This is a genomic window from Pedobacter sp. 01N310, from assembly GCF_056399805.1.
Window position 1 is genome coordinate 1 of sequence record NZ_JBFTSB010000004.1, and the last position, 230,686, is coordinate 230,686.

Here is a 230,686-nt window from a genome sequence, read left to right on the forward strand (position 1 = left end):
CAGAATGAAAATCTGGCGTCCTCACCCCTAGACGAACGGGCCATTAAATTAGAGTGTCTTTCAACTCTTTGGTAGCGGGGACACGACTCGAACGTGCGACCTTCGGGTTATGAGCCCGACGAGCTACCAACTGCTCCACCCCGCACTCTATACAACTCGTTTTTTTCTTTGAATTAAATCCTTAACTCTGTTTCCGAATTGGAATGCAAAGATATAATTCGTTTCTTTGTGCTGCAAATTTTTTTTAAAAAATATTTTAATGGCGCATAAAGCAGGTTTTGTTAGTATAATAGGTAAACCAAATGTAGGTAAATCTACCCTCATGAATGTGCTTGTAGGCGAGCGACTTAGCATTATAACTCCTAAGGCACAAACCACAAGACACCGCATTTTAGGTATCGTAAATGAAGAAGAATATCAGATCGTTTTCTCTGATACTCCCGGTATAATTAAGCCAAAATACAGTTTACAAGAGAGTATGATGAGCTTTGTTAACGGATCTTTGACCGATGCCGACGTACTTTTATTCGTAACCGACATCAACGAAGAGCACGATGAGGGAGACGTTATGGAGAAAATTCTGAACCGTAATATCCCTACAATTGTCCTCATCAATAAAATCGATAAAGCATTACAAGAACAGGTTGATGAGAAGATTGCCTACTGGCAGGAGAAGTTAAATCCGGTTGCTATTTATGCAATTTCGGCTTTGCATAAACACAATGTCGACGGATTATTGGACCGCGTGCTCGAAATGTTGCCAGAACATCCACCATATTACGACAAAGAAGATTTGACCGATCGCTCAGAACGTTTCTTTGTTTCGGAGATTATCCGCGAAAAAATCTTCCTTAATTATCAGAAAGAAATTCCTTACAGTACCGAGGTAATTGTGAAGAGTTTTAAAGAAGAGGAAATGAAAAACGGTAAAGGTGCATTGATCAGGATTACTGCAGAAATTGTGGTCGAACGCGATTCGCAAAAGAACATTCTAATCGGTACAGGTGGAAGCATGTTGAAGAAGGTAGGTACCGAAGCACGTTTAGAGATTGAGAAATTTTTAGACAACAAGGTTTTCCTGGAGATGTTTGTGAAGGTAATTCCCGATTGGCGAAGTAAAAAGAATTATTTAAAAAGCTTCGGTTACGATAATTAATTTCGATTTTTAGGATATGAAGATAAATTTAACGTTTCTCTTATTGCTGATCGGTACAGCAGTTTTTGCCCAGGAATCAAACAATGGTAAAAAATTGTGGGCAAAATCTATCCTGAACGAAAAAGCGCCAGACCTGGTTGTTGAAAAATGGATTTCAAAACAGCCCGATACCAAAGGGAAGTTTGTACTGATCGATTTTTGGGCAACCTGGTGCGGACCATGCAGGGCATACATCCCTACATTAAACGATATTCAAAAGAAATATGCCGATAAAATTGTAATTATTGGTGTTTCTGATGAAGCAGCAGAAAAAGTAGAAGCTTTTAATAATCCTAAAATCAACTATTTTGAAGCCGTAGACACTAAGGGGACAGTAAAAGACTCACTTCAGGTTAAAGGTATTCCACATGCTATTCTTATCGATCCGAAAGGAATTGTTAGGTGGGAGGGCTTCCCTTTATTACAAGGAAATCAATTAACAGAAGAGGTAATAAAAGGACTTTTAGAAAAGTATAAAAATTAATATTAATGGAGGTTACGAAAATTAACCTTACCTTTGCAGCCCGAAATAAATCGGTTAGTAGTTGATAGTCAATGGCTGATAGCCAAATAGTTTGAGCAGCTTGCCTAAACATCACGACCATTAACTATAAGCCATTAACTATCAAAAGAACACCATGAGTAATATTATAGCCATCGTAGGCAGGCCAAACGTAGGCAAGAGCACCCTTTTTAATAGATTAACCGAAAGCCGTAAGGCGATTGTAGATGATATCAGCGGGGTAACCCGCGATAGGCACTATGGAGTGGGTGAGTGGACAGACAGACAGTTTACAGTAATCGATACTGGTGGTTATGTAGCCAACTCAGAAGATGTTTATGAAGCCGCCATCCGCGAACAGGTAATGATCGCCATCGAAGAAGCCAGTGTATTAATCTTTATGGTGGATGTAACCACAGGCATCACCGATTTAGATGATGATATTGCCCAGGTACTGCGCAGAAGTAATAAACCTGTTTATGTTTGTGCAAATAAAGTAGACAATACCGCTTTATATAACGAAATCCATACTTTTTATGGTTTCGGATTAGGCGAAGTATATGCATTATCATCAATGACGGGTTCTGGAACCGGAGAGTTGTTGGATGAGATTGTTAAAAATTTCGAAGATATTCCGGAAGAAGAAAATCAATTGCCTAAGATTACCATTGCAGGTCGTCCGAATGTGGGTAAATCTTCTCTGGTTAATGCATTAATTGGTAAAGAGCGTAATATTGTTACCGCCAATGCAGGTACAACCCGCGATTCGATCAAAATTCATTATAACCAGTTCGGTCATGAATTTATGCTGATCGATACTGCCGGATTGCGTAAAAAAACCAAGGTTAAAGAAAACTTAGAGTTTTATTCGGTAATGCGTACCATTAAAGCTTTGGAAGAAGCTGATGTTGTGGTATTAATGATCGATGCAGTAGAAGGAATCGAAAGTCAGGATATCAATATCTTCCACCTGGCCGAGAAGAACAAAAAAGGGATCGTAATTTTGGTAAACAAATGGGATTTGATCGAAAAAAATACACAAACGATGAAAGCTTTCGAAGAGCAGATTCATGAGCGTATCCGCCCGTTTACCGATGTCCCAATTGTATTTACTTCGGTATTGAACAAGCAACGTATCTTCAAAGCAATTGAAGCGGCTTTAGAAGTTTATAAAAACCGTAGCAAGAAAATCCCTACATCTAAATTGAATGATGTGATGTTGCCACTGATCGAGAAATTCCCACCACCGGCATTAAAAGGAAAACACATTAAGATTAAATACATCACGCAAATTAATGCTACTTCGCCAATGTTTGCCTTTTTCTGCAACTTGCCACAGTACATTAAAGATCCGTATAAACGTTTCATCGAGAATAAATTAAGAGAAAACTTCGATTTTTCTGGTGCACCGATCCAGATTTATTTCAGACAGAAATAGGTTTGAGGTTGAAGATTTAAAGGTGGAAGGCGTAGGGCCAATATGCCTAAAAACCAATGTTATTTAAAACAGGGCTGCATTCCATAGCGAAAGCAGCCCTGTTTTTGTTTTTGCTATTCATGTCATTCTGAACGCAGTGAAGAATCTGTTTGTTATTAAGTTTTTGTTCGTCGGGATTTGAAATCCCGTCGCACTGTTCTGTGGATTTGAAATCCACGAAAGTCTAAACTCCAAAGACGGAATTGCAAATCCCGACTAACGGGATAAAAAATACCCTTACCTTTGTTTCATGCAATTACAAGTACAAAACAGCCTGGCAGCCGACATCGATGTCATTTTCAAGTTTTATGATATGGCTATTGCTCACCAGAAGAAAGTGTTTAACAAACACTGGCAAGGCTTTAGTAGAGAAATGGTGCAAGCCGAAATTGATGAAAACCGCCAATATAAAATTCTTGTAGATGGCGTGGTAGCCTGTGTATTTGCCATTACGTTTAACGATCAGTTAATTTGGGGAGAACGGGATCATGATGCGATTTATATCCACAGGATCGTAACCCATCCCGAATTTAGAGGTTATTCTTTTGTGAAGGAAATTATCAAATGGGCTAAGGATTACGCCGCAAAGAATAACATTAAGTTTATCAGAATGGACACCTGGGCGGATAATGAAAAACTACTCGAATATTATACAGACTGTGGCTTTGATTATGTTGGGGTAGTAAGCATGGAAAAAACTGATGGACTACCGAAACACTATCAGGGAATTAGTTTGAGCTTGTTTGAAATCGTATTGTAAATTATAAAACGGTCGTCATGCTGAACTTGTTTTATTGGTAGTCTTTATGATTTTAAAGGCCTAATAGCCACTTCGTGGTCAGCATCTTTTTAGTATCGTCCTCGTTTGCAACGAGGATGAATGAAATACACATTTGTAATATGTTTAAATCACTTAAGCCGATGCAATCGGCATAATCGTACATCCTCGTTGCAAACGAGGACGATGGGTTAAATCATTTCAATTCAATTTTCCAGCTTAACATATCATCAACTTCTCCAATATGGATAAAGTTGTTTTTTTCTAAAATGGAATACGAGGCCACATTATCTTTTGTAGTGGCGGCAAAAACGGATTTCACTTTTGGCTGCGCTTTAGCCCATTCTATTAATCGGCCAACTGCTTCCGTCATAAAACCCTTACCTCTAAATTCTTCGTAAGTACCATAACCAATTTCAATTTCGCCATTTGGATCAGGCTCACCAACAAAACAGATATCGCCTACCATTCTATGATCGCGTTTAGATATGATTGTCCATAAGGTATGGTACAGATAATCTTTATCCTTATCAAAAACGTTAGGTAAAATCGTTTCCTCCAAAGCATCATGAAGCGAAGGAGAAATGTTTTTTTTGGTTGGCAAAAGGCCAAACTCTTCTTCAAGTGAATGATCATCTTTAATGTATTTTAAAAGTTGATCGTGTGTTAATGGTCTTAAAATGAGGCGTTCTGTTTCTATCATGCTTGAGTTTGTTAGATAGACCAATATAAAGCTTTGGGTTTTGAATAACCAAAATTTTAGAACAAGCTTTTGTTAAAAAAAATGTCTTAAAATGCCGAGTGTAATTAATAAACCTTTATTACCTGTCCTGTTACAATGCCCAGTACACTTTTTTCGTAAGCTTTAACTACTTTCTCCATACTAACCGGAATTTCGCCAGGAAAAGAATCGAAATAAGCAGGCGAATCTTCAACCACGTTGGGGCTGACGGCATTTATACGAACCCCATTTTCAAGTTCTGGAGCAGCAGCGAGAACAAAAGAATTTAATCCTCCATTTATTGCGCTTAGTACGGCGCCTGCTGCAACGGGATGATCAGCCAATATGCCCGAAGTTAGCGTAAATGAGCCACCTTTATTAATGTAATGCTGACCGATAAGCACAAGGTTAACCTGGCCCAATAGTTTGTCTAGTAAGCCGCTCTTAAATACCTCACCCGTCATCTGGCTTACTGGCGCAAAAGGGCCTTTTCCGCTCGTACTGATCAAAGCATCGAATGGCCCAATCTGCTTAAACATGGCTTTAATCGATGCTTCATTGGTAATATCTACCCGAACATCGCCTTTGGTATTTCCTACGCGGATGATCTCATGTTTTTGTGCAAAAGCTTCAGCTACTTTTTTGCCCAACGTGCCTGTCGCGCCTACAATTATTATTTTCATAGCGTATTATGTTAACATAAAAAGGTACATATAATCCCGCAAATTTCGCAGAAGAGCGCTGATTTGTAATTTTACGCTGCGTTAATCTGTGTGATCAGCGGGAAATTGATAGCCATAGTACAATTACTTATCACTAGGTGTGTTTAATGTGTAATACTAGTTTAGCGTCGTTATTAAACATCAAGGCCGTTAAAATGTTTGTATCGCGTCAATCCTGCAACACAATTTCTGCTTTTAGGTCGGTAATCAGAAGATCGATATGCGCTTGCGTTACGTTGGGCATGCAGATGATATGCGAATTTCCCTGCTCAGCTGCCAGTTGCCATTTTTTACAAATTGTAGCAGATGGGGTAGGGAAGTTTACGGTTATAGCATTCACGTTTCGCCATGCAGCAATACCCAGCGCCTTAAGTTTTTGCTCGGTATAAGCTGCAGTTGCTAAACTGTGCATGGCCCTGGTTTTTAAACCTGTTATACCCAAACGTTTAATGGTGTGCCATAAAAATAAGGGGCTATGGCCATTTCTAGATCCGGTAATGGTGGTATCAACACTTCCGATGTAAGCCACCGAACGGGCAATCCGATCACGGTTTGATTTTTTGGCAATCACCACACCGCAAGGCATCGGCGAGCCAAAAAACTTGTGACCGCTAATGGCGATGCTGTCTGCACCATCTTCAAAGTCGAATGCTGGTCTGGGTTCAATCAATGCACTGTAGGTGCCAGAAAGTGCAGCATCGGCATGGATATAATAATGTTGGATAGCCAGTTTTTTTAAGATGCTTTTAATTTTGGCCACATCATCACGGGCCTCGGTCATGGTGGTGCCAATATTCGCCATAATGATAACAGGCATGTGGCGGTTCATCCTAATGGTGTGTTCAAGGTCTTCGTAATCGATTTCTCCATTTTCCTGGGTACGGATGACGATGTTTGACATGTTGAGTAAGTGCAGGTTCTTTTGTACACTATAATGTGTAGCTTCAGAGTAATAAACCATTCCTTTTGGATGTAATTCGCGGGCAAGGTACAAGCCATAAAGATTTCCTTCTGAACCGCCATTGGTTACATAACCCCACCAGTTATCTGCAGGCGCTCGGAAAAGTTCAGCAAAAAACTGGACTACTTCTTTTTCGAGTTCACGTGAGCCTACGGCATAGGTTGAAGTAACAAAAGGATCACCCAGGTTGTTCATCGGATATTTTAAAAAATCTGAAAGTGTCTGATAATCGAAGTCCTTTGAAACGGGATAACCTAAGAATAAATCGGTCTGTTTCTTAACGTTCTCTAATAGATCATTTAATACCTGTTGATCTTTTTCCTTTAATTTGCTCGCTTCCATAAGATATGATTTGCTGGCAAAATTAATAAAACAAAATATAGTATTATTATTTGTGATTAATTAAGAACATTATGCTGAAATATTCTATTTTTGTAAAATTAAAATTCTTTTTAGCGCCTAGATTGAGGTGCCATGAAATATAAAATATGGCTATTGAAGGTTAAGTAGCGCTTGTCTTACGGCGTTGTCGGTTTGGTTTGCAGCCTTGTAATAACCTACGTCGCCTAGATAATAACGGCAAAGCAAAGCTTTTAAATCATTCAAGATCACATTTTTCGAATTATACAATTGAAAACGGTCTATCGCTACATTTTTGCGTTGAAGATACCCGATAAAGTCTTTAAAGTCGTTATCATTTATAGTAAAGATATTGATATTCTGCTCAACAAAACTGGCACTATACTTATTGGTAAGTACATTAAATACATAATCAGAAAGCACTTTTTTGCTCACTAAATTGCTGTAAAACTTATTGTAGCCACTTGTGTCTAATTTTACAAATACATCTGGCTGGATACCGCCAATCGGTTTAACTTTTCTGTTGGGCTGAATATTTACGCCTTCTGTTTTCTCAATAGAATCTTGAAAAGAGGTCCGGTCTCCGGTAAGCTCTCCGTCCATCATACGCTCGTCTAATTCATGTTTGTAGGCGTCGTAACCTTTTTTATACGATTTTTGGATACTGCGACCAGATGGTGTGTAATATCTAGCGATGGTTAAGTTCAATGCAGAACCGTCGCCAAAAGCAAACTGCTCTTGTACCAAACCTTTGCCAAAAGAACGGCGGCCAACAATAATTCCGCGTCCCAGATCCTGGATGGCTCCAGCTACAATTTCGCTGGCCGAAGCGGTATTTTCATTAATCAGGATAGCCAGTTTGCCATTTTGAAAAGCGCCAGTGCCCGTAGAAAAATAATCGGTACGTGGCTCATGTTTACCCTGTGTATATACAATAAGTTTGTTCTCGGCTAAAAACTGATCGGCCAAACCTGTAGCAGCAGTAAAATAACCACCTCCATTGTCACGCAAATCAAGAATCAGTTTTTTCATGCCCCTTGCTTTCAGGTTATTGGCTGCAACAGAAAAGTCGTTATCGGTATTAGCGCCAAACTTGCTGATCCGTACATAACCTGTTTCGTTATTGATCATATAAGCTGCATCAATACTGCTGATGTTTACTTTGCCTCGTGTAACCATAATGCGGTTACTTTGCGGTGTGCCTGGATGTAAAAGCACCACGCTAACACCTGTTCCAGATCTGCCTTTAAAACGGCCCGTAAGTTGGTCTTTTGGTAAATTTCTTCCACTTACAACTGCCGTATCGATACTTAGGATTTTATCGCCCAATTTTATCCCCGCCTGGTAAGCTGGGCCATCTTTAACCACGCCGGTAACCATCATGGTATCGTTAAGCATATAATATTCTATGCCCACACCCTCAAAGTTCCCTTCCAGGTTATCGGTCATATCCTGCGCATCGGTTGGTGGCAGGTAAACACTATGTGGATCGAGTTGGTGCAGAACGCTATCTATGGGTAAGTTTTGAAGCGAATCGGTATTGATATCATCAACATAATTACCGTTGATGATGTGTAAGATCTCATTTAATTTCTCATCGCTGTTGTTGGCGAGTTGAGGGCTCTTTTTAACGCCAAAACCTTGATCTTTAATAAATTTTATGCCCAAAAACATACCCACTATTAAAATTACAGAATAGCTTGCAGCGATCAGTACGTTATTTCGGGTGTTTTTTTTCATCAGCGTTACTGCAAATTTATGAAAATTAGCGAGTTGATATATTTTTTAACTGCATTTTCATGTCTTTTGTTTATAATATTTAACATTAATTAACGCGATGGAACAATAGGTTGAAATTTATGACAGATATTTTTAGGTTTTTACGGTAGTTTTTAGAAAGAATTTACCGAATTTTATCAAAATTAAATTTATGAATAGAGTTACCGAGCAAGAATCTAACTATAACCACATCGATCAGATGTCGGTGTTAGAAGTTTTGCAGGGCATTAATAACGAAGATAAAACTGTAGCATTTGCAGTTGAAAAATCTTTGCCTCAGATCGAAAAATTAACATCGGCAGTGGCCGAGCGAATGAAAAAAGGTGGCCGTCTCTTTTATATAGGTGCGGGTACCAGTGGTCGTTTAGGTGTAGTAGACGCATCAGAATGCCCACCTACATACGGTGTTCCTTTTGATTGGGTTGTTGGAATTATTGCCGGTGGAGATACAGCCATTAGAAGAGCGGTAGAATTTGCTGAAGATGACGCCGAACAAGCCTGGAAAGATCTTCAGGAATTTGAAATTAACGAGAAAGATTGTTTGGTTGGTCTGGCAGCGTCAGGTACTACGCCATATGTAATCGGCGGATTAAACACGGCACGTAAGCATGGTATTTTAACAGGTTGCATCGTTTGTAATACCGGCGGACCTATTGCTGCAGAATCGGATTTTCCGGTTGAAGTGGTGGTTGGCCCTGAGTTTGTAACCGGCTCTACCCGTATGAAATCTGGTACGGCTCAAAAAATGGTGTTAAACATGTTAAGCACTACCGTTATGGTTCAGTTGGGGCGTGTAGTTGGCAATAAAATGGTCGATATGCAGTTAACCAACCATAAACTGGTAGACCGCGGTACACAAATGGTGGCCGATGAACTAAATATAGGTTACGATGAAGCAGCTGAGTTGTTAACCCGTTACGGAAGTGTACGTAAAGCAGTTGAAGCAGGACACTAAGAAATGAGAGAAGGATAGAAGGATTGAATGAAAATGAATTAGTGAATGAAAGAATGATTGAAGGATAGGATGTAGAAACGATCTTAACATTCACTCATTCAAAACTCAATCATTCAATAACTTATCTAGTCACTCATTCAAAATTCAATTATTCAATAATTAAAGTATATGCACGAAATTGAGCCTTATTACCAGTGGAGAGATGATTATATTTCGGCAGAAGATGAGCGTTCGCCATTTTACAATACCGAATATTCAGAACTTTACTTCGATAAGCAGATTTACAATTTTTTACTGCACCCGCAATGGGACGAGTTTGGTTCGAATACCTTATACATGAAGGTGTTATACGCCGATTATGATCGCAGTTATGCCGTTATAGAATTTATAGGAGAATGGAACGATGCCATTAACAACGATATTATGCTGCTGAAACGCGATATTTTAGAGCTGATGATGGATGAAGGCATTAATAAATTTATCCTGATCGGTGAAAATATACTGAATTTTCATGCCTCTGATGACAGTTATTACGAAGAGTGGTTTCAGGAAGTAGAAGATGGCTGGATTGTTGGAGTTAATTTTCAGGAACACGTAATCACCGAGTTTCGCGATAATAACATCGATTATTACATTAACTTTGGCGGTGCATTTGACAATCTGCCATGGCGCACATTAAAACCTTTACAGTTCTTTAAAAAAGTTGAAGAATTGCTGACAAAAAGATTAAACTAAATATTTATTTTTATATAGTTAAATACACAAAATTTAAAATGGAACAACAAAATTATCAATATCAAAAAGACAGTGTTTTTGTACAGGAAAGATCTGTTTCTAAAAAATTCTTTGCAAACGTTTTCTTGTGGATGTTCGTGGCATTGTTATTATCTACGCTTTCTGCCTTTTATATTTCTAACAGTGAAAGTGCATTAAGATCGTTAATCGATTTTGAAACCGGCAGAAGAACTGCTTTAGGTTACGTAGCCATGTTTGCACCACTTGGATTAGTTTTATTAATGGGCGCGGGTTTTAACAAATTATCTTATGGTGCACTATTAGGCGTTTTTGTGCTTTTCTCTATTTTATTAGGAGTAAGTTTAAGCTTTATTCTCTTAATTTATACCGGGGCGTCTATAATTACCTGTTTCGCTGCGGCTGCGGGTATTTTCGGTATTATGGCATTTATGGGCTATACCACTAATATTGATCTCAGTAAGTTCGGCCCTATCTTAATGGTAGGTGTTGCGGGATTATTTATTGCGAGCATTCTTAACATGTTTATTAAAAGCGAACAATTTAGCCTGATTATGGCTTTTGTAGGTATTGCGGTATTTACTGCGTTAACGGCTTATGATGTGCAGAAAATTAAAAGAATTGGGATGGGAATTCAGGAGAGTGGAGAAGCAATTCCAGAAGCAGACACTAAAAAACTGGCAATAATGGCTGCTTTGAATTTATATTTAGATTTCATCAATATCTTCCTTTTCTTACTTCGTATTTTCGGAAGCAGAAAATAGTCATTAACAGAACAATATTCTTAAGGCCGTGCAGAATTGCATGGCCTTTGTAATTTTATTTGGTAGCAAAGCGATAAATTTTGGAATTGATGTTGCTTTGTTGCATTTTTGTATGCTTATTAAGAAAGACGGAGGGATTAGACCCAACGAAGTCTTAGCAACCTGTAACCATACAAGGTGCTAAATTCTATTCTGCAAATAGCGGAAACAGATAAGTTTAGGATTACGATTCACGTACCAACTTTTTAAATAAGCCTTTTAGAGACTTGAGACCATAGATTTGAGATTTGAGACATTGTGTCTTATCCACTCTCATATCTGATATCTCATATCTCAAATCTTACAACAAGAATGAGCATAAGAGAAGAATTAGAAAAACGTATTTTGGTGATTGATGGTGCAATGGGTACCATGATTCAGCGATATACCTTAACCGAAGAAGATTTTAGAGGGGAGCGATTTAAAAACCATCCCTGTGATGTAAAAGGCAATAATGATTTGCTCAACATCACACGTCCGGATATTATTAAAACAATACACCTGGAGTACCTGGCCGCTGGTGCCGATATTATCGAAACCAATACGTTCAGTACACAGCGCATTTCCATGGCCGACTACCAGATGGAAGACCTTTCTTACGAAATGAGTTTTGAGGGCGCGCGGGTGGCAAAAGAAGCTGTAAACGTGTTCATGGCTGCAAATCCAGGCCGTAAATGTTTTGTGGCCGGTGCTATTGGCCCAACCAACCGTACCCTTTCCATGTCGCCGAATGTAAACGATCCTGGTTTTAGGGCAGTTTATTTTGATGAGCTCGAAGCCGCTTATTATGAGCAGGTGCGTGGTTTGGTAGATGGTGGTTCTGATGTATTATTAATCGAAACCATTTTCGATACTTTAAATGCTAAAGTGGCTATTGTAGCCATTAAAAAATATGAAGAGGTAATTGGCCGTAAACTGGAGATTATGATTTCTGGTACCATTACCGATGCCTCTGGAAGAACACTTTCAGGTCAAACTGCCGAAGCTTTCTTAAACTCTGTAATGCATGCAAAACCGTTAAGTATCGGTTTTAACTGTGCTTTGGGTGCTAAAGAAATGCGTCCGCATATTGAGGAGCTTGCTGCAAAAGCTGGCTGTTATGTTTCGGCCTATCCAAATGCAGGTTTACCAAACGAGTTTGGTGCTTATGATGAACAGCCGCATGAAACGGCACATTTAGTTGACGATTTTATTGCCTCTGGTTTTGTGAATATTGTAGGCGGCTGTTGTGGTACCACGCCAGAGCACATTGGCTGTATTGCCAAAAATGCCCGAAAAGCAGAACCCCGTAAAATACCTGTATTGGAGCCTTACATGCGTTTAAGTGGGCTTGAGCCTGTAACCATCACCCCAGAAAGCATTTTTGTAAATATTGGTGAAAGAACAAATATTACCGGATCTCCCAAATTCTCTAAACTGATTTTAGGTGGAGATTATGAAGCCGCACTGGCCGTTGCTCTGCAACAGGTTGAAGGTGGTGCGCAGGTAATTGATGTGAATATGGATGAGGGGATGTTGGATTCGGAAGCAGCAATGACCAAATTCTTAAATCTCATTGCCTCCGAACCTGATATTGCCAAATTGCCCATCATGGTCGATTCATCCAAATGGTCGGTTATTGAAAATGGCTTAAAATGTTTGCAGGGAAAAGGAATTGTAAACTCTATTTCACTAAAAGAAGGGGAGGAGAAATTCCGCGAAAGTGCACGCAAAATTATGCAATACGGTGCTGCGGTAGTAGTAATGGCTTTTGATGAGCAAGGACAGGCCGATAATTATGAGCGCAGAAAAGAAATCTGTAAAAGAAGTTACGATATTCTGGTGCACGAAATTGGTTTCCCGCCAGAGGATATTATTTTCGATCCGAACATTTTAACTGTTGCAACCGGATTAGAAGAACATAATAATTATGCTGTCGATTTTATAAATGCCACACGGTGGATTAAAGAAAACCTACCTCATGCTAAAGTGAGCGGAGGGGTTTCTAATATTTCTTTCTCTTTCAGGGGAAATAATACCGTTCGCGAAGCAATGCACTCCGCATTTCTTTATCACGCCATTCAGGCTGGGTTAGATATGGGGATCGTAAATGCAGGGATGCTAGAAGTTTATCAGGAAATTCCACCCGAATTGTTAGAAAGGGTGGAGGATGTACTCTTAAACCGAAGAGACGATGCTACAGAGCGTTTGGTAGAATATGCCGATACCGTAAAATCGAAAGGTAAAGAGGTAGTTAAAGATGAAGAGTGGAGAAAAGGTTCTGTTGAAGAGCGATTATCTCATTCTTTAGTAAAGGGAATTGTAGAATACCTGGATGATGATGTGGAAGAAGCCAGACAAAAATATGCCCGCCCGATTCAGGTAATCGAAGGACCGTTGATGGATGGGATGAACATTGTGGGTGATTTATTCGGTGCCGGAAAAATGTTCTTGCCACAAGTGGTAAAATCGGCAAGGGTAATGAAAAAAGCCGTAGCCTATTTATTGCCATTTATCGAACAGGAAAAGCTGGATAATCCCGATCAGGATCAAAGTTCATCTGCAGGAAGAGTTTTAATGGCCACCGTAAAAGGCGATGTGCATGATATTGGAAAAAATATTGTGGGTGTAGTATTGGCTTGTAATAACTTCGAAATTGTTGACATGGGCGTGATGGTTCCTGCGCAGGAAATCATCAAAAAAGCCAAAGAAATAAAAGCCGATATTATTGGTTTAAGTGGATTGATTACACCATCATTGGATGAAATGGTTCACTTTGCCAAAGAAATGGAGCGCGAAGGTTTTACCATTCCCTTAATTATCGGTGGGGCCACTACTTCAAGAATCCATGCTGCTGTAAAAGTAGCGCCAAATTATTCAGGACCTGCTATCCACGTATTGGATGCTTCCAGAAGTGTTACCGTTTGCAGCACCTTGATGAATCCTGAAACAAAAGACGATTATGTGGCAGGTATCAGGGCCGAATATGATAAAGCACGCGAAGCGCATTTAAATAAGCGATCGGATAAACGTTTTAAAACCTTAGAAGAGGCACGTGCAAATAAATTTAAGATTGATTTTCAGCCCAACCTACCCGTTCCGGAATTTACAGGCACAAGGGTTTTCGATAACTATCCCTTAGAAGAACTGGTTCCCTATATCGATTGGACGCCGTTTTTCCATACCTGGGAGCTCCGTGGCAGTTATCCGAAAATTTTCGATGATAAAAATGTAGGGGATGAGGCAAAGAAACTTTTTGATGATGCACAAACTTTATTAAAACGCATCCTCGACGAAAAACTGTTAACAGCAAGAGCCGTAATCGGTTTCTGGCCAGCTAATGCGGTTGGAGACGATATTCAGTTGACAGTTGCCAGTGATCAGCTGTCAAATGACTCAGAACTGAAAACTGAGAACTCCAAACTGGTAACTATCCATACCCTCCGCCAGCAGGCCGAAAAAGTAGATGGGCAGCCTTATTATGCTTTATCTGATTTCATTGCACCGAAAGAAAGTGGTATTCAGGATTATTTTGGTGGTTTTGCCGTAACCGCAGGTATCGGGATTGATGACCTGGTAAATGAGTTCGAATCGAATTACGATGATTACAATAGTATCATGGCTAAAGCATTGGCCGATCGTTTAGCTGAAGCTTTCGCAGAACGCTTGCACGAACGTGTACGTAAAGAATACTGGGGTTATGCACAAGATGAAAATCTGAGCAATCAGGAATTGATTAAAGAAGAATACGCAGGTATCCGTCCCGCGCCAGGTTATCCTGCCTGTCCGGAACACACCGAAAAAGGAACTTTATTCCAATTGCTTGATGCGGAGAATAAAATAGGGTTACACTTAACCGAAAGTTATGCCATGTATCCAACAGCAGCGGTAAGTGGGTTTTATTTCGCGCATCCCGATTCAAGGTATTTTGGATTAGGAAAAATTACCAAAGATCAGATTGAAGATTACGCCATCAGAAAGAATATGCCGGTTGAAGAAGTGGAGCGGTGGTTAAGTCCAAATTTAGCTTATTAATATTTTCGATTTGTCGTCCTGAGTGAATAGAAGGATCTCAAACCGAAGAACATATAATTTTGATGTTTGCAGTCATCAGAAATAAGAACTGCTACAATGTTAGAGATGCTTCGTTAGCACTCAGCATGACACCCAAAAATAGGTTATGAAGATTACAGACCATATAAAAAACGCAAAGGGTAAAACCTTGTTCTCTTTTGAATTATTGCCGCCTATTAAAGGGCAAAGTATACAATGGATTTATGATGCGATAGAGCCATTATTAGAGTTTAATCCTCCTTTTATTGATGTAACTTCGCTCCGCGAGGATTACATTTATAAAGAACAGGCGAATGGTTTGCTACAAAAGGTATCTTATCGTAAGCGTCCCGGAACCATTGCCATTTGTGCGGCCATTATCCATAAATATAAAGTAGATGCCGTTCCGCATCTCATTTGCGGTGGATTTACCAAAGAAGAAACCGAAAATGCATTGATCGATTTACAGTTCTTGGGTATTGATAACGTTTTGGCTTTGCGTGGCGATGCCCGTAAGGCAGATGGGAATTTCGTGCCAACTCCCGGCGGACACTGTTATGCTACAGATTTGATCGAGCACATCAAGAACCATAACGAAGGTAAATTTTTGCACGAAGATGTAGAAACCTTTAAAAGTGATTTCTGTATCGGCGTGGCTGGCTATCCGGAAAAACATTTCGAAGCGCCTAACATGAGTACCGATTTCAAATACCTGAAAAAGAAGGTTGAAGCAGGAGCAGAGTTTATTGTTACGCAGATGTTTTTCGATAACCAGAAGTATTTCGATTTTGTAAAAAAATGCAGGGAAAACGATATCAATATTCCAATTATACCAGGCTTGAAGCCTATAAGTACCTTGTCTCAGTTAAATGTGCTGCCTAAAATATTTCACATCGATTTGCCTGATGAGTTAACGGATGCGCTATCGCACGCTAAAAATAATAATGAGGCAAAAGAAATTGGTACTGAAGCCATGATTAAACAATGTAAAGAATTGATTGATTTTGGTGCCCCGGTGTTACACTTTTACACCATGGGCCGCCCAGAGCAAACCAAAAAGATTGCTAAGGCTATTTTTTAGTCTAAAAAGCGTCGTCATTGCGAGGCACGAAGCAATCCTACAACGATCGCTAATTAACCTAGCGCTTTAAGATTGCTTCGTGCCTCGCAATGACGTATTTTTTTTGTTACTTAAATTATCATCATGAATAATCTAAATATCGACCAACAAAACCTCGATGCCATACTGACAGAAGTTAAACAACAGGGAATAGATTATTTAAACCAAATTCATGAACGGCCTACAACCAGTTCTGCTGAAGTAGAGATTGTCTGGGATTTATGCGAGCAAGGTTTTGGTACACTTGAAGCCTTAAAACAATTTAATCAACGCTTCGAGCCTATTATGGTGGCCTCATCTGGGCCAAGATACTGGGGCTTTGTAACCGGTGGAACAACTCCTGCTGCCATTGCTGGCGATTGGCTGTCGACTATCTACGATCAAAACACACAAAGCGCAAAAGGTAACGGCGACGTTTCGGCTATCATCGAACTCGAAACCATCCAGTTATTACTTTCGTTGTTTAACCTGCCCAAGGATTTTTTCGGTGGTTTTGTAACCGGAGCAACCTTATCTAATTTTACCTGCCTAGCTGTTGCAAGGCAATGGATTGGCAAACAATTTGGAAAAGATTTTGCCAGAGAAGGTATATCAGGTAAGGTAAATGTATTGTCGGCTACACCGCACTCATCAGCCATAAAATCCTTATCGATGCTTGGCTTGGGTAGTGGCAATTTTATTCAGGTAAACGTAATGCAGGGCAACCGCGAAGCGCTAGATGTTGCCGACCTTGAACTAAAAATACAAGCCTTAAATGGCGAACCTTTCATTTTAATCTCAAGTGCCGGAACAGTAAATACGGTTGATTTTGATGATTTTGAAGCCATTAATGCCTTAAAAGAAAAATATAATTTCTGGTGGCATATCGATGCAGCCTTTGGCGGCTTTGCCGCTTGTTCGCCTAAATATAATCATTTTGTTAAAGGATGGGAGCATGCCGACAGTATTACGGTTGATTGCCACAAATGGCTAAATGTACCCTATGAAAACGCAGTATTTTTCGTGAAAGAAAAACACCAATTGTTACAGGTAGAAACCTTTCAGAATTCTAATGCAGCTTATTTGGGCAATCCGATGGAAAATTTCAGTTACTTAAATTTTTTGCCAGAAAATTCCCGCCGTTTAAAGACCTTACCTGCATGGTTTACCTTAACAAGCTATGGAAAACAAGGTTATCAGGAAATTGTAGAAACTAATGTTGAGGTGGCCTTACAGTTTGCCTGTTTTATTAATGAAAATCCAAACTTCGAGTTATTGGCACCCGTACGTCTAAATACCGTTTGTTTTTCGTTGACAGATGAAAGTTTAGTTGCAACATTCCTGAATAAGTTAAACGCGGGCGGAAAAGTTTTTATGACCCCTACATTTTATAACGGGAAGAAAGGAATACGTGCTGCTTTTGTAAACTGGCGGACCTCAGCCGCTGATGTTGAGTTGGCTACTACAGCTATGCTTGAAATTCTTACAGAACTTTAACCTTAAAATTATTGTTTTAATGCTGTAGCGTTTATCTTTGCACTAATGAAATTAGATGGCCTTAAATATGTACTTATTGCCTGCATTGCGATAGCTTTTTTCTTAAAAGTAAGTGATGCGGTTTCGTATTTAAACTATTCTACCAATAATGTTGAAGTTTTATCTACAAACGATGACGCAACAGAGAAAGAAGAAAAGAAAGTAGAAACTGAATATGCGGTGCAGCAAATCGCGTTTCATGGAGCGTTATATTTCCCACTTCAAACTTCAAAAAAGGTGCTTATTCCTGATTATTGTCTTCAATTGGCCTACTTCCCTGAGGTTTTAACGCCGCCACCTTCTGTATAAGCATATTCTTTAATGTTTAAACCGTTTCGCAAAAACGGAACCAATTCTCTATTTTAAAAATTACAAATAATATATATGAAACGAGCAATTTCATTTGCAGTGCTGTTAGTCGCTGCCGCTTTAAAAATCAGTGCACAAGAAGTTGTGCAGAACAATGTTAAACCAGTAGAAAATGCCCTAAATCAGGTTACTAAGTTGCAGCCTGTAAGTTTTAGTTATGATAAAGCCTGGGCCGAAAAACTGAAGTTATCTGCTAAACCACAGTATGGTTTTGTAGGAGCTGACGCTAAAATAGCTTTTCCTGAAATTGTTTCTGTACAGGCAAAAAGTTATGCATCAGGCAAAAATGCTTTTAAAAATGCTACTATTACCAAGGTAGATTATGAGAGTTTAGTCCCGCTTTTGGTCGCCAGTATAAAGGAACAACAGCAGCAGATTGAAGCACTACAGCGCGAGCTGAAAACACTAAAATCGCAAAACACTAAGTAAAAATGAATCCCGATGAAAGTCGGGATTTTTTTATTCTCTGTTTACTTTGTATTTCGGTATTTACTGTTCGATGTGCTTAAAAAGGAATGCATAGAGAAGTATGAAATAGGAACATTGTTTTATAGATACGTCATTCCCGCGCAGGCGGGAATCTTAATGCCTGTTACTTGCATTAGGATTCCCAATCAAGTTGACAATGATCAGACTTCGAAATAACAATGTATACTTATTATCCTTTAAGCAAATAACTTTTAAATCCTTCAAAATCCACATCTAACTGATCTGCATGTTTTGGTTTACTTTCCAAAGCTTTTACCTGTTCAGGGATTTCGATTTTAGCTGCAATATCTGCAGGGAAAATATCAGGGAACTTACAAGCGTGTGCCGTAGATAAGAAAACTGCGGCACTTTGGTCTGCAGGATTTTCGTTCCTGTATTTTTCAACTGCTAAATAGGCAATCGCGGTATGCGGACAAGCTACATAGTTTAACTTGCTGTCAATTTCTTTGATCCCTTCCAATGTTTCATCATCAGTAAAACGATAAGAGGTAACCACCTTTTTGATGGCTTCTACATCCTGATTAAAAAGATCCATAATGCGTACCCAATTGCTTGGTGCCCCTACATCCATCGCGTTCGAGTAGGTTTGTGTAGATGGTTTCGCTTCATATACGCCACTCTCTAAAAAGCGCGGAACGGTATCGTTAACATTAGTAGCAGCGATAAACTGCTTAACGGGTAATCCTAATTTATAGGCCAGTAAACCTGCGCCAATATTTCCGAAATTTCCACTTGGTACTGAAAACACCACGTCTTTAAAACCTTGCTTTTTCAGCTGGGCGTAAGTATTGAAATAATAAAATGTTTGCGGAATTAATCGCGAAATATTAATCGAATTGGCAGAAGTCAATCTAAATTTCGCATTCAACTCATCATCTGCAAAAGCTTGTTTAACCAAAGCCTGGCAGTCATCAAAAGTACCTTTAACTTCAACAGCTCTGATGTTTTCGCCGTTGGTGGTTAACTGCAGTTCCTGTATCGGGCTCACTTTCCCCTCAGGGTAAAGAATAGTTACTCTGGTGTTCGGCACACCCAAGAAACCCAAAGCTACTGCGCCACCGGTATCGCCAGAAGTAGCAACCAGAACATCTAAAAGTTGTTCGCCGTCTTTTAAGAAGTAAGCCATCACACGACTCATAAAACGGGCGCCAAAATCTTTAAAGGCCAAAGATGGACCGTGGAACAATTCGAGCACAAAGGTTTTGTTATCTAATTTAACAGCCGGTGCTTCAAAATTAATAGCATCATCAATTAAAGCTTTTAAATCATCTGAAGGGATCTCATCTTTTAATAAAGTTGAAGCTACCTTGTAAGCAATTTCAGGCAGAGAATATTTTTCTATATTCTGGATGAATTCGGGGTCAAGCTGTGGGATTTCAACAGGCATATATAAGCCTTTATCCTGCGGCATGCTGTTAAAAACGGCTTCTTTGAAAGAAACACGTAAGTTTTTATTGTTGGTTGAGTATAGTTTCATTTTTAATGAGGTTGGAGGGTTGAAAGGTTGAAGGTTGGAAGGTTTTGGATGCTTAGCCCTCCACCTTTAAAACCTCTACCTTCCAGCCTTAAGAAATTACTCTCGGTCCTTCCGCGTTAACCGGAGATACGAAAGCTTTGCTGTTAATATTTATTTTATGCAAATGTTGCTGTTGCGATTTTGTTATTTTTCTGGCTGTTTCTTCATCTTGAGTTAATGCGAAAACAGAAGGGCCTGAGCCTGAAATTCCGAAGCCGATTGCGCCGTTCTCCATCGCCAGTTTTCTCATTTCTTCAAAACCAGGTATCAAGATCGAACGTGTTGGTTCTACCAGAACGTCTTTCATGCTCCTTCCAATTAAATCAAAATCATTCATGAACAATCCACTCACTAAACCTGCAACATTTCCCCACTGGGTAACCGCATCTTTTAATGCTACTTTACTGCGGATCATTTGGCGTGCATCTTTGGTCGGTACATCTACCTCTGGATAAACAATTGCCGCATACATGCCGGCAGGCGTAGGTAAAGAAATTACATCAAGCGGTTCGTAACTTCTCACCAGTACAAAACCACCCAACAATGCAGGGGCAACGTTATCGGCATGGCCATAGCCACAGGCAAGTTCTTCGCCTTTCATGGCAAAAGGAACCAGCTCTTTAGTGGTTAATAAGTCGCCCATTAATTTGTTAATGGCAAATAAACCAGCTACTGTACTGGCCGAGCTTGAGCCCAATCCACTGCCAATAGGCATTTTCTTGTGCAGTTCAATTTCTACACCAACATCTAAACGGTTTATATGCTTTAAATAATGTTGAACACTGGCACTTACGGTATTTTTCGCTGCATCTAAAGGCAAACGGCCATCATCACCAGTAATTCTTTTGATCACCACACCAGGTGTATCGGTAAATCGCATTTCAACTTCATCACCAGGTTCGTTTACAGCGAAACCCAGTACATCGAAACCACAAACTACGTTTGCAACGGTTGCCGGAGCGAAAACTTTTATACTATTTTTCATTATTAATTGGCTTAGCTATTTGTTAAGCGTTATTTGGTTTAAATGATATTTCAAATGCACTAAGTAATCATCGATAAAAAAAGAAAGGGTGTGCATTTCTATTTTCCCTTTTCCTGTGTCGCAGGTATTTTGAAGCTTTTCCTCTGGAATATTTTCAATTACCCGGCTAATCTGATAGTTTAATAACTTCCAAAGCATTATAACTTCCGCAATAGCTGCCTCCTGGTAGTTTTGGTAGTTTACCCATTCATCCTGATGATAAATAATTTTAACCCCTTGTTCGTATTGTCCAACAACCAAACGACGGATGTTATTAACTGCACTATCTACCAAATGCCCCAACAGTTCCTTTTTAGACCATTTTAAAAGCTGCGGTTTATTATTCCAGGCCTCATCCGGAATATTTTCGAAATCGATCATCGCCTGATTAACCAGCTGAAGGATCTCGTTCTTTTTGTCTAAAACCGAATTCATCTTGCTACTTATTTAAAGTACCTACGTTAATGATATCCGCAAAAACTCCGGCAGCGGTAACTTCTGCACCAGCACCAGGGCCTTTTACTACCAACGGGCGGGTTTTGTAACGATCGGTTGTAAAAGAGATAATATTATCACTTCCCGAGAGCATATAAAAAGGATGACTGTCGTCAACCATTTGCAGGCTGATTTCTACATTTCCATTTTCAAGCTTACCGATGTAACGCAAAACTTTTCCATCGTTGGCTGCGGTATTCTTTAAATTTTCGAAGTATGCTGCATTCGCCTGTAATTCTGAATAGAAATCTTCAACCGATGTAGCATTTAGGCAGGCTTCTGGCAAAATGTTATCGATTTTTACATCACTGGCTTCTAACGGATAACCAGCATCACGGGCAAGGATCAGCATTTTACGCATAAAATCTTTTCCATTCAAGTCGTCGCGAGGATCTGGTTCAGTATAACCAAGTTCCTGAGCTTCCTTTACAGTTTCGTAAAAACCGGCATCACCTTTAAAATTATTGAAGATGTAAGAAATGGTTCCTGATAAAATCGCTTCAATCCGCGCTACCTTATCACCACTCATCATCAGCTCGCGCAGTGTGCGGATAATCGGCAGGCCTGCGCCAACATTGGTTTCGTAATAAAAATCTACACCAAATTTGCGGGCGGTATCTTTAAATGATTTATACTGGGCGTAATCTGCCGAGTTTCCTTTTTTATTGCAGGTTACTACCGAAATGCTGCTTTCGAATATGCCCTGATAAAATTCTATTGGTGATTCTGCAGCGGTGTTGTCTACAAAAACGCAGTTTGGTAAGTTTAGGGCTTTCATTTTGGCAACAAAACCCGCTAAATCTGCCTGTTCGCCATTTGTATTCAATTCAGTTTCCCAATTTTCTAACGAAAGGCCATCAGGGCTGAAAATCATTTTTCGTGTATTGCTGATGCCCGTTATCTTAACCTGTAAATCGTTATTCGCCGCTAAGAAAGGCATCTGTTCTTTCAGTTGGTTAAACAAGGTTTTGCCAATGTTTCCAGTGCCCAGGCAGAAAACGTTTAATGTTCTTTTCAGGTCGGTAAAGAAAGCGTCGTGCACTGCATTTACTGCTTTCGATAAATCGTCTTTGCTGATGATTACCGAAATGTTGTATTCTGAAGATCCCTGAGCAATAGCCCTTACATTGATACCGTTGCGGCCTAAAGCGCTGAACAAACGTCCGCTCATACCTGGTGTACGTTTCATGTTTTCGCCAACGATGGCCAAAACTGAAAGGTTATTTTCAACTTCCGGAAGTTCTAGTTTTTTAGCGTCTAACTCCAGTTCGAACTCTTTTTTGATTAGAGAAATGGCCTGTGAAGCATCCGTTGGTTTAACAGCGAAAGTAATGCTGTGTTCTGATGAAGACTGGGTAATCAATACTACATTGATCTGTTCGCGCGAAAGTAGTGAGAATAATCTTCCGCTAAAACCTGCCTTACCTACCATACCACTACCCGTTAGGTTAATAATGCTGATGTGATCGATAGAGGAAATTCCTTTTATGGGTAAACTTGATGTTTTAACATCGCTTTTGATATAAGTTCCTGCGAAATCAGGTTCGAAAGTGTTTTTAATCACAATCGGGATTTTCTTCATAAAAGCAGGAATCATTGTTGGCGGATAGATCACTTTCGCCCCAAAATAACTCAGTTCCATGGCTTCGGTGTAGCTTAATTCCGGTAACGAGAAAGCCTTTTTCACAATGCGTGGATCAGCTGTCATCATGCCGTTTACATCCGTCCATATCTCTATTTCTTCGGCATTTAAGGCTGCACCCCATACCGCTGCGGTATAATCAGAGCCACCACGGCCTAAAGTTGTTACCCTGCCTGCTGAATTGCTTGCTATAAACCCAGTAACAAAAAGTACTTTGTCTTTATTTTCCTGGTAAAAATTGTTGATCAGCATTTCAGTCAATTCGGTATCTACTTTCGCCTGACCGAAGTTGCTGTCGGTTTTAATCAGGTCAGAACCGTTAACATAAAGCGCATCGCCGAAATTTTGAGAAGCAATGTGGCTGATCATAAAAGTAGAGCAGCGTTCGCCGTAACTTAAAATCTGATCTTTGGTCTGCAAGCTCAGTTCGCGCAGATTGGCCACAGCCTGTAACAGATCTTCCAATTCGTTAAAAAAGATCTTTAAACGTGTAAACACAGGGTTTTGTGCAGCCGCAGGTAAAAGCGAGCGGATTACAGCAAAGTGTTTTGCTTCGATTTCTTTTAAATGAGCATCGTAATCTTCTCCACGCTCGGCCATTTCGGCTATATCGGTAAGCAAATTGGTTACACCACTCATTGCCGATAATACAACTACCGGGCTGATCTTTTGTTTTTCTTCGCCAACCAGGCGTAAGAGGGTTTTAATGTTCTCGGCCGAACCTACGGATGTGCCGCCGAATTTGAGTACTTTCATTAGTCTATATTGGTTTTAACTGTTTGATGCTGTGCGGATAATTCATGGTTGCTCGTACAGGTTTCATTCAGCATGGGTTTAAAAAAAAAGCGTCCCGACTTTCATCGGGACGCTTTCTGTGTTTTATGTTTTTTCAATTTACAACAAATTAGCCCCGCTGGTTTATACCGGTGGTAATAATAATCGTTGTAATAATCGAAGTGTTAAAATTCATCTTGTCTTTGTGTACTTTGTACACCGTAAAGTAGGAGATTATTTTTTTAAAATGCAAATGTTTTTTGATTTTTATTTCGAAATTTCTATTAAAACGTTTAATTAGATAAGATAGCCGCATTTTCTGAACCCGAAACCAAATCATTCCCACTTTGAGGGCTGCTCGCAGGGTGGGGTTGTTGGTAAGCGGTTTTAAATATTAGAAAAGGTGCTGTCGTAATTCTTCGGGTACGGCAGCCCTGCTAACCGCTATAGTCCCGATGGTGGTGCTGTTTTGTTGTTGGTGAGATCGGGAGCTGCCGCTTTTATCAGGTTTAGTTAAATTTGGGTTGTGGTACTATTTAAGTTGGTTACCTTTCCAGCGTATAATTCCCCTCCTTTGGCCTATCATGTGGACACATCTTTTGGTTTGGGTTTTTATGCGTTTTGCTAACCAACTTTAATAAAGCAAAGGTTTTACCGAAGAACGCGGTCAATCCCAAGTGGCGGAGAAATCAAAAAAACAGTTGCACAAAAGAAAAAATAGTACTACCAAGCCTTAAACGCAGTGGTTTTGTGTTCATAAAGGGTGCTTCAAAATGTTAGGAAAATTGAACACAAACCCCGAAGGGCTCAATCAGCCCAAAGAAAACACAAACACAAACTGATTAAACGAAGTGCCGCTGTTTTTTTGATGTGCTTGGATTGTGCTGAGCCGCCTTGCTGGATTGACAAAGCGCTTTGGGTACTTTGGCGCTCCAAAATGCGCTAGCATTCTTGAGCACAAATAAAAATAACATGATCTGCGAAAAACTACCATGCCCCGCGGCAAAGAGCGAAAAAAAATGACATTTGTGCCTTCTTAAGAGATCAAGGCCAGTTAATAGCAGGAAAGATGCTGAAATAAATTCAGCATGACGATCGCCTTAGGCATAAGGAACTAAAAACAAATTAGATTAAAAAAGATGTGTCCACACGATAGCTCCTCTGGCGGGGTGGCCAATATTTAATCATTTAACAAACCGTCATAAACTTAAAGCCTTGTCAATTAAAAGTTTAGACCAGCTAAAACCGTTTAACAAATTTTACTTAGTGTAATTTTTTAATTTTTTTTACCTTGTAAAATAGCTTGTAAATATCTGTAAATAAAATGTTTACATAATAGTGTATTTGCTACAATATGTAAAAAATTACGCTTCAAAACTAGTTTTTGTGGAAGATAAGTATTTACCTTTGCTGTACTAACTAACTTATTGTTATGAGCAAAAAGAAACTGCAAACGCCAGATTTAAGCTATTTAAATCTAGGCGGAAACATTGCTGTAAAGTACCAATTATCTCCAACGGAATTAATTGATGATGCCTTATTAAATAAAGAAGGTACGCTGGCTGCTTCAGGAGCGCTGGCGGTTGATACCGGAAAGTTTACCGGACGTTCTCCTAAAGACCGTTTTATTGTATGCGACGAAGTAACCGAAGATCAGGTTTGGTGGGGCGATGTAAACATTAGAATTTCTCCGGAGAAATTCGATCAGCTGTTTTATAAGCTAACAAATTACCTTGAAGATAAGAAAATCTATGTCCGCGATTCTTCGGCCTGTGCCAACCCGGATTACGATATATCCATTCGGGTAATTACAGAAACTGCTTATCAGAATCTTTTTGCTCATCATTTGTTTATCCGCCCTGAAGAGGATCGTTTGGGGACCACACCAGAGTGGACCATCATTGCTGCGCCAGGTTTTTTGGCCGATCCGGCTATTGACGGAACCAGACAGGAAAACTTCTCCATCATCAATTTCACCAGGAAAATGATTTTGATCGGGGGAACTGGCTATACCGGCGAAATTAAAAAAGGAATTTTTTCTGTTTTAAACTTTATCCTGCCAGTATATAAGAATACGCTATCCATGCACTGTTCGGCCAATGTGGGCAAAAATGGCGATACCGCTATATTCTTCGGCTTGTCAGGGACTGGAAAAACCACCTTGTCTGCCGATCCCGAAAGAGGATTGATCGGTGATGATGAACATGGCTGGGGTAAAGATTCTGTATTTAATTTCGAAGGCGGTTGCTATGCAAAATGCGTAGACTTAACCGAAGAGAAAGAGCCTCAGATCTTTAAGGCGATCAAATTTGGCTCGTTGCTGGAGAATATTAATTTTTTTCCAGGTACAAAGGAGGTTGATTATAGCAATATCAGTAAAACGGAAAATACCCGCGTGGCTTACCCTATAGATTATATTGACAATGCGATTTTACCATCAATAGCGGCTGTTCCGAAAAATATCTTTTTCTTAACTGCAGATGCGTTTGGCGTATTGCCTCCAATTTCAAAATTGAATGTAGAACAAGCCATGTTCCACTTTATGAGCGGATATACAGCCAAGGTTGCAGGAACAGAAACAGGGGTGACAGAACCTCAGTTAACGTTTTCGGCTTGCTTTGGTAAAGCCTTCTTGCCATTGCACCCATCTAGATATGCCGCACTATTGGGCGAGAAGATGGAAAAACACCAGGTAAACGTATGGTTAGTAAATACGGGTTGGAGCGGTGGAGCTTACGGAGTAGGTAAAAGGATGAAATTAAGTTATACCAGAGCGATGATTACGGCAGCGTTAAATGGAGACTTGGATCATAATAAATATAAGCAACACCACGTATTTAAATTGATGATGCCGTTAAATTGTCCTGGGGTACCGGACGAAATTTTAGACCCCTCTAAAACATGGAGCAATCAGGAAGAATACTTTTTGAAAGCCTTCGAACTGTCGGATGCCTTTACAGAGAATTTCAAGCAGTTCGAACTGACAAAAGTACCAAAAAGCAGACACGAAGCGTTAAAATTATGTTAAATGCACTTTAAAATGCATTTTTTGAGCAAAAAATTTGCAATTCGATTTTTTTTTAGTTTTTATTGTGAAAGAATTGCCTCGGCTGGGGCAATTTTTTTGTTATACACCCTAGGTGATTTACCGAAACTAAATTCTAAGTAACGATTTAATTGCTTATTGATTTATTAATTTGTAATTTAAAATCAATTTATAAATTTGTTTTTCGCAACAATTTCGGATATGAAACGTTGAGTGTAGTACAAAAGAAAAAAACAGCTAAAAATTAAAAACAAGAACTAAAACTAAAATTTCAAAAAAAATGGCAAACGCACCAAAACCAACAACTGTTAAAAAAGAGAGCTCTTCTAGTGCTTCAAATGTATTTGCAACATTCGTTATTCCAATTTGTATTATCATTGGATTCTGTGTTTGGAGATTCGTATTCGGAGAAGGAAGTAACTTTATCGATGGTGACAGAGAAAAATTACCATTACCTGGTAACTATCTTGGAACAGCTTACAAAGGAGGTCCTATCGTAGCGATCTTAGTTGGATTACTATTAGTAGTAATTGTATTCTCTATCGAACGTTTCATCGTTATTGGTAAAGCAAGTGGAAAATCTAGCTTAGATACTTTCATTCGCAAAGTACAAGGTTTATTAAGCGCAGGTAACATCGAAGCAGCAAAAGCTGAGTGTGATAAACAAGAAGGTTCAGTTGCTAACGTAATTAAATCTGGCTTGAAAAAATACAGTGAAGTTGAAGCAGATACCAATATGGATGTTGAGCAATCAATCGTTGCAATCCAAAAAGAGGTTGAAGAAGCTACAGCTTTAGAAATGCCAATGTTAGAGCAAAACTTAACTGTAATTGCAACTTTGGTATCAATTGGTACATTAGTAGGTTTATTGGGTACAGTAACAGGTATGATCCGTGCATTCGCCGGTTTAGCAAACTCTGGTGCACCAGATCAGTCAGCATTAGCGGTAGGTATCTCTGAGGCGTTGATCAATACTGCAACAGGTATCTTGGTTTCTACTGTGGCAATTATCATGTATAACGTATTAACTTCTAAAATTGACAAGTTAACTTACGCTATCGATGAAGCTGGTTTCAGCATCGTTCAAACATACGCTAGTTCGCATAAATAAGAATTTTGAAAAAATTTTTACCGGCTTTATGGAAAACCGGAAAAAAGATCATCATTATTAAAACTAGTAAAAAATATTATGCCTAGAATTAAAGTTAAAAGAACAAGTACAGTAACAGATATGACCGCCATGTGTGATGTGGCGTCATTGTTACTTACTTTCTTCATCTTAACTGCTACAGCGAGGCAACCAGAACCACTAGCCGTTTCTACACCTTCATCTACATATGAGTTTAAGGTGCCGGTAGAAAACAATGCGATATTAACCATCGGGCAGGGTAAAGTTTTCTTCGAAGTAGCAGGTACAAAAGTGAGAGCGAAAACATTAGAACTAATGGGCGAACAGTATAAAATATCGTTCACTCCGTTAGAAATACAACGTTTCTCCAATATCGGGAGTTTCGGTGTACCGATCCAGAGTTTAAAATCTCTTATTGCCTTGAACGGTGCTGACCGTATGAAACCAGGGGTACAACCTGGCATACCTTCAGATTCGACTGACAATCAGTTAAATGATTGGGTGTTAAATGCCCGTCGAGCAACTAAGGAGCTTAATAATCAGGATATGCGCATCAGTATTAAAGGTGATGCTAAAGAAGAATATCCGGTAGTTAAAAAGATTATTGATGTACTTCAGAAACAAAGTGTAAACAAGTTTTTATTGGTTACCAACTCTGAAGCTAAAAAGAAATAAGAAATGGCAGAATTAAACACAGGCGGGAAGAAAGCCACCCCAAGGGTTGATATGACTCCGATGGTGGATCTAATGTTTCTTTTGGTAACATTCTTTATCTTAACAACAGTAATCTCTACGCCGCAAGCGATGGATATTGCAAAGCCAGATAAAAACGAAAAGTTACCTGAGAACAGATTGGAGCTGAAAGCAAGTAAAACAATGACTATTTTGTTGGGTAAAAGCAATAAGGTAGCATGGTATATGGGAGTAGCTGGCGAAAGCGCACCAACTATAGAATCTGGTTCACAAATCGAAGATGCTATTGTTAAAAATAGAAAAGCAGCTGATGCCTCAGGCGTTGCTGGAGACTTTGTTGTACTGGTAAAACCAACATCAGGTTCTACATTCCAAAACTTTGTAGACATCATGGATGAGTTGGAAATTCTTAAAGTTAAGGTTCGTCAGATCGACGATGATAACATCCTTGATAATGAGAAGCAGTTCATGAAAGAAAAAGGAATTTTATAATCAGTAAAACCAATAGTTATGTCGAAGTTAGATATATTCAGAAAAGAATGGCTTGAAGTGGTTTTTGCGGATAAAAACAAAACCTACGGTGCGTATCAGTTGCGTAAAAGCAATGGTGCCAACACCTCAAAAGCATTAATTATCGGCTCTATTATATTTATTGTGTTATTTTTCTCTCCTAAAATCTATAGCCTGATTAAAGGCTCAATGGATCATGAAGATGAGCAATTAAAAGCACAAGAAGTAATTTTAGCGCCACCACCACCAGTAGATCCTAAAACACCGCCACCACCACCGGTAGAGCCACCTCCACCAAAAGTTGACCAGGTGAAAATGCCACCTCCAATTGTAAAACCAGATATCGAGGTTCGTGATGAACCACCTACGGTTGAAAAATTGAAGGAAGCAGATCCAGGGCAGAGAGATATCAAAGGTGATCCAACAGCTGATATTGTTATCGCTGAACCAGTAGGTGAAGGACCAAAAAGAGAAGCTGCTGTTGCGGTTGATGATAATAAAGTTTACGACTTTGTTAGTATCGAGAAACAACCAGAATTCCCAGGAGGTATCTCTAAGTTTTATGGATACTTAAGTAAAGCAATAAAGTACCCTCCAATGGCACAAGAAAATAACGTTCAAGGTAAAGTATTTTTATCTTTCGTTGTTGAAAAAGATGGTAAATTAACTGATATCACAGTTACCCGTGGTTTGGGTAGCGGAACTGATGAAGAAGCCATCCGTGTATTGAAAGCTAGTCCACGTTGGAACCCAGGTATCCAGAATGGTAAGCCGGTAAGGGTAAAATACAACATCAACGTTAACTTTACATTGAACTAATAGTAGATGTTAAATTTTGATATTTTTAAGCAAAAATCGCCTAAACAGCGGTTTTTGCTCATTTTAGGCCTTGTCATGTTCGTTTTCTATGTGGTATTGGGCTTTGCATTTATATTTTACGAACCAATTGCCCTGCGATTAAGCACTATTCCGCAATGGGGGCGCATCGCAATCGGTATCTTCTTAATTATTTATGCATTTGTAAGACTTTTAAGCCTTGGAAGGCGCGACTAATCAGCTCAATGAAAAATTTCCTTTTAATATTTTGTGTACTAGCTTTACTTGTATCCTGCAAACGCAAAAATAAAGCCAATGCAGTTAAAGAAACCAGAACAAGCGGTACCTTAAAAATATTGGTTGATGAAAGTGTTGGACCGATTGTTCAGGATCAGATCGATATTTTTAGTTTGGATTATCCGGATGCAAAATTTCAGACAACGGTAAAACCTGAAGAAAAATTATTGCCTGCCTTTCTTAATGATAGTGTAAGGGTAATTGTTTTGCCAAGGTTATTAACCAAAGCAGAAGAAAAGTATTATAACCAGCGTAATATTAAAATCAACTCTTCGCGTTTTGCCATTGATGGTATTGCTTTAATTACCAATCAGGGCAATATCGATAGTACAATTAACGTTAAAGAGGTGATTGATATATTACAGGGGAAGAAGTCAGATAAAAAATTGGTCTTTGATAACGCTTATTCAAGTACCTTTCAATATTTTAAAGAGTTGGCCCATATCAGCCAATTTCCAGCTACAGGTGTTTACTCTAAAAATTCTAGCAAAGAAGTAATTAAACTTATTGCAGAAGATAAAGATTTTATTGGTATTTTGGGCGTGAATTGGATCACGGACAAGGATACAGAGATGAGCGAATACCTTTCTCAGATAAAGGTGCTGGGCGTAAAGAATGTAAAAGGCAAGATAGGAGACGATCAGTTCTATAAACCAACTCAAGATAACTTGATCAACGGTGTTTATCCTTTCTTAAGAAATATAAATATTATAGATTGCGAGGGAAGAGATGGTTTAGGCACAGGATTTGCAACATGGTTAAGAAGTCAGAGGGGACAATTGATTGTACTTAAATCTGGACTTGGCCCGCATAAATTAATGCCAAGACAAATTAACCTGACAAAAGGAAATTAAATTAAAAATTATAAATTGAACCACGAAGTAAATCTAAAGAGACACTTCATTTTTATTAAATAAAAAAACAGAATATCCGATGAAAATTTTAAAGAAAGCAATAACCTTAAATGTAGGTTTGGTGTTGATGGGTTCTGCAGTTTTTGCTCAAGATTTAAATGACGCGAAAAAAGCCATCGACGCGGAGCAGTATCAGAAAGCATCATCAATGCTTAAGTCATTGGTGAGCTCAAAAGCATCAGATGGTAATAACTATTACAATCTTGGTTTGGTTTACTTAAAAACCGGTTACATCGACTCCGCTAGAGCCGTATTTACGAAAGGTGTTACCGCTGATCCAAAAAACAACTTAAACTTAATCGGTTTAGGTGAGGCAGATATGTTATCTAATAACCCAAGTTCTGCTAAAACTAATTTCGACAAGGCAGTAGCTTTGGCGCCGAAAGATTACAAAACTTATTTGTATATCGGTAAAGCCTATTTAGCACAGGATAAACCAAGTGATGATGTATCAAAACCTGATTTTACCAACGCTTTAGCAAACATTACCAAAGCAGATGAGTTAGATTCTAAAGATAAAGATGCTGAAGTTTTCTTAGCACAAGGTGATGCCTATGCGTTACAGAAAAAAAATTCAGAGGCATTAGGTCCATACATGCGTGTTGGTGATGTTGATCCAAACAATAGAAGAGCTAAAACGCAGATTGGTAAAATGTACAAAGAATCTAGGGCTTTTCCTGAAGGTGAAAAAGAGTTACAAGATGTAATTGCTGCTGATGCAAACTATGGCCCTGCTTACCGCGAGTTAGGTGAGTTATATTTACAGTGGAGTAGCTTTGGTGTTGATAAAGAAAAAGCAGCTAAAGGGATTGAGAACTATAAAAAATACATGGATTTAACGGATAAATCTTTGGAATCTCAATTGCGTTATGCTCAATTTTTATTCTACGCAAAAGATTTCAAAACCTTAGAGCAGGTAGCCACTTCTTTGCAAGTTCCAGCAAATAATCCAAAGGCAAATACAGTAGCTAGACTTAAAGGGTGGGCTGCTTATGAGAATAAAAATTATCCAGCAGCTTTAACCAGCATGACTGAGTTTTTTGCCAAGGAAAAGGATAAAACTAGAATCTTAGGAAACGATTATCTTTATTTAGGAAAGTCACAATTGCAAGCTGGTCAAGATAGTTTAGCGGTAAAGAATATTATTGAGGCTGCTAAAATTGATTCAAACAATGCCGACGCTTTAGCGGAAGCTGGTTTAGCTTTAATGAAAGCAAAGAAATATGCTAAATCTGCTGAACTTTTCCAAATGGCTATTAAATATAATCCTAACGGAAAAGGATCGCTTACTAATTACTACTATTTAGGTCAAACTAGATTCTACGAAGCTTACATTGCTCAGAAAGAGAAAAAACCATTTAATACTGCTGCATTAGTTGAGGCAGACTCTGCTTTAAGCCATTTAGCTAAAGTTTCTCCAGAATTTGCTTTAGGATACTTTGTAAGAGGAAGAATTGCAAATTTGGTAGATGACAAAGCTAATCCAAAAGGAACCGGAATACCATACTTTGAAAAATATGTTAGCTTGGTAAAACCTGAAGAAGTAGCTGCAAATAAGACTAACTTATCAGAATCTTATAATAATATTGGCGCTTGGTATTCAGATAAAGATAAAGCTAAGGCTATTGATGCTTTCACTAAAAGTCTGGCATTAGATCCTGCAGACACTTACGCTGCGGCTAGATTAAAAGAGTTACAATCACCTGCACCTGCTGCAAAACCAAAAGCTAAAGGCAAATAATTAAAAGTTAAATAATTTAGAAAAGGCAGAGTTTGGTTACTCTGCCTTTTTCTTTTACTTTTGCATCACAAAATAAAAATTATGCAAGCGCAGAGTTCCTCTATAGATTTTTTACCAATTATATTTCAAGTAATTGTTGCTTTAGGTTTTGTGGTAACCACATTGGTTGCTACCCATTTTTTAGGTCCAAAACGTAAAACAAGCGATAAGTTAGAAACTTTTGAGGCCGGTATTAAATCAGTAGGTAATGCACGTCAGCCTTTCTCTATCAAATATTTCGTAGTAGCCATCTTATTTGTACTGTTCGATGTAGAGGTTATCTTTATGTATCCTTGGGCAGTTAATTTCCGTACATTGCGGATGGATGGAATGATCGAAATGTTCATTTTCATGGGTACTTTGTTGCTAGGTTTTATCTACGTCATCAAGAAAAAAGTTTTAGACTGGAACTAGTCAGTTGGCAGTTCTCAGTTCACAATTGGCAGTTAATAGTTCTCGGTTTAAAAACTGTAAACTGAAAATTGCCAACTGCAAACCGAATGTGTATCACTTACACTAACTTATAGCTGTTTTGGTTATTTAGAAAGGTTCTAAATCGAGTAAAGCTAGTTTGTTTGCCTTTAAAATATTGTAAATTTGTTGCTCATTCTGCAAAGGGATGAGCATTTTTTGTTTATAAACATGAGTGAAATTAATATAGTTGATGCGCCTCCAGGAATAGAAGGATCTGGCTTTTTCGCCACTTCTCTTGATAAAGTGATTGGTTTGGCCCGCTCAAATTCATTATGGCCTTTACCTTTCGCAACTTCTTGTTGTGGAATCGAGTTTATGGCAACCATGGGTTCTCACTACGATCTTGGTCGTTTCGGTGCCGAACGCTTAAGTTTTTCTCCCCGTCAGGCAGATGTTTTAATGGTTATGGGAACTATCGCTAAAAAGATGGCCCCGGTATTAAAGCAGGTTTATATCCAAATGGCAGAGCCGCGTTGGGTAATGGCTGTTGGTGCCTGTGCAAGTAGTGGTGGTATTTTTGATACTTATTCCGTATTGCAGGGTATTGATGAGGTTATTCCGGTGGATGTTTACGTTCCGGGTTGTCCGCCAAGACCTGAAGCCATTTTAGATGGTTTTCAGCGTATTCAGGATTTAGTGAAAAACGAGTCGGGCAGAAGAAGAAATTCTGATTATTACAAAGAACTTTTAGGTCAATACGGCATTAAATAATGGAAGAAACGACACTAAATAATAATATTCTGGCAAAACTTAGCGATAAGTTTGGCGAAAAGGTAACCGGAGTTTCTGAACCATATGGCTTATTAACTTTTGCAACCACCAAAGATGTTATCATCAATGTATTATCGTTCCTTAAAAACGATTTGAGTTTTAATTTCTTGACCGATATTACGGCAGTCCATTATCCTGGTAAAGATCATGGTATTGCAGTGGTTTACCATTTGCACAACATGGTCGAGAAAGTTAGAATCAGGATTAAGGTTTTCATTTCAGAACAAAATCCAACTATCCCTACAGCAACAACTGTTTGGAAAGGTGCCAACTGGATGGAACGCGAAACTTACGATTTGTTCGGGGTTAAATTTGAAGGTCACCCTGATTTACGACGTATTTTAAATATGGACGACTTAGGTGTTCATCCGATGTTGAAACAATATCCATTGGAAGATCCGAACAGAGTAGATAAAAAAGACGAATTTTTTGGAAGGTAAACTATGAATCATAACCATCCGGTATTTACAGATAACGACCCGCAAAGTGAGCTGGTAACCTTAAACTTAGGCCCAACGCACCCTGCAACACACGGCGTTTTTCAAAACGTTTTGCAATTAGATGGCGAACGTATTGTAAGCGGCGTTTCTACCATTGGGTATATCCACCGTGCTTTCGAAAAGATTGCCGAGCATCGCCCATTTTATCAAATTACACCACTTACCGACCGTTTAAACTATTGCTCGTCGCCTATTAATAATATGGGATGGCACATGACGGTTGAGAAGTTGTTAAATATTCAGATGCCGAAACGCGTAGATTACCTTCGGGTAATTATTATGGAGCTTTCGCGTATTGCCGATCACATTATCTGTAACACGATTATTGGTCAGGATACCGGGGCAACAACCACTTTCTTATACCTTTTCCAGTTCCGTGAGCATATTTACGAAATCTTCGAAGAAGTTTGTGGTGCACGTTTAACCACAAATATTGGCCGTATTGGTGGGTTTGAAAGAGATTTCAATGATATCGCCTTTGCTAAAATTGATAAGTTTTTAAAAGAATTCCCTAAAGCGTTAAAAGAGTTCGAAAATCTATTAACACGTAACCGTATTTTTATTGATAGAACGGCTGGTGTTGCAGAAGTAACTAAAGAAGCTGCTTTAGAATATAGCTGGACTGGGCCGCTTTTGCGTGCTACCGGTGTAGATTACGATGTGCGTGTAAGCGATCCATATTCTTCATATCAGGATTTCGACTTTGAAGTTCCGGTAGGTACAAGCGGCGATATTTACGACAGGTATTTAGTGCGTAATGAAGAGATGTGGCAAAGTGTCCGCATTATCGAACAGGCGCTTGTGAAATTAAAAACAGAGCCAAAGGGTATTTTTCATGCCGATGTTCCTGAATTTTACCTCCCTCCAAAACAAGAAGTTTACAATAATATGGAAGCATTAATCTATCACTTCAAAATTGTGATGGGTGAAATTGATGCGCCCAAAGCAGAAGTTTATCATGCCGTAGAAGGCGGAAATGGCGAGTTAGGATTCTATCTGATTAATGATGGAGGCCGTACACCGTACCGTTTACACTTCCGCAGACCAAGTTTTGTAAACTACCAGATGTTTGCACCAATGAGCGAGGGCATGTTATTGTCTGATGCCATTATCAACATGAGTAGTATGAATATTATTGCAGGAGAATTAGATGCTTAAAGTAGAAGAACAAACACCTGTAGTGTTTTCATCAGAATTGCTGGCCAAATTTGATGATGTAAAAAGCCGTTACCCTGAAGGTAAGCACAAATCAGCTTTGTTGCCATTATTGCACTTGGTACAGGCCGAATACCTTTGGGTGAGTACACCAGCGATGGATAAAGTAGCTGAATATTTAAATATTCAGCCAATTGAAGTGTATGAGGTGGCAACATTTTATACCATGTACTTTTTAAAACCACAAGGTAAGTATGCTTTGGAGGTTTGTCGTACCGGCCCTTGTTGCCTGGTTGGTGCCGAAAAAATAATAAGCCACTTGGAAAACAAGTTAGGTGTTAAAGAAGGTGAAGTTACTGCCGATGGTTTATTCAGCTTTAGAGGAGTTGAATGTTTAGCCGCCTGTGGTTTCGGCCCGGTGTTGCAAATTAGCCCGGAATATACTTTCTACGAAAACCTTACCGAAGCAAGTGTAGATAAATTGATTGAAGATTTGAAAAATAAGTCCTAAGTCGAAAGTCTTAAGTCGAGAGTCGTTTTGACTTAAGACTATGGATTATGGACTACAGACTATAGACTAATTAAAATGTCTCGAAAACTGTTACTTGAGCATATAAACGTACCAGGCATCAATACACTTGAAGTCTATCGCCAAAAAGGCGGGTACCGTGCTGTGGAAAAAGCCCTTAAAACTTTAACACCTGAAGAGATTGTTGAAGAAGTTAAGAAATCGGGCTTACGCGGTCGCGGAGGTGCGGGTTTCCCAACCGGGATGAAATGGAGCTTTTTGGCTAAACCAGAAGGTGTTGCGCGTTATTTGGTGTGTAATGCTGATGAATCAGAGCCAGGAACTTTTAAAGACCGTTATTTGATGACTTATATTCCCCATGCATTAATTGAGGGAATGATTGTATCGAGTTTCGCATTGGGTGCCAAGGTCTCTTATATCTATGTACGTGGCGAAATGATGCCTCAGATCCGCATTTTAGAAAAAGCAATTGCTGAGGCTAAAGCTGCAGGATGGTTGGGTAAAAACATTTTAGGAACAGGTTACGATTTAGAATTATATGTTCAGCCAGGCGGCGGCGCTTACATTTGTGGTGAAGAAACTGCTTTGCTAGAATCGCTTGAAGGTAAAAGAGGTAATCCACGGATTAAACCACCATTTCCGGCAATTGCAGGGTTATATGGTTGTCCTACAGTGGTTAACAATGTTGAATCGATTGCTGCAGTGGTACCGATTATCAACGATGGTGGCGATGAATATGCAAAAATTGGTATTGGTAGAAGTACAGGTACAAAATTAATATCAGCGTCGGGTAATTTAGTTAAACCAGGTGTTTACGAAATCGAATTGGGCTTACCGGTAGAAGAATTTATTTATTCAGACGAGTATTGTGGCGGTATTGCCAATGGTAAACGTTTAAAGGCAACGGTTGCAGGCGGATCATCGGTGCCTATTTTACCTGCTAATTTAACCCTGAAATACGCTAACGGCGAACCTCGTTTAATGAGTTACGAATCGTTATCAGAAGGTGGGTTTGCTACAGGAACCATGATGGGTTCAGGTGGTTTTATTGCTTTTGATGAAGATCAGTGTATTGTTCGTAATACCTGGAATTTTGCCCGTTTTTATCACCACGAAAGCTGTGGACAGTGTTCACCTTGCCGCGAAGGTACCGGATGGATGGAAAAAGTGTTACACAAAATCGAACACGGGCACGGTAAAATGGAAGATGTTGATTTATTGTGGGATATTCAACGCAAAATTGAAGGGAATACAATCTGCCCGTTGGGTGATGCAGCAGCCTGGCCGGTAGCCAGCGCAATCCGTCACTTCAGAGATGAATTTGAATGGCATATTAAAGAACCTGTTAAGAGTCAGAGCCAAAATTATGGTATTGCAAATTATGCTATCCCGATTGAGAAAGCTCCGGTAACGGAAGAGAAATAAAATCTTAAGGTCGCAATTTGCGACCAGTTGAATATTTAATTTAAAACCTAAGATCACAATTTGTGATCTTAGAAAATGAACTTGTAAATGCCGAAACAAGAGACATCAATAATTCCTAATGAGGTAATTGTAAACAAAATTTATCTTTTTAGAGGAGTTAAGGTGATGTTAGATTCTGATTTAGCAGAACTCTTTGGCGTTGAGACTAAAAGATTAAAAGAACAAGTTAGAAGAAATATAGAGCGTTTTCCAGAGCACTTTATGTTCGAATTAACAAAAGAAGAAAATGAGGTCTTAAGGTCGCAATTTGCGACCTTAGAACAAGGAAAATACTCAAAGTATCTTCCGTTTGCATTTAGTGAGCATGGTATTTTGCAACTATCAAATGTTTTGAAAAGTAAACAGGCGGTAGAAGTAAGTATTAAAATTATTGATGTGTTTGTACAGCTTAGAACGATGGTTTTAAGCAATACAGAAATAAGATTAGAAGTTGAAAAAATTAAAAAGAAAGTAGATAATCAGGATAAAAATATTGAAGTCATCTTCAGGTATTTTGATGAACTACTAGAACAGAAAGAAAAGCCAAGAAAAGAAATTGGCTATAAAATCTCGAAAGAGAAATAATAAATTGTAAAAAGATTGCTTCGTACCTCGCAATGACGGTAGAAGTATAAAAAATAAAGAATATCATTAACCATGAGTGAAAAAGTTAAGGTTACGATAGATGGGATAACAGTAGAGGTTGATAACGGCACAACCATTCTGAATGCTGCAAGGCAAATCGGAGGGGATATTGTTCCGCCAGCAATGTGCTATTATTCTAAATTACAAGGCAGTGGCGGTAAATGCCGTACCTGTATTGTAAAAGTGACTAAAGGTTCGGAGAAAGATCCTCGCCCAATGCCTAAGTTGGTGGCTTCTTGCCGCACAACCGTAATGGATGGGATGGAAGTGCTTAACATTACTTCACCAGAAGTTTTGGAAGCACGTGCAGGTGTTGTAGAGATCTTATTGATTAATCACCCTTTAGATTGCCCTGTTTGCGATCAGGCAGGAGAGTGTGATTTGCAAAATTTGGGCTACGAGCATGGTTTGCAAAAAACACGTTATGAGTTTGAACGCCGTACTTTCGAGCGTATCGATATAGGTGATAAAATCCAGTTGCACATGAATCGTTGTATTTTGTGCTACCGTTGTGTTTTCACGGCTGATCAGATTACAAACAAACGTGTTCATGGTATTTTAAACCGTGGCGACCATTCCGAAATTTCTACTTACATCACCCAGGCTGTTGATAACGATTTCTCAGGAAACGTAATCGATGTTTGCCCGGTAGGTGCTTTAACCGATAAAACTTTCCGTTTTAAAAACCGTGTTTGGTTTACCAAACCAGTTGATGCACACCGTGATTGCGCTCACGAAAAATGCAACGGTAAAGTAACACTTTGGTATAAAGGAGCAGATGTTTTACGTGTTACCGCACGTAAAGATCAGTTTGGAGAAGTAGAAGAATTTATTTGCAATACTTGCCGCTTCGATAAAAAAGCAACTGCTGATTGGGTAATTGAACATCCAACACACATTGATGATACTTCGGTAATTGCATCTAACCACTACGAAACATTAAAACCTTTGCATGTAATTCAGCCAAATGAGGCATTACAAGCTGCAAATGAAATTGAATTACATAAAACAGTTAAATACTAATGGATAGCGCTTTTGTTATAGAAAAATTTATCCTGGTAGCTGTAATTTTCGGCATCAGTTTAGTTATTGCCATGTATTCTACTTATGCAGAACGTAAAGTTGCTGCATATTTACAAGATCGTTTAGGCCCTGATAGAGCTGGCCCCTTTGGTATTTTACAACCGTTGGCCGATGGATTAAAAATGTTTATGAAAGAGGAAATTATTCCTACCTCATCAAACAGATTTTTATTTATAGCGGGCCCGGGTTTGGCATTGCTTTGTGCCTGTATAGGTACGGCGGTTATCCCGTGGGGCAGCCCTGTTTTAATTGCAGGCAAAACTATTCCTTTACAGGTTTCAGATATCAATGTTGGAGTTTTATACATTTTTGGAGTCGTTTCTTTAGGTGTTTATGGTGTAATGATTGGGGGATGGGCTTCAAACAACAAATACTCTTTGTTAAGTGCTATCCGTGCAGCTTCGCAGAACATCAGTTATGAAATTGCAATGGGATTATCGATCATCGCTTTGCTTTTAATGACGAATACCTTAAGCTTAAAAGAAATCGTTGATCAGCAACATGGTTGGAGATGGAACGTTTTATATCAGCCACTTGGATTCCTAATCTTTATGGTTTGTTCATTTGCAGAAACCAACCGTGCGCCATTCGATTTGCCTGAATGCGAAACGGAATTAATCGGTGGTTACCATACCGAATATTCTTCAATGAAATTAGGTTTTTACCTATTTGCTGAATATATCAATATGTTCGTATCATCAGCAGTGATGGCGGCATTATATTGGGGCGGTTATAATTACCCTGGCATGGATTCGATGGCGGTGTGGTTAGGCCCAACCTGGGCACCACTTTTTGGTACAGCAGTTTTCTTCGGTAAAATATGTGCTTTCATCTTTTTCTTCATGTGGGTACGTTGGACAATCCCTCGTTTCCGTTACGATCAATTGATGAATTTAGGTTGGAAAGGTTTAATACCTTTGGCTATTGCCAATATTATAATAACAGGTGTTGTGATTGCGATTATTGAGAAGTTTTAATTATGGAATCATTAAGTAATAAGAAAAAAGTACTGGAACAAAAGCCATTGAGCTTTATGGAGCGGATGTACCTGCCGGCAATTGCTAAGGGTATGGGCATTACCATCAGTCACTTATTTAAAAAAGAGGCTACTATAAGATATCCTGAAGTAGAGCGCGAATTCTCCACCAACTTTAGAGGGATGCACTCGCTAAAACGCGATGAGAATGGTAAAGAACGTTGTACTGCTTGTGGTTTATGCGCTTTATCTTGTCCAGCTGAAGCCATTACCATGATTGCCGCTGAACGCAAACCTGAGGAGAAAGATTTATACCGCGAAGAAAAATATGCAGCAACTTACGAAATCAATATGTTGCGCTGCATTTTTTGTGGATTATGTGAAGAAGCTTGTCCAAAAGAGGCAATTTACTTAGATGGGCCGATTGTACCAGCTGATTATTTACGTAAGGATTTCATTTACGGAAAAGATAAGTTGGTAGAGGCTCCATTGGAAATGAAAAAATAAAATGATGGTTCGTGAAGACACGAACCATGGTAAATAATCTTAAGCCTCGGTTCGTGTCTTCACGAAACGAAATATAAATAATGGTTTGTGGAGACACAAACCATGGAACATAAATAAACAATTAATTAATGAGTACACAAGTATTCTATTTCGTAGCCACATTAAGTATCATCTTTTCGCTGATGGTGATTTTTGCAAAAAATCCGATCCACAGTGTATTGTACTTAATCCTTACCTTTTTTACCTTCACTGTACACTATGTGCTATTAAACGCACAGTTTTTAGCGGTGGTAAACTTTATCGTTTACATGGGGGCCATAATGGTATTGTTTCTTTTTGTACTGATGCTACTTAACCTGAACAAAGAAACTGAACCGAGTAAATCGCCACTGATCAAAATCGTAGGTGTAATTGCTGGCGGTTGTTTGGTTGTAACCTTAATTGGTTCTTTAAAATCAGCAAGTATTACCAGTCCATTGATTTTGAAAAATCCAGGATTAGGGTTGGTAGAAAATCTAGGTAAGGAGCTTTTTGGCCCATTCTTATTGCCTTTCGAATTGTCATCTCTGTTATTATTGGCAGCAATGGTTGGAGCCGTTTTATTATCTAAAAGAGATGAGGTAGAAGCATAATGGAAAATTTATTCACACAAGCAGCAGGCGTTCCGCTAAACCACTACATCTATTTAAGTGCCATTATTTTTTCTATTGGTGTAATAGGCGTACTTACCCGCAGAAATGCCATTGTAATTTTTATGTCGGTTGAGCTGATGCTAAATGCGGTTAATTTACTTTTAACAGCATTTTCGGTTCATAACAATGACCCATCAGGGCAGGTTTTCGTATTCTTCATTATGGCTTTGGCAGCTGCAGAGGTTGCAGTAGGCCTGGCAATTATCGTAATGGTTTACAGAAATACGAAATCAGTAGATATTAATGTTTTAAATCGCCTTAAGTGGTAAATATATAATAAGAATGACAATAGAACAATTGATTTGGTTGGTTCCGTTACTTCCTTTTTTAGGGTTTGTAATTAATGGACTAGGCAGAAACTCTTTATCTAAAGGACTTGTTGGTATCATCGGAAGCGGGGTAATCTTAGCCTCCTTTATTATCAGCATAGTTATTTTCTTTAGTTTACAAGGCGACACACAAAAATCTCACGAAGTATTTTTATTCGATTGGATCAGCGCGGGTGCACTACACATTCCATTATCTTTTCTGGTTGATCCTTTAAGCTCGATCATGCTTTTGATCATCACTGGAATCGGTTTCCTGATCCATTTATATTCTACCAGCTATATGCACAGCGATGCAGGATTCGGTAAGTTTTTCGCTTATCTGAACCTGTTTGTATTCTTCATGCTTTTATTGGTATTGGGATCAAACTACATCGTTATGTTTATCGGTTGGGAAGGTGTAGGTTTATGCTCTTACCTGTTAATCGGTTTCTGGTATACAAACAGTACTTATGCCTCAGCAGCTAAAAAAGCTTTCGTAATGAACCGAATTGGTGATTTAGGCTTTTTGTTAGGTGTATTCTTAATCTTTACCACTTTTGGTAGTGTAGAATTTGCTAAAGTTTTCCCGCAAGCAGCTAATATGTTGCCAGGCAAAGATACTTTGGTTTTAATTACCATCTTGTTATTTATTGGTGCCTGCGGTAAATCGGCTCAGTTGCCTTTGTTTACCTGGTTACCTGATGCAATGGCCGGACCAACGCCAGTTTCAGCTTTGATCCACGCAGCTACAATGGTTACAGCTGGTATTTATATGATTGCACGTTCGAGCGTATTATTCGATCTTGCTCCGCTTACACAGCACATCATTGCCATTGTTGGAGCGGCTACGGCTTTAGTTGCAGCAATTATTGCTTTAACACAGACTGATATTAAAAAAGTGTTGGCTTATTCAACCGTATCGCAATTGGGATATATGTTTTTAGGCCTGGGTGTCGGCGCTTATACAGGTTCATTCTTCCATGTTTTAACCCACGCATTCTTTAAAGCACTATTATTCTTGGGCGCAGGTTCGGTTATCCATGCCATGCACCATGAACAAGATATGCGCCATATGGGCGGATTGAGAAAGAAACTTCCGGTTACTTTCTTAACGATGTTGATCGGTACCATTGCCATTGCAGGTTTACCACCGTTCTCTGGTTTCTTCTCAAAGGATGAAATTTTAGCACATGCTTTCCAGGCTAGTCCGATACTTTGGGGAATTGGGGTTTTAACCGCATTCTTAACGGCATTCTATATGTTTAGAATGATGTTCTTGACTTTCTTTGGCAAATACCGTGGAACACATCACGAAGAAAGCCATGTGCACGAATCGCCAAAAGCGATGACTTTACCTTTAATCATTTTAGCTATTCTTGCTGCAATTGGTGGAGCAATCAACTTTCCGCATATTTTTGGTGGAAACGAATGGTTGGCACATTGGTTAACTGGTGCAGGTGTAGCACAGCACGAATTGGATTTAAGTCATTCAACTGAAATAGGTTTAATGGCGATATCGGTAACCGCCGCTATAGCAGCTTTATTTTATGCTCATAGCAGGTATGTAAGGGGAGCACGCGTTCCTGTTGCTGATGAAGCACCGCGTTCTGCTCTGGCAAAGTTATCCTATAATAAATTCTACCTCGATGAAATTTATGATTTCCTGATCACTAAACCATTAGATGCACTTTCGAAATTCTTTTATAGGATTATCGATAACAAATTTATCGATGGAATTGTGAACGGACTGGGGTGGAGTACAAACGAAGCCAGTAAAGGTATTCGTTTGCTACAAAGTGGAAACGTAGGTTTCTATATTTTTATGATGGTATTTGGTATCATCGCATTACTTGCATATACATTTTATTACATATAAAAAGGGTTCAAAATTAAATAATGGAACAACTTTTACTACTTATATTTCTTCCGCTTGTAGGTGCAATTATTACTGCATTTACTGGTAAGTCGGCTAAAATAGTTTCGACCGTATTTTCGGTTGTTTCTTTGGTTTTGACTTTGGTTATCGCCGGTAATTTCATTCCAAATGCAAGTACCCAGTTTGAGGTTAATTTGCCATGGATTGCAGATTTAGGCATCAATTTCCACGCAGGTATCGATGGCATTAGCATGCTTGTGGTATTGCTAACCAATTTATTGGTGCCGATCATTATTTTATCGAGCTACAACCACCAGTATAAAAATCCTGCTGCATTTTATGCGTTGATTTTATTTATGCAATGTGGCCTGTTATTGGTATTTACGGCATTAGATGCGTTCTTGTTCTATATTGGATGGGAAGCGGCATTAATTCCAATTTACTTTATCTGTGCCATCTGGGGAGGAAAAGACCGCATCCGTATCAACATGAAATTTTTCGTGTATACCATTGCTGGTTCATTATTTATGTTGATGGGTATTATTTACTTATATCTTCAAAACCCAGCACACAATTTTGATATTCAAGCCTTTTATGCTTTAAACTTAGATAGTGTACAACAGGGATGGATTTTCTGGGCTTTCTTTATCGCTTTTGCCATTAAGATGCCAATTTTCCCTTTCCACACCTGGCAGCCTGATACTTATACCGCAGCACCTACACAAGGAACGATGCTATTATCGGGTATCATGTTAAAAATGGGCATTTATGGTGTAATTAGGTGGTTATTACCAATTGTTCCGGCAGGCGTTCACAATTGGGGCCAAGTGGCTATTGTTTTATCAATCATCGGTATTGTTTATGCTTCGCTGATTGCTTTTACACAAAAGGATGCTAAACGTTTGGTAGCTTATTCATCTATTGCTCACGTTGGATTAATATCAGCAGGTATCTTTGCTTTTAACCAGCAAGGTATGCAAGGTGCAATGGTACAGATGTTGAGCCATGGTATTAATGTAGTTGGTTTATTCTTTGTTTTAGATATCATCTTCTCTCGTGTTAAAACCAATAAAATTGAAGAATTAGGTGGAATTGCGAAAGTAGCACCACAGTTGGCGCTTACTTTTCTGATCATTGTTTTAGGCACGGTAGCTTTGCCGGGAACAAACGGATTTATTGGTGAGTTTTTACTGCTAATGGGCGTTTACAACTACGGCATTTGGGCTGCAGCTATTGCAGGATTAACCATTATCTTTGGTGCTGTCTACATGTTACGCATGTACCAAAATGTAATGTTGGGCGAAACCAACAGCTTGACCATCACTTTTACCGATATTAAAGGGACCGAAAAATTGGTTCTTTATACAATTTGTGCACTGATTATTATTTTGGGTGTTTATCCGAAACCAATTTTGCACTTAACAGAGGCATCTGTACAACATTTATTAGAACAGGTAAATCAAAAATTAAACACAGTAAATTAAGCAATGAATATTATTATAACCATTAGTATAACAGCTTTTATAGTGCTTTATGCAGGTTTGTTTAAGGCAAATAAAGCATTACTACCACTTACCGTTGTTGGCTTACTTACTGCACTGGGATTTACTTTTTGTGCATGGAATGGCAATGCTGTTCATTTCGGAATGATGCAGACAGATAACTTCGCTCTGGCATTTTCCGGGATCTGTATTATCGGCACACTTTTAATCTTTTTATTAACACAGAACTATTTCCACGCTAAAAGCGATAACATAGCCGAATATTATACCTTAATTCTTTTCGCGCTGGCGGGAATGATCATGATGGTATCGTATAAAAATATGGCCATGTTATTTGTAGGCTTAGAAATCATGTCGGTGAGTTTATACATTTTGGCCGGTATCCGTAAAAAGGATTTTGCCTCTAATGAAGCTTCATTAAAGTATTTCCTAATGGGTGCTTTCTCAACAGGCTTCCTCTTATTTGGTATCACCCTAATTTATGGCGCTGCAGGGTCATTCGATTTAGATAAAATACAAGCCTATCTGGTAAATAGTCAGGCAATTTCTCCAATATTTTATCCGGGTGTTATCCTGATGATGATCGGTTTAAGCTTTAAGGTTGGTGCTGCTCCTTTCCACTTCTGGACTCCAGATGTATACGAAGGCGCTCCTTCATTAATTACCACTTTCATGAGTACTGTAGTTAAAACTGCAGGCTTTGCTGCTTTTTTAAGATTATTTGCTGGTGCACTTGCTCCACTTCACGATTTTTGGGTTGCACCACTTATGGTAATTGTTTGTTTAACCTTATTCATCGGAAACGTAACTGCGCTGTTCCAAAAGAACTTCAAACGCATGTTGGCATATTCGAGTATTTCGCACGCGGGTTACCTATTGTTTTCGCTTATTGTGTTAACCAAAAACTCTGAAAACAATGTATTGGTTTATGCCGCTGCTTACACCTTCGCATCCATTATCGCTTTTGCGGTATTAATATTAGTAAAACAAAAGACGGGTAGCGATAGTTTCGAAAGTTTCAATGGTTTAGCTAAACGTAATCCACTAATAGCATTATGTTTAACCGTAGCTATGCTTTCATTAGCCGGTATTCCGCTAACAGCTGGCTTTATCGGGAAATATTTAATGTTCCTGAATGTAATGACCGAATATAAAACCTTACTTGTTGCATTTGCGATTTTAAATGCGCTGGTTGGCTTTTATTATTATTTTAGGGTAATTACAGCCATGTGGTTTAAAGACGGCGCAGAAACAGAGCTTTCAGCTCCGGCACAGTACAAGGTTGTGTTACTGGTTTCTGTAGCCATTACATTAATTTTAGGTATTTATCCTGCAATTATTTTAAACCTGATATAGGTATGCTGTTGTTTGATAATTATTTGTAGTTTTACGAATAATTGAATATGCACGATTTTTGGAATAACCTGCATCAGCTACTTGATCCCGAGAAATTATTGAGGGAGGGTGGTTTCTATCTCGTCGTATTCGTTATCTATGCAGAAACGGGCCTGTTTTTTGGTTTTTTTCTTCCCGGTGATTATTTATTGTTTTTAGCGGGAATGTTTGTAGCAACAGGCAAGCTTGATGTGAACATTGCGGTGCTCTTGGCGGGCTTGTGTTTCGCAGCCATTTCTGGAAATTTTACCGGCTATTGGTTCGGGCGTAAAACTGGCCCCGTATTGTACACCAGAAAAGACAGTTTCTTTTTTAAGAAGAGATATTTAAAAGCTGCAGAGGATTATTATCACAAACAAGGTGCCTTTGCATTAATTATGGGCAGGTTTGTGCCAATTGTTAGAACTTTTGCACCGATTTTTGCGGGAGTTGTAAAATTAGAGTTTAAAAAGTTTGCCTTATACAATGTTGTTGGTGGCGTACTTTGGATCTGCTCCTTAACTTTGCTCGGTTATTTTTTAGGCAGAAGGTTTGAAAAAGAAATTAACGATTATTTATTATATATTATTATTGGCTTTATCCTTATTACAACTATACCATTATTAATTACCTTTGTAAAAAGTAAAGTAGTGAGTGGTCCTGAAGAGGATAAAACAGATTTAAATTAAAAATGGCAAAAGACGATCATCACGCATGGCATAGCGTATCTCCTGGGCACAATGTTCCGGAAATTGTAAACGCAATTATTGAAATTCCAAAAGGATCAAAAGCAAAATACGAAATAGATAAAGAATCAGGTCTGATCAAGTTAGATAGGGTTCTTTTTTCATCAGTAATGTACCCAGCAAATTATGGCTTTATTCCGCAAACTTATTGCGATGATAAAGATCCATTAGATATTCTGGTGCTTTGCTCGGTAGATGTTTATCCAATGACATTGATCGAAGCGAAAGTTGTAGGTGTAATGCACATGGTAGATAATGGAGAGCAAGATGATAAAATTATCGCGGTTGCTGCTCACGATATGTCGGTAAACTACATCAACGATTTAGATGAATTACCTCCACACCAAATGAAAGAGATTGTTCGTTTCTTTCAGGATTATAAAGCATTAGAAGATAAAAATGTAACCATCGAACATTTACTTGGTGTTCGTTATGCGCATAAAGTAATTAAAGAAAGCATAGAACTTTATAACACAACATTTAGAGAATTGGCTTAATGGATTTACCCACGGTATGTTTGTTTTTAAATTTTGAGCTAAGTGCAATCCTGCCCAAAAACGTAGTTTTGGTTGCTTTACAAGAACCCGATACCACTTCTGTAGGCTGGCGATTATTCTTTGCATTATTTTTGGTGTTACTAAACGGATTTTTTGTTGCAGCAGAGTTTGCAATTGTAAAAGTCCGGGCATCACAGATTGAAATTAAAGCAAAAACAGGCAGTCGTGTTGGCAAAATGGCCAAAGGGATTATTCATAACCTTGATGGATATCTGGCAGCCACACAGCTGGGTATAACGCTTGCATCGCTTGGCTTAGGTTGGGTAGGTGAAGGCGTTATGCATACCATTTTCAAAAATCTGTTCGATAGTTTGGAATGGGGATTGAGCGATGCTTCTATCCATACTGCATCTACAATTGTTGCCTTCTCGTTGATTACGATTATGCATATTGTATTTGGTGAATTAGCGCCTAAATCTTTTGCTATCCAACGGCCGGTAGCAACAACCTTATTTGTTTCTGTACCATTGCAGATATTTTATGTGGTATTTAGACCATTCATCTGGACATTAAATAGTCTTGCTGCGATTATTCTTAAGCCATTCGGAATCGACACTTCAAGCGGACATGAATCGCTTCATAGTACCGAAGAACTTCAGTATTTATTAGACCAGGGTAAAGAAAGCGGAGCCTTAGATAATAACGAACATGAGCTGATTAAAAACGTATTCGATTTTAATGAGCGAGTGGTGAAGAATATCATGGTACCCCGCACCAAAATTTCGGGTATTGAACTAACTTCTCCAAAAGAAGAAGTGATTGATACAATTATTAAGGAAGGGTATTCGCGTTTACCGGTTTATGATGAGATCATGGATAAAATTGTAGGGATTATCCATGCAAAAGATATTTTACCATTGGTTGCAGCGGGTAATCAGCACTGGACATTAAACGATATCATCAGAAAACCATATTTCGTTACAGAAACCAAGAAAATCAACGATCTGATGAGTGAACTGCAAAGTAACCGCATACAGATTGCTATTGTATTAGATGAGTTTGGCGGTACAGCGGGCATGGTTACGTTAGAAGATATTGTTGAAGAGCTTGTTGGAGAAATCCAGGATGAATACGATGAAGAAAAGCCACTGGTAGAAAAAGTTTCTGACAATGAGTTTATCGTAAATGCATTCGCTACTGTATATGATGTGAATGAACATCTACCTCACGATTTACCAGAGGATGAAGATTTCGATACCATTGGTGGTTTGGTTTCTCATGTTTTTGAACGTATCCCTGAGGTAGGCGAAAGCAACGAATCATACGGATATCTGTTTACCATCCTTAAAAAAACAGAGCAGAATATCGAAACAATCAAGTTAGAATTGGTGATCAATAAAGCAGATATGGTTGATAATCATTAATTTCAACTATGCATATTTTTTACACACCAGATATAGCCCAAAATGCTTATACGCTTAACGAAGAAGAGAGCAAACATTGCGTTAGGGTGCTTCGCCTTACCATAGGCTCAATCGTTAATCTGGTTGATGGGAAAGGTGGTTTTTACACTGCTGAAATCACTTCTGATAATCCGAAAAAAGTCTCCTTATCCATTTTAAAAGTAGAAACGGAGTTTCATAAAAGAAATCATTACCTGCATATTGCTGTTGCGCCAACTAAAAATATCGACAGGATCGAATGGTTTTTAGAAAAAGCTACAGAGTTGGGTATTGATGAAATTACACCAATTATTACCGATCGATCGGAGCGTAGGATAGTTAAAGAGGATCGGCTCAACAAAGTGATTACTTCTGCTGTTAAGCAATCGATAAAAGCCTATCATCCAAAATTAAATGATGCCATTTCTTTGGATGCTTTTTTAAAAGAATCATTCGATGGGCATAAATTAATAGCACACTGTATCGATAACGGGGAGAAACAATATATATCCAAACTTGTAGCTCCACATCAAAAATACTTAATTCTTATTGGTCCTGAAGGAGATTTCACACCTGATGAAGTTAATTTAGCTTTGAACAAAGGCTTTAAAGCATTAACTTTAGGTGATAACAGATTGCGCACAGAAACGGCTGCATTATCTGTTTGTTTTGAAATCAATTACCTTAACCGATAATCATTTGAAGTTTTCAGTTTTCAGTTTTCAGCTTCCGAAATTTAAGTTTATTGCTTCTTGCATAGGGCTTTTGGCTTTCTGCCTTATGCTTTCAGCTTTTAGCGCTTTACCACCAACCTACCGCATGGCCAAATTAAAGTATAACGGTGGTGGTGATTGGTATGCAGATAGAACAGCATTGCCCAACTTAATTGCCTACTGTAATGCCAATTTGAAGACTAATTTTTATGCCGAAGAAAGTATCGTAGAAGTAGGCTCGAAAGAAATATTCAATTATCCGTTTGTTTACATGACTGGCCACGGAAACGTAGTTTTTAACGATCAGGAAATTAAAAATTTAAGGCAATACCTTACAGGTGGTGGTTTTCTTCATATTGATGATAATTATGGATTGGATAAATTTATCCGCCCGCAGATGAAAAAAGTATTCCCGGAACTTAGTTTTGTCGAATTGCCGGCCAACCATGCATTATATAACCAGAAATTTAAGTTCTCGGGAGGCTTGCCAAAAATCCATGAGCATGATAATAAAAGGCCACAGGGATTTGCGTTGATTTATAAAGGTAGAGTGGTATGCTATTACACCTTTGAGTGCGATTTAGGGAATGGCTGGGAAGATTTCGGCACCTATCCTGAGGATACACAAGAAACGAGGACTAAGGCGCTTAAAATGGGTGCAAATTTGGTTCAGTATGCTTTAACCCAATAACAAATGTATAAAGTAAAAGTAAACGATCAGTTTTTATTTGAGGTTGAAAATAAGGAGTCATCTTTTTTGGTAAACGGAGAACCTATTCAGTTCGATCCGAGTTCAATTGGGAATAATAGTACACATGTTTTATACCAGAATAAATCTTTTAATACAGAGCTGGTTGAGCTGAACAAAGCAGATAAAACCTGCAAAATAAAGGTTAACGGTAATATTTATCAGATTAGCATCGAAGATCAGTTTGATGTTTTGCTAAAACAGCTGGGGTTGGATAATTTAACTGCTAATAAAGTTTCAGAAATTAAAGCACCGATGCCTGGTTTAGTACTAAAGGTTTTGGTTGAAGAGAACGCTGAGGTAAAGAAAGGTGATAACCTATTGGTGCTGGAAGCGATGAAAATGGAAAATATCTTGAAATCATCAACCGATGGTTTGATAAAGAAAGTTTTGATTAAGCAGGGCGATAAGGTAGAGAAGAACCAGATCTTGATTCAGTTTAAGTAGATAGCTTTTGCCATTAAAGAGTTAATATAGTGTCGTCACCCTGAATTTATTTCAGGGTCTTTTAGCATGAAAGATGCTGACCGCGCAGCAGCTATTAGGCCTCTAAAATAACAAAAACTGCTAATAAAATAAATTCAGCATGACGATCGTCTCGTCAAATGAGCGAAATACAATACACAAAAAAGAAAAGTCCCGATTTAATGTCGGGACTTTTCTTTTTTATTTACCTCTACTTACCCTGTAAGGTTTTTGAGGAGGGTTTTTAAAATTTCTTTTACCTGCAGTACTAATTTCTGGAGCGCCAAGCATAGTCATGGCGCAACGGAAACCAACTTCTGCTGATGATTCATCTTGTTGCATAAAACGGCGTGTTGCCGGGTTTAACCAGTAAGCCATGTCATTCCAAGAACCACCTTTATAAACTCTGGATTTATCGTTTACAAGCGTTACACCTTCTTCATTTAATAAAATATTTTGTCTATCACGGTAACCTCTTTGATCTGCCTGATAACTGGTTGATGCTACTGGAGATTGTGGATCAGTCGATTTTGAAATTGAATCAGAACGTTTCGCCTGTGCCTGTTTTTCTGCCCAGGTTTGTTTTCTTCCGGCGTAAGCATTTTCCTTAATCGGATTGCCATATTTATCCAATGCAATTTTTCCGCTTTGCGAATCCTCTAATTTTTTATTGGTGAAATAGTTCCCACGATATGGATTAAATGCATCTGCATCGGTAAATGTACCTGTTCTGTAAACATCATTAACCCATTCATTCACGTTTCCAGCCATATTATATAAGCCGAAGTCGTTTGGTGCATATTGAATAACGGGAACAGTTAAATCTCCTTTATCATTTAATGAACCACCAACACCCATATAATCGCCAGGTGCCCTTTTAAAGTTGGCCTGAATCATACCTCTGGTTTTCTTTTTGGCAGAGCTCACACCTAAGCCATTCCACGGATAGATTTTATTCTGATTGATGTTTTCGTATTCTGTATTGCCGATTAAACCTAAAGCAGCATATTCCCATTCAGCTTCTGTTGGTAAACGATAAGGCTGCATAATTACACCATCCTCTAGTGTCGCAGTTCTTCTAGGCTGATTGTTTTTGCCTCCAGATGCTGGGGCTGCTGTTCCTCCAGCGGTTGATGTAGCTGCACCTGATTTTGTATTGTAATCGGTTGGTGCATTTTTCCCCTTATCATCATACTGGCCATTTAAATATGCATCAGTATTAAAAGGTTTGTCTGGTTTTGGAGTCGCCGCTGCTGTAGTAGCAGCATTGCTTTTTCCATTACCGGCTAAAGTTTTATAATCAGTTAAAATTCCTTTTTCGCGTAGAATAAATTCGTTAGCTCTCGAAGTTCTCCATTCGCAATAACGTGATGCCTGCTCCCATGAAACACCTACAACAGGATAGTCACGGTAAGCAGGGTGTCTTAAATAATTATCTACATAAGGTTCGTTGTATGATAATGCGCGGCGCCACACTAAAGTATCAGGAAGCTCATTATAATAAAACTCACGATCTTCAGGGTAGTTGTATCTGATCCAGTGTAAGTATTCTAACCAATCGGTATTCGATACTTCAGTTTCATCCATGTAAAAAGATGGAACAGTAACCTGTCTTTTGTAATTGTAAATATTTGGCTCAACACCCGGTACTTCGATGGCACTACCACCAACAACTAAAACTCCACCTTCAATTGGAATCAAGCCTGGTCCTGGAGCTCTCTTATATTGAGTGGCTACAGCAAAAGCACCAGATTGGTTGTTTTTGCTTTTCCTATCGGCATAAGGAATACCTGTCTTGCTAGAACTGTTCCCTCCTTTTGAGCTACAGCTCGTAAGTAGGGCAGCTAATGACAAACAAGTAAAAGAATATAGTAACAGTTTTTTCATATAGTTCGTTGGGGAAATCGTCCCTATAGGGATTCAACCGATAAAATTAAACAATTTTAAATGAATATATAAATAATGTGGTAATAAAATATCGATTATATTTTTGAGTGATAACGTATTATTTTATATCGTATTGTGTCTACTTACTTTTTCAGTTAAATTTAGGTTAAATAATTATAAATAAGCAAGATGAAAAGAAAGTGAGATGATTGAGAAGTGCTGTTAGCAAGCCATTAGCCCAATAGGTGGAATTACTTTTATTACAGTTCAGGTCATCTCAATATTAATTTTTTTTATGTTTTTAGTGACAGCTTAAACACGTATATATAAAAAGAGTATTGTTATAGTTTATAGAGATTGCAATAAATTAACCATATTTGATTTAAAGATTATTAAGTTGACAAATCGAATTAATAATTTTTATAGAAAAAAGAAAATAGCTCAATTATGATGCTAAATGGTTATTAGTTATTGGCTTAGGTTTTTTGCAGTCACACCTGTATGTAAAAATCGTATGTTTAATTAGTAAATAATCATAGAATTCGTAATTTGGTGAAATATAAGTTTTGGTTTTACGTTACAGAATATATTCTCCAGTTGTTGCTAAATACCAAAATCTAAAATTACGTACCTTTAAAGGATGAATTTCAAGTACATCAGTAAACTTGCTTTTTCTGCACTCTCAATGGCCTTGGTGTTTGGTAAAACAAATGCTCAGGTAACCATAGGCAATACACAAACAAATGGTAGCGAGGCAAACAATATTGTAACAGCAGTTCCATTTCTGCTCATTACGCCCGATGCCCGTGCTGGTGCAATGGGTGATGCTGGCGTGGCCGTTGCTGGTGATGTAAATTCAGCCAGCATTAATGCTTCTAAACTTGCATTTTTAGATAAACCTTACGGATTTTCTGTTTCTTATAGCCCGTGGTTAAAAAGTTTAGTACCTGATATTAATCTTGCCTATTTAAGTGGCTTTTATAAATTGGATGATCGTAATACCATTGGTGCCTCATTAAGGTACTTTTCTTTAGGATCTATTCAACTTACCGACATCAACCAACAAGACCTGGGGATTTCCAATCCGAATGAATTGGCTTTTGATGTTTCTTTTGCTCGTAATTTTGGTGAGGAATTTTCATTAGGAACATCATTAAGGTATATTTATTCAAATTTAGCTTCAGGGCAATTTTCATCATCAGGGCAGGTTCATAGCGGAAATGCGGTAGCTGTAGATGTATCGGGATTATACAAAACAACAACTACAATGTTTGGCAGGCAGACTGTTCTTTCTGCAGGCGCTAATATTTCGAACATTGGAACAAAAATGAGCTATTCTGATGGTGGAGAAAATTTCTTTTTACCTACAAATTTTAAAATAGGAGGCGCGTCTACAATTACTGTAGACGATCTCAGTACCTTAACTTTTGCCCTTGATTTTAATAAGTTGCTGGTGCCAACGCAACCGATATACGATTCGAACAATAACATTGTGAGCGGAAAAAATCCTAACCGTTCAGTTCCTGCCGGAATTTTTGGTTCGTTTAGTGATGCCCCGGGCGGTTTTAGTGAAGAATTAAAGGAAGTAGGAATTTCAACAGGCTTAGAGTACTGGTATAACCAACAGTTTGCAGTGAGAGCAGGTTACAACTATCAGAGCCCAATGAAAGGCGATAGCCGCTACTTTACCTTGGGCCTTGGATTAAAATACAACGTTTTTAATATAGATTTCTCTTATTTGATTGCAAATGCACAAACAAGTCCACTTGCAAATACCTTACGTTTTGGTCTATTGTTTAACTTTGGCGACAAAAAGATTGTTAAGAAGTAATTTTAAGCTATCAGTTTATAATTAACCGATTAACGTGTTTAAACAATTAACCTAAATACCCATGAAAATTAGAGTAGGTTTCGGATTCGATGTACATCAGTTAAAAGATCAGCACCCTTTTGTTGTTGGTGGAGTTACATTAGATCATCATAAAGGTGCTTTTGGGCATTCGGATGCCGATGTTTTGCTTCACGCCATCTGCGATGCGCTTTTAGGGGCAGCCAACCTTCGCGATATTGGTTTCCATTTTAAGAATACAGATGATAGATGGAAAGGCATCAGTAGCCTCGTTTTATTGAAGGAAACGGTTAAATTGCTGGCCGAAAAAGGATGGCAAATTGGCAATATAGATGCGATGCTTTGTTTAGAAGCGCCAAAAATTAACCCTCATATTCCTGCTATGCAACAAAATATTGCTGAAGCCATTGGAATTTCTACCGAGGATATTTCGATAAAAGCCACTACCAATGAGCAAATGGGATTTATCGGCAGGGAAGAAGGTGTTGTTTCTTATGCCGTTTGCCTGATAGAAAAACCTTAATTCCTATTAGAATTTTCGGGCGGTTAAGTAAGAAATCGGTAAGCCTATGCAAAAAATCAGAATTACCGCATTTAAAATCGCCCGTTCATAATGAAACGGTGCTGCAGGTATTTTGGTTAATGGAACAATCAGGAGGGTCATGATCGTCCAAACGATAATGCCATATAGTATTCCTGAAAGGATAATGTTTTTACGTAAAACAGGTGCTTTTATTGATGCAATAGTAAAAATCAGGGTGAAGCAAAAAGCAATAAAGTAGTGGAGTGCTAAACCTATAAGAGCCGTTTTAGTCCCTCCAGCAAAGGCATTTGGCCCCATAATAGCACTGGAGATATACTGAAATACCCCCATAAAATTCATCTTTCCTAAAAATATAACTGCTGCCAATCCATCTAATGTTCCGGCGATAAGCGCAATCAATAAAACCTGTTTAAAGGAAAATATAGTTTGGTTAGATTTTTCCATAAACAATAATAATGTTTTTTTAAATAGCTTGTTATGAATTGTTTATGTTTTTTTTGCTTGTATGTAATAATATTAAATTTTGATTCGGAGCTGTCACATTGAGCTTGTCGAAATGCTTTACATTGCATTTTAATCAGCTCTTCAACAGGCTATCAATGACGTTATTTTGTAATCATTTAAATAGGAACAGTTTATGTCGATTTCGTATTTCCACCTAACTAGGCCGTAGTACCGTATCTCCGTTCTACTTAAATCCGGCTTAACAAATTTTTCGGGCTGCACTACCCAGGCCAACCTACTAGCTTTGAAAGAAAAATTTTCAGCCGGTGTTTTTTGTTTCTTTTTGACACCAAAAAGAAAGAAGCCTGTCCGGCTAGGACTAATAAAACACCCCGTCCTGCGGACACCCCTCTAAAAGAGGGGAATATTATATTGCTTGAAATTTAAACGTCATTTATATTAATTTTTATAAAACAATTACCCCTCAAGGTGACATCCATTGTTTATAACATAATCTCCGGGACAAGCATTACGCCAGCTGCTCTTTAACGTTTCCTGTCCGCTTTAACGTTCCCCAGGTTTCCAGTTCACCTTTTATGGCTTTTCTGAACGAACGGAATAGTACAATATACATTAATTGTCGCCAGAAAAACCGCTGTGGGAATATGTAAAGTAAATTCCTGTATTTTTCTTTTTCCATACGGAAGGCGATTGCAGCAAAAATCATATCTACAACAATAAAGATAATATAATAGAAAAGTACCTGGCCAAAACCGTTATGCAGGCTTAAAATTCCTGAAAATCCGGTTAGGGTTAAATTATTTATAGCACTTAACGAAAACAGACCACTAATTAACGAGATGAACATAAAAAGATCGGCAAGTGGAGAAAATAGCGGCAAAATGATCTGATAGATCAAAATATTTGGCATTCCTACCATCCCAAAGTAGCCGTATTTCTTGTTTAGTAGTGTTTTTCTGTTTTTCCAGAAACTTTGCATTACGCCAAAACTCCAACGGAAACGTTGTTTAAGCAACATATTCACCGTTTCTGGTGCTTCGGTATAAGCAATTGCAGCATCGCAGTTTTTAACGCGGTAACCTGCTTTCAAAATACGCATGGTTAAATCGCAGTCTTCAGCAAGCGTATCAATCGTAAATCCGCCGATTTCTAAGATTACATTTTTCCTAAAAGCACCAATTGCTCCAGGTACAACGGTTATTGTATTTAGTAAGTCGAAAGCTCGCCTATCCATATTCTGTGCAGTGATATATTCAATAGACTGCCATTTGGTTATAATGTTATTGGCATTGCCAACTTTCACTGTTCCAGCTACAGCAGCTATTTTATCGCTGTAGAAATAACGCATCAGTTCGGTAACGGCATCATCTTTCAATTGCGTATCGGCATCTATACAGACCACAAATTCGGAAGTTGCTTTTGATATACCATAATTTAATGCAGATGCTTTGCCTCCATTTGCTTTGCGGAAAACCTTAACCTGAGGGTGGTTGCCAAAGTGTTCATTAATAATTTCGAAGGTTTTATCTTTCGAACCATCATCCACAAAAATCAATTCAAAATTCGGGTAGGTGGTTTTTAAAAGACTATTAATGGTTTGCACAGCAGTAACTTCTTCATTGTAAGCCGGAATGATAATACTCACTTTTTCTGAAGGATTTACTATCAATTTATCCGCATGCTGTCTCGCTCTTTTTCGCTGTCTGATAGCCAGATAAGCAATAAAAATGGTCCTTAAAATGGCAAGTACAATAGCAACAGAAAATATAATGTTTAAAATCATGTTTCCATAGTAAAAAAAGTTGATGAAAAAATAATCTCCAGAGCCTGAAAAACCACTGTTTGCAGTAGACTTAACCGCAGGCATTAATTCTGATCTTTTTTTGCCCATTAAATCGCCAACTGTTGTAAAAGTATAGCCTTTGGCTTTAAAGAATTTTATAATCCGAGGCAAAGCGGCGACAGTAGCCTCACGGTTTCCACCTGCATCGTGCAATAAAAGAATATTGCCATTATCCTGCTGCTTCACTACTTCATTAAAAATCTGATCGGCAGTTTTGCCAGGTTCCCAGTCTTCAGGGTCGATAAGTTCACCTATATTGATGTAATTCTCTTTGCGGCTCTGTGCAACCGGCAAAATTTCTGAAATGTTCTGGGGTTCGGCATCGGCATTAAATGGTGCACGAAACAGAATTGTACTGTGGCCGGTAACCGCTTCAATTAACCTGCGGGTAGCATTTAGCTCGAATTTTACCCGTCTTGGTCCAATGGTCGACATATCCGGATGGAAGAAAGTATGGTTTCCAATTTCATAACCATCATTATATTCTTGTCTTAGCAGTTCCATATTCTGCTCCGCCATAATGCCAACTACGAAGAAACAGCCTGGTACTTTTTCTTGTTTTAATATATTTAACACCTGTGGTGTATAAACCGGATCAGGTCCATCATCAAAGGTTAAGGCAATTTTCTTATCAGCCTCTCCAAACCTTTTAATTACATATTGCTCAGGGAGACGGGTATATTTTTGATCGGCAATAGAGAAATTGTCTTTATTTAAAGTGAATTTTACACTACCTGGTGTTGGGGTAGAAATCAGGTCCAGAATTTCCCCATCGCCTAAATACGAGATCCCACCCATATTTAATGAAGCAATTTTGCGTAAATCGAATGGTTTTTTCTTTAATGTATCCAGACTGAGGTCGTTAGAAATAAAAGACCATAAACGTTTGTCCTCAGAGCCTAAACGCCATAAAGCTATCCCCGCAATATCCCAATCATCAGCCTTGCGGATTAAATTAAAATAGGTTGCCGCATCAGTAAAGTAAACTTCATGTTTAATCCCACTGCCATCATTGTACGTGTAGTTTAAATTGGCAGAGGCCGGATCATAGTTTATTTTACTTTTGTAATTAACCGCACTGGTCATTGCATCTTCGTAGGTTACTGATTTACCCACGCTATTTTTTGGCCAATCGTAACCATAGCAGGCCAGGGCAAGGATTACTTTGCTGGCATCAACTTTACTGCAAATGTCATCAAGTTTTTCTTCTACCCATTCCTGATGAGAAATATCGCCCGCATTACTTTGCTCGGTATGCTGATCATAAGCCATCAATACAATGTAATCGTTATATTTTTGAAGAATTTCTGGTTTATAATCGTCGTTTTCGGGTGAAATATCCTGAGAAACAATCAGTTTTTCTGCATGAAACTGACTATAAAGGTTTTTCATAAAAGCATTAAAACTGTCGCTGTTCTGGAGGTTTAGTTCTTCAAAATCGATGTTAATTCCGCGATAGCCATATTTTTTTGTAATGGCAATCAAATCATAGATTAATTTTTGTTGCGCGGGCTGATCATTTAATAACCGTCTTACAGCAGCTCCGTCCCAGTGATCTTTATTGTAATTAGAGACAACTGCAATGGCCGATTTTTTAGCTGTATGGATAACTTTTAAAGCAGCAGTATCTGCCTTGTCTACAATAGAATCRCCATTTAAAAAGAAAGATTCTGTAGCCACCATATCCAAATGGCCAATGTTCCTCTTAAGATCGGGCAATGATTTGCTGACAGTTGAAGCCCAGCTTACATAAAAAGCCATGTTTATCCGTTTGTTATTGCCACGATGGGTTAGAATGCGGTGCTCCCGGTCTTTTTTGATTTTTTGCAGCTTTGATTTTTCAATCGTGAAATCTTTGTATTGTTGCGATTTCTTCAATTTATCTAACTGTTTTTCAGTTAAGGGTGTATTGGTATTTATAAAAGGCAAATTTGGTGCCTGTACTGAAGACAGTGTGTACACCACGCAGATGATTGCGATAATGAAGACTAAAAAAAACGTACGGCTTACCCATGTAAATGTATGCCAGCGTCTTTTAGTCTCAGTTTGAAATATTTGTTTTCCGGACATTTTTCTTTTCTGATTTATTAATCAAATGTCACTAACGAATATGAAGATTGGATGAATGATTGATAAGAATGGTTAAGATGATGGATCGCTATCCCAGTTTTAAGATGCTGATTTACTTACTGTTTATCAGGTGCATAAGCGGTACTCTCGGATCTTTTCATCATTAAGAAGTTAAGGTAGCTAAGGTTTTCTTGCGTAAATTAAGATATGCGTCGTTATCCTGATAGGTTAAATTTTTTAAATACATTGGATTATTGATGGCAAGTTTTGGCGGTTCGTCATTCCCAACTTGATTGGGAACCACGGAGTGCTCATGAATACCTCAAAAAAGGAAAAACTTATGAATAATCTTAATGCAAGCGCTTTAAGATTCCCGCCTGCGCGGGAAAGACGGCCTCTCTTTTTAATCTGTCATTGGTAACTTGTTTCAGAATCTTTTAGTTTTGTTTATCTAGCAAGAGGATGTTTTCGGCGGGGTTGTCCTGTAATATAAAACCACAAAAAAGCCGACAAATTTTATAAAAATGCCGGCTTATTTATCTATTCAGTATGATGGATGCTGAAACAAGTTCAGCATGACGATTTTCTGTTTACTCTTCTAAATAACCGAACCTACCTTGGTTGTAATCTTCAATTGCCTGATGGATTTCGGCTTCAGTATTCATTAAAAACGGACCGTACTGAACAATTGGCTCATCTATAGGTTCTCCACTTAAAATCAAAACCACGCTATTTTCTAGCGCTTCGATCTTAATCTCTTCACCTTTGTTTTTGAAGTGGATAAAATCATCTACGGATGCGGTTTCGAACCCATTAATTTTGATCGAACCTTCAATCACCATAAATCCGGTATTAAAATTCTCAGGAAAGTTAAAAGTAGCTCCACCACCTTTATTTAACCTGGCATTATAGAGTTCTATGGGGGTAAAGGTATTTGCGTTGCCTTTTATACCCCGATAATTACCAGCAATGATCTCGATTTTTCCTCCATTTTCGGGAAGATCAAAATGAGCCATATCAGCCTGCTTAACTGCCTGATATCTTGGTTTGCCCATTTTATCTTTAGCAGGCAGGTTAATCCAAAGCTGAACCATTTGAAAAGGACCTCCAGCTAAGCTGTAGTTCGCTTCGTGATATTCTTTATGTAGTATACCACTTGCAGCAGTCATCCATTGTACATCGCCGGGGTAAATCACACCGCTGTTTCCAGAGCTATCGTGATGGGCAACCGCACCATGATAGGCAATAGTTACCGTTTCAAAGCCTCGATGTGGATGTACACCAACGCCCCTGGGTTCTTTCCTGGCAGAAAATTCGATCTTTGAACCATAATCCATTAAGAAAAACGGACTCATGTTGATTTTATATCCACTTGGGAAAAAATTGTGTACCCTAAAGCCATCGCCAACCATATGTGGCGCTGGCGCTTTTAGTACTTTTTCTATTTGTTTTGTTTCCATGATTGGAACCTTTCTGTTATGCGCTTGGCGTTTGGCGGATAATCCACGCTTATCGCCAAACGCCTATCACTTATACACTTTTTACAAACTGTAATTCGCCTAATATGCGAACTTCTTCACTTACCATTACGCCACCTGTTTCTAATGCAGCGTTCCAGGTTAAACCGAATTCTGAGCGGTTAATTTTTCCACTTAAAGTAAATCCTGCTTTGGTATTTCCCCATGGATCGGTAGCAATACCACCAAATTCTGCAGTTAATTTTACAGGTTTGGTTTCGCCTTTAATGGTTAAATCACCTTTAACGATATAATCGCTGCCATCTTTTTCTACTGAATTAGATTTAAATTCGATGTGAGCAAATTTTTCTGCATCGAAGAAATCTCCGCTCTTTAAGTGATTGTCGCGATCTGTATTTCCTGTATCGATTGAACCGATATCACCTTTGAAAGAAATTTCTGCATTTTCAAATTCATCACCTTCAGATGATAATTCTGCTGAGAAAGATTTTAAACTACCGGTTACAGTAGTAATCATTAAGTGTTTTACTTTAAATTGTAATTCGCTGTGGGTTGGATCTAATGTCCATTTCGTAGTTGCCATATCTTTTGTTTTTTGAGATGTTTAATATTTACAACACAAAAGTACAGCGCAGGTTTTTACTACAGATTGATGTATGGTAAGTAATGATTGAATGAAAGAATGATTGAATGTTGTAAAATTGAAATGTTAGATTTGACTAAGCCCTTCACTCATTCAAAATTCAGTCTAAGGCCTGAAATGTTTATTCGCCAGCTCTTTTCTCACACGACTTAACGATTCGGGGGTAATGCCCAGATATGAGGCAATCATCCATTGTGGTACGCGGAGGGTAAGGTTAGGATAGAGTTTTATAAAATCGAGGTATCTTTCTTCAGCAGTTGCACTTAATAACATATTGATCCTTTTCTGCATAAAGCGGATCGAATTGTTGAGCAGTTTAATTTGCATGGGCTGTAAGCATGGTACTTGTCTGGCGGCTTCTTCCATGAAATTGTTGGGCATTAACACGGCCTCGGTTGCTTCGATGGCATCTATAAAAAATATTGATGGCTCATTATTCATGTTGTTGCGATCAGACACCAGCCAGTTTTCGGGGGCGAACTGAAGGATGTGTTCTTTGCCTTTCGCATCAATTGAGTACGCACGTAATAAACCTTTGCCTACAAAATATCCATGTTTAAAATTATCGCCGGTATATTGAACTATTTCGTTTTTCTCGAATTTTTTAACCTTTAAAACAGATGATATGCTTTCGAACTGTTCATCAGTTATTTCTATTTTTTCCTGTAAGTATTTCTGGAACTGATGAATCATAAAGGCGGAATGTTATTTTTTTACGGGCTTAATATCGGAAAAATCTACACCACATTTACAATTACCACCACATCCATCTTTTTTTACCTGTAAAGATTTAAAAACCAAACGGCCAACATATACCAATGCTACCGCAAAAAGTAAAAAGACTAAAATCGTTTGAATATCCATAACACAAATATAAGGGCTTTTAGGACTTTGGTGTTCAATTGAATGTAAAAAGGTAGGATTTTATATCTCAATCAAATTTGGATATAAGAAGTTTACATATCTTAATAGCTTCTTTAGCATTCAATTCGCAAGCATCTAATTTAACTATAATACGGTTCGTGCTATTCTGAAATTTCACAGAATCACTGCTTCTATATATCGTAATATCAGCATATTCGGTAGAATAATCTGAAGGAGTTTTTGCTGCTAACAAATCAATTAAACTACATAAATTATAATATTTAATAACAGCTTCATTATTTGACTTATTTTCGAAAAATAACCTATACCTATCTGATTTTAGTATTGTAGAATGAACATTTTCACATGATTTGTAGCTAACTGATATTGTCTCATTTCCTTTTTGAGCGTGTTTTGTCATGAAAGATTTGATAGCATTTGCTGAGAAATTATAATCACTAAGATCTCTAATTAAAATAGTCAAATAATTCTTTATTAACCATTTTGTCCTAACATTATAGATATGATCAGAAATTATTGTCTGTAGATTTTGGATTAAAAATAATATGATAGCACCTATAAATCCACTTAAAAGATTATCTAGAGTTAGTATTGGCATATATGTTAAGTGTAATATTCAATAACAATTAGATTTATATTTAAATATCTTGGAAATTAAGACGCATTACTCCTCCATAAAACCAATCGTTCCCCCAACCCAATCGAAATCGGCATTATAACGCACACCAATCATTTTGCCCCTGCTTAATCTGGCCAGGTTAATGCAGAGCTGTGGTTCGCCACCGTCGGACCATAAGTACATCATCCTGATTTCGGCTTTTACCCCACCATCTGGTGCCTGTACAGCGGGCTCGTAATTTACTTTTCTTTGTAAAATCCAGTTTTCGGGATCTTTTATATTGGTAATGTCCGTTTCGCTTACATCGATAATTACGCCCATACCAGCGAAAGAGAATAATGGCTTAAGTACGTAGTTTTCTAAATCTTTAGGGATTGTATTTAACTCATTTAAAAACCGTGTTTCGGGCACAAATTCGCTTTTTAAGAATGGCATGGTATACTTGCTGATGCGATAGAACCAGTTGGGGTGCGTTACCCATTCTACATCCAGTTCCTCACGTGGGTCGAAACTGTTTTTGAAAATTTCGGTGTTATTGGCTACCTCATCAAATATCAGGCGGTTATAAATTCTTTTTAACTGGATCTTTTTGCCATCTTCTTCATAAAAGAGCTTTTTGCCTACTTTTTTAATGTCTTCCAGTGCTAAAATCTTAATGCCCAACATTTTTTGGGTCACAAAAAAATCGATAGCCGTTTTTTGGTTAGGCGCATCTACATCCATCAGGGCCACTTCTTCTGGTTGGTGGGAGCCAATAATTACTTCTTTAAGCAGCTTGATGTACGCTTCTTCGTTAAAGCCGTTTAAAAAATGATTCACAGAACCATCAATCTCAAAACTTGTCTGGAAAGTTTTAGCCAAATGATGCTGAAAGCCATACAAGGAAGGAAATCCCTGCATTTCAATTAGCATGGGTGTAAGTTCTCCGGCTTGATTTTTACAAATACCAAAATCGAAGGTTAAAAAGTGAGGCTGTGTATTTTCATTAGGCACATTCCAGTTTAAGGGGATTGCCTTTTGAGTAAGTGCTTTAAAATTGGGTTGCTTAATCAGGTTTATAATTTCTTCTCCTGCCGCAATCAATTTTTCTTTCAATGCTTTCGGAATAAATACCGGCGTTTCTGCAACCCTGAAAGGAATTTCGGGATAGCCATTTTGCAATTGAGTAAGGAAGTTTTTGTACTTCTCGTCTGTAAATTGCTGGTTGTATTTTTGGCGTTGAGCAGGTATCATAAGTTTGTAATTGATTCTGGTTTACAACTTGTTATTGCAAATGAGAGAAGTCATTTCGACCGTATTTGATAAATCCTTTAACTTTTATCTTAAACATGTTTAATAGATTTCTCCGTTCCGCTGTGCTCCAGTCGAAATGACGGCTAAAGTAGTCCTGGCTTTTCTACACTTCCTGCAAATCCCCAATTGCCTTTTGTAAGAAATTAGGTAAAATAATACTTTGCGTAAGCACGATTCTTGCAGGATCGTCTAAACTGTTTAACATATCCAGGTATTTTTGTTCCCCGTGCATATCAACAATTGCTTTTTTCTTTTCTTCCTGAAGCAAGTACATTTTCATGCCTACCGGATCAGCTTCTGGATGGAATTGTGTACCGATGATTTCATCGGAAAAGCGGATCGACATCATACAACGTTCTAAATCTACATGTTTACGTTCTTTTTCGATGGCCAATAATTTAGCACCTTTTTTCTCGAAAGCAGCAAAATCTGGCTCGATCACTTGCCAATCTCTGCTGTCGACCGAAAAGAAAGGGTTGGTAATGCCATTAAAAATTTCGTCTTTTTCTCCGTCTTCAGTTAAGGTTATCGGGAAAATGCCAAAAGCATTCGATCGTCTTTCGGTTACATTGCCCAATTCATATTTTCTGCAAGCCAATTGGAAGGAATGGCAGATCAAAAAAGCGTACTTTTTTCGTTCATCGTTTTTATGGTTAAAAGCTTCTATCTGATCTAAGAGATTAAAGAAATCATTTTCCCATTGTTCGCCCTTACTTTCAATCGGACTACCTGGGCCACCGCTAGAAATATAAGCATCATAACCGATGCCCGGTATTTCTCCTTTTTGCCTTAAATCAAAAATATCAAAGGTTAAATCGATATTGTTATCGTTTTTAAAACGGGATAAAATTTCCTGAATTCCCCGCATACCCTGATTAGGTGCACCGTTATTCATGTCAATAACGGCCACCTTTAAGCTACTTTTATCCATTATAAAATTACTTTGCGCCTATAAGTGTTTGAGTAGTAATGTAATCTACCACTGCCTCAAAGTTACCTGTTTGTTGGTAAACTGCCAACTGCCGGTCTGCGCCTGTGCCATGCTCCAATATTTTATGCACATAATTAATGTCATCACGGCAACCTAAATCATCCACCACATCATCTACAAAATCCAATAATTCTAAAATAAGATTGCGGCAGTTTACTTCCATTTCTTTCCCGAAATCGATTAAATTTCCATCAATTCCATAACGGGCAGCACGCCATTTATTTTCGTTAATTAGTGCTCTCGAATAGCTGATGAATTCCATGTTCTGCAAACGCAGTTTGTACAGTTTGGCGCATAAGGCTTGAAATAATGCCGTAAAAGCCATCGTTTCATCAATCAGCATCGGGCAATCGCAAATGCGGAACTCAACGGTGTCGAAAAACGGATGAACACGGATATCCCACCAGATTTTCTTCGCATTGTCCATGCAATTGGTTTTGATGAGCAGTTTTACATAATTATCGTAATCCTCGATGCTGTTAAAAATATCGGGAATGCCCGTACGCGGAAATTTGTCGAAAATTTTTGTACGGAAAGATTTGTAACCCGTGTTCCGCGATTCCCAGAATGGAGAATTGGTAGATAAGGCAAAAACATGGGGCAGGAAATACCTCACCTGGTTGGCAATATGAATGGCCAGCTCGCGAGATTGAAAACCTACGTGTACGTGCAGCCCAAAAATGAGGTTAGAACGTGCAGCTTCCTGTAGTTCGTTCACAATCTCGTTATAGCGGGGATGTTCTGTAATTAACTGCTTTTCCCAATGTGAGAAGGGGTGTGTACCAGCGGCCCCAATCCTTAAGCCTTGCTCTCCGGCGAGCTGTGATACGGTATAACGCAGTTGAGAAATTTCTTTACGTGCTTCAGTGGTCGTTTTACAAATGCCCGTTCCAACTTCTACCACAGCCTGGTGCATTTCTGCCTTAACTTGGTCTTTGTGGATTTTTTGTGCGGCTTCTACAATTTTTTGGTCGTGAGAAGTAAGCTCTCTGGTAACGGGATCAATTACCATGTATTCTTCTTCTATGCCCAGCGTAAACTCGTTCATCCTTAGATTGATTAAAATTTAAATCCCAATTATTTTTTTGGTGCAGCTTTTTTAGGTTTTGCTGGTGTTTTTTCTGCTGTTGTCGATTTCTTTGGAGCGGCAACTTTAGCCACATTCGGGGTAACTTTCGCAATTAATGGTTTGCCACTAACCGACGATTTAATGTATTCGCCCCAGGTTAAATTATCCTGTCCGTCTTTTTGCGCTTTAGCCCTTTCAATAGCATAATTTGCAGTAGTTTCTACTACCCAATCAAAATTTTCCTGACCAACGCTTTTAATATCAGCATCAGGAGCAGGGTTACAGAAATCGATCGCAATAGGCACTCCATCGCGCACCGCGAATTCTACCGTATTAAAATCGTATCCTAAATACTTGCATAGTTTTAGGGTGTACTCTTCTACAGTTTTAAGCAGCTTTGCATCTGGCGCTTTGCTCTCAGTGGCATAACGCAAGTGATGCGGATTCCGCGGGTCATATTGCATAATACGGACATATTTGCCGCCAATACAATAACACCTGAAATATTCTTCGAAAATGATTTCTTCCTGCAAAAGCATCACTAATTGTTGTGTGCCACTATGTTTATCAAAAAAATCTTCTTTGTCATGAAGTTTATAAACATCTCTCCAGCCACCACCATCATAAGGTTTCATATAGGCCGGAAAACCAGTGTATTCAAAAATGGCATCCCAATCTAAAGGCATGGTTAAATTAGAGAAAGATTCTCCAGTGGTTCCTGTAGGGTGCTCTCGTGATGGTATTAAGGCCGTTTTGGGTACGGGTACGCCAATCTGTTCGGCCAGCGCATTATTGAAAAATTTCTCGTCGGCACTCCACCAAAATGGGTTGTTAATTACGGCAGTTCCGGTAATGGCGGCATTTTTTAATGATGCGCGATAGAACGGTACATCTTGCGAAATACGATCGATGATTACCGAATAACCTAATGGAGCATTCTGAAATATTTTGTCGATTTTAACTGCTTCGGCGGTTATGCCCTTTTCTGCTTTTTGATTAATTCTTTCGATTACGGCTTCAGGAAAAGAGCGTTCCTGTCCAAATAAAATCCCTATTTTCTTCATTGGTAAATTTTAGTTTAAATGTTTAACTGGTTAATCGGTTAATTGTTTGATAATTATATCCTAAATCGACTCGGGACTTAAGACTGTCGACTTTGGACTAAACTAAAGCTGTGCAATATAATCTGGAAACATTTCTCTCCAGATGGGCCAATCGTGATCTGCATTCTGTCTGATATCAAGCCAGTGGTCGATGCCCTTTTTGTTTAAAATGCCGGATAAACGCTCATTGTCAGGCCTGCACATGTCGCGGTCTGTTGTGCCCAAAACAATTTTCATATAATGCAGTTCGGGGTTACTATTATTCAGCAGATAATCAACCGGATTGTTAAAATAAACATCATCATTATAAAAACCATCCAACTGGCCAGAAATATCGAAAGCCCCGCTCATACTAAACATATGGCTAACCAACCAGGGATGCCTGAAAGCGAAATTAGCAGCATGATAGCCTCCAAAACTACAGCCAGCAGTAATAATTTTGCTGTGCCCGGTTTCTTGCCTTGCCAGAGGGGCTACTTCTTCCAATAAATATTTGTCGTACCAGATGTGGTTTTTAACCCTGTCGGCAGGATGAATACTTTTGTTGTACCAGCTTAACTTGTCAACGCCATCGGGGCAATAGATCTTAATTTTTCCTTCATTGATAAATCCCTCAACAGAATCTATCAGTTTGAAATCCTTGGTTTCAAAATATCGACCCATGCTTGTCGGGAACAGTAGGATAGGGATACCACCGTGACCAAAGATGAGCATGTCGATTTCGCCACTTAAATTCGGGCTGTACCATTTCTTATGTTCTTCTTTAACCATAATAAAAATTGAATGATTTAAGGTATAAATTAAAATCTATAAAAAGAATTGTTTGAGTAGTAAAATGAAGCAAATTAAAGGTGTATTGTAAAAATTGACCCATGGTAATTAATAGTTTACGGAGATTTGTACCTTTGCACCCTAATTCTGAGGCGATAGCCATGTGATAGGGGATTTTTGATTATGATGTATACCACAATTTTATCGGTAAAAGTTAATACCAGCAACTTTAAAATACCCTCAGCTTATTTAAAGCATGAGGTAGAAATAGATATTTATACACCCGAAGGTATTTTAGGCAATGAAAAAATAGAGCTTCTTTTATTAAATGATGGGCAGGATGTGGCCAAAATGGATTTTAGCCGGATTTTGGAAGAAGCCCATCATGGCAAAAGAAACCACAGGTTAATTGTTGTGGCCATTAAAGCATCAGAAGATCGACTAATGGAATATGGTGTAGCGGGTGTGCCCGATTTTAAAGGGCGTGGAGCGAAAGCCGATTTATACAGCGATTTCGTGATCAAAGAGCTTTTGCCTTTTGTTAAAAAGAAAATTGCGATGCCGATAACCGGTAAAGTAGGTTTTGCGGGATTTTCTTTGGGCGGTTTGTCTGCTTTTGATATTGCCTGGAATAATCCTTCCGCTTTTGATGCCATCGGTGTTTTTTCTGGAGCATTTTGGTGGAGAAAAAAAGACCTGACAGAAGGGTATACTGATGCAGATCGAATTATGCATGCAAAGCTAGAAAGTACCTCTACCAGGCCCGATATGAAATTCTGGTTAATGACCGGAACGGAAGATGAGAAGGCTGATCGGAATAAAAATATGATCATCGATTCCATCGATGATACGATTGATGTTGTTAAAATACTCTTGAATAAGGGCTATAAACGGCCTGAAAATGTTTTTTACTACGAAAAAGTTGGTGGCAAACACGATGTTCAAACTTGGGAAAGTGTAATGCCTGCCTTTTTAGACTGGGCATTTGAAGTTTAGCTTATATCTTACCCAGAAGCACATTCATTTTTAAGCTTAATTTTTTTGCGCCAATTTCGTTAAGGTGGTCGGCATCGTAAAAATCCTGCGCATGGAATGAGCTATCCTGTAAAAGGTTAAAATACTTGATTGTAGTGTGTGAGGTATTCAATTTCTTGATGGTAGAAAGTGTAGTATTCAACTGTTTTTTGCTTAAATGTGATACATAAGATTTATAGGCCGGACTGGTAAACAATATAACCTTAATATGTTTGTGCTCTGCAAAGGCAATAATTTCATCCAATAAATGCAGGTTAGTTAAATATTGCAGATTATCTTTCGCAGTATGCCGTGCGGCGGCAGTTGAACCACTTTTGACTAAATCTTTGTGGTTAATAGCCTTGTAGTTCGATCCCCAGCCCAGGTTGCTACAGCTAATATCATTTTCGCCTCTAACATAGTGGTTTAAAAGCCGGCTTAAATTGATGTCGAGTTTATTGCTTAGCATTTCTGTACTGTTGAAAATTTTATGATCGGTATTGATATCGTAATAAATGCGATAATTTTTTGCCCGCCATGCTTCAGGGCTGTTCTCAAGTCGGCCATAAAACGAAAAGTAATCAACAGGAATAACGATATATTTTAAATGGGTCCATTGGTTACTATATTTTTTTAAAATCTCCAGGTCATAATCAAAGGATTGTGAAATGTAACTTGCATTAAAACTCGATTTAATATACTTTGGATTAATACCATAATACACATGTGAGCTGCCCAGAAATAAAATGTTTACTTCTTTAGCATGATGATCGAGATAGCTTTTTTTATACCCGTAATCGTTTGGGATCCTCCTGATCAGAACTTCGAAAAGAACAGCTAAAAGGATAATTGGCAATATAAAAACGGCGATGTATTTAATAAATTTTTTCATAGTCAAAATTGAAAGTAAATAAATTGCTGTTCCGCCCCTGCGAAAAAGAATATCACCAGAACAAGGCCATAATAAATACCCCATCTTACTGGTTTTGGCCACGATAAGGCGAATTTGGCAATAGCATATTGCTCCATCCTGCCATTCCATTCGATTAGTATAAACAAGGCGAGTAATAGAAATAGTTTAATCGGCAGTATTTGAGGAATGCTGAAAAACGATTCGGAACCAATGGTTGATATGATATTGAACGCATGCTGTACAGAATTTGCCCTGAAAAATATCCAGGCGAAAACTGTTAATCCAAATGTTAATATAATTGCTGCTAATTCTTTTAAGCTTGGAAATGTCTTTCCCTGTGCAACGGTATCCAGATTCGAACGGTTGGTGTTGAAAATTATCGAGGGCATAATGTACAGCGCATTTAATAAGCCCCAGATGATGAAAGTCCAGTTGGCGCCATGCCAAAAACCGCTCACAAGGAAGATGATAAACGTGTTCCTCACTTTTGCCCAGGTTCCGCCTTTGCTTCCGCCTAAGGGGATGTAAAGATAATCTCTGAACCAGGTGGATAGCGAGATATGCCATCTACGCCAGAATTCGGCAATATCCCTGGAGAAATAGGGGTATGCAAAGTTTCTTAACAGCTCTATCCCAAATAAACGTGCTGTACCTAAAGCGATATCAGAATAGCCAGAGAAATCGCCATAAATCTGAAAGGCAAAAAGGATGGCGCCGAGCAATAAAGTGCTCCCCGAATATTCTCCAGAATGGTTAAAAATCATGTTGGCATAATTGGCACATTGATCGGCAATGACGATTTTTTTAAACAAGCCCCATAAAATCTGCCGTAAGCCATCAATCGCCCTGCTGTAATCAAAAGATCTTTCTTTTTTGATCTGAGGAAGCAGGTGTGTTGCCCGTTCTATCGGACCGGCAACTAGTAGTGGAAAAAAACTCACAAATAAAGAATAATCGATAAAGCTCTTTTCTGCCGGTATACGGTTCTTATAAATATCGATTACGTATGACAGGCCATGAAAAGTGTAAAATGATATACCAACAGGTAAAATGACTTTTAATGTCCATGGGTTTACCTGAAGGCCAAAATTTGCAATAGCATCAGCGAAAGAATCGGCGAAGAAATTATAGTATTTAAATACGCCTAAAAAACCGAGATTGATGGAAATACTCAGCCAGAACCAAAATTTTTTAGTCCTGTTATTTTTGCTTTCCATCATTTTTAACCCAGTGAAATAATCCAGTAATGTGGAAAAAATGAGTAAGAACATAAACCGCCAATCCCAACAGGCATAAAAGAAATAGCTGGCACCCAGCAATAATATATTTTGAGATCTTAAACGTTCTTTCCCCAGAACCCAATAGAGTATAAAAACTATGGGCAGGAAAGCAGCAAAGCTAAAAGAGTTGAACAGCATAGCGTTAAGGTTAATACTTCGTTTAAGAATAAAATTAACGCTTTGTGCTGTCCGATTAATACGACGGGTAAATTTGTACGCAGAATTGCTTAAAGGTGTAAAATACCTGTATAGTTATTTCACGGTATTTTTATCAAGATATTTTAAAAAAATACCGGTGTCGAAAATGGTCCATAAACAGCTTTTTTGTCCGCAAGATTTTAGTGCTGCATTTGCCCAGGTATTGCAGGTTTTAAAAATGCTGTAACTTCCCTTTGCTTCGTAAAAGGCATCACCAATATCATAATGGATGTTCGATTTAACCTTGATCAAATGTCCCGTTTCGTCCTTTTTGAAACTATTTAAAATATAATCGATCAGTTGTCGATATTGCGCTTTGCTGATGATAATTTTCTTACAGCTCGCATCTTCCCGTATGTTTTTGTAATAGGTGGTGTGCATAGCAGATGTACTCAGTCCGGAGATTGCCCGTAGGCCGTTACTGAGTTTAAGGTCAGAGAATTCTGGCGTTTCGAGGTAGAATTTTTTATCGCCCCAGCCCATAGCCAGGTATTGATAAGTGCTATCGGCTTTAAGCGTATTTTGGTAACTGATTTCTTTTGTCCAGTTCATTTCTGCACTAACAGCCGGAACGATGATATCAGTGTGTACGCCGTTAGTCATTATATATATGGCAATTTCTTTAGTGTTTGAAGGATGAGCATTTACGGTAATGCGTGAGCAACAAAAGGCGATTAGAAAATAAAGCCCAATCAATGCGATAAAAGCAATGCTGCACCTGCCTGCATATTTTAAAAGTCTTTTGTTCATTTCGATGGGTTATTTATTCTTAATACAGGATTTGAGTTTTTGGTAACCCATTAAGCTCCAGATATCGATTTTATTGATGGCGGTATCGAAAAACACGATTTTTTGTGGCTATAACTTATCTCTACCTTCACTATATGATAAAAGGACTGTTTGAAACACATATTTATGTTGAAGATCTAGCCAGATCGATCGATTTTTACAGCAATACTTTGGGCTTAACACAATGCCATTATGAAGAAGAACGTAAAATTGCCTTTTTCTGGATCGGCAAGCCAAAAGAAGCCATGTTGGGAATCTGGGAAAAGCTAAAAAATGAGATTGATATCAGGCATTTTGCCTTTCGTTGTGATGTAAATGATGTACTGGATAAATCGGTTAACTTTCTCGAATCCAAAAACCTAAAGCCCTATAATTTTCTAAACAATGGAAATCACAAACCAATGGTTTTCGCCTGGATGCCCGCTTTGGCTATTTACTTTAATGATCCTGACGGACATGCATTAGAATTTATAGCCATTTTAGAAGGAGGGGCTAAACCAGAACTGGGTGTGATTTCTTATGAGGATTGGTTAAGCATATAAATTTTATCCTGCTAGTTTTGTTAGGGCCTCAGCTGTCGAACCTAAAAAATTGATGTGTTTGCCCTTATTGCTTTCGTAAATAAAATCTTTAATGCTTTTGCTTTGATATGGGCTAAAATCGCCAATAATGGCCAGGCTTACACGATAATTTGAAAACTTTTGAAGGATTTCTCCTGCTATCCCGTTTTTCAGGTCGAAGAAAGCAGGTGTGATGTTCTGTTGGTGTATAATAATTTTATCAAAACCCTGGTAGTATAAGTTTCCCAATAAGTCTAGCCCGTCTTCTGCGTTATTAATAATTATTTCTTCCGAAAGAACTTCGGCAATATTGGTATTGTTTATGGTATGTGATTCAATTTTCATCTGTTGATTTTAATAGGCAGGTAAAGGTAATGATATTCATTTCCTTGCTGCTAATATAAAAATTATGCTTTTAACAGGAGGATCTGGCTTAAACCTGTTCGTCATGTTTTAGAATTTATAGCGATATTAGCTTTTAAAGTCAATTAACCTCCTAGAAGATGCAAGAAATCGACATTGTTGCTTATGCTTTCTCCCAGTTTGCTAAAATGGACGCTGAAGCGTTTGCACCTTCAAAACCTCATTGGAAAATAAAACAATATAAAAAAGGCGATTTCTATAATCAACACAGAACGGTCTGTAAATTTTTAGGATTCATCATTGATGGGGTATTCCGCTCTTATGTTGTTGATGAGAAAAGTGGTGAGGAGAAAAATGTCTTTCTTTATTCAGGCAATCAGTTTGTCGTTACCTTTAAGAGTTTTATCAATCAGCTGCCATGCGATTACCACACGCAGGCTATGACCGATGCCACAGTAGTTTACATTCATATAGATGATTTATTGCAGCTGTATCAGCAATCTCATCAATGGGAAACTTTCGGGCGCCTATTGGCGCAGGAGGCATTTAATATCGCTATGGATAGGGCCGAGAGTTTTGTTTTTAAAACACCCGAACAGCGTTATCTCGATCTGATCAAATACCATCCGCAGATTTTTAATAGTATTCCGCTTTACCATATTTCTTCTTATTTAGGCATTCAGGGGCCATCATTAAGCCGCATAAGAAAAAGACTTACAGGTAAATAACGATTTTAACTTAGGTTAAAATTATTGCTGTTTTTAAGCTGGAGATTTGAGGTATCAAATTAAAACTAAAAACAACATGAAAACTCTAAAATCAAAAACAATCGTACTTGTACATGGCCTATTTGTAAATAACAAAAGCTGGGCAGCCTGGAAAACCTTTTTCGAAGCCAAAGGTTACACCGTTTATACACCTGCAAATCCCTCACACGAAGGTGATCCAACTGCTTTAAGAACGAACATTGATCCAAATTTAACAAAGGTGAATTTTGTAGATGTGGTTAACAACCTGGTAAAATTTATCGATACTTTACCCGAAAAACCAATTTTGATCGGCCACTCGTTGGGTGGCCTGACTGTTCAAAAATTAATGGATTTGGGCAAGGGCGAAGCAGGGGTGATGATTGATGGCGCTCCTCCAATGGGTGTTATTCCATACGAATGGAGCTTTTGGAAATCTAATTTTACAGTTGTTAATCCGTTTAAAGGCAACTCTGTTTTTATGCCAACCAAATCGTGGTTCCATTACACCTTCGGCAATACTTTGTCCAGAGCCGAATCGGATCAAGTATTTGAGGAATTTGTGGTGCCAGAAAGCAGAGCAATTGCCTGGGGAACGTTAAAAAGTTATGCCAAAGTTGATTTTAAAAAAGCCCACCAACCTTTATTGTTTATCGCTGGCGAAAAAGACCATATCATGCCTGCTACTTTGAATAAAAGAAATTTTAAAGCTTATAAAAATACCGAAAGTATAACCGATTTTAAAATGTTTAATGGAAGAGGACATTTCATCGCTGGTGAAAAAAATTGGGAAGAAGTAGCAACTTATATCTACAACTGGATTAAAAATTAAATTCGGGACAGGTTTGCTTAGGATTTTCGATCAGTCCAACGGAAAGGCGAGTGCATAATAAACTTAAAAATATTGCGTCCTCTTTTCCAATTATAAATGAGATAATTACAACATTATCATCATATTAAATAGTGAGAGATATAGTAGAAAATCCATTTCAAAACACTATCTTTGCGCCAAATTTGAGGCGCATTTTATGCAAAAGATTAGAAATATAGCTATTATAGCACACGTTGACCACGGCAAAACTACTTTGGTTGATAAGATTTTACATTCTTGTTCTATTTTTCGTGACAACGAACAAACAGGAGATTTGATATTGGACAACAACGATTTAGAGCGCGAGCGTGGTATCACGATTGTATCTAAAAACGTATCGGTTCAGTACAAAGACGTAAAAATTAACATTATTGACACTCCTGGTCACGCGGATTTCGGCGGTGAGGTAGAACGTGTTCTGAAAATGGCAGATGGTGTACTTTTACTTTGCGATGCTTTTGAAGGTGCAATGCCTCAAACGCGTTTCGTAACGCAAAAAGCTTTAGCCCTTGGTTTAAAACCGATTGTGGTTGTAAACAAAGTGGATAAAGAAAACTGTCGCCCAGAAGAGGTTTATGAGCAGATTTTCGAATTGTTCTTTAACCTTGAAGCAACTGAAGATCAATTGGATTTCCCTGTAATTTACGGTTCATCTAAACAAGGATGGATGAGTACAGATTGGAAAGTACCAACTACCGATATTTTCGCTTTGTTAGATGCGGTTGTGGCAAACATTCCACCTGCACCAATTAACGACGGTACTTTACAGATGCAGATCACTTCGTTAGATTATTCCTCTTTCGTTGGTCGTATCGCAATCGGTCGTGTACACCGTGGTACAATTAAAGAAAACCAACCGGTTACTTTAATCAAACGCGATGGTAAAATCGTTAAATCAAGAGTAAAAGAACTTTATACTTTCGAAGGTTTAGGTAAAATCCGTACTACAGAAGTAAGTTCAGGTGATATTTGTGCAGTTGTAGGTATTGATGGTTTTGATATTGGTGATACAATCGCTGATTTTGAAGCACCAGAACAATTACCGGTTATCAGTATTGATGAGCCAACAATGAACATGTTGTTTACCATTAACAACTCTCCATTTTTTGGTAAAGAAGGTAAATTAGTAACTTCTCAACGTATTAAAGAACGTTTAATCAAAGAAACAGAGAAAAACTTAGCTTTAAAAGTTGTTGAAACAGCTTCTCCTGATGCTTGGTTGGTTTATGGCCGTGGTATTCTCCATTTATCTGTATTAATCGAAACGATGCGTCGTGAAGGTTATGAGATTCAGGTAGGTCAGCCTCAGGTTATCGTTAAAGAAATTGATGGTAAAAAACATGAGCCGATTGAAACTTTAATCGTTGATGTTCCAGGCGAAGTTTCTGGTAAAGTAATCGAATTGGTAACTCAACGTAAAGGCGAGTTGTTAATTATGGAGCCAAAAGGCGATTTACAACACTTAGAATTCGAAATCCCGGCACGTGGTATCATTGGTTTACGTAACAACGTTTTAACTGCTACAGCGGGAGAGGCGATTATGGCTCACCGTTTCAAAGCTTACGAGCCTTGGAAAGGTACAATTCCTGGTCGTTTAAACGGTGTATTGGTTTCAATGGAAAAAGGACAAACTACTGCTTATTCAATCGATAAGTTACAAGATAGAGGTCGTTTCTTCATCGATCCGGGAACTGATGTTTACGAAGGTCAGATTATGGGTGAGCATATCCGTGATAACGATTTAGTAGTAAACGTGGTAAAAGGTAAAGCATTAACCAACATGCGTGCTTCTGGTACTGATGATAATACCCGTATTGCACCGGCAATTAAATTCTCTTTAGAGGAAGCTATGGAATATATCCAGGCTGATGAGTATATCGAGGTTACACCGCAAAGCATGCGTTTACGTAAAATCTTCTTAACAGAACAAGAACGTAAAGTTAAAGGAAAGCAATTCGCTTAACTCCTTAAGAATATAAATATTAAGGCCTCGATGTAAATCGGGGCTTTTTTGCGTTTAAAGGTTTTATTGGGGTTGACAGCTTTAATCATAAATAGATCCTGAATTTGTCAACTCTAAAGTAATGATCTACTCAATATTTATTTAGATATCATAGGTGGTTATAAAAATGATGGGGAAAGCAATTGCGGAACTTTTTTTATTGTTAGTCCTTCTTTCCGCTAAATCCCCGATGAAGAATCGGGGGATATCGCTGCAATAAGGTTTAGGGGCGTTGGGGCGGTGGTATTAGGTTTCTTCAGTTTTACTTATCTTTCCAAAACAATATAATATCCATGCAAAGCTACCTACAATCCTTTAATATTCTTTCGCCGGCAGAAATTGATGTTTTTACAGCAAACGCTACACCAAGAACATTAAAAAAAGGAGAATTCTTTATTACCGAGAATAAAATTTGTAAGGAAGTCGCTTTTATAAAATCGGGGACTTTGCGCTCATTTTATACATCAACCAGCGCAGAAGAATATACCTATTGCCTTACTTTTCCCAATCAGTTTATGACAGCATATTCATCTTTGATTACCGGAAACCCAACTGTAGAAAATATTCAGGCCATGAGTGATGTAGATTTATTGATCATTAAAAAAGAAGTTATAGATATTTTGACCGAATCGAGCATTAATGGGCTGAGATTATTCAAAACAATAGCTGAACAGCAATATATTCATTTAGAGAAACGTGTGTTTATGTATCAAAAAGATGCAGCCAAAGCACGGTATATAGAGCTTTTTAAAAGTCATCCAGATTATATCAAACAAATTCCAGTAAAGTATCTGGCATCTTTTCTGGCCATTACGCCAAGACATTTAAGCAGACTGCGGAAAGAAATCATTTAAGGACATTTGTCTGCTTCTTGAGCGCAAGGACTGTGTTAATTTTGTGTTGTAGATAAAACAACATGAAAAATATTTTAATCATTAATGGTCATCCAAATAAAGATAGCATCAATTTTGCGTTGGCTGAAGCCTATTATAAAGGCGCTAAAGATTCAGGTGCCAATGTTTCATTAATTCATCTCGCTGAATTAGTATTTAATCCCAACCTGGCTTTCGGGTATCGCCAAAGGACGGAATTAGAGCCCGATTTGCTGTCAAGTTTGGAAAAAATCAAAGCTGCTGATCATTTGGTTTGGGTACATCCTGTGTGGTGGGGTGGCATGCCTGCCATAATGAAAGGTTTTATCGATCGACTGTTTCTACCAGGTATTACTTTTCAGTATCGCGAAAATAGCGTTTGGTGGGATAAGCTGTTAAAGGGAAAAACGGCAAGAATCATTACGACACTAGATCAGCCTTCTTGGTATTATTGGTTATCGTTCGGTCGCCCTAGTGTTAACCAGTTAAAGAAAAGTGTACTTCAGTTCTGTGGGGTAGATCCGGTAAAAGTTACTTATGTAGGAATTATCAAAAAATCAACTGAGAAACAGCGTCTAAAATGGCTTTCTGAAGTTTATAAATTAGGTAATCGCTTGCGTTAAGTATTTGTAATTCAGTTAAATTGTTAATCAGGTGCGCAATTTTTTGTCAGTATTTTTTCATAAAACCTTTGGGAATAAAAAACTAACAATTGCATGGCAATTAATTTTGCGTTCAGTTTTAATTTTGTGCTTTTGCAAGCAAACTAATCATCCCACATCATGATTAATAAAGGGTTATCCAAAATGGGTATATTTTTATTAAATATGCTCTCACTGTTACCGCTATTTATTTTATACAGATTGGCGGATGCTTTTTATGTGTTAATATTTTATGTTTTTGGTTACCGCCGGAAAGTGGTTAAAGAAAATCTGGTTAATGCATTCCCCGAGAAAAATACTGCTGAAATCCATGCCATAGAAAAACGTTTTTATAAATTTTTCTCCTCACTTTTTATTGAAGTGATTAAAATGAAAAGCATTTCTGAAAAGGAATTAAATAAAAGGGTAAAATTTAAAAATACCGATCTGGTAGAAGCCTATCTTAAAAATAACGAAAGTGTGCTTTTCTGTTCATCACATTATGGCAATTATGAATGGGTGTGTATGGCTATTGGCTTAAACTTTTCTGGCAAACATTACCCAATTTATAAACCGTTGAGCAGCGAAGCTTTTGATAATTGGTTTTTGACTATGAGAAGCAGGTTTGGCAACCATATGGTGTCTATGCGTCAAACTTTAAGGGCTATTCAATCGAGTAAAAATGAACCGACCATGTTTACTTTTGGAAGCGATCAGGCACCTTCAAAAGATGAATCGAATTACTGGACAACTTTTTTAAATCAGGAATCTTCCATCCAGTTAGGGGTTGAGAAAATAGCCAGAAAAACAAACCGTCCGGTGTTTTACCTCAAAATAAATTATTTAAAAAGAGGCTATTACGAAGTAGATTGTGTGCCGATCTGTTTAAACCCAGCAGAAACTGCTGAATTCGAAATCACCGAAATGCATACGCACTTTTTAGAGGATATGATTACAGAAGCACCAGCTTACTGGTTATGGAGCCACCGCAGATGGAAATATAAACCTGAGCAAAAGATTTCAGAAATCATCAAAAAAGATCAGAACACAATGGATGCCATGGCTTAGGCTAATCCATTTGTCTAAATATGAAATCTAACATTTTCGTGGCATAATTTTTTAAGGTGCTTTTTAAATTAGCACTATAAAATTTCTGGTATGATTAAAAAGGGGATTTCCCATTTGGGAGTATTTTTTTTAGGCGTATTATCTCTGCTCCCATTATCTGTTTTATACATTTTGGCCGATGGAGCTTATTTACTACTGTATTTTGTTTTCGGCTACCGACGCAAAGTTGTTCGGGAAAATTTATTAAATGCGCTTCCTGATAAAACATTACAAGAGATTTTGGTTATCGAAAAACGCTTTTACCGGTACCTCGCTTCGCTGGTTTTCGAGATTATTAAAATGAGCAGTATCTCAAAAAAAGAAATCGAAAGGCGTTTCATATTTAAAAACAAAGAGCAGGTTCAGGAATATTTAGATCGGGGAGAAAGTGTGTTGATCTGTGCAGCACACTATGGTAACTGGGAGTGGGGAACTTTGGGTATAGGGCTTAACTTTTCTGCAGATCATTATCCAATTTACAAACCCTTAACAAATTCCACATTTGATCATTGGTTTAAAAAAGTACGTGGTAAATTTGGCAATAAATTAATTGCCATGCGACAAACCATGAGGGCTTTGCAGGCGAGTAAAGATAAACCGAGCATATTTAGTTTTGGGAATGACCAGGCACCCTCAAAAGACGAGTCGCATTATTGGACAAGTTTTATGCATCAGCCCAGCTCCGTTCAGTTAGGGATAGAAAAAATTGCAAAACGTACCAATCAGCCTATCTTTTATTTCAAAATCAATGTGCTTAAACGTGGTTTTTACATGGTAGATTGTGTGCCCCTTTGTTTAAATCCGGCCGGGACCGCTGAATTCGAAATTACTGAAATGCACATCCGTTTTTTGGAAGAAATTATCAGGGCAAAGCCCGAATATTGGCTTTGGAGCCATAAAAGGTGGAAGTATAAACCTAAACATCAACTTCTTTTTACCACAAATGAATTGCTGAAGCAGGCATAATTTCCTAAATATTTTATATTTGTTGGTATAACGCCTACCCATGAAAACCTTTAAAAAAATATTACTGTTCCTGATCTATACATTTTTTTTATCGCTGTTCGCACTGTTTCTCTGGAAGCCTTATCTGTTAAATGTATTAAAATATAGAACACCTGGTGCCGAAACATATAAAATTTTCCCACAGGAAATTTCCCATAAAAGTGATTCTGCCTTTCATTTTATTAGGCCGGCCAAACAACGGAATGATTTAGATACACTTCATGTTCTGGATGGAAATAATCAATCTGTTCCATTGAAAGAATATTTAAAAAATGGAGCGGTCAACGCTTTTATCGTGATCAGGAATGACAGTGTTTTATACGAAAAATATGATAAAGGTTATCGTGATAGCACCTTAACTACCATTTTTTCTGGTGCCAAAAGCATGATTTCTATTATGATCGGACAAGCATTAAATGATCATAGCATTAAAAGTTTAAACGAGAAAGTAACCGAATATATTCCCGAGTTAAAATCAAATCCAGCTTTTCAAGAGATCACACTAAAAAACCTTTTAGATATGAAATCCGGCCTGGAGTTTCAGGATGCTGTAGGTGGGATTGTTAAGGCATTTTTTTCTGATGAAGCCAAATATTATTATACGGATGATATGGAAGCCCAATTGATGAAAGTTAAACTGGTGAATAAACCCGGCACGGTTTGGAAGTACAAAAGTATCGATCCGATTTTATTGGGTTGGGTTTTGCAAAAGGCAACTGGTAAATCGGTAGCGCAATATTTCGAAGCCAATGTATGGAAACAGATCGGAACACAGTATAACGCCACTTGGGGATTAGATCAGGTTAACGGTTTAACAAACACTGCAAGTCGCTTTCAGGTTACGGCTATCGATTTCGCCAAAATTGGTCGATTATATTTAAATAAAGGCAAATACAAGGGGAAACAGATTGTTCCAGAAAGCTGGGTAAATCAATCGATAAATATAGGTTCCGAAAAACCTGCATCGGCAAAAGGCTGGCAAAAATCAGCCCATCACTATCTTTGGTGGGTTCCACAGGAAGGTGATAATGGCGATTATGCTGCAGAAGGCATGCTCGGCCAAAGATTGTATGTCGATCCGAAAACGAATACCATTATTGTTCAGTTTGCCGATCACGGCGCAGGGAATTATCCCTATAGAAAAATCAGCAGGTATCTGAGTGGATTGCCATTCAGTTATCCGAGGGGTTAATAACCACTGAGAACACCGAGTTTTCACAGAGAAAGACGAGTTAAGCTGACTGTTTTGCGTGCTACGAACTCAGGAATAGAGAATATATGCATGTGTTCCGTGCTTCTGTGGCTAATATTAATTCACATTTAAACCATCCTCTGTTTCCTCTGTGATATTTCTTCGTGAACTTTGTGGTAAAAAAAAATATACATATTTCTATAAAATAGTACATTGCCTCTACATGGAAAATAACGATGTAAGAATTTCGAAAAAGAAGCCGATTTTTCCGGTAACGCCTGCTTTGCAGAAATATTTACGTACTTACCAGCGCGAAGCAAAATTGCCCATCGGTTATAATGATTTAATGCAGTTTAACGAAGCTTTTCCTTTAATGGATAAGTTTGGGAAGGACTCGCTCTGGGAAGGGCCGATTTATGCACAGGATTTAATTGAAACTTTGCATGATGGTTTAAAGGAAATTTATGCAAACTTAAAAGCATCTGGCAATCTGCGGATTGTGGAGCATAAATACATTGATAAAATAGAATATTGCACCTTCGGAAATACCCATCCATTTCGTATCCGCATTGTAAACCGTTTAAATGATGTTTACGATTATTTCTATATTAAAAAAGCCGATGCTTCGCGGATTTATGGCCTGGAAATGGAAGAAATCCTTTCGCCCAATCAGGTAAATTATCTTGTTGATGGCAATACCTTAGTGGAAGAACATATTGCGGGGATTCCGGGGGATGTTTTTACAAAAGGACAATTATATACACCTGAGTTTAATCCGACCAGGATAGCAAAAGAGTTCGTAAAGTTTAATGAACGTTGTTTGATTATGCTTTTGGGTGATATGCGAGCGTATAATTTTGTGGTACAGATTACACCCGATTTTGATGATATTCAGTTTCGTATCCGTGCAATAGATTTCGACCAACAGTTTTACGAAGGGAATTTAAAGGTTTATTTGCCCCAGTTTTTTAAAGAGAACTTGCCCTATGTAAAAATGAGCATGGAGCAATTAACGGAGAAAACCGTACTTCAATACCAACAAGAAGAACGTTCGTCTATTGTGCACCGTGTAAGAAGCGAACGGCACCGTCTAACCGATCTCCGTGATGTTTCTAATAAGGAAGAATTAACCACACCGGAAAATATCGCTTTGCTAAAACAGAGTATGAGTGAGTATTTTAAGGATGTAAATTATTTGCGCTGTAAAACCATGACTGATATCATTGAATTGAACATTAAAAATATTATTAGGCAGGTTAAATTATAAGTGCTGTCAGATGTTACCATCTGACATGAAAAGTAATTTTAGTGGTGTTGGATGTTACCATCCGACACGAAAAATCAAAAGAAATTTATCCGTCAGATGGTAACATCTGACGGCACAAAAAAGACTAAAATAAAAACGGCTGACAATTTGCCAACCGTTTTTGAGTGAATCTAGAAAGAGCGTCCAAAGTTTTTAGGCATGCAGCCCTTCGTGAACACCTTCGGCAAATTCCTCTACAATTTTATCATTAAAAGTAGGTAAATCTTTTGGTGTACGGCTCGTAACCAAACCTTGGTCTACAACTACTTCCTCATCCGACCATAGTGCGCCTGCATTGATTAAATCCTGTGAAATATTTTTTACTGAGGTCATTTTTCTGCCTTGAACCACATCTGCATTAATTAAGGTTTGTGGCCCATGACAGATTGCCGCAACTGGTTTCCCATCGGCAAAGAACGACTTTACAAAGGCTATCGCATCTTCGTTAACACGAAGCTGATCAGGATTGATAACACCGCCCGGTAAAAGCAAACCATTATAATCTTCGGCATTTGCTTCAGAAATGGTTTTGTCTACATCAACTTCTATCGACCAATGATCATGGTCCCAGGCTTTTATTTTTCCACTTTTTGAGGAGATAATGTGAACGGTTGCGCCCTCTTCTTTTAACCTTTTAACTGGCTCGGTTAATTCTACTTCTTCAAATCCGCTTTCTGTAAGTACAGCAATAGTGCGGTTACTTAATTGTCCCATAATCTTTAAATTTTTAATAGGTAATGTATTAAAGACAGTTCGGGGAAATTATTGTTTTTAGAAATTTGAGATTAGGCAATGCACTATGACTTAGTCCACTCGTCATGCTGAACTTGTTTTATTAGAGGTTTATTATGTTTTAATGGCCTAATAGCTACTACGTGGTCAGCATCTTTTAAGGTATCAATACTGTTTAGTTAGATAGATTCTGAAACAAGTTCAGAATGACGCCCRAAAGAAAGTATCTAGTCGTTCGTTCTACGGTGCTTAACAAAATACAAAGCTAAATTACCTGCAATGATAAGATGATTAAAGATATTCGGTACTAAACCATAATATTTGGTGAAGATTTTAAACCGCTCTTTTAAGCTTTCGCGGTGTTTTTTCTTGCTCATGCCACCAACCAGGTATTTGGCTACATAACGGTGAACATTAACAATATTAGAGGCCTTTTTTGCCGCTTTGATAATCCAATCAATATCTGAGCTATACTTATAAGTTAAATCGTACGGCGTAATAATGCTGCGGCGGATGTAAACGGCCTGATGGCTAATGTTCATGCCATATTTAAAGCTGGTCCAATCAAATTCTTCGGGTGCTTCGTGCCTTCTGCGGCCTAAATTTTCCCAGTTATCATTGTACATTTCTGTTTCCCCGTAATAAATATCGGCACCGGGGGCAGAGGCAAAAACATCTTCTACTGTTTGTTCATCATAAATCTCATCACCCGAGTTCATAAATAAAACATAATCGCCCGTTGCTAATGCTAAACCTTTGTTCATGGCATCATAAATGCCTTTGTCGGGTTCTGACACAATTTTTGTAATCTGATCTTTATAACGCTCAACAACCTGTAAAGTGCCATCAGCTGATGCGCCGTCTATTACAATATATTCGATTTTTTTATAGGTCTGTTTAAGGACAGATTGAATGGTACGTTCGATATCGCGAACGTTATTGTATACAATGGTAATGACAGTTAGCTTTGGCAAGGGATGGCTTTTTTGGATTGGAGTAAATTTAATAAAGATTGCTTGAATTTTTCTACCCCAATTGAAAATGAATCTGCCAAACATTTTTAATTAGTCCAACACTATTGGACTAAATATAATATATTGTAAATCAATCTGTTGATGGTGTGTTGTTGTTGATTGACTAATTAAAATAACACTCTTTTTTTGTTCAGATTTTATTTCGGTTGAAGATCAATCAGTGTTTCGTAAAGATGGATATGCTCGGCAGCGATTACTTCTTCCGAGAAATCTGTTAAAATACTCAATCTTGCTGCTTTTTGGATTTCTTCTTTATTTGGACGGTGGTACAGCCACTCAATGCCGTTTGCTAAATCTTCTGCATTTTGATACTCTGCGAGATAGCCATTCTGCATGTGTTTCACCATATCAGGTATGCCACCTGTGGTAAAAGCAACAACGGGTGTAGCGCACGATAAACTTTCCATCACGGTATTGGGGAGGTTATCTTCCAATGATGGCGTAATAAATGCATCTGCAGCAGAATAACATTTCGCCAAATGATCATCTTTATTAATTGTGCCTAAAAAAGTGGTTTTGAAAGGAAATTCGGGCATTTCGGCATTTTCCTTATTACCGAAAATAACCAACTCAATATTTTCTTTTTGTATTCCAGGCCTACGCGACAGGATTTCTAAAGCTTCGATTAAATAGGGTGTTCCTTTGTGTTTGTCATTTTTTGAGGGCATAAACCCACTCATCAAGACAAATTTATCTGGATTGATCTTCAGAATTTTCTTTGCCTCCGATTTAACATAAGGTTTGAAAATTTTTGTTTCAATCGTATTCGGGATAACTGTAGCTTTCCTCGTGCCCAACAAACTGCTGAACTTTACCGATGCAGCCATCCATTTGCTTGGTGCTACGATATGGAAATTCAATTCTGTATAAGCTTTTTGTTTACGCACCCAGGTTTTATGAGAAATATCATTTTTACCACTGATTTTTAAAATGGGGCAATTGCCGCACTGCTGGTGAAAATTTTCGCATCCATAACGCACATGGCATCCACCTGTAAAAGCATTGCTATCATGAAAAGTCCATACAATTGGCTTTTCCAGTTCATCAAGCTGCGCCAAAAACTTAGGATTTAAGAAACCGTGGTTTACCCAATGTAAATGGATAATATCGGCATTTTTAACATCGGGATGGTTAATTACCGAGCGGCCGAACCATTGTAAACTGAATGGCGTCTTTATCGATTTGCTGAGCCATTTTGCATAATATCTTTCAGATAAGATGTTATAAATGGCTTTGGCTTTTTGAAAAGGCGACCTGCTAAAGGTATCTATCTTCGGGTTTTGACCAAATTTATAGTAAACCAATACTTTCGAATCGATTCCACTGGCCTTTAAGGCATCACTTAAACGCAAACAGGCACGCCCTGCTCCGCCATTTCCATCGTAGGTATTTAGGTGTACTACTTTCAAATCAATCAAAAATACATTTTATTGTTTACGAATATAAAATCTGTTGTGTATTTTCATCCTAATATTTTTTATTGCTTTTTAATTGTAGGATGGAGCCTTTGATGTTTAAAATAATCATGTCTGAATTTAATGATTATTTTAAACAAGCCGGGTTCATGCATCAAAGCCAAACAAAATAAATTATGATCAAATCCCTGTTAAAATCGCTTGCGACACTAGCATTTTTGTTGTCTATCCATTCATTTGTTCAAGGGCAAACCTACTTTGCTGCATACCCTGCTTTAACGCCCGATGCACAAACAATAGTATTCAGCTATGATGGTGATATTTGGAAAGTACCCGTAAAAGGAGGTGTGGCTTCGAGGGTTACAGCCATGCAGGGCGAAGAAATTAATCCGAAAATATCTCCTGATGGGAAATGGATGGCTTTTTCATCAAACCAGTTTGGTAATTACGACGTGTATGTTATGCCTTTAACAGGTGGAGATATTAAACAATTAACTTTTAACGATGCTGCGGATGAAGTAGACAACTGGAGCTGGGATTCGAAAACAATTTATTTCACATCTGGTCGCTATAATTCTTTTTCAAGTTATAAAGTAAGTGTAAACGGTGGCACGGCCGTCCGTTTATTCGATAATTATTTCAATACCACGCACCACATCGCCGAATCGCCAAGTGGTGAACTGTTTTTTAACGATACCTGGGAGAGTTACCGATTTGCAAACCGCAAACACTACAAAGGAGCCTACAATCCAGATATTCAATCTTACAACCCAAAATCAAAAGGCTATAAACGTTATACCGATTATATAGGGAAAGATTTCTGGACCAGTGTTGATCAAAAAGGGAATGTCTTTTTTGTATCAGATGAAGGCAATGAGGAATATAATTTGTACACTTTTATCGGGGGCAAGAAAACAAGCCTGACCAGTTTTGATACTTCCATTAAGCGGCCTTTCGTTTCTGCTAACGGAACTACGGTTGTATTTGAGAAAGATTATCAATTGTACACCTACGATGTAGCTTCGAAGAAAACCGAGAAAATCAGTATCAGTACTTCACGTAACCAGGTATTGAGTAAAGAGCAAGAGTACGATGTGCGTGGAAATATCTCAGCATTCGATGTTTCTACCGATGGCAAAAAGATGGCATTTATTTCACGTGGCGAAGTATTTGTAAGCGATGCGGACGGAAAATTTATCCGTAAGATTACCAACAGTGGTGAGCGTGCTTTAGAATGCAAATGGCTGGCCGATAACAAAACGATTTTGTTCAGCCAAACAGCTAATGGCTATCAGAACTGGTTTACCATTACCGGTGATGGAAAAGGATCGGTAAAACAGCTGACAAAGGATAAAGCAAATGTACGTGATATCACTTTAAACAAAACCAAAACCATGGCCGTATACCTAAGTGGCAGAAATGAGCTCAAGCTGATGGATCTTAAAACTTTTGATGCCAAAACTTTGGTAACCGACGAGTTTTGGGCCCTACAAAGTGCCGCGCCAAGCTTTTCGCCAAATGATGAGTATGTGCTTTTTACGGTATACCGGAATTTCGAGCAGGATATTATGGTGCATCACATCAAGGGTAATAAAACCATTAATTTAACCAATACAGGTGTTACCGAAACAGGGCCTGCGTGGTCGCCCGATGGCAAATATATTTTCTTTACCAGTGCCCGTACCAAGCCGTCTTACCCAACGGGAATGCAGAATGCACACATTTACCGTATGGCATTGAATAATTATGACGAACCTTACCGTTCTGATAAGTTTGATGACCTATTTAAAGAAACCAAGCCTGCACCAACCGAAGTTAAGCCTGCAATAACTGATCTTAAAAATGATAAAAAAGCAAAAACAGATACAGCTAAAAAGAAGACTGAGGTAAAACTTACGCCAAAACCAGCAAATGTAATTACCATTAATACGCAGGATATTTTAGATCGCATAGAACTGGTTGGCCCTGCATTTGGTGGCCAATTTGGAACGGATGCTTTTGCCAAAGGCGACAAAACCTATGTGTTTTACTCCTCTAACCATGAGGGAGGCGCACCAGGTCTTTATCGCACTACTATTGAGCCTTTTGAAGCCAATAAAACTGAAAAAGTTGCCGATGGGGGCGATTACTCGATTGTATCGACTGGTGATAGATTTTTCGTTTTATCAAGAGGTGCAATCAACAAATATACCTTGGAAGGGAACAAGCTTGACCGCGTAGACCACGGTTATAAATTTACCAGAAACCTGAACGCCGAATTTAACCAGATGTTTTACGAGACCTGGGTAGGTTTAGATGAGAATTTTTATGATGAAAAATTTCATGGTGTAGATTGGGATAAAATGAGGACACGTTATGCAGCTTATCTGCCCTATGTGAACAACCGTAGTGACCTAAGGATTTTATTGAACGATATGCTGGGCGAATTAAATTCTTCGCACATGGGCTTTAACAGCGCGGGGGCAGAAGAACGCAAAAACCTTACTTACATCACCAACGAAACAGGAATCATCTTCGATAATGAAAATCCTTTAAAGGTTAAACGTATTGCGGCTAAAAGTAATGCCGCCCGTACTGGAACCAATATTTTGGCAGGAGATATTCTGACAGAAGTAAACGGTGTTAAGGTGGATGAAAAAATAGACCGCGATTATTATTTTAGTAAACCATCATTGGATAGAGAAATCACTTTGACCTTTAAGCGTAACGGAAAAGATGTTTTTGTAAACGTACATCCAGAAAGCTCAGGTACCCTGCGCGGAAATCTTTACGATGAGTGGATCGCTCAAAACCATAAAAATGTTGATAAATGGAGCAACAACAGGATTGCTTATTCTTATATGAAAAACATGGGTGGTGGCGAATTGGAAACTTTTTTATTGGATATGGTTGCACAAGAAGAAAATAAGGAGGCCATTATCCTCGATCTGCGCTATAATACCGGAGGGAACGTACATGATGATGTGCTAAAATTCCTTTCTCAGCGCCCTTATTTACAATGGAAATACCGCGGCGGTAAAATGGCTCCACAAAGTAATTTTGGTCCAGCAGCGAAGCCAATCGTGTTGCTAATTAACGAACAATCTTTAAGTGATGCTGAAATGACAGCGGCAGGGTTTAAACAATTAAAATTGGGTAAGATTATTGGTACAGAAACCTACCGTTGGATTATTTTTACTTCTGCTAAAGGTTTGGTTGATGGTTCTTCTTACCGTTTGCCATCGTGGGGCTGTTATACCATGGATGGCAAAAACATCGAAAAAGAAGGTGTTAAGCCAGATATCTTCATGAAAAATACTTTTGAAGACCGTCTGGCAGATAAAGATCCTCAACTCGAAAAAGCGGTGGCTGAGATTTTGAAGGACCTTAAATAGGGTTAATTGGAAGAAGGATTAATCGGTTAAGTGGTTGAATCGGTTAATTGAACGCACAGGTCGTCATTTCGACTGAAGTGCAACGTAATGGAGAAATCTTTTCCACGACTTTAAAAGATTTTTCTACTGCGGTCAATGGTGATGAAGTTTCAATGTGATATTTTTTATCAGTTTAAACAGTTAACCACTTTAACAATTAATCAAATTTTTCCGTTTCTTTGGGATTGGAATTATTTAAAACATGGCAAATTTATTAACCGACAGGGCTTTTTGGGTAAATTATTGGGAAAGTAAAAAAGGACTAGCGGTTCAGTTACCTTCAAACTATTTATTTCATAAGCAACTGGCCGATGTTATTCAGAAAGATAATGTTAAAACCGCTATAGAATTGGGTGGTTTTCCGGGTTATTATGCCGTATTCCTGAAAAAATATTTTCAGCTTGATGTTACCCTTCTAGATTACTTTGTTCATCCACCGGTTGTAAATGAGCTTTTAGAAAAGAACGGATTAACCGGAAAGGATATCCATATTATTGAAACCGATCTTTTTAATTACACGCCCGAAAAGCAGTATGATCTTGTACTAAGCTGCGGTTTAATCGAACACTTTAACGATACTGCCGATATTATTAACCGTCATATTGCTTTTGTAAAACCAGGTGGCACTTTGTTTATCACGTTGCCAAATTTTAAGGCGGTTAACGGCTGGTTTCAAAAGAATTTCGATAGAGAAAATTATGATAAGCACAATATCGATAGCATGGATCCCGCGTTATTGAAATCTATCTGCGAGCATGCCGGACTTAAACAAGTAAAATCTGGTTATTTTGGTCGTTTTAGTGTATGGCTGGAAAATGAAAGCCAGAAATCTGCAGGCGTCCGTCTATTTAAGAAAGTAGTTTGGCTAACCGGAAAAGTATTTACAAAGATTATTCCGTTCGAAAGCAAAAATCTATCACCTTATATTATCTTAGTAGCGAAAAAAATATAACGCGCTATGTCAATCAGTTGGGGTTACTCGCCTAAAATTGAAAAATATATTCCTTTGGCCGATTTTCCGGCAGATAAATACCTAATTATTGCCAGGCAGGCAATCGAAAATCTGGGCTGGAAGTTAAGTCACTTATCGGAAACCGGCATTATTGCTTATACACCATTATCATTTCAATCCTATAGTGAGGAGATCTCGATCCGTATTATCCGCAATTTCGCCGTAGTAAAAAGCGAATGCGTAGGCATTCAACTGCTTTTAAATGATTATGGGAAGAATGATTCAAACCTCGAAAAGTTCTTTCATGAATTTGAATACGTGGAGTATCACCTAAAGGATTCGTGGGATGAAATTAGACTCAAATTCCATGAATTAGTTGCCACTTCCGATGGTACTTATTTTGAAAAGGCCCCATTAGCCATTAAAAATAAGATCAAAAATGTTTTCTTCCTGTTTTTTCCTCAAAAGGGTTATATCGTTACCCCAATTCTGGTTGCATTGAATGTTCTGTATTGGGTTTTAATAACGTTTGTAACATTTGTTTACAGGCAATACTTACTAACACAAGCCTACCAAACAGGTTCTAAAGAAAGTTTTGTTGAAAAAATACAAACCTTATTGGTTTATTTTGGTGTGAGCAATAAATTCCTGGTGCTTGATGGGCAATATTGGAGACTAATTTCGAGCTTGTTTATCCATGGGTCGTTTTCTCATCTGTTTTTTAACATGTACGCATTAATCTATTTAGGATTAATGGTTGAAAATAAATTAGGATGGAAAAAATTCTTAACTATTTATTTGTTAAGTGGCATTTGTGGCGGATTTATCAGCTTACTTTTTCACGAAGTGGGTTATATTTTTGGCGCTTCTGGTGCGGTTATGGGAGTAATGGGTGCACTTATAGCACTTTTGCTCAATAAATATTTTGAGAAAAATGCAAGCCGGGCATTGTTGATCAGTACAGTTTTTGTAACTGCGATAATTATTTTAAATGGATCATTATCTAAATCAACTGATAATGCAACACATATTGCAGGCATGATAGCTGGTTTTATAATCTGCTATATTTTTAGCTTTAAATTACAAAAGCAGCCCTGGCAGAATACTCAATTGCGTTATGCAGGCGTGTTTATTTTATTTATTGCTTTTTCGTTTGGAGTAGCCTTTTTTACTCCGAATTATCAAACGCAACAATACAAGAAGCTAAGGGATAGTTTTAGCGATAACCTGATTTCCTTTAATCAGCTTTTATATTTGAAAGCATCCTTATCAAAAGAGGAAAAACTTAGAGAAGTGAACGATTATGGCATTATCCCCAGCCAGAATAACCTGCAAATTATCAAACAGATGAAGCCTCTTAAGCTTAAAGATTTAGAGGCTTACGATCGTTCGAAGAAAGCAGAAATTGCCAAAAAAATGTCTCTTGCTGCTGCTTTGATGTTAAGAGATATTCAAGCTGATAGCGTATCAAAGTACAGTAAACAAACATCCAAAGAAATATCAAATGTTGCAGAACTCACTTTCAAACTTAGCGATAGCTTAAGCAGGGCAAATTAAAATTAGTTTGTGAATTTATATATCCCAATTTCACTTAGCGTAATACAAACCGGAGATTTAGTAATGATTATTTTTACTTTATTAGTTGTAACGGGACTCTCCAATTTAATCAAACGTTTCGCGCCGATGCTCGTGCCGTCGTAAACTTTTTTCCATGCATTGTTTTCAAATACCTCGATGGTGTAAGCCTCTATTCGCTGACCCAAGGGAATATACTCTTGTAGGCTAATGATATCAAAGGTTTTAGCAGTTTTTAAATCTACTTCTAAACTTGCCTGATGAATATCATCCTGTGTTGCCCAGTAACTTTCCCTTTTACCATCAAGCAGGGAAGTAACATCATACTTTTTGCCTCTACTGTTGCTCGCTCTAATTTGGGCATTTTTGGCCAGGTTATTCTCGAAAGTATGTTTAACCATGTCGCCAAAAGTTTTCAGTGCAGCAACATCATCCTCGTGAAGTTGTCCACGGGTATCGGGTGCTAAACCAAGATCTAAACCTGCGCCACGGCCAACACTTTTTAAATATAGATCGAACAGTTTTTCTGGGGTTTTAGGTTTTTCGTTGGCATGGTAAAACCATCCTTTTCTTAAAGGAACATCACATTCTGCTGGCATCCAGAATTTACCGTTTCGTATTCCTTCAGGACTTTGCGGATAATTTGCCTGACCGGGAACGGCTTCATTTTTCCCATCAGGAGCCATCGGTGTAAAAGTAGCCCAAGAGGTTGGCGCTGCATGACCATCTTCATTACCTACCCAGCGGATATCCAAACCTATATCGCTAAAAATATTGGCCATGGGCTGCATTTTACGGGTAATGGCCCAGGTATTTTTCCAATCGTAATAGGTAGTGTTATCTATCGAGCGTTTTTCTTTTGCACCACCATAATAGCCATCACCACCATTAGCACCATCGTGCCAGCTCATAAAAAGTTCGCCAAAATTGCTGTAAAGTTCTTTTAACTGGGCCTGATAAATGGCCAAATATTTATCGGTACCATAAAGCGCGTTGTTCCTGTCCCATGGCGAGCAGTATACCCCAAACTTTAAACCGTTTTTACGTACAGCCTGCTCCACTTCTTTAACTAAATTTCCTTTGCCTGCTCTGAAAGGACTTTTACTTATGTTATAATCGGTCGTTTTGGTTGGCCATAAAGCAAAACCATCATGATGTTTTGCAACTAAGATGATGCCTTTTAATCCACCGGCCCTGGCTGCTTTAATAATTTGATCGGCGTTGAAATCTGTTGGGTTAAATGTTTTCGGGTCAGCATCGCCAAAGCCCCATTCTTTGTTTTCGAATGTAGTTGGCGTAAAATGGATTAGGCCGTAAACTTCAATATCATGCCAGGCCAGTTGCCTTTTTGATGGTAGTGCACCGTAAGGTTTAGGTGGTGTTTGGGCGTAAATTGTCGTTGTTAAGAATAGAAAAAGAATTAATATGTGTTTCATCATCATTATAGCTTAGATCCACCTAAAGTACAAAAAAATACCAGCTGAAGGAAAAGAGTTAACCAATATTTAACCTCTTGAAAATGTAAACACGAAATTATTTTTACATCTTGATCGTTACATGGATTCACCAAACATTTAATTTCAGTTTACGTTAATTAACTATGAGCGCTTTTATCCAGAATCCTCCCGATGGAGGTACAATGTATACTGAAACGAATCTTAGCCAGCTTTTTCCTGAGCCATTTAATACTATAACAAGTTGCTTTTTTTTAGCTATTGCAGTGTATTGGACAATAAAAATTTGGGGGAATTTTAAACAGCATACCTTTCTAACTATTGCCCTGGTTTTACTTTATATAGGCGGAATTGGAGGCACCACTTATCATGGATTGAGGCGTTGGCCAATTTTTATTATGATGGACTGGATGCCGATTATGCTTTTATGCCTTTCGGCTGGGGTGTACTTTCTTTCCAAACTAACCAAGTGGTATTTTGCCGTTTTAATTGTAGCCTTGTATGCTTTCTTTCAGTTTTATGTGAGGCGGCTTTTTAGTAATGGCGATTTTCAGATCTTCATCAACATCAATTATGCATTTATGGCCGCGCTGGTTTTATTTCCGGTATTTGGTTATTTGATCAAAACAGAGTGGAAAAATGGCAAATGGGTTGGCTTTGCCCTAATTGCTTTCATATTCGCGCTAACTTTCCGCATTGCCGATAAATGGGATGTATTAACAATTGGTACGCATTTTTTATGGCATACTTTCGGGGCTGTGGCCTCTTTCTGTATGCTGAATTATATTTATTTGGTTAATTTGAAAAAAGCCAAAACTTCATAAAATATTCATTCCTAAAAGGTGTAAATTATTTACCTTAGTTAAATATATAACTATTGAAATGAAAAAAATATTGATTTTATCTGCCCTGGTATTGGGCCTTAACTTTGCATCTCATGCACAAAGTCTTTTAAGTAAAGTTGGATCTGCTGCGGCAGCAAGCACAGGTTTCGATGCGGCAAGTTTAACCTCTGGCATTATTGGTAAACTAGCTCCTGCCTTAAGTTTAACTCCGGCTCAAAAACCAACTGTAACTACAATTGTGAAAGATTTTCTGGTGCAGAAAGCAACCATTATGGCCACTCAAAAAACAGATCCTGCTGCTTATCAAAGCAAATTTGGTAAATTGTTTTCTGGATTGAAATCGAAACTGGGAACCGCTTTAACGGTTGCACAATTGGCCAAGTTTACTTCGTTAAAACCTGCTGTTCCAAGTGCAAGCAATGTGCTTTCTCAGTTGTTTTATTAGATGGGAATGAAAGGTTGTATCATAAATATAGATTTGTCATGTTGAGCTTGTCGAAGGACCTGTTAAATACTTTTAAGGTGTTTCAACAAGCTCAACATGACAGCATCTGAGGTAAAATTGTCTTTGTGATACAACCTCTTGATCTTAGAATTTAGAATGAGCCTTACTGTAGTCTAGTTTCTTTTGTCTGCCTATGGCATATTCGATACCGCCCCATAAATGGTTCTGGAATTTATCATCAGCCCAGCCTTCTTTAGTATGCCCCATACAGGTATAGAAAGCCCTTCCGCCATCAAAATTGTGGTACCAGCTAAAAGGATGAAAATTACCATTTTTACCGCCGGTATAAGATTTCTCATCTAAGGTAATCAGCACTTTAATATCTGGATTGATATCTTTAAAGTTATATAGCTCATCTTTTCTCATCCAAACTGAATCGGTAAAGAATTTGGTTGAAGGATGTTTTTTGTCTTTAATGATAAATTTAGCTTCCTGAACTGCTGGGTGACTTGTAAAATAAGCGCCGACCAATTTACCATACCAAGGCCAATCGTATTCAGTATCGGTTGCGGCGTGGATGCCTACAAAGCCTCCACCGGCCTGGATATATCTTTCGAAAGCAACCTGTTGTTTATTATCCAAAACATCGCCTGTGGTACTTAAAAAAATTACAGCAGCATATTTTTTAAGGTTATCTTCTGTAAAAACATCCGCATTTTCTGTGGTATCTACTTCAAAGTGATGTTCAGTGCCCAGCTTTTGGATCACTTCTTTTCCGATCTCGATAGAGTTGTGTCTAAAGCCTTTGGTTTTGGAAAAAACTAAAACTTTTGCCGATTTCTTAGCGGTGGTAAAGCTTTGGAATAAAAAAACGGATGCAATTAATAAGCATATGGATAGGTACTTTTTCATTTTTGCTGACTTGGTTAGTGATGGATATTGAGCTTTAAATTTAAGAAAGTTGTTTGATAATTTCTATACATCTTTCTTCAACCTGCCTGCAAACAGGGTTAAACAGGGCATTATCCCAATATGGATCTGTAACTTCGTCGTTATCAAGAAAAAGTTTAACCTTTTTTCGCTCTTCTTCGCTTTTAGCAAGGTTTTTAACATCAGCTAAATTATTCTGGTCCATAACCAAAATCAGATCGTATTTAGCAAACATAGAGTGGTTAAATTGTTGTGCCCGCTGTTTGCTGATGTCGTAACCTAGCGCTTTCGCTGCTGAAATACTCCTGTGATCGGGGGCTTTGCCGATATGCCAATTGCCCGTTCCTGCCGAAGCAATTTCCCAATTTAAGTTCTGTTTATCTGCCAGATGGCGCATAATGCCTTCGGCCAAAGGTGAACGGCAGATGTTACCAAGGCAAACCATTAAAATTTTCAATATTATTTAGATTTTGCTGTAAATATATAAGTAACGGTGTAGGTTGTTCCTTCCTTCTCAAAAGTATATTTTTGAATGATATTTGTCCCGTTTAAATTTACAGTTTCTGTATTGCCGAAACCAGTATTTAGCGTGATTTCATTTCCACTTTTTGTCCATTTGGCATTTTGAAAGGACATCATGTCGCATAATGGACCTGTAGAGGTGAAAGCATAAGATCCGTTTGATGAAAAACTTAATGCGTAATTGTTGTTTAAACAAGAACTAGGTCCTGAAAGCGTCATGAAATTGCTGCTCGATTTTTCGTTTACGGTTAAAACAGGACTAACAGTTGCCGATTGCAAGGGCCATTTGTAACTCGTAATATCGTCAATTGCAAGAGTTTCTTTCTTTTTACAGGCAAATGCCATGCATAGGGTTAAGATAAGTAGTAATTTTTTCATCAGTTTTAATTGGTTTTGGTATACATCAGATAAACGAAACTAGCTTCTGATATGCTACAACGGACGAAAAAAAAGCCCCAAGCTTTTTAGCGTTGAGGCATCGAGAATATCTAAAATATTATCCGTAGATGTCGTTTAACATTTTCGCCAATCGAACACCACCTTTTAATAGCTGTTCGTTAAGGGTATCAACCCAATCAAAATTGTAGCGATAGCTTAATTTAGCATCCGGTTTGGTGGTATCGTATATTTTATTGCAAATGCCGTACGATTCGTAAATACAATCTTTAAGGCCTGTGTTTTGCCAGTTATACAGCTGAATTGCTGAAGGGTGATTAATTGCTTTCGCATATTCTGTATAGCTCAACTGCTGATATTCGATAAGCTGTTCATCCCAAACCCTGTGGATGTTCGATTTTTCATTGAACCATAACACCGAAATACGGTTACCACCCAAATCATCTTTACGGGCAACATGCATAGGCTGACATAAATCGCCTGCCAGGTGTACCAACATGCGTAAAGCCAATTTCTTTTCGGCTGCAGTGCTGCTTGCTTTCTTTAATACAGCAATTAAATCAGGTATTTTGTTGTAAAGATTAGGTGATTTTTCAGTTTCTAAAAAGTTGTAAACGCCTTCTTTGTTCAGTCCCGCCGGAAGATTAACAAAATGCCAGTTATACATGTAATTGTAGGTAGAGTCTGATTTGATAAAATCACCCCAGTTGGCACTCATGGCCAAAGTTTCATAACCTAAGATGCCCTGAATAGCCTTGCGTGTTTTAGCTTTTAAGTAACTATCGGCAATTTCGCCAACTACACGATGGCCAATGGTGCCCCAGGCATTTGCCTGAATTGGTAGATAAGCTAAAAAACCAAAAACTAGTGCAATGGTTAATTTCTTTTTAATTGATGTTAAAATCATTTTATAATTCTTTTTGTATGCAGGTAATTTTTTCTTTGAGGTTTAATATGATTTCGCGTTGGTCACTTAAACTTTCTAACAATAATGTATCTGCAGATTTCTTTTTGATCAGGAAGTTCTTGTCGTATCGGCCAATGCGGTAACATCCCGATATTTTTTGTTTATGGTTAGCGTGTGTAAAGGTGGCACCAACAAATAGGGTATCGCCTTTAACAACATAAACGCCTCTGGCATATTCTTTCCAAATGCCATTGTTGTAGCAAGAATCTTCGTAAAAATTTACTTTGCTGTAGGTAACCATGTCAATATAAACAGAATCGCAGGTAAATTTGAAATGGTGCTGTGTGTAGTTGCTCAGTTTATTGCTAAAAGCGACGGAATCTTCATTCCAGACGCCTTGCATAAAATCTTCACCTTTGCCCTGTATATTAGGCCGCGGACTACAAGCTACATGTAAGATCGATAATGTAAAAAGGATGATGTAGAAATTCTTTAAACCCAGGTGCAGCTTGTTCATTGTATTGTTAATCGATGCTTTTAGGAAATTGATCGTGTGTTACAGTATTCTTTTTAATGGTATTGGTAATCAGGATTAAAAAGCCGGCTGCAAAACAAATATTGGCTAGTGCACCGATAATACCGGTTAAAGTATAATATTTTGAAATTTCAGTGTAGGGGATATTCCTGTTACTAATCCATAGTGGCAATAGAATATAAAATAAGTGTATCAGTATACCAATTCCTGAGCCTATGGTCATTAAAATGGCCTCAACTACATTTTTTTTTGCTAAAAAATAGCAGCAGGTTCCAAATATGATAACTGGAGGAATGATGGATACTAAGCTGAGCAATGTAGAGAGTACTGAATTCATATTATCTATTTTTAATTAACCGTATTGATTATACCTATAATTGTTGCCGTTAACAAAGAGGTTGTAGCATAAAATATTTTCACTCGGATTTGTCACGTTGAGCCTGTCGAAAGGCTTTACTATAAATTTATAGCAGGTCCTTCGACAAGCTCAGGATGACAAATTTTATTTTATAACATCTTTAAAATTAATTATTTCAAACTGCCAACCATGTCTTCCGGGCGAACCCATTCATCAAATTGTTCGTTGGTTAACAAGCCCAATTCTACAGCTGCAGCTTTTAAAGTTTTATTTTCTTTATGTGCTTTCTTCGCAATTTTAGCGGCGTTTTCGTAACCCACATGCGGATTTAAAGCCGTAACCAACATTAAAGAATTTTGTAGATGCTTCTCAATTTCTGGCAAGTTAGCGGTGATTCCTTCCGCACATTTATCGGTGAAAGAAACGCAGGCATCGCCAATTAAGCGGGCCGACTGTAATACATTAGCCGCAATAAGTGGTTTAAACACATTAAGTTCGAAATGGCCGCTCATCCCACCCACTGAAACGGCAACATCGTTACCGATTACTTGTGCACAAACCATAGTCAAAGCTTCTGGTTGCGTAGGGTTAACTTTACCTGGCATAATTGAAGATCCTGGTTCATTATCAGGAATTACAATTTCGCCAATACCACAACGTGGGCCAGAACTTAACATTCTTACATCGTTTGCTACTTTCATTAAAGCAACCGCAGTACGTTTTAAAGCACCAGAAAGCTCTACCATTGCATCATGCGCTGCCAGGGCTTCAAATTTATTTGGAGCCGTAACAAATGGTAAACCGGTTAAATCAGCAATTTTTTTAGCCACTAAAAAATCATATCCTTTTGGTGTATTTAAGCCAGTACCAACGGCGGTGCCACCTAAAGCCAGCTCGGCAACCATAACCAAAGCATTTTTAATGGCCCTGATGCTGTTATCGATCTGTTGTACATAACCCGAAAATTCCTGCCCTAAGGTAAGTGGGGTAGCATCCATAAAGTGTGTACGCCCGGTTTTAACGATCGAACTGAATTCTTCTACTTTTTTGGCTAAAGTATTTCTTAATTTTTCTAAACCTGGAATGGTATTTTCTACCGTAAGTTTATAGGCTGCAATGTGCATTGCTGTTGGGTAAGTATCGTTTGATGACTGTGATTTATTTACATCATCGTTAGGGTGAAGTGCTTTTTTATCATCAGCTAATGAACCACCGTTAATTACATGAGCGCGGTTTGCAATCACCTCGTTACCATTCATGTTGCTTTGTGTACCCGAACCTGTTTGCCAGATTACTAAGGGAAATTGATCATCTAACTGTCCAGCAATAATTTCATCACAAGCTTTAGCAATTAAATCGGCTTTTTCTGCTGATAATACACCAAGTTCGGTATTGGCAAGCGCAGCTGCTTTTTTCAGGTATCCAAAAGCATGGATAATTTCTTTTGGCATCGAACCTTCTGGTCCGATTTTGAAGTTATTGCGTGAGCGTTCGGTTTGTGCACCCCAGTATTTGTCGGCTGGTACCTGCACCTCGCCCATGGTATCGTGTTCTATTCTGAAACTCATTATATTTTTGATTTTTATTGTCGCAAATTTAGGTTTTTTGCCTTTTAAAGCGTTGGATTTATGTAAGATATTTAATGGATAACAAAATATATCGCCGAAATGTCGGTATTCTTTTTATTCTTCAACATAATGTACAAACTTTTATCCTGGCTAGCCGCTTCTACCAATGAAATCATATTCATACCTTTACCGCAAATATGCAGGGATTAGTTATTAAATCTACAGGGAGCTGGTATAGTGTTTTGGCCGATAATGGCGAACGCTATGATTGCCGGATTGTTGGGAAATTCAGGATTAAAGGACTTAAAACCACCAACCCGATTGCGGTTGGCGACAGGGTGAAATTTGATCTGGAACGGGATAGCAACCAGGGTTTGATACACGAAATGCTGCCACGTAAAAACTACATTATCCGCAAATCGATCAACCTAAGTAAGCAGGCGCAGATATTGGCTGCAAATTTGGATATGGCCATGTTGGTGGTTACGCTGGCTTCGCCCCGTACATCTTTAGGTTTCATCGATCGTTTCCTGGTTACGGCCGAGGCTTACGATGTACCTGCGGTTTTGGTGTTTAATAAACTCGATCTGTTTAGTAAAGAGGGTTTAGAAATTCTTCAGGAGTTTAAAGAGATATACGAGAGTATTGGTTATGCCTGTTACGAAGTTTCGGCTTTAAAAGGCATTAATATTCCGGTTATTCAGGAATTGATTACAAATAAAATTACACTGATATCTGGTCACTCGGGCGTTGGGAAATCGAGTTTAATTAATGCATTATTGCCCGATCGTGATTTAAGAACGGGAGAGGTTTCAGACTGGAGCGATAAAGGGCAGCATACCACTACTTTTGCCGAAATGTTCGAATTACCACAGGGCGGTTTCATTGTCGATTCTCCCGGAATTAGAGAACTGGGCGTTATTGATATTGAAAAAGAAGAACTAGGTCATTTTTTTAGAGAAATCTTTAAAACCTCGCACAATTGCCGTTTTAACAACTGCAGGCACATTAATGAGCCTGGTTGTGCCGTTTTAGCCGCGGTAAACGAGGGCGAAATTGCCGTTTCGAGGTATGAAAGTTACCTGAGCATTTATCACGGAAACGATACTCGTCATTAATTGAGTGAGGGGTCGAAAGTCAGAAGATATGATGCGTGATAAAATACTTCTTGATTGAACCAACGAATTAGATTGAAAACCTTTACAAAAAAATAAGTAATGAAATTTAAACTGGGAGATTTTGTGCGTTTTGTTGATGAAAAACGTGAAGGTTATGTAACTAAAATTATCGATAGCCAAACTTTAGGTGTTACCGATGAAGATGGTTTCGAGATACCTGTTGCGGTGAGTAATTTAACTTCTGTACATGGTCATGGTGTGGTAGCCGAAGAGTTAGATGCCCCCAAACCCGTCCATGTAAATATCCCCAGTATTAACAAAATCGAAAACGGTATTTATATAGCTGTTGCTACCGATGATAAGGCCGGTAATGTGGTACATTTTCACCTGCAGAACCATTCTCCAAATATTTTATTGGTAAACTTAACTACGGAGCGTAAAGAGAAGTATGCAGGTGCTTTTCATGGGATAATCGAATCTTACGGCTCTACTTTAGTTTATTCTGCTTCCTTGGCTGATCTTGATCTTTGGCCAGAATTTAACTTTCAGGTTTTAGTATTTAGCAAAGCTGATGTGAAACCTATCGATCCTTTGGTAATCCGTAAGAAATTTAGGGCAAAAGATTTTAGCACCGAACAAAAGGAATTGCCTCAATTGAGAAATAAGGGCTGGTTAATCCGCTTGGATGATCTGGTTCCGGTAACCATCGATCCGCAAAAATTAAAAGAAAGTTTTTTTAAATCAACTGAAGAGAAAAAAACAGTTACAGCCCCTCAAAAAGAAATCGATCTGCACATCGAAAAATTGAGAGATGATCATCATTTTCTGGAAGCTGATGAAATGTTGCAGATACAGATCAATCATTTTCAAACTGCGATGGATGCTGCGGTTGTGCATCATTTCGATAAAATCGTTTTTATCCACGGTTCAGGAAATGGTACTCTACGAGATAAAATCCATAAACTGATCAGTAAAAACCCACATGTAAAAACATACATGGATGCCAGAAAAGAAAAGTTTGGTTACGGGGCTACAGAAGTGGTTTTTAAATAGTAGGCTTTTGTTTGTGGTGTAAGATGTACCATCTTACACTGAATCATCTTTTTAGATTTACGCTAGGTAAGATGGTCACATCTGATTGCATTGCAGTCTTTCCCATGCGATTCGTCATTCTGAACTTGTTTCAGAATCTATTTGGTAAATTAAAAATTCTATACGGTGTGTTCAGAATAACAGAAGGTGAATTCAATCCTGAGTCTGTAGAAGGATAAACTGGTAATTTATTATTTGGGCGTTGCCCAATCCCGTGAAGAACGGGAAAGGGGCGGGCTTTGCAGGGCTACGCTTCGCTGGATCTTACACTGAATCAAATCTTTTTAGATGTGCAATAAGTCAGATGGTAACATCTGACTTCACAGAGAAGATGATTCTGAACTTGTTTCAGAATCTATTAGTAAATTAAAGATTCTTCATTGCATTCAGAATGACAAAAAAACTAAAATCCAAACTCCAAAACCACTACAATTGCATTGTTGCCCAATGCTTCCAGTTCTACCTGTTCAATATCCCAGAGCGCTAAACCATCTCTTGAGTGCATCAAGCGGCCTTCAATTTCGAAAGCCCCATCAATAATAAAAGCATAGAACCGATGGTTTGGACTTTGCATTTTATAAACTGCTTCTTCACGACCAGCAAAAATGCCGGCACTTAATTTAAAAGGCAATTTTGGGTTTGATATAATTTCGAGCAGCTGGTTCTTGTTTTTCTCAAAATCGAAACTGAAAAGCATTTCACTTGCCCGCATTAAAAACATATCGGTTTTAATCCCAAACTGTATGTAGTTAATCACATTGTTTTGATAAGGATTGCTGATTTCTAAAACTTCTCCCTTACCCATATTCAACACCTGTACTTGCCCGGTTTCTAAAGCAAATTCTTTTCCGTTGGCAACAATATCAATTCCGCCAGTAATGGGCATAAATATCTGGAGCGAATCTTCCTTGCATAGAAAAAACGTAACCTTTCCGCCAGCAATCGATTCATCATTACATAAAAATAAGTTGCCGAAAGGTGTTCTGTGCTCACTGTAATATTTCTCAAAATTAAAGGTGCTGTATCTTCTTAGTGCCGAAGTTTCTGTTAAGCCCCGCTCATCGGCTAAAAATATTTTTCCAGGTTTGAGTTCCATCGTTAATCAATGTTTTTTATGGCGTGGATACTTACGAAAGGCTGGATCTGAAAAATATTAGTGAAAACTTCATCTTCATTACTTTCTTTAAATTGCGATACCAAAAGCAAATTATCTATCGTATCGTGCCAAACCAGCGGTTTTGAGAAAAAATTGATGGCCACTTTATGCTTTTCAAGACTGTTAATGTCCGAATTGATCAATTCGAATTTAAAGTTTTCAAAAGTCAGAAAACGTCTGCCTAAATTATCCAGTACATCAGGAATAATTCCATTTAACTGGCGCAAATAGCCAGTAATAGCTGCACTGACCAAAAAATGTAACTTCTCTGCCTCTGGAACATTCAGTACCATTTCGGCGAAAGTAGTAAGCCGCTCTTCCTGATTATAAAATTGAGCTTGCATTTTAAATTCAGCAAAACTGTCTTCATGTACAAACTTGTCCCATGTGCTGGTATTGGTTGCATCAATTATTTTTCGATAGCATAGCGTAATTACTTTCATTGACATGCATAAAATTAAAAAAGACGCTAAGAAATCCTAACGTCTTTATGAAAATAAAACAATTATAAGGATTATACTAAGCTTTTACGTTCCATTTAAACGTGAGTTCGAAACCTGTTGAAAACAAAAGCAAAAAAAGCTTAGAAATTGAGGAACGCTTTTTGCGATGATGTAATTTCTTTTTATAAAAGATTAAAACTAGCTTTGCCGCTATTAATGAAACACCTGGTTACCATATCGCTTGTATTTTTTAGCTTAACACATTTGGCAAAAGCCGAACGCGTTGAAGGGCTAAGGATATTAAACGAATATTGTAACGAGCATAATATCAGCGTTAATTCAACAGGTAAAGAGTCGGTTCAACTTAATGAAGACCGTAACCCTTATCTGTTATCGTACACCAAGCTTGCTTTAATCGGGACCCAAGCCCAATTGAAAGTTGCAAAATATGTGAGCGTAAATCAGGTAATTGCCGATTTAACAATCAGAAAAAAACCGAAGAACAATAGTCCCTAATTTTCTTTTCTACAAGATTTTTTGAGAGGTTTTTAGCCTCATTCATACCAACAACTGCCAAACTGACTTAAGAAAGACAATGGCTTGGTTGTTGTAACACACCATTTTTTAATAATAAATACGATTTAAAATATTATAATGTTAGGATTTTTAGCGAAGGTTTTCGGAAGTAAATCAGAAAGAGATATAAAGGCTATTCAGCCATTGGTTGTTAAAATTAACGAACACTACAGTAAACTGTCTGCGCTTAGCAACGATGAGTTACGTGGTAAAACCATAGAATTTAAAGAAAAGATTTCGGCCTTTTTAACCGAAATTGATGAGAAAATTTCAGCACTAAAAGCTGATGCAGAAAGCGAAGATTTAGATCTTCACCAGAAAACAGCGATTTATGATCAGGTTGATGCCTTAGGTAAAGAGCGCGACACAGAATTAGAGAAAGTACTTTTGGAAATCCTTCCGGAAGCTTTCGCTGTAATTAAAGAAACTTCTCGTCGTTTAAGCGAAAACGATTATTTAGAGGTTACCGCAACCCAGTTCGATAGAGATTATGCTGCAAGAAAAAACAATGTTAAAATTGTTGGCGATAAAGCACAATGGGCGAATAGGTGGGATGCTGCAGGAACCGAAGTCGTTTGGAATATGGTGCATTACGATGTACAGCTAATTGGTGGTATTGTATTGCACAGCGGTAAAATTGCCGAGATGGCTACCGGTGAGGGTAAAACCCTGGTAAGTACATTGCCGGCTTATTTAAATGCATTGGCCGGACAAGGTGTTCATATTGTTACCGTGAATGATTACTTGGCCCGTCGTGATAGTGAGTGGAATGGCCCCTTATTCGAATTTCATGGTTTAAGTGTAGATTGTATTGATAAACATGAGCCAAACTCTGAAGAAAGGAGAAAAGCTTATGCCGCAGATATTACCTACGGAACCAATAATGAATTCGGTTTTGATTACCTGCGTGACAATATGTCGCAGACACCTGATCAATTGGTGCAGCGCAAGCAGCATTTTGCAATGGTGGATGAGGTCGATTCAGTTTTGATTGATGATGCCCGTACCCCTTTGATTATCTCAGGTCCGATTCCACGTGGCGATGAGCATGAGTTTTATGAATTAAAACCACGTATCGAACGTTTGGTTAATGCACAAAAAGCTTATGTAACCCAAGCATTAAACGAAGCGAAGAAATTAATCAACGCAGGCAACAGCGGAACCGAAGAAGGTGAAGGTGGTTTAGCCTTATTGCGTGCATACCGTGGTTTGCCAAAAAACAAAGCTTTAATTAAGTTTTTAAGTGAAAGCGGTGTTCGTGGTTTGTTGTTGAAAACCGAAAACCACTATATGGCAGATCAATCTAAGAATATGCCTAAGGTAGATTCTGAATTGTATTTCTATATCGATGAGAAAAATAACCAGGTTGAGTTAACTGAAAAAGGTATCGAACTGATTACCCAGTCAGGTGAAGATCCTCATTTCTTCGTATTGCCTGATGTAGGTACTGAAGTTGCAGATTTAGAGAAATCTGACATGCCTTTAGAAGAAAAGGTTGTTCAAAAAGATGCCTTAATGCGCGATTATTCTGTTAAAGCAGAACGCATCCACTCGGTTAACCAATTGTTAAAAGCTTATACTTTATTTGAAATTGATGTAGAATACATCATCGATGAAGGAAAGATTAAAATTGTTGATGAGCAAACAGGTCGTATTATGGATGGCCGTCGTTACTCTGATGGTTTACACCAGGCAATTGAGGCTAAAGAGAATGTAAAAGTTGAGGATGCTACCCAAACATATGCAACCGTAACCTTGCAAAATTATTTCCGTATGTACCACAAACTTTGTGGTATGACGGGTACTGCGACAACAGAAGCTGGCGAGTTTTGGTCAATCTATAAACTAGATGTGGTAGAAATTCCAACCAACAGAAATATTTCTAGAAAAGATGAGCAGGATTACGTTTACCGTACTGTTCGTGAAAAATATAACGCTGTTGCTTCAGAAATTCAGTTTCTTGTTTTCCCGTATTCTCACTACGAAACAGAATATGAATTGGATAAAGAAGGAAATCCAAAACAAAAAGATGGCAAACCGGTAATCAAATACGATCCAACAGGTAGGGCTGTGCCTAAGCTCGATGCTAAAGGTGCATTAATCCCAGCGGTTAATCCTGAAACAGGGCAACTAGAGCCGCAAGCTGGTCGCCCGGTATTGGTGGGTACAACATCGGTAGAGATTTCAGAATTGTTAAGCCGTATGCTTAAACTCCGCGGAATTAAACACAATGTATTAAATGCGAAAATGCACCAGAAAGAGGCCGATATTGTTGCCGAAGCTGGTCAGGCAGGAACTGTAACCATTGCAACCAACATGGCTGGTCGTGGTACCGATATTAAATTGGGTGCAGGTGTTAAAGAAGCTGGCGGTTTAGCCATTGTAGGTACCGAGCGTCACGAGTCTCGTCGTGTAGATAGACAGTTACGTGGTCGTGCAGGTCGTCAGGGCGATCCGGGTTCATCTCAGTTCTTCGTTTCGTTAGAAGATAACTTAATGCGTTTATTTGGTTCAGAACGTATTTCTGGTATTATGGTACGTATGGGTATCGAAGATGGTGAAGTGATCCAACACTCTATGATTACCAAATCTATCGAACGTGCACAGAAAAAAGTAGAAGAAAACAACTTTGGTATCCGTAAACGTTTATTGGAGTACGATGATGTGATGAACTCGCAACGTACTGTAATTTACGCTAAACGTAAAAACGCGTTATTTGGCGAGCGTTTAGATGTAGATATGAACAATATGGTTTTCGATGTTGCTGAAGATATCGTAAGCGAATATAAACAAGAAGGAAATTACGATGGTTTTAAACTGGAAGTAATCAAAAACTTCTCTTTAGATACGGCCATTACCGAAAAAGAATTTACTTCAACCAACATCCCTCAGTTAACTGAAAGGTTATTTGATGAAGCTGAAGCATTTTACGCACGTAAATCGGAAGCCATTATCCAACAATCATTACCAGTTTTAACCCAGGTTTATCAGGAACGTGGCGAGCACATCGAACAGATTGTGGTTCCGTTTACTGATGGTATCCGTGGTATTCAGGTAGCGGTTGATTTGAAAAAAGCTATCGATAATAAAGGAAAAGAAGTAGTTCGTTCATTCGAAAAAACCATTGTCCTTGCCTTGATCGATGATAGCTGGAAAGAGCATTTACGCGAAATGGATGATTTGAAGCAATCTGTACAAAATGCAGTTTACGAACAAAAAGATCCATTGGTGATTTATAAAATGGAAGCTTTCAACCTATTTAAAAACATGCTTAATGCGGTAAATAAAGAAGTAGTAAGTTTCTTATATAAAGGCGGTATCCCGGTTCAGCAAGAGCCAGACCAGGTTAGAGAAGCACCAGCTCCGGTAAAACAGCCGAAGTTGCAAACTACTAAACAAGAATTTGGTAGAGAAGAACCAGGTATCGAATTTGGCGATACGCGTGAGCCCGTTCCACAACAGCCAATCCGTAAGGAAGCAACCGTTGGCAGAAATGAACCTTGCCCATGCGGTAGTGGTAAAAAATTCAAAAATTGCCACGGCGCTAATTTATAATCAAGAGATATAATGCTTTATCAAGCCTCAACATTTGTTGGGGCTTTTTTTATAACTAAAACCCCTAGTTTTATTTGTGTAGTTGCACTCATAATGAATTTACTTCGCTCCAACGTCATGCTGAATTTATTTTACAAGTAGAAATAGTGTTTTCAATTGTCGTGTAGCTACTACGTGGTCAGCATCTTATAAGACCCTGAAATAAATTCAGGGTGACGACCGTAATAAATCAAATCTTTATATCCTCATATCCACGACAAAAATCTATATTAACTACCTGCTCAAAATAACCACTGGCTAAACTATTTGTTTAACCCATAAAGAATGCCGATTTTTGCAACGATTTCGGCATTCTTGTTGTTAAGAAGAAATGAGATGATATTTTATTCATCTGCTCACTAAATGCCAAGGTCTTTTACACATGAAAACAATATTAACTTTTATAGGCTGTTTGTTCCTTTTTACCACTGCTTTTGCACAAAAAGGAGAGGTTACGGTTATAAAAGATCCCTTAATTGATAGTTTAATTGCCAAACGTTTGGCAGTTTATAAAACTTCTGGAGAGGTAAAACCGGGTAAACCCATTGTTTCGGCTTACGGTTACCGCGTACAGATTTTCTATGGGTCAGACCGGCGCGAAGTTTTTAACGAACAGGCAAGGTTTAAAGGACTTTATCCTAAATATAATACCTACCTCGTTTATAAAGAACCTAACTATTACGTTCGAGTGGGCGATTTTAGAACACGCTTAGAAGCGCAGCGCCTCATAAACGAACTCAGACCAAACTTCCCGACACTGTTTATTTTTAGGGAAAAAATTAATGCACCAAGTTTAGATACCACAACAAGTAATGATCAAAAATAAAATCCAAGAACTAGCCGCGAACATTTTTAACGATGTAGTAGGCTATCGTCAACATATCCATGCCAATCCTGAATTATCTTTCAAAGAATTCGAAACTTCATTGTTCATCAAGGATAAATTAAAAAAATGGGGAATTGAATATACCGATTGTGCCAATACCGGTGTGGTAGGTTTAATTAAGGGTAACCAGCCATCTGATAAAGTAATTGCTTTACGTGCCGATATGGATGCATTACCTATTCACGAAGCAAACGACAAACCTTACCGTTCTAAAAACCATGGCGTAATGCATGCCTGCGGACACGATGTTCACACTTCGTCACTTTTAGGAACAGCTCATATCCTAAACCAAATGAAAGATGAATTCGGTGGAACCATCAAATTGATCTTCCAGCCCGCAGAGGAGTTGTTGCCAGGCGGAGCAAGTATCATGATTAAAGAAGGTGTATTGGAGAATCCAAAACCGGATTATATTGTTGGTCAGCATGTAATGCCGTTAATTGATGCCGGTAAAGTAGGTTTCCGTTCAGGTATTTACATGGCCTCAACAGATGAATTATATGTTACTGTAACCGGGAAAGGTGGTCATGGTGCGCAGCCTCACCAAAATATCGATCCGGTTTTAATTGCATCGCATATCATTATTGCTTTGCAACAGATTGTTAGTCGCAATGCCGATCCACGTACACCATCGGTTTTATCTTTTGGTAAGGTAAATGCCAATGGAGCAACTAACATTATCCCGAATGAGGTAAAAATCGAGGGTACGTTTAGAACCTTAGATGAGGGCTGGAGAGATGAAGCACATAAACGCATGAAAAAAATGGCTGAAGGAATTGCCGAAAGTATGGGGGGAAGTTGCGATTTTGATATCCATAGAGGTTATCCATTTTTAATTAACGAAGAAAAATTAACAGCAAATGCAAAGGCTTTTGCCGAAGAATTTTTGGGGAAAGACAATGTGGTTGATTTAGATATCTGGATGGCTGCCGAAGATTTTTCTTTCTACTCGCAGGTAACAGATGCCTGTTTTTATCGTTTAGGTACTGGGAATGCCGCAAAAGACACGCAATATTCAGTACATACACCAAGATTTGATATTGATGAAGATGCCTTGAAAATATCAACAGGATTAATGGCCTATATTGCTTTAAAACAATTAGGGAATTAATGATAAGGTGGAGGATGTAAGATGGACGGAATTAATCTTTCTCCCGTTTTACATCTTTCATGATACATTATCCATTTTACCTTTTACATCTACCTTCCATGAAAAAAGTATTTTTGTTATTATTGTTAACGTCGCTCTTTTACACAGGTTTCGCTCAGGAAATCAACCGCTTTAATCCTGATACAATTAAAACCATTACGCTCGATTCTGCAGTAAATATCAAGGCCGAAAAATTGAATGTAGAGACATTTATCAGAAAGGTGATGTACGATACTTCCTTTTATCAATCGTTTAGGGATATGAAACGTTATTCTTTCATTGCCGAAAACAGGATTTACAGTTACGATAAAAAGAACAAGGTTGATGGAAAAATTTACCGTAAAATAAGACATAACAATAGCGGTCCTTATAAAATGGAGTATCTGGTAAAACAGGATACCGGGAAAATTTATAAGAAAAATGGCAAATACCAACTTTATACCGTAGAGATGTTCGATTACATTTTTATGAATGCCTATAACACCGATTTTGTACCCAATGCACCCAAACCTGACGGAAAGGGCGGAACAAATGAAAGTTATAAAGACAAACTCAAAACATTAATCTTTAATCCTGGCCGTCCGGTAAAAGTTCCTTTTATTGGCAGTAAAACCGAAATATTTTCAGCCAATATGCGCCAGTATTATGATTATGGTTTCACCAGCGGTACCTATCTTGATTCTATTCCGGTTTATCGTTTTAAGGTTTCAGTTAAACCCGATTTAAGCAGCTGGACAAAAGATGGCATCATGATCAAGGAACTGGTTACCATTTTCGATAAAAGAAATTTCAATATTCTGGGGCGTTATGTAGATATGAAATACAGCAATATGCTGTTCGATTTTGATGTGCAGATGAATATAGAAATGGGCTATTTCGGAGACGATAAATTACCAACCAAAATTACCTACCAGGGTAACTGGGATTATCCTTTCAAAAAGGAAGAACGGGCTAGTTTTTTAATCGTACACAAAGATTATAAACTCGAAAAGGGCAAATAAGGATTTAATAATATGTCTTTCTAGAGAGCCGTCACCCTGAATTCATTTCAGGGTCTATTTTGCATGAAAGATGCTGACCGCGTAGTAGCTACAAGACAATTGAAAACACTATTTCTACTTGTAAAATAAATTCAGGACGACGATCGCATTGGGGTAAAGAGTAAAAATTAATCATCATGATAAATATTAATCGAACTCAGGTTATTATCTTTAAACGATTATTTAAACCAATAAATATGCAATTCCTTTCCCCGTTAAAATTTAAAATATCATTAGCTTTATCACTGTTTTTGGGCCTTCATGTACATGCACAGGTGCTCACTTCAAAACAGATCGATAGTGTTGTAGAAAAAACACTCACCACCTTTAATGTTCCCGGAATTGCAGTTTCTGTAATTAAAGACGGTAAAATAATCCATTTAAAAGGTTATGGGGTAAGTTCCATCAAAACCAATAAAAAGGTTGATGAGAATACCCTTTTTGGTGTGGCATCAAATACAAAAGCATTCACGGCTGCGGCATTGGGTATGTTGGTTGATGAAAAGAAAATCACCTGGGATACTAAAGTTACCGATGTAATTCCGGAGTTTAAAATGTACGATGCCTACGTAACCAGCGAATTTACTATCCGCGATTTGCTCACGCACCGCAGCGGTTTGGGTTTAGGTGCGGGCGATTTAATGATCTGGCCAGATTCTTCAACCGTTGATAAAAAGCAATTGATCCATAACCTGCGTTATTTAAAGCCGGTTTCCTCTTTCCGTACCAAATACGATTACGACAACCTGATGTATATTGTTGCTGGCGATGTGGTAGCAAGGGTTTCAGGAATTACTTACGAAGATTTTATTGAAAGCAGGATCATTAAACCATTAGGCATGACCAAAACGGCAGCTTCGTGGTACCGCTTAAAAGACAAATCGAATGTAATTGATGGCCATGCCCCTTACGAAGGTAAACTGCTTCCTGTAGGACTAAGCTTCGGAGAGATCGCAAATGCTGCTGGTGGAATTTATTCGAACGTTACCGATATGAGCAAATGGGTAATGGCCATGATCAATGGCGGCAAATATGGCGAAACTCTTGACAAGAAATTATTCAGTCCTGCTGTGGCAAGAGAACTTTGGACGCCGCAGACCATTATTGCAGGAGGTAATCCAGCTGCTTTTAGTAGTTATGGCCTAGGTTGGTTTTTGAGTAATGTAAATGGCAATTTTCAGGCAACACACACAGGCGGTCTGTCAGGGATTGTAACACAGGTAACGATCATTCCAGAGATGAAATTGGGCATTATTGTATTAACCAATCAGCAATCTGGTGCTGCTTTTAATTCGATCACCAATTCGATTAAAGATGGTTATCTTGGTATTAGAGGACAGGACAGGATTAAAACCTATAACGATAACAGGCTCAGAAACGAAAAACAGGCTGACGAGATGGTAAGCAAAGTTTGGAACGATATTGCGGCTCAGCAAAAACTGTCGGTCGCAAAGCCAGATGTTAAACATTATTATGGCATTTTTCATGATGCCTGGTTTGGCGATGTAACCATTAGTGAGGTGAACGGCAAGATGCATTTTCAGGCTAAAAACGCTCCAAAATTGAAAGGCGACATGACTTACTACAAAGGAAATACCTTTATTGTAAAATGGTACGATAGAAGTTTAGATGCCGATGCTTTTGTTAATTTTAGTTTAGATAACAATGCTTCGGCCAATGGTTTTAAAATAGAAGCGATTTCGCCGCTAACCGATTTTAGTTTCGATTTCCAGGACCTGGATTTTAAAAAGACCGATAAAAAATAACCTAACCAATTATACAATGAAAACATTATTTAAAACGAGTATTTTACTAAGCTTTTGCTTAATTGCATTTACATCAATGACATTTAAACCAAAACGGATTATCTTCTTTGGCGACTCGATTACCCAACAGGGTGTTTCTAAAAACGGATATGTAACCCTGATCAAAAAATCGCTCGATTCTACTAAATATGATATAATTGGAGCCGGAATTGGCGGCAACAAGGTTTACGATTTATACCTGCGTTTAGAAGATGATGTGCTCAACAAGAAACCCGATTTAGTGGTGATTTATGTCGGTATTAATGATGTTTGGCATAAACAATCTTCTCATACCGGAACCGATTATGACAAATATTTAAAGTTTTATCAGGCGCTGATCAACAAAATTCAGGGTGTAGGCAGCAAAGTGGTATTGGTTACTCCATCAGTTGTTGGTGAGAAAAAAGATGGTACGAATGAGCTAGATGCCGATTTGAATAAATATGCTGAAGGTATTAGAACATTGGCTGCAAAAAATAATCTTCCTGTATGCGATTTAAGGAAAATTTTTGCAGAGTACGAGGCAAAAAATAATCCAGAGGATAAAGAAAAAGGCATTTTAACTGTTGATAGAGTACACTTAAATGAAACAGGTAATAAATTGGTTGCCGATCAGTTATTGCCTTTGGTGAAGTAGATAGATATTCGTCATTGCGAAGCGAAGAAGGGGATTGTACAATGGAGTGAAGCAATCTTTCCAGTTTAACAGATCAAAATAATAATGGAAAGAGGAGGGACAGTTTACATTATTACTAATTTTACTCATACTACATTATATGTCGGAGTTACTTCAGATTTAATGTTTAGGATAAAAGAGGATAGAGACAAGGTATATCCGAAATCTTTTTCGGCTAAATATAACATGGACAAACTTGTTTATTTTTGTTCTTATGATTCGATAGAGGAAGCGATTGCAGAAGAAAAGAGAATTAAGGGTGGAAGCCGTAAAAAAAAGATAAAATTAATAGAATCCATGAGTCCTGAATGGAAGGATTTATGGGAGATAGTGAAAGAATGGTAAATATTATACCATTGTAGATTAAAAATATATCGTCATTGCGAACTGAAGAAGGGGATTGTGCGATGGAGTGAAGCAATCTTTCCTGTTTGACGGTAACCAATTGAAAATAAATAAAAGCATAAAAGATTGCTTCGTCGTGCCTCCTCGCAATGACGAACAATAATAATATATGATAAACCGCGAAACGATAGATAAGATAATGGATACCGCCCGTATTGAGGAGGTAGTTGGGGATTTTGTGCACTTAAAAAAACGCGGAACCAGTTTAATTGGTAATTGCCCTTTCCATGGCGAAAAAACACCTTCCTTTCACGTATCCGTAACTAAAGGCATTTAMAAATGTTTTGGCTGTGGTAAAGGGGGGGATTCAGTGCGCTTTATTATGGATCATGAAAAATATTCATATCCCGAAGCACTTAAATTTTTAGCCAATAAATACAATATAGAAGTTGAGGAAGCCGAACTGAGCCCTCAAGATGCCGAAGCACAAAGTGCCAAAGAAAGTCTTTATGTCGTTTCGCAGTACGCTGCTGCATTTTTTGTAAAACAGCTTTGGGAAACAGATGAAGGAAAGGGCATCGGCTTAAGTTATTTTAAAGAACGTGGCTTTAGGGAAGACATCCTTAAAAAATTTGAGGTGGGTTATTCTCCGGATGTATGGGATGCGATGACTCAAAGCGCAATCAACGCCGGACATAAATTGGAGTTTTTAGAAGCCACCGGATTATCGATCAAAAACGATAACGGCAAAATTTACGATCGCTTTCGCGGGCGGGTAATGTTTCCGATCCACAACTTTACAGGCAGGATTATTGGTTTTGGAGGTAGGACTTTAAAAACCGATAAAAATGTCCCTAAGTATGTAAATTCACCAGAAAGTGAAATTTACCACAAATCGAATGTCCTTTATGGTTTGTTCCATGCCAAAAAAGCCATTCGCGATTTGGATAACTGTTACCTGGCGGAAGGTTATGCCGATGTGCTTTCCGTACATCAGGCCGGAATAGAAAACGTAGTAGCCTCTTCGGGTACTTCGTTAACCGTAGAGCAGATTAAACTGATCGGGCGTTTTACCCAGAACATTACCATTTTGTTTGATGGTGATGCTGCAGGTATTAAAGCCTCCCTCCGTGGTTTGGATATGATTTTGGAAGAAGGACTGAACGTGAAAATCGTTTCCTTCCCCGATGGCCACGATCCCGATTCTTATATGCACCATGTTGGGGCAGGTGCTTTTAAAACCTATCTCGAGCAGAATAGAAAAGACTTTATTTTATACAAGGCGAATGTATTGCTTAAAGATGCGGGCAATGATCCGATTAAAAGAGCAGGCATTATCCGCGATATTGTAGAAAGTATTGCCAAAATCCCTGACCCGATTAAGGCCTCCGTTTTTATCAGGGAGTGTAGTAGTTTACTCGAAATAGATGAGCATATTTTACTGAGTGAGTTAAATAAAATGCGCTCGGCAAAGCTCAAAAAAAGCTTTGATAATAATCAGCGGGCAAATCCATCATCAAGTCCGAAACCATATTCTTCAGGTGCACCAGAGCCACTTGGCCCACCTGATGATTTATGGGATGACAGCGCAGGCCCAATGGGTCATGAAGCACCTGTAGAAGAAAATGAGCATCAGGAAAAAGAAATTGTGCGCTTATTACTGGCTTTCGGGCACGAACTTGTAAACTGGGATAAAATTGATGATATGTACATCGGTTCATTCATCATGCAGAATCTGAGCGATGTCGAATTTGATGATCCACTTTGCAAAAGAATTATCGATTATTATAAATCAGAAATCGACAACGGCCGATTACCCACGTCGAACCACTTTGTTAAACATGAGGATAGAGATATTGCCGATCTGGCCATTACACTTTCAACCTCAGAATATGCTTTAAGTGAGAACTGGTTAAATAAACATCTTATCTATGTTAAAGATGAAACGATGAATTTAAAAGCGACTATTTTAGGTGGCATTTTTCACCTTAAAAAGCGTAAAGTCGAAAAAATATTGATGAATCTGTTGAAAGAAATTAAAGAGGAAAAGAACGAGGATAACCAAATGATTTTAATGCAGCGTTATGGAGTGATTAAAGGCGTTGAGCGAGAGATTTCTAAGTTCCTGGGTTCTGTTATTGTTAAATAAATTACACTTGCCAAGGAGTCCTGTAGAGATTTCGTCATCTCGACTGAAGCGTAGTCCCGACGTTAAATCGGGAGAGAGATCTATAATAGATTTCTCGATTGCGTTGCGCTTCGCTCGAAATGACGGCTTTTCAATCATGACGATCGTCCAGTAAAAAAATCAATATTAGATATGGCGTTTCATAATGATTTAGGTAAAGCAGGCGAAAATATTGCAAGGCAATATCTGGAAGACCAGGGTTATGAGATTTTAGATGAAAACTGGACCCATGGTAAAGCCGAGGTAGATTTAATTGTTTATAAAAACGGCATTATGGTTTTTGTAGAAGTTAAATCCAGGAGTTCGGTTGCTTTTGGCGAACCGGAAGAATTTGTACACAAAGCCAAGCAAATACAGATGGAATTGGCTGCTAATGCCTATATTGAATTAATGAACCATCAAAATGATATCCGTTTTGATATTATTGCAATTACATTTACAAAAAATAAAAATTATAATTTAAACCATATTGAAGATGCGTTTTGGCCTGAAGATTAACCCCATTAAAAGTTTCATATTTACCGGAATCGTGCTTGCATTTGTAAGTTCGTGTAAAGACGATTCTACCACAACCTACCGTAGTTTTATTTCACCGATGACTGGTCTTAATGTGCCGTCAGGAAATGAATTTGATGTTAAAGTACAGTTTGGCGCTGAACAGAAAGTAGACTCCGTAGTTTACTTGATCGATACCGTTAAAATGATTTCAAAAGCCGATACTTCGGCCATCAAACTTAAAACTGAAGGTTTGAAATTGGGTAACCATTTGGTAACAGCCAAAATATTCGGCGCTGGAAAATCTGAGGATTTAACCTCTAATATTAATGTTTTAGCAGCTCAGGCGCCAACGGAATATACCTATAAAGTAATTAAAACCTTGCCTCATGATACCTCTTCTTATGTAGAGGGCTTAGAATATCATGATGGCTTTTTTTACGAAAGTGCTGGCGATTACGGTCATTCCAGTTTGCGTAAAGTGGAACCATCGACAGGTAAAATCCTTCAAAAAGCAGATTTGGATAAACAGTATTTTGGAGAAGGCATAACTGTAATCGGAAGCAAAATTATCCAGTTAACTTATCGCGAAAAAGTTGGCTTTGTATATGATAAAGCTACCTTTAAAAAACTATCTGAATTTTCGTACACTACCGGCAGAGAAGGATGGGGCCTGGCTTTTGATGGCGAGAAAGTATTGAATACGGATGGTTCAAATACTGTCTTTTTTCTGAATAAAGATACCTATCAAAAAATTGGTTCGATTGATGTTTTTGATAATAAAGGCCCAATTCAAAATTTAAATGAACTGGAAATTATTGATGGGAAAATTTATGCAAACGTGTACACTACGAATGAAATCCTGATCATTAATCCAGAAACGGGTGCCGTTGAAAGCAAGATCGATTTATCCGGACTATTGCCAGCTGATTATTTTAAAACCGAAGATGCAAAGGCTAATAATGTGCTAAACGGTATCGCTTACGATAAAGCAACCAAAAGACTTTTTGTAGCCGGTAAAAAGTGGCCACATATTTTCCAGATCGAGTTGGTTAAGAAATAATTTAATTATCGATGTATCACATTGAGCTTGTCGAAATGCCTTAATATGAATTTAGATAGGTCCTTCGACAGGCTCAGGATGACAAGCTCTTAATCCTGTTTCTTCGGCTCGTCCAGGTAACCGTTAAAAATAATGGGTTGTTTATTCATGCTGCTTGCTGTTAATGAAGCATAACCATTGGTCGAAATATTAATGGTAAACCGATAGTTTTCTCTTTTTACATCCTTTGTATTAATCTGGATGGTGTAAGATCCTTTTTTATTCTTCGATTCTGTGTAGGTGAAATCTTTAGAGGTAAATTTAATACCACCTTGAGTAGGATCCATCGGAGCAGAAAAAGATCTTCCGAAATAAGGCAGATAAGCAACAATACTGTCTTTGGTAACCTTAACATCGTATTGCGAACCCGTCAGGTTTATAGAACCACCACCCTGACTACCAGGCATCATTGCTAATACTTTATTAATGTCGTTGTTCGACATCGGCATGGCGGTATTGGCAACAAAAGTATAATTTTTATCCGCTACAATTTTTATTGTAGTTTCCTTATTGGTTTGGGCAAATAATTGAACCCCAATCAAAAGAAAGGCAAGGCTCAATATTAAATTTAAACGTTTCATAATGTGTGTTTTAAATGTGTAACAATTTAAAGATGCACAGATTTGAAAGATTCCATAATAGTGCCAAAAAATGGACGGTGGACTAAATTTAACGATTTTAGTTTTTATATAGCGGATTTACCTTTTCCGAATAACTCGATTTGTATAACGGATTACTTTTCTCTGTTGCAGAAGCTCCCATTGCTGTGAATTTATAGGTGCCTACAGGAAGATTGTTGAGTTCGATTTCTCCGTTTTCATTCGTAATTAAAGTAATTAAACTCCCACCGGGATTTTTACCACCTTTAACAATTATTCCACCGATTGGCGTGCCCGCTACCCGCGATTTGGGATTAGTGGAAGGTACCAAAATGATAAATTTATAATTTCCTGCACTGGCATTATTAAATTCTATCTCTCCATTTGAGTTGGTTACGAGGGTAATTGCATCGTCTCCTGGATTTTTACCTCCTTTAACCACAATACCACCAATAGGCTGCCCAGTCACGAAACTTACTTCGCCAGTGGCTACATCTAATTTGCCTTTGATGGATTTCATAATGCAAGGGAAATGTGATTCGGGATAATTTAGTTTACAGTAATCACAATAATGCCCTTCTGGCGCCTGAACCCTTAATTGTTGTGAATTTGTTTCTTTAGTTTCTGTTGATGTTGCAGTTCTTTTAACTTGAGCCAGAACAGTAAATGAAATCGATAGCAGAAATACCGCTATAGCAGCCCCTTTTTTCATAAAATTTGATTAGAACTACAAAATTAATCAAAAAATATGGCTCTTGCTAGTTTTTAAAGGCTAGTGAGATAATGGCTAGTTATTTGACTATTTCTTTTTAGATGCTTTCGCAAAAGGATTGAAGGCCAGCGCAAGGTTAACCCAGAAATCCAATTCATCATTCCGGCCTAAAACATCTTCTGATACCGAAACGTAGCCCTTCATTGGTCTACCGCCCATAACCATCTGCTGCCAGCCATCTTTATCGGATAAATTTTCTAAAGTATTGGGGTCGAGTCTCACCATCATGCTGTTTTTAGAAACACCTATACACATTTTACCGTTCACCATAAAAATAAGCCCACTGAACATTTCTTTTTCCTCTACATCTTGTATATGCATTAAACGTTCGGCAACGCGAAGCGCTAAGGTTTCGTTATATTTCATAGTCTAAAATTAATGTGCATTTTTGCCTGTTCCGTATTTAATTCCAACTGTGTAGAAATATTTTCTGATCAAGTCGTATTTTTCAGTGCAAAATTCTCCTGTCTTTATTTTTTCTGAGCTATCTTCTCTTCTATGGCATTCGAAACAAATCTCAATATATTCTGCTATCAATCCTTTTTCATCTAAAAATACAATTGCATTTCTGGGATTATAACAGCTATATCCATCATCTCCTATCAGTAATCCCTTATAGCTCTTAGTAGACTTATAGCCAAAATTATATAGGATGTCAGTTAGTTTATCAATCTCCAATGCTGACAAAATCCTATTTTCTTTGATTCTCGTTTGATCTAGTTTTTGTTTTTTTGCCAACAAAGCTACGGTGAATTCTTTCTCATTATGATTTTTAGGCTGAGTTTTACCAGCAATATTAATTTCTGCACTTGGCTCAGGTAGTTCGAAAGAAATCAACATTACCTTTTTGTATTGGTTAAACGGGAAAAATTTTAATCTTTCACCAAGTGAATAAGTGTTTCGATGGATGCAGGCCATGCGTTTTTCTAAAACAGCATAGTCTGCTCTCGATGGCGGTTCCACCGGTGGCTTCATGATATCGTATTTTTTCTTTTGCGCAAAACCTACAAGGCAAATCAAAGAAAAAACTAAAGTAAGTTTAATAGCGTGCATTAGAATTGTTTATCCTTAAAATTAATGTTTATAAGATGTTGAACAAAATAATTTCCTTACTATCTCTATTTCAGTAAATTTGCAATATGTTGTTAAACTGCTATCAGGAAGAATTATTAGAGGCCGGGTGTGATGAAGCTGGAAGAGGTTGCCTCGCTGGTCCTGTTTTTGCCGCGGCGGTAATATTGCCAAAAGGTTTTGTGTTAGAAGGATTAAATGATTCTAAGCAGTTATCGCATGAGCAAAGGGCCGCTCTGAGACCTATAATAGAACAGGAAGCTTTAGCTTGGGCCGTAGCTTCTTGTGATCATGAAGAGATAGACCGGATCAATATTTTAAATGCTTCGTTTTTGGCCATGCACAGGGCGATTGAAAAATTACATACCCAACCACAATACCTGGTAATTGATGGCAACCGCTTCAAAACCTATCCGCAAATTCCACACAGTTGCATTGTAAAGGGCGATGGTAAATATCTAAATATCGCTGCCGCTTCTATACTGGCGAAAACCCACCGCGATGAATATATGACCAATCTACACGTCGATTTTCCGCATTACAATTGGCAGCAGAATAAAGGATACCCAACTATTGCGCACCGTAAGGCTGTAATCGAAATCGGGTTATCACCTTTTCACCGTAAAACTTTCAATGTGAGCGACCCTCAGTTAGAACTGTTTTCAAAAAACGCCTAAAATTTCGTATTTTCACAACATTGTGAAAATACTGTTGATTACTAAGCGGGTTCCCTTCCCGCCAAATAGTGGTTATCCTATTGTGGTTTATAATACCATAAAAGGTTTGCTGCAACTTGGCGCAGATATTACTTTGTTTAGCCTCAACCCCTCAAAAGGACGGATCGACATCGAGGATATCTACGATCCTATTTTCGAACAGATTAAATACCATACTTACGATTTAGATACAGATGTAAATGTATGGTCGGCATTTTTTAATATTTTCACTAACGAATCTTATAACGTTTCCCGTTATTATAGCGAAGATGCTGCGCGACAGTTAGAAAATCTCTTACGAGAAAACGTGTTCGATATTATTCAATTTGAGGGGCTTTTTGTTGTTCCTTATCTGGATGTGGTTAAGGCAAACAGTAATGCCAAGCTCATTTACAGGGCACACAATATCGAATTTACCCTTTGGGAACGTCTTTCTCATTCTGAAAAGTTTCTCATTAGGCGTAAATATTTAGCTTTTTTAGCCCAGCGGCTTAAAGCATATGAAACCGATCAGATTAACCGTTTCCACCATATTTTTGCCATTTCTGAGCCCGATCGCCAAAGCATATTAATGTTTGGTTGCGAAATTCCGATGTCGGTTTTTCCGGTTGCCATCGATTTAGAAAAATATAAAGTAGATAAAAGTAAAACCAGTTTTCCTACACTGTTTCATTTAGGTGCAATGGACTGGCGACCGAATCAGGAAGGACTAGAATGGTTTTTGGATGATATCTGGCCCGATATTGAAAAACTAAATAAAGACCTTCGTTTTTATATTGCAGGAAAAAACATGCAGAAACATTTCTTCGAATACGATTCAGAAAATCTGATTGTAGAGGGTGAGGTTTTTGATGCGGTTGAATTTATGAACTCTAAGGCAATTATGATTGTTCCTTTAATCTCTGGCACTGGAATGCGGGTGAAGATTATTGAAGGTATGGCCATGAAAAAATGCATCATAGCGACCACTACTGCCGCAGAAGGAATTAATTGCAGGCATGGCCATGACATTTTAATTGCTGATTCTGCAGATGAATTTTACCGGTCGATTTTACAGTGTATCATTAACCCTAAACGTTGGGTAGAAATAGGAGAGAACGCCCGCAAAACAGTAGAAAACGACCATGGTGTTCATTTAATCTCCAGTAAAATGCTGAAGATTTACGAAGAATTGGTGACTGCGTAAGTATCTTTAGTAGATGCTGAAACAAGTTTAGCGTGAAGGATGAATAGAAAAATCATCTAAAAACTCCTTAAAATTAACCTCAAAATTTTGTCTTTTTCTTAGTACTTTTGCACCCCAAGAAGAATAACGAATAAAGCCGTCATAATTCACAGAATATCAGCTATACTGGCTTCATTATCATAAAAAATAAAATTTACGGATGAAAAACACCGCATTAACAGAAAAACACATCGCTTTAGGCGCTAAAATGGTTCCATTTGCAGGTTACAATATGCCTGTTACTTACGAAGGTATTAATGCCGAACATGCAACTGTTCGTAACGGCGTGGGTGTTTTTGATGTAAGCCATATGGGCGAATTTATTCTGAAAGGTGAAAACGCATTAGATCTTATTCAACGTGTAACCAGTAACGATGCGTCTAAATTATACGATGGAAAAGTTCAGTACTCTTGTTTGCCAAACCAAGATGGTGGTATTGTTGATGACCTTTTGGTTTACAAAATAGATGATAAGACCTACATGTTGGTGGTTAACGCTTCTAACATAGAAAAAGATTGGAACTGGATTCAACAATTCAATTCGAAAGGTGTAGAAATGCACAATATTTCGGATCAAACCTCTCTTTTGGCCATTCAAGGGCCAAAAGCAGCAGACGCTTTACAAACATTAACTGATGTTGATTTGGCATCAATGGAGTATTACACTTTCGTTAAAGGTACCTTTGCTGGTGTTGATAACGTAGTCATTTCAGCAACAGGTTATACTGGCGCTGGTGGTTTCGAAATTTATTTCGAAAACCAATATGCCGATCAAATTTGGGATGCTATTTTTAAAGCAGGTGCGCCGTACAACATTCAGCCAATAGGCCTAGGTGCACGCGATACTTTACGTTTAGAAATGGGTTTCTGTTTATATGGAAATGATATTGATGATACTACCTCGCCTATCGAGGCAGGTTTAGGTTGGATTACCAAATTTTCTAAATCTTTCACCAATTCGGAGGTATTATTGGCGCAAAAAGAAGCTGGTATTCAAAAGAAATTGGTTGGTTTCGAAATGATCGATCGTGGTATTCCGCGCCATGATTATGAAATTGCTGATGCCGAAGGAAATATTATCGGTAAAGTGACTTCTGGTACCCAGGCACCTTCTTTGCAAAAAGCAATAGGTATGGGCTACATTGCAAAAGATTTTACTAAAGAAGGAACTGAAGTTTTTATTTTAATCCGCAATACGCCAATTAAAGCTAAAGTGGTTAAGTTTCCTTTTTATAAATAAGGTTTGGGGTTTAAGGTTTAAGGCGTAGGGCATATTTTCCCATAACCTTAAACCTTAAACCTTTCGCCTTTCACCTCCCTTTACATGTCAAAAAAAATAGAAGTTTGTTTAACTCCGGCCTTGATTGATTTATATGATATCGAACAAAGCATTGTGGTGGTTATCGATATTTTAAGAGCCACTTCATCTATTACCTACGGAATAGATAATGGTGCTGAAGCGATTATTCCAGTTGCTCAGGTAGAAGATTGTTTAAACTATCGCGATAGCGGATTTTTATTGGCAGCAGAACGAAATGGGGAGGTGGTAGCCGGATACGATTTCGGTAATTCGCCATTCTCTTATACCCATGAAAAAGTGAATGGAAAAACGGTCGTGTTAACTACTACCAATGGAACTAAGGCTTTGCATTTGGCTCAGAAAAGGGCCTATCAGGTTGTAATTGGGTCTTTCCTGAACTTAGATGCCCTTTGTGATTATTTGAAAAGTCAGGATAAGAATGTGCTTTTGCTTTGCGCTGGTTGGAAAGATCAGTTCAATTTAGAGGACACCCTTTTTGCTGGTGCTGTGGTAAATAATCTCCGTCAAAATTTCCAGCATTTTGATGATTCCAGTGTGGCTGCAGAAGATTTGTATGCCTTAGCTAAGGCAGATCTGAGGAAATACCTTCACAAATCATCACACAGCCATCGTTTGGCTCAGTTGAATATAGAAGAAGATGTTGTTTTCTGTTTGCAGTTAAATCTTTGCAAAACAATTCCGGTACTGGAAGGCGAACGTTTGGTGGCCTTAAAAAATTAAAAGCTAAAATTTAAGCCGAGCAATACTGCATTTTTTCTAAAATTTGCGCCATTAAATTGAGTTTCCTCTGTTGGTCTACTATTAAAATAAGCTTTATCTACACCAGAGTAAGTGTTGATGTTATTGATCTTATAGTCGACTTCTATCCGTAAACTTTTGTTTAATGGTACAGCCAGATTGATATCGCCACTCAATGAAAAGGAATTTGCCTTATGTGTAAAGCTTACAGGTTTTGCAAAATCAGGAATTAAATTCCAGTTGGCTTTTGCCGAATAAGTATAAAAACCGCTTAAAACTGTGGCGCCTATACTGAATTTCTGCATTTTAAGAACAAGTTCTGCTCCAAAATCGAATCCTTTATATCTTGCTACATACGTAGAGTTTAAGCCTTTGCTGTCAGGATTATTTGCACTTTCTAGCAAATGAAATTTTTGCTGATGATATGAAAGTCCAACAATTGGATTGATGTTAAAATCGCCAAATTTGAACAGTTGGTAACTGAACTGTAAATTGGCATCGTATAAATAACCTTTATTTGCGTTGAGCAGATCGAAATAAAAAGCATTTTGCCGATTATCATTTGCATAATCGGTATCTTCTGCCTCGCCCTTGGTTATGCTGCTGTATTGGTTAGCGGCTTTAATACTAAGCCGCTCGGTAATATTGTATTTAATGTCTAAGCCAAAACTAGGCCCTTTAAGATTTTTCCAGATGAGTTCTGATAATACATTCGGACTGGTTCCAGTTGCATTACCTGCAATAGACCAATCAAATCTTGATTGTTGAATGCCTGCATAAGGCTTTACCTCCCATTTATAGGAATTCTCTTGTGCAGATGCGGTTTGGCAGAATAATAGGAGTGTTAAGCAGGCTAAAAATGGTTTGATAAATGAAATCCGCAGAGCGATCAGCATATCTGTTTTTATTTTATAATAGCAAAATACACATAGCGGTTATTTAAACCACTATGTGTAATAATTTATTTTCTAAAATGGATATACTGAAGCTATAAATGATTTATCAGTAGGTGATAATACGGTATTCCATCCCACCTCGAAATCACCGATGGTTAATTCGTTAGGAACTGAATAGTGCATGATCGAATATTTATCGTAAGCGCTATAATTGGTTTGTGTGGTACTGTATTTTGCAAATAAGTTATTGTCTACATCTGCCTGGCTCCAGTAATTTGGTGCAGCAGCATAATAGGCATAAACAGCAGGTTTATCCCAAGGAATAGCCACCAATGGATGTTGGTGCTCATGGATTAATCCTAATGCATGACCGAATTCGTGGATTACCACGCGGCTATATTCAGAATCTGCTGTAGTTGCAGTTAACCAACCATAGTTCATAGTCGCACCGGTGCTAGGCGTTGATTTTCCAATGTACGACCAAGATCCATCTCCACTTACAAAGCTTACCCTGATTTTGGCTGTATTATCGTTTGTTACAAAGTTGAATTTGATGTTGGCATATTGTTCCCACGCTTTCGCATATTGGATTACTTTAGCTCTGATGGCTGATGTGCTTCCGTTTAAACTTACTTTAATCGTAGTTCCCGGAGTCCATTTTGTTGACTTTAAAACGGCACCTCTTGGGGTAGTTCCATCCAATGATCTTTCTGTACAGATCTGGATATCGCCAAGGGGATTAACGGCTGATAATTCAGGTTTTTGTAAATCTGCCGTTTCTGTAGGTTTTTCTTTTTTACATGCAAATAATACTGTGGTTAGCGCCAGGGCAGTTAATAGGGTTTTATTTAATTTTAAGAATTTCATGTTTAGGTTTTTTTAGGTAAAAATTAATGATCTGTATTTGACTTGGAAATCAAGTTAGAAGATCGTAAAAACAGGAATTCTTCTTCTTTGAAAAAGAATAATCAGGTTGAAAAACATAGATAGACATTTAGGTTTAATTTCCTCTGCATTTGCAAAGTATAATCCTAAAGTAAAATAATATTATATCAACACCAAGAGAATTGTAATATTTTTATTGCATAAGTGTATTTTTTACACTCGTTTATTTGTTTAATATAAACTATTTTATTGTAGTTTAAATATTACATATCGCAAGAAATCCACAAGTGAATCTACTTGCTATTTTGTAATTAATTCGGAAATTGTTGGACTGTTTTTAATCGTAATCAAGGCTTCTTCGTGTGCCAGCCAGTAAATATCTTCTGCACGTTTCATATCGAATGTACTAATAGCCCCTAAACCTTTTGGTTCGATTAATACGTTACAGAATTTTGCTTTTCTTTCCATATCATGGTTAATAGACATTATGCCGGCGCGTCCCATTAAATTGGTAATACCGGTAATTTTATCAACTGGTTTAAGGTGGTTACAGGACGAGCCTATAATGAAATCGCAGTCGTCCATTAAAGGTTCAACCGGGAAATTATTTAAAATTCCGCCATCCACATACATCTGGCCATCAATCATAATGGGTTTAAAAATACCAGGTATGCAGCTAGAGGCATGAATTGCTCTAATAAGCGGTCCTTTTGTAAAATAAACCAATCGGCCTTCGCTAAAATTTACAGCAGCAATGGTTAAAGGTATTTTTAGCTTTTCAATTGAATCTTCCGGAAAATATTCCTTTAAAATCAGAGAAGTGTTTTCGATATTGATTAAGCCCAGAGAACCCACCGCCGGACGAACGAAGCGCCAGAGTTTCGTTTTAAGGAAAATATTCAAACCTTCTTCCGGATCTATGCCAGCGGCAAAAAAGGCCCCGGCTATCGCTCCTGCACTTGTTCCACTAATGTGACTAAAGGTAATGCCCAAATTGCTGAAGGCCTTTAAAACACCTAAATGTGCTATTCCCCTAATGCCTCCGCCTGATAATACAATGCCAACTTTCATAGGTTTAATTTAGGATGATTAATTAAAAAGTTCAACTGATCGATTTTATTGCTTAATTGTGGTATTGTTTTGGCCTGTAAACTGATAACTAAAAACCGCAAACTGATAACTATCTCTGTTGTTTCGGTTTGTACTTAGATTGATTTAAAATTTTCTGTGCATCGTTATCTGCCATTAATTGTTGTAAAGTAACATCAGGGTGTTCTTTCATATATTTTCTTACAATTTGCCAACCCATCCATACTCCCAATTTTGGTGCCGAATCTCTATTTTCACCTAAACCTGGTGTAAAAGGTCCTTCAGATAAAAACACCTGAATTTTTTGATAGTCGGTTTCATACAGGTAACTGTTCTCCAAAAAATATGCCCAAATATCGCCTTCGAAATTTTGTGCCCAGTCTAACTGCTGTTGAGTATATCCGATTTTGGTAGAATCGCTTAAGTTTTCAGGTAAAACCTGATCTAAGAAGTATAAAATCTTTCCCTGGAAGATCATTTTAGACAAGAGGGTTCTATTGTCATCAGGCTCTGCAAAAAGTTCTTCGTGGGCGTACGTTTCGGCTACACGGGGCACAATATATTCAGGTGTAAACCTTCTTGATAGGTATAAGGGCACACTTTGCACAATCGCCTTATAAAATTTGCTGTCTTTTCCCAAAAACATATCCAAACCAATACCCAGATAGTTATCGCCTACGGGCATTTGGTAAGCAAAACCTGAAGCAAAAGAAATAAATTTTGGAATCTTCGCTTTCGGATAATAGTATTTAATATATTTAAAAGTTTCGGTTAATCCTTCTTCTTGCACTTTTAAGTCTGGAAAAACACTATCAACTTCTTTGCTTAAATCGGTATAAGCCTGGTCGCGGTATAGGTTGGTCAACGATTCGGTGTTGGAATATTTGCTGTCTAAAATCCGGTGGATAAAATCGTCATAAAATACACCATATTTTGAACTAAGCTGTTTGTCTACCTCAATAACATTTTTGTTTTTCCCAGCAAATAGCTCGTTATCAAATCTTTCGATTTTAATGTTTACCTGTATATTGCTTACATCGGGCCTGTTGCTTTGCCTGCAGGAAATAAATGTGATGGCAAAAAGAAAAATTAGATAAATTTGCCAGTGTTTTACGTTATACATCATGTACAACAAATATATATAAACACCTATAGCATGAAAAGAATATCGACCATTTTAATTTTGTCTCTTTTAAGTATTGGCGCATGGGCGCAAAATTCTCCGTTAACCAGTTACGGTTTTAGGTTAGGTTTAACCGCTACCCCAACTTTTGGTTGGATTAAACCTGAACAAGGAAAAACAGACGGAATAGCTTTGGGCTTTTCTTATGGATTAATTGGTGATTTTAATTTTGCCCCGAATTATAGTTTTTCTACTGCGCTAACCATCACTTCGATAAATGGTAAAAGTACAGAGGCGAATGTTTTGCCTTATTATAGCGCCAGTAGTAGTACTGCACCGAAAGCTTACGAATTAAAATATAAGTTACAATACGTAGACTTGCCTTTAACCATTAAACTAAAAACCGTAAAGGCTGATGGAAAACGTTGGTATGGTCAGTTTGGATTGTCTAATTCAATCAACATCAGTGCTAAACAAGATGCTGTAACAGGTGGAGCGGTTGTTGGCGATAATTTAAATGTATCCGATAACATTAAACTTTACCGTGCCGGATTAATCATCGGTGGTGGTGGCGAATTTGATATTTCGGGCAATACCAGTATCGTAGCTGGTTTAACTTTTAATAACGGTTTCACTAATATTGTAACAGATAAAGCCAGAGATGTTAGAAATCATTATTTGGCACTTAATTTCGGCGTATTCTTTTAATCGGGATATTTGTCTTGATACTTGATTCTCACTACTTGATACATTAAATATGAAAATAGCGCTAGCACAACTCAATTACCATATCGGGAACTTTGAGGCAAACACGAAAAAAATAACCGAAAATATTCAATTGGCAAAAGATAAAGGTGCAGATTTAGTTGTTTTTGCCGAGCTTGCTATCTGTGGCTATCCACCAAGAGATTTTTTGGAGTTTGATGAGTTTATTGTATTGTGCGAAACTGCCGCTCAGGAAATAGCCAAACATTGCACAGATATTGCATGTATTGTTGGCCTACCTATTAAAAACGAAATATTACAGGGAAAAGATCTGTTTAATGCAGCCTATTTCATCGAAGAAGGGAAAGTTAAAGCCGTGGTTAAAAAAGCACTCTTACCTACCTACGATGTATTTGATGAATATCGTTATTTCGAACCTGCCACACAATTTAACTGTATCGATTTTAAGGGAAAAAAAATTGCCTTAACCATTTGCGAAGATCTGTGGAATATCAACGATAATCCACTATATGTTTCTAATCCAATGGATGAGCTGATTAAGGAGCAGCCAGATGTGATGATTAACATTGCTGCATCTCCTTTCTCTTACACCCATGATGATGAACGTATAAAAGTATTAGGCGATAATGCAAAAAAGTATAACCTGCCGGTATTTTATGTAAACCAGGTTGGTGCGCAGACTGAGATTATTTTTGATGGCGGTTCTTTGGTTTTTGATGCTGATGGAGCCGTGAAAGCAGAGATGAAGTATTTTGAAGAGGATCTTCAGGTTTTTGATCTGGAAGAGGTTGAAAATGTGCGTAATAAATATCCCCAATCGGAAAGATTGACCGATATTGAGCAGATTCACGACGCGTTGATTTTAGGTATAAAAGATTATTTCAATAAATCTGGTTTCAGTAAAGCCGTTTTGGGCTTATCAGGTGGGATCGACTCCGCTGTGGTTTGCGCCTTGGCTTGTCGTGCGTTAGGCCCAGAGAATGTAATGGCCGTTTTAATGCCTTCTAAATTCTCTTCCGACCACTCTGTTCAGGATGCTTTAGATTTGGCTAATAATATTGGTTGTATGCACGAAATTGTGCCAATTAAAGAAGTTGCAGAAGCTTTCGATCATATACTGGCACCAGCCTTTAAGGGTTTGCCCTTTAACCTTGCTGAAGAAAATGTGCAGGCCCGCATCCGTGGCATTATTAATATGGCCATGAGTAATAAGTTTGGCTATATTTTATTGAATACATCAAACAAAAGCGAGTGTGCTGTTGGTTATGGTACTTTATACGGTGATATGTGCGGTGCTATTGGGGTAATAGGAGATGTCTATAAAATGCAGGTTTTTGAGCTTGCGAGATACATTAATAAAGAAAGGGAAATTATTCCGGTCAATACTATTGTTAAACCACCATCTGCAGAGTTAAGGCCCGATCAAAAAGATTCCGATTCATTACCTGAATATGAAATTCTCGATAAAATATTATATCAGCACATCGAAAAGAAACAGGGCTCTAAAGCCATTATTGCTCAAGGTTTTGATGAAGCATTGGTGCTGCGGATTCTAAAAATGGTTAATGTTGCAGAATTTAAACGCTATCAAACTCCACCTATTTTAAGGGTATCGCCAAAAGCATTTGGTATGGGCCGAAGAATGCCTATAGTAGGGAAATATATGGCTTAGTTTGTTTTAGAGTTGTAGTGTTGGAAGGCTGATTAATTGCTTAAATTGTTGAATGGTTCAATTGCTGGGATTGCTAAATTGTTTTGGATTAAATGATTAAGCAGTCGATTATTAAATTGTGGATGGAAAACTGTCTAATTGTGGTTGAGCTGATTTAATGCAAGTTGCTTTACCTCACTTTCTTCTTCAAAAGAGATGATGTGGTTTAGGTTTGCCTGATTGTTCATTTTACCAACTGCAATTTTTCGTACTTCTAGATCATCATCAAAACTTGCAATATGAAATAAGTTCGCTTCATTATTCATTTTTGCAACAGCGATTTTCCTTACCGCAACATCATCGTCAAAACTGGCGATATGAAATAGGTTTGCCTGATTTTCCATTTTCGCAGCAGCAATTTTTCTTACTTCTGCATCATCATCAAAACTGGCAATGTGAAATAAATTAGCTTGATTGGTCAACCTGACAACTGCAATTTTTCTTACCGCTACATCATCGTCAAAACTGGCAATATGAAATAAATTAGCTTCATCTTTAAGCGAATTGATCGCTAATTTTTTGACTTTATTGATTTTGGTCTCATTAGCGATTGTAACCAGATCTTCTTCAGAAACTGGTTTACTAAAATCTATATCATTAATTTTAGTATTTCCGTTTTTATCACTTGTATCGGAGATTCTTTCAGTTTTGCTACTGAAGTTGATACAGCTGCTTAAGAATAAAGCAGTGCTTAAGAATAGGAGAGATTTTTTCATGTTAACTTAGCTTGTAAGGCTAAGTTATACAATTAATTTAATATTGCAGTAACCCAAAAATAAGTAGTTATGCTGAGGTACGAAGTGAACCATTTTTTACACTCATGATGCTTCGTGCCTCAGCATGATAAATAGGCTACGCTAAAGTAGCATCAACGGTAATCGTTGTGTTTAATAATTTAGAGATCGGGCAGTTTTTTTCTGCATCTGCTACCAATTCATCAAATTTTTCCTGTGTTAAATTAGGCACAGAAGCGGTTAAAGTTAAATGCGATTCAACAATTTCACCTTTTGATGGATCAAGGTTAATTTCACACTTGGTTTCCAATTTATCTGCTGTAAATCCTGCTTCAGTTAGGTTAGCAGATAATTTCATGGTAAAACAGCCTGCGTGTGCAGCAGCAATTAATTCTTCTGGATTTGTGCCAACACCTTCAGCAAAGCGAGAGTTAAAAGAATATTGAGTATTATTTAAAGTGGTACTTTGTGTAGTGATGTTACCATTACCTTCTTTAATAGAACCTTGCCATACGGCTGTTGCATTTCTTTTCATGATTGGATTTTATTTTTAGATTGTTTAACACCTAAAGATAAAAATATGTTTGTTTAAAGGTGGCAATTCTTTGTTAAGAAATTCCTGGATTAAAATCATTTGCAAATATTGTTTCAAAAAAAGAAGCTGCTTCAGAGAAACAGCTTCCATTGCATTACGATCTTTTTAGGTTATTTATCTGATTTTTAATTATAAAGGGTACAATACTGCGGTAGCCTGTTTATCCTTTGCTGATAAAACAGTTGCGCCGCTTCCACATTGTCCTCCGTTCATTAAAGATAATGCATCGGTTCCCCCAACCCCTGGAACATTAATGGTTGTAGATTGGTTGGTGTGTTTAAATGAAATGGTATGCCCAAATTCATGTGTTATGGTTCTTTGTCGCTGTGCAAAAGAATTGTTTTGGATCAGGTTCTGGTTAATCCAAACTGTATTGCCAGCTTTACCGTTAGAGGTTGATAAATAAGCTTGTCCACAGGTAGAACTTCCAATGGTATTGTCTACCTTAATTAGAATATCATAGATAGTACCTGTTGTAATTACAAATTTGATTTTAGAATTAGGCACCGTATTCCATTGGTTGATTGCAGAATTGATTTCGCTGATCATCCCGTTTATAGAAGGATCGATTTTAACACGGATATTACTGCTATTGGTTACAATATTTCCATTGTAATATTGCTCTGTTATCGGTTTTCCATTATCGGCAGAAACTTCCATGTTTTTGCTAAATACGATATCTCCGTCTACAACATAATTACCACCACTTTCTACAATCTGTGCATCTGTAAATCCAAGATTTTTGATGTAAGCAAGAACTTTTTGGTTTTGAACAGTTTCGTTTTCCTGATCTGTTGGTATCTCATTTTTCTTCGAGCATGAGATTACCATTACTGAGAGCAATGCAATCAGCATAGTTTTTGTTAATAGGTGTTTCATAGTTTAGGTTTTTGGTTTAGATCGTAATATGCTGCAATTGAGTATTACATGAATAAATATAACACAAAAAATACAAACATGTATTTTTAATGTATATTTTTTTTGTATTCTTAATTAGTATTACTAAATCTTACCTACTATCCTAATTCACCTCGTGTTTTAATCTATTACTTCTAATCGACTGGAAAAGCAATATACCTACACCAATCATGATCGAAATATCTGCAAAATTGAAAACACCTGTTTGGAAGAGGTAAAAATCCATATGCATAAAATCGGTAACCGATCCGTGTACAATCCGATCATATAGGTTGCCGATCCCCCCGCCAATCAGAAAACACAAAGCAATTTGCATACTCATTGGTAAATTGCGTTTGGCAAAGAGGAAATATAAGCCGTAGCCCAAAAATAGTAATGGCAAGCCTGTTAAAATAATGAGTCTGAAAATATAGGGCATGTTATCGCCAAGACTTAAAAATGCACCACTGTTTTCTACTTTGGTTAAAGTAAAACGGTCTTTTATAATGCTGATATGTTCGTAATCGCTAATCTCGTTACGCACAATTTTTTTAGAAATCTGATCGCAGCCAAAATTTAATGTGAGCAGTAATAATAAAACAGACCACCTAAGGCTTTTAAACTGTTGCATGTTTTTATAATTAGAAATTTACTAATGGGATTTTATTTCTTTACCCATTTTCTATAAGGAATAATCAAGGCTAAGACAACGGCTAAAGCACTCAATATTTTTGCAATAATATCACCGCTTTTCACATAAAAGGTAATCTCGTCGTTTAGGTTGATGTTGGCCTTTATTGCTGTCCTTGTCCACCATTCAGTGCTTTGTGTAATATCGCCACGTTGATTAATGAAACAGGAGATTCCAGTATTTGCAGAACGTGCAACATCACGATGGGTTTCAATTGCTCTCAGTTTGGCGTACATTTCGTGTTGATCTTTGCCGGAAGTATTTCCCCACCAGGCATCGTTGGTTATCACTGCAATAAATTGAGCACCATCTTTAACCGATTGGCCAATCCAATCGCCCCAAAGACTTTCGTAGCAGATTACCGGTGCAACTCCGATTCCACTTTGTGCATAAAGCACATCAGGTTTTTCTTGCCAGCCCCATCCACCAACAGCTCCGCCAAGTTGTGCGAAAACCCCATCTAAAAAGGAAAATACTTTCGGGAACGGCATTTTTTCTACCCCAGGTACCAGCTTGGATTTATGGTAAAAGCGAACATCGGCAGAATTTTCAATCTGCATGGCCGTATTGAAATGATCAACATAAAGGTTTGCCTGCTGGTCGTACTGTGCAGAAAGTGTTTTTTTGTCGGGATAGATTTTAATGCTTTCTATTCCGGTGATCAGTGTGCCGTTTTTATATTTACTGATGAAGTTTTGTAGGGTACTAAAGGTTGTCGTTTCGCGGATCCGATCTTCGTTGTCGTAACTTGGTATAGCCGTTTCCGGCCAGATAAAATATTCGGTGTTGGTTTGCCCGATCGAATCGGATAAATGTGTTAAGATTTTAACCTGCTCCAAAGGTGGGATATTCTCCAGCTTTTGATAAGGATCTATATTGGGCTGAACCACCACTACATTGCTTGGCGTTCCTTTTTGTTCTGCTGTAAAGTATTTGGCTAATGAAATGCTGATGGGAATAATTACCACCAAAGCCCAGATTCCTGCGGTTCTAAACCTTAAATAACCTGTTTGTGATTTAAATTTCTTGTAAGCTTCAAAAGCCAGGATATTGCTCACTAAAATCCACAGTGAACCTCCGTAAACACCAGTATAATCATACCATTGCGCCAGCTGATGCATTCCTGCTAAACCATTACCTAAAGTCATCCAAGGGAAAGCTAAATCCCAGGTTTGCTGCAAATATTCTAAAGCGATATAAAAGGCAATTAACCCAAGGTACGCGATCTTTTTATTTACATATTTGCCCAATCGATAGTATAACCAAAAAGCAAAAGTCATTAAAAGCGCACCTAATCCATAAGGAATTAAAGAAACGGGGAGGGCTACTGCCGGACCATTATACGCACTTATCGCATTGTACACCCAATAAATTGATGCTGTATTCCAAACTAGAAAAGTTAAACCTGCAGTCAAGAAAATTCTTTTTCCCTGCTTTTTTTCAGCATTGCCTGAAATGGAATTGAGCGCAATGAACAAAGGCACCAGGCCGATCAACAACAAAGGTGTGGTAAAAGGCATTGGTGGCCAGGCTAGCCAAAGCAAAAATGCACTTAAGAGGGCGAGGAGGTAAGTTTTTTTCTTGTTCATTTTAAGTGCTGGCGCAATATTGTCATCCTGAGCCTGTCGAAGGACTAATTAATTATTTGGCATTTCGACAGGCTCAACGTGACAATTCGAGGGGATTTAGTTTTACAAACTATCTAAAATATTTGCTTTTTTAGCTTCGTATTCTTCCTGGGTAATCAGGTGTTTATCGTACAAAGTTTTAAGCTTGCGTAATTTTAATGTGGTTTCATCTTCTGGCTCTTCTACAACTTCAGCGATCTGAATAACGGGTTGTACTGGCTCAGGAGTTGGTTCGTAAGCAGGGATTTCGGCAAGAGGCTGAGCATTTAGATTGATGGGAGAGGCAGTTGCACGGTTTTCTTCCAGTTTTTGCTGACGGAGCATTTCCTTATACTCATCCAATTGCTGGTTCGCAGCCTGATGTAATTTACGCGCCTGTACTTTTGGAATAAATTCGGTTACGATGTTTTCGCCATGTTGTGGTACACAGATAAATTTAGAACCAAAAAACTCTTCCTTAAACGAAACCTCTTTAATGCTTTTCCATGAAATATCTTTAAAGTTCATGGTTAAGCCTAAATTACCTGGCTCGCAATAAAAAATACGCTTGTTCGAAATTGCAATACTATCTGGTAACAAGTTTACCGCTGGTTTTTTCTGTACAGCTAAATATAAAAGTTCTTCGCCCGTAGTTAAAAGGTCGTTTAATTTTCCAATAACTTTTTCAACCGCTTTTGGGTCTTGTTCGTCACTCAGAAATCTATCTATGCTAATCATAATATTTTTAAATTGTTGTGTTGGTTCCGTTTTTGATGCTATTCTTCTGCATCTTCATATTTGTTTTTGCTTTTAATATTGGGTTTCCCCGCTATGCAAATTACAAATTCTCCTTTTAAAGTATTGTTTTCAAAATGTGATTTTATTTCCACTAAAGTTCCACGAACAGTTTCTTCGAACATCTTGGTGAGTTCTCTACTTACCGAAGCTTGCCTATCGGCACCCAAATACTGTGCAAATTCCTCTAAAGTTTTTAATAAACGGTGTGGGCTTTCATAAAGTATAATGGTGCGGTCTTCTTCTGCCAATTTTTTGAACTTTGTTTGTCTGCCTTTTTTAACCGGCAAAAAACCTTCAAAACAAAATGCATCTGCAGGTAGGCCTGAGTTAACCAAAGCGGGCACAAAAGCTGTTGCGCCAGGTAAACACTCTACTGCAATGTCATTTTTAATGGCCTCGCGAACCAGGAAAAAACCCGGATCGGAAATGGCAGGCGTTCCGGCATCTGATATTAAGGCAATTTTCTGCCCTTCATTTAAAAACTTAATAATTTCTGAAGTGGCCTTATGTTCATTATGCTGGTGGTGAGAAAAGACCCTTTTATCGATGCCAAAGTGTTTAAGCATCGGGGCACTCGTGCGGGTATCTTCCGCCAGGATTAAATCACATTCTTTTAATATACGGATTGCCCTAAAGGTCATATCCTCCAAATTGCCTATGGGCGTTGGTACGAGAAATAGTTTGCCATCCATATTTCAGTTTGCAGTTTACAGTTAACGGTTTACAGTTTTTTCCAAACTCCTTACCCCAAACTCCAAACTCTTGCTATCTTTGCTTAAAAAATTAAATAATGCTGCAAGTTAACTATATCCGCGAAAATAGAGAGAAAGTTTTAGAACGTTTAAGTATCCGTAATTTTAAACAACCAGAACTGGTAGATGAAATCATTAAAATTGATGAAGACCGCCGTTCTACACAAGTCTCACTAGATAACGAACTTGCATTTGTAAATTCTACTTCAAAACAAGTTGGTGAATTATTTAGACAAGGTAAAAGTGAGGAAGCAGCAGCATTATCAGCTGTAGCAACTGAAAAAAAAGAAAATATTAAGGCGCTAACTGAAAAGTTAAATGAGCTGGAAGCTGCCCAGCATAATTTAATTGTTCAGTTGCCAAATTTACCATACCATTTGGTAAAACAAGGATCTACGGCAGAAGAAAACGAGGTTGTTCTAACACATGGAGCGCCGGCTCTGCTACCAAGTAAAGCTTTGCCACACTGGGAATTGGCTGCGAAATATGATATTATCGATTTCGAGTTGGGTGTGAAAATTACGGGTGCTGGTTTTCCGGTTTATAAGGGAAAAGGTGCAAAGTTACAACGTGCTTTGATTAATTTCTTTTTAGATCATGCTACTGAAGCCGGTTATAAAGAAATGCAGGTACCTCATTTGGTTAATGCGGCCTCGGGTTTTGGTACGGGACAGTTGCCGGATAAAGAAGGACAGATGTATCATTCAACTGTTGATGATTTATATTTAATTCCAACAGCCGAAGTTCCGGTAACCAATTTATACCGTGATGTAATTGTTAAGGAAGAAGATCTTCCAATTAAAAATACCGCTTATACGCCTTGTTTCCGTAGAGAAGCGGGCTCATATGGTGCACATGTACGTGGTTTAAACCGTTTACATCAGTTTGATAAGGTTGAAGTAGTTCAGATTACACATCCTGATAAATCTTACGAAACCTTAGAAGATATGAGCCAATATGTTCAGTCTTTATTAAAGGAGCTGGGATTACATTACCGCGTATTGCGTTTATGCGGTGGCGATATGGGCTTTACTTCTGCCATGACTTATGATATGGAGGTTTGGAGTGCCGCCCAGGAGCGCTGGTTAGAAGTTTCTTCTGTATCAAATTTCGAAACTTATCAAAGTAACCGTTTAAAATTACGCTTTAAAGGAAAAGAAGGAAAGGCACAACTGGCTCACTCATTAAACGGAAGCGCATTGGCTTTACCACGTATTGTGGCATCTATTTTAGAAAACTACCAAACCGAAAACGGAATTAAAATTCCGGAGGCTTTAGTGAAATATACCGGTTTTGATATTATTGATTAGTCAGGGAAACTAATGAAGTTTCAATGGGCTTGTGCGCAGTGAACTTCGTTAGTTTTGCTTAGGCCGCCGCGGAGACTTGCGAAGTTCTCTTTCGCGCAAGACTGAGTAAACTTCACAAGACGAGCATAAAAAAAGCTTTGCAGTAATGCAAAGCTTTTTGTTTTTATATAGATAGATGTAATGCTGTATTGATTATAAAATCAAGATCAACAATAAAATGATGATAATGATTGCACCAACTGAAAGATAAACACCTCCAGAAACTGCGCGGGCCTGACCTTTTAATTCTCTTAACTCGCTACGTAAAGCTTTACGTTCTGCTCTTGTTAAGTTCGATTTATCCATGTCTCTGATCTCTTCAACACGGGTTTTAATTCTTTCCAGTTTCACTGCTTGTTCTGCAGTTAATTCTGTTGGGTTTTTCGCAGGTTTATCAGCTGCCTGAGCTGAATTAAAACTAATGCCTAGAGAGAAAACCAAGGCTAACGTGTAGATGAATTTTTTCATAATATCTAATTTTTTAGTGTTCGACCTCTACGTAACAAAAAACCTACCAAAATGTTCTGGTAGGTTTTAAAAAGCATTGATTTAACGGTTAAAAGTCTTATTTGATCTCGAAAATGGCGTTTACTGTGAAATTCAGCTTAATTTTTTTAAAATCAATTTCAGGAGCGCCAGCGGCATCAGCCATTTCAGCTTTCATCGCGTAATTTCTATAAACAGGTTGTATTACATTGTCTCCACCATCTTGTATCTCAATTACACCACCTAATTTATCGCCTAAAGCCTCAACCATATAAGCTGCTTTCTCTTTTGCTGCCAATAAAGCTTTAATTTTAAGCTCTTTTTTTAAGGTTTCAATTTTAGAATAATCGTAGCTTTCAATATTCGTATTGGCGATTCCTTTGGCATCTATCGACTCTAATATTGCATTAAACTTGTTCAGATCGCTAACTTTTAAGCGGTATTGTTTGCTGGCTAAGAAATCAGGGTTTTTCTTTTTTTCTGTAGCATAGTTCCAGCTGCTTAAATTGCTGATGGTTAAATTTTCTTTTGCAATGCCTGCTTTTTGTACTGCTGCAAATAATTGTTTCTCTAACTCGGTAATGTCTACTTTTTTCTTTCCGTTTAAGTATTCTTTAAGTGAAATACCGATATAAATAATATCTGGTGTTACTTCTGTTTCTGCGGTTCCGCTAACGTTAATTTTTCTACGTAAATCTACTTGTTGAGCCATCGCTGATGATAATCCTAAAAATGCAACCAGTGCAAGTGCTATTAACTTTTTCATATATATTTTTCTTTGTGTGTACTGTAATGATGTAAACCGTGCACAAATTCCACACCGAGATTATCATTTTTTTATTTTTTTTTGGAAATGAGCGTCAGTATTTCAGGGCAAAACCTGTCCCGCTATACACTTTAGCCCCGAAGAAAAATTGGGGGCTGCCGTTGTTATCGGGTTTATTAACAAAAGATTATGCTACTATCGAAAAAATCTATCAAGGGTAAGCAATTGCGACTACAGTAATTTTTAAGCTGAAAAATATTGTTCTTTTTATCATGTAAATATTCATCCGTGTATCTTATCCATTAAAAAAAGCTACTGTTCTAGCCACCTAAACCCGACAAAGCGGATAGCCCGGAATGAAGCGCAGCGAAATGAGGAAAATAGCGATGGCGGGACCGAATTGGCCAATGCACATTGAAACCTGATTTTCTAAAATAAATAGAAAGAGAGTAAAATTATGCGCAAGGTTTTATGCTTAAATAGACGGAATTATAAATGGTTATAAAACCTAGCGCAGCAGAGTTTTCTGCAGAATTTTAATCATGTTTTGCAATTAGGAATTGCAAAAAGAATTGAATTGTGGTTGTTAAACCTTTGATACTTTAACAGCAGTTGGTCCTTTTTGACCCATTTCTACTTCGAACGTAACTTTATCACCTTCTTTAATCTGGGTGATTAAACCGTTTGCGTGAACAAAAATACTGTCTTGTGTTTCAGTGTTTTTAATAAAACCGTAACCTTTACTGTCGTTAAAGAAAGTAACTGTTCCTTTTTTAACAGGATTTTCATCGATGATGTCCTCTTGTCTTGAAATACCGATCTGAATATCTTCTGTATTAATTACTTTCTTTTTCTTCGGATCTGGTGGAGTAGAAGAGATGTTTCCGTTTTCATCAACATAAGCCATCATATCTTCAAGCGCTAAACCTTTTTTTGCATTAGCCTGGCGCTCTTCTTTTTTCTCTTGTTTGTCTTTTTGTTTTTTTAATCGTTTTTTTTCGTTCTCTTTTTTACTGTATGTTGCCTGAGATTTAGCCATATTTTATTTAATTGTTTTGTTTTGAAAGGTGAGTGGAATGGAGAATTATACAAAGATAACAATACTAAAGCATAAACACGATTTTATTCGGTTATGCTCTTGTCATTTGGGAATGTATAGTATAAAGGAATTTGCCACGGAAGCACAGATTTACACGGAATTAAGATCTATTCCTTAGCGTTGTGTATCTTTTGAGGCAATTGTCTTTTCTTTTTACCACAGATGAAGTGGATGAACACGGATAAGGAGGACATAGTATCTGTGTTGATCTGTGAAAATCAGTGGTTAAAACCTGCTATTAATTAGCTGCTTATGCATTGCAGTTGCAAATCTCGGTCATCTTCGTTACAAACGAGGACGATTGAATGTTTATACCTTTTCCGTGGTTTCAGTGTTTCCGTGGCAGACTCTTTCTGTAAAAATTAGTGGTTAAAGCTTTAAGATGGTTTATTCACCCACTTATCTTTATCGATCTGATAAACAAAATTCCATTTTAAGGGCTCACCATAATAGGCTACTTCTAATTCGGCGATTTTAAGGGCTCCTAATTTTTCTGTCGCTTTTTGTGAACGGAAATTAGTAGCACCAATATGTAAGATTACTTTATCTACAAATTGAAAAGCATAATCAAACATTAAAGTTTTTAAAGCCTTATTATGCCCCTTTCCCCAAAACTCGCGGGCAATAAAAGTATAGCCAACGGCGACAGAATGTTCTGTTTCATCCAATTCGTAGTATCTGGAACTGCCCACAACTTTATTGGTTTCTTTTTCATAAACGATAAAAGCACCCATCGATTCTATTGCGCCTTTAAAGAAATTTTCGAAAACCTCTCTTTTATAGCGGTCTTTATTAGGGTGCTGTTCCCAGATCAAAGGCTACTGCAAAAAGGGCTTCAAAATCCTCTTCTTTTAGGGGAACAACTTTAATTAAATCGTTTGCTAATGTAGGGTGTAAATCGAAATTCATGTAGGTTGGGTATAAAAACGGCTGGCTATAGGGCCAGCCGTTTATAATTTATTGTTTGAGACCCTGAAACAAGTTCAGGGTGACGAATCTAAGTAGTTAGTTTACCAAACCTTCAATTTCTACTACTTCCTGGGCATCTTTTTGATAATCAACTTTATCAATTTCGAAACCGAATAAGCTTAAGAAATCAGATCTGTAACCTGGTAAATCACCTATTGCAGGTAAAGTTTCGGTTGTTGCTTCTTTCCAAAGTTCTGCAACTTTAGCCTGGATATCTTCACGCATTTCCCAATCGTCGATTCTGATTCTTCCTTTTTCATCAACAGGGATAGGATTTCCGGTATATAAGCGATCAGCATATAAACGTTGGATCTGCTCAATTGTACCCTCGTGGATGCCTTCAGCTTTCATTACTTTATACAACAATGAAATATATAAGGGGATCACCGGAATAGCAGAGCTTGCCTGCGTTACCAATGCTTTATTAACTGATACATAAGCTTTTCCATCAATATCTTTTAATTTATCACTAATTTTAAAAGCAGTAGCTTCTAAATCATCTTTAGCCCTTCCAATAGTTCCTTTGCGGTATACAGGCTCAGTTAAAGCTGGGCCGATATACGAATAAGCTACTGTTGTTGCACCATTGGCAAGTAGGTTTTCTGCTTTTAAGGCATCAATCCACATGGCCCAATCTTCCCCACCCATTACAGCAACGGTATTGGCAATATCTTCTTCGGTAGCGGGCTCGATAGAAATTTCGGTCACATTACCAGTGTGGAAATCGACGGTTTTATTAGTATAAGTTCCACCGATAGGCTTTAAGGTAGAGCGGTGAAGCACTTCTGTATCCGGATGTTTCCTAACTGGCGATGCCAGGCTATAAATGACTAAATCAACCTGACCCAGATCAGCCTTGATCAGTTCAATTGTTTTTTCTTTAATTTCTTTAGAAAATGCATCGCCATTAATGCTTTTTGCATATAAACCGGCAGCATGGGCTTCTTTTTCAAAAGCTGCACTATTGTACCAGCCTGGTGATGCAGTTTTGCCTTCAGAAGGTGCTTTTTCGAAAAATACGCCAATTGTAGAAGCGTCAGAACCATAAGCAGCAGCAATACGCGAAGCTAAACCGAAACCGGTTGATGCGCCAATTACCAATACTTTTTTAGGACCATCTATAGCTCCTTTAGATTTTACATATTCAATTTGATTCTTTACGTTTTGTGCGCAACCATCAGGGTGTGCGGTTAAACAAATAAAGCCCCTCATTCTAGGTTCGATAATCATTTTTGTTCTATTTTACGTTTTGTAATGTTAAAATAAGCGCAATTTTTAAGGGTATTGAAAATACCGTAATGCCCAAATCTTTAACGAAGATAAATTTTTAATCGCTTAACGTTAAATGAAATTTTAATAATGAGCGTATTTAACTGCAAAGCGCGCAAAGTGTTTCGCAAAGAAACGCAAAGGTGGTTATGTTTTTTACCATAGAGGACATTGAGCTATACACAGAGAAACACAGTGTTTTTTGATTTTAACCACAAGGGCGCTAAGCATACAAAGCTAGAGCCACAGTTTTGGTAAATTGTATAATGGGCTTCAAACTCTGGATTTGAACTTTAGACCTCCGACGCCTGACTTTCTAACTAATTAACAACTCTTTTTTCACTTTACTGTTTTTCTTTTAATTTAGCGGCACACAGATAAAACCGGTTTATCTCTTCTTATGAAAAAAATAGTATTGTCTGCCGTGGTGCTCATCATCATGGCTTCTGGAAAGCTTTATGCACAAACCCAACATCAAAATTCAGGTTGGTTTATGTTTTTAAATAACACCAAATTTAATGATAAATGGGGGCTTCAATTCGATGTTCAACTGCGTTCGGCTGATGATTGGGGATATTTGAGAAATACCCTCGTGCGCCCGGCGTTACAATATTTCATTAATAACCAGCACAATGTGGCCCTGGGCTATTTATGGCAAACTACACAATCGCAATCGATAGTAGCTGGTAATTCATTTTTACATGAGAACCGTATTTTTGAACAATATATTTTTAGCCATAAGCTAAAATCGATCTTTGCCAGCCATAGGCTAAGGCTTGAGCAACGCTTTATTGGCCGCCCGGATGGAGATGTTTTTTCACAACGTTTCCGTTATTTCGTGAGGTTGATCCAGCCTCTGCAAAAAACTCAACCAACGTTTACAAAAGGGCCATTTGTGGCTTTGCAGAACGAAGTATTTTTGAATATTCAGAATAAGGATAAAATTAACAATAGTGTTTTCGACCAGAACAGGTTATATCTCGCTGCAGGTTATCGTTTTTCGAAGCAGTTTGATCTGGAAGCTGGGTATATGAACCAAATTACAAATGGCATTTCGAACAATACGGTTAATAATATTATTCAGTTGGCCGTTTACACCAGGTTTTAATGTTTTAAAGTCATTTTTTGTACAGCAACTCTTACAAAATGTTAAAGCTGTTGTAATTGACTGGTCTTTTTGCTCAATTTGCCGCGTGAAAAAAATTACCATTCTATTTTTAGCACTCTTGTTTGGCAAGCGAATGCAAGCACAAGAGATTAAAGCCTCTTCAAGCAGTAATACACCTACTTCTAAAAGTTTATTCAACCCTGAGCATAAAAGGAATTTTTCCCGTAAAGGTGATTTCTTTTTTCACTGGGGATACAACAGCTCGTGGTATGGGAAAAGTGATATCAGGTTTCAAGGCCCGAACTACGATTTTACTTTAAAAGATGTAATTGCACATGATAGACAATCTAAATTGAGCTGGGCTTATTTAAACCCTGGACTTATCACCGTACCGCAATACAATATCCGTGCGGGTTATTTTATCAAAGATAACTACAGTATCTCAATCGGTTGGGACCACATGAAATATGTAATGGACATCCCACAAACAGTAGCGATTACTGGTCACATCGGGCCAAATATTTCTCCAACCAATACACCTACAGGTAATTTGGCAGGTGATTATAACGGACAAAGCATTAATGTTAAAGAGAGCATGTTAACCTACGAGCATACTGATGGTTTTAATTACGCAAATATCGAAATTGAGCGTTATGATGATATTTGGGTGGCTCCGGGCGGCAATACTTCCTTAACCTTAGAAACCGGTTTAGGTGGTGGCATGATGGTTCCGCGTTCAGATGTACGTTTGTTCGGACAGGGCAGAAATAACCACTTCAGTATTTCGGGTTACGGTGTTTCTGCAAAAGTTGGACTTAAGTTTTATGTTTGGAAAAACGTTTACCTACAAAATACCACAAAGTTCGGCGCTACCAATTTAACCAATGTGCATACCACTGGCTGGGATGAGTACGATAAGGCCAGTCAGAAGATTAACTACATTGAAAATATGTGGCTGATCGGGGTTCAGTTTTAAAAGATATGGAAGGAGGCTTAAGCCTCTTTTTTTGTTTTATACGAAATTATTTCTTCTTCCTTTCTTTAATTAACCCTGTAATTTCTAGAATCCATTTAAAAGGAATATCTGCAATGACGTTGTGGATTAAATGTTAGATGGATGAATGGAGATTCGTTGGCTAACATGACCAGCATGTGCAAGTTATAAACTTGTTTCGACAGTCATTTCTTTCTTATATACCCGCTTTTTTGTTGCAGGTTTTTCGAGTGTAAACCGAAATATCAAACCTAAAATAAAACCACTAATAAGTCCTCCGATGTGGGCAGCATTATCAATATTACCAGTCAAACCATAGAGCAGGTTATATCCAATAAAAATCAAGGTTCCGATTAAAAAGGACTTGGTGAAGTTTTCGTCGTAAAATTTTGAAACCAGTAAGGCAAGGAATATCCCCGATAAACCGAAAATTGCCCCAGAGGCGCCAACACTAACTATTGATGGGTTCCACCATATGCTTACTAAACTGGCCGTTATTCCGATGAATAAGTAAGAAAGCAGAAATCTGATTTTGCCCAAGCGCATTTCGAGTGTAAGACCAAAAAAAATAAGGCCAATCATATTTGTAGTTATATGGATGATGCCTCCATGTAAGAAGGTATTGGTGGTTAATCTCCACCATTGTCCGTTTTTTACAAATGGGCCAAAATCTGCACCCCAGGTTAACAGGTCGGTCGCGGCAAAATTCATGAAACCGAGACCACTAAACATCATTGTTAAAAAGAGTGCAATGTTTATGAAAACTAGAATAGGCGTTATATAAAAGCCATTTTTTGGTTTTAAGAAACGTAGGAATTCAATTAAGTCATCATTTTTTATGGGTGTCCCGCTTTCAAATTTTTTGAGGGCAGGGCGATCAATTTTGGGTATCAGCACCATGATCAGCCAAATAACTGATGAAATACCAAAAGATATAAAGATCCAGTCTGATTCATTACCCAATCGATCTTCAAAAGGTTCTTTTTGGGCAATGAGTATTGGTGCAGTACTCCGGTCATATTTAATACAATGCAATATTGCATCTTTGTAACCATCTTTATCGCTATTGTTTCCAATTTGCTCCAGATATCTGAACTCGTCGAAGTTATTGTGCGCCACATCATATTGACTGATGGATAGTAATGTTTCGTAGTTTTCTTGTTTTTCTTTTGGCGTGAGCCTGTTGCTGATGTTTTTAGAATATTTGACGCCCAGGAATGCCTTACACCGGTCGCTTTCTGCATCTGTATCGATAATCGGGAGGACAACGAAAACATAAATGCCGAAATTCTCATTGTTTCTTCCACCAACTTCAACAAAGGTATTTACGCCGATATTAATTTTGTCGACACTAAATTTTTTCAGCGTATAATACTTCGATGGCTTGTGCTGATCGATTTCATTTATGCTAAATAATTGGGTGAGTTTTCCTGTAGCTTTTGGAAGGTAATTTTGTGCGATTATGTTTGGAATAGATAAGGCAATTAAAATGATTATGAAATAAAAATCAGGTAGCTTGTCCCTATTCGACTTTAGATTTAAAATACGGATTCTTCGTCTAAAAAAGAGCAAAGTTACAAGCAACGATACTACAGCTGGTCCTGCAAATTGAATTATAGTATCATTGAGAGAGAAAAGTTCTAGTTTGATTACGAGTAGCCAATGTAGAAAAGTATAGCCTACACATATTGATATAGAAATTAGCAGGAATGGGATAAACAGTATGTTTAGTTTTTTTATAGTTAAATCGCGTTGCATTTCTATAAAATCGAGGCCGTTAGTTTGCTCAATAATAAGATAAATCTTTCAATTTAAATAACTGTTTATTGCTGATACTAAAATTTATCTAAGCTGTTCGCTTTTTGATTATTGTTAAGTAGCTTTTAGCAGCATCTTCTGCTTTTTGGTTATACTTAATGTCTTTATCAAACAGATCAATTCTCAGGTTTTTATAAAGCACTATCGCATTTTCTAACGCAGTAATTAAAGATGTTTTATTGTATTCGGCAACAGTACCTTTAAGTAAGCTAAAATCTTCGGCAGGAAGCTGCGATTCTACTTTACGCACACCTCGTGGTAGGTTGTTGTTTTTGATGTGCAGTAGAGGGCCAAACACGATCATTCTTAAAAAGCCGAAGAAATCTAGCGCTTCCAGATACTCACCTCTGCCGATTTTTAAGAGGGCATAATGCATCCAGGTCCAAAAGCGGTCTTCAATCCATTGGTAATCTGGTGAAGGGAATTTAGCTTCAGTTTGATCAAGAACTTGCTGTAATTGATTGTCTCTGTCGATTAATAGCATAGGGTTTTCTACTCTTGAAGCAAATTCATCAAGGGTTAAAAACTTAATGTCAACATGTAACAATGGCTTGTCGTAAAGGCAGATCAATACGCGGGGTTCGCCAACATGCTCTCCTGTAAATGCAGAAATTAAATCGCCAAGAAGGCTGGCATATTGCAGCATTTTTGATTTATCTGTTGATAGTTTTTCTTTGGTAACCAAAATGAGGTCGAGGTCTGAAAATTCGTCGATTTCGTTGCTGAGCCAGGAGCCGCCCACGGCTAAACCGATAACAGATCCATCGCTTTTTAATATTTTGGTTGCGTTTTGGGCAAAGAGTTGTTGTATCATGAGTAATTTCATCTATGTATTGTATTTTCTTAATAGATTGCTTTGTCGGCTGAAAAAGTCTCCTTGCAATGACGATCTAGTGTCGTAAATCACTTTGTGCTGGACGCCCAATGCTTGGCTTCTGTTTCTAATGACAATAAATTATACATCCAATAACCTTCGGTGGTAATTGATCTGCCCTAAATGATAGGCTAAATGCGTGGTAAGGTGAACCAGGAAGAATTCGGTTGATGTTTTCTCCTGAAATACCAATGTTGGGTATTCGCTATTGAGCTGTTCTTCGGTTATTTTATCCAGCGTTTCGTTAATCACGGATAGGGTTGCTTCGATCATGTTGATAAGCTTCTGCTTAGGGATGTCTTTTAACGAAAACTCCAATTCGCGGTTTCGGATGTAATTACTGCCGCCCAAGGTTGCGCCAATGTAGGTGTTGAGGTTTCCGATTAAATGCAGGCAAAGGTTCCCTGCTGAGTTTGCAATCTCCTTATCTATAACCCATAGGTTTGATTCATTTTTGTATGATTCGATTTCGGATTTCAGTTTGTTAAGATCGCGACTGAAAAGGGATTTTAAGGTTTGGGTAAGCATATGCGAATTCTTAAGGGATTATTTGAAATGTTGTTAGGGGAATAAATGTTTAAAGCCGACACGGGATTTTGTGTTGAAGGAATGATTGTCGTTAATCTGGCGTTACATTTACCACAACTCTGTCCGGGCCTACAAGCGAAAGTTGCTTTACACATTTCCATTTTGAGCCAGTTTTTAATCCTTCAAGTGTGTTTCCGTCAACTATAATATCGCCAAACTCATAAGCATAACAAGCATATGTCCATAACAGATTAGCCACTTCATTTTCGTTAGCTGCTGAGAACCGGATTTGAAAATCAGGTAATCCAATGGAGTGAAGACCAACTGTATCCATTAACAATTCTTTGTGATCGGCATTGTTGCTAATGTTGTAAAGCCTTACATTGCAAATTGCATTTAACATCTGTATTTTATCCGTCTCCCAAATGCTTACCATGTGGGGGGGATTTAAGATTTTTTGTGCTGGTGATGAATAAACTGCATTTGGTTGCGTTGCCTTGATCACTGCCACCAGAAAATCCATAAATATATTTAAGCGTTCTTTATAGGGTAATGTTCTCGACATTAAATCAGTTACCAATATTTCATAAGTGCAGTTTTTAGCAATCTGATTGGCTTCTTGCCAATGCCAGTTTTGTTGAAAAGCAGCATCTGGAAGTTCTACCTCAGATTTGCCCTGATCAGGTATCATTATCGTGCACTGTGCCGGAATTGTTGCATCAGCAAATTGAATGGGATGATTGGGGAATAAAAAAATAAAGGTGTTTTCTGAGAAGGAATGTTCAACATTTGCAAAGTGTTTTTTCACCTCCGCTAATACCTGATTGCTATCGAAGTTAGGTTTGTCAAGGAATAAAAGTTTAGCGGTAAGCAGTTCAGGGAAATTCTCCAATGGATCATTTTCTGCTATCTGTTCATTTTCTTCTACAATGTTTTTCTTTTTAAATACGTTGAATAAACCCATTATACATTATGTTTTTGATGGCTAGTATTGTGATTATAGCCTGGTTTAAATATACAAATGAATACTGCCCAATACCACATTAAATTATAATTTCTTTAACTAACGGTTAGATTTCCTTTGCAGACCTGAGTGCCTAAAGCCGATAAAATGGAGCCCAGAGTTCCGATTTTTCACCGGGGCAAGAACTTGAAGTAATAGCGGGACTAACACTTAATAGTAGCAATAATCTGCTTTTCAAATAAAAATAAAAGGATGTTAAAGCACATTGTCCGACCAAAGATCTTTTACAGAAAAGATGAGGCTGTATCATAAGTTGTGATTCCATTCCAACCTGTCACGTTGAGCTTGTCGAAACGCTTTGAGGGCATTAAACAGGTCCTTCGACAAGCTCTCCACAGGAGTCCTTTGGACAGGAGACAATTCTATATTTATGATACAACCTCATGACGATCGCGTTGGGAATAGCGCTAAAAATTAATCTTTTACCAAAAAAAACACCTACAATTTCTTACAGGTGTTTCTCTATTAAAAAGTTTTAATTTATACTTTTCTTACCCCACCTGAGCCAACAATAGTTTTATCAACACTTGGATTGCCAGAGTAATTTACGCTTCCTGATCCGCTGATTACCGCTCTAATACTTTCGCTTACGGCGATATTTACGGTTCCTGAACCACTGATGGTACTGGTTAAAGTTTTTGTAGAAAAAGATTTACCGGCAAAGGTGCCTGAGCTGCTGATTACTACTTTTGCATGATCTGCACCGCCTGTAATGTTTATTGCACCAGAACCGCTAATCACACCACTATAGTTGTCTACATCAGCGATTGCTTTAATGCTTCCCGAACCGCTTACAGTTGTAGTTAGACTACCTGTGCTGATTTTTCCATTAACACTTAAGTTGCCATCACCGCTTACGGTTAAGCTGGCCAACTCTTTTGCCGTTACGTAAGCTGTGATTTTTTTGCCTTCATATTTTCTAGTCCAGCTAGTAATACTGGTTTGCGGGCGGATAACCAAAACGTTGCCTTTTACTTCGGTAACAATTGAGGCCAATGCATCAGCATCGCCTTCTAAACGACAGCTTTCGCTATTGCCCAAAGTTACAATTACGTTTATTGGGCCTGCTGCAGCAACTCCGTTGAAGTTTTTCACATCTCTGTCGTCGCCATTATTTTTTGAAGTGTTGATGCTGATCTGATTTTTAGCAATTACATTAATACTAGAGGTTAATGTTAAGGATGCCAATAATATTGCAAATACTTTTTTCATGGTAATGGATTTTATTTTTTAGATGAATAATGAGCTTTTCTTATAAGACGGTTGTTTTTAAGAAAAGTTGCACAAGTTGAAAATTATCTTTGGTGGCCGACTTACGAAGTTAGCTGAGCTATCGGGCCAGGGAAACTTCGTAAGTCTGGACGAGGATTAACCTTTTTTGAGGTTAATATAAAACAACGGATCGTGTTTAAAGTTATCTGCATTTATGCTGGCATCTACCTTAATGGTTTTCCAATCGTTTGTAGGTTTAATCAAGGTATATGCACCTGTTTTTAATGTTACACGGACAGGCATATCAAAACCTTTAACATCGGTTATCCAGCGATAAGATAAAGTGCCATTGTTGATTTTATATGCTAAAAGTGGGATTTTGGTAAAACGTAAATACTGATCGAAAACTTTATCCAGTTTAAGCCCGCTTTGTTTGGCTATGTAATTTTCAATCTGAGCAGTGGTTACCGTTTGATGGTAAAATGTTTTGCTTAGCCCGCGAAGAATCTGTCTGAATTTTTCATCGTTATTAATTAACTGGCGAATGGTACTAATCAAATTTGCACCTTTTGGATACATGTCGCCCGAGCCTTCTTTATTTACACCGTAAGGACCAATAACTGGAACATCATTACGGATGATTTTTTGTAATCCGATTACATATTCATCAGCAGCTGCTTTGTTCTCGGTACATTCGGTAAACAATACCTCAGAATAATTGGTGAAACCTTCGTGAATCCACATATCGGCGATATCTTTTGAGGTGATGTTATTGCCGAACCATTCGTGGCCGCTCTCGTGGATGGTGATGAAATCCCACTTTAAGCCATGGCCGGTACCGCTTAAATCTTTGCCTAAATAACCTGGTTTAAACTGATTGCCATAAGCTACTGCGCTTTGGTGTTCCATCCCTAAATGTGGTGCCTGAACCAGTTTGTAACCGTCTTTGTACCATGGGTAAGGACCAAACCAGTATTCGAAACATTTTAGCATGGGTTTAACATCGGCATCCCAATGTGGGCGGGCTTTGGCGCTATCGGTTTGCAGCGCCCAGTAATCGATGCTGAGTTTTCCGTTTTCACCATTGTAACTGTCTTGCCAGTGGGCATATTTGCCAATGTAAAAGGTTACATCATAGTTGTTGATGGGATTAGCGACAAACCAATTGTATTGTTTGTAACCATCCGGTTTATCTACAGTATTTCTCAGCCTTCCATTAGATATTTCCTGCAAAGTTTTAAGAACACTAATGCTGATTAACATACTATCTACTTCATCGCTCTGGTGATCTTTATTTGGCCACCATACACTTGCGCCTAAACCCTGGCAGGCTACGGAAACAAAAGGATTGCCGGCTTCATCTTTTTTGAAGATAAAACCGCCATCCCAAGGGGGTGTTTTGGCAACAGTAGGATTACCAGAATAGAAAACGATAAATCTATCTTTACTTCCTTTTTTAACTGCTTTAGGAAAGGTTACAAAAACCGCATTATATTCTCGGGTAAAAGGTAAACTGGCACCTTTATATACCACTTTATCTACTTTTAAGTTATCAAAAAGATCGAACTGTAATTTGGTGAAATCCTGTGTGGCGGTAAAAGCAAATTCATTGCTTCCGCTAACTGATTTTTGGTCGATATCGATCTTCACATCTAAGTGGTAATAATTAATATCGTAGCAGGTACGTAAAGGGGTAAGTGTTCCGCGGAGGCTATCGGCCCTTGAGTTTACCTGGTTTTTGCCAAGCATCTGTGCCTGTACAGCCGAAATGCTGATGCTGATGGCAAGGATGAATAGTAACTTTTTCATTTGTTATGTTTTTGTTGATCGTTATAAACGATCGGTTATTTATGAGGGTGTATCATAAAGGCGATTTCACCTCAGATGCTGTCATGTTGAGCCTGTCGAAACACCTTAGAGGGTATTTAAGCGGGTCCTTCGACAAGCTCAGGCTTATTTTATCACATCAACTTCGATAAAACTATCGTTAAATACAGTTTGCGTAGCTTTAATATAATCGGCTTCTGTTGCTTTATATGGGTTTTCTACGAATTTTTGTGGATTACGTGCAAATAAAGGGAATGCTGTACTCTGCACCTGGATCATAATCCGGTGTCCTTTTTTAAAGGTGTGTAATACATCCTGTAGCTGAAAGTTCACATCCGTTTTCTGGTTGGCTACCAAGGCCTCGGGTTTTTCGAAACTATTGCGGAAGCGTGCAGGCATAACTTCCGAACGCACCATTTGCCAGTAATTGCTCAAAATGATATTCTTGTTTGGCATGTAAGAGTTGTTCGGCTCATCGGCAGGATAAACATCGATCAGCTTTACAATAAAATCTGCATCGGTACCCGTGGTTGCAATTTTAAGGTGCGACATAATTTCGCCTCCTAAGGTAATGTCGGTATCCAATATATCGGTTTGATAGACCAATACATCTGGTCTTCTGCCTGCAAAACGTTGGTCTTCACTCATGTAATTATGTGGTGTAAAGCCCAATGTAGTGGTTAAATCTTCGGTATATGGAACAGGCTTTAATGGATCGCTAATATAGTTTACTGAACTGGCCGCACCAGGTGCAGTCATGCTGAGCTTACCATCAGCACCCAGATATAATTTTTGTTTAGTCGCCTTTTCTGTTGGCCATTTGGCAAAAGTTTCCCATTGTTTTTTACCGGTATCGAACATATAGGCTTCAGGCAGGCCAGCGTTTTTATCGCCATTGCCCTTTAAAAAGTGATTAAAGAATTTAGCTTCAATTTCTTTCTGGTAGAAGGTAGCAATGCTATCTCCGAAATACACATTACTATGCATGGTATGACCGGTTTCGCGGCTCCATCTTCCATGCCCAAATGGTCCCATTACAATCGTATTGTAGGCATTAGGGTTTTTCTTTTCGATGGTTTTATAAATGTTTAGCGGGCCAGACAGATCTTCGGCATCGTACCATCCACCAACTACCATCACCGCAGGTTTAATGGTATTGTAATGTTTTAATAATCCACGTTTTTGCCAAAACTCATCATAGTTTGGGTGGTTAACGGTTTCTTGCCAGAAAAAATTATCCTTGTAATATTTGTCTGCATTGCTTAAAGGGCCTAAATCTAACGCAAACTGATAACCATCTTTTGTTTTTGGAAGGATTAACTGGTTATTATACCAGGCTTTAGCGGTAGTATCGATTTTTTGCACACCAAATACCGGAAAGGTCATGAAATAACTCTGCAAAAATGATCCGTTGTGGTGGAAATCATCAAAAAAGAAATCTGAAATCGGCGCTTGTGGCGATGAGGCTTTTAAAGCAGGATGATTGCTTAAAATTCCTGCAGCAGTGTAAAAGCCTGGATAAGAAATTCCCCATTGGCCAACTTTGCCGTTGTTATTGGCTATGTTTTTAACCAGCCAATCAATGGTATCGTAAGTATCAGAACCTTCATCAACCTCTTTTTTGCTTTTTTTGTTATCGATAACAGGGGTCATATTGGTCCAGGTGCCTTCGCTTTTCCAGCGACCGCGCACATCCTGATACACCATGATATAGCCCTCTTTCATCATCAATTCTGACGGGCCTAATTTTGCAGGAAATTTATCTTCGCCATATGGGGCAATGCTATAACAGGTACGTTGCATTATCATCGGATATTTTTTATCCTTGGCTGCATCTTTAGGTGTGTAGATGGCGGTAAAAAGTTTAGTTCCATCGCGCATTGGGATATAAACTTCTTTTTTGGTGTAATTAGCTTTTGGATATCCTGTATCACTTTGCGCAAAAGCAGTGGATGCCGAAAGCAGGATAATTATTAGTTTTAAGTATTTCATTTTATTATAATAAGTTAGTTATTCATGTGGTTGGTTTGTGGTGACACGAACCAAGACAGCAGTTATTTGCCATTTATTTTAAACTCAGGCGTCATTCCCGCGCAGGCGGGAATCGTAATGCTTAAGATTCCCAATCAAGTTGGGAATGACGAACCGCATTATTTAGAGCCCAATATTTTACTTTAACACCGAAACTGTAATAAACGAGCTGTTGTGCACGTCGTGATAAATTTTGTGTGTAGCTTTTTGAAAATCCTGTGGTTCTGCCTGATAGATATCCATAAATTTCTGCGGATTGCGATCAGCTAAAGGGAACCATGAGTTTTGAATCTGGATCATAATTTTATGGCCTTTTTTAAAGGTATGCGCCACATCGGGCAAAGGGTAATTTACTTTTGTGATGGCACCAGGAACAAATGGCTCAGGTTTTTCGAAACTGTTGCGGTATTTTCCACGCATAATTTCTCCCCGAACCAGCATTTCGTAACCACCCATAATCAGGTTTTTAGGGTTAGGTTCTGGATTTGGTGCATCTTCAGGATAAACATCAATCAGTTTAACTACATAATCGGCATCTGTTCCGGTAGTCGAAACCACCAAGTTGGCCAAAACAGGACCTGTTAAAGTAATATCTTCTGTTAAAGCGTCGCTTTGGTAAGTTTTTACATCCGGACGGCGGGCAGCAAAACGCTGATCATCGATCATGTACTCGCGGGTACGTTTGGCCTGAATGCCATCCTGGTAAGGCACAGGGTTATTCGGATCGCTCACATATTCATCCCAGCTATCGGTTCTGCCCACTTTTTCGAAACTGAGCTTTCCATTGGGTTGTAAATACAGGTTTTTGTTTTCTACTTCTTGTGGTGGCCATGTTTTGAACTTTTTCCATTCGTTAGTTCCCGTTACAAAAATATTCGCTTCTGCTGCATTAAAATCGCCTTCACCTTTTAAATAATGTTTAAAGAAAGGCAGTTCATACTGCTCCTGGTAATCGATACTGGTGGTTTTGCCGAAAGAGATATCGCCGAAATAAGAACCATCACTACGTACCCAGCCGCCATGGAACCAAGGTCCCGCAACCAGGATATTATTGGCGCCAGGATTCTGTTTCTCAATTGCTTTGTAAGTGTCAAAAGTTCCATAGGCATCTTCAGCATCGAAAAAGCCACCCACTACCATCACCGCAGGCCTTACATTGGTTAAATGTGGCGTAATTAAACGCGCTTTCCAGAAGGTATCTAAGTTTGGATGTTTAAATAAATCGTTCCAGAATTTAATACTATCTGCAAAGTATCTGTCTTTTAGGTTTTTAACAGATCCGGCTTCTAAGTAAAAGCGATAATTGTCTTGAATGGGGAACTGAAAACCTTTAGGTCCTTTATCTGGTGTAATCGGTTTAGGTCTCGGCACACCAAAATTGCCCATAAAACTGAAAGCATCCATCAGAAATAATGTACCACGGTGGTGGAAATCATCACCCATAAACCAATCGGTAACTGGCGCCTGAGGCGAAACGGCTTTTAGCGCGGGGTGTGCATTTGGCAAAGAAGTGGTAGAATAAAAACCAGGGTAGGAAATGCCATAAATACCCGCATTTCCATTGTTGCCTTTCACGTTTTTAACCAACCAGTCGATGGTGTCGTAAGTATCCGTACTTTCATCAATAGCTGTTTTAGATTTTTTTCCAACCAGTTGAGGACGGATATCGGCAAAAGTGCCCTCACTCATCCATCGGCCCCTCACATCTTGATATACAAAAATAAATCCCTCACGCATCATAGCCGGAAAATTCCCCAAACTCAGCTTATATTTATCTTCGCCATAAGGTGCAACGGTATAGGGTGTTCGGTTAATTAAAAATGGATATTTTTTGGTTTGATTTTTGGGTATATAAATGGAAGTGAAGAGTTTAACCCCATCGCGCATGGGGATCTGGCGTTCTATTTTAGTGTAGTTTTCTCTAACATATGCCGAATCGGTTTGCTGGGCTATTAATTCATTAGAAATAAACAGACAAAATAAAAGACTGAAAATTCTGGTAAGGTTCATTTAAGCTAGTTTTTAGGAATAAAATTTAAATATAGGTGATTCGTGGTTGATTAGAAAAAATAGCCCGTAAAAGGTTTGTTAGCAAAGATGGAATCATGTAAGATGGAAGGATTTTGATATATTTTGCCATTAAAACCCTCCCTTCGTCATCACTTTATCAAAATTTAGTTAAATAGTGTTAAGGGATAATCTTTTAGGAGTTTTCACCGTCATATACATAATCGACATAAACACAAAATAATGAATAGGTTATTAAATAAAGGATTGGTTGTTTTCGCTGCAGCAGCGATGATTGCAACCTTAAGTATTGAAAGCGTTTCTGCACAGCGGCCAAGTAGGAGTGGAGGTTCTTCCGGGGGCGGTAGATCTGGTTCGATAAGCCCATCAAGAGGCGGTGGTTCTATTTCCAGACAACCATCTATGCATGCGCCAAGTAGAGGTAGTTATGCACCAAGCAATGGCGGTCGCCCACCAAGACCTAATTACAGTTATAACAGACCAGGTTATCGCCCAGGTTCAGGATATGGTAGGCCTGGTTACGGTTATCGCCCAGGTTATGGAAGGCCTTATTACAGACCATATTATAGCTATTATAATTTTTACAGGCCCTTTTTAGGTTTCAGGATTGGCGTATTACCTTATGGCTATTATCCGTTTTATTATGGCGCTAACCAGTTCTATTATTCAGGCGGATTGTTTTATCAACAAAACAATAGTCAATACGAAGTGGTAACCCCACCAGTTGGTGCTGAGGTTCCGAATTTACCATCGGATGCTAATCTGGTTACCATTAATGGGGTTGATTATTACGAATACAAAGGCGTTTATTATACCCAAAAAGAAAGTGCTGATGGTAAAACCGTATATGTGGTTGCTGGGAAAGACGGTATTTTAAACACGACTGATGGCCCGGTTGATACGCATAATATAGGCGATATAATTAGTCAATTGCCAGAGGGATGCAGAGAGGTAACCATTAAAAACGAAAAGTATTTTGTTTCGCCTGATGATGTTTATTATGAAGAAATAGTAGATGGAACAAATATTACTTACCGTGTAATTGGTAAGTTGTTTTAATCTTAGTTTTATCAGTGTCAGATGGTAACATTTGACACCACTTATAATTCCAGTAAATGTGCAGTTGGATGGTAACATCCAACTGTTTTTGTTTAATTTCTCGCTGTACGTCATACTGAACTTGTTTCAGTATCTGTATTCACTTTGTGTCAGATCGGAATATCCAACACCACTGAATTTCCGATTGGAGCAAATTGCTTACGAGAAGACCCTGAAATAAATTCAGGGTGACGTATCTCGAGCCGCCAAAATTCTATATTTTTACAGCCTAAACATTTCGATTTGAAACCTGTATCGCAGCTCTTCTTTGTTTATTCAGTTCTTGCTATTGTGCTCTCATCTTGTTCTATAACTAAGTATGCTGCGGTTAAGCAAAATGAAACCAGTATTTCGTCTGTAAAGTTTCTGGATGAATACATTATGCCCTTAAATCCAATTTTCCAAAATACGGTTGTTGGTGGTTTGTCTGGGATTGATTACGATGTAAAGCAAAACCAGTATTATATGATCAGTGATGATCCATCACAACGTAGTCCGGCGAGGATTTATACTGCACAGATTGATATCAAAGAAAATAAGATCGATACTGTTCGGGTAACTGGTGTTACTTATATCTTACAGGAAAACGGAAAACCATACCCAAAATACGGAACTGATAAAACTGTAAAACCTGATAGCGAATCGGTTCGTTATAACCCCTTAACCAAACAATGGATTTGGAGCAGTGAGGGAGAAAGGTTGTTTAAGGACGGTGATACGACGATAGTTCAGCCCGGCTTAACCTTTATTTCTACATATGGAAAGTTTCTGGATACTATTCCAATGCCTAAGGGCTTTCAGTTTACAAAAACCGAAAGCGGGCCACGCAAAAATGCTTTATTTGAAGGTTTAACTTATGCTGATCAGTACAAAACATTATACGCCAGTTTGGAAGAACCACTTTATCAGGATGGACCTCAGGCTGCTTTTGAATATGACAAAGCCTTAACGCGGATTTTAAAATTTGATGTAGCTACTAAAAAGAATATTGCCCAATATGCTTATAATCTGGGTGCAATGCCAGTTAAACCTACCGTTGAAAACGATTGGAATGTAAATGGAATTTCTGAAATACTAGCTATTAATAATCATACGCTTTTGGTAATGGAAAGAGCCTGGGCAAAGGGCCACGATGATCATACCTTTTTAAAACTTTACCTGGTTGATTTACAGAGTGCTGAAAATGAAATCAATAATAGCTCTTTTGTGCAAAACCCTCCAAAGCTCTTAAACAAGAAATTGATTTTCGACTTTGATTCCTTGAACCGACATATCGATAATTTTGAAGGGGTAACATTTGGACCAAAATTGCCAAATGGGCATCTCTCATTAATTTTTTGTGTTGATAATAATTTCGGTAAATCTCAGGTACAACAATTTTTCTTATTTGAGATTATTCCATAATCATCATTCCTGTTAAAAATTTATAATGAGTAAAATAAAAGCATTACTGTTTGATTTAGATGGTACATTAATTGATTCTGAGAAGTTTCATTTCGATTGTTGGAATAAGTTTTTGTGTGAATACGAAGTTACACTGGATTTTAAGGATTGGTTGACAAATTACGCTGGAATCCCCTTGCCCAAAAATGCAAAGACTATAATAGACAGGTATAAAATTGAAGAAGAGTTAGAAGGCTTCATCAACAGAAGAGAGAAGATAACTTTTGATGGTTTTAGAACAACTGATATTCAGTTAATGCCCTTTGCATTAGAGTTTATCAAGTTTGCTTATGAAAAAGGGCTTACGCTGGCTGTAGTTACAGCTAGTCCGAAAATTGATGTTGAAGCCGTTTTTGAGCGTAATGGTTTGGCCAGGTATTTCAGTTTATTTATTACCAGAACAGATGTAAATAAATCTAAGCCTGATCCCGAAAGTTACAATCTTTGTGTAGCGCGATTGGGTTTTGAAAAAGATGAGTGCCTTGTTTTTGAAGATACTTTAAATGGGGTTAAATCTGCTCTGGCTGCGGGCATAACCTGTTACGCCATTCAGAGCAATGTAAGGGCGCATCAAAAACTAAAAATAGCTGACGAATTGTTCCTGAGCTTTGCGAATGCCAAAGCATTTATGCTGCAAAAGGAATTGATTTAGTTCTTGAAAATTAACTAGCTTAGTATGAAGCAATAGAACGTTGTATGGTAAAAAAAGGATTATGGATTTTATTTGCAACCTTCGCATTGCTGATTGGACTCTACCCAACGATTTACTTTTTGATCGATAGGAAATTTGGGTTGTTAAATTCAAAGTCGGTTGATTTGTTGACCAATACTTTCTGGAACATTGGTTTTTATACGCATATCATTTTCGGAGGAATCGCTTTATTTATCGGTTGGACACAATTTAGTCCGGAAATGAGAAATAGGCGTATGGCACTTCACCGAAAACTGGGTAAAGTTTATGTGGTTGCTGTACTGCTTAGCGCATTATCGGGTATTTATATTGGCTTTTTTGCAACAGGAGGATGGGTTTCTTCCACTGGATTTATCTGCTTAGGCATCGTTTGGTTTTACACTACTTTAAAGGCTTATTTACACATCAAAAGCGCAGAAATTGAAAAACATCAAAAAATGATGATTTATAGTTATGCGGCTTGTTTTGCTGCTGTTACATTGAGGGTGTGGCTACCAATTTTGACAATGGTTTATGGCGATTTTTCAAAAGCATACCTGGTTGTTGCCTGGTTATGCTGGATTCCTAATCTGATTGTTGCCTATTTAATCACCAGAAGAACCGCTAATCAATAAGTTATTTTGATGCTCTATCCTCTGCAATAATTTAGTTTATGATGTCAGCCCAGAAAATTTTAGCTAGTGTCGGATCCTTTTCATCTCACGACCTGCTTCTTTTTGAAGAATATACTGTCCGAAAGTCGTTCCGTAAAAACGACGTGCTCTTGCATCTTGGCGAAATTTGTCAATCCGTTTATTTCATTTTATCGGGATCTTTTTTTCAATTTCATGCTAACGATACCACAGAAACAATTATTGATCTGCATTTACCAAAAGAGTGGATGTACAATCATTCAAGTCTGATTGAGCAAAAACCTTCCGATACAACGATCAAGGCCTTTGAAAGATCTGAAGTGTTGGAGCTTAGTTTAACTAATTTACATAGTTTAATTGCCCAATCACAGTCTTTTTTAAGCTTGGGTAGAATTTTTGACCAGCCCAATAACAGGACATATTTATTTGATCGTTCGCTAAGCCCAGTTGAAAAATATAATTATATTAAAAATGCCAAACCGCTCATTGTACAGGTTTTTCCGGTTAAAATGATCGCTTCATACCTTAAGATCGCTCCTGAAACATTGAGCAGGGTAAGGGCAAATCATTAAATTTTCTGATCTGGATCAAGTGCAGCTTTTGGGAAAAATACCGATTTTTGAAATAAAAAAATATGCTAACAGATATTAACCCAAAACTTCCCATGCGTGATAAAGCAATCACAAGAGATTTTTATGTGAATAAATTAGGCTTTAAAGATATTGGAAGTGCCGATTTTAAAGATTACCTGATGGTACAAAAAGACCGTGTTGAGATTCACTTTTTTCTGTTCGAAACACTGGATCCGAAAGAAAACTATGGTCAGGTTTATATCCGTACAAACGATATTGATGGGCTGTACAAATCGATGCTCGAAACTAAACAAAGCATTCATCCCAATGGAAGCTTACAAACAAAACCATGGGGGCAGAAAGAATTCGCAATGCTTGATCCGGATAGTAATTTACTCACTTTTGGACAAGAGATTTAAGAGGGGTTCATTAGTCAATGGTTGATAGTTTATGGCTCATTGTTAAGCGCTGATTGTTTAATAGAATAAGCTACTCCAAACGCCTAACTCCCAACTAAATTAGCAACTGTTCGGTAGCGATATTGATCAATTCGATAGAATTTTTAACATCTAATTTCTGCATCATATTACGGCGGTGCGTTTCTACTGTTAGTGGACTTAGAAAAAGCTCATCCGCTATGCCTGCGGTCGTTTTTCCCTGTGCAATTAACTGAAGGATCTGTTGTTCGCGTTTGGTGAATTTTGGTCGTCCTTTTAAATCATTTACTGAAGGCTTGGCAATAATTTCTATCCCATTGATCTTCAGTATTTGATCTATTGGGGCATCGGGTATCAGCGAAGAACTAACAATTGATAAACCAATGACTAAGAAACCGATTTCTATTGCTCAATGGACTTTCAGCTTTCCGCCTTTTTTCCCTACATTTGGCTAATCAAAATTCTCAAAAAATTATGCAATACGATGTCGTTGTTATCGGTTCAGGGCCGGGCGGTTATGTAGGCGCAATCCGTTGTGCTCAGTTAGGTTTAAAAACTGCAGTTGTTGAAAAATATAAAACTTTTGGAGGTACTTGCTTAAATGTAGGTTGTATTCCATCTAAGGCTTTGTTAGATTCTTCAGAGCATTTTCACAACGCTGCTCACACGTTTACTAGCCATGGTATCAACTTAAAAGATTTAAAGGTTGATATGAAACAGATGATCGCCCGTAAAGACGATGTTGTTGCCCAAAATACAGCTGGTATCACTTATTTGTTCAAGAAAAATAAAATCGATTCTTTCGAAGGTGTAGGATCTTTTGTAGATAAAAATACCATTCTGGTAACTAAAGCCGATGGCTCTACAGAAACCTTATCAGCTAAAAACGTAATTATTGCTACGGGTTCTAAACCAACAGCTTTACCGTTCTTACCAATCGATAAAAAACGCATTATAACTTCAACTGAGGCTTTAAATATTAAAGAAGTGCCAAAAACGATGGTGGTAATCGGCGGCGGTGTAATCGGTTTAGAGTTAGGTTCGGTATACGCCCGTTTAGGTACAAAAGTATCTGTTGTTGAGTTTTTACCATCTATCATTGGTACTATGGATGCTGGTTTGGGTAAAGAACTTCAGCGTGTGTTAAAGAAAACTTTAGGCATGGAATTTTACATGGGCCACAAAGTTACCGGTGCTACCACAAAAGGTAAAACGGTAACTGTTACGGCTGATACCCCTAAGGGCGAATCCATTTCTTTAGAAGCCGATTATTGTATCGTTGCTGTTGGTCGTACGGCTTACAGCGAAGGTTTAGGTTTAGATAAAATCGGTATCACTGTTGAAGAAAGAGGTAAAAAAATTCCGGTTAACGAACATTTAGAAACTTCCGTTAAAGGTGTTTATGCTATTGGTGATGTAATTACTGGCGCCATGTTGGCACACAAAGCAGAAGATGAAGGTACTTATGTTGCCGAAACCATTGCGGGTCAGAAACCACATATCAATTATAATTTAATTCCTGGTGTAGTTTATACCTGGCCAGAGGTTGCTTCTGTAGGTTTAACCGAAGAGCAGTTAAAGGAAAAAGGTGTTAAATATAAAGCAGGTTCATTCCCTTTCAAAGCCAGCGGACGTGCAAAGGCGAGTATGGATACCGATGGTTTCATTAAAGTTTTGGCCGATGCCGCTACTGATGAAGTTTTAGGTGTACACATGATTGGCCCGCGTGCAGCAGATATGATTGCAGAAGCAGTTATTGCAATGGAATTCCGTGCATCTGCAGAAGATATTGCACGTACCTGCCATGCGCATCCAACCTATACCGAAGCCTTAAAAGAAGCAGCACTTGCCGCAACTGATAATAGAGCCATACATATTTAATTATTCAACAAGCAGATACTGAACTTGGTTCAGTATCTGCTTGTTGAATAAGATGCTGAATCAAGTTCAGCATGACGCATAGAGAAAAATCCCGATCTAAAATCGGGATTTTTTTGTTTTAACTTTTTATCGTCATTTCGAGCGGAGTGCAGCGAAGTCGAGAACCACGAAGTGCTCAGCAAAGCTAAATCTAGCTAGATAGATCTCTCCATTCTACTGCGTTCCAGTCGAGATGACGACGGGTTTCGCTTTACTCTTTCTCCTTTAATCTTTTTGCTTTGGTCTTTATATTTTCTTAATAAAATGATAACAAACAACACCTAAAATTAGCGTTATGTGCGGCTATTTTTGCGGTTCAGATATTAAAAAACCATGAACTGTAAAAAACTATTTGGTGCAATCCTTATTGCTTCATTGGCATTTACTGCCTGCAAAAAAGATCCGATTGTAGATCCTCCGGTTGAAGCTATCGTTCCTGAAAAAATCGACAGCTTTAAAGAAACTGCTTCCATTGATTTAGGAGGGGAATTTGCTTCAGAAATTTCGGCTTACGATCCCTTAACCAAGCAATTATTTGTGGTGAGTAACGATGGCGGAACCAAGGTTGATGTAGTTGATATGAGTAAATATCCAACCGTTACAAAATTGAAAACCTTATTATACCCCAATAACGCTGGTATTAATAGCGTGGCTGTAAGTAATGGTTTATTAGCAATCGCTTTAGATGGCGCAGATAAGCAGGGAAATGGTGATGTAGTGGTATTAAAAACAGCTACTTTAGAAGAAGTTAAAAAAATTACCGTAGGTGCCATGCCCGATATGGTAACTTTCAGTCCTGATGGGAACTATATTTTATCGGCTAACGAAGGTGAACCGAATCTTGCATATACCGTTGATCCTAAAGGAACCATTTCGATCATTAACATCAAAGACAACTATTCTGTAAAAACATTAGATTTCGCCGCTTTTGAATCACAAAAAGCAACTTTGCTTGCAGGTGGCTTCAGGATTTATGGTTTAAATGCAAGTTTTACACAAGATATCGAACCAGAATATATTGCTGTAAGCGCTGATTCTAAGAAAGCATACGTTACCCTACAGGAGAACAATGGTGTTGCCGAAATAGATATCGTTGACGGAAGCATTACCAAAATCAATCCCTTAGGCACTAGAGACATCAGCCAGGCCGACAATGCCTTTGATGTAAGCGATAAAGACGGTAAAAAAGTTTTAGGTACATGGCCAATCAAGGCTTTTTATCTGCCAGATGCAATCTCATATTTTACTGTTGGTGGTACGGCTTATCTCGCCTTGGCCAATGAAGGCGATACCAGGCAGGATTACACACCAAAAGATGCAAAAGAAGAGGTGCGTGTAAAAGATCTTGTATTAGATGCAGCTAAATTTCCGAATGCTGCGACCTTACAGTTAGACGCTAATTTAGGAAGGCTTACGGTAACAAATACTGTTGGTTATACCTTAGTTGGTACGAATAAAGTATATCAGGAATTATACTCAACAGGTGGAAGAAGTGTGAGCATCCTTAATGCAAATACTGGGGCTTTGGTAGCCAACATTGGTAAAGATTTAGAACAGCATGTAATTGATGCAGGTAAATATGATGATGACCGGTCTGACAATAAAGGTGTAGAGGTTGAAAGTGTAACCGTTGCACAGGTAAATGGGCAAACCTTAGCTTTTATTGGTATGGAACGTGCAGATATGATTGCTGTTTATGATGTAACTATACCAGCCTCACCAAAATTTGTTCAACTATTCTCTACGGGCGATGCCCCTGAAGGTTTATTGTTTGTTAAACCAAAAGATAGCCCTAATGGAAGAAGTTTGTTAATTGTGTCAAACGAGGCTGATGGAACAGTTAAATTCTTTCAGCCCGATAAAATATAGTCTCTCTATCCCTTTATTAATTATTATGTTTTAGCCCCGGTTTTATATCGGGGTTTTTGTTTTTTGAGTTGTCAACTTTAATAGACTGTCGCTATTAAGTTGACAACTCTTCGGCTATAATTCATTTCTAACCTGAGTTCGATTATTAAGTTGTAAAAATAACTATCATATAAGGTTTATTCCTAATCTCATCGTCATGCTGAACTTGTTTTACAAGTAGAAGTAGTATTTTCAATTGTCTTGTAGCTACTAGGTGGTCAGCATCTTTTTTGCCAGGAAAGACCCTGAAATAAATTTACTGCGTAGCTTTCCGCTGCGCTACAGGTCAGGGTGACGACCGACTTAACCCAAGCCTGAGTTTAGATAATCAAATCAATATTTAATTATCTAAACTCAGGTTTCTACGAACGAAGAATAAAAAAAGCCCTATATTGCGCTACAAAATAAAACTTTAGGGGTGCCTTCAAATAAGTTGGCTGAGAATATACCCATTTTATAGGTGAAAGGCAAAAGGTAAAAGGCGGAAGGTGAAAAACCCTATGCCCTAAACCTTACACCCTATGCCCTATAAATGAACCTGATCCGGATAATGCCGGCGTAGGAAATTAGTTTGTCTGCAAAAATTGCGCAAAAATGCATACTGCATTTGAAGACTCCTGAAGTTGTACAACAAAATGAAGTCATTTAGCAATGAATTATATTAATGTATTAACAATAGCCGGCTCAGATAGTGGAGGCGGTGCGGGCATCCAGGCCGATTTAAAAACCTTTTCTGCTTTGGGCTGTTTTGGCACCTCGGTAATCACAGCTGTAACGGCACAAAATACAGTCGGGGTGCGGTCAGTGCATGGCATTCCAGCAGAAATGATTAAAGATCAGTTACAGGCGGTATTAGATGATATAGCGCCAGTGGCCATTAAAATCGGCATGATCAACCGTGCTGAAGTTGTACAGGTAATCGAAAAGGAATTAAAAACCTATAATCAATATGTTCCCGCTATTTTAGATCCGGTTATGGTAGCCACCAGTGGCGATCGGTTAATCGAAGCTGATACCGTTACCCAGTTAGTTGAAAAATTATTCCCCTTGGTAACATTGGTTACTCCAAATATAGACGAGGCCATTATCCTTTCAGGGCAGGAGATCCATAACCTCGATGGCATGATTACGGCGGGTAGAAAAATTATCGAGAAAGGTGCAAAAGCCGTTTTAATAAAAGGAGGACATTTAATAGGCCCAATCATTTACGATGTTTTTATCTCTGGAAACGATGCACCAGTAGTATTAGAAAGTGTCTTTATTGCTTCTAAAAATCTACATGGAACAGGTTGTACACTTTCATCTGCCATTGCCGCCGAAATGGCCAAGGGTAACACTCTACTTATCGCAATAAAAAATGCGAAAAACTACATCAGCCGGGCCTTACAAGCTGGTAGCGAGGTAAAAACTGGCAAAGGCAACGGCCCGTTAAACCACTTTTTCGAACCTTTAAAATTAATTATCCAATGAAATGGAGCGAACAGGCCTGGGAAAGAGTTAAACCCATTTATGGCAAAATTTTAAAAATGCCTTTTAACCAAGAGTTGAGCAATGGAACTTTGCCCAAAGAGAAATTTATCTTTTATTTAGCTCAGGATGCTTATTACCTTTTAGAATTCGGCCGGACTTTAAGCACCATTAGTAGCCGAATGCAGGATGCAGATTTGGTGATGGCCTTTGCCGGGTTTTCTACAGGAGCAATTTTTGCCGAGCGTAGTTTGCATGAAAGTTATTTTGTGGAATTTGGTTTAGCTAAGCAAGTGCAGCCCACGCCATCTACGCTTTTGTATACCAATTATATCCTTAGTCAGGCTGCGTATGCCAATGTAGAAATTGCAGTGGCGGCTGTTTTACCATGTTTTTGGATTTATAAAGCCGTTGGCGACCATATTTTCGCACAGCAAAATGACGACCAAAATCCTTACAAAAGGTGGATCGATATGTATGCGGGCGTCGAATTTGCTGCTGCGGTAGAAAAGGCGATTGATATTACTGATCAAATGGCAGCGCAGGCTAATGCAGTAACCCAACAAAAAATGCTGGATGCTTTCGAAATGGCAACCCGTTTAGAATGGATGTTCTGGGATAGTGCTTATGAACTGGAAAAATGGAAAGTTTAATATTTTAACCCTGTATTCTCCAAATTCTTTGATAAAATGTTAAAAATTTGTCGGTATTTCCAATAGATTTAAAGAACTTTGCAATTCAATCTATAATTTAAAACATCATTTTGGAAGAAAGCACGCAAGGACAGGGAATTTTAAGTAAACAAGAAGATAAACCTGTATTAGCACAAAGCTCTCCAAAACAAGTACGTTTTGCCATATCAGCCTTTTACTTTATGCAAGGGGTCTGTTTTGCAAGTTGGGCCAGTAGGATTCCAACTTTTAAAGCTTCTATGGGCCTAAACGATGCAGAATTAGGCTCTATTCTTTTTGCATTACCTGCGGGGCAGATTATAACGATGTTTTTTTCGGCGAAATTGACCACTCATTTTGGCAGTAAGAAAATGCTAAGGGCAACTGCGCCACTTTATGCAATTGCATTAACTTTTTTAGCATTAGCCACAACTGGTTGGCAGTTGGCTGCTTTTTTGGTGCTATTTGGTATAACCGGGAACCTTTGTAACATCGCCTTAAATACACAGGGTGTCGCAGGTGAAAATTATTACGGCAAACCCATTATGAGTTCTTTCCATGGGGCTTGGAGTATTGGTAATTTAACGGGGGCTTTAATAGCCCTGGGGCTGGTTAACCTAAAATTAGGCATGTATACCCATTTTTGGATCATTGCACTAATATCCTTAAGCAATGTTGCGCTTAACTGGAAAAAGTTGCTGAACTATAATAAACCAGATACGGTGGTTGAGAAAACGAAGTTTTTTACCATGCCACAGGGTATTTTGGTGTTATTGGGCGTTATCGCATTTTGTAGTATGGCCACCGAAGGAACAATGTTCGATTGGAGCGCTATTTACTTCGAAGATGTGGTGAAATTACCTCATAATAAGGCGATTATAGGTTATGCGTCGTTTATGTTTATGATGGCAAGCGGAAGGTTTTTAGGGGTGTTTTTAATCGGTAAATTCGGGCGGAAAAACCTCCTTCAGATCAGTGGTGCCATTATATCGATAGGGATGGCGCTTGCCGTAATATTTCCAAACCTAATTGTCGCTATTTTTGGTTTTATGCTTATTGGCTTGGGTGTTTCGAGTATTGTACCAATGGTATATAGCATAGCTGGTAACAATAAGAAAGTGCCTGCTGGTAAAGCAATAACCATGGTTTCGAGTATTGGTTATTTTGCCTTTTTGTTTGGTCCGCCATTAATAGGCTATGTTTCGCAACTATCAAGCCTGCGTTATTCTTTCGGGATAATTTCTGTTTTTGGTTTGCTGATTACTTTCCTGATCACAAAAATAAAAGCGATAAATTAGCCGAGAGGTGGTTAACTGTTTGAATTGGTTAATTGTTTAACTGAGCGGCATTATAGGGCTTTTGTTTCTATATAAAAATGTATTTATTATTTGGAGCGCCAGTCTGTGCGTAAGAAGAAGCTTCTTCCCGTTTTACGCTTCACTGCCTCGTACCTCGTTGCTGCAGGGTAACGCTTCAACCGGGGCTAGTTGGCCACGACAGCATTTCATTTTTGGGGTTAGGGCGCAAAAACCCCTGTTCTTAAACCCGACAATAGCGGCAGCCTCCGATTAAGCACCGATTTATGTTATATTTTGGTGTGCTTGCTTGTTTCACAGGTCTTCTATCGGAGCTACAGCGAATGGCGGGACTGAGAATCGCCAAGAACCATAAGCCATTCGTTTCCAATAAAAAAACTATCGATTTCATTTGGAGCGCAAGGCCCTGCAAAACAGTAAATGTCTTCCCGTTTTATGCTTATACGCTTTCCCGAAAGTTCGGGATACCTCGTTGCTGCAGGGTAACGCTTCAACCGAGGCTAAAGGGCCGCGACAGTATTTCATTTGTCGGGTTGCAAGGTGCACCAACCTTTGTTCCTAAACCCGATTGCAATGAATCCCGGCCTTAAGTCGGGAGTAATAGCAGGACTGCAAACCACCAAGAACCACAGGCCAATCATTTCCTAATTTTAAAACCATTATTTCATTTGGAGTGCGCTACCTGCACATAAATATCAAAATTTAGTAAGGGTAGCTATGAAAATGCTTAATAATCTACTCTTTCTTCACCAATCCATGTTCTTTTAGGGCTGCTACGGCCAGCTCAATTAATCTTAAATTTTCGTCCAAATGCCCATGCTGTACTTCTACATTAATATAAGGAATATTATTTTGCATGGCATAAACCGAAAGCGAGCCATCATTAGAAACAAATTTAGATTGAAGAATTACATTTACATTGGCCTTTTTTAAGCTGCTGAACAATCTTGGTTCGGTTACGTAAACAAGATCATCTCCATCCATCTGGAAGTTGATGTAAACCGAATCGGCAGTGCTGGCTAAATCGTAACCTGGTAAATAAGAAGAAATACCAAAACCACCATCGGCATTGTTATGCAAGGTTAAAAAATAACCTGTGGCTTTTGGATCGTAAAAATCGACAATTTGTTTGCCTGCATTAAGTATTGCTTTTTCAACTTCGTTAGAGCTGAAAAGATCTTTTTTTAACCTTGTATTTACACCTACTTCGGTATAAATAGCGTTTGGGTCTATACGGTATTGATCATCCATATAGGTGAAATAATAATCTCTTACGCCGCCATATTGACTGTCGATGAGCTCGCCACCGCTCCAGCGAATATAATCAAAACCTGCTTTTACACCAGTATCTTCATTATCATGTACAACTAAAAATTTAATGCCATTAGGTTTGTAACTGTATTTTACCAGCGTGATATCTAAGTTTGAAACCTTAACGAAGCTCGAATCAGTACTCATCGCCGGGAAAACAGGCGGGTGTTGCGCATTAACCAGAAGGGTAGAACAGATCAGGAACAGACTTAGAATGAGTTTAAACATAATCCCTAATATACAATGTTGCTACATAATTTGTTTGAAGACAACATTGTATAATTATCTGGGCATCAAAATTTCTAGATGCAGCAAGTGAAAAAATAAAGTGGTTCGTGGGGACACGAACCACGGTGTGCGGAATTATCCGTGCATGAAAGTTTGACATCTCATTTATCGAAATCGATTGGATGCCTCTTTGCGGATAAATTTCCGTGTTTTCTGTACTTCCGTGGCTAAAAACAAAATCCACAAAAAAGCCCCGATTTTGGGATCGGGGCTAAATTGATTGTTAATCTGGATGTCTATTAATGTCCGTGATCTAAATCGTATTCGTTTACATCTTTGTGTTTGTATGGTTCTACCATTAACTCATCGATTGTTTTTCCTTTTTTGTTAAAGCCTAAACGTTCTAACATTCTGTCGAATATTAAATATACCACCGGTACCACAATTAAGGTTAAGAATAATGAACTGGTTAATCCACCAACAATAACCCAGGCCAAACCATTTTTCCATTCGGCACCTGCACCGCTTGCCAATGCAATTGGAAGCATACCGAATACCATGGCTATGGTGGTCATTAAAATTGGGCGTAAACGTGCGTGGTTGGCCAAAACAAGCGCTTCTTTAGTCTCTTTGCCTTCAGCCTTTAAGTGGTTGGTAAAATCGACCAGGATAATCGCGTTTTTCGCTACCAGACCCATTAACATAATCAAACCTAAAATGGTGAAGATACCGATTGAGTTATTGGTTAAAGCTAAAGCTAACAATGCTCCGATTACCGCTAAAGGCAGCGAAAACATTACCACCAATGGATAGATAAAACTATCGTAAAGTGCAACCATAATCAGGTAAACCAAAATGATCGAAGCCAATAAAGCGATACCTAAAGTACCAAAACCTTCGCTCTGATTTTCCTGATCACCCGCCCAGCTATAACTTACGCCAATTGGGGCTTTAAGTTTGCCATTTTTTTGCAGCTCTTCCAGTTTCGCCTGGAACTCAGCAACCACGGTTCCTGTTGGTCTACCGATTGACTGTGCCTTAACAGATACCGAAGTAGATTTATTTAAACGCTCTAACTGACTCGGACCTGAACCTTCTGTAATGGTTGCAAACTGTGATAACTTGATCTGTTTACCATCGCTGTTTACAAAAATCAGGTTACGCACGTCATCAATATTCTGGCGGTTGAAGTTTTGATACTGAATATTGATATCGTACTCGTATTCACCTTTACGGTATTTACCATCGGTATTACCCGCAAAAGCAGTCTGCATGGTTGAGCCTACAGTTTGTAAAGTTAAGCCAACGGCCGACATCTTATCACGGTCTACCTGAACGTTAATCTCAGGAGTTCCCTTTTCTACTGATAATTTAATCTCTGTAGCTCCAGGGATAGCCGCAAGCACTTTTTGAGCACCTTCAGCATACTTCAATGCGCTGTCTAAATCAGAACCCATTACCACCAATTGGATCGGTGCGTTTTCTGCAATACCCAAAATACTGATCGGAACGGTTTTAACTTTTGCTCCAATTAATTCTTTAGCCAGTGCACGGCTCATTTTAGTTGCGAAAATATCTGAAGAAACACCTTTACGCTCATCGCGTTCAACCAGCTTAACATTAATCTCCGATTTATAGGCTGTAGCCTGTGTACCACCGAAATCACCAGTCGATTGTCCAACTGTAGTAATTAACTGTGTAATTTCTGGTTGTTTATCTAAGAAAGCCTCAGCTTTTTGCGTTAAAAAGTTGGTTTGCTCTAAAGAGGCATCTTTTGGTAACTCTAACTGCACCAAGAACTCACCTTTATCTGATTTAGGGAAAAACTCCGATCCGATAAAACCGCCTACCAATAATCCACATGAGCTAAAGAACATCACCACAACAATAATTAATGTTAAGGCTTTGTGGTTTAACGACCATGTTAAAATGCTGGTAATCCAAAGGGTAAATTTCTTTAATTGTTTTTCGAACCAAAGAATGAAACGGCCAAACAGGTTTTTACCTTCAATACGTTCTAACTTACCAAAACGAGAGAAGATAAGTGGTACAATGGTAAATGAAGCTACTAACGAAAGTAACGTTGCAATAATTACCACAATACAGAACTGACGTAAGATGTTCGATACCAAACCCGTACTTACCGCAATCGGGAAGAACACTACCACAATTACGAAAGTAATCGATACTACGGTAAAACCAATCTCTCTTGTTGCATCAGATGCTGCTCTTACTTTGTTCTTGCCCATCTCCATGTGTCGCTGGATATTTTCCAGTACTACAATCGCATCATCCACCAGGATACCTACCACGAGTGATAGTCCCAATAACGACATTAAGTTTAAGGTAAAGCCGAACAAGCTAATCCCGATAAACGTAGCGATTAATGAAACCGGAATCGATACCATTACAATTAACGCGTTACGTAAACTGTGCAAGAAGAAAAGCATTACGAAAGCCACCAAAATAACCGCCAGGATTAAATCGTGGATTACCGCATCAGCTGATTCTAAGGTAAAGATTGAACTATCGTTTACAATTCTGATGTCGAGGTTGTTGGCCTTGTATTCACCTTTAAGTTTAGCAATAATGGCATGTACACCTTTACTCACTTCTACCGCATTTGCATCACTCTGTTTAATGATCTGAATGGCGATAGATGCTTTACGATCGATACGTGCCAGTTTTTCAGTTTCTTTTTGCGAATCCTGAACGTCGGCAACGTCACCTAAACGAATCTGTGCACCATCTTTAGTCGTTGTTAAAACCAGGTTTCTCAACTCTTCCATACTTCTGTATTTACCCGATAAACGGATCAATACATCCTGGTTTTGGGTTTTAACACTTCCTGTAGGGAAATCTAAGTTAGAACTTAAAATTAATTGCTGCACCTGTGGAACTGAAAGGTTGTAACCTTGTAATTTATCAGCATCTAACGATACCTGAATTTCGCGTTCCGAACCACCAACTAAGTTAACCTGAGCAATACCACTCACCCTCGAAATTACCGGAGCAATACGTTTATCAATTAAATCGTAAAAGGTAATGTCATCCATATTGGCTGATGCCGACATGGTAATTACCGGTAAATCATCTAAAGAGAATTTACTTAATGACGGCGTTTTTACATCCTCAGGCAGATCAGAAAGAATGGCGTTTACCTTTCTTTGTGCATCATTTAAGGAAATATCGATGTTTGCTGCATCAGTTAAGGTGATGGTAACCGTAGATAAACTCTCAAACGATACAGAGTTGATTTTCTTGATGTTTTCCATCGATGATACCGCATCCTCAATCTTTTTGGTTACGGTATTTTCAACCTCATTTGGTGAAGCACCAGGGTAGATGGTCGAAATAGATACTACGTTGTTAGAGAATTTTGGAAGTAATTCATAACCCAACGAAAAGTAACTTAGTAGCCCAAGCAAAGTAAGTGCGGTAAACACCACAATAACCAGCGAAGGCCTTTTTATAGATATGTCTGTTATCTTCATTTTAATTAGTATTGCGTTTTGCGATTGGCGTATCGCGTTTTAAAGCCGAAAAATCCCCTCTAACTTATTTTACAATACTTACCTGAGTACCCTCAGTTAAGTTAATCTGTCCGCTGGTGATTACAGTTTCACCCTCTTTTAAGCCATCAAGAATTTCAACATTGTCTCCTAAAATACGGCCCGCCACAACAGTTCGAGTTTTAGAAGTATTGTTAGATTTATCCAATACAAAAACCTGATTGCTACTTACACTACCTACAAACGAAGTACGTGGAATGAGGATGCTTGGCGCCTGTTTAGGGAACTTGAATATTGCAGTTCCGTACATACCGGCTTTTAAGGTGTTTTTGTGGCTATTATCTACTTCAATTTCGATCGGGAAGTTTAACGTTGCATCGGCTTTGGCAGCGATGAAAGTTACTTTTCCGGAGAAATTATCAGTTGGGAAAACCGAAGATTTGATCTCGATCTGATCGCCGATTTTAAGATTGGCAACCTGCGATTCGTTAACGTTTACTTTTAATTTTAATTTAGAAACATCAACAAGCTCGAACATCTGTGTGCCCTGAGTATTTACAAATGCACCGACTTCGATGTATCTTTTGTTTACAATACCATTGATAGGCGATTTAATGTTTGCATCGCTTAATTTACGTTGCGAAGCCTGTAAGCGCAGTTTCGCATTTCTTGTAGCCAATTTAGCTTGATCTAACTGTTGTTGTGTAACTCCGCCGGTTTGGAATGAGCTCTGGTATCTGGCCTCATCTTTCACTGCATTTTGGTAGTTAGCCTCTGCAGTTTCTCTATCTGTATTGATGATTTCAGCATCAACGCGTGCTATAACCTGACCTTTGCTTACACGGTCACCTTCATCAACATAAATAGCGGTAACACGACCTGCATTTTCTGATAAGAAGTTAAGTTCTTGTTTAGGAATAAAGTTTCCGTTTGCACTGAAATCTAAATTCACAGCTTTTCTCTCTACCTGAGCAACTCGAACGGCAACGGCGCCACCACCTTTAGCAATGAAAGCAGTTTTTTCTTCGTTCTTCTTTTTATTGTTGCTTAAAACATAAGCTATTGCACCAAGGGCAACAACAACTACGATAATTATGGTAATTACTCTTTTCATTTCTATTGTACTAGCGATTTAATATTCCCGTTTGATTTGATTAATTGTATTTCGGCTATTTTGTAATTCAATAAAGCCTGTGTATAACTGTTCTGTGCCTCAGTAAGTGCATTTTCTGTATCCAGAAGATCGGTTAAAGAAGCTAAGCCATTGTTATAATTGTTTTGTGTGCTTTTGTAAATTTCTTGCGCCAAATCCGCATTTTTACGTTGCGATTTAATGGTATTGATGTTGTTGCGCAATTGAATTTTTGCGTTCTCATAAGCCAGGTTTAATGAGTTTACAGATTCTTTTCTGCTCTCTCTTGCTTTCTTAATATCCACATCTGCCTGGCGGATTTTTGAACGTGTTAAAAAACCATTGAAAATTGGCACTTTTAAAGTCAGACCAACTGCCGATGCGCCGTATCCGATTGCAGCAGCATTAGACTTTAGGAAATCGAAACCATCACTTTGGCTCGAGTAGGTATAATTACCCGTTAAAGCCAATGATGGATAATATTCGGCCACGTATGCCTTTCTTTGCAGTGATAAAAGTTTATCCTGATTATCCAAAAGTTTAACCTCTGTTCTGTTTGCCAGATCGATAGAGTCTGTAAATACAGGTAAAGTAGTCACCTCTGTTAATTCGGTAAATGGTAAGGTGATCGGCGTAGAAACCGGCATGCCCATTGAGAATTTTAACTGATTCTCTAATTGGGTAATGGCATTAATTACCTGCTCACGTTGTGTATTCAGATTAGTGAGGTTTACATTGATCCTGTCAACATCGATTTTTCTGGCTAAACCATTTTTAAACTGGTTTGAGACAATTTTTTCTACAATTTTAACATTTTTAATATTGGTATCAATTACGTTTAACTGTTGTCTGTTTACCAAAACCTGGTAGTAATTGTTGGCCACCAGCTCGATAATCTGCTCTTCAGTTAATTTTGAAGTAAGGTTGTAATATTCCTCGCTCGATCTCGCAGCCTGCAAACCAGTAAAAACCTGTTGATTGAATAATTGTTGCGAAAGCTGAACACCTGCAGTCGAATTCCAGTTCTGGCCTAATTTGATCGCCTGTGTCTGTCCGCCGAAATTAGCAACCAGCTGACCGATAATAGGATTATAAGTTAAACCAACATTTCCTGTAATTTGAGGCAAGGCCTGTGCCCTAACTTCCTCCACCTTGTATCTTCCGCCTTCAATATCCAATTTCGAGTTTCGAATCTTGGTGTTGTTTTGGAGCGCGTAGGTTAGCGCATCTTTTAAGGTAACTTGCTGCTGTGCAAGCACCAGCTGCGGTAAAACCGAGCCGATTAGCAGTATGAGCATTAACCTTACCATTTTTACTCTAAGCATAATGTATTGTTTTTTTGTTTTTGGGTTCTTATCTATTTAAAATTTGTGGCTGGTTCACAACCGGTTTATCAGTTGCTGCGGCCGCCGTATTTCAGTCTGAACATCGTAAACCTCTCACAAATATGGTGGTGAGGTTTTTTTGCTTCAGTGTCATTTTGTTTAATGCTTTTTTATCAGGGAAAAGATCTTTTCCGGTTTCCATAATGCACATGGTGCAAAGGCCCATCAAACTTTCCAGGTAAAGTTCTGCAACATGTGCAGTATCATCGTGCTCAATTTCTCCCTTTCCTTTTGCCTGGCTAAAAATTTCTGCGAAGAAATCTTTTTCCGAACTTTTAAGCGTTTGTAACTTTCCTTTGATCACATCATCGTTCAATAAATCAGGAATACCTTCGGTAATCCTTAACATGTAATATTTTTGGAAGAAAGTGTTCCTCACTTCTATGGTGCTAAAAAGGATGTCTTCCAAAGGTTGGTCTGGATTGTATTTCTTTTTGATCAACTCAAAGAAGTCGTTAAATACCCTTTCTATTACTCCAATAATTAAATGCTTCTTATCCGGGAAATAATAATAAAGCGATGGTTTGGAAACGGAAAGATCTTCTGCGATATCGTTCATTGTGGTTTTACCAATACCAAAATGGATAAAGCGTTTTATAGCGCCATCAATAATTTGCTCTCTCTTTTTATCGGCTACAATCATTTTACTTTTCTACTTTCTGACTTTTTTAATATTTTAGTCAAAAATAGTGCTAAAAAATGATTAGTCATGAAAGGTTTGTTGAAAAGCGCATTAAGCTTACAATTTTATGACATAATTTTGTTTCTTGCGCTGTTTATATATCTTTACAAACCAATCGTTTAGAAAATTTGTCAGCACTAATCAACATCTTTATTGTATTGTTTACCATCATAGCAATGGAGTGTTTTTCTTGGTTTATACACAAGTATTTATTCCATGGACCACTATGGTTTATGCATAAAAGCCATCACCAAAAAGCAAAATCATTCTTCGAATGGAACGATCTGTTTGCCGCATTATTTGCTGCAGTATCCTTGTTTTTAATGTATGCTGATCGAGATAATTTAAGTTACCGGTTTTTTATTGGTTTAGGGATTACTTTATATGGTCTGATCTATTTTGTGGTACACGATTGGTTTGTGCACCGGAGATTTAAAACTTTTAAAAGCAACAACACTTATTTGCAAGCCGTGCGAAAAGCACATAAAATCCATCACAAAAATAGAGGGCGGGAAAAAGGAAAGGCTTTTGGGCTATTATTTGTAAGGAAAACAGTATTAAAAAACTAAATTACATGATATGAGAAATTATTGCCTGTTTATCCTTTTCGGAATGATTTGCTTAGCCTTATATTCATGCCATAAAAAAACGAATAAAGACCGCGCTATTGCACTTGTAGAAGCTAAACACGAAAATAATAATCAGGATTTGAGTTTTGATAGTTCCAAATTAGATAGCCTTTACAATATTTCTCCTCAGGCTTATGCTGATAGTCTAAAAAAAGGAAATGAGTTAGATGATACTTTAGCTGTCCTCGAGAGTGAGATAGAACATTTAAGCCAGGCAGAGTCGGATAGTGTAGGATTGATCAGTGCAAAACTTACCAAAGAAAGATACCGTTTATTGGACGTTGCCAAAACCAAACCAGCTTTTATCGGCTGGCAGCTTTCGAAAGTAGTAGTTGAAGGAGAAAAAGCCGACACTTTAAGCTTTAATTTCGATAAGGGGATTACCAAAATCGTTCCTTAACTATTTTTTATTTTACTTTTGCAGCATAACCCAGAATCAATATGCTTCAAATCCAGGAAAATATTTCGTTAAAACCATATAATTCGTTTGGTATCGATGTTAAGGCAAGTTACTTTGCCGAGATATTTTCTGAAGCAGATTTAGCCAGACTGTTTAAAAACGAAATCGTAAAATCTCAAAAGCTCTTGGTTATTGGTGGAGGGAGTAATGTGTTATTTACCCAGGATTATAAGGGATTAGTTGTTAAAATCAGCATCAAAGGCATTCAATCCAGAATGATTGATGATAAAGTGTTGGTAACAGCCGGTGCTGGTGAAGTATGGAACGATTTTGTGAACTACTGTGTTGGGCATCATTTTGCAGGCGTAGAAAATTTAAGCCTGATCCCTGGTACTGTGGGTGCATCGCCAATACAGAATATTGGTGCTTATGGGGTAGAGCTTAAAGATGTTTTCGAAAGCTGCAGTGCTTTTGAGATCAAAACAGGAAAAATCAAAACCTTTACTTATGATGATTGCCATTTCGGTTACCGCGAAAGTATTTTCAAAGGTGAGTTGAAGGGCCAGTATATTATTACATCAGTTACTTTCCGTTTATCGGCGGAAGCGAAAATTAATACCTCATATGGTGCAATTGAAACCGAGCTGCTGAACAGAGGCATCGAAAAGCCGGATATTGCCGATGTTTCATCTGCTGTATCGCATATCCGCGTAAGCAAACTGCCTGATCCGTCTACTATTGGCAACGCAGGTAGTTTCTTTAAAAATCCGGTGATTGAAAAATATGAATTTGCTGATATTGTAGCGAAACATCCCGATGTGGTACATTACCCTACAGCTGATGATAAAATTAAATTGGCGGCCGGCTGGTTAATTGAGCAATGTGGTTGGAAGGGTAAAGTGGTAGGCCAAACAGGTACCTGGAAAAACCAGGCGTTGGTTTTAGTTAACCATGGACATGCGACTGGCACAGAAGTGTATAATTTTTCTGAACAGATTATAGACAGTGTAAAGTCTACTTTTGGAGTCACTTTAGAAAGAGAAGTAAATATTCTGTGACGAAAGCTTGCCATTATGTAGTTGCAAGCTTTTAACACCATGCCAGAAAATTTTGGTACTAAGTTTGTTTAGGTTTAAGCGAACAAACAATAATTCATTTGTTTTTTTATCTACCTAAAGCTAAATATCATGACAAAATTTGAATTCAATCATCTGGTTAATCATCACTCGGTATCGCTTAGATCTTATGCCTTAAATTTTACCAAAGACGCAGAAGACGCAAATGATTTGGTTCAGGATACCATGCTGAAAGCGATCACTTATTACAATAAGTTTAAAGAAGGTACGAATTTAAAAGGTTGGTTGTTTACCATCATGAAGAATACTTTCATTAACAACTATCGCCGACTGGTGAAAACAAATACTTTAATTACGCAGAGCGAAGATATATCTTCTGCAAATCTTTCATATAGTGCAACTAAAAATCAGGCAGAGAGCAAATTTGTGTTAGGCGATATAGATAAAGCCCTTTCGCAATTACCTGAAGAGTATTATGTGCCTTTTATCCGTTATTTTGAAGGATACAAGTACCACGAAATTGCAGATATGTTAGCTATTCCGATTGGAACAGTAAAAACGCGTATCCACGTAGCAAGAGGCATTCTTAAAAAGTACCTAAAAACGTATTCGAAAGAAATTGCCACTTCAGAAGTGGCTTAAGATACATCCATCTAAAAACTAGAGGCTCAGATTTATCTGGGCCTTTTTTGTTTTCACGCCCACAAGAGAAACGTCATCTCGACTGAAGCGCAGTCCCGAACGTTCGGAGAGAGATCCGTCTTGATAGATTTAGCTTCGCTGAGCCTTCGGGTTCTCGACTGCGTTGCACTCCGCTCGAAATAACGGTATAGGAAATGTTTTATACTTTTAACCTTTCTGTTATTTGTACTGATGTTATACGATAAATTGAAACTTGGGGTGACACTTGGACGCTAAAAAGGACATTTCCGAAATACTGTAAAAAGCAAAAGGCCTGAAAATTCAGGCCTTTTTGCTTATCATATATTTGGTTAGTTGATTCTTATTTTTTCTTTCAACAATTCGCCTTCTCTCTTATTTCGAAACAAATGCAAACCCCGAACGATTATGTGTTTTGAAGCTTTATTGCAGTATTTTTGTTTTGTGGTTATAAAGATAAGGGAAATTTTAAATTTGTCAAGCTTTTTTTAACTTTTTTTTTATTTCTTTTGCTACCACTTGCCCAGAGATGATTGCAGGTGGTACACCGGGGCCCGGAACGGTTAATTGTCCGGTGTATAAAAAATTTGTTACCTTACTTTTCATCTTAGGTTTTAAAAAAGCCGTCTGTTTCAAAGTGTTTGCTAATCCATACGCATTTCCTTTAAAGGCATGGTAATCTTCCACAAAATCGTTCATGGCATAACTGCGCTTAAACAAAATGTTACCGCCAATATTGTTGCCGGTTAAATCTTTAAAGCGTTCGATCAATAAATTAAAGTATTCTTCCCTTTTACTTTCGCTATCTGCTAAATCAGGAGCTACCGGAATTAAGAAGAAAAGGTTCTCACAGCCCTCCGGTGCAACACTTTTATCGGTTATGGAAGGACAGCATGCATAAAATAGGGGCTTTGATGGCCATTGCGGATTGGTGTAGATTTCTTCGGCATGTTGATCGAAATCCTCATCAAAGAATAAGTTGTGGTGTAATATATTGTCTAGTTTTTTATTTAATCCGATATAAAACAAAAGGCAGGAGGGGGCCATTGTTCTTTCATTCCAATATTTTTCGCTGTAATTACGGTAAGGTTTATCAAAAAGATGTTGATCAATATGGTGATAATCGGCATTACCCACCACGAAATCACTTTTAAAGTTGCCCTTGTTGGTAATTACGTACTCTGCCAGGTTGTTTTTCACTTCAATTTTGGTTACCTCGGTATCGAAAATAAATTTTACACCCTCACTTTCGGCTATTTGTTGCATAGCCATCACAATTTTGTGCATGCCGCCCATTGGGTACCAGGTACCTAAAACGAGATCGGCATAGTTCATTAAACTGTATAGGGCAGGTGTGTTTTGTGGTGTGGCTCCTAAAAATAAAACCGGGAATTCTAAAAGTTTCCTCAAACGCTCATTCTTGAATAACCGGTAAACATGTTTACGCATATTGCCCAAAAGCTGCAATTTGATTCCACTAACAGCCAATCTGGGATCAAAATATTCCATCACACTGTGCGAAGGCTTAAAAACATACTCATTCATGCCTACATCGTACTTGTATTTGGCCTGATCAAGAAAATATTTTAGGTTTTTGCTGCTTCCTGGCTCTAGTTTTTCGAATAAAGCATATAAATCAGCTAATGTTGCTGGAACATCAATAGTATCCTGTTTGCCAAAATAAATACGGTAAGAAGGGTTTAATCTCTTTAGCGCATAAAGATCTGCGGCAGTTTTGCCGAATAGGTTATAGTAGTTTTCGAAAACATCTGGCATCCAATACCAGCTGGGGCCCATATCGAAAAGAAATCCGTCTTTTTGCCAGGTTCTGGCCCTGCCACCAGCCATTTCGTTTTTTTCGATCACCGTAACATCACAACCATCCTTAGCCAATAAAGCTGCAGCAGCCAAACCTGCAAAGCCAGCACCGATAATGGTAACTGTGGGTTTTTTCTCCATGGTGTAAATAAAGGAATTTTATTGCGTTTTGTTTTTGTTTTTGTCATTCAGTGTGGTTGTCGTTCTGTGTGGTTGTCATTCTGAACGCAGTGAAGAATCTTTCTTTTATTGGAAGTAATCTTTATGGGGGCTTGATTCGATCGATAGTTTAGGTACTGTATTTCATCGGTTGGAGATCCTTCGCTATGCTCAGGATGACACTATAACGCCAAGATCAACAAATGATTTATCCTTCAACAATCATGTCGTTAAGAAAATCCCAATTTTTATTTTTACGTTCAATTAACGCATTCTTCTTTGCTCTTGTCCAGCCTTTTATTTCTTTTTCTCGTTCAATAGCATGTTCAATGTGTTCAAACCGCTCAAAATAAACCATATAGTGGCAATTATATTTATAAGTAAAAGCGAACTTATTTTCTTTGTTCTCTATATGTTGTCTAAGTCTTGCTTCTAGATCGTTTGTTACTCCGGTATAAACCACAGTTTTGTTTTTATTGGTTAAAATGTAAACGAAATAATTATGATCCATAATTAAAAATAAATGTTTTTTATGATTTTAACTAAAGTGTTTTGTCATTCTGAACGCAGTGAAGAATCTGTTATATGTTAACATTGGTTAAAATGAATCAATGGTTTTGAGGTAGTGGTTAGAGTTTCAGTATTTCATCGGATTGAGATCCTTCGCTGCACTCAGGATGACAGCGGAAGCAAAAGCGCTTAGCTTTTCTTACCTTTGCCCAAACTCATGATTAAACTACGCATTATATTTTTTCTGCTGTTTGCAGCAAGCAATATTACTTACGCCCAGTTATCTACCCAAGAAATTGCGATATTAAAAACTAATATGGTTAAAGCGGTAGAAAATTCGAAGCTAACCGACTCATTATTTGCCAAACTGAGCAAGCTGGCCAATAAAACCGCCTTAATTACTGGTTACACCGGAACGTTGGAGGCACTTAAAGCCAAGCACTCATGGAATCCATACAACAAGATCAAGTATGTGGGCCGATCGCTCAAAACCATGCAAAAAGCAATTGATATGGATAAGGAAAATATGGAAATTCGCTTTATGCGGTTTTCTATTGAGTTTTATACACCTTCTTTTCTCGGCTTTAGTAAAGATTTAGCTCAGGATAAAAAAGAGATCCTTAAACATTATCAAAATGAAAATTTTGGCCTAGCCGATCGCGAACTGGTTAAAAACGTAGCTAAATTTATGATCGACAGTAAAAAATGTACGCCAGCTGAAGTTAAAATTTTGACAAAACACCTTTAGAATGAATTATACCTATTTACTTATCAATCTTGCTGTAATCTTCTTTCCCCTGGTTTTATCATTCGATAAAAAGGTTCATTTTTTTAGCAAGTGGAAGTTTGTATTCCCTTCAATATTGATCACCGGCTTGGTGTTTTTAATTTGGGATATCCTGTTTACCAAGCTCAATGTGTGGTCTTTTAATCCCGATTACCTTATTGGGGTAAATCTTTTGGGACTACCTTTAGAAGAGATTCTATTCTTTTTAACAGTTCCTTATGCCTGCGTGTTTATTTACGAATGTTTGAATGCCTATTTTCCAAAAAACGACTTGCAAAAGTATAGCCTCGCAGTAAGTAATTTGTTCCTCGGGCTTTGTGTGGCCATTTTGTTTTTTGGTTACAACAGATGGTACACGCTGATCAATTTTGGCTTTTTATTTATGGTGCTGGCCTATGTAGAATATGTAAATGCCCATTTTAGGTTTATGTATAAGTTCTATCGGGCTTATCTGGTTTCGCTTATCCCATTTTATATCGTTAATGGATTTTTAACTTCTATCCCTGTGGTGATGTATAACGATAAGCAAAACCTTGGTTTTAGAGTAGGTACTATCCCTTTCGAAGATCATTTTTATTTAATGGGGCTGTTGTTGATGAATATCTACCTGTACGAAATTTTTAAAAGTAGTACCACGAAGAAAGAAGAGTTAAGATTGGAAAATTAAAAGAACTTATTTTATAATATGTCATCCTGAGCGTAGTCGAAGGATGGTCTTTTTATTAGAAAATGAGCGTGCAGCAGTTTTTGGCGGTTTGCAGCCCCGCCATTCGCTATAGTCCCGATGAAAAAATCGGGAGCTGCCGCTATTGTCGGGTTTAAGAACAGGGATTTATGAACCCTGCAACCCCAAAAATGAAATGCTGTCGTGGCCAACTAGCCCCGGTTGAAGCGATACCCTGCAGCAACGAGGTACGAGGCAGCGAAGTGTAAAAGTGTAAAACGGGAGAGAACTTGGTGTTTTGTAAAAGCCTTGTGCTTCAAATGAGAATAATAAATTGAAATCCCAGCATATAGTCTTCAATTAAGCTCAGGCTGACAATCGCTACTTTTTAACCATATAAGACATAGAAGAATATATAAGCTTATATGGTTCTTATATTTCTTATATGTTTAAATACCTTTTGTTTATCTTCAACCCGAAATTAATTTAAATGGATTTACCCAGCTATACCAAACAGCAACTCGCTTTACGCAACGGACAGGACAAACCTCAAATATGGGTGGCTTATAAAGGTTTGATCTACGATATGACCGATAGCAGGCTGTGGCAGAACGGTAAACATTATGAGCACTGGGCCGGACAAGATTTAACCGACGAGCTGCCTGATGCACCCCATACTGAAGCTGTTTTTGAAAAATTTGTACCGATAGCCGTATTGGCTACACCAAATTGATTTTGGCATGCACAGATGGTGGGTATAAAGATTTTATTCAATAAAAAAGCCGCAGATTTAAAAGAAATTAATCTTTAAATCTACGGCTCAATTTATCTGCAGTACGAAACTGAGAACTGCCTATTGAAAACTGTTAACTGATTAAACTTCTATTGTAAAAGCACTTAAGCTTACAAATTCCTGAATTCTTGCTGCAACTTCTTCATCGGTTAAATTTAATAACCTTTCCGTTCCAAATTTCTCTACGCAGAAAGAAGCCAAAGCAGAGCCATAAATGATCGCATTTTTCATGTTGTTGAAGTTAATTGTACCCACTTTAGCCAAATAGCCGATAAAGCCTCCTGCGAAAGTATCGCCGGCACCTGTTGGATCAAATACTTCTGCCAAAGGCAAAGCCGGAGCTGAGAAAATCTGATCTTCGTGGAATAACAATGCACCATGTTCACCTTTTTTAATGATCAAATATTTTGGTCCCATGGCAAGGATTTTTTTAGCAGCTTTAACCAATGAGTATTCGCCCGATAACTGACGCGCTTCGGCATCATTAATGGTTAATACATCTACCATTTTAATGGTTTCCAATAAATCATCCATCATAATATCCATCCAGAAGTTCATGGTGTCCATTACGATTAATTTCGGGCGGTTTTTAAGGCGTTTGATTACCGTTTGCTGCACCTGTGGGGTTAGGTTGCCTAACATCAGGTATTCGCAGTCTTGATAGCTCTCTGGGATAATCGGATCGAAATTTTCCAGTACATTCAATTCCGTAATTAAAGTATCACGGCTATTCATGTCGTTATGGTATTTCCCTGACCAGAAAAATGATTTTTCACCTGCTTTAATCTGTAGTCCTTCGGTGTCAATACCGTGTGTGGTGAAGGTATCAATATCTGATTGATGAAAATCATCACCTACTACTGCTACAATTTTTGCTTTATTATAAAAGTAGGAAGCCGCTAAACTTGCGTAAGTTGCTGCTCCACCTACAATTTTATCTGTTTTTCCGAAAGGAGTTTCAATAGCATCAAAAGCTACAGTACCTATGATTATCAGGCTCATATCTATGTGTTAATTTTTTTTTAAAATTTTTCACTGCAAATATTGCATAAATAATTTAAAAGCCCTAATATTGCATTCCCAAAACGAACAAGGGTATGTGTGCTATAAAGTGCAAAGAACCTCGTTTTAGGAAACGACCAGGACTCCTTCTTAGCTCAGCTGGTTAGAGTCCCGATGCATCGGGATTAATCAGAGGGCAAGAAAAGATCAGAGGATTTTGATCGGTATTAATGAAACACAACCAGAATAAATAAATATTCCTTCTTAGCTCAGCTGGTTAGAGCATCTGACTGTTAATCAGAGGGTCGCTGGTTCGAGCCCAGCAGAGGGAGCAATTTCAAAGAATAAGCCTTACCACGTCTGGTAGGGCTTTCTTGTTTTTAATATTTTTATGTTTTACTTATATATTTTATATTCCAGTTCTTCTGATAAGTACTATGTTGGCTATACAGAAGATGCCGAAAAACGACTATATGAGCATAACAATAGCGAAAGAACGACCTATACCTCAAAACACCGCCCATGGATTTTGAAGAAATCTATTGCTTTAGGCGAGAATCGTGGTTTCGCTATGAGGATTGAGAAAACGGTTAAAAAGGCAAAGAGCCGATTACTAATTGAAAAAATTGTTTTGGAAATTAATGATTTAAATGAATTAGCTCAGCTGGTTAGAGTCCCGATGCATCGGGATTAATCAGAGGGTCGCTGGTTCGAGCCCAGCAGAGGGAGCCAAAACCCACAACGAAAGTTGTGGGTTTTTTTGCGTTTAGGTGGTATGTGAAGTTATACTGAATGTAGTAAAGCCTTTAATTGTTATATTTTAATTTCAGTTTTAAATACTACTGTAGCATCACCTTTTATCTTAATTAGCGACGGTAGACCATTTTCAATTCCGACGCTAACGCTTATCATTCCGAGCCTGTTTATCTTTTCTCCTTGTTTGCCATTGAATTCGAAGAGACTATCCTTAAAATCAACAATTTTATTTTGTATGAGGTATCCGCCTAATGGTCCATTTGCATTGCCTGTAACCGGATCTTCATTTATTCCGATTGCAGGGGCAAACATTCTTCCATATGTTAATACATCATCATCGTCTGAGTCAAATGTGAATACAAAATAGCCATTGCAATTAATCTGTTTACTTAGATCAATCAAGCTATTGTAATCAGGGGTAAGATTGTTCAGCTTTTCTCTGCTTTTTATTCCAATCATCACTTTCGAATGTCCTGTAGAAGCAATCTGGACCGGGCATCTTTCATCAGTATCAGCATTGTCGAGCTTTAATGCTGATAATATTTGTTGAGTAGTAGCGGTATCGAATATCGGGCTGAGTTCAAATTTGCCCTGGGTCATTATTATCTGATAGTCCCCGTTTTTCTTAATGATCTCAAAAGGCAGTGTACCAATCTTGGTTTTATATCTCAAAATACAAGAGTCTAAACTGTATTCAATGGCTTTTGCGTACATCGCGGCAATTGTAGCGTGGCCACAAATGGGAACTTCTGATGTTGGTGTGAAATACCTGATTAAGCCATCAGAATCATTGTCGTCGGGAGAAAAAAGAAAGGCCGTTTCAGAATTATTTAATTCTTTGGCAATCTGTTGCATTTGAGCATCAGTCAGCCCATCGGCATTCACAACTACGCCCGCCGGATTTCCACTAAATCTCTCTTTTGTAAAAGCATCTATCTGGTATATTTTATACGTTTTCATGGTTTTTTCAGGTTTGTTAAAGGAGATTTCTCCTCTTTTTGCATACACTGATCAAATATATTCAATTTTATAAACGGGACCCTGATGCTTTAATACATATAACGGATGAAACCAAACTTATGACGATCTGTTGAAGAAAGCCGTATTAAAAAAAATTCATAAAAATTTGCGTAGTTAAATGACTACGCTTATATTTGTAGTCAAATAGCTACATAATGAATTTAAGAAGAGATGTATTTCAGGCCATTGCCGACCCTACGAGAAGGGCAATATTGCTTTTAGTTGCTTCACAATCGATGACAGCTGGTGCAATAGCTACCAATTTCGACACTGCAAGGCCAACTGTTTCAAAACACCTGCAGATCCTTACAGAGTGCGAATTGTTAGAGCAAAAACAAAACGGTAGAGAAATTCATTACCACACTAACGCAAAAAAAATGAAAGAAATTGCCGATTTTATTGAGCCGTTCCGCAAGATGTGGGACGACAGATTTAATAAACTGGAAGATATTATGAAAAACTATAAACCAAGCAAATAGCATAACATGGAGCAGAAAACAAAAATTGATGCCGAAAATGGCAAACAGGAAATGATCATTACCAGAGAATTTGATCTGCCTGTAGCATTGCTTTTTAAGGCTTATGTTGAACCTGAAATTATAGCACAATGGATGGGGACAAAAGTACTAAAACTTGAAAACAAAAAGTATGGCAGTTACCAGTTCGAAACTACTGATGCTAAAGGGAGCGTAGCATTTGTAGCCACCGGAGTTATACACGAGTTTATGCCTGATGAAAAAATAACGCGGACATTCGAAATGGAAAATACACCTTTTGGCGTTCAGCTTGAGTTTTTAAAGTTTGATAAATTAACCGATGATCGTAGTAAACTTACTATGCATGTAGTTTATAAGTCAGTGGCATTAAGGGATCAAATACTTGCCTTGCCTTTTGCTCAGGGTATTAATATGGCACATAACCGTTTAGAAAACATTGTAAATCAATTAAAATAGTACATTATGACAAAAAGAAACAAAATTATCTATTGGATTGCCACCGTTTGGCTGTCGCTAGGCATGTTATCAACAGGAATAGTACAGTTGATAAAAATGAAAGAAGAAGTGGCATTGTTTACGCAATTGGGTTATCCACTTTATTTTCTGACTATATTGGGAATTTGGAAAATTTTGGGTGTGGTTGCGGTGTTAATTCCTAAATTTACTTTATTGAAAGAATGGGCTTATGCAGGTTTTTTCTTTGCCATGTCTGGTGCTGTTTTCTCACATATCGCAATTGGCGATACCAGTACTTCAGCATACTTCGGGCCAATATTGCTACTTGTGTTAACTGTAGTGTCGTGGTACTTTAGGCCTGCAGATAGAAAATTAGTTCAGTTAACTAAAATAATTTAAGCCATATGGAAGGAACAGGACAAAGAAACGAACAAATTCGACTGATATGAAAACGAATCCAAAAGTTGATTTTTATTTTAACAAAGCGAAAAGGTGGCAGGAAGAACTGTTGCTGCTACGGACAATTGCCCTAGATTGTGGGCTTACCGAAGAATTAAAATGGGGAGTGCCTTGTTATACCTTACACAACAGCAACATCGTTTTAATACATGATTTTAAAGAATACTGCGCATTTTTATTTTTTAAAGGCGTTTTATTGAATGATACCGCTGGGATCCTGATTCAGCAAACGAAGAATGTACAAGTAGGCAGGCAGGTGCGCTTTACCAATGCCCTCGAAATAGTGGAGCTTAAAGCTATTTTGAAGACCTATATTTATGAAGCCATTGAGGTAGAAAAAGCTGGTTTGAAAGTAGATTTGAAAAAGACTACGGAATATACCGTTCCGGTTGAGTTTCAGCATAAATTAGATCACATTCCAGATTTAAAAGCGGCATTCGAAGCCTTAACGCCCGGCCGTCAAAGAGCTTATCTGCTTCATTTTGCGGCACCCAAGCAAGCTAAAACCCGTGAGGCAAGGGTAGAGAAATTTATGCCACAGATATTAAGTGGTAAAGGATTGGACGATTAGTTTTTACGGGGTTTGTCACCCTATTTGTGGTGTCGGATGTTACCATCTGACACTATTACCTTTCTATTTAATTAATTTCCGTTTTGTGAATTGTGATTATAGTCAGATGGTAACTGACTATAATCAGTGTAATGGGATCCTTCTACCCCGAAATTTATTGCTACATTTAATTACAAAACCGCAATATGGATACTGCATTTTACTTAGAGAAATTTCAAAAAGCAGCTGATCAGCTCGATCAAAAAAAGCTTCGTGAAAAAGAAATCCAGGCCGCTGTTGGAGTGGTTTTGGATTCCGTATTTTTAAAACTCTATAAAAAATCTTGGGCAAGTCCCGAGCAGGATCCCTTAACTGCAGCATCAAGGATTTTCTTTTCCATTTGGATAAATGATGCCATAATTGAGGAACAGAAGATTTATTATAACATTCATGCATTTAAACTGAGGCATCTTAAAGGTTACGTTATACAAAGCAGACAGTTTGCCGATGCATTCAGAAACAGTTTTAAGCTTTTTGAAAGCCAATGGCCAAATGTAAGTGTAAAGTTCGGGCCGCTAACCTTAATGGAAGGTTGGGTAAAAGTGGATCTGATTGATTTTCATGATGAGATTTTAGCGTTAGCCGATAATTTTTTAGCAATAACACATTTGGTTGATGATACGCTTGTTAAATTTAAGAAATAAGGCAGTAAATAATTAATTAGGAATATAGCTCAGGCATTGCACTCCAAACGGAAATTAGTGTTTTTTGAAATTAGGAAATGAGCGGTTTGTGGTTCTTGGAGGCCCTCAGTCCGGCTTTTCGCTTTACTCCGTTACACTTCGTGTTCGCTGCAATCCGGTTTAGGAGCAAGGGTTTGTGCGCCCTGCAACCCCCAAATTGAAAAGCTGCCTTAGCCATTTAGCTCCGGTTGAAGCGTTACCCTGCAGCAACGGGGTATCCCGAACTTTCGGGAAAGCGTAAAAGCAGAAAACGGGAAGAAACTTAGTGTTTTGTACAGGCAATACGCTTCAAAACTATTTAGTGAAAAAGTGCTATTGAGGGGCAGGATAAGCCTTATATTTGATTAGTATATAATTATCGGCGACAGGATTTTAACCAAAATAAACCTGATGAGTAAAATAAATAACAATAAAAAAGAATTGTCGGCAGTGCAAGCCGAAGAATTACTCCATACTTTAAAAGTCCGTTTCGGGAAAAACATGGACCGCCATAAAAGTATTGAATGGGCTAAAGTAGAAGAAAGGTTAGTTGCCAGGCCCGAAAAACTATGGGTGCTTGACGAAATGGAGGTAACTGGTGGTGAGCCCGATGTTGTTGATTATGATAAAAAAACAGGTGAATATATTTTTTACGATTGTTCGGCAGAAAGCCCCAAAGGCCGTAGGAGTATTTGTTATGATTTGGAAGGGCTGGAATCGAGAAAAGAGCACCAACCGGAAAATAATGCTGTTGATATGGCTGCTACGATGGGGGTAGAGCTCTTAACAGAAGAGCAGTACCGTTTTTTGCAGCAACTCGGAAAATTCGATACCAAAACATCAAGCTGGATTGTTTCCCCTCCCGAGATTAGAAAATTAGGTGGTGCCCTTTTCGGCGATCGCCGCTACGATCATGTATTTGTTTACCACAATGGTGCACAATCGTATTATGCTGCAAGGGCATTTCGTGGTTTGTTAAAAGTGTAAACTGATAATTTATAGGTTCATTTGTCATTGGTTCATTAGTTAACAGGGAGAAGAAATTTGTTCTGTTGTTAATTGTTCAAACCGGTTATCATCGTTAAACGTCCAGTTCTAAACGCATGGCCAGTTAATCGACTTTGGACTCCCGACTAGGGATTTCGAACTAAATTGAAACTTCATCAAATCTTCATCTTTCGTTTTCATCTTTGGGCCTTCTGTTCTTCATTATATTCCGGCCTGAAATATTGGTTGTTAAGGAATTGTTTTCTTATTGTATTGTTCTGATTTTCATATTGTTAACGTAATGTTAAACTTAATTTATTGTTAATATTGAATTAACATTAGGACTGTTGTTTTGCATGAAAATAAAACAACAGAAAATGAAATCACGCATACTATCCCTAGTAAGTATTCTGCTGCTCTTGGTCACATTTGCTCAGGCACAAGTTACAACATCTAGTATTAATGGAAAGATTAAGGATAATAAGGGTATCATCCCAGGGGCAACCATTGTGATGATGCACGTTCCAACAGGTACTGTATCTAAAGGTTCGTCAAACGAAAACGGACTTTACCGTATCGGCAACTTAAACCCAGGCGGGCCATACAAAATTACTGTAACCTTTGTGGGTTATAGCCCGGTAGTAAAAGAGAATATTTATTTAACCTTAGGTTCGGATGTAAGGCTCGATCTTGATCTTCAGGAGCAAGGTAACCAATTGGCCGAAGTAAGTATTAAAGGCCAAAAAGGCGGAACAAAATCTGGTGCGGGTACAAGTATCGGCGAAGGTCAGATCAAAACGCTGCCAACCATGAACCGCAGCTTACAGGATGTAACAAGGGTTACTCCTCAAGGCAGTAAAGATAATACCTTTGGAGGAACAAACTTTAGATACAACAACGTGACTATTGATGGTGCAATTAATAACGATGCCATTGGTTTTAGCCCCTCATTAGGTGGGCAAAGTGGAAGCTCGGGTATGCCTGGAAGCAGTACACGCACCAATCCGGTTTCGTTAGATGCCATTCAGGATGTTACCGTTTTACTTTCTCCATACGATGTTAAAGTGGGTAACTTTTTAGGTGGTAGCATTAACGCTGTTACGCGTGGTGGTACCAACGAGGTGGTAGGCTCGGTTTATGGTTATGGCCGTAACGCCTCTTTAATCGGTAGAAATAAAATCGGCGATAACAGCAAAGAGCCCTCCGCTTTTCACGATTACCAAACGGGTTTCCGTGTAGGTTTTCCGATTATAAAAGATAAATTGTTTTTCTTCACCAATGAAGAGATTACCCGCCGTCAGGATCCGGTAATTTTAGGTGCAGGATCGTCTGATATGAAATTGCTTAGCTTAACTGAGGCACAGCAGATTTCTGATCGCATGAAGACAGCTTATGGTGTTGATGCCGGTTCGTTTGGCGATTACAACATCTATTCGCAGTCTAACAAATTCTTTAACCGCTTAGATTGGAACATCAGTGAAAGTACCCAACTAACCATCAGAAATAATACCATCATTTCGAAAGCAACAAACTTAGAAAGAGATCAGTCTAACTTCAGGTTTGGCGGTATCGATTTCAGACAGAACAATAATCAGACATCAACTGTTGCCGATCTTAAAACCCGTTTCGGAAATTCAGCTACCAACAATTTAATTGTAGGTTATTCTACCGTTCACGATTATCGTGATCCGCTATCCAATCCGGCTTTGCCGCAGATTGAGATTGCTTCTAATGGAGGAACATTGTTTTTAGGTACCGACCGTGAGGCAAGTATCTTCAACATGAAACAGAATACTTTCGAATTTACCGATAACTATACTTTCAGCAAGGGGAACCATACTTTTACCTTTGGTACGCACAACGAGTTTTATAACATCAACTATGGTTTCGTAAACTCATGGAATGGCCGTGTGGCTTATAGCAGCATCGCCGATTTCTTGGCCAACCAGCCAAACAGGGTACGTACAAGTTATAATTATGATGACAATACGCGTGATCACATTATTGCGAATCCAACTGCAGAGTTTAATGTGAACATGTACAGTGTTTATGGTCAGGATGAAATCCGTATTGGCGACCGTTTCAAATTAACACCGGGTTTACGCTTTGATATGGCTGATTTACCCAATATGCCGTCACTGAGTCCAAAAACAACTAATTCTCCGGTTGATGCAAATTATGGTACAACCTATACTTACACACAACCATCATCAATTACCGGGAAATTCCTGAACAAAATCCAGATTTCTCCACGTGTTGGCTTTAATTTCGATGTGTTGGGTAACCAAAGTTTGGTTATGCGTGGTGGTACCGGCTTGTTTACCAGTCGTGTTCCTTTTGCATGGATCGGTTATGCATATTACAACAATGGTGTAAACTATGGCGCTTTCGATAAATCGTACGTTTATGCCAATGCTGATCCTACCAAAATTGTAAAGCCAGTAGCGGGTACCGATCCGATCAGAGATGCTTTAACAGGTAATGGTGAAGCTGGTTATGTTACTAATCAAGGTGTTAATGTTAAAGATGCTAAAGGTGCAACACAGGTAGATTTGGTGGATAATAACTTTAAAATGCCAAAAGCATGGAGAAGTAATTTAGCCTTCGATTATAAAACAGACGACCAGTGGAAATTTACAGTGGAGGGAATCTTTAGTCAGGTGATTAAAGATGTGCAGTTTCAGCAGATCAACTATGTGGATAATCCTACTTACATGGCTTATGATACCCAGAAACAGCAGCCTATTTATTCAGGCACCAAAATTAATCCTTTATATACCAATGCCTACCTATTATCAAACACTGATAAAGGATATAAATATAGCTTAACCGCTCAGGTGAGTAAATCACTTCCTGTCGGTTTAGATATGATGGTGGCTTATACCTACGGACGATCGAAAGATATTGCCAATGGTATCCGTAATTCAATGGAATCTAACTGGCAGTTAAACCAGGCCCTTAGTCCAAATAACCCAGGCTTGGCCTATTCTAATTTCGATATCCGTAACAGGATTATTTCGACCATCAATTACAGATTAGATTGGGCTAAAAACGGTAAATATGTATCTAACTTCTCCTTGTTCTTCAGCGGCCAGTCAGGTTCTCCTTATTCATTGGGTTTAGTGAATACCAGGATCAATGGAACTGGCCAAACCGTAAGTTTGATGTATATTCCGGCTGTAGGCGAAACACAAAAGTTCTTTGCCAACAACGCAGCAGGAATTGCGCAAGCTGCCGCATTTGATGATTATATCAATAACGATAAATACTTAAGTACCCGTCGTGGCGATTTTACAGAGCGTAATGGTGCACGCACCCCTTGGAATGTTCAGGCCGATTTCCGCTTCTCTCAGGATATTCAGGTGGCAAAAGGAAAGCATCCACATGTACTTACCTTAACTTACGATATTATTAACCTCACCAATTTGGTAAATAAAGATTGGGGAATTCAATATTTTTCTCCTAATACTTATAATTCAATGGCAAGTGTAGGTATTAAGGTGGCAACTGCAGGTACACCAACCGCATATCCGGTATATACCTTTGCACAGAAAGATGTAACCTCTTATTCAAAAGATTTCTTTGCCTCACGTTACCAGATGCAATTGGGATTAAGATATAGTTTCTAATCTTTTTTAATATCAATATACAACGGTCTGACCTAAACAAGGTTGGGCCGTTTTTTTTGTGAGGCGATGGGCACCCATGGTGAGAATTCTATTTACTGCAAAAGCCGCAAACCATAAATTTTATAAAAATTAATATAAATGACAGAATTAATCTACGCGTAAAAATTCTCTGAAGTTGCCGTCATTTCGAGCGGAGTGCAACGCAGTCGAGAACCCAAAGGCTCAGCGAAGCAAAATCTGTCTAGATAGATCTCTCCTCCGAAGGAGTTCCTTTGGAACACTTCGCGTTGCTCCGGTAGATGACGACCGTTTGAAAACGCTGAAAATCTTTCTGATATAACCAATTAAACCTTTTCTATCCTTCCTCCGTCAAAATAAAACACACAGCATAAAGCTTGATTTATTTTTCACTTTTAAAAGGTTAGGTTATGAAAAGGATTGTAAATGCATTACTCTTATTGGTTATGGCGGTTAATTTTAGTGCATGCGTGGTGAGCGCACGTGCACCAAGGGCACACTGGGTACGCGGGCATTATAATATTGGCCCTCATGGCGGTCGGTATTGGGTGCCCGGGCATTACCGTTAATTTTTGCTATCGCCGCCATAAAAAGGCGGCGATTGTTTTTATAAGCACGTTAAAATGTAATTCCGTAACTAATGCGATTGTTGATTTAGATTGTAGGAATAAAATAATACATTAGCGTTATTAACACGATTTTAGCATATGCAAGAAGAAATTCTTTTACAGATTAGCCTTAAAATTAAAGAAAGACGTAAAGAACTGGGGATTACCGTTCAGGAGCTTGCAGATAAAGCAGAGGTAAGCAAGGGGCTGATCTCTCAAATCGAAAATAGTCGTACCATTCCGTCTTTAATGGTATTAATGGATATTATTAAAAGTCTGCAGATAGATCTGAACAGTTTTTTTAAGGATATCAATTTTCATAAAAAAGATGCCCCCGTTCTGGTGAAACGAAAAGATCAGTACCAGAAGTTCGAAAAAGAACAGGCTGTAGGTTTTAACTACTCGCGTATTTTAACTAAGAATATTAAGTTTTCGACTGCCGATTTTGTACTGCTCGAGCTCGAGGTGAATGCGCATCGCCCAATGGTGAAAACCGAAGCCTTCGAATTTAAATACATGATAGAAGGTAGGGTAGAATATCAGTTTTCGAAAAAGAAAATCATACTCGAAAAAGGAGACTCTATGCTTTTCGATGGAAGGCTTTCTCACACCCCGGTTAATATTGGCGATAGCAGGGCGCTAATGCTGGTGATTTATTTTTTTGAATAACATTTATGTAAACAAAGTTTATTAATACTTAACAAATACTTATCTTCATCTTTATAAACCAATCTTAGGTTTGGTAATAGAAAATATGAATATGAAAAGATTTTTGAAAAGTACTTTACTGTTACTTTGTTTATGTGCATTTGCCCAGGCGCAATCAAGAAAAATTAAACATGTTGTCTTAATTGGTTGCGATGGTTTTGGTGGTTACGCTTTGCCCGAAGCGAATATGCCTAATCTTAAAGCACTAATGGCTAACGGCTCGTGGACTACACAGGCACGTTGTGTATTGCCATCTTCCAGCGCTGTAAACTGGGCTTCCTTATTAATGGGTGCTGGACCAACCGAACATGGTTATACCGAATGGGACAGTAAAGTGCCCGAAATCCCATCCATCACCAACACATCTTATGGTTTGTTCCCTGGGATATTTAGTGTAATCAGAGATCAAAAAAAACAGGCTAAAACGGCTATTGTGTATAGCTGGAGCGGGATTGGTTATTTATTTGAAAAAGAAGCAGTAAACATCATCGTTAGCGGAAACGATAAAGATGATTTTTGCACCGATACCACTGTTGCGATTATCAAAAAAGAAAAACCTTATTTTACCTTTTTGCATTTAGACGAGCCTGATGGTACAGGGCATTCAATCGGTCACCGTACACCAGCTTATTATAAACAACTGGAGTTGGTAGACCAGCGGATAGGTAAAATTGTAAAAGCGGTTAACGATGCAGGCATAGCTGATGAAACCGTTATCCTGGTTACTGCCGATCACGGTGGTAAAGGTAAAGGCCATGGTGGTAAATCGCTTGATGAAGTGCAGATCCCGTGGATTATTTCGGGCCCTGGTATTCGTAAAAACCACGAATTAAAAGATGCAATTATTACCTACGATACAGCCGCAACACTGGCCTGGTTAATGAGGCTGCAACAACCGCAAAGTTGGAGAGGAAGGCCGGTATTAGAGGCTTTTACGAAATAAAATACAAGTCCTACATGGTAAAAATTTAACAATTTGATAATCTTGACATTGTTTACTAATAATAAACAATGTTTACTATTGTGTTTTTAAAAAATACATATGTCAATCAAATTAGTGGTGCTCGGTATGATAAACAAAATAAGCTGATATTAGGATGAGTTTGCTTCATCTTGCCCGCAAAAAAGCACTTAATTGGCCTTATTGGTTAATTACAATGCTTGGTGGCATAGCAGCATTTGGTTGTTATACCAGTATGTATGCCTTTCGTAAAGCTTTTGCTTCTGCTACTTTTGAGCATCAGGAATTTCTGCATATCGATTATAAAGTTTGGTTGGTTATTGCACAAATGGTAGGTTATACCTTAAGTAAGTTTTATGGTATCCGTTTTATTTCCGAATCGGGGAAAAGTAACCGGGCAAGGAGCATCATTTTTCTGATCCTTTTTTCTTGGCTAGCCCTGCTCGGATTTGCTTTGGTACCTGCTCCTTACAATATTGTATTTCTTTTCCTCAATGGTTTCCCTTTGGGCATGATCTGGGGTTTGGTATTCAGTTATTTGGAAGGAAGAAAAACAACCGAATTTATGGGTGCGTTGATGTCGATCAGTTTAATATTTGCCTCAGGTTTTGTTAAAACTGTAGCACGTACGCTGATGTCGTTTGCTTTGGTAACCGATTATTGGATGCCTTTTCTTACCGGACTGGTTTTTCTGCTTCCGCTGTTCCTGTTTGTTTTTTGTCTGGAGGTTATTCCGCCGCCTTCAAAAGAAGATCAGGAGTTACGTACCAAGCGGGTGCCAATGGATGCGAAACAGCGCAGAAAGTTTATCACAACATTTTTGCCAGGTATCATCTTAACCATTATCATCTACGTACTGCTTACCTGTATCCGCGATATGCGCGATAATTTCGAAGTAGAAATCTGGAATGGCTTAGGTATTCACAACAACCATATCTACACGCAGATTGATACCCTGATTTCGGTTGTGGTCTTGGTAATGATGGGGCTTTTGATCCTGATTAAAGATAACCTCAAAGCTTTTACCGTGATCCATATCATGATTATTTCGGGCTGTTTGCTAATTGGCGTAAGTACATTCTTTTTTGATAGGGGCTACATTGGGCCTGTTAGCTGGATGGCTTTACTGGGAATGGGACTGTATATGGCCTACATTCCCTATAATGCTATTTTCTTTGAACGGATGATTGCCAATTTTCATTACAAGAGCAACATCGGTTTTATTATGTATGTGGCCGATTCTATTGGTTACGTAGGTAGCTTTTCAATACTCCTGTTTCATGAGTTCGGTGATACGAATGCCAGCTGGATGCACTTTTTTAAACAGTGTTTGTTTGCTATACCATTAATTGGCGGGGTGTGTAGTGTACTTTCTTTGATCTATTTTAGAAGAAAAACTTTGGTTACAAACAAAAAGATGCAGGCGGCTGGGAGTGTAATTTTAGCAGGAAAGTGAAAAGATGTTTTTTTTGGATGTCATTTTTTGCCATGTAAGGAATATAAGGTCATTTAAGCTTATATGTTTCTTACATTTCTTAAATGGTAGAAGTATAGGGCGCGGAGGTCCTCAAGAGATCGTCATTCTCAACTTGACTGGGAACCAAGTAGTGCTCATGAATGCTTATGAAGAAAAGAAAGCTTATGTATAATCGTAATGCAATAAGCTTTAAGATTCCCGCCTGCGCGGGAATGACGCGTAATTTTTAAAAGATAAAGTAGCTAAACAATATTAACTCAACATTGATGTCTGGATGAATTAAAAATATCCTGAGATCAGCAAAAAATAAACAATGAATAAACATTTCGATCTTATTGTAATTGGTGGAGGGATTTTAGGAACATTCCATGCTTACCATGCTTTACTTTCGGGCAAATCGGTACTACAGCTCGAAAAAGACAATTTTCCGGTTGGCGCTACGGTACGCAATTTTGGTCAGGTGGTACCCTCGGGTATGGAAGCCGAGTGGTTCGAATATGGTGTGGCTGGCCTAGATATTTATAAATCGATTCAGCAGGAATTCGATATTTCCGTGCAGCAAAATGGTAGTGTGTACATCGCATCAGATAACGATGAGCAGACCTTAATCCATGAGCTGAAAGCACATTACGATACCATCGGTTACGAAACCGAATTGCTTAATCAGGAAGCGGTTTTAAAGAAATATCCTGCTATTAAATCTTCTTATGCCAAAGAAGCCATCTTTTTCCCCCAGGAAATTAGTGTAGCACCAGATCAAATGATCTACCGCCTGCATGAATATATGCAGACTAAGTTTGCACAATACACACTTAAATACAACAGTCCGGTTACCGCCTGCGAAAGCAAAGGCACTGGTGTTGAAGTAGGTTTAAGAAACAATACTGAACTTTTTACGGCAGAGAAAGCCATTATCTGTAACGGTTACGAATTTAAACTGCTTTATCCCGATCTGTTTAGTGAGAGCGGTATTGTGGTTAGTAAGCTGCAGATGATGCGCAGTATACCTATGCCAGAAGTAGCTTTAACAGGTAATATTTTAACAGGGCTAACCACCAGGCGTTACGAGAGTTTTGAACACTATTGCCCTTCTTTCAAAAGCATTAAAACCCCTGAGCATTACGAAGAGCTAAAAAAATGGGGTATCCATATCCTGTTTAAAAAGGCTGCAGATAATACGATCATTATTGGCGATTCGCATGTGTATGCCGATGTAAACCATTTCGACGATCTGGGTTTCGATTTAAGCCACCACATTAATGAGCTCATGCTCGAAGAAGCAGCCCGGATAGTTGATTTCGATGTGCGCAAACTGCAAAGTATCTGGGCCGGATTTTATCCGCAGCACGCAACAAAACATATTGTAACTTACGATCTCGACGATCGTATCCATATCCGTACAGCTATTGGCGGTAAAGGAATGACTGCTAGTGCAGGCTATGCCGCAGAAAGCATTAAGAAAATATTTAGTTAACAAATACTAAACAAAAATAGGGTATTTTGTTAACTAAAAGTTGGCATTAGGCTAACATACACATCTTATCATTGCATCTATAAAACCTAAAAAAAATTATAGATAAATGAAACATCTCTACAAGATGAAGATGTGCATGGTAGCTTTGCTGTTACTGTGCCTCACGCCTTATTTTTCCTGGGCACAAACAAAAATAGCTGGTCTGGTTAAAGACGATGCGCAGCAGCCGATCCCAGGCGTTAGCGTAATGGTAAAAGGGACTAAAAAAGCTACTTCTACCGATTTATCGGGCCGCTTTACACTTGATGCCAAAACAGGTGAAACACTTGTTTTTAGTTCGATCGGATTTCTTCCGCAAGAAGTTCAGGTTACTGGCGCAAACCTTACCGTAACTTTAAAAACAGACTCGAAAAATTTAAATGAGGTAGTGGTTACCGCCCTCGGTATCCGTAAAGAGAAAAGAAACCTGGGCTATGCCATTCAGGAGGTAAAAGGAGCCGATCTGGTAAAAGCCAGGGAAGCTAATCCGGTAAACGGATTGGTGGGTAAGGTTGCCGGTTTAACTGTTGGGGTATCTTCAGAACTTTTGGGCCGTTCGTCGCTTTACCTTCGCGGTAACGATGTTAATTTAGTTGTCGTAGATGGGGTGCCGATCAATTCGGATACCTGGAACATCAATCCCGATGATATTGATACTTATACCGTGCTTAAAGGCCCGGCAGCAGCGGCACTTTATGGTTATCAGGCTTATAATGGTGCATTATTAATCACCACTAAAAGAGGTAAACTGAGCGACAAAGGTTTTACTGTAGAACTAAATTCGAGCACGCAGTTTAACAAAGGGTTTATCGCTTTGCCGAAAAGCCAGGACGAGTACGGGCCAGGTGAGCACAGTGCATACGCTTTTGGTGATGGAAAAGGTGGTGGCTTAAATGATGGTGATTACGATATCTGGGGACCAAAATTCGACGGTCAGTTGATTCCTCAATATGATAGCCCGATTGTGAACGGCGTGCGCCAGGGTACGCCTTGGGTAGCCCGTGGAAAGGATAACTTAAAGCGTTTTATCCAAACCGGATTGCTTTCTGCAAACAACGTTGCCTTATCTTCTGCAACAGATAAGTATAATTTAAGGGTTTCTATTTCCAATAATTATCAAAAAGGAATTATACCGAACACACAATTAAACATCAACAATTTTAATGTGAGTGGCTCGTATAACATCAGTCCGAAATTAAGAGCCGAAGCCTACATCAATTATAGCCGCCAGTTTTCTGATAATATTCCTGATGTAAATTATGGACCGAACAGTGTGATTTATAACATGACCCTTTGGGGCGGTGCCGACTGGAATATCGACGATATGAAAAACTACTGGCAGCCGGGCAAAGAAGGAATCCAGTCTATTTACGCCGAGTACCAGCGTTACCACAACCCTTATTTTTTATCTTACGAGTGGTTACGCGGACATAAAAAGAACGATATTAACGGTTATGCCTCTCTAAACTACAATGTAACCAAAGGATTGGATGTATTGCTGAAAACGCAGATCTCTACTTACGATCAGTTAAGGACCGAGAAAATGCCGTTTTCTGCTCACCCATACGGACGTGAAGAAGGTTTGGGCGATTACAGGGAAGACCGCCGCAGCATGTTCGAAAACAATACGCAATTGATTTTAAAGTACAATAAAAATATTGGCGATTTATTCGAAATCAGTGCTTTTGGTGGTGGTAATGCCCGCAACTTCAGTTACAATTCGAGCTTTACCACAACCGATTATTTAAATGTTCCAAATGTATATAACTTCTCGAATTCTAAAAACCCGGTAAAAGCATTCGATTTCAATTCACAAATGTTGGTGTTAAGTGCTTTTTACTCAGTTGATTTGAGCTTTAAAAAGTACCTGAACATCAATACCACTGGCCGTGTAGATAAAAACTCTGCACTTCCTCCAGGCAACAATTCAGCATTCTATCCTTCGGTTTCGCTAAGCTCGGTAATCTCCGATTATGTAAAAATGCCTGCTTTTATTTCATTTGCAAAAGTAAGGGCATCGTATGCAAACGTTAAAGATCCAGGTTTGGGCACACAGGAATTTATTGGTGCAACGCCTCTGCAAACTTATCCAATTGGTTATGGTGCAGAATATACTTCGTCATATGGTGGTCCTGGTTATGGTCTTTCTTCGCCATACAGCATCAGGCCAACCTACAATAACCAAACAGGTGCCTATTATACCAACAACCTTATCGATCTGAATGCAGTAAAAGCGCAGAGCAGAACCAATTACGAAGGTGGTATCGATCTGAAGTTCCTTAAAAACCGGTTAGGTTTCGAAGCTACATATTTCAGGTATATCGATGGGCCGAAAATTATCAGACAAAATATCTCAGCAGCAACAGGTTACCAAACCAATACCATCAACGGCCGTAAAACGCAAAACAGTGGAGTGGAGTTAAGTTTATCTGGTGCACCAATCATGACCGACAAATTTGGCTGGGATGTTATGATCAACTGGTCTACCTATAAACAGATTTACAAAGAACTTGCCCCGGGCGAAACATCGGTTGATCAATTCTTTAAAACCGGCGACCGTATCGACAATATCTATGGTTCTGTTTTAGCTAAAACACCAAGCGGACAGGTGATTCATACTTCAAGCGGAACACCGGTTTCGTTACCGGTTAACCAGCTGCTGGGGCATGCCGATCCAAACTGGGTATGGAGCATCGGTAACAAATTCAGGTATGAGAATTTCTCATTCAGTTTCCAGTTAGATGGTAAAGTGGGTGGAGTAATGCAAGATTATGTGAGGTTAAAATCGTTCCAGGGCGGTCGTCAGATCGAAACCATCCAGGGTAAAATGGGCGAAGCCAGATATCAGGATTACCTGCGTGTAAACGATCCAACTTATAAAGGCACCTGGGTAGGCGATGGTGTGGTGGTTGCCAATAACGGTAAGCTCAATTTCGATCCGGTTACGGGTGTAATTACCAATTATGGTGACCTAACTTTTGCGCCGAATACCACTCCGCAGTTGTTGCAGGATTATCTGGGCGTTTTTTATGGTGCCAAAGAGAACACCATGATGAGCCGCACCTATGCCAAGTTGCGCGAAGTAACTTTTGGCTACCAATTGCCTAAGAAACTATTGGAGCGCACGTTTATCAAATCGGCCAATATTTCGGTAGTGGGACGTAATCTCCTGTACTTTATCAATTCTACTTATAACGATGTGGATGTAGATCAGTACTCGGGCAGAGAAGGTACCTCTACACTGCAAACACCAACTACAAGAAGTATAGGTTTTAACCTGAATGTTACTTTTTAACCTTTAGCAATAAGTATTATGAAATCAATATATAAAATCCTGTTCCTCTTCATTATCGTGGCTGTTTGCGGCGGGTGCAAGAAAGAATTTGAAGAAAATTTTAAAAATCCGAACCAGGCCGAAACCGTTCCGCCAAACTTATTATTGAACGGTATTTTGTTCGATATGTACGAAGCGCCTTTTTCGGGCTCAGAAAGATGGAACCAGTACACTGCAGCCAATTATTTCTATTACGCAACCAATAACTACGATTGGACAGGTGCTTCGTTAGATTACACGACTTTGAAAAATGTGGTAAAAATGGAAGAGGAAGCCAACCGTTTAGGCGGTGCGGTAGCTAAGCCTTACCTGGCACTTGCTAAATTCTTTAAAGCGTATTATTTTGTGAAAATGAGTTTGAAAGTGGGCGATTTACCAATGACTGACGCCTTAAAAGGTTTCGCCAACTTAACCCCGAAGTACGATACCCAAAAAGATATTTTTAAACAATCGTTAACCTGGTTAGAAGAATCGAACAACGATTTATCGGCTTTAATTGTTGCAGGCAACAAGGAATTAAAAGGCGATATCTACCTTAAAAATGACCTGGTAGCCTGGCAAAAGGTGGTGAATACCTTTAAATTACGGACTTTGATCAATTTGAGCACAAAAGCAGATGATGCCGACTTACAGGTAAAACAACAATTTGCTGCGGTATTGGGCAACCCGACCAAATATCCGGTTATGGAGAGTATGGCCGATAATCTTCAGTTTGTGTATAACGAGAGTTTTAACAAATACCCGAACAATAAAGATAATTTTGGTAATGATGCCCTGCGTTACAATATGGCTGGTACGTATTTAAATACGCTTTCGACCCTTAAAGATCCCCGGGCCTACATGGTTGCTGAGCCGGCAAGAGGAATAGCCGAAGCCAATGGTTACGCCATTACCGATTACCGCAATTTTATTGGTGCACCTACAGGTGAAGATCAGGGGATAATGTTGGATAAGGTACAGAAGGGACTGTATTCGCTGATTGGCCGTTATCGCTATTATAGTGGTTATACAGCCGAAAATACTTTTATCATTGCTTATCCTGAGCTTTGTTTTATCAAAGCAGAGGGCATTAACCGCGGTTGGGCTACTGGCGATGCCGAAAGCTGGTATAAAAAAGGGATTCAGGCTTCTGTTAGTTTCTATGGTATTAAAGACGGTGTTAATGTGGTCACCTTTTTGAAAAAGGATGGGAAGCTGGGCGAATTTGAAAATTTTAATATTAATTTCTCTTTCGAAAGCGATTATTATTCGCAGGCTGCGGTTAAATATGCCGGTAATACAGCCGATGGTTTAAAGCAGATCCTGACACAGAAATACCTGGCTTATTTCCGTAATTCGGGCTTCGAAGCTTACTATCAGTACCGCAGAACAGGTGTGCCAACTTTCGATTTAGGTCCTGGCGTAGGTAATAGCAACAGGATTCCCAAGCGTTTTCAGTACCCCAATATCGAAAGAACAACCAATGGCGAAAACCTAAAAGTAGCATTGCAACGTCAGTATAATGGTGTAGATGATATTAACCTTGCGCCTTGGATTGTTAAATAGAAGAGGGTAACCTGTTGATATTCAGTTTTAAATCTGCAAAACGATCCTCCGCCGTAAAGGGAGGATCGTTTTCTTAAATAATAATTGAATTAATTTTTGCATAAATAGTTTAAAAGCGCTAATATTGCACTCCCAAAACGAACAAGGGTATTTAACTGCAAAGTGTAAATAAACCTCGTTTTAGGAAACGACCAGTACTCCTTCTTAGCTCAGCTGGTTAGAGCATCTGACTGTTAATCAGAGGGTCGCTGGTTCGAGCCCAGCAGAGGGAGCCAAAACCCACAACGAAAGTTGTGGGTTTTTTGCGTTTAGGGCTGGGCGAGAAGTCTATCCTGAGCGCAGACGAAGGGAGCCCAGCAGAGGGAGCCAAAACCCAAAATAAATTTGTAGGTTTTTTGCGTTAATAACTTTTTAAAGTAAATATTTCTTTTTAGCTCAGCTTCGTTGAAGATTGGTTTATAGTTGATTTTCCTGTGTATTTCAAAATTTATTGATAGCTTTAATCAATCTAACCCTCACGCTCATGAATTCTAAATTCTTGTTATCTTCCATCAGAGCTTATACTCCTAAGTTTACAGTGTTCTCTGTCAAAAGCCAGGATCAATATAGCCTTGGCTTACTTGATGACATCTTTAAACAAGAACTTTCCAGAATAAATAAATAATAATGGGAAGAAAAACATTAATTCTGATTGGTGCTATCACCATTTTTTTGCTCTTTTATACCCAATTAATTGGAGCTTTTGATGAAAAAGTTGTAAGTCCTTGGTTGTCGAAGCTTAAGTATGATTGGATAGCATGGCTACTTATGGTACTGATAGAGATTGTCATCTTACAGTTTATAATTCTACTTAGAGACGAGCAAAAGGTTAATGACTTTACTATGGCCACTAGTTCATTTCTTTTGGCAATATATATATACCACCGATGTTTTTCTGATCGCTACAAGTTCTACTCAGCGAGTTGGGCACCAGAGCTTAAATATGCTGATTTTGTACTTTTGCTGTTAATGGGGATATTCATATTGGGAATTTTGGACCGAATGAAGAGGAAAGAAGATCCAATATTTGAAGATGATCCTTTTGGCGTAGATGCTCCAATCAGTACCAGTAGCAAAGATTTATTTGGAAGAACCGTTTTCGCAATCAGGATGGCTAAAAAGATACAGTCCAAACTTGACAATTCATATCTAGGTTCGCTTGCGATCGGTATTACAGGCAACTGGGGTTCTGGAAAGACCTCTTTTCTAAATCTAATAAAGTCTTCCATCGACGAAAGGGGCAGAATCATAATGGATTTTAATCCATGGAGAAGTTCTACTCCTGCGAAAATCATAACAGATTTTTTCGATCAGCTTACATCGGAGCTGATCAAATATGATCCCAAACTGTCACGGGAAATGTCAGCCTATGCAGAAAAGCTAACAGAAATAGAAGATGGGTGGGTAGCGGAGTCTGTCAAAGCAGGAGCTGATTTTGTTTTCGGCGGAAACATCGATGGAGTCAATTATGATGAGATCAATAATTCCCTAGCTGGCATAGAAAAACAGATCATTATTTTTATCGATGATCTGGACCGTCTTGAAAATCGAGAAATCATGGAGGTGCTTAAGGTGATTCGAAACACGGCAAGTTTTGTTAATCTAGTTTATGTAGTTGCATATGATAGAGCGTATGTTATTGAAGGGCTTGGTAAGCTCAATAGCCATCGATGTGAGCAGTATTTAGAGAAAATTTTTCAATATGAATTTGCCCTTCCAGAGGTGGCACCTTATGTTATAAGGAATACATTAAGATTAATGCTTAAAGAATCTTTCAAGGGTAGAGGAAAAGATGGATTTATCGATGCATCAGTAGATTATACCAATACTTCTAGTGTCAATTTTACTGATCGGATGGTAACCACCCCTCGAGCTGTTATCAGATTGACCAATGCAATTGATTTCGAAATATATGATGTGATTAGGGAAGTTAGCTTTATTGATTTTTACCTTGTCCAGCTTATGAAGCTTGCATACTTTAAAGTGTATCAGATACTTGCAGTACATAACGATATTTTCTTCGTAAATGAAAAAGGAAAACTTAGACTGAGGGAGCTCGGGGAAACGGATTCCAACTTCGACGATATTGGAATGTTGCTTTTCGAGAACAATGAAAAAAAAATAAAAGATGATGGTGCAGGTGATGAAACTTGGTTTGAATTTTATCTAAAGGATGTCCTAAAATTATCAAAATTGGAAAGGGATCTTCTTATTGATCTCATGGCTTCTTTGTTAATTGAAAAAGATTTTAGAATAAATTCAGATCGTGCAGACTATAAATCTTTCTTATATCAAGTGAATTTTCCCAAATATTTCATGATTAGTTCTTTTGAACTTGAAATATCCTATCGCGAATTTGAAGATGCCAGAACCGGAGAACTAGATGCTTATTTAGAAAAAGTAAGAACGTGGGTGGCCGATCCCAATAAGAAATCTGAACTCGAAAGGAGGTTTGCTGCGATTACCGAATTCGATAATGTTGATGAATGGAAAAATCACATCAGTGCTTTGATAGAGATAGCTAAGGCCGACATTGCGCATAAAGGAGTGTATGCCATGAACTACAAACAATTAGTCGAAACATTTGCCTATCCTGCTACAAAGTTCAAACAGGATGATTTCTTTGGGAACGAAGAAAATTACAAGAAATACATCGAAAACTTCTTTGCATCTGCCGAGAGCCCATATATTCTAGAAGCGTATGTTCTAATGGCCGCGATTGCTGGTACATCCGGTTTTCCAATGACTACAAAAGAAATTGAAGACCAACTATTTATGTATTTTAATAAATATTGCTCTGATAATGAAGTGATTACTCAGGAATTCCGTTCCCTTCATCAAGCGGTGATCAGAAAAACAGATACGATAGATAAGAGCTATCCTAGGCAAGAAAGAGCCGAAAAACTATTCAAAGAGTATTTTATAAAAAATCTTACTGCGTGTGATTTAGGAGGTTTCATTGAGAAATACTTTGATCCCAATGACAGTTATTATCAGTTCGCTGATGAATGGGTGAACAATATATTCGGTTCTAGGGAAAAGCTGATCGAGCATGTGAAAAGTTCTAATAAGATCGATAAAGAGTCTGCTTGCTTCAAGGAATTTATGGAATTCAACGATGCAGTGACTGTCAGCAAGTACCCAGCAATTAAATATGTCCTTCCGCATTTGAAGAAAGATATTTAATTCTAAAATAGATTTGTTTTCGAAACAATTTATTGGACCATACCTTACCTTTCAAATTACAATGAGATTTTGACCAAATATTTGGCATGGGAGATTTAGAATGCAAATTGTTAATCTTTAAGGTTGAAGGATCTCTAGGTTTAAACAAAAACATTCCCCTTTAGCGTAACTTTTTTTAACTTATCTGTCTAATATCAAAATTTATCAACTCAACCAAATAAATGACGTCTCGAAAGAAAATAGTTATCGCATTGATCATCCTAGTTTTTACAGTAATGGCATTGCGAGAGACCCCGTATGTGGATTTGAACTTTTATCGATCTTACACTGAGTCATCCTACAATTCAACCATAAATACAAACAGTTCCTTTGTCAAGGTAGGGGATTCCAGCACAAAATCTGCACCTGCTTTCAATTCGCAAGATCTATCAATTGTTATACTACTAGGCGATGACACAGTTTACAAACAGCTCAATAAGCTATTACCCATTGTAGTGAAAATCGAGAATTTCCAGACTGGCTCGCTTTGGATTCCACTTTATAAATCTGCCAGCTTTTCTGCGATTGGCACCCCAAGCTTTGATCCTAGGCAAAAATTAGAAGGGAAACTACCGATGGGGAGGTACAAAATTGGAATATCAGGAGATTTAGAAATGAACGGGAAAATTGTGATTAAAGGCTTCTGTTCACATAAACAAGCAGTCGAACTGGTTAAACAACAAATAATAGCGCAATTTAATGCCAAAATACGAGAGTGTTTTACCACTGTACCTCCCGAATATTTCCATGCGCTGTCCAGTAGCCAATCGCTATGAAACCTTCCGCTGGAGCAAGCCCAATGTCATTAAGTAAGCCATTCGCACAAGCAAAATAATTTAACCACAGATAAAAAGGATGCACACAGATATGAAGATCCGTGTTTATCTGTATGCATCTATGGTTAAAAACTCTAATTTAACGAGATTGAGTGCTCGCACTTGTGGTAAAGCTATGGATACTCCATGTTGTCCATGCTTCCGTGGCTAAAATATAACCTGTAAAAATAATGAAGCCCAAAAAAGAAAAAGGCAAGCACAGAAAAGCCGTTGCTTGCCCTTTTTTATCAATAACTTTCTCCTAACTACCCCTGATGCTCAGGCACGCCGTTTGGATCCATCCATACATATTCCCAATGGTGGCCATCAAGATCATCAAAACTATGTTGGTACATAAAACCATAATCGGTAGCCGGATTCGGTATTGTGGCGCCAGCAGCTACAGCTTTATCTACCATTTCGTTAACGGCATCTTTACTATCAGCCGATAAGGCAATGGAGGTTTCTATTGCCTTGTGGGCATCGATGATTTCTTTTTGGGTAAAAGTCTGGAAAAAAGGTTTGGTAAGCAGCATTACATAAATGGTATCGCTGATGATCATGCAGGTTGCTTTCTCGTCGGTAAACTGTGGGTTAAAAGTATAACCAAGTTTGGTGAAAAACTCCACCGACTTGTTAAGGTCGCTAACGGATAGGTTCACAAAAATTTGAGTTGCCATATTGTTTTCTGATTTAGTATATTCAAAAGTATAATAAAGCCGGGTAAGTATTAATGTGCAAAAACGACAAGTTAAGGGGTTAAACGCGACTTGTTTCATTGCTAACTCATTTGAGATGGGTGCTTCAAGTCAAACACTCAAAAATTTTAAATGCATAGTGCCTACTTATGATTTGTAATTCTTTTATCTTTAGTTCTGGTTTCCAATGGTAGCCATTAAATGCCAATCCCTTACAAAGCCCTAAATCTATTATCGCTCATGAAAAGAATATTACTCATTGTAACAGTTTTGCTTCCCTTTTCTGTTTTAGCTCAAAAGAAATTACCAATTGTTAAAGCCGGAGTTGTTCAGGCAAAATTCTACGAATCGTACAAGGCATCATCGAATTGGTACATCAATCCCAAGATAAAATTAGATGTGTTTACAACTGGTAAAATAACCAAATCAATAAACATAAAATTCAAAACGGATATAGATTCTATTGTGTTTAGGATAGGACCTGGGGAGCAAAAAGAATTTATTGTTTTGTTAAACGGCAAAGATTCCTGCCGCACCAAGATTGTGTGTCCCGAGCTAAAAAACTTCAGCAAAATATTGCCTGAAGTGCACGATTCAATTCCTTTTTTTGTGAATAAATACAATACAAACTTTTTACCGGTGTTTTTCAACAAAACTGATTCCCTTTTATTGAACTTCGATTCAGGCGCAACCGAGGTAGATTTTACTACCGCTGCACTTAAGCAAAAAGTTAAATCTAAGCCCAAGCTTTATAACACCGATTATGATATCAAAATTGGGAATCATACCTACAAGAGCAAAATTTATGATATCGAATTGGCGGGCAATGAAACAGATGGCCTGTTGGGATGGGATATATTCGACGGCATGATTGTAGCGTTGGATTATGATCAGAATAAAATGATGGTGCATTCTACCATGCCCAAGCAGATTTTACAGGACAAGGAATACACCAGGTTTAAGATCACCTATATCAAAAACAAACCTTTTATAGAGAGCGAAATTTCGCAAAGCGGGATCAAAAATAAAAGCCTCTTTTTCTTCGATTTAGGTTACCAGCGCACGGCTATGCTCGATAACGATTTGCTGCGGGAAATGAGGTTTCCAACCGAGAAGATGGAAGTGATCAAAAAGGTAATTATGCATGGTACAAAAGGTAATGAAATCCCGGTAACCACAGTAAAACTGCAAAGTTTGAAGATTGGTAATTTTGAATTGAAAAATGTTCCAGCTCAGGTTATGGAGCAAAACAAACCCATGCCAGGGGTTAACGTTCATTATCTGGGAACAGATATTCTGAAAAGATTCAATACGGTTTTTGATTTTCAAAATGATGTGATCTATTTAAAGCCAAACCATCTCTATGATGTTGCTTATGCAGACCAAAAGATTTAATATCTCCATTTTAACCACAGAGATCACGGAGTGAAGGCACAAAGAACACAGCGTTTGGTCGTCCTCGACTGAAGTGCAATCCCGAATTTTCGGGAGAGAGATCTTTTTAAGTGATCCTTTTATCATTTCTTAAATGTCGGATTTTTACAACAAATAGTCTATTTATTTCAAGAATTGAGCGGATGAGTTACTTATTTTTGATAAAACCAAATATAAGGAAATGAAAAAAATAGTATTAGTTGGCCTTATGGCTTGTTCCCTAGGCTTAAACCTCAAGGCACAACAAAAAACAAATAAGGTAGAACAAGGGATTTTTAAACCTACCGATGAATCCTTAAAGCAGTATAAATATCCAGACTGGTTCAGAGATGCCAAGTTTGGAATCTGGTCGCATTGGGGCCCTCAGGCAGTTCCCAGACAGGGTGATTGGTATGCCAAGAATATGTACGTTCAGGGCAGTGCGCAGAATAAGTACCACGTGGCAACTTATGGTACACCATCTAAATTTGGATACAAAGATATTATCGCTTTATGGAAAGCAGAGAAATGGAACCCTGAGCAGTTGATGGCCTTATATAAAAAGGCTGGTGCCAAATATTTTGTAACCATGGGCTCGCATCATGATAATTTCTTTCTATGGAACTCCAAAATCCATAAATGGAATTCGGTAAATATGGGGCCACACAAAGATGTAGTGGGCTTATGGCAAAAAGCAGCTAAAAAAGAAGGGCTCCGTTTTGGCATTTCCGAGCATCTTGCAGCCAGTTTTAACTGGTTTCAGCCAAGTCATGGCGCAGACAAAACGGGGCAGTTTGCAGGGATTGCTTATGATGGGCACGATCCGAAATATTCTGATCTTTATCATTTACCTGCAGATTCGGCCGATATGAAAGAGTGGCTGACCAATAATCCGGGCTGGCATAAACAATGGTTGGAAAATGTTAACGAACTGGTCGATAATTATCACCCCGACCTGCTTTATTCGGATAGTAAACTTCCTTTTGAAGATATAGGGCGTACTATGGTTGCGCACTATTACAATCAGGATATGGCCAAAAATAAAGGCAAGCTTGAGGCAGTATATACACCAAAAGAGCCATCTGAAGGTAAATGGGCACAAGATGTAGAACGCGGGGTATTGGATTCGATCAGCCCATTTCCGTGGCAAACCGATACTTCAATAGGAGATTGGTATTATAGAACCGGGCAGAAATACAAAAGTGCGAATGAAATTGCCCAGCTTTTGATCGACATTGTAAGTAAAAACGGAAATCTTTTGATCAATGTTGTACAGACTCCAGAGGGAGACCTGGAGCCGGATGTTGTTAAAATTGTTACGGAAATTGGCGACTGGACCAAATTGAATGGAGAAGGTATTTATGCGTCGAGACCATGGAAAGTATATGGAGAAGGTCCTTCTACCATTAAATCAAACCAGAAAAAGGGCCACTTTGGTGGCTTAACCGATTCAGGTGAATATCAATCTACGGATATCAGGTATACCACAAAGGAGGGCAATCTTTTTGCTTTCTGTTTGAATGTGCCAAATGAAAGCATTAAGATGACCTTACTTGGGCGCAAATCGAAATACCTGGAGAAGCCCATCACTTCCGTTACGCTGCTGGGCAGTAAAAGTAAATTAAAGTGGGTGCAGGAAGATGAAGCCCTTGTAATTAGCAAACCTGCAGATTATCCGGCCTGGTTGGTAACTGGTTTCAAAATAGAATTCAAAAAATAGGGAGAGATGCTCACATTTTAAAGTGAAAAATGAAAAGATATTGTTTAGCACTGGATCTCGTTGATGATCCAAAACTCATAGCGGAGTATGAAGCTTATCACCTTAACGGTTGGCCTGAAATTAAGCGGAGTATTATCGAATCGGGGGTTTTGGAAATGGAAATCTACCGCATTTCGAACCGTTTGTTCATGATTATGGAAACTGGGGATGATTTCAGTTTTGAAAAAAAAGCAGCTATGGATATTGCTAACCCTAAGGTGAAAGAGTGGGAAGAACTGATGTGGAAATATCAGCAGGCATTACCCTTGGCAAAGCCTGGAGAAAAGTGGCTGCTAATGAAAAATATATTTAGGTTAAACGAATTGTGATATGAAAAAGTCGAACGGGCACATGCACACCGAACAGATTGATCTCCAGCTGCCCGCTGTTGTTTTTGGAACAAGCAGTTTGGGCAATCTCTATCAGGCCGTTGATTACTCTGTAAAGTTGGCTATTGTAGAGGCTTGTGTAAAATCGGCCAAGCCAGTTGCATTCTTTGATACCGCAGGTAAATACGGGGCTGGCCTCGCGCTAGAATCATTAGGGAAATGCCTTGCTGATTTAAATGTTGATGAAGAAAATGTGGTGATCAGCAATAAGCTTGGCTGGTATAGAACAGAGCTTTTGACTCCTGAGCCAACATTTGAACCAGGCATATGGAAAAATATCGGGTATGATGCCGTACAGATGATCAGTTATGAGGGGATAATGAAATGTTTTGAACAGGGTAATCATTTGCTGGGCGATTATCATGCCCAAATGGTTTCTGTACATGATCCGGACGAATACCTGTTGGCAGCTGATAACAAATCTGATTACGAGGAAAGGTATCAGCACATTATCGAAGCCTATAGGGCATTAGGCGAGCTAAAGTCAGCTGGTTTAGTATCTTCTATTGGGGTAGGGGCAAAAGATTGGAAAGTAATCGAGCTGATCACAAAAGATGTAGCGCTGGACTGGGTAATGATTGCCAATAGTTTAACCTTAAAGTCACATCCTAAAGCACTGGTGGCTTTTGTAAAACAGCTAAATCAAAAGAACGTACAGGTAATTAACTCGGCTGTGTTTAACGGAGGGTTTTTAACAGGAGGCGATTTTTTCAATTATCAGCAGGTTGATCGCGATACAGTATCGGGAAAAGCACTACTCGATTGGAGGAATGAATTTTTTAAAGTTTGTGATGAGTTTAGTGTGCTACCGGCTGAAGCCTGTTTTAATTTTTCTTTCCAGTTTCCTGGAGTGAAAAGTATTGCCTTGAATACCACAAGACCTGAGAAAGTTGCCGCCAATGTTGCCCTTGCCGCAAAAAAGCTGCCCTTAGCCTTTTGGACTGAAATGCAGCACCGTGGGTTAATCGAAACCGAATCATTTAATTACAGTATCTAAGTAATATCTTGGTTTTTACTTGAAAGCAAAAGTGGCTTATCATAAATTGTCATCCTGAGCTTGTCGAAGGACCTTTTTTAATCTCTTAAAAAGCGTTTCGACAGGCTCTCCGTAGGAGTCCTTTGGACAACGTGACAAACTCGAAGTAAATTACAATTTATGATACAGCCTCTTTGTATTTTTTGTTAATCGATGAATTGTATCTGTTGTACCAGGTAGGCCTTCCCAAATTTCTGCGGATCCTGTACCACTGTTGCCTTAATGGCCTTCCATTTTGGCCGTTGTCCTTTTTGCCAGTTTGCACGGATTTCCTGTACATTTAGCCAGATTTCTTCAAGTTCGTTCTGTACGGTACTGTCTTCATAAGTGAGCTGTAACTTATCTGGAACCATATAATAATTATTTCCTGTTTTGCTTAGTCTTATTACTGGTCCGCCAGGTACATATGAGGTAATCAGCTGAACAGGAAATGACTCAGTTCCTTTGTATTGCTCTTTGCTAATTATCTTTTCGAAAATAAAGTAGTATTCAGGTCCGTCTTGAAGTGGCTCTTTATCACGGTTGAATCTGGCTTTAACGCGATAAGAATAACCAGGTTCCCTTTGGTCAAAACCTACAAGAGAGGCGCCTGCATCTACATTGCCTGGTAACTTTAAAAGCACATCATTATCTGCAGCATAACGAGGGCTTACCAGCAGTTCAACTTCCTGTCCGTTTTTTAAGTTCAGCGGACCATATCTTTCCGATTTTTTACATGAAACAAGTGCAAAGGCTACAAAAAGAAAAAGTAGGTTTTTCATAGGTGAGTGGTTTTTAGATTAATGGTTCCTCATAAAACGTAAAAACATCCATAAGCGCTACAACAGATTGATAATCTTTCGGGTTATTGTTAAATATTCAAACTGATAATTTAGCTAAACCTTAAAATGTGCTAATAGTCCCGTGTTTTGTATAAATTGGTCTTACCGCGCTACAATACCTTTGTTATCAATATTTAACAAAGAAAAAAATGTCGAAAATAATTTTAATTACCGGTGCTTCACGTGGCTTTGGTAAAATCTGGGCAAAGGCCCTTTTAGAGCGTGGCGATAAAGTAGCTGCAACCGCAAGAAATACAGCAGATTTAAATGATTTGATAGAAGCTTATGGCGATGCTGTGTTGCCGCTTCAATTGGATGTAAACGATAGAGACGCCTGTTTTGCCGTAGTTGGAAAAGTTAAGCAGCATTTTGGCCGCATTGATGTATTGATCAATAATGCAGGATTTGGTTTGTTTGGTGCCATAGAAGAAACGACTGAACAACAGGCCCGTGCACAAATGGAAACCAATTTTTTTGGTCTGCTGTGGGTAACACAAGCAATTGTTCCGGTAATGCGCGAACAAAAAGCCGGGCACATTATCCAGGTTTCTAGCTTCCTGGGCTTGGTGACTTTGCCTGTGTTGGGTTTATACAATGCCTCGAAATATGCGGTTAACGGCTTAAGTGAAACCTTGGCTACGGAAGTAAAAGGTTTTGGCATTAATGTAAGTTTAATCGAGCCAAATGGTTTTTCTACCGATTGGTCGGGTGCTTCAGCTTTCCAAACAGCGCCGCTAGAAGTATATGCGCCAGTTAAAAAAGCATTTTTTGATGCTTCGACACCCGATAGTTGGGGCAAACCAGAAGCGACAGTACCCGCTGTATTGGCATTGATCGACAGTCCTAAACCTCCTTTACACTTCTTGTTGGGTAAAGTGGCTCTACCAAATGTTAAACAGGTTTATGCAGAACGTTTGGCTGAATTTGATGAATGGGCTGAGGTAGCGGCCGATGCGCACGGTCATTAATAAATCATTTAAAACCTTTAACTACAAGCTGTATGGGGTAATTGTGTAGCTTGTAGTTAATTACTATTCAAAGGGATGAAACACTATAAAAATTTAGCCGAATTACACAGAGAAAACGCATTTCCGCCACCCGAGAACCCATTGTTTAGCATTTACAAATGCGACCATAGGTGTACCATGGGCGACCGGGAGTTTACGAGCGATTTCTATATGATCGGTTTTAAAAAGATTATTGCAGGACAAATCCTTTATGGACGTACAAAATACGACCACGAGAGCGGTTCGATGATGTTCTTTAAACCCAATCAGGTAATCGAAATGAAAAACCTGGAGATGGAGGAGGATGGTTTTTTGATTTTTATTCATGAAGATTTTTTGAATGGACATATGTTGCATGATACCATTAAAAAATACCACTACTTCGATTACGAAACTAACGAAGCGCTACATCTCTCGCCCAGTGAAGAAAGCACAGTATGGGAGCTGTATCATAAAATTGAAACCGAATACCGAAACAACCAGGATGAATATAGTCGCGAATTGATTTTGGCCAACGTAGATACTTTGCTTAAGTACAGTCAACGTTTTTACAAAAGGCAATTTCTTAACCGTACAGAAATTTCGGGCAAAACAGTAACCCGGTTTAATGAAGAAATAAATAAATACGTTGCCAATGGATTATTGGCTACTAAAGGTTTGCCATCAGTGCATGATATGGCAGCGCGTTTAAACATTTCGGCAGGTTATTTAACAGATGTTTTAAAACAGGAAAGTGGAAAAACGGCTTTAGAACATATCCATATTTACCTGATATCTGAAGCAAAAAACCGTTTGATCGGTGAAAATAGATCGGTTTCGGAGATTGCTTATGCATTGGGATTTGAGAACCTTTCTTATTTCTCGCGTTTATTTAAAAAAGAGGTTGGTATTAGTCCGAATACATTTAAAAAGCAGTTGGTAAATTGATGTTTTCGTACTATTGTTAGTCAGGATTTGCAATCCAGACCCCGAGTGCTACGGATTTGCAATCCGTTTTTAGCTATTTATTTGTTCCGCAGATATAGAGGATTGGCGCAGAATCAATTCCGTTATCCATCTATTACGTTTTCCATCCTCTAACCACCAAGGCACGAAGCTGAGTTTGTTTGTTTTGCATAATAGACTTCGGACCTCTGACTGCAGACTTCGGACTAGCCTCATCTCCATCCTATATTTTCTTCCTATAAACCACTAAGGCACAGCGCGCATAAAGGCATATTTGTTTCTTTGCACGATAGACTCTGGACTTCTGACCCGACTCCTGACTAAAAGAACCACTCATCCCCGAAAATCCTACGCTCCTGTACTTTATCTTTTTTCTTAAAATTAGTTTTCGTTGCTTTGTTTGGAACAGAAAATTTTTGGAAAAGAAACCCTACATATCGCTTTATTGGAAATGTCAGCTAATTGGCTGGTGTGTGGCCGCTTTGTATTGGGCATTTCAAGGTTGGTCTGCAGCTGGTAATTTCAGATTCGATATGGCTGTTGTACAGTTTGTTTCGGATGTGGTCATGTACATTTTGATTACCCATTTGTACCGTAATTTTGCAAATAAAAACCATTGGCATGACCTGGCGCTTCAGAAACTGATCTGGCGGATGCTGATCGTTATTCCGGTAATGGGTATTTTTTATACCATAATTACGGTTAGTAAGTTGTACCTGGTGAGATTACTGTTTCTAAGTCACCCACACCAGTCGTTTGCTGATTTTTTTAGTTTAAATGCAGTAGGTATTTTTGTTGCTGGTATCCGCTTAATGGCCATATGGCTTTTAGCCTATCACCTTTACCACTACGCAAAACGGGAAATGCGGTTATCAGTAGAAAATGCCAGATTGGAGCTTAGCTTTAAACAGTCGCAACTGGATAATCTTTCTGCTCAGTTAAATCCCCATTTTTTGTTCAATGCACTCAATAACATAAAATCTTTGGTATATACCCGGCCCGATGCAGCGGGTAGGGCAATCGATCTGCTAAGCGAACTGTTGCGCAGTGGATTGTATAAAGGCAGCGCCATGCTGATCAGGTTAAATGAAGAAATAGACCTGGTGAAAGATTACCTGGAGTTAGAAGGTTTGAGGATGGAAGAAAGATTACAATACGATTTGGATATCGATATTTCGCTCTCTGCGCTGATGGTGCCACGCTTATGCATTCAAACATTGGTAGAAAATGCGGTAAAACATGGAGTTGCATTAGAAAAGCAGGGTGGGAAGATTGAGGTAATAATTAACGAACAGAATGGATTGGTAAGCATCCGTGTTTTAAACCCTGGCAAGTTGGAACCAAATAAAACGGTGGCAGGCATAGGACTGCAGAACCTGAAAGAACGGCTCGATCTCAGTTACCAGCACCATGCATCTTTCAGCCTGTATGAAATGGAGCAAAAGGTTTGCGCCGAAATTAAAATCCCAATCAGATGAGCAACATTAGAACACTGATTATTGACGATGAACGTGGCGCAAGGCAGGAACTGATAAGGATGTTAAAAAGCTATCCGCAGGTTACGGTATTGGGTGAGGCTGCCAATGCTGATGAAGCCGAGCAACTTATCGGACTTTTAAAGCCCGACCTGATTTTTTTGGATATACAGATGCCTGGCCGTTCGGGTTTCGACCTGTTGGAGAATTTGGTACATGTGCCGCAGGTGATTTTTGTAACCGCTTTCGACAGTTATGCGTTGCAGGCTTTTGAAGTAAGCGCCATGGATTACCTGATGAAGCCCATACGGGAGGAACGCTTTAAAAGTGCAATGGATAAAGCCATAGAAAAGATCGGTGCGAATAATGGAGCCGTTGTTTTTATAAAGGATAGGAGCAAACACCACCTCATTAAATGGAAAGATGTGCATCTGATCGAGTCGGTAGAGAATTACGCCAGGCTCTTTTTCGGGCAAGAACAGGTATTGCTCAAAACCTCATTAAACAAACTCGAAGATAACCCCGATTGTGAAAGATTTTTTAGAGCCGGCAGAAGTATATTATTTAACCTCGACTACATCAGTTCGGTAAAAAAAGATGATGAGGGGATGTTTGTAGAACTTAAAACGGGAAATTTAATCAGAATATCAGAACGGCAGGCTGTTAAATTACGGAGCCTCATTAAAACATAAATTATAATTTTTTGATCATGAAAATAAACTTAGTAAAACTGGGTATGGCTGCGCTATGCCTCGTAATGGGCATTGAAACCTTTGCACAGCAAAAACTAACCTTACCCGATACCACTAATTATATCATCAACGATAGCGTGATGATTAAAACAAAATACGGCATTACTTTATCTGCTGTAGTGGTGAGGAAAAAAGGTATGCGACAGAAATTACCTGCCGCACTCTTTTATTTTATCTATTCCAACACCAATAGAAGTTTGATGGAAGCCAAATACGCTGCCGATCATGGTTATGTAGGCATTGTTGCTGATGCCAGAGGGAAACGGCTCAGTCCCGATAGGCCCGAACCTTATGAGCATGAAGCACAGGATGTGAATGCGGTTATCGATTGGATCATCAATCAATCATGGAGCGATGGCAGGGTTGGCATGTATGGAGGAAGTTATTCTGGTTTTGCACAATGGGCTGCCACCAAGCACCTGCATCCGGCACTTAAAACCATTGTACCTTATGTAGCTGCAATTCCAGGGCTTGGCTTACCCATGGAAAATAATGTTTTTTTAGCAGCCAATTATCAATGGGCATTTTACATCACCAATAACAAATACACGGATGATGCTGTGAATAACGACAATGCCCGTTGGCGCAGGATGCGGAATAACTGGTGGGAAAGTGGGGCTGCTTACAATAAGATCGACAGCATTGACGGCACACCAAATCCATTATTGCAGAAGTGGCTTAGTCACCCCGATTACGATGCCTACTGGCAGTCGATGGTGCCTTATGGTAAAGAATTTAAACACATTAATATTCCAGTACTTAGTATTACCGGCTACTATGATGATGGACAGGTTTCGGCATTGGAATACCTGCGCGAACATTATAAGTATAACCCCTCGGCCGAACATTATTTAATTATAGGCCCTTATGATCATTTTGGATCGCAGATAGGTGGAGTAGCCAAGCTGAGGGACTATGAGGTAGATTCAATAGCACTAATCAATACCCGCGAAATCACTTTCCAATGGCTCGATTATATTCTTAAAGGCGGAAAGAAACCCACACTGATAAAAGATAAGATCAATTATGAGGTCATGGGCGCAAATAAGTGGAAGCATGCTCCTTCATTGGCAAAAATGGAAGATCACCGTATCCGGTTTTATCTGGATAGTATAAACGGAACGATGCTGTTATCGCAGCAAAAGCCAGCTGAACAAGTTTTTATGCATCAACAGGTTGATCTGGCAGACAGAACCACATTCTACAATGATTATTACCCTGATCCGATCATCAAAAAAGAAATCGACAGATCCAATGGACTGTTTTTTATTACGAAGCCATTTAATAAAGCCGTTTCAGTATCAGGTGCGCTAGAGGGACAGCTTAAAGCCATCATCAATAAAAAGGATATGGACGTAGGCCTGGTTCTTTATGAAGTTACGCCCTCAGGCGAATATTTTCAGCTCTCTTATTATTTAGGAAGAGCCAGTTACGCATACGATATGAGTAAAAGAAACTTGCTTAAACCTGGGAAGTTAGAAACCATACCTTTTTATAGATCGAGAGTATTCAGTAAGCAGCTGCAAAAAGGGAGCAGATTGCTTTTAATGCTCAATATTGATAAAAATCCTTTTGCACAGATCAATTATGGAACCGGTAAGGATGTGAGTAAAGAAACCATAAAAGATACAGGCGCTCCACTCAAAATTAAATGGTCTACACAGAGTTTTATTGAGCTTGGTTTTTCGGTAGATGAAAAAAGTTTGTTTAAATAATGTAGCGGGTCTGGATTTGCAATCCAGACCTAAATGCTAAGGGTTTACAATTCGTTTTTAATTATTTATTCCACAGATCTAGAAGATGAACGCAGAACCAATTCCATCACCCATCTTACATTTTCCATCCAATAACCAAGGCACGAAGCACACAAAGGCATGTTTCTTCTGCAGCATAGACTTCAAACTAATCCATCTTACATACTTTCAGACTTTTCGCATCAGTTTACTTACGTGGCTTTCGTCAACAAGGCCAAATTCTTCCGCAATTTGTTTCAATCCAAATCTTCCGCTTTCTATTCGCTGTTGAATTAAATTCTGACGATAATTGTGGATATACTGGCGTAAGGTTATACCTGTATTTCTTTTAAAATAGGGCCCTATATAGTCTTCTGAAAGGTTAAAATGTGCCGCCATTACATTCGCTTTTAAATTTTTAGGCTGGTAAATGTATTTGTGCAGGTAACAGAAGATGGCTTGGATGTCTTTCGAGCGTTGCGCGCTATTTTTGATTTCGGGCATATTGCGCTGCATAATATCAGAAAGCACTAAGATCTGGGTCCAGATTAAAGCTTCATTTTGCAACATGTTTATATTGAGCGATAAGATAAGTGCAATGATGTTTTCAACAATCAACTGATCGTTTGCCGTAAAGTTAAAGCCTGTAAAATGTGTTTCACGGCTTTTGATCAGGTATTCCAGGTATTGCAAGCCCGTTGAGTTAACCTCTTTTTGATGAATGAATATATCGGTAAACTTTATATAAATGAAATGAGTTTTTTCTTCAATTTCGAAACGATGATCATCATCCGGACCAATTAAGAAGAGATTTCCTTTTTCGTAAGCAATGGAGATTTCGTTAATGATATGCTGGCCAGATCCTTTTTTAATGTAAATCAGTTCATAATGGTTGTGCCGATGTAAGGGGTGCTGCCACTTGCTTACTTCAAATTCTGAAATAACAATAGGTTGAAATTGGATGTATCGCTTCATGATAGATTTATACAAAAATATCATACTATTTTACAAAAACATATCTGTGGTTTGTCAGGATCTTTGCGTTATGTGAATCAATTTAAATTAAAAGAGATGAATAACAGTAAAACAGCGTTGGTTGTGGGTGCAAATGGGGTAATTGGCAGTAATTTAATCAGCCACTTAGAAAATCTTGGTGATTGGGATATTATCGGTTTATCGCGTCGGGGTGGGCTGGATAAAGATAAAACGAGGTACATTTCTGTAGACCTGCTGGACCCAGAGGACAGCAAGAAGCAATTGAGCCTCTTAACTAAAGTAACACATGTTTTTTATGCCGCATATCAGGATAAACCTACATGGGCGGAGTTGGTAGTATCTAATTTGGCGATGCTTGTGAATGTGGTTAATGCCATTGAAGGTACTGCAAAAGACTTACAGCACATCAGTTTAATGCAGGGCTATAAAGTATACGGAGCGCATTACGGCCCTTTTAAAACACCGGCAAAAGAAAGCGACGGTGGACATATGCCCCCGGAATTTAATGTAGATCAGCAACAGTTTCTTGAAGCACAGCAAAAGGGAAAAAAATGGAGCTGGTCTGCACTCCGGCCATCTGTGGTTGCGGGTACGGCATTGGGTAATCCAATGAATTTGGTTTCTGTAATTGCAGTTTATGCATCCATATCGAAAGAACTAGGTCTGCCTTTGCGTTTTCCTGGCAAATTAGGAGCATATGATAAGCTTTTAGACATTACAGATGCTGGATTATTGGCAAAAGCAACGGTATGGGCGGCCACCAACCCGGCATGTGCCAATCAAGCTTTTAATATAACCAATGGTGATTTGGTCCGATGGAACGATCTTTGGCCTAAAATTGCAGCTTATTTTAAAATGGATACTGCCTCTCCACTTCAAATGCCTTTGCAAACCGTAATGGCTGATAAATCGGCTTTGTGGACACAACTGCAGGAAAAACATAACCTAGTCAAACACAGTTATGGAGAAGTATCTTCATGGGCCTTTGGCGACTTTGTTTTTTCTTGGGATTACGATTTCTTCTCAGACGGTACCAAAGCAAGACGATTGGGCTTCCATGAGTATATCGATACTGAAAAAATGTTTTTTGATCTGTTTGACGAACTTAAACGCAAAAAAGTTATCCCGAGTTAGTTTTCTAATCTTTACCGTTGATCTGGATTTGCAATCCGTTTTTTTGTTATTTATTTGTCCCGCAGATGTCGAAAATGAGCGCAAAATTAATTCCATCATCCAACTTACATTTTCTGTCTTTTAGCCAGGTTGATCAGATTTGCAATCCGAACCCAGGTGCTATAGATTTGCAATCCCTTTATAAATATTTATTAGTCCCGCTGATACTAAACTTATTCAGCGCCGATATTTATTATAGCACTAATGTTCCCATAATTTAGATATTTGCAACTGCTAATAATTTAAATGATGAAACCTTACCTGCAACTTTTCGATTTTTCTAAGAAAATAAATTATAAAACTGAAATTCTTGCGGGTTTAACGGTGGCCATGACGATGATCCCCGAATCGTTATCATTTGCTATTCTTGCAGGTTTCCCTCCTTTAACAGGTTTATACGCCGCCTTCATTATGGGGTTGGTTACGGCTGTTTTAGGTGGCAGGCCAGGTTTGGTTTCGGGTGGGGCAGGTGCAACAGTGATTGTGCTCATCGCCTTAATGAAAACCCAGGGTATAGAATTTGTTTTTGCGGCAGTGGCTTTAGCAGGTGTAATCCAGATTATGGTGGGACTGTTTAGACTTGGGAAATTCGTCAGACTGGTTCCGCAGCCCGTAATGTTTGGCTTTGTTAACGGTTTGGCGGTTATTATTTTCATGTCGCAGCTGGAACAGTTCAAAACCCTTGTTAACGGCAGAATAGAATGGTTGAGCGGTACCCCTTTATATATCATGTTGGCTTTGGTATTACTCACCGTTGCAATAGTGATCATTCTCCCTAAAATAACCAAGGCCATTCCATCCTCGCTGGTGGCTATTATTGTGGTTTTTCTTATCGTTTTATGTTTTGGAATTGATACCAAACTGGTTAAACATATTGCTTCAGTAAATGGCGGGTTTCCTCCATTTCATATTCCAAAAGTGCCGTTGAATCTGGATATGCTGAAGATCATTTTTCCTTATTCGCTCATTATGGCAGGTGTGGGCTTAACGGAGGGCCTGCTTACTTTGAACCTGGTTGATGAAATTACAGAAACCAAAGGCGATAGGAACAGAGAGAGTATTGCTCAAGGAATTGCCAATATTGCAAACGGCTTTTTTACTGGCATGGGCGGCTGCCCAATGATTGCCCAAACACTGGTTAATCTTTCGGCAGGTGCGAGGGCAAGGTTATCGGGCATTATTGCTGCCTTAACTATATTGGTTATTATTTTGGTAGGCGCTCCGGTAATAGATCGCGTACCCATGGCGGCTTTGGTTGGTGTAATGATGATGGTAGCCATTGGCACCTTTGAATGGATGAGCTTTAAAGTGATTAATAAAATGCCTTCGCAGGATATTATCATTGGGATTCTGGTGGCTGTAATTACAGTTTGGCTGCATAACCTGGCACTTGCGGTATTAATAGGTGTAATTATTTCGGCACTTGTTTTCGCCTGGGAAAGTTCTAAACGGATACGTGCCAGTAAACATATCGATGCCAGTGGTGTAAAAACCTACGAAATATTTGGCCCCTTGTTTTTTGGATCTATTGCCAATTTTAATGAGCTGTTTGATGTAGCTCATGATCCTCAGCATATCGTAATTGATTTTAAGCATAGCCGTGTTTTTGATATGTCGGGTATTGATGCACTGAATAAACTAACCGAACGTTACCATTCGGCTGATAAAAAACTCCAATTAAAGCACCTGAGCGACGATTGTAAGCGCTTGCTGAAAAATGCCGATCAGATTATAGCAGTAAACATTATAGAAGATCCTACTTATCGGGTGGCCACCGAAAAATAATTGATTTTAACCTTTCTGTTTTATGATATAAATACCACTATATCCAAGCTAATGCTATAATATATAATATGGTAAAGGACTATCCTCACGCCTAAACAATCATTGTCGGTTTAATCTTTACTTCTTGATCTGTATTTTATGTTTTTACTAAAACGTTTAAGTGCTTTAAGAAAATAGCAACATAAAATTGTTCGATTTATTGTTATTGCTGACTAAAAATATCCTTATAGACTGTTTTATAGGATGTTAATTTTTTAAGATATTCTGATAATATTTATTTTTTTACCTGTCTGACTGACAATTATTTTAATAGAATTAAATATTATTGTGGTATTTTATAAAAATTTCATAAAAATGACAATTTGTTATTAAAACGTTTTAGTATAGTATATATTTGATTTAACCAAATACTAAATTTTATGAGAACCCTTAACTATTACTACCGAAGTACCTGTCTCTTTAACCTAGGACATACTATGCCGTTTCCGAAAAAATAAGTTTTAGAAATCATTTTTTTACCAATTAAAGATCCATTAACTATGCGATACTTATGGGCGTGCCTTGTTTTTTTTGCCGCGTTTACATTAAACGTTTTACCGACTTTTGCAACGGGTGAAAAACTTCATAAAGGCCTAACAATTAATTGCTTGATTCTTCAGGATACGACAAAAATCAAGATCGTAACACCGAAAGATTCATTACGAAAAGACAGTTTAGATCAGATCAAGCAGAAAACACTTTACGATAAGTTATCTGGCGGTGTAAAAAAAGACACCAGAGATCTATCACTATTCCCTGCCGTTTCATTACAACAAAACTTAAAGGGCAATTTTGCTGGTCTGTATATTCAGGAGCCATCTGGTGAGCCTGGGTCTATTCAGAACATGTTTATTAGAGGGGCTGCAATGCCACTATTATCTAAAAAGGATTTGTACGATGCTCAGCCTCTGGTGGTTCTCGACGGAATCCCTTTGGTACGGGAGCATCCTTTTGCTTTTGATATACAGCAATTCGATTTTAATAGAATCGGTCCTGCAACTAATTTATTGGCCGGTATCGATCTGAATAATATTACATCGGTAGAGGTACTTAAAGATTTAGGTTCTACTTCTGTTTATGGGCCAAGAGGTGTTAATGGAGTAATTGTTTTAACCTCAAAAACAGCAGTTGGTAAATACCGCGCTATATCTTTCAATTCGTATATAGGCATGGTGCAAAAACCATTTGTAAATACCATCAATGGTAAATACGAAAATGATTTCAGACAGCGGTTTTATGATGTATATACCACAAATGGCAGGTATTCTGATGATGAAGAGTATCCGGTATATTTAAGCGATTCGCTAAATAATGTGTATAGTGGAAAATCAGACTGGACAGATTTATACTACAAAAATGCGCTGGTATATGGCATTAATTTCTCACTTGCCGGTGGTACTGACAGGGCGAATTTTAGGTTTGCATTAGGTAATACCAAAAGTGAAGGCGTAGCAGATCAAACGGGTATCGACCGTTATAGCGCCACTTTCAATATCAATATGAAGCCAACCAAATGGTTGTTGTTCTCGACTATGATTAATGCGAACCGTTTAAACCGCGACAGAAATAAAACCTTGCGCGACCGATTTGCACAACTTAATTATTTTCCTGATTTAAGCGCGCCTCTACCTCCAAATAAAGATTTCTATGGTTCATACCTGCAAGAATATAAGAAAGGTTTTGATGATAACAAAACAAACTCTATTCAGGGCTATGCCAAATTAGAAGGAACTTTTGGCAAATTTAAAGTGGTATCATCTTTTAATGCCGATTACAGTGAGGGGTATAGAGATGTTTTCTATGCCAGAACGCTTTTGCAGGGAAACAGTTATGCATCCAATTATTATGGCTTTAGCCAAAGATTAATGGTGGATAACAAAGTGACTTACGATTTGAATCTGAATAAGGTTCATGATTTTCATTTTGCGTTAGGACAAACAATGCAATGGGATATCTATAAATATAGTAATGCTTATGCCTATAAAGGTGTTAACGATTATATTAAAATTAACTTATTGGATTCTAAACCAATAAACGATAACGGAAGTGTTAACGGTGGTTATTTAACGCCAGTTGCCTTTCCAAGAGAGTTGACTTATCGGTTTTTAGATAAAACAGAAGATAACTTATTGTCTTTCTATGGAAAAGCCGATTACTCATTTAGCAATAAATACTTCATATCGGCAATATTACGTTTAGATGGCTCTTCAAATGCACAACCAACAAGCCGTTGGTTTTATTCGCCAACTATTTCTGCAGCTTGGAATATCAAAAACGAATTTTTGAAAGATAACAGCTTGGTTGATGATTTAGTATTGCGTGCAAGTGTTGGTAGAATGGGGCGCACTTTTAGTTACGATAATTATACACAGGGGCCACAATATACAGCCTCAGTTGGCTATACCGGTAACTTAACGGTGCCTGGATATAATGCATTCGGTGTTTTAACACGTCCTTATCAATTTGGTTGGGTAGGTTATGGTGTACCTTGGTCGTACTCAGATCAACTTAATGTTGCTGCCGATGTGGCGATGTTGAAAAACCGTCTTCACGTTTCTGTTGAACTTTATAGCAAAACCGATAAAAACCAATTAATTGGTATCCCTGCTTATGCTGAATATGGTTATAAACAATCTATCGAAAGCGGAATGTCTGTTAACAACATGGGAATCGATTTTACAGTGAATGCTCAGATAATCGCAAAAAGTAAATTCTCATGGAATTCGGCCTTAAACTTTAATCACAACGCTAACGAATTGAAAGCATTGCCAAGAGGATTAGATCAGTTGGTAGTAGGTAACAGATTTTTAAAAGTTGGCGAGCCGGTGGATCAATATTGGTTATTGGAGAATAATGGCATTTATACTTCAGATGCTGATGTGCCAGTGGCTAATGGACAAAAATTAAAATATAAGGGAATTGTTTTAAAGGCCGGTGATCCACGTTGGAAAGACCAAAACGGTGATAATACTATTGATGATAACGATAAAGTATTAAAAGGCCATTCATTACCGACCCTTGCAGGTGGTTTCGATAACAATTTTAGATATGGCAATTGGAGCCTGGCTACGAGTTTCTACTTTAATTTAGGAAGAAAGCTAATCAACCAGGAGATGGCTAACCATTTTGATTTTGTTAACCGCGAAGGCAATACAGATATCAATTCTGTTAAAGAAATTACCTTCTGGGAGAAACGTGGCGATTATTCGAAATATCCTCTTTACAATCCTTGGAGTACGGTAATCCCATACCGTGCAGATCAGGATCTTTTTTTAGAGAATGCTTCATTCTTAAAATTAAGACAGGTTTCATTAGGTTACGAACTGGGTAATCTGCTCAATAAGAAGAACATTAAAATTAACAAATTCTTCGTATACGGTGCAGTGAGTAATATTTTCACCATCACGCCTTACACCGGTCAAGATCCTGAACTGGTTAGCTACGACGGCGTTGATACGGGTTATGGCCAACCCATTCCGAGAACATATACCCTAGGTGTTAAAATGGAGCTATAAGATGAAAACAAGAACTAACAAAACATCAAGTAAGATGAAAAATATATTATACATACTTCTGGTTTCTATAATTGCCTTTTCGAGTTGTAATAAGGCTTTAGAAACCGATTCTACCAGGGTTGTAGGCGAAAAAAATGCCTGGAATACAGTAGAGGATGCCCGATCGGGAATTTTGGGGGTTTATGCTTTAACACGGGCTGCTTTATCAGATAACAACAGTCACTGGATTTATGGTGATGTGAGAACGGGAGAATTTTTAAGTCCAAAAAGACAGGATTTAAAGGCTGTAATTGGCAACAATTTAAATGCGGCATATCCCGTAATGGAGGCCTTATCTGATTGGACCAGGTTTTACGCCATTGTAAACGGCGCCAATGTTTTCTTGGAAAATATTGGGCATGTAAAAGAAACAGATAAACGATACACAAGCAATAACATGACCGTGGATATTGCGCAAGCCAGGTTTTTAAGGGCTTTTGCCTATTTCTACATGGTGAGAATCTGGGGCGATGTACCATTTATTACCTCTTCAGACGAAGGTAAATTTACCAATAAACCCCGCGAAAGCCAGGCTAGGATTTTAGCATGGGCCGAACAGGAAATTTTAAAAGCAGCAGCTGATCTGCCATTTATTTACAGTGGTGGTGATGTGCAGCAGCCAACTGATTATTACAATGAAAGTTCGGGAAGATGGGGTGGTGCTTTGGCAACAAAAGTTACGGCATATGCTGTTTTAGCTCATTTGGCAGCTTGGAATGGCGATTATACCAACGTTTCTAAATATGCCAAATTTGTTGAAGATAATTATGGCAGAAGTTCAGGTGGTTTTACAGGAAGTGCTGATTTGTCAAATTCCAATGGATTTTTCTACAATAAGAACACCAGGCAGATGTTCGGTTTTAACTCCGATTATGGCCATGTGGATGGTTCATCTACCGGGCATATTGAAGAGTTAACTTTAGCGGAACCGGTTATGACTAAGTCAGTTCCAGACATTTATCTTCCGAAAGATTCAATTCTTAAATATTTCAATATTGCAAAAGATCAAAGGTTTGCGGTTGATACTTTAGGACAGGCAAAATATGATGGAAGATATTTTACCAACCTAAACGGTAAGTATCCCATTTTCAGCAAAATCAAAGTGATCCAGGGCGGTGGTACCGATCCAAACTTCAGGTATTTTACCAGTGCTTTGGTTTTTACCCGCTTAGAAGATATCGTGTTATTAAGAGCAGAAGCGCTTTCAGTTTTGGGCGACCAACAGGGGGCTGTAAGTGAACTACTTTCTGTGATGGTGAGAAGATATGATGAAGGATTTTCTATAAATATAAACGACGTAATTAAATTAATCTTCGAAGAGCGCCACCGCGAATTGTTGGGTGAAGGCTCAAGGTGGTATGATTTGATCCGTTACAACAAGATCAAACAGAACGACGCCAAATTTATGAATCTCATTAATTCTGGCGGAATTTACTGGCCTATATCAAGAAAGCTGATTGCTCAAAATAGTTTATTAACCCAAAATGCTTACTGGCGCTAATGATAACGAATATGAAAAATTCAATAAAATATATGGGCGCGCTGGCAATCTTATCGTTGCTAACGCTAATTAATTCTGCCTGCAAGAAGAATGGAGGGTTTTACGATGCGCCAGATCAGAATGTAACCTTTGCCGGCAATACTTACGATTATTTGAAAAGCAAACCAGGTGTTTTCGATTCGCTTATTGTAGCGATTGACAGGATGGGTTTGAAAAAAACATTAACCGATAGTAATGTTACGCTATTTGCAGTAAGCAATCCAAGCTTCCAATTGGCTTTACGGAACTTAAATACGTTAAGAAAACTATC

At 38.3% G+C, this 230,686-nt stretch carries 208 protein-coding genes, 3 tRNA genes and 1 riboswitch (1 of these 212 cut by a window edge); of the genes, 131 read left to right on the plus strand and 80 right to left on the minus strand.

The window, feature by feature from the left end:
- Nucleotides 1–69: 69 nt before the first annotated feature.
- Nucleotides 70–145, minus strand: a tRNA-Met gene (locus AC1DNH_RS09905).
- Nucleotides 146–259: 114 nt separating this feature from the next.
- Here AC1DNH_RS09905 and era point away from each other — a divergent pair.
- From era to AC1DNH_RS09925, 4 genes are all read left to right on the plus strand, one after another.
- A complete protein-coding gene (gene era / locus AC1DNH_RS09910) occupies nt 260–1,156 on the plus strand; it encodes a GTPase Era (protein WP_477582717.1) in 897 nt (298 codons plus the stop codon).
- A 16-nt stretch (nt 1,157–1,172) separates the two neighbouring features.
- A complete protein-coding gene (locus AC1DNH_RS09915) occupies nt 1,173–1,679 on the plus strand; it encodes a TlpA family protein disulfide reductase (RefSeq protein WP_477582719.1) in 507 nt (168 codons plus the stop codon).
- Nucleotides 1,680–1,833: 154 nt separating this feature from the next.
- Nucleotides 1,834–3,135, plus strand: coding sequence for a ribosome biogenesis GTPase Der (der, locus tag AC1DNH_RS09920; protein ID WP_057931453.1), 1,302 nt, complete (start codon nt 1,834–1,836; stop codon nt 3,133–3,135).
- A gap of 289 nt (nt 3,136–3,424) precedes the next feature.
- Complete coding sequence (locus tag AC1DNH_RS09925; protein ID WP_477582721.1) at nt 3,425–3,934, plus strand: GNAT family N-acetyltransferase; 510 nt, start codon at nt 3,425–3,427, stop codon at nt 3,932–3,934.
- 214 nt (nt 3,935–4,148) lie between these two features.
- On the opposite strand, the gene AC1DNH_RS09930 is transcribed toward AC1DNH_RS09925, so the two are convergent.
- The 4 genes from AC1DNH_RS09930 to AC1DNH_RS09945 all read right to left on the minus strand — a co-directional run bounded on the left by AC1DNH_RS09930 (nt 4,149) and on the right by AC1DNH_RS09945 (nt 8,456).
- Nucleotides 4,149–4,655, minus strand: coding sequence for a GNAT family N-acetyltransferase (locus AC1DNH_RS09930; protein WP_477582723.1), 507 nt, complete (start codon nt 4,653–4,655; stop codon nt 4,149–4,151).
- Between the two features lie 104 nt (nt 4,656–4,759).
- Nucleotides 4,760–5,356, minus strand: a complete 597-nt coding sequence (locus AC1DNH_RS09935) for a short chain dehydrogenase (RefSeq protein WP_477582725.1) — start codon at nt 5,354–5,356, stop codon at nt 4,760–4,762.
- 208 nt (nt 5,357–5,564) lie between these two features.
- A complete protein-coding gene (locus AC1DNH_RS09940) occupies nt 5,565–6,698 on the minus strand; it encodes a histidine decarboxylase (RefSeq protein ID WP_477609161.1) in 1,134 nt (377 codons plus the stop codon).
- Between the two features lie 150 nt (nt 6,699–6,848).
- Nucleotides 6,849–8,456 (minus strand): S41 family peptidase, encoded by a 1,608-nt coding sequence (locus AC1DNH_RS09945; RefSeq protein ID WP_477609163.1) that lies wholly within the window; start codon nt 8,454–8,456, stop codon nt 6,849–6,851.
- 190 nt (nt 8,457–8,646) lie between these two features.
- Here AC1DNH_RS09945 and murQ point away from each other — a divergent pair, with 190 nt between their 5' ends.
- The 8 genes from murQ to AC1DNH_RS09985 all read left to right on the plus strand — a co-directional run bounded on the left by murQ (nt 8,647) and on the right by AC1DNH_RS09985 (nt 18,471).
- Nucleotides 8,647–9,450: an N-acetylmuramic acid 6-phosphate etherase gene (murQ, locus tag AC1DNH_RS09950; RefSeq protein WP_131028100.1), complete on the plus strand. Its 804-nt coding sequence runs from the start codon at nt 8,647–8,649 to the stop codon at nt 9,448–9,450.
- A 168-nt stretch (nt 9,451–9,618) separates the two neighbouring features.
- A complete protein-coding gene (locus AC1DNH_RS09955; RefSeq protein WP_057931446.1) occupies nt 9,619–10,185 on the plus strand; it encodes a hypothetical protein in 567 nt (188 codons plus the stop codon).
- Nucleotides 10,186–10,223: 38 nt separating this feature from the next.
- Nucleotides 10,224–10,967: a Bax inhibitor-1/YccA family protein gene (locus AC1DNH_RS09960; RefSeq protein ID WP_215129941.1), complete on the plus strand. Its 744-nt coding sequence runs from the start codon at nt 10,224–10,226 to the stop codon at nt 10,965–10,967.
- A gap of 113 nt (nt 10,968–11,080) precedes the next feature.
- A riboswitch (SAM riboswitch) is annotated at nt 11,081–11,185 on the plus strand.
- A gap of 133 nt (nt 11,186–11,318) precedes the next feature.
- Complete coding sequence (gene metH, locus AC1DNH_RS09965; protein ID WP_477625356.1) at nt 11,319–15,020, plus strand: methionine synthase; 3,702 nt, start codon at nt 11,319–11,321, stop codon at nt 15,018–15,020.
- Nucleotides 15,021–15,165: 145 nt separating this feature from the next.
- The gene (metF, locus tag AC1DNH_RS09970) at nt 15,166–16,119 is read left to right on the plus strand and encodes a methylenetetrahydrofolate reductase [NAD(P)H] (protein ID WP_108197393.1); all 954 of its coding nucleotides are present in this window, start codon (nt 15,166–15,168) and stop codon (nt 16,117–16,119) included.
- Nucleotides 16,120–16,242: 123 nt separating this feature from the next.
- Entirely contained in the window at nt 16,243–17,634 is a 1,392-nt protein-coding gene (locus tag AC1DNH_RS09975) for a pyridoxal phosphate-dependent decarboxylase family protein (RefSeq protein WP_477578717.1), read from the plus strand.
- A 45-nt stretch (nt 17,635–17,679) separates the two neighbouring features.
- Complete coding sequence (locus AC1DNH_RS09980; protein ID WP_477578715.1) at nt 17,680–17,982, plus strand: hypothetical protein; 303 nt, start codon at nt 17,680–17,682, stop codon at nt 17,980–17,982.
- A gap of 75 nt (nt 17,983–18,057) precedes the next feature.
- On the plus strand, nt 18,058–18,471 hold the full coding sequence (locus AC1DNH_RS09985) for a tail fiber domain-containing protein (RefSeq protein WP_477578714.1): 414 nt from the start codon (nt 18,058–18,060) through the stop codon (nt 18,469–18,471).
- A 229-nt stretch (nt 18,472–18,700) separates the two neighbouring features.
- Here the strand turns inward: AC1DNH_RS09985 and thrC are convergent, their stop codons facing one another.
- From thrC to thrA, 4 genes are all read right to left on the minus strand, one after another.
- A complete protein-coding gene (gene thrC, locus AC1DNH_RS09990) occupies nt 18,701–20,008 on the minus strand; it encodes a threonine synthase (protein ID WP_477625357.1) in 1,308 nt (435 codons plus the stop codon).
- A gap of 88 nt (nt 20,009–20,096) precedes the next feature.
- On the minus strand, nt 20,097–21,032 hold the full coding sequence (locus AC1DNH_RS09995; RefSeq protein ID WP_477578710.1) for a homoserine kinase: 936 nt from the start codon (nt 21,030–21,032) through the stop codon (nt 20,097–20,099).
- 15 nt (nt 21,033–21,047) lie between these two features.
- Nucleotides 21,048–21,506: a DinB family protein gene (locus tag AC1DNH_RS10000; RefSeq protein ID WP_477578708.1), complete on the minus strand. Its 459-nt coding sequence runs from the start codon at nt 21,504–21,506 to the stop codon at nt 21,048–21,050.
- A gap of 4 nt (nt 21,507–21,510) precedes the next feature.
- Nucleotides 21,511–23,964, minus strand: coding sequence for a bifunctional aspartate kinase/homoserine dehydrogenase I (gene thrA, locus AC1DNH_RS10005; RefSeq protein WP_477578706.1), 2,454 nt, complete (start codon nt 23,962–23,964; stop codon nt 21,511–21,513).
- 1,450 nt (nt 23,965–25,414) lie between these two features.
- Between thrA and pckA the strand changes: the two genes are divergently transcribed.
- From pckA to AC1DNH_RS10145, 28 genes are all read left to right on the plus strand, one after another.
- Nucleotides 25,415–27,010 carry a phosphoenolpyruvate carboxykinase (ATP) gene (pckA, locus tag AC1DNH_RS10010; RefSeq protein ID WP_477625358.1) on the plus strand — a complete coding sequence of 532 codons (1,596 nt, stop codon included), beginning with the start codon at nt 25,415–25,417 and terminating at the stop codon, nt 27,008–27,010.
- 298 nt (nt 27,011–27,308) lie between these two features.
- Nucleotides 27,309–28,139, plus strand: a complete 831-nt coding sequence (locus tag AC1DNH_RS10015) for a MotA/TolQ/ExbB proton channel family protein (RefSeq protein ID WP_057931433.1) — start codon at nt 27,309–27,311, stop codon at nt 28,137–28,139.
- A gap of 78 nt (nt 28,140–28,217) precedes the next feature.
- Nucleotides 28,218–28,832 carry a biopolymer transporter ExbD gene (locus AC1DNH_RS10020; RefSeq protein WP_477578702.1) on the plus strand — a complete coding sequence of 205 codons (615 nt, stop codon included), beginning with the start codon at nt 28,218–28,220 and terminating at the stop codon, nt 28,830–28,832.
- Between the two features lie 3 nt (nt 28,833–28,835).
- Nucleotides 28,836–29,342 (plus strand): ExbD/TolR family protein, encoded by a 507-nt coding sequence (locus AC1DNH_RS10025; protein ID WP_138819651.1) that lies wholly within the window; start codon nt 28,836–28,838, stop codon nt 29,340–29,342.
- An 18-nt stretch (nt 29,343–29,360) separates the two neighbouring features.
- Nucleotides 29,361–30,179, plus strand: a complete 819-nt coding sequence (locus tag AC1DNH_RS10030) for an energy transducer TonB (protein ID WP_215129967.1) — start codon at nt 29,361–29,363, stop codon at nt 30,177–30,179.
- 242 nt (nt 30,180–30,421) lie between these two features.
- Nucleotides 30,422–31,327: a PstS family phosphate ABC transporter substrate-binding protein gene (locus tag AC1DNH_RS10035; protein ID WP_477607783.1), complete on the plus strand. Its 906-nt coding sequence runs from the start codon at nt 30,422–30,424 to the stop codon at nt 31,325–31,327.
- 223 nt (nt 31,328–31,550) lie between these two features.
- Complete coding sequence (locus AC1DNH_RS10040) at nt 31,551–33,128, plus strand: tetratricopeptide repeat protein (RefSeq protein WP_477625359.1); 1,578 nt, start codon at nt 31,551–31,553, stop codon at nt 33,126–33,128.
- Nucleotides 33,129–33,209: 81 nt separating this feature from the next.
- A complete protein-coding gene (locus AC1DNH_RS10045) occupies nt 33,210–33,581 on the plus strand; it encodes an NADH-quinone oxidoreductase subunit A (protein ID WP_057931428.1) in 372 nt (123 codons plus the stop codon).
- A gap of 228 nt (nt 33,582–33,809) precedes the next feature.
- Nucleotides 33,810–34,352 carry an NADH-quinone oxidoreductase subunit B gene (locus AC1DNH_RS10050; RefSeq protein ID WP_108197409.1) on the plus strand — a complete coding sequence of 181 codons (543 nt, stop codon included), beginning with the start codon at nt 33,810–33,812 and terminating at the stop codon, nt 34,350–34,352.
- Nucleotides 34,352–34,852, plus strand: coding sequence for an NADH-quinone oxidoreductase subunit C (locus tag AC1DNH_RS10055; protein WP_215129975.1), 501 nt, complete (start codon nt 34,352–34,354; stop codon nt 34,850–34,852). Before AC1DNH_RS10050 ends, AC1DNH_RS10055 begins: the two co-directional genes overlap by 1 nt.
- Before the next feature lie 3 nt (nt 34,853–34,855).
- Nucleotides 34,856–36,070 (plus strand): NADH-quinone oxidoreductase subunit D, encoded by a 1,215-nt coding sequence (locus AC1DNH_RS10060; protein ID WP_477581928.1) that lies wholly within the window; start codon nt 34,856–34,858, stop codon nt 36,068–36,070.
- On the plus strand, nt 36,063–36,578 hold the full coding sequence (locus AC1DNH_RS10065; protein WP_477581929.1) for an NADH-quinone oxidoreductase subunit NuoE family protein: 516 nt from the start codon (nt 36,063–36,065) through the stop codon (nt 36,576–36,578). Before AC1DNH_RS10060 ends, AC1DNH_RS10065 begins: the two co-directional genes overlap by 8 nt.
- Before the next feature lie 75 nt (nt 36,579–36,653).
- On the plus strand, nt 36,654–38,021 hold the full coding sequence (gene nuoF / locus AC1DNH_RS10070; RefSeq protein WP_477581931.1) for an NADH-quinone oxidoreductase subunit NuoF: 1,368 nt from the start codon (nt 36,654–36,656) through the stop codon (nt 38,019–38,021).
- Nucleotides 38,022–38,108: 87 nt separating this feature from the next.
- On the plus strand, nt 38,109–38,645 hold the full coding sequence (locus AC1DNH_RS10075) for an ORF6N domain-containing protein (protein ID WP_477581933.1): 537 nt from the start codon (nt 38,109–38,111) through the stop codon (nt 38,643–38,645).
- Between the two features lie 72 nt (nt 38,646–38,717).
- Nucleotides 38,718–39,728, plus strand: a complete 1,011-nt coding sequence (locus tag AC1DNH_RS10080) for an NADH-quinone oxidoreductase subunit G (RefSeq protein WP_477581935.1) — start codon at nt 38,718–38,720, stop codon at nt 39,726–39,728.
- Nucleotides 39,728–40,765, plus strand: a complete 1,038-nt coding sequence (nuoH, locus tag AC1DNH_RS10085; protein WP_029274749.1) for an NADH-quinone oxidoreductase subunit NuoH — start codon at nt 39,728–39,730, stop codon at nt 40,763–40,765. The genes AC1DNH_RS10080 and nuoH overlap by 1 nt, the downstream gene beginning before the upstream one ends.
- Before the next feature lie 2 nt (nt 40,766–40,767).
- Nucleotides 40,768–41,271, plus strand: coding sequence for a NuoI/complex I 23 kDa subunit family protein (locus tag AC1DNH_RS10090; RefSeq protein WP_025146332.1), 504 nt, complete (start codon nt 40,768–40,770; stop codon nt 41,269–41,271).
- Nucleotides 41,272–41,399: 128 nt separating this feature from the next.
- On the plus strand, nt 41,400–41,903 hold the full coding sequence (locus AC1DNH_RS10095; RefSeq protein WP_029274747.1) for an NADH-quinone oxidoreductase subunit J family protein: 504 nt from the start codon (nt 41,400–41,402) through the stop codon (nt 41,901–41,903).
- Nucleotides 41,903–42,232, plus strand: coding sequence for an NADH-quinone oxidoreductase subunit NuoK (gene nuoK / locus AC1DNH_RS10100; RefSeq protein ID WP_029274746.1), 330 nt, complete (start codon nt 41,903–41,905; stop codon nt 42,230–42,232). The genes AC1DNH_RS10095 and nuoK overlap by 1 nt, the downstream gene beginning before the upstream one ends.
- Nucleotides 42,233–42,245: 13 nt before the next feature.
- Nucleotides 42,246–44,147, plus strand: coding sequence for an NADH-quinone oxidoreductase subunit L (gene nuoL / locus AC1DNH_RS10105; protein ID WP_477581938.1), 1,902 nt, complete (start codon nt 42,246–42,248; stop codon nt 44,145–44,147).
- A 20-nt stretch (nt 44,148–44,167) separates the two neighbouring features.
- The gene (locus tag AC1DNH_RS10110; RefSeq protein ID WP_477625360.1) at nt 44,168–45,631 is read left to right on the plus strand and encodes a complex I subunit 4 family protein; all 1,464 of its coding nucleotides are present in this window, start codon (nt 44,168–44,170) and stop codon (nt 45,629–45,631) included.
- A 3-nt stretch (nt 45,632–45,634) separates the two neighbouring features.
- Nucleotides 45,635–47,005 (plus strand): NADH-quinone oxidoreductase subunit N, encoded by a 1,371-nt coding sequence (locus tag AC1DNH_RS10115; protein WP_477610487.1) that lies wholly within the window; start codon nt 45,635–45,637, stop codon nt 47,003–47,005.
- A 47-nt stretch (nt 47,006–47,052) separates the two neighbouring features.
- Entirely contained in the window at nt 47,053–47,712 is a 660-nt protein-coding gene (locus AC1DNH_RS10120; RefSeq protein ID WP_029274742.1) for a DedA family protein, read from the plus strand.
- 2 nt (nt 47,713–47,714) lie between these two features.
- Entirely contained in the window at nt 47,715–48,266 is a 552-nt protein-coding gene (locus AC1DNH_RS10125; RefSeq protein ID WP_025146339.1) for an inorganic diphosphatase, read from the plus strand.
- Nucleotides 48,266–49,690, plus strand: coding sequence for a hemolysin family protein (locus tag AC1DNH_RS10130; RefSeq protein ID WP_477582886.1), 1,425 nt, complete (start codon nt 48,266–48,268; stop codon nt 49,688–49,690). The genes AC1DNH_RS10125 and AC1DNH_RS10130 overlap by 1 nt, the downstream gene beginning before the upstream one ends.
- An 8-nt stretch (nt 49,691–49,698) precedes the next feature.
- Nucleotides 49,699–50,403 (plus strand): 16S rRNA (uracil(1498)-N(3))-methyltransferase, encoded by a 705-nt coding sequence (locus tag AC1DNH_RS10135; RefSeq protein ID WP_477582884.1) that lies wholly within the window; start codon nt 49,699–49,701, stop codon nt 50,401–50,403.
- Between the two features lie 85 nt (nt 50,404–50,488).
- Nucleotides 50,489–51,112, plus strand: a complete 624-nt coding sequence (locus AC1DNH_RS10140) for a DUF4159 domain-containing protein (RefSeq protein WP_477582882.1) — start codon at nt 50,489–50,491, stop codon at nt 51,110–51,112.
- Between the two features lie 3 nt (nt 51,113–51,115).
- Nucleotides 51,116–51,616: an acyl-CoA carboxylase biotin carboxyl carrier protein subunit gene (locus AC1DNH_RS10145; RefSeq protein WP_477582880.1), complete on the plus strand. Its 501-nt coding sequence runs from the start codon at nt 51,116–51,118 to the stop codon at nt 51,614–51,616.
- 219 nt (nt 51,617–51,835) lie between these two features.
- Here the strand turns inward: AC1DNH_RS10145 and AC1DNH_RS10150 are convergent, their stop codons facing one another.
- Nucleotides 51,836–53,521 (minus strand): SUMF1/EgtB/PvdO family nonheme iron enzyme, encoded by a 1,686-nt coding sequence (locus AC1DNH_RS10150; protein WP_477625361.1) that lies wholly within the window; start codon nt 53,519–53,521, stop codon nt 51,836–51,838.
- 640 nt (nt 53,522–54,161) lie between these two features.
- Here AC1DNH_RS10150 and porV point away from each other — a divergent pair.
- A complete protein-coding gene (gene porV, locus AC1DNH_RS10155; RefSeq protein WP_477611393.1) occupies nt 54,162–55,352 on the plus strand; it encodes a type IX secretion system outer membrane channel protein PorV in 1,191 nt (396 codons plus the stop codon).
- Nucleotides 55,353–55,413: 61 nt separating this feature from the next.
- The gene (gene ispF / locus AC1DNH_RS10160) at nt 55,414–55,893 is read left to right on the plus strand and encodes a 2-C-methyl-D-erythritol 2,4-cyclodiphosphate synthase (RefSeq protein ID WP_131028066.1); all 480 of its coding nucleotides are present in this window, start codon (nt 55,414–55,416) and stop codon (nt 55,891–55,893) included.
- A 6-nt stretch (nt 55,894–55,899) separates the two neighbouring features.
- On the opposite strand, the gene AC1DNH_RS10165 is transcribed toward ispF, so the two are convergent.
- The 12 genes from AC1DNH_RS10165 to AC1DNH_RS10220 form a co-directional block, all read right to left on the minus strand.
- A complete protein-coding gene (locus AC1DNH_RS10165; RefSeq protein ID WP_477580117.1) occupies nt 55,900–56,358 on the minus strand; it encodes a hypothetical protein in 459 nt (152 codons plus the stop codon).
- A gap of 529 nt (nt 56,359–56,887) precedes the next feature.
- Nucleotides 56,888–60,292: a trifunctional glycoside hydrolase family 18/polysaccharide deacetylase/glycosyltransferase family 2 protein gene (locus tag AC1DNH_RS10170; protein WP_477580119.1), complete on the minus strand. Its 3,405-nt coding sequence runs from the start codon at nt 60,290–60,292 to the stop codon at nt 56,888–56,890.
- A 590-nt stretch (nt 60,293–60,882) separates the two neighbouring features.
- Nucleotides 60,883–61,752 (minus strand): pirin family protein, encoded by an 870-nt coding sequence (locus AC1DNH_RS10175; RefSeq protein WP_477580121.1) that lies wholly within the window; start codon nt 61,750–61,752, stop codon nt 60,883–60,885.
- A gap of 70 nt (nt 61,753–61,822) precedes the next feature.
- Nucleotides 61,823–62,353, minus strand: coding sequence for a YceI family protein (locus AC1DNH_RS10180; RefSeq protein ID WP_215130003.1), 531 nt, complete (start codon nt 62,351–62,353; stop codon nt 61,823–61,825).
- 165 nt (nt 62,354–62,518) lie between these two features.
- Nucleotides 62,519–63,106, minus strand: a complete 588-nt coding sequence (locus tag AC1DNH_RS10185; protein ID WP_029274727.1) for a Crp/Fnr family transcriptional regulator — start codon at nt 63,104–63,106, stop codon at nt 62,519–62,521.
- Nucleotides 63,107–63,118: 12 nt separating this feature from the next.
- Nucleotides 63,119–63,277, minus strand: coding sequence for a FeoB-associated Cys-rich membrane protein (locus tag AC1DNH_RS10190; RefSeq protein WP_082458743.1), 159 nt, complete (start codon nt 63,275–63,277; stop codon nt 63,119–63,121).
- A 67-nt stretch (nt 63,278–63,344) separates the two neighbouring features.
- The gene (locus tag AC1DNH_RS10195) at nt 63,345–63,896 is read right to left on the minus strand and encodes a hypothetical protein (RefSeq protein WP_477580124.1); all 552 of its coding nucleotides are present in this window, start codon (nt 63,894–63,896) and stop codon (nt 63,345–63,347) included.
- A gap of 66 nt (nt 63,897–63,962) precedes the next feature.
- Complete coding sequence (locus AC1DNH_RS10200) at nt 63,963–65,150, minus strand: hypothetical protein (RefSeq protein WP_477580126.1); 1,188 nt, start codon at nt 65,148–65,150, stop codon at nt 63,963–63,965.
- A gap of 163 nt (nt 65,151–65,313) precedes the next feature.
- Entirely contained in the window at nt 65,314–66,141 is an 828-nt protein-coding gene (locus tag AC1DNH_RS10205; protein WP_477580128.1) for a type 1 glutamine amidotransferase, read from the minus strand.
- A gap of 7 nt (nt 66,142–66,148) precedes the next feature.
- Complete coding sequence (locus tag AC1DNH_RS10210) at nt 66,149–67,249, minus strand: carboxylate-amine ligase (RefSeq protein WP_029274724.1); 1,101 nt, start codon at nt 67,247–67,249, stop codon at nt 66,149–66,151.
- A 29-nt stretch (nt 67,250–67,278) separates the two neighbouring features.
- The gene (locus AC1DNH_RS10215; protein ID WP_477582357.1) at nt 67,279–68,334 is read right to left on the minus strand and encodes an ATP-grasp domain-containing protein; all 1,056 of its coding nucleotides are present in this window, start codon (nt 68,332–68,334) and stop codon (nt 67,279–67,281) included.
- A gap of 102 nt (nt 68,335–68,436) precedes the next feature.
- Entirely contained in the window at nt 68,437–69,144 is a 708-nt protein-coding gene (locus AC1DNH_RS10220) for an esterase family protein (protein WP_477582356.1), read from the minus strand.
- Nucleotides 69,145–69,327: 183 nt separating this feature from the next.
- Between AC1DNH_RS10220 and AC1DNH_RS10225 the strand changes: the two genes are divergently transcribed.
- Nucleotides 69,328–70,140: an alpha/beta hydrolase gene (locus AC1DNH_RS10225; protein WP_477582354.1), complete on the plus strand. Its 813-nt coding sequence runs from the start codon at nt 69,328–69,330 to the stop codon at nt 70,138–70,140.
- 1 nt (nt 70,141) lies between these two features.
- Here the strand turns inward: AC1DNH_RS10225 and AC1DNH_RS10230 are convergent, their stop codons facing one another.
- The 3 genes from AC1DNH_RS10230 to AC1DNH_RS10240 form a co-directional block, all read right to left on the minus strand.
- Nucleotides 70,142–71,050: a hypothetical protein gene (locus AC1DNH_RS10230; RefSeq protein ID WP_477582353.1), complete on the minus strand. Its 909-nt coding sequence runs from the start codon at nt 71,048–71,050 to the stop codon at nt 70,142–70,144.
- Nucleotides 71,051–71,052: 2 nt separating this feature from the next.
- Nucleotides 71,053–72,489, minus strand: a complete 1,437-nt coding sequence (locus AC1DNH_RS10235; RefSeq protein WP_477582351.1) for an MBOAT family O-acyltransferase — start codon at nt 72,487–72,489, stop codon at nt 71,053–71,055.
- Between the two features lie 114 nt (nt 72,490–72,603).
- On the minus strand, nt 72,604–73,299 hold the full coding sequence (locus AC1DNH_RS10240; protein ID WP_477582349.1) for a TIGR02117 family protein: 696 nt from the start codon (nt 73,297–73,299) through the stop codon (nt 72,604–72,606).
- 134 nt (nt 73,300–73,433) lie between these two features.
- Here AC1DNH_RS10240 and AC1DNH_RS10245 point away from each other — a divergent pair, with 134 nt between their 5' ends.
- The gene (locus AC1DNH_RS10245) at nt 73,434–73,880 is read left to right on the plus strand and encodes a VOC family protein (protein ID WP_477582348.1); all 447 of its coding nucleotides are present in this window, start codon (nt 73,434–73,436) and stop codon (nt 73,878–73,880) included.
- Nucleotides 73,881–73,883: 3 nt separating this feature from the next.
- Here the strand turns inward: AC1DNH_RS10245 and AC1DNH_RS10250 are convergent, their stop codons facing one another.
- Nucleotides 73,884–74,243: a DUF4180 domain-containing protein gene (locus tag AC1DNH_RS10250; protein ID WP_477582347.1), complete on the minus strand. Its 360-nt coding sequence runs from the start codon at nt 74,241–74,243 to the stop codon at nt 73,884–73,886.
- A 158-nt stretch (nt 74,244–74,401) separates the two neighbouring features.
- Between AC1DNH_RS10250 and AC1DNH_RS10255 the strand changes: the two genes are divergently transcribed.
- From AC1DNH_RS10255 to AC1DNH_RS10295, 9 genes are all read left to right on the plus strand, one after another.
- Complete coding sequence (locus AC1DNH_RS10255; RefSeq protein WP_477607975.1) at nt 74,402–74,989, plus strand: Crp/Fnr family transcriptional regulator; 588 nt, start codon at nt 74,402–74,404, stop codon at nt 74,987–74,989.
- A gap of 76 nt (nt 74,990–75,065) precedes the next feature.
- Nucleotides 75,066–75,839 carry an alpha/beta hydrolase gene (locus AC1DNH_RS10260; protein WP_477586221.1) on the plus strand — a complete coding sequence of 258 codons (774 nt, stop codon included), beginning with the start codon at nt 75,066–75,068 and terminating at the stop codon, nt 75,837–75,839.
- A gap of 196 nt (nt 75,840–76,035) precedes the next feature.
- A complete protein-coding gene (gene typA / locus AC1DNH_RS10265) occupies nt 76,036–77,841 on the plus strand; it encodes a translational GTPase TypA (RefSeq protein WP_029275490.1) in 1,806 nt (601 codons plus the stop codon).
- A 332-nt stretch (nt 77,842–78,173) separates the two neighbouring features.
- Nucleotides 78,174–78,734 (plus strand): Crp/Fnr family transcriptional regulator, encoded by a 561-nt coding sequence (locus AC1DNH_RS10270; protein ID WP_477584271.1) that lies wholly within the window; start codon nt 78,174–78,176, stop codon nt 78,732–78,734.
- A gap of 62 nt (nt 78,735–78,796) precedes the next feature.
- Nucleotides 78,797–79,375, plus strand: coding sequence for an NAD(P)H-dependent oxidoreductase (locus tag AC1DNH_RS10275; RefSeq protein ID WP_477584269.1), 579 nt, complete (start codon nt 78,797–78,799; stop codon nt 79,373–79,375).
- 159 nt (nt 79,376–79,534) lie between these two features.
- A complete protein-coding gene (locus tag AC1DNH_RS10280) occupies nt 79,535–80,461 on the plus strand; it encodes a lysophospholipid acyltransferase family protein (RefSeq protein ID WP_477584267.1) in 927 nt (308 codons plus the stop codon).
- Nucleotides 80,462–80,551: 90 nt separating this feature from the next.
- The gene (locus AC1DNH_RS10285) at nt 80,552–81,466 is read left to right on the plus strand and encodes a lysophospholipid acyltransferase family protein (RefSeq protein ID WP_477625362.1); all 915 of its coding nucleotides are present in this window, start codon (nt 80,552–80,554) and stop codon (nt 81,464–81,466) included.
- Nucleotides 81,467–81,506: 40 nt separating this feature from the next.
- The gene (locus tag AC1DNH_RS10290; RefSeq protein WP_477581912.1) at nt 81,507–82,697 is read left to right on the plus strand and encodes a serine hydrolase domain-containing protein; all 1,191 of its coding nucleotides are present in this window, start codon (nt 81,507–81,509) and stop codon (nt 82,695–82,697) included.
- Nucleotides 82,698–82,920: 223 nt separating this feature from the next.
- Entirely contained in the window at nt 82,921–83,964 is a 1,044-nt protein-coding gene (locus AC1DNH_RS10295) for a hypothetical protein (protein WP_029275494.1), read from the plus strand.
- 192 nt (nt 83,965–84,156) lie between these two features.
- Here the strand turns inward: AC1DNH_RS10295 and AC1DNH_RS10300 are convergent, their stop codons facing one another.
- The 3 genes from AC1DNH_RS10300 to AC1DNH_RS10310 all read right to left on the minus strand — a co-directional run bounded on the left by AC1DNH_RS10300 (nt 84,157) and on the right by AC1DNH_RS10310 (nt 87,187).
- Nucleotides 84,157–84,717, minus strand: coding sequence for a type 1 glutamine amidotransferase domain-containing protein (locus tag AC1DNH_RS10300; protein WP_477581915.1), 561 nt, complete (start codon nt 84,715–84,717; stop codon nt 84,157–84,159).
- 245 nt (nt 84,718–84,962) lie between these two features.
- Nucleotides 84,963–85,709: a glycosyltransferase family 2 protein gene (locus AC1DNH_RS10305; protein WP_477581917.1), complete on the minus strand. Its 747-nt coding sequence runs from the start codon at nt 85,707–85,709 to the stop codon at nt 84,963–84,965.
- A 197-nt stretch (nt 85,710–85,906) separates the two neighbouring features.
- A complete protein-coding gene (locus AC1DNH_RS10310) occupies nt 85,907–87,187 on the minus strand; it encodes a glycosyltransferase family 4 protein (protein ID WP_477581919.1) in 1,281 nt (426 codons plus the stop codon).
- Between the two features lie 173 nt (nt 87,188–87,360).
- Here AC1DNH_RS10310 and AC1DNH_RS10315 point away from each other — a divergent pair, with 173 nt between their 5' ends.
- The 3 genes from AC1DNH_RS10315 to AC1DNH_RS10325 all read left to right on the plus strand — a co-directional run bounded on the left by AC1DNH_RS10315 (nt 87,361) and on the right by AC1DNH_RS10325 (nt 93,106).
- Nucleotides 87,361–90,558 (plus strand): S41 family peptidase, encoded by a 3,198-nt coding sequence (locus AC1DNH_RS10315; RefSeq protein WP_477581921.1) that lies wholly within the window; start codon nt 87,361–87,363, stop codon nt 90,556–90,558.
- A gap of 241 nt (nt 90,559–90,799) precedes the next feature.
- Complete coding sequence (locus AC1DNH_RS10320; RefSeq protein ID WP_477625363.1) at nt 90,800–91,549, plus strand: class I SAM-dependent methyltransferase; 750 nt, start codon at nt 90,800–90,802, stop codon at nt 91,547–91,549.
- A 6-nt stretch (nt 91,550–91,555) separates the two neighbouring features.
- On the plus strand, nt 91,556–93,106 hold the full coding sequence (locus AC1DNH_RS10325) for a rhomboid family intramembrane serine protease (protein WP_477625364.1): 1,551 nt from the start codon (nt 91,556–91,558) through the stop codon (nt 93,104–93,106).
- A 2-nt stretch (nt 93,107–93,108) separates the two neighbouring features.
- Here the strand turns inward: AC1DNH_RS10325 and AC1DNH_RS10330 are convergent, their stop codons facing one another.
- On the minus strand, nt 93,109–94,560 hold the full coding sequence (locus AC1DNH_RS10330) for an alpha-L-fucosidase (RefSeq protein ID WP_477607572.1): 1,452 nt from the start codon (nt 94,558–94,560) through the stop codon (nt 93,109–93,111).
- A gap of 164 nt (nt 94,561–94,724) precedes the next feature.
- Between AC1DNH_RS10330 and AC1DNH_RS10335 the strand changes: the two genes are divergently transcribed.
- Nucleotides 94,725–95,402, plus strand: coding sequence for a hypothetical protein (locus AC1DNH_RS10335; RefSeq protein ID WP_477607574.1), 678 nt, complete (start codon nt 94,725–94,727; stop codon nt 95,400–95,402).
- A 58-nt stretch (nt 95,403–95,460) separates the two neighbouring features.
- The gene (locus tag AC1DNH_RS10340; protein ID WP_477581241.1) at nt 95,461–95,868 is read left to right on the plus strand and encodes a hypothetical protein; all 408 of its coding nucleotides are present in this window, start codon (nt 95,461–95,463) and stop codon (nt 95,866–95,868) included.
- A gap of 144 nt (nt 95,869–96,012) precedes the next feature.
- On the opposite strand, the gene AC1DNH_RS10345 is transcribed toward AC1DNH_RS10340, so the two are convergent.
- From AC1DNH_RS10345 to fumC, 7 genes are all read right to left on the minus strand, one after another.
- Entirely contained in the window at nt 96,013–96,780 is a 768-nt protein-coding gene (locus tag AC1DNH_RS10345) for a ThuA domain-containing protein (protein WP_477581239.1), read from the minus strand.
- Nucleotides 96,781–96,820: 40 nt separating this feature from the next.
- A complete protein-coding gene (locus AC1DNH_RS10350; RefSeq protein ID WP_477581237.1) occupies nt 96,821–97,255 on the minus strand; it encodes a low molecular weight protein-tyrosine-phosphatase in 435 nt (144 codons plus the stop codon).
- A 2-nt stretch (nt 97,256–97,257) separates the two neighbouring features.
- The gene (locus AC1DNH_RS10355) at nt 97,258–97,698 is read right to left on the minus strand and encodes a hypothetical protein (RefSeq protein WP_477581235.1); all 441 of its coding nucleotides are present in this window, start codon (nt 97,696–97,698) and stop codon (nt 97,258–97,260) included.
- 118 nt (nt 97,699–97,816) lie between these two features.
- Nucleotides 97,817–98,623, minus strand: a complete 807-nt coding sequence (locus tag AC1DNH_RS10360) for a S1/P1 nuclease (RefSeq protein WP_477581234.1) — start codon at nt 98,621–98,623, stop codon at nt 97,817–97,819.
- Nucleotide 98,624: 1 nt separating this feature from the next.
- Nucleotides 98,625–99,140, minus strand: a complete 516-nt coding sequence (locus AC1DNH_RS10365; protein WP_477581232.1) for a fumarate hydratase — start codon at nt 99,138–99,140, stop codon at nt 98,625–98,627.
- A gap of 7 nt (nt 99,141–99,147) precedes the next feature.
- Nucleotides 99,148–99,495, minus strand: a complete 348-nt coding sequence (locus tag AC1DNH_RS10370; RefSeq protein WP_477581230.1) for a hypothetical protein — start codon at nt 99,493–99,495, stop codon at nt 99,148–99,150.
- A 191-nt stretch (nt 99,496–99,686) separates the two neighbouring features.
- On the minus strand, nt 99,687–101,084 hold the full coding sequence (fumC, locus tag AC1DNH_RS10375) for a class II fumarate hydratase (protein WP_477581229.1): 1,398 nt from the start codon (nt 101,082–101,084) through the stop codon (nt 99,687–99,689).
- Between the two features lie 197 nt (nt 101,085–101,281).
- Between fumC and rsgA the strand changes: the two genes are divergently transcribed.
- Together rsgA and AC1DNH_RS10385 are read left to right on the plus strand one after the other, a co-directional pair.
- Nucleotides 101,282–102,202, plus strand: coding sequence for a ribosome small subunit-dependent GTPase A (gene rsgA / locus AC1DNH_RS10380; protein WP_477581227.1), 921 nt, complete (start codon nt 101,282–101,284; stop codon nt 102,200–102,202).
- A gap of 99 nt (nt 102,203–102,301) precedes the next feature.
- Nucleotides 102,302–103,255, plus strand: coding sequence for a Smr/MutS family protein (locus AC1DNH_RS10385; protein ID WP_477581226.1), 954 nt, complete (start codon nt 102,302–102,304; stop codon nt 103,253–103,255).
- Between the two features lie 442 nt (nt 103,256–103,697).
- On the opposite strand, the gene AC1DNH_RS10390 is transcribed toward AC1DNH_RS10385, so the two are convergent.
- Together AC1DNH_RS10390 and AC1DNH_RS10395 are read right to left on the minus strand one after the other, a co-directional pair.
- Nucleotides 103,698–104,390 carry a pirin family protein gene (locus AC1DNH_RS10390; protein ID WP_477607578.1) on the minus strand — a complete coding sequence of 231 codons (693 nt, stop codon included), beginning with the start codon at nt 104,388–104,390 and terminating at the stop codon, nt 103,698–103,700.
- A gap of 2 nt (nt 104,391–104,392) precedes the next feature.
- Nucleotides 104,393–104,899, minus strand: coding sequence for a hypothetical protein (locus AC1DNH_RS10395; RefSeq protein ID WP_477607580.1), 507 nt, complete (start codon nt 104,897–104,899; stop codon nt 104,393–104,395).
- 141 nt (nt 104,900–105,040) lie between these two features.
- Here AC1DNH_RS10395 and AC1DNH_RS10400 point away from each other — a divergent pair, with 141 nt between their 5' ends.
- From AC1DNH_RS10400 to AC1DNH_RS10450, 11 genes are all read left to right on the plus strand, one after another.
- The gene (locus AC1DNH_RS10400; RefSeq protein WP_477581222.1) at nt 105,041–105,409 is read left to right on the plus strand and encodes a hypothetical protein; all 369 of its coding nucleotides are present in this window, start codon (nt 105,041–105,043) and stop codon (nt 105,407–105,409) included.
- Between the two features lie 138 nt (nt 105,410–105,547).
- A complete protein-coding gene (locus AC1DNH_RS10405) occupies nt 105,548–109,024 on the plus strand; it encodes a preprotein translocase subunit SecA (RefSeq protein ID WP_477625365.1) in 3,477 nt (1,158 codons plus the stop codon).
- Between the two features lie 421 nt (nt 109,025–109,445).
- Nucleotides 109,446–109,889 carry an SPOR domain-containing protein gene (locus tag AC1DNH_RS10410; RefSeq protein WP_215130087.1) on the plus strand — a complete coding sequence of 148 codons (444 nt, stop codon included), beginning with the start codon at nt 109,446–109,448 and terminating at the stop codon, nt 109,887–109,889.
- Complete coding sequence (locus AC1DNH_RS10415; protein ID WP_477581220.1) at nt 109,876–111,060, plus strand: M20 metallopeptidase family protein; 1,185 nt, start codon at nt 109,876–109,878, stop codon at nt 111,058–111,060. Before AC1DNH_RS10410 ends, AC1DNH_RS10415 begins: the two co-directional genes overlap by 14 nt.
- 98 nt (nt 111,061–111,158) lie before the next feature.
- Nucleotides 111,159–112,100 (plus strand): hypothetical protein, encoded by a 942-nt coding sequence (locus AC1DNH_RS10420; protein WP_477581218.1) that lies wholly within the window; start codon nt 111,159–111,161, stop codon nt 112,098–112,100.
- Between the two features lie 236 nt (nt 112,101–112,336).
- Complete coding sequence (locus AC1DNH_RS10425; RefSeq protein ID WP_477581217.1) at nt 112,337–113,905, plus strand: serine hydrolase; 1,569 nt, start codon at nt 112,337–112,339, stop codon at nt 113,903–113,905.
- A gap of 16 nt (nt 113,906–113,921) precedes the next feature.
- The gene (locus AC1DNH_RS10430; protein ID WP_477581215.1) at nt 113,922–114,581 is read left to right on the plus strand and encodes an SGNH/GDSL hydrolase family protein; all 660 of its coding nucleotides are present in this window, start codon (nt 113,922–113,924) and stop codon (nt 114,579–114,581) included.
- Nucleotides 114,582–114,665: 84 nt separating this feature from the next.
- Nucleotides 114,666–114,965, plus strand: coding sequence for a GIY-YIG nuclease family protein (locus AC1DNH_RS10435; RefSeq protein ID WP_477581213.1), 300 nt, complete (start codon nt 114,666–114,668; stop codon nt 114,963–114,965).
- Between the two features lie 169 nt (nt 114,966–115,134).
- Nucleotides 115,135–117,114: a DNA primase gene (dnaG, locus tag AC1DNH_RS10440; protein ID WP_477625366.1), complete on the plus strand. Its 1,980-nt coding sequence runs from the start codon at nt 115,135–115,137 to the stop codon at nt 117,112–117,114.
- A 171-nt stretch (nt 117,115–117,285) separates the two neighbouring features.
- Nucleotides 117,286–117,651, plus strand: a complete 366-nt coding sequence (locus tag AC1DNH_RS10445) for a YraN family protein (RefSeq protein ID WP_230142137.1) — start codon at nt 117,286–117,288, stop codon at nt 117,649–117,651.
- Nucleotides 117,629–118,711 carry a glutaminyl-peptide cyclotransferase gene (locus AC1DNH_RS10450; protein ID WP_477585037.1) on the plus strand — a complete coding sequence of 361 codons (1,083 nt, stop codon included), beginning with the start codon at nt 117,629–117,631 and terminating at the stop codon, nt 118,709–118,711. Before AC1DNH_RS10445 ends, AC1DNH_RS10450 begins: the two co-directional genes overlap by 23 nt.
- A gap of 89 nt (nt 118,712–118,800) precedes the next feature.
- Here the strand turns inward: AC1DNH_RS10450 and AC1DNH_RS10455 are convergent, their stop codons facing one another.
- From AC1DNH_RS10455 to AC1DNH_RS10470, 4 genes are all read right to left on the minus strand, one after another.
- On the minus strand, nt 118,801–119,331 hold the full coding sequence (locus AC1DNH_RS10455; protein ID WP_477585038.1) for a DUF4251 domain-containing protein: 531 nt from the start codon (nt 119,329–119,331) through the stop codon (nt 118,801–118,803).
- A gap of 97 nt (nt 119,332–119,428) precedes the next feature.
- Entirely contained in the window at nt 119,429–120,061 is a 633-nt protein-coding gene (locus AC1DNH_RS10460; protein WP_477608550.1) for a hypothetical protein, read from the minus strand.
- 87 nt (nt 120,062–120,148) lie between these two features.
- Nucleotides 120,149–120,487: a TfoX/Sxy family protein gene (locus AC1DNH_RS10465; RefSeq protein ID WP_131028013.1), complete on the minus strand. Its 339-nt coding sequence runs from the start codon at nt 120,485–120,487 to the stop codon at nt 120,149–120,151.
- Between the two features lie 9 nt (nt 120,488–120,496).
- The gene (locus tag AC1DNH_RS10470) at nt 120,497–121,174 is read right to left on the minus strand and encodes a hypothetical protein (RefSeq protein WP_477585329.1); all 678 of its coding nucleotides are present in this window, start codon (nt 121,172–121,174) and stop codon (nt 120,497–120,499) included.
- A gap of 86 nt (nt 121,175–121,260) precedes the next feature.
- On the opposite strand from AC1DNH_RS10470, the gene AC1DNH_RS10475 reads away from it, so the two are divergent.
- The 4 genes from AC1DNH_RS10475 to AC1DNH_RS10490 all read left to right on the plus strand — a co-directional run bounded on the left by AC1DNH_RS10475 (nt 121,261) and on the right by AC1DNH_RS10490 (nt 125,174).
- Complete coding sequence (locus tag AC1DNH_RS10475) at nt 121,261–121,869, plus strand: ribonuclease HII (RefSeq protein ID WP_477585327.1); 609 nt, start codon at nt 121,261–121,263, stop codon at nt 121,867–121,869.
- Nucleotides 121,870–121,891: 22 nt separating this feature from the next.
- On the plus strand, nt 121,892–123,094 hold the full coding sequence (locus tag AC1DNH_RS10480; RefSeq protein ID WP_477625367.1) for a glycosyltransferase family 4 protein: 1,203 nt from the start codon (nt 121,892–121,894) through the stop codon (nt 123,092–123,094).
- 199 nt (nt 123,095–123,293) lie between these two features.
- On the plus strand, nt 123,294–124,373 hold the full coding sequence (gene gcvT, locus AC1DNH_RS10485) for a glycine cleavage system aminomethyltransferase GcvT (protein ID WP_477580201.1): 1,080 nt from the start codon (nt 123,294–123,296) through the stop codon (nt 124,371–124,373).
- An 84-nt stretch (nt 124,374–124,457) separates the two neighbouring features.
- Entirely contained in the window at nt 124,458–125,174 is a 717-nt protein-coding gene (locus tag AC1DNH_RS10490; RefSeq protein WP_477580203.1) for a 2-phosphosulfolactate phosphatase, read from the plus strand.
- Here AC1DNH_RS10490 and AC1DNH_RS10495 read toward each other — a convergent pair.
- The 4 genes from AC1DNH_RS10495 to gldB all read right to left on the minus strand — a co-directional run bounded on the left by AC1DNH_RS10495 (nt 125,171) and on the right by gldB (nt 129,188).
- Nucleotides 125,171–126,088: a hypothetical protein gene (locus tag AC1DNH_RS10495; protein ID WP_477580205.1), complete on the minus strand. Its 918-nt coding sequence runs from the start codon at nt 126,086–126,088 to the stop codon at nt 125,171–125,173. The genes AC1DNH_RS10490 and AC1DNH_RS10495 overlap by 4 nt on opposite strands.
- 72 nt (nt 126,089–126,160) lie before the next feature.
- Nucleotides 126,161–126,955: a M12 family metallopeptidase gene (locus AC1DNH_RS10500; protein ID WP_477580207.1), complete on the minus strand. Its 795-nt coding sequence runs from the start codon at nt 126,953–126,955 to the stop codon at nt 126,161–126,163.
- A 318-nt stretch (nt 126,956–127,273) separates the two neighbouring features.
- Nucleotides 127,274–128,044, minus strand: coding sequence for a patatin-like phospholipase family protein (locus AC1DNH_RS10505; RefSeq protein WP_057931344.1), 771 nt, complete (start codon nt 128,042–128,044; stop codon nt 127,274–127,276).
- A 109-nt stretch (nt 128,045–128,153) separates the two neighbouring features.
- A complete protein-coding gene (gene gldB, locus AC1DNH_RS10510) occupies nt 128,154–129,188 on the minus strand; it encodes a gliding motility lipoprotein GldB (protein ID WP_477611284.1) in 1,035 nt (344 codons plus the stop codon).
- Between the two features lie 30 nt (nt 129,189–129,218).
- Between gldB and AC1DNH_RS10515 the strand changes: the two genes are divergently transcribed.
- Nucleotides 129,219–129,893 carry a porin family protein gene (locus AC1DNH_RS10515; protein ID WP_477580211.1) on the plus strand — a complete coding sequence of 225 codons (675 nt, stop codon included), beginning with the start codon at nt 129,219–129,221 and terminating at the stop codon, nt 129,891–129,893.
- 49 nt (nt 129,894–129,942) lie between these two features.
- Nucleotides 129,943–131,583, plus strand: a complete 1,641-nt coding sequence (locus tag AC1DNH_RS10520) for an NAD+ synthase (RefSeq protein ID WP_477611311.1) — start codon at nt 129,943–129,945, stop codon at nt 131,581–131,583.
- A 134-nt stretch (nt 131,584–131,717) separates the two neighbouring features.
- On the opposite strand, the gene AC1DNH_RS10525 is transcribed toward AC1DNH_RS10520, so the two are convergent.
- From AC1DNH_RS10525 to rsmI, 7 genes are all read right to left on the minus strand, one after another.
- On the minus strand, nt 131,718–132,338 hold the full coding sequence (locus AC1DNH_RS10525; RefSeq protein ID WP_477580215.1) for a hypothetical protein: 621 nt from the start codon (nt 132,336–132,338) through the stop codon (nt 131,718–131,720).
- A gap of 136 nt (nt 132,339–132,474) precedes the next feature.
- On the minus strand, nt 132,475–132,891 hold the full coding sequence (locus tag AC1DNH_RS10530; RefSeq protein WP_086548955.1) for an OsmC family protein: 417 nt from the start codon (nt 132,889–132,891) through the stop codon (nt 132,475–132,477).
- A gap of 189 nt (nt 132,892–133,080) precedes the next feature.
- Nucleotides 133,081–133,830 carry a M57 family metalloprotease gene (locus tag AC1DNH_RS10535; RefSeq protein ID WP_477580217.1) on the minus strand — a complete coding sequence of 250 codons (750 nt, stop codon included), beginning with the start codon at nt 133,828–133,830 and terminating at the stop codon, nt 133,081–133,083.
- A gap of 142 nt (nt 133,831–133,972) precedes the next feature.
- Nucleotides 133,973–134,479 carry a signal peptidase II gene (lspA, locus tag AC1DNH_RS10540; protein ID WP_477607865.1) on the minus strand — a complete coding sequence of 169 codons (507 nt, stop codon included), beginning with the start codon at nt 134,477–134,479 and terminating at the stop codon, nt 133,973–133,975.
- Nucleotides 134,480–134,511: 32 nt separating this feature from the next.
- A complete protein-coding gene (gene lnt, locus AC1DNH_RS10545; protein ID WP_477585677.1) occupies nt 134,512–136,128 on the minus strand; it encodes an apolipoprotein N-acyltransferase in 1,617 nt (538 codons plus the stop codon).
- Nucleotides 136,129–136,230: 102 nt separating this feature from the next.
- A complete protein-coding gene (locus AC1DNH_RS10550; RefSeq protein ID WP_477607863.1) occupies nt 136,231–136,884 on the minus strand; it encodes a PH domain-containing protein in 654 nt (217 codons plus the stop codon).
- Nucleotides 136,885–136,922: 38 nt separating this feature from the next.
- Nucleotides 136,923–137,636 carry a 16S rRNA (cytidine(1402)-2'-O)-methyltransferase gene (gene rsmI / locus AC1DNH_RS10555; protein ID WP_029277358.1) on the minus strand — a complete coding sequence of 238 codons (714 nt, stop codon included), beginning with the start codon at nt 137,634–137,636 and terminating at the stop codon, nt 136,923–136,925.
- Nucleotides 137,637–137,734: 98 nt separating this feature from the next.
- Here rsmI and serS point away from each other — a divergent pair, with 98 nt between their 5' ends.
- Nucleotides 137,735–139,006, plus strand: coding sequence for a serine--tRNA ligase (gene serS, locus AC1DNH_RS10560; RefSeq protein WP_477625368.1), 1,272 nt, complete (start codon nt 137,735–137,737; stop codon nt 139,004–139,006).
- A 192-nt stretch (nt 139,007–139,198) separates the two neighbouring features.
- Here the strand turns inward: serS and AC1DNH_RS10565 are convergent, their stop codons facing one another.
- The 5 genes from AC1DNH_RS10565 to fabV form a co-directional block, all read right to left on the minus strand.
- Entirely contained in the window at nt 139,199–139,513 is a 315-nt protein-coding gene (locus AC1DNH_RS10565) for a seryl-tRNA synthetase (RefSeq protein ID WP_029277363.1), read from the minus strand.
- Nucleotides 139,514–139,610: 97 nt separating this feature from the next.
- Nucleotides 139,611–140,297 carry an SIMPL domain-containing protein gene (locus AC1DNH_RS10570; protein WP_477607859.1) on the minus strand — a complete coding sequence of 229 codons (687 nt, stop codon included), beginning with the start codon at nt 140,295–140,297 and terminating at the stop codon, nt 139,611–139,613.
- Between the two features lie 586 nt (nt 140,298–140,883).
- On the minus strand, nt 140,884–141,336 hold the full coding sequence (locus tag AC1DNH_RS10575) for a cold-shock protein (protein ID WP_029277369.1): 453 nt from the start codon (nt 141,334–141,336) through the stop codon (nt 140,884–140,886).
- 437 nt (nt 141,337–141,773) lie between these two features.
- Nucleotides 141,774–142,211 (minus strand): GNAT family N-acetyltransferase, encoded by a 438-nt coding sequence (locus AC1DNH_RS10580; RefSeq protein ID WP_477583011.1) that lies wholly within the window; start codon nt 142,209–142,211, stop codon nt 141,774–141,776.
- Nucleotides 142,212–142,401: 190 nt separating this feature from the next.
- Entirely contained in the window at nt 142,402–143,595 is a 1,194-nt protein-coding gene (gene fabV / locus AC1DNH_RS10585) for an enoyl-ACP reductase FabV (protein ID WP_477583009.1), read from the minus strand.
- 439 nt (nt 143,596–144,034) lie between these two features.
- On the opposite strand from fabV, the gene AC1DNH_RS10590 reads away from it, so the two are divergent.
- Nucleotides 144,035–144,742, plus strand: a complete 708-nt coding sequence (locus tag AC1DNH_RS10590) for a DUF2490 domain-containing protein (RefSeq protein ID WP_477583007.1) — start codon at nt 144,035–144,037, stop codon at nt 144,740–144,742.
- An 85-nt stretch (nt 144,743–144,827) separates the two neighbouring features.
- On the plus strand, nt 144,828–145,718 hold the full coding sequence (locus tag AC1DNH_RS10595; protein ID WP_477583005.1) for a hypothetical protein: 891 nt from the start codon (nt 144,828–144,830) through the stop codon (nt 145,716–145,718).
- A 183-nt stretch (nt 145,719–145,901) separates the two neighbouring features.
- On the opposite strand, the gene AC1DNH_RS10600 is transcribed toward AC1DNH_RS10595, so the two are convergent.
- From AC1DNH_RS10600 to AC1DNH_RS10635, 8 genes are all read right to left on the minus strand, one after another.
- Nucleotides 145,902–147,494: a rhomboid family intramembrane serine protease gene (locus tag AC1DNH_RS10600; RefSeq protein WP_477625369.1), complete on the minus strand. Its 1,593-nt coding sequence runs from the start codon at nt 147,492–147,494 to the stop codon at nt 145,902–145,904.
- A gap of 88 nt (nt 147,495–147,582) precedes the next feature.
- Entirely contained in the window at nt 147,583–148,368 is a 786-nt protein-coding gene (locus AC1DNH_RS10605) for a hypothetical protein (RefSeq protein WP_477625370.1), read from the minus strand.
- A 141-nt stretch (nt 148,369–148,509) separates the two neighbouring features.
- Entirely contained in the window at nt 148,510–148,956 is a 447-nt protein-coding gene (locus AC1DNH_RS10610; RefSeq protein ID WP_477584165.1) for a DinB family protein, read from the minus strand.
- A gap of 91 nt (nt 148,957–149,047) precedes the next feature.
- Entirely contained in the window at nt 149,048–149,920 is an 873-nt protein-coding gene (locus tag AC1DNH_RS10615; protein ID WP_477611047.1) for a DUF4261 domain-containing protein, read from the minus strand.
- 540 nt (nt 149,921–150,460) lie between these two features.
- Nucleotides 150,461–151,192: a head GIN domain-containing protein gene (locus tag AC1DNH_RS10620; RefSeq protein WP_477584161.1), complete on the minus strand. Its 732-nt coding sequence runs from the start codon at nt 151,190–151,192 to the stop codon at nt 150,461–150,463.
- A 156-nt stretch (nt 151,193–151,348) separates the two neighbouring features.
- Entirely contained in the window at nt 151,349–153,001 is a 1,653-nt protein-coding gene (locus AC1DNH_RS10625; protein ID WP_477625371.1) for a M1 family metallopeptidase, read from the minus strand.
- 144 nt (nt 153,002–153,145) lie between these two features.
- Entirely contained in the window at nt 153,146–155,011 is a 1,866-nt protein-coding gene (locus AC1DNH_RS10630; protein WP_477585305.1) for a CocE/NonD family hydrolase, read from the minus strand.
- 177 nt (nt 155,012–155,188) lie between these two features.
- Complete coding sequence (locus AC1DNH_RS10635; protein ID WP_477609499.1) at nt 155,189–157,060, minus strand: CocE/NonD family hydrolase; 1,872 nt, start codon at nt 157,058–157,060, stop codon at nt 155,189–155,191.
- 240 nt (nt 157,061–157,300) lie between these two features.
- On the opposite strand from AC1DNH_RS10635, the gene AC1DNH_RS10640 reads away from it, so the two are divergent.
- The 6 genes from AC1DNH_RS10640 (at nt 157,301) to AC1DNH_RS10665 (ending at nt 161,933) form a co-directional block, all read left to right on the plus strand.
- Nucleotides 157,301–158,137, plus strand: coding sequence for a DUF6515 family protein (locus AC1DNH_RS10640; RefSeq protein ID WP_477584026.1), 837 nt, complete (start codon nt 157,301–157,303; stop codon nt 158,135–158,137).
- Nucleotides 158,138–158,419: 282 nt separating this feature from the next.
- Nucleotides 158,420–159,580: an esterase-like activity of phytase family protein gene (locus AC1DNH_RS10645; protein WP_477584024.1), complete on the plus strand. Its 1,161-nt coding sequence runs from the start codon at nt 158,420–158,422 to the stop codon at nt 159,578–159,580.
- Between the two features lie 25 nt (nt 159,581–159,605).
- On the plus strand, nt 159,606–160,271 hold the full coding sequence (locus AC1DNH_RS10650; protein WP_477584022.1) for an HAD family hydrolase: 666 nt from the start codon (nt 159,606–159,608) through the stop codon (nt 160,269–160,271).
- Nucleotides 160,272–160,315: 44 nt separating this feature from the next.
- Nucleotides 160,316–160,924 carry a DUF2306 domain-containing protein gene (locus AC1DNH_RS10655; RefSeq protein ID WP_477584020.1) on the plus strand — a complete coding sequence of 203 codons (609 nt, stop codon included), beginning with the start codon at nt 160,316–160,318 and terminating at the stop codon, nt 160,922–160,924.
- Nucleotides 160,925–160,965: 41 nt separating this feature from the next.
- On the plus strand, nt 160,966–161,514 hold the full coding sequence (locus AC1DNH_RS10660) for a Crp/Fnr family transcriptional regulator (RefSeq protein ID WP_477625372.1): 549 nt from the start codon (nt 160,966–160,968) through the stop codon (nt 161,512–161,514).
- 62 nt (nt 161,515–161,576) lie between these two features.
- A complete protein-coding gene (locus AC1DNH_RS10665) occupies nt 161,577–161,933 on the plus strand; it encodes a bleomycin resistance protein (RefSeq protein WP_477607519.1) in 357 nt (118 codons plus the stop codon).
- A 94-nt stretch (nt 161,934–162,027) separates the two neighbouring features.
- On the opposite strand, the gene AC1DNH_RS10670 is transcribed toward AC1DNH_RS10665, so the two are convergent.
- A complete protein-coding gene (locus AC1DNH_RS10670) occupies nt 162,028–162,357 on the minus strand; it encodes a response regulator transcription factor (protein ID WP_477625397.1) in 330 nt (109 codons plus the stop codon).
- A gap of 68 nt (nt 162,358–162,425) precedes the next feature.
- On the opposite strand from AC1DNH_RS10670, the gene lpdA reads away from it, so the two are divergent.
- From lpdA to AC1DNH_RS10695, 5 genes are all read left to right on the plus strand, one after another.
- Complete coding sequence (lpdA, locus tag AC1DNH_RS10675; protein WP_477584016.1) at nt 162,426–163,832, plus strand: dihydrolipoyl dehydrogenase; 1,407 nt, start codon at nt 162,426–162,428, stop codon at nt 163,830–163,832.
- Nucleotides 163,833–164,204: 372 nt separating this feature from the next.
- On the plus strand, nt 164,205–165,740 hold the full coding sequence (locus tag AC1DNH_RS10680; RefSeq protein ID WP_477607515.1) for a choice-of-anchor I family protein: 1,536 nt from the start codon (nt 164,205–164,207) through the stop codon (nt 165,738–165,740).
- A 690-nt stretch (nt 165,741–166,430) separates the two neighbouring features.
- Nucleotides 166,431–167,249: a bifunctional hydroxymethylpyrimidine kinase/phosphomethylpyrimidine kinase gene (thiD, locus tag AC1DNH_RS10685; RefSeq protein ID WP_477582771.1), complete on the plus strand. Its 819-nt coding sequence runs from the start codon at nt 166,431–166,433 to the stop codon at nt 167,247–167,249.
- Nucleotides 167,246–167,899 carry a TenA family protein gene (locus tag AC1DNH_RS10690; protein ID WP_477607513.1) on the plus strand — a complete coding sequence of 218 codons (654 nt, stop codon included), beginning with the start codon at nt 167,246–167,248 and terminating at the stop codon, nt 167,897–167,899. Before thiD ends, AC1DNH_RS10690 begins: the two co-directional genes overlap by 4 nt.
- 110 nt (nt 167,900–168,009) lie before the next feature.
- A complete protein-coding gene (locus AC1DNH_RS10695) occupies nt 168,010–169,215 on the plus strand; it encodes an MFS transporter (protein WP_477582769.1) in 1,206 nt (401 codons plus the stop codon).
- A gap of 753 nt (nt 169,216–169,968) precedes the next feature.
- Here AC1DNH_RS10695 and AC1DNH_RS10700 read toward each other — a convergent pair.
- From AC1DNH_RS10700 to AC1DNH_RS10720, 5 genes are all read right to left on the minus strand, one after another.
- The gene (locus tag AC1DNH_RS10700) at nt 169,969–170,772 is read right to left on the minus strand and encodes a hypothetical protein (protein WP_477607511.1); all 804 of its coding nucleotides are present in this window, start codon (nt 170,770–170,772) and stop codon (nt 169,969–169,971) included.
- Between the two features lie 299 nt (nt 170,773–171,071).
- Nucleotides 171,072–174,266 (minus strand): efflux RND transporter permease subunit, encoded by a 3,195-nt coding sequence (locus tag AC1DNH_RS10705; RefSeq protein ID WP_215130221.1) that lies wholly within the window; start codon nt 174,264–174,266, stop codon nt 171,072–171,074.
- Nucleotides 174,267–174,330: 64 nt separating this feature from the next.
- Nucleotides 174,331–175,398 (minus strand): efflux RND transporter periplasmic adaptor subunit, encoded by a 1,068-nt coding sequence (locus AC1DNH_RS10710; protein ID WP_477625373.1) that lies wholly within the window; start codon nt 175,396–175,398, stop codon nt 174,331–174,333.
- A 2-nt stretch (nt 175,399–175,400) separates the two neighbouring features.
- Nucleotides 175,401–176,741, minus strand: coding sequence for a TolC family protein (locus AC1DNH_RS10715; RefSeq protein ID WP_477582763.1), 1,341 nt, complete (start codon nt 176,739–176,741; stop codon nt 175,401–175,403).
- Nucleotides 176,742–176,832: 91 nt separating this feature from the next.
- Nucleotides 176,833–177,444, minus strand: coding sequence for a TetR/AcrR family transcriptional regulator (locus tag AC1DNH_RS10720; RefSeq protein WP_029279769.1), 612 nt, complete (start codon nt 177,442–177,444; stop codon nt 176,833–176,835).
- A 197-nt stretch (nt 177,445–177,641) separates the two neighbouring features.
- Between AC1DNH_RS10720 and AC1DNH_RS10725 the strand changes: the two genes are divergently transcribed.
- The 4 genes from AC1DNH_RS10725 to AC1DNH_RS10740 all read left to right on the plus strand — a co-directional run bounded on the left by AC1DNH_RS10725 (nt 177,642) and on the right by AC1DNH_RS10740 (nt 180,230).
- Entirely contained in the window at nt 177,642–178,052 is a 411-nt protein-coding gene (locus AC1DNH_RS10725; RefSeq protein WP_477625398.1) for a sterol desaturase family protein, read from the plus strand.
- Nucleotides 178,053–178,062: 10 nt separating this feature from the next.
- Complete coding sequence (locus AC1DNH_RS10730) at nt 178,063–178,512, plus strand: hypothetical protein (RefSeq protein ID WP_477582759.1); 450 nt, start codon at nt 178,063–178,065, stop codon at nt 178,510–178,512.
- 41 nt (nt 178,513–178,553) lie between these two features.
- Nucleotides 178,554–179,570 carry a UDP-N-acetylmuramate dehydrogenase gene (gene murB, locus AC1DNH_RS10735; RefSeq protein ID WP_477582757.1) on the plus strand — a complete coding sequence of 339 codons (1,017 nt, stop codon included), beginning with the start codon at nt 178,554–178,556 and terminating at the stop codon, nt 179,568–179,570.
- Between the two features lie 129 nt (nt 179,571–179,699).
- Complete coding sequence (locus AC1DNH_RS10740) at nt 179,700–180,230, plus strand: RNA polymerase sigma factor (RefSeq protein WP_029279781.1); 531 nt, start codon at nt 179,700–179,702, stop codon at nt 180,228–180,230.
- Nucleotides 180,231–180,725: 495 nt separating this feature from the next.
- Here AC1DNH_RS10740 and AC1DNH_RS10745 read toward each other — a convergent pair whose 3' ends face one another.
- Nucleotides 180,726–182,207 (minus strand): phytoene desaturase family protein, encoded by a 1,482-nt coding sequence (locus AC1DNH_RS10745; protein ID WP_477579865.1) that lies wholly within the window; start codon nt 182,205–182,207, stop codon nt 180,726–180,728.
- A gap of 226 nt (nt 182,208–182,433) precedes the next feature.
- The gene (locus tag AC1DNH_RS10750) at nt 182,434–182,736 is read right to left on the minus strand and encodes a GIY-YIG nuclease family protein (protein WP_477579867.1); all 303 of its coding nucleotides are present in this window, start codon (nt 182,734–182,736) and stop codon (nt 182,434–182,436) included.
- A gap of 216 nt (nt 182,737–182,952) precedes the next feature.
- On the opposite strand from AC1DNH_RS10750, the gene AC1DNH_RS10755 reads away from it, so the two are divergent.
- The 3 genes from AC1DNH_RS10755 (at nt 182,953) to AC1DNH_RS10765 (ending at nt 184,919) form a co-directional block, all read left to right on the plus strand.
- Nucleotides 182,953–183,483, plus strand: coding sequence for a hypothetical protein (locus AC1DNH_RS10755; RefSeq protein WP_477579869.1), 531 nt, complete (start codon nt 182,953–182,955; stop codon nt 183,481–183,483).
- 1 nt (nt 183,484) lies between these two features.
- The gene (locus tag AC1DNH_RS10760; protein ID WP_477579871.1) at nt 183,485–184,189 is read left to right on the plus strand and encodes a lycopene cyclase domain-containing protein; all 705 of its coding nucleotides are present in this window, start codon (nt 183,485–183,487) and stop codon (nt 184,187–184,189) included.
- Between the two features lie 487 nt (nt 184,190–184,676).
- Nucleotides 184,677–184,919, plus strand: coding sequence for a cytochrome b5 domain-containing protein (locus tag AC1DNH_RS10765; RefSeq protein WP_477579873.1), 243 nt, complete (start codon nt 184,677–184,679; stop codon nt 184,917–184,919).
- Nucleotides 184,920–185,060: 141 nt separating this feature from the next.
- Here AC1DNH_RS10765 and AC1DNH_RS10770 read toward each other — a convergent pair whose 3' ends face one another.
- On the minus strand, nt 185,061–185,981 hold the full coding sequence (locus tag AC1DNH_RS10770; RefSeq protein WP_029280619.1) for a PfkB family carbohydrate kinase: 921 nt from the start codon (nt 185,979–185,981) through the stop codon (nt 185,061–185,063).
- Nucleotides 185,982–186,239: 258 nt separating this feature from the next.
- Here AC1DNH_RS10770 and AC1DNH_RS10775 point away from each other — a divergent pair.
- Nucleotides 186,240–186,313, plus strand: a tRNA-Asn gene (locus AC1DNH_RS10775).
- Between the two features lie 59 nt (nt 186,314–186,372).
- A complete protein-coding gene (locus tag AC1DNH_RS10780) occupies nt 186,373–186,675 on the plus strand; it encodes a GIY-YIG nuclease family protein (RefSeq protein WP_477579875.1) in 303 nt (100 codons plus the stop codon).
- Nucleotides 186,676–186,794: 119 nt separating this feature from the next.
- Here AC1DNH_RS10780 and AC1DNH_RS10785 read toward each other — a convergent pair whose 3' ends face one another.
- Nucleotides 186,795–187,697: a PhzF family isomerase gene (locus tag AC1DNH_RS10785; protein ID WP_477579876.1), complete on the minus strand. Its 903-nt coding sequence runs from the start codon at nt 187,695–187,697 to the stop codon at nt 186,795–186,797.
- Between the two features lie 215 nt (nt 187,698–187,912).
- On the opposite strand from AC1DNH_RS10785, the gene AC1DNH_RS10790 reads away from it, so the two are divergent.
- The 17 genes from AC1DNH_RS10790 to AC1DNH_RS10870 all read left to right on the plus strand — a co-directional run bounded on the left by AC1DNH_RS10790 (nt 187,913) and on the right by AC1DNH_RS10870 (nt 209,261).
- Entirely contained in the window at nt 187,913–188,236 is a 324-nt protein-coding gene (locus tag AC1DNH_RS10790) for an ArsR/SmtB family transcription factor (RefSeq protein ID WP_057931288.1), read from the plus strand.
- 6 nt (nt 188,237–188,242) lie between these two features.
- Complete coding sequence (locus tag AC1DNH_RS10795; protein ID WP_477579878.1) at nt 188,243–188,710, plus strand: SRPBCC domain-containing protein; 468 nt, start codon at nt 188,243–188,245, stop codon at nt 188,708–188,710.
- Nucleotides 188,711–188,716: 6 nt separating this feature from the next.
- A complete protein-coding gene (locus AC1DNH_RS10800; RefSeq protein WP_477579880.1) occupies nt 188,717–189,109 on the plus strand; it encodes a DoxX family protein in 393 nt (130 codons plus the stop codon).
- A gap of 46 nt (nt 189,110–189,155) precedes the next feature.
- Nucleotides 189,156–189,740: a YdeI/OmpD-associated family protein gene (locus AC1DNH_RS10805; protein ID WP_477579881.1), complete on the plus strand. Its 585-nt coding sequence runs from the start codon at nt 189,156–189,158 to the stop codon at nt 189,738–189,740.
- 185 nt (nt 189,741–189,925) lie between these two features.
- Nucleotides 189,926–190,423: a hypothetical protein gene (locus tag AC1DNH_RS10810; RefSeq protein ID WP_477579883.1), complete on the plus strand. Its 498-nt coding sequence runs from the start codon at nt 189,926–189,928 to the stop codon at nt 190,421–190,423.
- 429 nt (nt 190,424–190,852) lie between these two features.
- Complete coding sequence (locus AC1DNH_RS10815; protein ID WP_477579885.1) at nt 190,853–191,428, plus strand: DUF4256 domain-containing protein; 576 nt, start codon at nt 190,853–190,855, stop codon at nt 191,426–191,428.
- Nucleotides 191,429–191,805: 377 nt separating this feature from the next.
- On the plus strand, nt 191,806–195,057 hold the full coding sequence (locus AC1DNH_RS10820) for a TonB-dependent receptor (protein ID WP_477625374.1): 3,252 nt from the start codon (nt 191,806–191,808) through the stop codon (nt 195,055–195,057).
- A gap of 428 nt (nt 195,058–195,485) precedes the next feature.
- Nucleotides 195,486–195,644, plus strand: a complete 159-nt coding sequence (locus tag AC1DNH_RS10825; RefSeq protein ID WP_167346157.1) for a hypothetical protein — start codon at nt 195,486–195,488, stop codon at nt 195,642–195,644.
- A gap of 138 nt (nt 195,645–195,782) precedes the next feature.
- A complete protein-coding gene (locus AC1DNH_RS10830) occupies nt 195,783–196,352 on the plus strand; it encodes a helix-turn-helix domain-containing protein (protein WP_477579715.1) in 570 nt (189 codons plus the stop codon).
- Nucleotides 196,353–196,443: 91 nt separating this feature from the next.
- Nucleotides 196,444–197,334, plus strand: coding sequence for an alkaline phosphatase family protein (locus AC1DNH_RS10835; protein WP_477579713.1), 891 nt, complete (start codon nt 196,444–196,446; stop codon nt 197,332–197,334).
- Nucleotides 197,335–197,488: 154 nt separating this feature from the next.
- Nucleotides 197,489–198,808, plus strand: a complete 1,320-nt coding sequence (locus AC1DNH_RS10840) for a DUF5690 family protein (RefSeq protein ID WP_477579711.1) — start codon at nt 197,489–197,491, stop codon at nt 198,806–198,808.
- Nucleotides 198,809–199,142: 334 nt separating this feature from the next.
- Nucleotides 199,143–200,303 carry a TIGR03364 family FAD-dependent oxidoreductase gene (locus AC1DNH_RS10845; RefSeq protein ID WP_477579709.1) on the plus strand — a complete coding sequence of 387 codons (1,161 nt, stop codon included), beginning with the start codon at nt 199,143–199,145 and terminating at the stop codon, nt 200,301–200,303.
- Between the two features lie 106 nt (nt 200,304–200,409).
- Nucleotides 200,410–203,637: a SusC/RagA family TonB-linked outer membrane protein gene (locus AC1DNH_RS10850; protein WP_477579707.1), complete on the plus strand. Its 3,228-nt coding sequence runs from the start codon at nt 200,410–200,412 to the stop codon at nt 203,635–203,637.
- Nucleotides 203,638–203,655: 18 nt separating this feature from the next.
- Nucleotides 203,656–205,221, plus strand: a complete 1,566-nt coding sequence (locus AC1DNH_RS10855; RefSeq protein WP_477610209.1) for a SusD/RagB family nutrient-binding outer membrane lipoprotein — start codon at nt 203,656–203,658, stop codon at nt 205,219–205,221.
- A 198-nt stretch (nt 205,222–205,419) separates the two neighbouring features.
- A tRNA-Asn gene (locus AC1DNH_RS10860) sits at nt 205,420–205,496 on the plus strand.
- A 391-nt stretch (nt 205,497–205,887) separates the two neighbouring features.
- The gene (locus tag AC1DNH_RS10865; protein WP_477625375.1) at nt 205,888–208,446 is read left to right on the plus strand and encodes a KAP family P-loop NTPase fold protein; all 2,559 of its coding nucleotides are present in this window, start codon (nt 205,888–205,890) and stop codon (nt 208,444–208,446) included.
- 494 nt (nt 208,447–208,940) lie between these two features.
- Nucleotides 208,941–209,261 carry a hypothetical protein gene (locus tag AC1DNH_RS10870; protein ID WP_477585290.1) on the plus strand — a complete coding sequence of 107 codons (321 nt, stop codon included), beginning with the start codon at nt 208,941–208,943 and terminating at the stop codon, nt 209,259–209,261.
- Between the two features lie 305 nt (nt 209,262–209,566).
- Here AC1DNH_RS10870 and AC1DNH_RS10875 read toward each other — a convergent pair whose 3' ends face one another.
- Nucleotides 209,567–209,980, minus strand: a complete 414-nt coding sequence (locus tag AC1DNH_RS10875; RefSeq protein WP_477585289.1) for a VOC family protein — start codon at nt 209,978–209,980, stop codon at nt 209,567–209,569.
- A gap of 258 nt (nt 209,981–210,238) precedes the next feature.
- Here AC1DNH_RS10875 and AC1DNH_RS10880 point away from each other — a divergent pair, with 258 nt between their 5' ends.
- The 4 genes from AC1DNH_RS10880 (at nt 210,239) to AC1DNH_RS10895 (ending at nt 214,556) form a co-directional block, all read left to right on the plus strand.
- Nucleotides 210,239–211,393 (plus strand): aspartyl protease family protein, encoded by a 1,155-nt coding sequence (locus AC1DNH_RS10880; protein ID WP_477609876.1) that lies wholly within the window; start codon nt 210,239–210,241, stop codon nt 211,391–211,393.
- A gap of 220 nt (nt 211,394–211,613) precedes the next feature.
- Nucleotides 211,614–213,131, plus strand: a complete 1,518-nt coding sequence (locus AC1DNH_RS10885; protein ID WP_477579701.1) for an alpha-L-fucosidase — start codon at nt 211,614–211,616, stop codon at nt 213,129–213,131.
- A gap of 29 nt (nt 213,132–213,160) precedes the next feature.
- Nucleotides 213,161–213,499: an L-rhamnose mutarotase gene (locus AC1DNH_RS10890; protein WP_477579699.1), complete on the plus strand. Its 339-nt coding sequence runs from the start codon at nt 213,161–213,163 to the stop codon at nt 213,497–213,499.
- Nucleotide 213,500: 1 nt separating this feature from the next.
- The gene (locus AC1DNH_RS10895) at nt 213,501–214,556 is read left to right on the plus strand and encodes an aldo/keto reductase (protein ID WP_477579698.1); all 1,056 of its coding nucleotides are present in this window, start codon (nt 213,501–213,503) and stop codon (nt 214,554–214,556) included.
- A 185-nt stretch (nt 214,557–214,741) separates the two neighbouring features.
- Here AC1DNH_RS10895 and AC1DNH_RS10900 read toward each other — a convergent pair whose 3' ends face one another.
- Nucleotides 214,742–215,356: a hypothetical protein gene (locus tag AC1DNH_RS10900; protein ID WP_477579696.1), complete on the minus strand. Its 615-nt coding sequence runs from the start codon at nt 215,354–215,356 to the stop codon at nt 214,742–214,744.
- 209 nt (nt 215,357–215,565) lie between these two features.
- Here AC1DNH_RS10900 and AC1DNH_RS10905 point away from each other — a divergent pair, with 209 nt between their 5' ends.
- The 5 genes from AC1DNH_RS10905 (at nt 215,566) to AC1DNH_RS10925 (ending at nt 221,310) form a co-directional block, all read left to right on the plus strand.
- Nucleotides 215,566–216,384 carry an SDR family NAD(P)-dependent oxidoreductase gene (locus AC1DNH_RS10905; protein WP_477579694.1) on the plus strand — a complete coding sequence of 273 codons (819 nt, stop codon included), beginning with the start codon at nt 215,566–215,568 and terminating at the stop codon, nt 216,382–216,384.
- A gap of 75 nt (nt 216,385–216,459) precedes the next feature.
- Nucleotides 216,460–217,350, plus strand: coding sequence for a helix-turn-helix domain-containing protein (locus AC1DNH_RS10910; RefSeq protein WP_477579693.1), 891 nt, complete (start codon nt 216,460–216,462; stop codon nt 217,348–217,350).
- A gap of 434 nt (nt 217,351–217,784) precedes the next feature.
- A complete protein-coding gene (locus tag AC1DNH_RS10915) occupies nt 217,785–218,846 on the plus strand; it encodes a sensor histidine kinase (RefSeq protein WP_477579691.1) in 1,062 nt (353 codons plus the stop codon).
- A complete protein-coding gene (locus AC1DNH_RS10920) occupies nt 218,843–219,535 on the plus strand; it encodes a LytR/AlgR family response regulator transcription factor (protein WP_477579689.1) in 693 nt (230 codons plus the stop codon). The genes AC1DNH_RS10915 and AC1DNH_RS10920 overlap by 4 nt, the downstream gene beginning before the upstream one ends.
- A gap of 17 nt (nt 219,536–219,552) precedes the next feature.
- Entirely contained in the window at nt 219,553–221,310 is a 1,758-nt protein-coding gene (locus AC1DNH_RS10925; RefSeq protein WP_477579688.1) for a CocE/NonD family hydrolase, read from the plus strand.
- 207 nt (nt 221,311–221,517) lie between these two features.
- Here AC1DNH_RS10925 and AC1DNH_RS10930 read toward each other — a convergent pair whose 3' ends face one another.
- Nucleotides 221,518–222,303, minus strand: coding sequence for a helix-turn-helix domain-containing protein (locus AC1DNH_RS10930; RefSeq protein ID WP_477579687.1), 786 nt, complete (start codon nt 222,301–222,303; stop codon nt 221,518–221,520).
- A 96-nt stretch (nt 222,304–222,399) separates the two neighbouring features.
- On the opposite strand from AC1DNH_RS10930, the gene AC1DNH_RS10935 reads away from it, so the two are divergent.
- The 5 genes from AC1DNH_RS10935 to AC1DNH_RS10955 form a co-directional block, all read left to right on the plus strand.
- Nucleotides 222,400–223,458 carry an SDR family oxidoreductase gene (locus AC1DNH_RS10935; protein WP_477609112.1) on the plus strand — a complete coding sequence of 353 codons (1,059 nt, stop codon included), beginning with the start codon at nt 222,400–222,402 and terminating at the stop codon, nt 223,456–223,458.
- A 288-nt stretch (nt 223,459–223,746) separates the two neighbouring features.
- On the plus strand, nt 223,747–225,282 hold the full coding sequence (locus AC1DNH_RS10940) for a SulP family inorganic anion transporter (protein WP_477625376.1): 1,536 nt from the start codon (nt 223,747–223,749) through the stop codon (nt 225,280–225,282).
- A 647-nt stretch (nt 225,283–225,929) separates the two neighbouring features.
- A complete protein-coding gene (locus AC1DNH_RS10945; protein WP_477579683.1) occupies nt 225,930–228,836 on the plus strand; it encodes a SusC/RagA family TonB-linked outer membrane protein in 2,907 nt (968 codons plus the stop codon).
- A 34-nt stretch (nt 228,837–228,870) separates the two neighbouring features.
- Nucleotides 228,871–230,376, plus strand: a complete 1,506-nt coding sequence (locus AC1DNH_RS10950; RefSeq protein ID WP_477625377.1) for a RagB/SusD family nutrient uptake outer membrane protein — start codon at nt 228,871–228,873, stop codon at nt 230,374–230,376.
- 11 nt (nt 230,377–230,387) lie between these two features.
- Nucleotides 230,388–230,686 carry the start of a fasciclin domain-containing protein gene (locus AC1DNH_RS10955; protein WP_477608361.1) on the plus strand. The gene runs 811 nt beyond the window's last position, so 299 of the gene's 1,110 nt are visible here — the first part of the coding sequence; the start codon lies at nt 230,388–230,390; its stop codon lies off the right edge, out of view.

Excerpts from the sequence above, each read along its gene's own strand:
- AC1DNH_RS10570 (WP_477607859.1), bottom strand. The coding sequence starts at position 140,297 with ATGAAAAAGTTAATAGCACTTGCACTGGTTGCATTTTTAGGATTATCA.
- AC1DNH_RS10255 (WP_477607975.1), top strand. The coding sequence starts at position 74,402 with ATGCAAGAAATCGACATTGTTGCTTATGCTTTCTCCCAGTTTGCTAAA.
- AC1DNH_RS10370 (WP_477581230.1), bottom strand. The coding sequence starts at position 99,495 with ATGAATTCAGTACTCTCTACATTGCTCAGCTTAGTATCCATCATTCCT.
- AC1DNH_RS10410 (WP_215130087.1), top strand. The coding sequence starts at position 109,446 with ATGAAAACAATATTAACTTTTATAGGCTGTTTGTTCCTTTTTACCACT.
- AC1DNH_RS10490 (WP_477580203.1), top strand. The coding sequence starts at position 124,458 with ATGTCAAAAAAAATAGAAGTTTGTTTAACTCCGGCCTTGATTGATTTA.
- AC1DNH_RS10395 (WP_477607580.1), bottom strand. The coding sequence starts at position 104,899 with ATGTCAATGAAAGTAATTACGCTATGCTATCGAAAAATAATTGATGCA.
- AC1DNH_RS10765 (WP_477579873.1), top strand. The coding sequence starts at position 184,677 with ATGGATTTACCCAGCTATACCAAACAGCAACTCGCTTTACGCAACGGA.
- AC1DNH_RS10215 (WP_477582357.1), bottom strand. The coding sequence starts at position 68,334 with ATGAAGAAAATAGGGATTTTATTTGGACAGGAACGCTCTTTTCCTGAA.
- AC1DNH_RS10135 (WP_477582884.1), top strand. The coding sequence starts at position 49,699 with ATGCATATTTTTTACACACCAGATATAGCCCAAAATGCTTATACGCTT.
- AC1DNH_RS10755 (WP_477579869.1), top strand. The coding sequence starts at position 182,953 with ATGATTAAACTACGCATTATATTTTTTCTGCTGTTTGCAGCAAGCAAT.
- porV (WP_477611393.1), top strand. The coding sequence starts at position 54,162 with ATGAATTTCAAGTACATCAGTAAACTTGCTTTTTCTGCACTCTCAATG.
- AC1DNH_RS10805 (WP_477579881.1), top strand. The coding sequence starts at position 189,156 with ATGAAAACGAATCCAAAAGTTGATTTTTATTTTAACAAAGCGAAAAGG.
- AC1DNH_RS10090 (WP_025146332.1), top strand. The coding sequence starts at position 40,768 with ATGGAATCATTAAGTAATAAGAAAAAAGTACTGGAACAAAAGCCATTG.
- AC1DNH_RS10600 (WP_477625369.1), bottom strand. The coding sequence starts at position 147,494 with ATGCAACGCGATTTAACTATAAAAAAACTAAACATACTGTTTATCCCA.
- AC1DNH_RS09980 (WP_477578715.1), top strand. The coding sequence starts at position 17,680 with ATGAAATTAGATGGCCTTAAATATGTACTTATTGCCTGCATTGCGATA.
- AC1DNH_RS09960 (WP_215129941.1), top strand. The coding sequence starts at position 10,224 with ATGGAACAACAAAATTATCAATATCAAAAAGACAGTGTTTTTGTACAG.
- AC1DNH_RS10690 (WP_477607513.1), top strand. The coding sequence starts at position 167,246 with ATGAAATGGAGCGAACAGGCCTGGGAAAGAGTTAAACCCATTTATGGC.
- AC1DNH_RS10385 (WP_477581226.1), top strand. The coding sequence starts at position 102,302 with ATGAAATTTAAACTGGGAGATTTTGTGCGTTTTGTTGATGAAAAACGT.
- AC1DNH_RS10355 (WP_477581235.1), bottom strand. The coding sequence starts at position 97,698 with ATGAAAAAATTACTACTTATCTTAACCCTATGCATGGCATTTGCCTGT.
- AC1DNH_RS10615 (WP_477611047.1), bottom strand. The coding sequence starts at position 149,920 with ATGGGTTTATTCAACGTATTTAAAAAGAAAAACATTGTAGAAGAAAAT.
- AC1DNH_RS10705 (WP_215130221.1), bottom strand. The coding sequence starts at position 174,266 with ATGAAGATAACAGACATATCTATAAAAAGGCCTTCGCTGGTTATTGTG.
- AC1DNH_RS10745 (WP_477579865.1), bottom strand. The coding sequence starts at position 182,207 with ATGGAGAAAAAACCCACAGTTACCATTATCGGTGCTGGCTTTGCAGGT.
- AC1DNH_RS10075 (WP_477581933.1), top strand. The coding sequence starts at position 38,109 with ATGCCGAAACAAGAGACATCAATAATTCCTAATGAGGTAATTGTAAAC.
- AC1DNH_RS09915 (WP_477582719.1), top strand. The coding sequence starts at position 1,173 with ATGAAGATAAATTTAACGTTTCTCTTATTGCTGATCGGTACAGCAGTT.
- AC1DNH_RS10620 (WP_477584161.1), bottom strand. The coding sequence starts at position 151,192 with ATGAAAAAAGTATTTGCAATATTATTGGCATCCTTAACATTAACCTCT.
- AC1DNH_RS10285 (WP_477625362.1), top strand. The coding sequence starts at position 80,552 with ATGATTAAAAAGGGGATTTCCCATTTGGGAGTATTTTTTTTAGGCGTA.
- AC1DNH_RS10550 (WP_477607863.1), bottom strand. The coding sequence starts at position 136,884 with ATGATTAGCATAGATAGATTTCTGAGTGACGAACAAGACCCAAAAGCG.
- AC1DNH_RS10515 (WP_477580211.1), top strand. The coding sequence starts at position 129,219 with ATGAAAAGAATATCGACCATTTTAATTTTGTCTCTTTTAAGTATTGGC.
- AC1DNH_RS10120 (WP_029274742.1), top strand. The coding sequence starts at position 47,053 with ATGCACGATTTTTGGAATAACCTGCATCAGCTACTTGATCCCGAGAAA.
- AC1DNH_RS10260 (WP_477586221.1), top strand. The coding sequence starts at position 75,066 with ATGAAAACTCTAAAATCAAAAACAATCGTACTTGTACATGGCCTATTT.
- AC1DNH_RS10280 (WP_477584267.1), top strand. The coding sequence starts at position 79,535 with ATGATTAATAAAGGGTTATCCAAAATGGGTATATTTTTATTAAATATG.
- AC1DNH_RS10530 (WP_086548955.1), bottom strand. The coding sequence starts at position 132,891 with ATGAAAAGAAATGCAACAGCCGTATGGCAAGGTTCTATTAAAGAAGGT.
- AC1DNH_RS09945 (WP_477609163.1), bottom strand. The coding sequence starts at position 8,456 with ATGAAAAAAAACACCCGAAATAACGTACTGATCGCTGCAAGCTATTCT.
- AC1DNH_RS10825 (WP_167346157.1), top strand. The coding sequence starts at position 195,486 with ATGAAAAGGATTGTAAATGCATTACTCTTATTGGTTATGGCGGTTAAT.
- AC1DNH_RS10900 (WP_477579696.1), bottom strand. The coding sequence starts at position 215,356 with ATGAAAAACCTACTTTTTCTTTTTGTAGCCTTTGCACTTGTTTCATGT.
- AC1DNH_RS10110 (WP_477625360.1), top strand. The coding sequence starts at position 44,168 with ATGGAACAACTTTTACTACTTATATTTCTTCCGCTTGTAGGTGCAATT.
- AC1DNH_RS10935 (WP_477609112.1), top strand. The coding sequence starts at position 222,400 with ATGAATAACAGTAAAACAGCGTTGGTTGTGGGTGCAAATGGGGTAATT.
- fabV (WP_477583009.1), bottom strand. The coding sequence starts at position 143,595 with ATGATTATCGAACCTAGAATGAGGGGCTTTATTTGTTTAACCGCACAC.
- lspA (WP_477607865.1), bottom strand. The coding sequence starts at position 134,479 with ATGCAACAGTTTAAAAGCCTTAGGTGGTCTGTTTTATTATTACTGCTC.
- AC1DNH_RS10920 (WP_477579689.1), top strand. The coding sequence starts at position 218,843 with ATGAGCAACATTAGAACACTGATTATTGACGATGAACGTGGCGCAAGG.
- AC1DNH_RS10785 (WP_477579876.1), bottom strand. The coding sequence starts at position 187,697 with ATGAAAACGTATAAAATATACCAGATAGATGCTTTTACAAAAGAGAGA.
- AC1DNH_RS10475 (WP_477585327.1), top strand. The coding sequence starts at position 121,261 with ATGTTGTTAAACTGCTATCAGGAAGAATTATTAGAGGCCGGGTGTGAT.
- AC1DNH_RS10295 (WP_029275494.1), top strand. The coding sequence starts at position 82,921 with ATGGAAAATAACGATGTAAGAATTTCGAAAAAGAAGCCGATTTTTCCG.
- AC1DNH_RS09930 (WP_477582723.1), bottom strand. The coding sequence starts at position 4,655 with ATGATAGAAACAGAACGCCTCATTTTAAGACCATTAACACACGATCAA.
- AC1DNH_RS10950 (WP_477625377.1), top strand. The coding sequence starts at position 228,871 with ATGAAAAATATATTATACATACTTCTGGTTTCTATAATTGCCTTTTCG.
- AC1DNH_RS10855 (WP_477610209.1), top strand. The coding sequence starts at position 203,656 with ATGAAATCAATATATAAAATCCTGTTCCTCTTCATTATCGTGGCTGTT.
- nuoF (WP_477581931.1), top strand. The coding sequence starts at position 36,654 with ATGTCTCGAAAACTGTTACTTGAGCATATAAACGTACCAGGCATCAAT.
- metH (WP_477625356.1), top strand. The coding sequence starts at position 11,319 with ATGAGCATAAGAGAAGAATTAGAAAAACGTATTTTGGTGATTGATGGT.
- gldB (WP_477611284.1), bottom strand. The coding sequence starts at position 129,188 with ATGATGTATAACGTAAAACACTGGCAAATTTATCTAATTTTTCTTTTT.
- AC1DNH_RS10240 (WP_477582349.1), bottom strand. The coding sequence starts at position 73,299 with ATGAACAAAAGACTTTTAAAATATGCAGGCAGGTGCAGCATTGCTTTT.
- thiD (WP_477582771.1), top strand. The coding sequence starts at position 166,431 with ATGAATTATATTAATGTATTAACAATAGCCGGCTCAGATAGTGGAGGC.
- der (WP_057931453.1), top strand. The coding sequence starts at position 1,834 with ATGAGTAATATTATAGCCATCGTAGGCAGGCCAAACGTAGGCAAGAGC.
- AC1DNH_RS10245 (WP_477582348.1), top strand. The coding sequence starts at position 73,434 with ATGATAAAAGGACTGTTTGAAACACATATTTATGTTGAAGATCTAGCC.
- AC1DNH_RS10720 (WP_029279769.1), bottom strand. The coding sequence starts at position 177,444 with ATGATTGTAGCCGATAAAAAGAGAGAGCAAATTATTGATGGCGCTATA.
- AC1DNH_RS10435 (WP_477581213.1), top strand. The coding sequence starts at position 114,666 with ATGGAAAGAGGAGGGACAGTTTACATTATTACTAATTTTACTCATACT.
- gcvT (WP_477580201.1), top strand. The coding sequence starts at position 123,294 with ATGAAAAACACCGCATTAACAGAAAAACACATCGCTTTAGGCGCTAAA.
- AC1DNH_RS10715 (WP_477582763.1), bottom strand. The coding sequence starts at position 176,741 with ATGCTTAGAGTAAAAATGGTAAGGTTAATGCTCATACTGCTAATCGGC.
- AC1DNH_RS10195 (WP_477580124.1), bottom strand. The coding sequence starts at position 63,896 with ATGCCAATACTAACTCTAGATAATCTTTTAAGTGGATTTATAGGTGCT.
- AC1DNH_RS10080 (WP_477581935.1), top strand. The coding sequence starts at position 38,718 with ATGAGTGAAAAAGTTAAGGTTACGATAGATGGGATAACAGTAGAGGTT.
- AC1DNH_RS10780 (WP_477579875.1), top strand. The coding sequence starts at position 186,373 with ATGTTTTACTTATATATTTTATATTCCAGTTCTTCTGATAAGTACTAT.
- AC1DNH_RS10925 (WP_477579688.1), top strand. The coding sequence starts at position 219,553 with ATGAAAATAAACTTAGTAAAACTGGGTATGGCTGCGCTATGCCTCGTA.
- AC1DNH_RS10270 (WP_477584271.1), top strand. The coding sequence starts at position 78,174 with ATGCAAAGCTACCTACAATCCTTTAATATTCTTTCGCCGGCAGAAATT.
- AC1DNH_RS09995 (WP_477578710.1), bottom strand. The coding sequence starts at position 21,032 with ATGAAAAATAGTATAAAAGTTTTCGCTCCGGCAACCGTTGCAAACGTA.
- AC1DNH_RS10820 (WP_477625374.1), top strand. The coding sequence starts at position 191,806 with ATGAAATCACGCATACTATCCCTAGTAAGTATTCTGCTGCTCTTGGTC.
- AC1DNH_RS10165 (WP_477580117.1), bottom strand. The coding sequence starts at position 56,358 with ATGGAAAAATCTAACCAAACTATATTTTCCTTTAAACAGGTTTTATTG.
- AC1DNH_RS10020 (WP_477578702.1), top strand. The coding sequence starts at position 28,218 with ATGCCTAGAATTAAAGTTAAAAGAACAAGTACAGTAACAGATATGACC.
- AC1DNH_RS10140 (WP_477582882.1), top strand. The coding sequence starts at position 50,489 with ATGCTTTCAGCTTTTAGCGCTTTACCACCAACCTACCGCATGGCCAAA.
- AC1DNH_RS10905 (WP_477579694.1), top strand. The coding sequence starts at position 215,566 with ATGTCGAAAATAATTTTAATTACCGGTGCTTCACGTGGCTTTGGTAAA.
- AC1DNH_RS10525 (WP_477580215.1), bottom strand. The coding sequence starts at position 132,338 with ATGAAAAAATCTCTCCTATTCTTAAGCACTGCTTTATTCTTAAGCAGC.
- AC1DNH_RS09940 (WP_477609161.1), bottom strand. The coding sequence starts at position 6,698 with ATGGAAGCGAGCAAATTAAAGGAAAAAGATCAACAGGTATTAAATGAT.
- AC1DNH_RS10815 (WP_477579885.1), top strand. The coding sequence starts at position 190,853 with ATGAGTAAAATAAATAACAATAAAAAAGAATTGTCGGCAGTGCAAGCC.
- AC1DNH_RS10865 (WP_477625375.1), top strand. The coding sequence starts at position 205,888 with ATGGGAAGAAAAACATTAATTCTGATTGGTGCTATCACCATTTTTTTG.
- murQ (WP_131028100.1), top strand. The coding sequence starts at position 8,647 with ATGAATAGAGTTACCGAGCAAGAATCTAACTATAACCACATCGATCAG.
- nuoH (WP_029274749.1), top strand. The coding sequence starts at position 39,728 with ATGGATAGCGCTTTTGTTATAGAAAAATTTATCCTGGTAGCTGTAATT.
- rsmI (WP_029277358.1), bottom strand. The coding sequence starts at position 137,636 with ATGGATGGCAAACTATTTCTCGTACCAACGCCCATAGGCAATTTGGAG.
- AC1DNH_RS10190 (WP_082458743.1), bottom strand. The coding sequence starts at position 63,277 with ATGGATATTCAAACGATTTTAGTCTTTTTACTTTTTGCGGTAGCATTG.
- AC1DNH_RS10180 (WP_215130003.1), bottom strand. The coding sequence starts at position 62,353 with ATGGCAACTACGAAATGGACATTAGATCCAACCCACAGCGAATTACAA.
- AC1DNH_RS10025 (WP_138819651.1), top strand. The coding sequence starts at position 28,836 with ATGGCAGAATTAAACACAGGCGGGAAGAAAGCCACCCCAAGGGTTGAT.
- serS (WP_477625368.1), top strand. The coding sequence starts at position 137,735 with ATGCTGCAAGTTAACTATATCCGCGAAAATAGAGAGAAAGTTTTAGAA.
- AC1DNH_RS10365 (WP_477581232.1), bottom strand. The coding sequence starts at position 99,140 with ATGAACAAGCTGCACCTGGGTTTAAAGAATTTCTACATCATCCTTTTT.
- AC1DNH_RS10500 (WP_477580207.1), bottom strand. The coding sequence starts at position 126,955 with ATGAAATTCTTAAAATTAAATAAAACCCTATTAACTGCCCTGGCGCTA.
- AC1DNH_RS09975 (WP_477578717.1), top strand. The coding sequence starts at position 16,243 with ATGAATAATCTAAATATCGACCAACAAAACCTCGATGCCATACTGACA.
- AC1DNH_RS10625 (WP_477625371.1), bottom strand. The coding sequence starts at position 153,001 with ATGAAAAAGTTACTATTCATCCTTGCCATCAGCATCAGCATTTCGGCT.
- AC1DNH_RS10235 (WP_477582351.1), bottom strand. The coding sequence starts at position 72,489 with ATGCTGTTCAACTCTTTTAGCTTTGCTGCTTTCCTGCCCATAGTTTTT.
- AC1DNH_RS10290 (WP_477581912.1), top strand. The coding sequence starts at position 81,507 with ATGAAAACCTTTAAAAAAATATTACTGTTCCTGATCTATACATTTTTT.
- AC1DNH_RS10335 (WP_477607574.1), top strand. The coding sequence starts at position 94,725 with ATGAGCGCTTTTATCCAGAATCCTCCCGATGGAGGTACAATGTATACT.
- AC1DNH_RS09935 (WP_477582725.1), bottom strand. The coding sequence starts at position 5,356 with ATGAAAATAATAATTGTAGGCGCGACAGGCACGTTGGGCAAAAAAGTA.
- AC1DNH_RS10045 (WP_057931428.1), top strand. The coding sequence starts at position 33,210 with ATGCAAGCGCAGAGTTCCTCTATAGATTTTTTACCAATTATATTTCAA.
- AC1DNH_RS10325 (WP_477625364.1), top strand. The coding sequence starts at position 91,556 with ATGTCAATCAGTTGGGGTTACTCGCCTAAAATTGAAAAATATATTCCT.
- AC1DNH_RS10880 (WP_477609876.1), top strand. The coding sequence starts at position 210,239 with ATGAAAAGAATATTACTCATTGTAACAGTTTTGCTTCCCTTTTCTGTT.
- AC1DNH_RS10300 (WP_477581915.1), bottom strand. The coding sequence starts at position 84,717 with ATGGGACAATTAAGTAACCGCACTATTGCTGTACTTACAGAAAGCGGA.
- AC1DNH_RS10185 (WP_029274727.1), bottom strand. The coding sequence starts at position 63,106 with ATGATTCATCAGTTCCAGAAATACTTACAGGAAAAAATAGAAATAACT.
- AC1DNH_RS10800 (WP_477579880.1), top strand. The coding sequence starts at position 188,717 with ATGACAAAAAGAAACAAAATTATCTATTGGATTGCCACCGTTTGGCTG.
- AC1DNH_RS10910 (WP_477579693.1), top strand. The coding sequence starts at position 216,460 with ATGAAACACTATAAAAATTTAGCCGAATTACACAGAGAAAACGCATTT.
- AC1DNH_RS10415 (WP_477581220.1), top strand. The coding sequence starts at position 109,876 with ATGATCAAAAATAAAATCCAAGAACTAGCCGCGAACATTTTTAACGAT.
- AC1DNH_RS10445 (WP_230142137.1), top strand. The coding sequence starts at position 117,286 with ATGGCGTTTCATAATGATTTAGGTAAAGCAGGCGAAAATATTGCAAGG.
- AC1DNH_RS10700 (WP_477607511.1), bottom strand. The coding sequence starts at position 170,772 with ATGTTTAAACTCATTCTAAGTCTGTTCCTGATCTGTTCTACCCTTCTG.
- AC1DNH_RS10750 (WP_477579867.1), bottom strand. The coding sequence starts at position 182,736 with ATGGATCATAATTATTTCGTTTACATTTTAACCAATAAAAACAAAACT.
- nuoK (WP_029274746.1), top strand. The coding sequence starts at position 41,903 with ATGGAAAATTTATTCACACAAGCAGCAGGCGTTCCGCTAAACCACTAC.
- AC1DNH_RS10590 (WP_477583007.1), top strand. The coding sequence starts at position 144,035 with ATGAAAAAAATAGTATTGTCTGCCGTGGTGCTCATCATCATGGCTTCT.
- AC1DNH_RS10710 (WP_477625373.1), bottom strand. The coding sequence starts at position 175,398 with ATGAAAAGAGTAATTACCATAATTATCGTAGTTGTTGTTGCCCTTGGT.
- AC1DNH_RS10630 (WP_477585305.1), bottom strand. The coding sequence starts at position 155,011 with ATGAAATACTTAAAACTAATAATTATCCTGCTTTCGGCATCCACTGCT.
- thrC (WP_477625357.1), bottom strand. The coding sequence starts at position 20,008 with ATGAAACTATACTCAACCAACAATAAAAACTTACGTGTTTCTTTCAAA.
- AC1DNH_RS10125 (WP_025146339.1), top strand. The coding sequence starts at position 47,715 with ATGGCAAAAGACGATCATCACGCATGGCATAGCGTATCTCCTGGGCAC.
- metF (WP_108197393.1), top strand. The coding sequence starts at position 15,166 with ATGAAGATTACAGACCATATAAAAAACGCAAAGGGTAAAACCTTGTTC.
- AC1DNH_RS10810 (WP_477579883.1), top strand. The coding sequence starts at position 189,926 with ATGGATACTGCATTTTACTTAGAGAAATTTCAAAAAGCAGCTGATCAG.
- AC1DNH_RS10605 (WP_477625370.1), bottom strand. The coding sequence starts at position 148,368 with ATGATACAACAACTCTTTGCCCAAAACGCAACCAAAATATTAAAAAGC.
- AC1DNH_RS10665 (WP_477607519.1), top strand. The coding sequence starts at position 161,577 with ATGCTAACAGATATTAACCCAAAACTTCCCATGCGTGATAAAGCAATC.
- thrA (WP_477578706.1), bottom strand. The coding sequence starts at position 23,964 with ATGAAAGTACTCAAATTCGGCGGCACATCCGTAGGTTCGGCCGAGAAC.
- AC1DNH_RS10015 (WP_057931433.1), top strand. The coding sequence starts at position 27,309 with ATGGCAAACGCACCAAAACCAACAACTGTTAAAAAAGAGAGCTCTTCT.
- AC1DNH_RS10495 (WP_477580205.1), bottom strand. The coding sequence starts at position 126,088 with ATGCTGATCGCTCTGCGGATTTCATTTATCAAACCATTTTTAGCCTGC.
- lpdA (WP_477584016.1), top strand. The coding sequence starts at position 162,426 with ATGCAATACGATGTCGTTGTTATCGGTTCAGGGCCGGGCGGTTATGTA.
- AC1DNH_RS10790 (WP_057931288.1), top strand. The coding sequence starts at position 187,913 with ATGAATTTAAGAAGAGATGTATTTCAGGCCATTGCCGACCCTACGAGA.
- AC1DNH_RS10890 (WP_477579699.1), top strand. The coding sequence starts at position 213,161 with ATGAAAAGATATTGTTTAGCACTGGATCTCGTTGATGATCCAAAACTC.
- AC1DNH_RS10650 (WP_477584022.1), top strand. The coding sequence starts at position 159,606 with ATGAGTAAAATAAAAGCATTACTGTTTGATTTAGATGGTACATTAATT.
- AC1DNH_RS10390 (WP_477607578.1), bottom strand. The coding sequence starts at position 104,390 with ATGGAACTCAAACCTGGAAAAATATTTTTAGCCGATGAGCGGGGCTTA.
- AC1DNH_RS10850 (WP_477579707.1), top strand. The coding sequence starts at position 200,410 with ATGAAACATCTCTACAAGATGAAGATGTGCATGGTAGCTTTGCTGTTA.
- AC1DNH_RS10885 (WP_477579701.1), top strand. The coding sequence starts at position 211,614 with ATGAAAAAAATAGTATTAGTTGGCCTTATGGCTTGTTCCCTAGGCTTA.
- AC1DNH_RS10330 (WP_477607572.1), bottom strand. The coding sequence starts at position 94,560 with ATGAAACACATATTAATTCTTTTTCTATTCTTAACAACGACAATTTAC.
- AC1DNH_RS10200 (WP_477580126.1), bottom strand. The coding sequence starts at position 65,150 with ATGATACCTGCTCAACGCCAAAAATACAACCAGCAATTTACAGACGAG.
- AC1DNH_RS09955 (WP_057931446.1), top strand. The coding sequence starts at position 9,619 with ATGCACGAAATTGAGCCTTATTACCAGTGGAGAGATGATTATATTTCG.
- AC1DNH_RS10230 (WP_477582353.1), bottom strand. The coding sequence starts at position 71,050 with ATGAAAAAATTTATTAAATACATCGCCGTTTTTATATTGCCAATTATC.
- ispF (WP_131028066.1), top strand. The coding sequence starts at position 55,414 with ATGAAAATTAGAGTAGGTTTCGGATTCGATGTACATCAGTTAAAAGAT.
- AC1DNH_RS10420 (WP_477581218.1), top strand. The coding sequence starts at position 111,159 with ATGAAAAAAGTATTTTTGTTATTATTGTTAACGTCGCTCTTTTACACA.
- AC1DNH_RS10760 (WP_477579871.1), top strand. The coding sequence starts at position 183,485 with ATGAATTATACCTATTTACTTATCAATCTTGCTGTAATCTTCTTTCCC.
- AC1DNH_RS10115 (WP_477610487.1), top strand. The coding sequence starts at position 45,635 with ATGAATATTATTATAACCATTAGTATAACAGCTTTTATAGTGCTTTAT.
- AC1DNH_RS10150 (WP_477625361.1), bottom strand. The coding sequence starts at position 53,521 with ATGAAAAAACTGTTACTATATTCTTTTACTTGTTTGTCATTAGCTGCC.
- AC1DNH_RS10050 (WP_108197409.1), top strand. The coding sequence starts at position 33,810 with ATGAGTGAAATTAATATAGTTGATGCGCCTCCAGGAATAGAAGGATCT.
- AC1DNH_RS10470 (WP_477585329.1), bottom strand. The coding sequence starts at position 121,174 with ATGCACGCTATTAAACTTACTTTAGTTTTTTCTTTGATTTGCCTTGTA.
- AC1DNH_RS10505 (WP_057931344.1), bottom strand. The coding sequence starts at position 128,044 with ATGAAAGTTGGCATTGTATTATCAGGCGGAGGCATTAGGGGAATAGCA.
- AC1DNH_RS10145 (WP_477582880.1), top strand. The coding sequence starts at position 51,116 with ATGTATAAAGTAAAAGTAAACGATCAGTTTTTATTTGAGGTTGAAAAT.
- AC1DNH_RS10740 (WP_029279781.1), top strand. The coding sequence starts at position 179,700 with ATGACAAAATTTGAATTCAATCATCTGGTTAATCATCACTCGGTATCG.
- AC1DNH_RS10405 (WP_477625365.1), top strand. The coding sequence starts at position 105,548 with ATGTTAGGATTTTTAGCGAAGGTTTTCGGAAGTAAATCAGAAAGAGAT.
- AC1DNH_RS10000 (WP_477578708.1), bottom strand. The coding sequence starts at position 21,506 with ATGAATTCGGTTTTAGACAAAAAGAACGAGATCCTTCAGCTGGTTAAT.
- fumC (WP_477581229.1), bottom strand. The coding sequence starts at position 101,084 with ATGAGTTTCAGAATAGAACACGATACCATGGGCGAGGTGCAGGTACCA.
- AC1DNH_RS10830 (WP_477579715.1), top strand. The coding sequence starts at position 195,783 with ATGCAAGAAGAAATTCTTTTACAGATTAGCCTTAAAATTAAAGAAAGA.
- AC1DNH_RS10565 (WP_029277363.1), bottom strand. The coding sequence starts at position 139,513 with ATGAAAAAATTCATCTACACGTTAGCCTTGGTTTTCTCTCTAGGCATT.
- AC1DNH_RS10535 (WP_477580217.1), bottom strand. The coding sequence starts at position 133,830 with ATGAAACACCTATTAACAAAAACTATGCTGATTGCATTGCTCTCAGTA.
- AC1DNH_RS10660 (WP_477625372.1), top strand. The coding sequence starts at position 160,966 with ATGTCAGCCCAGAAAATTTTAGCTAGTGTCGGATCCTTTTCATCTCAC.
- AC1DNH_RS10635 (WP_477609499.1), bottom strand. The coding sequence starts at position 157,060 with ATGAACCTTACCAGAATTTTCAGTCTTTTATTTTGTCTGTTTATTTCT.
- AC1DNH_RS10930 (WP_477579687.1), bottom strand. The coding sequence starts at position 222,303 with ATGAAGCGATACATCCAATTTCAACCTATTGTTATTTCAGAATTTGAA.
- AC1DNH_RS10030 (WP_215129967.1), top strand. The coding sequence starts at position 29,361 with ATGTCGAAGTTAGATATATTCAGAAAAGAATGGCTTGAAGTGGTTTTT.
- AC1DNH_RS10680 (WP_477607515.1), top strand. The coding sequence starts at position 164,205 with ATGAACTGTAAAAAACTATTTGGTGCAATCCTTATTGCTTCATTGGCA.
- AC1DNH_RS10225 (WP_477582354.1), top strand. The coding sequence starts at position 69,328 with ATGATGTATACCACAATTTTATCGGTAAAAGTTAATACCAGCAACTTT.
- AC1DNH_RS10640 (WP_477584026.1), top strand. The coding sequence starts at position 157,301 with ATGAATAGGTTATTAAATAAAGGATTGGTTGTTTTCGCTGCAGCAGCG.
- AC1DNH_RS10220 (WP_477582356.1), bottom strand. The coding sequence starts at position 69,144 with ATGGTTAAAGAAGAACATAAGAAATGGTACAGCCCGAATTTAAGTGGC.
- AC1DNH_RS10655 (WP_477584020.1), top strand. The coding sequence starts at position 160,316 with ATGGTAAAAAAAGGATTATGGATTTTATTTGCAACCTTCGCATTGCTG.
- AC1DNH_RS10275 (WP_477584269.1), top strand. The coding sequence starts at position 78,797 with ATGAAAAATATTTTAATCATTAATGGTCATCCAAATAAAGATAGCATC.
- AC1DNH_RS10460 (WP_477608550.1), bottom strand. The coding sequence starts at position 120,061 with ATGAAAAAAGGGGCTGCTATAGCGGTATTTCTGCTATCGATTTCATTT.
- AC1DNH_RS10795 (WP_477579878.1), top strand. The coding sequence starts at position 188,243 with ATGGAGCAGAAAACAAAAATTGATGCCGAAAATGGCAAACAGGAAATG.
- AC1DNH_RS10315 (WP_477581921.1), top strand. The coding sequence starts at position 87,361 with ATGATCAAATCCCTGTTAAAATCGCTTGCGACACTAGCATTTTTGTTG.
- murB (WP_477582757.1), top strand. The coding sequence starts at position 178,554 with ATGCTTCAAATCCAGGAAAATATTTCGTTAAAACCATATAATTCGTTT.
- pckA (WP_477625358.1), top strand. The coding sequence starts at position 25,415 with ATGAGCAAAAAGAAACTGCAAACGCCAGATTTAAGCTATTTAAATCTA.
- AC1DNH_RS10450 (WP_477585037.1), top strand. The coding sequence starts at position 117,629 with ATGCGTTTTGGCCTGAAGATTAACCCCATTAAAAGTTTCATATTTACC.
- AC1DNH_RS10730 (WP_477582759.1), top strand. The coding sequence starts at position 178,063 with ATGAGAAATTATTGCCTGTTTATCCTTTTCGGAATGATTTGCTTAGCC.
- typA (WP_029275490.1), top strand. The coding sequence starts at position 76,036 with ATGCAAAAGATTAGAAATATAGCTATTATAGCACACGTTGACCACGGC.
- era (WP_477582717.1), top strand. The coding sequence starts at position 260 with ATGGCGCATAAAGCAGGTTTTGTTAGTATAATAGGTAAACCAAATGTA.
- nuoL (WP_477581938.1), top strand. The coding sequence starts at position 42,246 with ATGACAATAGAACAATTGATTTGGTTGGTTCCGTTACTTCCTTTTTTA.
- AC1DNH_RS10455 (WP_477585038.1), bottom strand. The coding sequence starts at position 119,331 with ATGAAACGTTTAAATTTAATATTGAGCCTTGCCTTTCTTTTGATTGGG.
- AC1DNH_RS10465 (WP_131028013.1), bottom strand. The coding sequence starts at position 120,487 with ATGAAATATAACGAAACCTTAGCGCTTCGCGTTGCCGAACGTTTAATG.
- AC1DNH_RS10610 (WP_477584165.1), bottom strand. The coding sequence starts at position 148,956 with ATGCTTACCCAAACCTTAAAATCCCTTTTCAGTCGCGATCTTAACAAA.
- AC1DNH_RS10360 (WP_477581234.1), bottom strand. The coding sequence starts at position 98,623 with ATGATTTTAACATCAATTAAAAAGAAATTAACCATTGCACTAGTTTTT.
- AC1DNH_RS10875 (WP_477585289.1), bottom strand. The coding sequence starts at position 209,980 with ATGGCAACTCAAATTTTTGTGAACCTATCCGTTAGCGACCTTAACAAG.
- AC1DNH_RS10425 (WP_477581217.1), top strand. The coding sequence starts at position 112,337 with ATGCAATTCCTTTCCCCGTTAAAATTTAAAATATCATTAGCTTTATCA.
- AC1DNH_RS10575 (WP_029277369.1), bottom strand. The coding sequence starts at position 141,336 with ATGGCTAAATCTCAGGCAACATACAGTAAAAAAGAGAACGAAAAAAAA.
- AC1DNH_RS10430 (WP_477581215.1), top strand. The coding sequence starts at position 113,922 with ATGAAAACATTATTTAAAACGAGTATTTTACTAAGCTTTTGCTTAATT.
- rsgA (WP_477581227.1), top strand. The coding sequence starts at position 101,282 with ATGCAGGGATTAGTTATTAAATCTACAGGGAGCTGGTATAGTGTTTTG.
- AC1DNH_RS10520 (WP_477611311.1), top strand. The coding sequence starts at position 129,943 with ATGAAAATAGCGCTAGCACAACTCAATTACCATATCGGGAACTTTGAG.
- AC1DNH_RS10065 (WP_477581929.1), top strand. The coding sequence starts at position 36,063 with ATGCTTAAAGTAGAAGAACAAACACCTGTAGTGTTTTCATCAGAATTG.
- AC1DNH_RS09985 (WP_477578714.1), top strand. The coding sequence starts at position 18,058 with ATGAAACGAGCAATTTCATTTGCAGTGCTGTTAGTCGCTGCCGCTTTA.
- AC1DNH_RS10835 (WP_477579713.1), top strand. The coding sequence starts at position 196,444 with ATGAAAAGATTTTTGAAAAGTACTTTACTGTTACTTTGTTTATGTGCA.
- AC1DNH_RS10205 (WP_477580128.1), bottom strand. The coding sequence starts at position 66,141 with ATGGATAAAAGTAGCTTAAAGGTGGCCGTTATTGACATGAATAACGGT.
- AC1DNH_RS10250 (WP_477582347.1), bottom strand. The coding sequence starts at position 74,243 with ATGAAAATTGAATCACATACCATAAACAATACCAATATTGCCGAAGTT.
- AC1DNH_RS10345 (WP_477581239.1), bottom strand. The coding sequence starts at position 96,780 with ATGAAAAAGTACCTATCCATATGCTTATTAATTGCATCCGTTTTTTTA.
- AC1DNH_RS10940 (WP_477625376.1), top strand. The coding sequence starts at position 223,747 with ATGAAACCTTACCTGCAACTTTTCGATTTTTCTAAGAAAATAAATTAT.
- AC1DNH_RS10320 (WP_477625363.1), top strand. The coding sequence starts at position 90,800 with ATGGCAAATTTATTAACCGACAGGGCTTTTTGGGTAAATTATTGGGAA.
- AC1DNH_RS10210 (WP_029274724.1), bottom strand. The coding sequence starts at position 67,249 with ATGAACGAGTTTACGCTGGGCATAGAAGAAGAATACATGGTAATTGAT.
- AC1DNH_RS10060 (WP_477581928.1), top strand. The coding sequence starts at position 34,856 with ATGAATCATAACCATCCGGTATTTACAGATAACGACCCGCAAAGTGAG.
- AC1DNH_RS10770 (WP_029280619.1), bottom strand. The coding sequence starts at position 185,981 with ATGAGCCTGATAATCATAGGTACTGTAGCTTTTGATGCTATTGAAACT.
- AC1DNH_RS10340 (WP_477581241.1), top strand. The coding sequence starts at position 95,461 with ATGAAAAAAATATTGATTTTATCTGCCCTGGTATTGGGCCTTAACTTT.
- AC1DNH_RS10175 (WP_477580121.1), bottom strand. The coding sequence starts at position 61,752 with ATGGAAACAAAACAAATAGAAAAAGTACTAAAAGCGCCAGCGCCACAT.
- AC1DNH_RS10095 (WP_029274747.1), top strand. The coding sequence starts at position 41,400 with ATGAGTACACAAGTATTCTATTTCGTAGCCACATTAAGTATCATCTTT.
- lnt (WP_477585677.1), bottom strand. The coding sequence starts at position 136,128 with ATGAACAAGAAAAAAACTTACCTCCTCGCCCTCTTAAGTGCATTTTTG.
- AC1DNH_RS10840 (WP_477579711.1), top strand. The coding sequence starts at position 197,489 with ATGAGTTTGCTTCATCTTGCCCGCAAAAAAGCACTTAATTGGCCTTAT.
- AC1DNH_RS10895 (WP_477579698.1), top strand. The coding sequence starts at position 213,501 with ATGAAAAAGTCGAACGGGCACATGCACACCGAACAGATTGATCTCCAG.
- AC1DNH_RS10130 (WP_477582886.1), top strand. The coding sequence starts at position 48,266 with ATGGATTTACCCACGGTATGTTTGTTTTTAAATTTTGAGCTAAGTGCA.
- AC1DNH_RS10845 (WP_477579709.1), top strand. The coding sequence starts at position 199,143 with ATGAATAAACATTTCGATCTTATTGTAATTGGTGGAGGGATTTTAGGA.
- AC1DNH_RS10035 (WP_477607783.1), top strand. The coding sequence starts at position 30,422 with ATGAAAAATTTCCTTTTAATATTTTGTGTACTAGCTTTACTTGTATCC.
- AC1DNH_RS09925 (WP_477582721.1), top strand. The coding sequence starts at position 3,425 with ATGCAATTACAAGTACAAAACAGCCTGGCAGCCGACATCGATGTCATT.
- AC1DNH_RS10055 (WP_215129975.1), top strand. The coding sequence starts at position 34,352 with ATGGAAGAAACGACACTAAATAATAATATTCTGGCAAAACTTAGCGAT.